At 59.0% G+C, this 230,686-nt stretch carries 188 protein-coding genes, 3 tRNA genes and 1 pseudogene (2 of these 192 running past the window's edge); 92 read left to right on the forward strand and 100 right to left on the reverse strand.

Annotated elements, in window-relative coordinates; translation table 11 throughout:
* The 4 genes from JSS95_14525 to JSS95_14540 form a co-directional block, all read right to left on the reverse strand.
* Positions 1–741, reverse strand: the 5' end (the start) of a protein-coding gene (locus tag JSS95_14525; GenBank protein ID MBS1801026.1) for a glycosyl transferase. It extends 3,645 nt beyond the left edge of the window; the window shows 741 of its 4,386 coding nt (coding positions 1–741); its start codon is at positions 739–741; its stop codon lies off the left edge, out of view.
* 61 nt (positions 742–802) lie between these two features.
* Entirely contained in the window at positions 803–2,629 is a 1,827-nt protein-coding gene (locus tag JSS95_14530) for an ABC transporter ATP-binding protein (protein ID MBS1801027.1), read from the reverse strand.
* Between the two features lie 213 nt (positions 2,630–2,842).
* On the reverse strand, positions 2,843–4,030 hold the full coding sequence (locus JSS95_14535) for an OmpA family protein (GenBank protein ID MBS1801028.1): 1,188 nt from the start codon (positions 4,028–4,030) through the stop codon (positions 2,843–2,845).
* A 171-nt stretch (positions 4,031–4,201) separates the two neighbouring features.
* Positions 4,202–6,370 carry an elongation factor G gene (locus tag JSS95_14540; GenBank protein ID MBS1801029.1) on the reverse strand — a complete coding sequence of 723 codons (2,169 nt, stop codon included), beginning with the start codon at positions 6,368–6,370 and terminating at the stop codon, positions 4,202–4,204.
* A gap of 472 nt (positions 6,371–6,842) precedes the next feature.
* Between JSS95_14540 and JSS95_14545 the strand changes: the two genes are divergently transcribed.
* Positions 6,843–8,441 (forward strand): SpoIIE family protein phosphatase, encoded by a 1,599-nt coding sequence (locus tag JSS95_14545; GenBank protein ID MBS1801030.1) that lies wholly within the window; start codon positions 6,843–6,845, stop codon positions 8,439–8,441.
* Positions 8,442–8,535: 94 nt separating this feature from the next.
* On the opposite strand, the gene ligA is transcribed toward JSS95_14545, so the two are convergent.
* Together ligA and JSS95_14555 are read right to left on the reverse strand one after the other, a co-directional pair.
* A complete protein-coding gene (gene ligA, locus JSS95_14550) occupies positions 8,536–10,647 on the reverse strand; it encodes an NAD-dependent DNA ligase LigA (GenBank protein MBS1801031.1) in 2,112 nt (703 codons plus the stop codon).
* 53 nt (positions 10,648–10,700) lie between these two features.
* Complete coding sequence (locus JSS95_14555) at positions 10,701–11,132, reverse strand: hypothetical protein (GenBank protein MBS1801032.1); 432 nt, start codon at positions 11,130–11,132, stop codon at positions 10,701–10,703.
* A gap of 82 nt (positions 11,133–11,214) precedes the next feature.
* On the opposite strand from JSS95_14555, the gene JSS95_14560 reads away from it, so the two are divergent.
* Both JSS95_14560 and JSS95_14565 read left to right on the forward strand, forming a co-directional pair.
* Positions 11,215–12,261, forward strand: coding sequence for a metal-dependent hydrolase (locus tag JSS95_14560; GenBank protein MBS1801033.1), 1,047 nt, complete (start codon positions 11,215–11,217; stop codon positions 12,259–12,261).
* Between the two features lie 84 nt (positions 12,262–12,345).
* The gene (locus JSS95_14565) at positions 12,346–12,894 is read left to right on the forward strand and encodes a hypothetical protein (GenBank protein MBS1801034.1); all 549 of its coding nucleotides are present in this window, start codon (positions 12,346–12,348) and stop codon (positions 12,892–12,894) included.
* 451 nt (positions 12,895–13,345) lie between these two features.
* On the opposite strand, the gene JSS95_14570 is transcribed toward JSS95_14565, so the two are convergent.
* The gene (locus JSS95_14570) at positions 13,346–13,996 is read right to left on the reverse strand and encodes a VTT domain-containing protein (protein ID MBS1801035.1); all 651 of its coding nucleotides are present in this window, start codon (positions 13,994–13,996) and stop codon (positions 13,346–13,348) included.
* Between the two features lie 10 nt (positions 13,997–14,006).
* Positions 14,007–14,543, reverse strand: a complete 537-nt coding sequence (locus tag JSS95_14575; GenBank protein MBS1801036.1) for a MogA/MoaB family molybdenum cofactor biosynthesis protein — start codon at positions 14,541–14,543, stop codon at positions 14,007–14,009.
* Positions 14,544–14,794: 251 nt separating this feature from the next.
* Between JSS95_14575 and JSS95_14580 the strand changes: the two genes are divergently transcribed.
* From JSS95_14580 to hscB, 4 genes are all read left to right on the forward strand, one after another.
* Positions 14,795–15,853, forward strand: coding sequence for an energy transducer TonB (locus JSS95_14580; protein MBS1801037.1), 1,059 nt, complete (start codon positions 14,795–14,797; stop codon positions 15,851–15,853).
* 115 nt (positions 15,854–15,968) lie between these two features.
* Positions 15,969–16,121: a hypothetical protein gene (locus JSS95_14585; protein ID MBS1801038.1), complete on the forward strand. Its 153-nt coding sequence runs from the start codon at positions 15,969–15,971 to the stop codon at positions 16,119–16,121.
* 116 nt (positions 16,122–16,237) lie between these two features.
* Entirely contained in the window at positions 16,238–17,188 is a 951-nt protein-coding gene (gene miaA, locus JSS95_14590) for a tRNA (adenosine(37)-N6)-dimethylallyltransferase MiaA (GenBank protein MBS1801039.1), read from the forward strand.
* A 136-nt stretch (positions 17,189–17,324) separates the two neighbouring features.
* Positions 17,325–17,939, forward strand: a complete 615-nt coding sequence (gene hscB / locus JSS95_14595) for a Fe-S protein assembly co-chaperone HscB (GenBank protein MBS1801040.1) — start codon at positions 17,325–17,327, stop codon at positions 17,937–17,939.
* A 139-nt stretch (positions 17,940–18,078) separates the two neighbouring features.
* Here hscB and JSS95_14600 read toward each other — a convergent pair whose 3' ends face one another.
* Both JSS95_14600 and JSS95_14605 read right to left on the reverse strand, forming a co-directional pair.
* Positions 18,079–18,561 (reverse strand): DinB family protein, encoded by a 483-nt coding sequence (locus JSS95_14600; GenBank protein ID MBS1801041.1) that lies wholly within the window; start codon positions 18,559–18,561, stop codon positions 18,079–18,081.
* Between the two features lie 57 nt (positions 18,562–18,618).
* On the reverse strand, positions 18,619–19,056 hold the full coding sequence (locus tag JSS95_14605; protein MBS1801042.1) for a VOC family protein: 438 nt from the start codon (positions 19,054–19,056) through the stop codon (positions 18,619–18,621).
* 70 nt (positions 19,057–19,126) lie between these two features.
* Here JSS95_14605 and JSS95_14610 point away from each other — a divergent pair, with 70 nt between their 5' ends.
* The 5 genes from JSS95_14610 to JSS95_14630 all read left to right on the forward strand — a co-directional run bounded on the left by JSS95_14610 (position 19,127) and on the right by JSS95_14630 (position 23,442).
* Entirely contained in the window at positions 19,127–19,456 is a 330-nt protein-coding gene (locus tag JSS95_14610; protein MBS1801043.1) for a multidrug efflux SMR transporter, read from the forward strand.
* Between the two features lie 187 nt (positions 19,457–19,643).
* Positions 19,644–21,647, forward strand: a complete 2,004-nt coding sequence (gene hscA / locus JSS95_14615) for a Fe-S protein assembly chaperone HscA (protein MBS1801044.1) — start codon at positions 19,644–19,646, stop codon at positions 21,645–21,647.
* Between the two features lie 16 nt (positions 21,648–21,663).
* Positions 21,664–22,095, forward strand: a complete 432-nt coding sequence (locus JSS95_14620; protein ID MBS1801045.1) for a 2Fe-2S iron-sulfur cluster binding domain-containing protein — start codon at positions 21,664–21,666, stop codon at positions 22,093–22,095.
* A 52-nt stretch (positions 22,096–22,147) separates the two neighbouring features.
* Positions 22,148–22,363, forward strand: a complete 216-nt coding sequence (iscX, locus tag JSS95_14625) for a Fe-S cluster assembly protein IscX (GenBank protein ID MBS1801046.1) — start codon at positions 22,148–22,150, stop codon at positions 22,361–22,363.
* A gap of 86 nt (positions 22,364–22,449) precedes the next feature.
* A complete protein-coding gene (locus JSS95_14630) occupies positions 22,450–23,442 on the forward strand; it encodes an acyltransferase (GenBank protein ID MBS1801047.1) in 993 nt (330 codons plus the stop codon).
* Positions 23,443–23,451: 9 nt separating this feature from the next.
* Here the strand turns inward: JSS95_14630 and JSS95_14635 are convergent, their stop codons facing one another.
* The 3 genes from JSS95_14635 to JSS95_14645 form a co-directional block, all read right to left on the reverse strand.
* On the reverse strand, positions 23,452–24,936 hold the full coding sequence (locus JSS95_14635; protein MBS1801048.1) for a murein biosynthesis integral membrane protein MurJ: 1,485 nt from the start codon (positions 24,934–24,936) through the stop codon (positions 23,452–23,454).
* A gap of 170 nt (positions 24,937–25,106) precedes the next feature.
* Positions 25,107–25,460, reverse strand: a complete 354-nt coding sequence (locus tag JSS95_14640) for a hypothetical protein (GenBank protein ID MBS1801049.1) — start codon at positions 25,458–25,460, stop codon at positions 25,107–25,109.
* A gap of 3 nt (positions 25,461–25,463) precedes the next feature.
* Positions 25,464–26,003: a MerR family transcriptional regulator gene (locus JSS95_14645; protein MBS1801050.1), complete on the reverse strand. Its 540-nt coding sequence runs from the start codon at positions 26,001–26,003 to the stop codon at positions 25,464–25,466.
* Positions 26,004–26,254: 251 nt separating this feature from the next.
* Here JSS95_14645 and JSS95_14650 point away from each other — a divergent pair, with 251 nt between their 5' ends.
* The 5 genes from JSS95_14650 to JSS95_14670 all read left to right on the forward strand — a co-directional run bounded on the left by JSS95_14650 (position 26,255) and on the right by JSS95_14670 (position 30,529).
* On the forward strand, positions 26,255–26,872 hold the full coding sequence (locus JSS95_14650) for a hypothetical protein (GenBank protein MBS1801051.1): 618 nt from the start codon (positions 26,255–26,257) through the stop codon (positions 26,870–26,872).
* Positions 26,873–26,917: 45 nt separating this feature from the next.
* Positions 26,918–27,583: a hypothetical protein gene (locus JSS95_14655; protein ID MBS1801052.1), complete on the forward strand. Its 666-nt coding sequence runs from the start codon at positions 26,918–26,920 to the stop codon at positions 27,581–27,583.
* A 130-nt stretch (positions 27,584–27,713) separates the two neighbouring features.
* Entirely contained in the window at positions 27,714–28,235 is a 522-nt protein-coding gene (gene pyrR, locus JSS95_14660) for a bifunctional pyr operon transcriptional regulator/uracil phosphoribosyltransferase PyrR (GenBank protein MBS1801053.1), read from the forward strand.
* A gap of 6 nt (positions 28,236–28,241) precedes the next feature.
* Positions 28,242–29,228, forward strand: a complete 987-nt coding sequence (locus tag JSS95_14665) for an aspartate carbamoyltransferase catalytic subunit (protein MBS1801054.1) — start codon at positions 28,242–28,244, stop codon at positions 29,226–29,228.
* Positions 29,225–30,529 (forward strand): dihydroorotase, encoded by a 1,305-nt coding sequence (locus tag JSS95_14670; GenBank protein ID MBS1801055.1) that lies wholly within the window; start codon positions 29,225–29,227, stop codon positions 30,527–30,529. Before JSS95_14665 ends, JSS95_14670 begins: the two co-directional genes overlap by 4 nt.
* A 2-nt stretch (positions 30,530–30,531) precedes the next feature.
* Here the strand turns inward: JSS95_14670 and JSS95_14675 are convergent, their stop codons facing one another.
* Entirely contained in the window at positions 30,532–30,939 is a 408-nt protein-coding gene (locus JSS95_14675) for a helix-turn-helix transcriptional regulator (protein ID MBS1801056.1), read from the reverse strand.
* 243 nt (positions 30,940–31,182) lie between these two features.
* Here JSS95_14675 and JSS95_14680 point away from each other — a divergent pair, with 243 nt between their 5' ends.
* Entirely contained in the window at positions 31,183–34,560 is a 3,378-nt protein-coding gene (locus tag JSS95_14680) for a TonB-dependent receptor (GenBank protein MBS1801057.1), read from the forward strand.
* A gap of 132 nt (positions 34,561–34,692) precedes the next feature.
* Here JSS95_14680 and JSS95_14685 read toward each other — a convergent pair whose 3' ends face one another.
* Together JSS95_14685 and JSS95_14690 are read right to left on the reverse strand one after the other, a co-directional pair.
* Positions 34,693–35,520, reverse strand: coding sequence for a hypothetical protein (locus JSS95_14685; protein MBS1801058.1), 828 nt, complete (start codon positions 35,518–35,520; stop codon positions 34,693–34,695).
* Positions 35,521–35,593: 73 nt separating this feature from the next.
* Positions 35,594–36,811 (reverse strand): glycine C-acetyltransferase, encoded by a 1,218-nt coding sequence (locus JSS95_14690; protein MBS1801059.1) that lies wholly within the window; start codon positions 36,809–36,811, stop codon positions 35,594–35,596.
* 163 nt (positions 36,812–36,974) lie between these two features.
* On the opposite strand from JSS95_14690, the gene JSS95_14695 reads away from it, so the two are divergent.
* The gene (locus tag JSS95_14695; GenBank protein ID MBS1801060.1) at positions 36,975–37,877 is read left to right on the forward strand and encodes a hypothetical protein; all 903 of its coding nucleotides are present in this window, start codon (positions 36,975–36,977) and stop codon (positions 37,875–37,877) included.
* A gap of 286 nt (positions 37,878–38,163) precedes the next feature.
* Here JSS95_14695 and JSS95_14700 read toward each other — a convergent pair whose 3' ends face one another.
* Positions 38,164–38,658 (reverse strand): iron-sulfur cluster assembly accessory protein, encoded by a 495-nt coding sequence (locus JSS95_14700; GenBank protein ID MBS1801061.1) that lies wholly within the window; start codon positions 38,656–38,658, stop codon positions 38,164–38,166.
* Between the two features lie 88 nt (positions 38,659–38,746).
* Positions 38,747–39,166: a Fe-S cluster assembly scaffold IscU gene (gene iscU, locus JSS95_14705; GenBank protein ID MBS1801062.1), complete on the reverse strand. Its 420-nt coding sequence runs from the start codon at positions 39,164–39,166 to the stop codon at positions 38,747–38,749.
* 89 nt (positions 39,167–39,255) lie between these two features.
* Between iscU and JSS95_14710 the strand changes: the two genes are divergently transcribed.
* Entirely contained in the window at positions 39,256–40,542 is a 1,287-nt protein-coding gene (locus JSS95_14710) for a phage tail sheath family protein (protein ID MBS1801063.1), read from the forward strand.
* Positions 40,543–40,681: 139 nt separating this feature from the next.
* Here JSS95_14710 and JSS95_14715 read toward each other — a convergent pair whose 3' ends face one another.
* From JSS95_14715 to JSS95_14725, 3 genes are all read right to left on the reverse strand, one after another.
* Positions 40,682–42,130, reverse strand: coding sequence for a zinc dependent phospholipase C family protein (locus JSS95_14715; GenBank protein MBS1801064.1), 1,449 nt, complete (start codon positions 42,128–42,130; stop codon positions 40,682–40,684).
* A gap of 241 nt (positions 42,131–42,371) precedes the next feature.
* Complete coding sequence (locus JSS95_14720) at positions 42,372–43,586, reverse strand: IscS subfamily cysteine desulfurase (GenBank protein MBS1801065.1); 1,215 nt, start codon at positions 43,584–43,586, stop codon at positions 42,372–42,374.
* 128 nt (positions 43,587–43,714) lie between these two features.
* The gene (locus JSS95_14725; GenBank protein ID MBS1801066.1) at positions 43,715–44,179 is read right to left on the reverse strand and encodes an Rrf2 family transcriptional regulator; all 465 of its coding nucleotides are present in this window, start codon (positions 44,177–44,179) and stop codon (positions 43,715–43,717) included.
* A 291-nt stretch (positions 44,180–44,470) separates the two neighbouring features.
* Between JSS95_14725 and JSS95_14730 the strand changes: the two genes are divergently transcribed.
* The gene (locus JSS95_14730; protein ID MBS1801067.1) at positions 44,471–44,674 is read left to right on the forward strand and encodes a hypothetical protein; all 204 of its coding nucleotides are present in this window, start codon (positions 44,471–44,473) and stop codon (positions 44,672–44,674) included.
* 106 nt (positions 44,675–44,780) lie between these two features.
* Here the strand turns inward: JSS95_14730 and JSS95_14735 are convergent, their stop codons facing one another.
* Complete coding sequence (locus JSS95_14735) at positions 44,781–45,365, reverse strand: CDP-alcohol phosphatidyltransferase family protein (GenBank protein MBS1801068.1); 585 nt, start codon at positions 45,363–45,365, stop codon at positions 44,781–44,783.
* A gap of 144 nt (positions 45,366–45,509) precedes the next feature.
* Here JSS95_14735 and JSS95_14740 point away from each other — a divergent pair.
* Positions 45,510–45,586, forward strand: a tRNA-Val gene (locus tag JSS95_14740).
* 101 nt (positions 45,587–45,687) lie between these two features.
* A complete protein-coding gene (locus tag JSS95_14745) occupies positions 45,688–45,876 on the forward strand; it encodes a 50S ribosomal protein L28 (protein ID MBS1801069.1) in 189 nt (62 codons plus the stop codon).
* Positions 45,877–45,951: 75 nt separating this feature from the next.
* Here JSS95_14745 and msrB read toward each other — a convergent pair whose 3' ends face one another.
* Complete coding sequence (msrB, locus tag JSS95_14750) at positions 45,952–46,374, reverse strand: peptide-methionine (R)-S-oxide reductase MsrB (GenBank protein ID MBS1801070.1); 423 nt, start codon at positions 46,372–46,374, stop codon at positions 45,952–45,954.
* A 68-nt stretch (positions 46,375–46,442) separates the two neighbouring features.
* Positions 46,443–46,844: a RidA family protein gene (locus JSS95_14755; protein MBS1801071.1), complete on the reverse strand. Its 402-nt coding sequence runs from the start codon at positions 46,842–46,844 to the stop codon at positions 46,443–46,445.
* 205 nt (positions 46,845–47,049) lie between these two features.
* Between JSS95_14755 and JSS95_14760 the strand changes: the two genes are divergently transcribed.
* The 3 genes from JSS95_14760 (at position 47,050) to JSS95_14770 (ending at position 48,593) form a co-directional block, all read left to right on the forward strand.
* Positions 47,050–47,472, forward strand: coding sequence for a hypothetical protein (locus JSS95_14760; protein MBS1801072.1), 423 nt, complete (start codon positions 47,050–47,052; stop codon positions 47,470–47,472).
* A gap of 72 nt (positions 47,473–47,544) precedes the next feature.
* Positions 47,545–47,937 (forward strand): LysM peptidoglycan-binding domain-containing protein, encoded by a 393-nt coding sequence (locus tag JSS95_14765; protein ID MBS1801073.1) that lies wholly within the window; start codon positions 47,545–47,547, stop codon positions 47,935–47,937.
* 257 nt (positions 47,938–48,194) lie between these two features.
* Positions 48,195–48,593: a YXWGXW repeat-containing protein gene (locus JSS95_14770; protein MBS1801074.1), complete on the forward strand. Its 399-nt coding sequence runs from the start codon at positions 48,195–48,197 to the stop codon at positions 48,591–48,593.
* A gap of 189 nt (positions 48,594–48,782) precedes the next feature.
* Here the strand turns inward: JSS95_14770 and JSS95_14775 are convergent, their stop codons facing one another.
* The gene (locus tag JSS95_14775; protein MBS1801075.1) at positions 48,783–49,085 is read right to left on the reverse strand and encodes a hypothetical protein; all 303 of its coding nucleotides are present in this window, start codon (positions 49,083–49,085) and stop codon (positions 48,783–48,785) included.
* On the reverse strand, positions 49,085–49,777 hold the full coding sequence (locus JSS95_14780) for a hypothetical protein (protein ID MBS1801076.1): 693 nt from the start codon (positions 49,775–49,777) through the stop codon (positions 49,085–49,087). Before JSS95_14780 ends, JSS95_14775 begins: the two co-directional genes overlap by 1 nt.
* A 118-nt stretch (positions 49,778–49,895) precedes the next feature.
* On the opposite strand from JSS95_14780, the gene JSS95_14785 reads away from it, so the two are divergent.
* On the forward strand, positions 49,896–52,001 hold the full coding sequence (locus JSS95_14785) for a S9 family peptidase (protein MBS1801077.1): 2,106 nt from the start codon (positions 49,896–49,898) through the stop codon (positions 51,999–52,001).
* A 196-nt stretch (positions 52,002–52,197) separates the two neighbouring features.
* Positions 52,198–52,374, forward strand: coding sequence for a hypothetical protein (locus JSS95_14790; protein MBS1801078.1), 177 nt, complete (start codon positions 52,198–52,200; stop codon positions 52,372–52,374).
* Between the two features lie 77 nt (positions 52,375–52,451).
* On the opposite strand, the gene infC is transcribed toward JSS95_14790, so the two are convergent.
* Positions 52,452–53,042 carry a translation initiation factor IF-3 gene (gene infC, locus JSS95_14795; GenBank protein MBS1801079.1) on the reverse strand — a complete coding sequence of 197 codons (591 nt, stop codon included), beginning with the start codon at positions 53,040–53,042 and terminating at the stop codon, positions 52,452–52,454.
* A 287-nt stretch (positions 53,043–53,329) separates the two neighbouring features.
* Here infC and JSS95_14800 point away from each other — a divergent pair, with 287 nt between their 5' ends.
* Positions 53,330–53,896, forward strand: coding sequence for a response regulator (locus JSS95_14800; protein MBS1801080.1), 567 nt, complete (start codon positions 53,330–53,332; stop codon positions 53,894–53,896).
* Between the two features lie 217 nt (positions 53,897–54,113).
* Here the strand turns inward: JSS95_14800 and JSS95_14805 are convergent, their stop codons facing one another.
* Positions 54,114–54,386, reverse strand: a complete 273-nt coding sequence (locus tag JSS95_14805) for a hypothetical protein (protein MBS1801081.1) — start codon at positions 54,384–54,386, stop codon at positions 54,114–54,116.
* A 172-nt stretch (positions 54,387–54,558) separates the two neighbouring features.
* Between JSS95_14805 and JSS95_14810 the strand changes: the two genes are divergently transcribed.
* The 6 genes from JSS95_14810 to JSS95_14835 all read left to right on the forward strand — a co-directional run bounded on the left by JSS95_14810 (position 54,559) and on the right by JSS95_14835 (position 57,983).
* Positions 54,559–54,645 (forward strand) — tRNA-Leu (locus JSS95_14810).
* Between the two features lie 136 nt (positions 54,646–54,781).
* Positions 54,782–55,585, forward strand: coding sequence for an indole-3-glycerol phosphate synthase TrpC (gene trpC, locus JSS95_14815; protein ID MBS1801082.1), 804 nt, complete (start codon positions 54,782–54,784; stop codon positions 55,583–55,585).
* Positions 55,586–55,594: 9 nt separating this feature from the next.
* Positions 55,595–56,257 (forward strand): phosphoribosylanthranilate isomerase, encoded by a 663-nt coding sequence (locus JSS95_14820; protein ID MBS1801083.1) that lies wholly within the window; start codon positions 55,595–55,597, stop codon positions 56,255–56,257.
* Between the two features lie 309 nt (positions 56,258–56,566).
* A complete protein-coding gene (locus tag JSS95_14825; GenBank protein MBS1801084.1) occupies positions 56,567–56,737 on the forward strand; it encodes a hypothetical protein in 171 nt (56 codons plus the stop codon).
* A gap of 54 nt (positions 56,738–56,791) precedes the next feature.
* Positions 56,792–56,962, forward strand: a complete 171-nt coding sequence (locus JSS95_14830; protein MBS1801085.1) for a hypothetical protein — start codon at positions 56,792–56,794, stop codon at positions 56,960–56,962.
* A 109-nt stretch (positions 56,963–57,071) separates the two neighbouring features.
* Entirely contained in the window at positions 57,072–57,983 is a 912-nt protein-coding gene (locus JSS95_14835) for a hypothetical protein (GenBank protein MBS1801086.1), read from the forward strand.
* A 116-nt stretch (positions 57,984–58,099) separates the two neighbouring features.
* Here the strand turns inward: JSS95_14835 and JSS95_14840 are convergent, their stop codons facing one another.
* Positions 58,100–60,013: a 30S ribosomal protein S1 gene (locus JSS95_14840; GenBank protein MBS1801087.1), complete on the reverse strand. Its 1,914-nt coding sequence runs from the start codon at positions 60,011–60,013 to the stop codon at positions 58,100–58,102.
* Positions 60,014–60,319: 306 nt separating this feature from the next.
* Here JSS95_14840 and JSS95_14845 point away from each other — a divergent pair, with 306 nt between their 5' ends.
* Entirely contained in the window at positions 60,320–60,892 is a 573-nt protein-coding gene (locus JSS95_14845) for an HIT domain-containing protein (protein MBS1801088.1), read from the forward strand.
* 485 nt (positions 60,893–61,377) lie between these two features.
* Here JSS95_14845 and JSS95_14850 read toward each other — a convergent pair whose 3' ends face one another.
* A complete protein-coding gene (locus JSS95_14850) occupies positions 61,378–61,923 on the reverse strand; it encodes a nuclear transport factor 2 family protein (GenBank protein ID MBS1801089.1) in 546 nt (181 codons plus the stop codon).
* Between the two features lie 203 nt (positions 61,924–62,126).
* Between JSS95_14850 and JSS95_14855 the strand changes: the two genes are divergently transcribed.
* Positions 62,127–62,291: a hypothetical protein gene (locus tag JSS95_14855; protein MBS1801090.1), complete on the forward strand. Its 165-nt coding sequence runs from the start codon at positions 62,127–62,129 to the stop codon at positions 62,289–62,291.
* 24 nt (positions 62,292–62,315) lie between these two features.
* Here JSS95_14855 and JSS95_14860 read toward each other — a convergent pair whose 3' ends face one another.
* Together JSS95_14860 and JSS95_14865 are read right to left on the reverse strand one after the other, a co-directional pair.
* The gene (locus JSS95_14860; protein ID MBS1801091.1) at positions 62,316–62,603 is read right to left on the reverse strand and encodes an antibiotic biosynthesis monooxygenase; all 288 of its coding nucleotides are present in this window, start codon (positions 62,601–62,603) and stop codon (positions 62,316–62,318) included.
* A gap of 9 nt (positions 62,604–62,612) precedes the next feature.
* Positions 62,613–63,923 carry an adenylosuccinate synthase gene (locus tag JSS95_14865; protein MBS1801092.1) on the reverse strand — a complete coding sequence of 437 codons (1,311 nt, stop codon included), beginning with the start codon at positions 63,921–63,923 and terminating at the stop codon, positions 62,613–62,615.
* Between the two features lie 401 nt (positions 63,924–64,324).
* Between JSS95_14865 and JSS95_14870 the strand changes: the two genes are divergently transcribed.
* Positions 64,325–66,424, forward strand: a complete 2,100-nt coding sequence (locus JSS95_14870) for a fused MFS/spermidine synthase (GenBank protein ID MBS1801093.1) — start codon at positions 64,325–64,327, stop codon at positions 66,422–66,424.
* A 101-nt stretch (positions 66,425–66,525) separates the two neighbouring features.
* Here JSS95_14870 and JSS95_14875 read toward each other — a convergent pair whose 3' ends face one another.
* The 3 genes from JSS95_14875 to JSS95_14885 all read right to left on the reverse strand — a co-directional run bounded on the left by JSS95_14875 (position 66,526) and on the right by JSS95_14885 (position 73,031).
* A complete protein-coding gene (locus tag JSS95_14875; GenBank protein MBS1801094.1) occupies positions 66,526–67,233 on the reverse strand; it encodes a M15 family metallopeptidase in 708 nt (235 codons plus the stop codon).
* A gap of 35 nt (positions 67,234–67,268) precedes the next feature.
* Positions 67,269–72,023, reverse strand: coding sequence for a DEAD/DEAH box helicase (locus JSS95_14880; protein ID MBS1801095.1), 4,755 nt, complete (start codon positions 72,021–72,023; stop codon positions 67,269–67,271).
* Between the two features lie 63 nt (positions 72,024–72,086).
* Complete coding sequence (locus tag JSS95_14885) at positions 72,087–73,031, reverse strand: SDR family oxidoreductase (GenBank protein ID MBS1801096.1); 945 nt, start codon at positions 73,029–73,031, stop codon at positions 72,087–72,089.
* Positions 73,032–73,159: 128 nt separating this feature from the next.
* Between JSS95_14885 and JSS95_14890 the strand changes: the two genes are divergently transcribed.
* Together JSS95_14890 and JSS95_14895 are read left to right on the forward strand one after the other, a co-directional pair.
* Positions 73,160–74,002 (forward strand): sulfite exporter TauE/SafE family protein, encoded by an 843-nt coding sequence (locus JSS95_14890; protein ID MBS1801097.1) that lies wholly within the window; start codon positions 73,160–73,162, stop codon positions 74,000–74,002.
* Positions 74,002–74,376: a DUF1634 domain-containing protein gene (locus tag JSS95_14895; GenBank protein MBS1801098.1), complete on the forward strand. Its 375-nt coding sequence runs from the start codon at positions 74,002–74,004 to the stop codon at positions 74,374–74,376. The genes JSS95_14890 and JSS95_14895 overlap by 1 nt, the downstream gene beginning before the upstream one ends.
* Before the next feature lie 21 nt (positions 74,377–74,397).
* On the opposite strand, the gene JSS95_14900 is transcribed toward JSS95_14895, so the two are convergent.
* The 4 genes from JSS95_14900 to JSS95_14915 form a co-directional block, all read right to left on the reverse strand.
* Entirely contained in the window at positions 74,398–74,871 is a 474-nt protein-coding gene (locus JSS95_14900) for a carboxymuconolactone decarboxylase family protein (GenBank protein ID MBS1801099.1), read from the reverse strand.
* Between the two features lie 172 nt (positions 74,872–75,043).
* Complete coding sequence (plsX, locus tag JSS95_14905) at positions 75,044–76,126, reverse strand: phosphate acyltransferase PlsX (protein MBS1801100.1); 1,083 nt, start codon at positions 76,124–76,126, stop codon at positions 75,044–75,046.
* A gap of 39 nt (positions 76,127–76,165) precedes the next feature.
* The gene (gene rpmF, locus JSS95_14910) at positions 76,166–76,351 is read right to left on the reverse strand and encodes a 50S ribosomal protein L32 (protein MBS1801101.1); all 186 of its coding nucleotides are present in this window, start codon (positions 76,349–76,351) and stop codon (positions 76,166–76,168) included.
* 60 nt (positions 76,352–76,411) lie between these two features.
* Positions 76,412–76,981 (reverse strand): DUF177 domain-containing protein, encoded by a 570-nt coding sequence (locus JSS95_14915; GenBank protein MBS1801102.1) that lies wholly within the window; start codon positions 76,979–76,981, stop codon positions 76,412–76,414.
* 62 nt (positions 76,982–77,043) lie between these two features.
* Between JSS95_14915 and JSS95_14920 the strand changes: the two genes are divergently transcribed.
* Positions 77,044–77,391 carry an L-rhamnose mutarotase gene (locus JSS95_14920; GenBank protein MBS1801103.1) on the forward strand — a complete coding sequence of 116 codons (348 nt, stop codon included), beginning with the start codon at positions 77,044–77,046 and terminating at the stop codon, positions 77,389–77,391.
* Here JSS95_14920 and hcp read toward each other — a convergent pair.
* Positions 77,388–77,876 carry a type VI secretion system tube protein Hcp gene (gene hcp, locus JSS95_14925; protein ID MBS1801104.1) on the reverse strand — a complete coding sequence of 163 codons (489 nt, stop codon included), beginning with the start codon at positions 77,874–77,876 and terminating at the stop codon, positions 77,388–77,390. The two genes, JSS95_14920 and hcp, sit on opposite strands and share 4 nt — an antisense overlap.
* Positions 77,877–78,030: 154 nt before the next feature.
* On the opposite strand from hcp, the gene JSS95_14930 reads away from it, so the two are divergent.
* A complete protein-coding gene (locus tag JSS95_14930; protein ID MBS1801105.1) occupies positions 78,031–78,543 on the forward strand; it encodes a damage-inducible protein DinB in 513 nt (170 codons plus the stop codon).
* Between the two features lie 6 nt (positions 78,544–78,549).
* Here the strand turns inward: JSS95_14930 and JSS95_14935 are convergent, their stop codons facing one another.
* Complete coding sequence (locus tag JSS95_14935; GenBank protein MBS1801106.1) at positions 78,550–79,071, reverse strand: thiamine phosphate synthase; 522 nt, start codon at positions 79,069–79,071, stop codon at positions 78,550–78,552.
* A gap of 352 nt (positions 79,072–79,423) precedes the next feature.
* Here JSS95_14935 and sthA point away from each other — a divergent pair, with 352 nt between their 5' ends.
* Genes sthA through JSS95_14950 form a run of 3 tightly spaced genes read left to right on the forward strand, consistent with a single transcriptional unit; the run spans position 79,424 to position 82,157 of the window.
* A complete protein-coding gene (gene sthA / locus JSS95_14940) occupies positions 79,424–80,824 on the forward strand; it encodes a Si-specific NAD(P)(+) transhydrogenase (GenBank protein MBS1801107.1) in 1,401 nt (466 codons plus the stop codon).
* Between the two features lie 39 nt (positions 80,825–80,863).
* On the forward strand, positions 80,864–81,760 hold the full coding sequence (locus tag JSS95_14945; protein MBS1801108.1) for an ROK family protein: 897 nt from the start codon (positions 80,864–80,866) through the stop codon (positions 81,758–81,760).
* Between the two features lie 13 nt (positions 81,761–81,773).
* Positions 81,774–82,157: a hypothetical protein gene (locus JSS95_14950; protein ID MBS1801109.1), complete on the forward strand. Its 384-nt coding sequence runs from the start codon at positions 81,774–81,776 to the stop codon at positions 82,155–82,157.
* A 29-nt stretch (positions 82,158–82,186) separates the two neighbouring features.
* Here the strand turns inward: JSS95_14950 and JSS95_14955 are convergent, their stop codons facing one another.
* The 3 genes from JSS95_14955 to mutM all read right to left on the reverse strand — a co-directional run bounded on the left by JSS95_14955 (position 82,187) and on the right by mutM (position 83,951).
* Positions 82,187–82,687, reverse strand: coding sequence for an SRPBCC domain-containing protein (locus tag JSS95_14955; protein ID MBS1801110.1), 501 nt, complete (start codon positions 82,685–82,687; stop codon positions 82,187–82,189).
* Positions 82,688–82,689: 2 nt separating this feature from the next.
* A complete protein-coding gene (locus tag JSS95_14960) occupies positions 82,690–83,022 on the reverse strand; it encodes a metalloregulator ArsR/SmtB family transcription factor (protein ID MBS1801111.1) in 333 nt (110 codons plus the stop codon).
* A gap of 122 nt (positions 83,023–83,144) precedes the next feature.
* Positions 83,145–83,951: a bifunctional DNA-formamidopyrimidine glycosylase/DNA-(apurinic or apyrimidinic site) lyase gene (mutM, locus tag JSS95_14965; GenBank protein MBS1801112.1), complete on the reverse strand. Its 807-nt coding sequence runs from the start codon at positions 83,949–83,951 to the stop codon at positions 83,145–83,147.
* 92 nt (positions 83,952–84,043) lie between these two features.
* On the opposite strand from mutM, the gene JSS95_14970 reads away from it, so the two are divergent.
* The 4 genes from JSS95_14970 (at position 84,044) to JSS95_14985 (ending at position 90,184) form a co-directional block, all read left to right on the forward strand.
* A complete protein-coding gene (locus JSS95_14970; protein MBS1801113.1) occupies positions 84,044–85,036 on the forward strand; it encodes a beta-propeller fold lactonase family protein in 993 nt (330 codons plus the stop codon).
* A 377-nt stretch (positions 85,037–85,413) separates the two neighbouring features.
* A complete protein-coding gene (locus tag JSS95_14975) occupies positions 85,414–86,529 on the forward strand; it encodes a homocysteine S-methyltransferase family protein (GenBank protein MBS1801114.1) in 1,116 nt (371 codons plus the stop codon).
* On the forward strand, positions 86,526–89,234 hold the full coding sequence (gene metH, locus JSS95_14980) for a methionine synthase (protein MBS1801115.1): 2,709 nt from the start codon (positions 86,526–86,528) through the stop codon (positions 89,232–89,234). The genes JSS95_14975 and metH overlap by 4 nt, the downstream gene beginning before the upstream one ends.
* 188 nt (positions 89,235–89,422) lie before the next feature.
* Positions 89,423–90,184 (forward strand): DeoR/GlpR transcriptional regulator, encoded by a 762-nt coding sequence (locus JSS95_14985; GenBank protein MBS1801116.1) that lies wholly within the window; start codon positions 89,423–89,425, stop codon positions 90,182–90,184.
* 30 nt (positions 90,185–90,214) lie between these two features.
* On the opposite strand, the gene JSS95_14990 is transcribed toward JSS95_14985, so the two are convergent.
* From JSS95_14990 to JSS95_15000, 3 genes are all read right to left on the reverse strand, one after another.
* A complete protein-coding gene (locus tag JSS95_14990) occupies positions 90,215–92,338 on the reverse strand; it encodes a phospholipase C, phosphocholine-specific (GenBank protein MBS1801117.1) in 2,124 nt (707 codons plus the stop codon).
* A gap of 68 nt (positions 92,339–92,406) precedes the next feature.
* Entirely contained in the window at positions 92,407–95,979 is a 3,573-nt protein-coding gene (locus JSS95_14995; GenBank protein ID MBS1801118.1) for a TonB-dependent receptor, read from the reverse strand.
* A 225-nt stretch (positions 95,980–96,204) separates the two neighbouring features.
* Positions 96,205–97,212, reverse strand: coding sequence for a helix-turn-helix domain-containing protein (locus JSS95_15000; GenBank protein MBS1801119.1), 1,008 nt, complete (start codon positions 97,210–97,212; stop codon positions 96,205–96,207).
* A gap of 126 nt (positions 97,213–97,338) precedes the next feature.
* Here JSS95_15000 and eat point away from each other — a divergent pair, with 126 nt between their 5' ends.
* The 3 genes from eat to eutC are packed head-to-tail and all read left to right on the forward strand — an operon-like array spanning position 97,339 to position 100,895.
* Entirely contained in the window at positions 97,339–98,700 is a 1,362-nt protein-coding gene (gene eat, locus JSS95_15005; protein MBS1801120.1) for an ethanolamine permease, read from the forward strand.
* A gap of 9 nt (positions 98,701–98,709) precedes the next feature.
* Complete coding sequence (locus JSS95_15010) at positions 98,710–100,113, forward strand: ethanolamine ammonia-lyase subunit EutB (GenBank protein ID MBS1801121.1); 1,404 nt, start codon at positions 98,710–98,712, stop codon at positions 100,111–100,113.
* Positions 100,110–100,895: an ethanolamine ammonia-lyase subunit EutC gene (gene eutC, locus JSS95_15015; protein ID MBS1801122.1), complete on the forward strand. Its 786-nt coding sequence runs from the start codon at positions 100,110–100,112 to the stop codon at positions 100,893–100,895. Before JSS95_15010 ends, eutC begins: the two co-directional genes overlap by 4 nt.
* Positions 100,896–100,946: 51 nt before the next feature.
* Here the strand turns inward: eutC and JSS95_15020 are convergent, their stop codons facing one another.
* The 4 genes from JSS95_15020 to JSS95_15035 all read right to left on the reverse strand — a co-directional run bounded on the left by JSS95_15020 (position 100,947) and on the right by JSS95_15035 (position 110,683).
* Positions 100,947–103,280 (reverse strand): phospholipase C, phosphocholine-specific, encoded by a 2,334-nt coding sequence (locus JSS95_15020; GenBank protein MBS1801123.1) that lies wholly within the window; start codon positions 103,278–103,280, stop codon positions 100,947–100,949.
* A gap of 37 nt (positions 103,281–103,317) precedes the next feature.
* Positions 103,318–106,776, reverse strand: a complete 3,459-nt coding sequence (locus tag JSS95_15025; GenBank protein ID MBS1801124.1) for a TonB-dependent receptor — start codon at positions 106,774–106,776, stop codon at positions 103,318–103,320.
* 83 nt (positions 106,777–106,859) lie between these two features.
* Positions 106,860–109,025 carry a hypothetical protein gene (locus JSS95_15030; protein MBS1801125.1) on the reverse strand — a complete coding sequence of 722 codons (2,166 nt, stop codon included), beginning with the start codon at positions 109,023–109,025 and terminating at the stop codon, positions 106,860–106,862.
* A 26-nt stretch (positions 109,026–109,051) separates the two neighbouring features.
* Entirely contained in the window at positions 109,052–110,683 is a 1,632-nt protein-coding gene (locus JSS95_15035; GenBank protein ID MBS1801126.1) for a hypothetical protein, read from the reverse strand.
* 427 nt (positions 110,684–111,110) lie between these two features.
* Here JSS95_15035 and JSS95_15040 point away from each other — a divergent pair, with 427 nt between their 5' ends.
* Positions 111,111–111,752: a glycerol-3-phosphate responsive antiterminator gene (locus tag JSS95_15040; protein MBS1801127.1), complete on the forward strand. Its 642-nt coding sequence runs from the start codon at positions 111,111–111,113 to the stop codon at positions 111,750–111,752.
* 52 nt (positions 111,753–111,804) lie between these two features.
* Here the strand turns inward: JSS95_15040 and JSS95_15045 are convergent, their stop codons facing one another.
* The 11 genes from JSS95_15045 to JSS95_15095 form a co-directional block, all read right to left on the reverse strand.
* Positions 111,805–113,244 (reverse strand): ATP-binding protein, encoded by a 1,440-nt coding sequence (locus tag JSS95_15045; protein MBS1801128.1) that lies wholly within the window; start codon positions 113,242–113,244, stop codon positions 111,805–111,807.
* Positions 113,234–114,640 carry a sigma-54-dependent Fis family transcriptional regulator gene (locus tag JSS95_15050; protein ID MBS1801129.1) on the reverse strand — a complete coding sequence of 469 codons (1,407 nt, stop codon included), beginning with the start codon at positions 114,638–114,640 and terminating at the stop codon, positions 113,234–113,236. Before JSS95_15050 ends, JSS95_15045 begins: the two co-directional genes overlap by 11 nt.
* Positions 114,641–114,650: 10 nt before the next feature.
* Entirely contained in the window at positions 114,651–116,474 is a 1,824-nt protein-coding gene (locus tag JSS95_15055) for a TolC family protein (protein MBS1801130.1), read from the reverse strand.
* A gap of 71 nt (positions 116,475–116,545) precedes the next feature.
* Positions 116,546–117,253, reverse strand: a complete 708-nt coding sequence (locus JSS95_15060) for an ABC transporter ATP-binding protein (GenBank protein MBS1801131.1) — start codon at positions 117,251–117,253, stop codon at positions 116,546–116,548.
* Between the two features lie 76 nt (positions 117,254–117,329).
* On the reverse strand, positions 117,330–119,882 hold the full coding sequence (locus JSS95_15065; GenBank protein MBS1801132.1) for an ABC transporter permease: 2,553 nt from the start codon (positions 119,880–119,882) through the stop codon (positions 117,330–117,332).
* 24 nt (positions 119,883–119,906) lie between these two features.
* Positions 119,907–120,290 carry a hypothetical protein gene (locus JSS95_15070; protein ID MBS1801133.1) on the reverse strand — a complete coding sequence of 128 codons (384 nt, stop codon included), beginning with the start codon at positions 120,288–120,290 and terminating at the stop codon, positions 119,907–119,909.
* 2 nt (positions 120,291–120,292) lie between these two features.
* Entirely contained in the window at positions 120,293–121,003 is a 711-nt protein-coding gene (locus tag JSS95_15075) for an ABC transporter ATP-binding protein (GenBank protein MBS1801134.1), read from the reverse strand.
* A 23-nt stretch (positions 121,004–121,026) separates the two neighbouring features.
* Positions 121,027–122,286: an HlyD family efflux transporter periplasmic adaptor subunit gene (locus tag JSS95_15080; GenBank protein MBS1801135.1), complete on the reverse strand. Its 1,260-nt coding sequence runs from the start codon at positions 122,284–122,286 to the stop codon at positions 121,027–121,029.
* Between the two features lie 140 nt (positions 122,287–122,426).
* The gene (locus JSS95_15085) at positions 122,427–123,842 is read right to left on the reverse strand and encodes an L-fucose/L-arabinose isomerase family protein (GenBank protein ID MBS1801136.1); all 1,416 of its coding nucleotides are present in this window, start codon (positions 123,840–123,842) and stop codon (positions 122,427–122,429) included.
* A 65-nt stretch (positions 123,843–123,907) separates the two neighbouring features.
* Positions 123,908–125,392: a xylulokinase gene (gene xylB / locus JSS95_15090; GenBank protein ID MBS1801137.1), complete on the reverse strand. Its 1,485-nt coding sequence runs from the start codon at positions 125,390–125,392 to the stop codon at positions 123,908–123,910.
* A 99-nt stretch (positions 125,393–125,491) separates the two neighbouring features.
* Positions 125,492–126,769 carry an ROK family transcriptional regulator gene (locus tag JSS95_15095; GenBank protein ID MBS1801138.1) on the reverse strand — a complete coding sequence of 426 codons (1,278 nt, stop codon included), beginning with the start codon at positions 126,767–126,769 and terminating at the stop codon, positions 125,492–125,494.
* 119 nt (positions 126,770–126,888) lie between these two features.
* Here JSS95_15095 and JSS95_15100 point away from each other — a divergent pair, with 119 nt between their 5' ends.
* Positions 126,889–127,860 carry a 2-hydroxyacid dehydrogenase gene (locus JSS95_15100; protein MBS1801139.1) on the forward strand — a complete coding sequence of 324 codons (972 nt, stop codon included), beginning with the start codon at positions 126,889–126,891 and terminating at the stop codon, positions 127,858–127,860.
* Positions 127,861–127,929: 69 nt separating this feature from the next.
* Here JSS95_15100 and JSS95_15105 read toward each other — a convergent pair whose 3' ends face one another.
* The 3 genes from JSS95_15105 to JSS95_15115 form a co-directional block, all read right to left on the reverse strand.
* Entirely contained in the window at positions 127,930–128,295 is a 366-nt protein-coding gene (locus JSS95_15105; GenBank protein ID MBS1801140.1) for a hypothetical protein, read from the reverse strand.
* Between the two features lie 122 nt (positions 128,296–128,417).
* Entirely contained in the window at positions 128,418–129,695 is a 1,278-nt protein-coding gene (locus JSS95_15110; GenBank protein ID MBS1801141.1) for a GGDEF domain-containing protein, read from the reverse strand.
* Positions 129,696–129,808: 113 nt separating this feature from the next.
* Positions 129,809–131,254: a sodium:solute symporter family protein gene (locus JSS95_15115; protein MBS1801142.1), complete on the reverse strand. Its 1,446-nt coding sequence runs from the start codon at positions 131,252–131,254 to the stop codon at positions 129,809–129,811.
* Positions 131,255–131,422: 168 nt separating this feature from the next.
* Here JSS95_15115 and JSS95_15120 point away from each other — a divergent pair, with 168 nt between their 5' ends.
* Positions 131,423–132,277, forward strand: coding sequence for an MBL fold metallo-hydrolase (locus JSS95_15120; protein ID MBS1801143.1), 855 nt, complete (start codon positions 131,423–131,425; stop codon positions 132,275–132,277).
* A 5-nt stretch (positions 132,278–132,282) separates the two neighbouring features.
* On the opposite strand, the gene JSS95_15125 is transcribed toward JSS95_15120, so the two are convergent.
* The 4 genes from JSS95_15125 to JSS95_15140 all read right to left on the reverse strand — a co-directional run bounded on the left by JSS95_15125 (position 132,283) and on the right by JSS95_15140 (position 137,599).
* Complete coding sequence (locus tag JSS95_15125; protein MBS1801144.1) at positions 132,283–133,659, reverse strand: NAD(P)/FAD-dependent oxidoreductase; 1,377 nt, start codon at positions 133,657–133,659, stop codon at positions 132,283–132,285.
* A 96-nt stretch (positions 133,660–133,755) separates the two neighbouring features.
* Positions 133,756–136,665, reverse strand: coding sequence for a hypothetical protein (locus JSS95_15130; protein MBS1801145.1), 2,910 nt, complete (start codon positions 136,663–136,665; stop codon positions 133,756–133,758).
* The gene (locus JSS95_15135; GenBank protein MBS1801146.1) at positions 136,662–137,285 is read right to left on the reverse strand and encodes a hypothetical protein; all 624 of its coding nucleotides are present in this window, start codon (positions 137,283–137,285) and stop codon (positions 136,662–136,664) included. The genes JSS95_15130 and JSS95_15135 overlap by 4 nt, the downstream gene beginning before the upstream one ends.
* A gap of 113 nt (positions 137,286–137,398) precedes the next feature.
* Positions 137,399–137,599: an allantoinase gene (locus JSS95_15140; GenBank protein ID MBS1801147.1), complete on the reverse strand. Its 201-nt coding sequence runs from the start codon at positions 137,597–137,599 to the stop codon at positions 137,399–137,401.
* A gap of 94 nt (positions 137,600–137,693) precedes the next feature.
* On the opposite strand from JSS95_15140, the gene trxB reads away from it, so the two are divergent.
* Both trxB and JSS95_15150 read left to right on the forward strand, forming a co-directional pair.
* Positions 137,694–138,647 carry a thioredoxin-disulfide reductase gene (gene trxB / locus JSS95_15145; protein MBS1801148.1) on the forward strand — a complete coding sequence of 318 codons (954 nt, stop codon included), beginning with the start codon at positions 137,694–137,696 and terminating at the stop codon, positions 138,645–138,647.
* Positions 138,648–138,707: 60 nt separating this feature from the next.
* Positions 138,708–139,470: pseudogene (locus tag JSS95_15150) on the forward strand (AAA family ATPase).
* Here JSS95_15150 and JSS95_15155 read toward each other — a convergent pair.
* A complete protein-coding gene (locus tag JSS95_15155; GenBank protein MBS1801149.1) occupies positions 139,467–139,796 on the reverse strand; it encodes a DMT family protein in 330 nt (109 codons plus the stop codon). The pseudogene JSS95_15150 and the gene JSS95_15155 overlap by 4 nt on opposite strands.
* Before the next feature lie 56 nt (positions 139,797–139,852).
* On the opposite strand from JSS95_15155, the gene JSS95_15160 reads away from it, so the two are divergent.
* Both JSS95_15160 and JSS95_15165 read left to right on the forward strand, forming a co-directional pair.
* The gene (locus JSS95_15160) at positions 139,853–140,548 is read left to right on the forward strand and encodes a YggS family pyridoxal phosphate-dependent enzyme (GenBank protein ID MBS1801150.1); all 696 of its coding nucleotides are present in this window, start codon (positions 139,853–139,855) and stop codon (positions 140,546–140,548) included.
* Entirely contained in the window at positions 140,545–140,856 is a 312-nt protein-coding gene (locus JSS95_15165) for a YggU family protein (protein MBS1801151.1), read from the forward strand. Before JSS95_15160 ends, JSS95_15165 begins: the two co-directional genes overlap by 4 nt.
* Before the next feature lie 3 nt (positions 140,857–140,859).
* Here JSS95_15165 and JSS95_15170 read toward each other — a convergent pair whose 3' ends face one another.
* Positions 140,860–142,122 carry a glycoside hydrolase family 28 protein gene (locus tag JSS95_15170; protein MBS1801152.1) on the reverse strand — a complete coding sequence of 421 codons (1,263 nt, stop codon included), beginning with the start codon at positions 142,120–142,122 and terminating at the stop codon, positions 140,860–140,862.
* 106 nt (positions 142,123–142,228) lie between these two features.
* Here JSS95_15170 and JSS95_15175 point away from each other — a divergent pair, with 106 nt between their 5' ends.
* The 5 genes from JSS95_15175 (at position 142,229) to JSS95_15195 (ending at position 148,770) form a co-directional block, all read left to right on the forward strand.
* Positions 142,229–144,055 carry a M2 family metallopeptidase gene (locus JSS95_15175; GenBank protein MBS1801153.1) on the forward strand — a complete coding sequence of 609 codons (1,827 nt, stop codon included), beginning with the start codon at positions 142,229–142,231 and terminating at the stop codon, positions 144,053–144,055.
* Between the two features lie 41 nt (positions 144,056–144,096).
* Positions 144,097–144,696: a glycerol-3-phosphate responsive antiterminator gene (locus JSS95_15180; protein ID MBS1801154.1), complete on the forward strand. Its 600-nt coding sequence runs from the start codon at positions 144,097–144,099 to the stop codon at positions 144,694–144,696.
* Between the two features lie 266 nt (positions 144,697–144,962).
* Entirely contained in the window at positions 144,963–146,465 is a 1,503-nt protein-coding gene (glpK, locus tag JSS95_15185; GenBank protein ID MBS1801155.1) for a glycerol kinase GlpK, read from the forward strand.
* On the forward strand, positions 146,405–148,021 hold the full coding sequence (locus JSS95_15190; GenBank protein MBS1801156.1) for a glycerol-3-phosphate dehydrogenase/oxidase: 1,617 nt from the start codon (positions 146,405–146,407) through the stop codon (positions 148,019–148,021). Before glpK ends, JSS95_15190 begins: the two co-directional genes overlap by 61 nt.
* Before the next feature lie 5 nt (positions 148,022–148,026).
* Positions 148,027–148,770: an aquaporin family protein gene (locus JSS95_15195; protein MBS1801157.1), complete on the forward strand. Its 744-nt coding sequence runs from the start codon at positions 148,027–148,029 to the stop codon at positions 148,768–148,770.
* 144 nt (positions 148,771–148,914) lie between these two features.
* Here the strand turns inward: JSS95_15195 and JSS95_15200 are convergent, their stop codons facing one another.
* Together JSS95_15200 and JSS95_15205 are read right to left on the reverse strand one after the other, a co-directional pair.
* On the reverse strand, positions 148,915–150,039 hold the full coding sequence (locus tag JSS95_15200) for an SIS domain-containing protein (GenBank protein ID MBS1801158.1): 1,125 nt from the start codon (positions 150,037–150,039) through the stop codon (positions 148,915–148,917).
* A 279-nt stretch (positions 150,040–150,318) separates the two neighbouring features.
* A complete protein-coding gene (locus tag JSS95_15205; GenBank protein MBS1801159.1) occupies positions 150,319–153,180 on the reverse strand; it encodes a PIG-L family deacetylase in 2,862 nt (953 codons plus the stop codon).
* Between the two features lie 190 nt (positions 153,181–153,370).
* On the opposite strand from JSS95_15205, the gene JSS95_15210 reads away from it, so the two are divergent.
* The 4 genes from JSS95_15210 to JSS95_15225 all read left to right on the forward strand — a co-directional run bounded on the left by JSS95_15210 (position 153,371) and on the right by JSS95_15225 (position 160,708).
* Positions 153,371–154,600, forward strand: a complete 1,230-nt coding sequence (locus JSS95_15210) for an ROK family transcriptional regulator (GenBank protein ID MBS1801160.1) — start codon at positions 153,371–153,373, stop codon at positions 154,598–154,600.
* A 155-nt stretch (positions 154,601–154,755) separates the two neighbouring features.
* Positions 154,756–157,674, forward strand: coding sequence for a TonB-dependent receptor (locus JSS95_15215; protein MBS1801161.1), 2,919 nt, complete (start codon positions 154,756–154,758; stop codon positions 157,672–157,674).
* 24 nt (positions 157,675–157,698) lie between these two features.
* On the forward strand, positions 157,699–159,267 hold the full coding sequence (argH, locus tag JSS95_15220; protein ID MBS1801162.1) for an argininosuccinate lyase: 1,569 nt from the start codon (positions 157,699–157,701) through the stop codon (positions 159,265–159,267).
* A complete protein-coding gene (locus JSS95_15225) occupies positions 159,257–160,708 on the forward strand; it encodes an APC family permease (protein MBS1801163.1) in 1,452 nt (483 codons plus the stop codon). The genes argH and JSS95_15225 overlap by 11 nt, the downstream gene beginning before the upstream one ends.
* Positions 160,709–160,710: 2 nt before the next feature.
* On the opposite strand, the gene JSS95_15230 is transcribed toward JSS95_15225, so the two are convergent.
* The 7 genes from JSS95_15230 to JSS95_15260 all read right to left on the reverse strand — a co-directional run bounded on the left by JSS95_15230 (position 160,711) and on the right by JSS95_15260 (position 169,277).
* Positions 160,711–161,046 (reverse strand): cupin domain-containing protein, encoded by a 336-nt coding sequence (locus tag JSS95_15230; protein MBS1801164.1) that lies wholly within the window; start codon positions 161,044–161,046, stop codon positions 160,711–160,713.
* Between the two features lie 98 nt (positions 161,047–161,144).
* Positions 161,145–161,942, reverse strand: a complete 798-nt coding sequence (locus JSS95_15235) for a prolyl oligopeptidase family serine peptidase (GenBank protein ID MBS1801165.1) — start codon at positions 161,940–161,942, stop codon at positions 161,145–161,147.
* A gap of 103 nt (positions 161,943–162,045) precedes the next feature.
* A complete protein-coding gene (locus tag JSS95_15240; GenBank protein ID MBS1801166.1) occupies positions 162,046–165,321 on the reverse strand; it encodes an alpha-mannosidase in 3,276 nt (1,091 codons plus the stop codon).
* Between the two features lie 179 nt (positions 165,322–165,500).
* Positions 165,501–166,553 (reverse strand): HEAT repeat domain-containing protein, encoded by a 1,053-nt coding sequence (locus tag JSS95_15245; protein ID MBS1801167.1) that lies wholly within the window; start codon positions 166,551–166,553, stop codon positions 165,501–165,503.
* A gap of 26 nt (positions 166,554–166,579) precedes the next feature.
* Positions 166,580–167,929, reverse strand: coding sequence for a HEAT repeat domain-containing protein (locus tag JSS95_15250; protein MBS1801168.1), 1,350 nt, complete (start codon positions 167,927–167,929; stop codon positions 166,580–166,582).
* Entirely contained in the window at positions 167,929–168,708 is a 780-nt protein-coding gene (locus tag JSS95_15255; protein ID MBS1801169.1) for a hypothetical protein, read from the reverse strand. Before JSS95_15255 ends, JSS95_15250 begins: the two co-directional genes overlap by 1 nt.
* On the reverse strand, positions 168,705–169,277 hold the full coding sequence (locus JSS95_15260) for a sigma-70 family RNA polymerase sigma factor (protein MBS1801170.1): 573 nt from the start codon (positions 169,275–169,277) through the stop codon (positions 168,705–168,707). Before JSS95_15260 ends, JSS95_15255 begins: the two co-directional genes overlap by 4 nt.
* Before the next feature lie 189 nt (positions 169,278–169,466).
* Between JSS95_15260 and JSS95_15265 the strand changes: the two genes are divergently transcribed.
* The 5 genes from JSS95_15265 to JSS95_15285 all read left to right on the forward strand — a co-directional run bounded on the left by JSS95_15265 (position 169,467) and on the right by JSS95_15285 (position 173,419).
* Positions 169,467–169,571, forward strand: a complete 105-nt coding sequence (locus JSS95_15265; protein MBS1801171.1) for a translocated intimin receptor Tir — start codon at positions 169,467–169,469, stop codon at positions 169,569–169,571.
* Positions 169,572–169,580: 9 nt separating this feature from the next.
* Entirely contained in the window at positions 169,581–170,870 is a 1,290-nt protein-coding gene (locus JSS95_15270; GenBank protein MBS1801172.1) for an EamA family transporter, read from the forward strand.
* Positions 170,871–170,923: 53 nt separating this feature from the next.
* Positions 170,924–171,946 (forward strand): LacI family DNA-binding transcriptional regulator, encoded by a 1,023-nt coding sequence (locus JSS95_15275; GenBank protein MBS1801173.1) that lies wholly within the window; start codon positions 170,924–170,926, stop codon positions 171,944–171,946.
* A 61-nt stretch (positions 171,947–172,007) separates the two neighbouring features.
* The gene (locus JSS95_15280) at positions 172,008–173,123 is read left to right on the forward strand and encodes an exo-alpha-sialidase (GenBank protein ID MBS1801174.1); all 1,116 of its coding nucleotides are present in this window, start codon (positions 172,008–172,010) and stop codon (positions 173,121–173,123) included.
* Positions 173,120–173,419 (forward strand): MoaD/ThiS family protein, encoded by a 300-nt coding sequence (locus JSS95_15285; protein MBS1801175.1) that lies wholly within the window; start codon positions 173,120–173,122, stop codon positions 173,417–173,419. The genes JSS95_15280 and JSS95_15285 overlap by 4 nt, the downstream gene beginning before the upstream one ends.
* A 14-nt stretch (positions 173,420–173,433) precedes the next feature.
* Here JSS95_15285 and JSS95_15290 read toward each other — a convergent pair whose 3' ends face one another.
* On the reverse strand, positions 173,434–173,976 hold the full coding sequence (locus JSS95_15290; protein ID MBS1801176.1) for a DinB family protein: 543 nt from the start codon (positions 173,974–173,976) through the stop codon (positions 173,434–173,436).
* Between the two features lie 190 nt (positions 173,977–174,166).
* On the opposite strand from JSS95_15290, the gene bla reads away from it, so the two are divergent.
* From bla to JSS95_15310, 4 genes are all read left to right on the forward strand, one after another.
* Positions 174,167–175,057: a subclass B3 metallo-beta-lactamase gene (gene bla / locus JSS95_15295; protein MBS1801177.1), complete on the forward strand. Its 891-nt coding sequence runs from the start codon at positions 174,167–174,169 to the stop codon at positions 175,055–175,057.
* 174 nt (positions 175,058–175,231) lie between these two features.
* Positions 175,232–176,095, forward strand: coding sequence for an inositol oxygenase (locus JSS95_15300; GenBank protein ID MBS1801178.1), 864 nt, complete (start codon positions 175,232–175,234; stop codon positions 176,093–176,095).
* A gap of 523 nt (positions 176,096–176,618) precedes the next feature.
* Positions 176,619–180,053 carry a TonB-dependent receptor gene (locus JSS95_15305; protein ID MBS1801179.1) on the forward strand — a complete coding sequence of 1,145 codons (3,435 nt, stop codon included), beginning with the start codon at positions 176,619–176,621 and terminating at the stop codon, positions 180,051–180,053.
* 96 nt (positions 180,054–180,149) lie between these two features.
* Positions 180,150–181,313, forward strand: coding sequence for a phosphatidylinositol-specific phospholipase C1-like protein (locus tag JSS95_15310; protein MBS1801180.1), 1,164 nt, complete (start codon positions 180,150–180,152; stop codon positions 181,311–181,313).
* Between the two features lie 95 nt (positions 181,314–181,408).
* Here the strand turns inward: JSS95_15310 and JSS95_15315 are convergent, their stop codons facing one another.
* The 3 genes from JSS95_15315 to JSS95_15325 form a co-directional block, all read right to left on the reverse strand.
* A complete protein-coding gene (locus tag JSS95_15315) occupies positions 181,409–182,158 on the reverse strand; it encodes a response regulator transcription factor (protein ID MBS1801181.1) in 750 nt (249 codons plus the stop codon).
* The gene (locus JSS95_15320; protein ID MBS1801182.1) at positions 182,158–183,249 is read right to left on the reverse strand and encodes a histidine kinase; all 1,092 of its coding nucleotides are present in this window, start codon (positions 183,247–183,249) and stop codon (positions 182,158–182,160) included. Before JSS95_15320 ends, JSS95_15315 begins: the two co-directional genes overlap by 1 nt.
* 507 nt (positions 183,250–183,756) lie before the next feature.
* Positions 183,757–184,881 (reverse strand): cellulase family glycosylhydrolase, encoded by a 1,125-nt coding sequence (locus tag JSS95_15325; protein ID MBS1801183.1) that lies wholly within the window; start codon positions 184,879–184,881, stop codon positions 183,757–183,759.
* A 147-nt stretch (positions 184,882–185,028) separates the two neighbouring features.
* Between JSS95_15325 and JSS95_15330 the strand changes: the two genes are divergently transcribed.
* Positions 185,029–186,051 carry an MBL fold metallo-hydrolase gene (locus tag JSS95_15330; GenBank protein MBS1801184.1) on the forward strand — a complete coding sequence of 341 codons (1,023 nt, stop codon included), beginning with the start codon at positions 185,029–185,031 and terminating at the stop codon, positions 186,049–186,051.
* A gap of 44 nt (positions 186,052–186,095) precedes the next feature.
* Positions 186,096–186,944 carry an IclR family transcriptional regulator gene (locus JSS95_15335; GenBank protein ID MBS1801185.1) on the forward strand — a complete coding sequence of 283 codons (849 nt, stop codon included), beginning with the start codon at positions 186,096–186,098 and terminating at the stop codon, positions 186,942–186,944.
* 9 nt (positions 186,945–186,953) lie between these two features.
* On the opposite strand, the gene JSS95_15340 is transcribed toward JSS95_15335, so the two are convergent.
* A complete protein-coding gene (locus JSS95_15340) occupies positions 186,954–188,531 on the reverse strand; it encodes an acido-empty-quinoprotein group A (protein ID MBS1801186.1) in 1,578 nt (525 codons plus the stop codon).
* Positions 188,528–189,313: a cytochrome c gene (locus JSS95_15345; GenBank protein ID MBS1801187.1), complete on the reverse strand. Its 786-nt coding sequence runs from the start codon at positions 189,311–189,313 to the stop codon at positions 188,528–188,530. Before JSS95_15345 ends, JSS95_15340 begins: the two co-directional genes overlap by 4 nt.
* 98 nt (positions 189,314–189,411) lie before the next feature.
* Between JSS95_15345 and JSS95_15350 the strand changes: the two genes are divergently transcribed.
* Positions 189,412–190,305: a TIM barrel protein gene (locus tag JSS95_15350; GenBank protein MBS1801188.1), complete on the forward strand. Its 894-nt coding sequence runs from the start codon at positions 189,412–189,414 to the stop codon at positions 190,303–190,305.
* Between the two features lie 38 nt (positions 190,306–190,343).
* Here JSS95_15350 and JSS95_15355 read toward each other — a convergent pair whose 3' ends face one another.
* The 3 genes from JSS95_15355 to JSS95_15365 form a co-directional block, all read right to left on the reverse strand.
* The gene (locus JSS95_15355; GenBank protein ID MBS1801189.1) at positions 190,344–191,036 is read right to left on the reverse strand and encodes a hypothetical protein; all 693 of its coding nucleotides are present in this window, start codon (positions 191,034–191,036) and stop codon (positions 190,344–190,346) included.
* Between the two features lie 81 nt (positions 191,037–191,117).
* Entirely contained in the window at positions 191,118–192,689 is a 1,572-nt protein-coding gene (locus JSS95_15360) for a GMC family oxidoreductase (protein ID MBS1801190.1), read from the reverse strand.
* A 30-nt stretch (positions 192,690–192,719) separates the two neighbouring features.
* Positions 192,720–193,448 (reverse strand): gluconate 2-dehydrogenase subunit 3 family protein, encoded by a 729-nt coding sequence (locus tag JSS95_15365; protein ID MBS1801191.1) that lies wholly within the window; start codon positions 193,446–193,448, stop codon positions 192,720–192,722.
* Positions 193,449–193,583: 135 nt separating this feature from the next.
* On the opposite strand from JSS95_15365, the gene JSS95_15370 reads away from it, so the two are divergent.
* The 7 genes from JSS95_15370 (at position 193,584) to JSS95_15400 (ending at position 205,608) form a co-directional block, all read left to right on the forward strand.
* On the forward strand, positions 193,584–194,624 hold the full coding sequence (locus tag JSS95_15370; protein MBS1801192.1) for a LacI family DNA-binding transcriptional regulator: 1,041 nt from the start codon (positions 193,584–193,586) through the stop codon (positions 194,622–194,624).
* Between the two features lie 6 nt (positions 194,625–194,630).
* Positions 194,631–195,602 (forward strand): carbohydrate kinase family protein, encoded by a 972-nt coding sequence (locus JSS95_15375; GenBank protein MBS1801193.1) that lies wholly within the window; start codon positions 194,631–194,633, stop codon positions 195,600–195,602.
* Between the two features lie 183 nt (positions 195,603–195,785).
* Complete coding sequence (locus JSS95_15380; GenBank protein ID MBS1801194.1) at positions 195,786–199,121, forward strand: TonB-dependent receptor; 3,336 nt, start codon at positions 195,786–195,788, stop codon at positions 199,119–199,121.
* 51 nt (positions 199,122–199,172) lie between these two features.
* Positions 199,173–201,977, forward strand: a complete 2,805-nt coding sequence (locus JSS95_15385; protein MBS1801195.1) for a PIG-L family deacetylase — start codon at positions 199,173–199,175, stop codon at positions 201,975–201,977.
* Positions 201,978–201,990: 13 nt separating this feature from the next.
* A complete protein-coding gene (locus tag JSS95_15390) occupies positions 201,991–203,343 on the forward strand; it encodes an APC family permease (GenBank protein ID MBS1801196.1) in 1,353 nt (450 codons plus the stop codon).
* Complete coding sequence (locus JSS95_15395; protein ID MBS1801197.1) at positions 203,340–204,266, forward strand: carbohydrate kinase family protein; 927 nt, start codon at positions 203,340–203,342, stop codon at positions 204,264–204,266. Before JSS95_15390 ends, JSS95_15395 begins: the two co-directional genes overlap by 4 nt.
* Positions 204,256–205,608 (forward strand): 6-phospho-beta-glucosidase, encoded by a 1,353-nt coding sequence (locus JSS95_15400; protein MBS1801198.1) that lies wholly within the window; start codon positions 204,256–204,258, stop codon positions 205,606–205,608. The genes JSS95_15395 and JSS95_15400 overlap by 11 nt, the downstream gene beginning before the upstream one ends.
* A gap of 21 nt (positions 205,609–205,629) precedes the next feature.
* Here JSS95_15400 and JSS95_15405 read toward each other — a convergent pair whose 3' ends face one another.
* The 9 genes from JSS95_15405 to JSS95_15445 all read right to left on the reverse strand — a co-directional run bounded on the left by JSS95_15405 (position 205,630) and on the right by JSS95_15445 (position 218,562).
* The gene (locus JSS95_15405; protein MBS1801199.1) at positions 205,630–206,583 is read right to left on the reverse strand and encodes a D-2-hydroxyacid dehydrogenase; all 954 of its coding nucleotides are present in this window, start codon (positions 206,581–206,583) and stop codon (positions 205,630–205,632) included.
* A gap of 53 nt (positions 206,584–206,636) precedes the next feature.
* Entirely contained in the window at positions 206,637–207,374 is a 738-nt protein-coding gene (locus JSS95_15410; GenBank protein MBS1801200.1) for an aldolase, read from the reverse strand.
* Between the two features lie 96 nt (positions 207,375–207,470).
* Complete coding sequence (locus JSS95_15415) at positions 207,471–209,972, reverse strand: hypothetical protein (protein MBS1801201.1); 2,502 nt, start codon at positions 209,970–209,972, stop codon at positions 207,471–207,473.
* A 104-nt stretch (positions 209,973–210,076) separates the two neighbouring features.
* Positions 210,077–213,340, reverse strand: a complete 3,264-nt coding sequence (locus tag JSS95_15420) for a TonB-dependent receptor (protein MBS1801202.1) — start codon at positions 213,338–213,340, stop codon at positions 210,077–210,079.
* Positions 213,341–213,761: 421 nt separating this feature from the next.
* Positions 213,762–215,000 (reverse strand): MFS transporter, encoded by a 1,239-nt coding sequence (locus JSS95_15425; protein MBS1801203.1) that lies wholly within the window; start codon positions 214,998–215,000, stop codon positions 213,762–213,764.
* Positions 215,001–215,039: 39 nt separating this feature from the next.
* Complete coding sequence (locus tag JSS95_15430) at positions 215,040–216,626, reverse strand: fucose isomerase (GenBank protein MBS1801204.1); 1,587 nt, start codon at positions 216,624–216,626, stop codon at positions 215,040–215,042.
* A complete protein-coding gene (locus tag JSS95_15435; GenBank protein MBS1801205.1) occupies positions 216,623–217,522 on the reverse strand; it encodes a dihydrodipicolinate synthase family protein in 900 nt (299 codons plus the stop codon). The genes JSS95_15430 and JSS95_15435 overlap by 4 nt, the downstream gene beginning before the upstream one ends.
* A gap of 255 nt (positions 217,523–217,777) precedes the next feature.
* A tRNA-Ser gene (locus JSS95_15440) sits at positions 217,778–217,870 on the reverse strand.
* Positions 217,871–218,004: 134 nt separating this feature from the next.
* Positions 218,005–218,562, reverse strand: a complete 558-nt coding sequence (locus JSS95_15445; GenBank protein MBS1801206.1) for an inorganic diphosphatase — start codon at positions 218,560–218,562, stop codon at positions 218,005–218,007.
* 135 nt (positions 218,563–218,697) lie between these two features.
* Here JSS95_15445 and purS point away from each other — a divergent pair, with 135 nt between their 5' ends.
* The 5 genes from purS to hemG all read left to right on the forward strand — a co-directional run bounded on the left by purS (position 218,698) and on the right by hemG (position 223,350).
* A complete protein-coding gene (gene purS, locus JSS95_15450) occupies positions 218,698–218,943 on the forward strand; it encodes a phosphoribosylformylglycinamidine synthase subunit PurS (GenBank protein ID MBS1801207.1) in 246 nt (81 codons plus the stop codon).
* Positions 218,944–219,126: 183 nt separating this feature from the next.
* Positions 219,127–219,759 (forward strand): hypothetical protein, encoded by a 633-nt coding sequence (locus JSS95_15455; GenBank protein MBS1801208.1) that lies wholly within the window; start codon positions 219,127–219,129, stop codon positions 219,757–219,759.
* A 119-nt stretch (positions 219,760–219,878) separates the two neighbouring features.
* Complete coding sequence (gene hemE, locus JSS95_15460) at positions 219,879–220,928, forward strand: uroporphyrinogen decarboxylase (protein MBS1801209.1); 1,050 nt, start codon at positions 219,879–219,881, stop codon at positions 220,926–220,928.
* Positions 220,925–221,938 carry a ferrochelatase gene (locus JSS95_15465; protein MBS1801210.1) on the forward strand — a complete coding sequence of 338 codons (1,014 nt, stop codon included), beginning with the start codon at positions 220,925–220,927 and terminating at the stop codon, positions 221,936–221,938. Before hemE ends, JSS95_15465 begins: the two co-directional genes overlap by 4 nt.
* Positions 221,935–223,350 carry a protoporphyrinogen oxidase gene (gene hemG, locus JSS95_15470; protein ID MBS1801211.1) on the forward strand — a complete coding sequence of 472 codons (1,416 nt, stop codon included), beginning with the start codon at positions 221,935–221,937 and terminating at the stop codon, positions 223,348–223,350. Before JSS95_15465 ends, hemG begins: the two co-directional genes overlap by 4 nt.
* A gap of 12 nt (positions 223,351–223,362) precedes the next feature.
* Here hemG and JSS95_15475 read toward each other — a convergent pair whose 3' ends face one another.
* Both JSS95_15475 and JSS95_15480 read right to left on the reverse strand, forming a co-directional pair.
* Positions 223,363–223,944: a porin family protein gene (locus tag JSS95_15475; GenBank protein ID MBS1801212.1), complete on the reverse strand. Its 582-nt coding sequence runs from the start codon at positions 223,942–223,944 to the stop codon at positions 223,363–223,365.
* A gap of 10 nt (positions 223,945–223,954) precedes the next feature.
* A protein-coding gene (locus JSS95_15480; GenBank protein MBS1801213.1) for an Ig-like domain repeat protein crosses the window boundary here: on the reverse strand, positions 223,955–230,686 show its 3' portion. It continues 606 nt past the right edge of the window; 6,732 of the gene's 7,338 nt are visible here — the last part of the coding sequence; the start codon falls outside the window, past its right edge; the stop codon is at positions 223,955–223,957.

Here is a 230,686-nt window from a genome sequence, read left to right on the forward strand (position 1 = left end):
CGTGTCCTCTTCCATCGCCCCGTACACGCCGACCGGATCTTGTCGAAGCACGGCATCGAATGCAATCAACGGCTCAAGTATCTCGCGCCACTCTGTCTGGCTCATACGCCGCAAACTATGAATCGACGCAGAGAAAGGAGACCGCTCAACTGGCGGCAGCTCGCCGGCGGCAAATACCGTGTCGGCTCGATTGAGGATGAACTCCAACTGAGCCAGTCGCAGTGCATCGGGCAACAGTTGTATCTCGCGCAATAGTAGCGGGTCATGCTTTTGCAACTGCTCCACAAAGATCGAGAGCGACCTTCGCGACCAGATACCGTCCGCACACGCCAGATAGCTTCCCGCAATATGCACGATCTGAGGAAGACTGCCCGCTGGTGCGAGATTCGCGAAAGGGACCTCGCGGTAAATCTCGTTACCTCCATCACAGCGCGGCACTGTCGCTTCAAACATACGCAAGCTCTCAACCAACTCGAGCTTCGGTGTAAGCTCCGTGACCGAGGTACCCAGCTTCCATCGCGGGGCTGCTTCTTTCAATCGTGTGCGCAGACCTTCCAGATACCTTCTGAGATTTTCCTCTCCACTGCCTGGCAATTCCCGGCGTAACTCGCGCGCCAGCGCATCTGCCGCGCCGCGCAGCTCTGCCTCGTTCGCCGTAGGCTCCTCCGGCAAACCCGCCGACGGCGTATCCAGTATTGGGGCCGTCAACGACGAGACGTGCATATCTTCGGACAAAGCCATCTATCCCATCTTTCCTCGTGCACACAATCGAGCGCTCAATCGCGCACTGTGTCCCAACGGCTTATCGATAACTGGCCGCCTGCATCTCAAACATGCCGGCATAGATTCCACCGGCCGCCATCAGTTGTTGGTGATTTCCCTCTTCAATCAGCCGGCCACCCAATAGAACCACAATACGATCGACCATCCTCACGGTCGAGAAGCGGTGCGAAATCAACAGCGCCATCTTCCCTTCCGTCAACTCCGCGAACCGTTCGAAGACCTCAAGCTCGCTGCGCGCATCGAGAGCCGCTGTGGGCTCGTCCAATATCAGCAACTCTGCATCGCGCAGATACGCGCGCGCCAAGGCGATCTTCTGCCACTCTCCGCCTGAAAGTTCAACGCCGCCTTCAAACCGGCGTCCCAGCATCTGGTCGTAGCCTCCAGAGAGTTTCTCAATCACCGTATCGGCCAGACTCTTCTGCGCAGCCGACTCCAGATCCAAAGCCGTGTGCGGTTTGTCCACGCGGCCAATCGCGATATTCTCCCGCGCCGTCATCTCAAAGCGCACAAAGTCCTGAAAGATCACACCGATGTTCCGATGCAGGTCTTCAAGCGCATACTCACGCAGGTCGATTCCATCCAGAAAAATCTGGCCCTCTGTCGGATCGTACAGACGCGTAATCAGCTTCACGACCGTCGTCTTGCCCTGGCCGTTCTCCCCAATCAGAGCAATGCGCTCCCCGGGTCGCAACACCATATTGAAGTCCTTCAACACACGTCGCGTTGTCCCGGGATACGCAAATGAGACGTTGCGAAACTCAAAGCCCGTTTCGATACGCGCCGGGAAGCGGCGCCCTTGCGGGTTGGCATTCACAGTCGGTTCCATCTCAAAAAAAGCAAGCAGGTCCGTCAGGAAGAGCGCCTGGTCGGCGATACCGGATGCCGTTGAAAACACCTGCTGTAGATTCGAGCTGGCTTGCTGGATCGCAGTCGTCAGGAAGTAGAACTGGCCGATGTCATAGCGTCCGCCAAGCGTGCGCCAGATCACATAGATGTACGCTCCGTAGTAGCCCAGCGTGCCGACAATGCCCAGCAACCCGCCCAGCAACAGCTTCGAGCGTGCCAACTTCACATCCTCGCGATAGATCTGGTCCGCAAGCGCCTTGAAGCGATTCGTAAAGAAGCCATGAAGCCCGAAGAGCTTGACCTCTTTTGCGCCATCGCGGCTTCCTGCAACCTGTCGCAGATAATCCATCTGCCGCTTGGCTGTGGTCTGGCGAAAGTTCTTCGCGTATCCAAGAAACGCAAAGTGCGTTTCCCCCAGAAACGAAGGCAGCACTCCCACCAGTAGCAGTAGCACCAGCCACGGCGAAGCCCATGCCAGCGCGGCGGAGAATGCGGCCGTCGTAATCACCTGCTGTATCAGGCGACCCATCTGCTGGATCATGACCAGCCGATCCGTGGCCTGTCCCCGCGCTCTCTCCAGACGGTCATAGAAGGCCGGGTCTTCATACGTCGTCAGGTCGAGCCGCGCGGCCTGATCCATCACGCGTACGCTGACAAGCTGCGTGTAACGGTTCGCGAGCAACGCATCTGTGTAGTCGATCGCCCTCATCAACAGGCCGAGAGCAACATTCAACGCCACCTCTGCGGCTACCAGGTACCAAAAGTTCTGGCCCAGCTTCTCTCCGTGCAGTACAGCGGCGACATCATTCAGGATGTATTGCGCAACCTTTGCAATACCAAACGGCAGTACCGCAACAAAGAGTCGTAAGATCAAACCCCACGTAACCACCCACGGACCGGAGTCCCATAGAATGCGCAGAACGGGCGGCACGTTGCGGAGCGCTCGCAGGCGCTCCAGCCACGGGCTCTGGGCATTTGCAGAGTCTCGACGTTCGTTCATAGCGCGTAATCGCTTTTGTTTATTCTTTATCCCGCCACACATCAAACGACGAATAGCAACTGCCATCCCACCGCTCTTCTTCAGTCTGGGATGCGCAATTTCTCGCTAGCGTTGGATGCGGAGCCAGGCCGGCGCTGCGCAACCCAGCCGTTTCCAGCAGAAACGGCCAGCACGCTCCAGGCTCGCCGGCCGTTACGCTATCTTGTTCTTTGCCTACTTCTGCGTTACGCGCAGCGCAATCCTTCGATTCTGCTGCCTACCCTCCTCCGTCGAGTTGTCGCCCACGGGATACTGGTCGCCATAACCCTCTGAGGCGAGCCGCGAAGCATCGATACCCTTCGCCACCAAAGCATCCATGACATTTTTGGCCCGGGCCGTCGAAAGAGCCATGTTTGCCGCAGGGTCGCCCGTATTGTCCGTATATCCGCCAAGCTTCAAATTTACGTTTGGATACGCCCTAAGAATCTCAGCGATGTTGTTCAACTGCTCTTCTGAAGACGCCTGTAGTGTTGCCTTCCCCGTGTCGAAGGTCAGCCGGTCGAAGTTGAACCACGTTGTGCTGTCAACCTGCTTCGAACTGTCCTGAATGAACGCAAGCAGCTTGTTCTCCACGCCGAACTGCGGGATATTCAATTCCACACCGTTCGGCAGCTTCGTCTTGAAAAAATCCCCAAGAGCAGACATCGCCGACGAAGCTGTATTGGCGGCATCCTGCATCGTCTCTTTCGATGGCTCCTTGCGGTTGAAGAACCAGAGGATTCCCAGCAATAGTGCGGCAAGAATCACAACCGGCCACAGCCACTTGTTCGTTGTTGCAGCCGCCTGCGCAGGAACGGCTGTCGAAAGACTTGGGATCCCACCTGCAAACAGAGTACGGAACCCCGCAGGCAAAAGCTCTTGCAGCTTGGGGGATTCGTTCTTCAGCGAGCTAACCAGGCTTGCCGGACTTGCATTGTTGTCTTGAACGAACCTGCTTAGCCCTCCCAGTACCAGAGGAGCGCCCATACTGAGCAGCGAACCTGCCTTACTTGCTCCGAGCCCTGAGAACTGGCCAATCGCATCGGTCACCGCTCCCATGCGCGATCCAAAGATCAGCGCAAGAAACTTGCCGCCCAGGTCCCCAAGCGGCGAAGCTGCACCGGCACCTGTAACAGCCGAGGCCGGGTTCGAGACCAACCCCGAAAGAGCGCCTGTCGTCGCCGGGTTCGTCAACATGCCGAAGAGCTGGCCGATAAAGCCAGGCTCATCCGCCTTCGATACCAGTCCCGATAGCATTGCAGCAGCACCGCCCTGCAACCCGCGTTGAATGGTCTCGCTCGATTCACCCATCTGTGAGGCGAGCGCGCTCGATACCTGGGGCCCAATAAAATCCATAACACTGTCAATGATGGAGCTGGACATAGTTCCTCCTGTTTCTCGCTTCAAATTGCGTGTTCTACAGCCCCGTGCTCTGTCAACAGTCGTAGTCCGCCGATCGAACGGCGGTGGCGTCCTTCATGCCCAGGAAATAACCAGCCATCGCGATAAGCGCGAGATCTTCACGAGACCGCACAAACCAGTTTCATCCAGACCTTACTCTTCGCCCTCATCTCCTGCAGGCCTCTTGGCATGCGCGAGGATCTTCTCCGAGAGCTGCTGTGGCACCACATCGTAATGGTCCATATCCATCCTGAAGCTTCCTCGCCCCTGCGTGATCGAAGTCAGCGTCGCCCCGTAGTTGAGCATCTCGGCCATCGGCACCTCGGCCTTCACGACCGTGCCCGTACCAGCACTCTCCATCCCCTGTACCCGTCCGCGGCGGCCGTTCAGGTCAGCCATCAGCGATCCGGCAAACTCGTCGGGCGCTTCAATTTCGACACGCATCACCGGCTCCAATAGAGCGGGCTTCGCCTGCTCCATGCACTTGCGAAATGCGATCCTCGCGGCCAGCTTGAACGACATCTCGCTCGAATCCACATCGTGATAGCTCCCGTCAAAGACAGTCACCTTGAAGTCCACCACTGGATACCCCGCCAGATACCCTCTTCCCGCCGACTCCTGGATTCCCTTCTCGACCGCAGGAACGAACTGCCGCGGAATCGCGCCGCCGAAGATGTCGTTCTCGAACACAATCCCGCTTCCGCGCGGCAGCGGTTCCATGCGAATCTTGCAGTCTCCAAACTGGCCGTGCCCGCCCGTCTGCTTCTTGTGCTTGCCCTGCGCTTCGGCCCTCCCACGAATCGTCTCGCGGTAGGGGACCTTCGGAGCCTTCAGCGTAACCTCGGTGTGATACCGCTTCTTCAGCTTCGAGACCAGCGCTTCGATATGCGTTTGCCCCGATCCAGCGACAAGGAACTCATTCGTCTGCGGATCGCGATAGAAACGCACCATCGTGTCTTCTTCCATCAGCTTATGCAGCGCTGGCGCCAGCTTGTCCTCATCCGCGCGCGACTTCGGTTCGATGGCATACGTCATCACCGGCTCAGGCACCACAACTGCATCGAGAAAGATCTCATGCTGGCGGTCGCCCAGCGTGTCGCCGCTCAGCGTCGAGCGCAACTTCGGCACCGCGCCAAGATCGCCTGCATGCAACTCCTGGATCTCCGCGGGCTTTCTCCCCTGCATGACAGAAAGGTGGGCGAGCCGCTCCGCCTCGTGCCGGTTGAAGTTCTGCACCGTCATATCGTTTTTCACCACGCCGCTTACTACCTTGAAGAACGAGATCCTTCCCGCGAACGGGTCCGTCATCGTCTTGTAGACATAGAGCGCCAGCGGCTCCTTGTCGTCCATTTGGCGCATCACAATCTCTTCGTGTGCAAGCGCAGCCAATCCATCGCCGGCCTTTGCCTCCCCATTACCGTTCGACGGCCCCGTTCGCGCCGCCCTGGCTGCAATCGGCACACGTTCCACCGGCGTCGGCGCATACGTTCTCAGAAAGTCCAGCAGATGGTCCGTACCGACATTGCGCAGCCCGCTGGTATATAGCACCGGGAAGATTCTGTCTTCGCGAATTGCCTCGTGCAGTGCAGCAATCAGATGCTCCTCAGGGATCGTTCCCTCCCTGAAGAACTCTTCCATCAGCTCATCCTTCCCTTCGGCCACCAGCTCGACCAGCGCCTCATGGGCCTGCTTCGCATCCGCTTCCAGAGCGTGCGGAATAGCACCCACCTCGCCCCGCCCATTGCCGTTTGGCTGATACAGGTAGGCCTTCATCGTCACCAGATCCACCACGCCATGAAAGCCCTTATCGTCCACAATCGGCAGCTCGATCGGGATGACCTGTCTGCCCCATCTCGCCTGCATGGCCTCGACCATCTGCTGACGGCCGATGCGGCTATCGGCCTTGGGGTGGTCCACCTGGTTCACGACAATCGCTCGCGGAAGCGCAACCTCGGTCGCATACTTCCACACGCGGTCCGTCATCGTCTCCACTCCCGAACACGCGTTCACAACAACCAGCGCCGACTCGACCGGCATCATGGCGGCACGCGCTTCGTGCACAAACATATGGAAGCCCGGCGTATCCACCATGTTCACCTTGACGCCGCTCCATTCCGCAAATGCCACGGCATTCGACATCGTCGTCTGCCGCGCCACCTCCTCTTCGTCATACGCCGTGACGGCGGTACCGTCTTCCACACGCCCCAGCTCCGGCGTCATCTTGGCTGCATGAAGCATCGCAGAGATCAACGACGTCTTCCCGCAATGCGCGTGGCCAACTACGGCAACGTTGCGAATATCGTTTCCTGAATAGACCCTCATCACCGTACCCGTCCTCCCGCTGTCCAGACTGATGTTGTATCCCGAGGCGCGCATGACGGGGCGTCACTCCACAACGCGCACTCCGTCCGCACAAAGCCTCGGTCGCTTATCTGTTGGCTTTTGAATATCTTTCTGCGCCACTCATTTGGCGCAGAAAACTTGCGACGGCACGGTCGCGCCGGTCTTGTCTGCCGGTTTTCCTTCACCGGCACCGTCGGTCTGCCATTCCATCCCTGCAATGGAGGCACCCCACACACTCATCTGCACCGGCCTTTGATACGGCGCCAATGCGCCTGCCTGCCGGTCGAGACACGGATGCTATCACACACCGCAACGCCTGAGTCAACGCCAATTGCCATAAATCGGGAAGAGCCGCCACCTGCCGCTGGGCAGGGAAACCCTCAGTGTTAGACTTCCCTCGTTCACGCAGGGCAGCTCCATCACACCGGGCACCTTCCAGCAAGGACGCATCATGGAAGCTCTACGACCCCAGGCACGGCTGGTCATCCACGACGGCGCCGTTTCACGCACCGTCGCCGTCGACTCCGTACCCTTCACCATCGGCCGCCAGACCGACCGCAATCTCGTCCTTGCCAACGCGCAGGTCTCCCGCCAGCACGCCATCGTTCAATATGATGCCGAAGGCTATTTCATACAGGACTCCGGCAGTAGTCAGGGCACGCTCGTCAACGGCCTGCGCAAGGAGGAGCGTACCCGCCTCAACCCAGGCGATCGCATTCAGCTTGGGGCCTCCGGCGTCGTGCTCATCTTCGACATCGAAGAAGAGCATCCCTCTGCCCGCGCTTTGCTCAGTCGCATCTCCGCCGCGCCTACCGGCACTGAACTCGAAAAGCTCTCCCTCTTTCTCCAGGCGGCGCAGAGCTTCAACAGCACGCGCGTCCTCGACGACGTCCTCGCAACCATGATCGAGTACACACTTCGCCTCACCGGCGCCGAACGCGGCTTCGTCTTCCTCGGTGACAGCCCCGCATCGCTCACACTTTGCAGTGGCCTCTCCAGCGACGGACAACCGCTCGCCGACGACTCGAAGATCTCGCACTCCATCGTCCGGGACGCCGCCCAAAGCGGGCAGGAGTTCATCATCGGCGATGTCTCCGGCGACGGCAGGCCCATCGGCCGCGAGAGCGCCGTGGCCCATGAGCTTCGCAGCGTTATCGCAATCCCCCTGCGTGGCCGCAACTCTGAACGGCTTCTCGGCCTGCTCTATCTCGACAGCCGGCTGCGAACCAGCACCCTTAACCGTGTCAGCCGCGAGATACTCAACGCCATCGCCAGCGAAGCTGCGAACCTGCTGGAGAATGCGCGCATGGTGCAGGCCGAGCGCGCCGCCGACCTGATGCGCAACGAACTCGCCATCGCCGCCTCCATCCAGAAGAGCGTCATCGCCAGCGAGCTACCCGCCTTTCCTTACGCCGCCATCGCCGCACGCACCGTGCAGTGCACCGAGGTCGGCGGCGACTTCTACGACGTCATCCCCGTACCCGAAGTCGCCGGCGGAGGCTTCGTCGCCATCGTCGCCGACGTCTCCGGCAAAGGAATGTCGGCGGCCCTGCTCGCCGCAATCATTCAAGGCATGATGTACGCGCAGATTCGTGGCGCAGCCTCGCTCGTCGATGCCTTCTCGACCGTTAACACCTTCCTCTGCTCCCGCATATCCGGACAGAAATATGTCACGATGCTTGCCCTGCATTACCGGCCCTCCGGCGAGATTGAGCTGGTCAACGGAGGCCATGTCCTCCCCTACCTCGTCCTTCATGACGGGAACACGCAGCAGATCACCGGCGGCGATCTACCCGTAGGCCTCTTCTCTTCGGCAGAGTTTCACTCAATCGCCCTGAAGCTTCCACCAGCCGCGCGGCTCGTTCTCCTAAGCGACGGCATCACCGAAACCGAGGATCCAGCAGGCACTCCATTCGGAGCTGCCGAGCTCGCCATGCAGCTTGCATCCAGCAATCCCATCGAGACAACATTCGCCGCGATGAATCAGTTCTCCAAAGACGCTCCACCGCTTGACGACTGCACGATCCTCGTCATCGACCGCACAGCCTGAAGGCACCACCCACCTTTCCAGGCATCCTACGGCCCCATCCTTGCCGGCCCCATCGGCAAGGGGGGAACGTATCAAGCCGGCGCAGCGAAGAACCTCACACTCCCAGTATCGCCAGCAGCCCGGCTTCATCCAGCACCTTCACGCCAAGCTGCTCTGCCTTCTCCAGCTTCGAGCCAGCCTCTTCACCCGCTACAACAAAGTTCGTCTTCTTCGATACCGAACCCGACACCTTGCCTCCGGCGGCCTCGATCTTCGCCTTCGCCTCGTCGCGCGTAAGCGTCGGCAGCGTTCCCGTCAGCACAAACGTCATCCCTGCCAGCGTCGTGCCAACCACCCTCTTCTCGGCAGTCATCTCCAAACCAAGAGCCGCAAGGTCCTTCACCAGTTGCCGGTTCTTCTCTACTGCAAAGAACTCCACAATCGCCTGCGCCACCTTCGGTCCAACCTCATTCACTGCCTCAAGCTCCTCCACCGAAGCCGCCTCAAGCGCCGCCATCGAACCAAAGTGCTCCGCAAGCAGTTGTCCCGTCCGCTCTCCGACAAATCGTATGCCCAACCCAAGCAGAACCCGCGCAAGCCCCGCTCTCTTTGAGCGCTCAATCTCAGCCAGCAGGGCATCCGCGGTCTTCTCCCCTACACGCTCCAGCCCAAGCAGGTCTTCACGCGTCAACCGGTACAAATCGCCGATCGTATGAATCAGGGCCGTGCGTGGCACCACGGGCGCAGCCTCTTCCTCATCGACTACCTGGGCATTTACCTCCTCCAACACAGCGCTCTGGCCAAGCAACTGCGCGACCATTGCATCCCCCAGGCCTTCGATATTCATCACGCCACGCGCCGCCCAGTGCAGCAGCTCTTCGCGGACCCGCGCCGGGCACGAGCTGTTGACGCAGCGCCAATCGACCTCACCCTCCACGCGCATTAACTCACTTCCACACACCGGACAATTCTTCGGAAACTCAATCTCTCTCTTGCCTCGCGGATGTTCCTTGTCCGAAACAATCTCGACGATCTTCGGAATCACATCGCCGCCGCGCTCGACCTTCACATAGTCACCGATCTTCACGCCAAGCCGCGCAATCTCGTCGGCATTGTGCAACGTCGCGCGAGTCACCGTCGTGCCGCCGACAAAGACCGGCTCCAGCGCTGCCACAGGAGTCACCTTGCCCGTACGCCCCACCTGAAACAGAACATCTTCCAGCTTCGTCACTGCCGCGCGGGCAGCAAACTTATACGCGATCGCCCATCGCGGCGCCTTGCCCGTAAACCCCAGCCGTCGCTGCTGCGCCGTCGCATCCACCTTGATGACCACGCCGTCGATCTCATACCCCAGCGTCTCGCGCAGCTGCTCGGCCTTCGCAATAAACTTCACCGCCTCATCGATACTCGAAACCGTCTTTGCATGGGAGTTGACACGGAAACCCGCCGCCCGCAACGCATCCAGGGTCTCCGTGTGCGACGCGAGCAGCGTCTCCCCATCGCGTAGAAGAAAGTAGGCATAAAAATCCAGCCGCCGCTGCGCCACGATGTTCGGCTCCAGCGTGCGTATCGTCCCCGCCGCAGCATTGCGCGGATTCACCGCAGGAGCCATCCCTGCCGCAACCCGGTCTTCATTCATCTTCTCGAACGCGGCCTGCGGCAGCACCACCTCGCCACGCACCTCAAACGATTGCGGCAGTCCCGCTGCCTCCAGCTTCTTCGCCGCAACGCTCAGCGGCACCGAGCGGATCGTCCGCACGTTCGTCGTCACATCTTCGCCCGTCGTACCGTCGCCGCGCGTCAATCCGCGCTCCAGATGTGCCGACCCCTTCGCGCCCGCACCGTACTGCAACGCCATCGACAACCCATCCAGCTTTAGTTCGCAGACATACCTGACCTTCTCCGACGCAGGAAGCCCCGCGCGCACCCGCTGGTCCCATGCACGCAACTCCTCCTCGCTATAAGCGTTGTCCAGCGAAAGCATTGGCCGCGAATGCCCCACCTTCGCAAACCCTTCGCGCGGCTTGCCACCCACGCGCTGCGACGGCGAATCCGCCGCCACCAGCTCGGGATGTTCCTCTTCCAGCTTCTTCAGCCGGTTCATCAGCGCGTCATACTCCGCGTCCGATATCTCAGGAGCATCCAGCACGTAATAAAGATGCTCGTGGTGGCGAAGCTCCTCGCGCAGCGCCTCTATCTTTTGATCGGGAGTAAGTGCAGTCGCCATAACGAATCCGATTATAGAGAGCCGGACCGCACTTCATTTTTGCAGTTCGTGTCTTAATCGAGTGGTTTCAGCGTCGGCTCAACCCACCTCAAGCGGGCCTCCGTCGAGCCAACGACATCGAAGTCGTAATACTCACGGAAGATCGCCCTGCGTGGCTCGAACCGCTCTACGGCAAGTGCGGCAAACGCAGCCCGCTCCATCGGTCCAGCCACCTGCCGCAACCCATCCAGAAGCCTGATCCACATCACCGTGATGGTCTCGTGATATCCGCTCGTCTCCGTATTTTTTCCACCCACTGAGACGTTATACCGGCGCACACACTCACGCATCCTGTCCAGCGCAGGCTCCCGTCCCATCACGTGCACGTAGCAGGCCCCCGTCAGCAGATGCGCCGCATGAGTCCACTCTTCCTTGGGAAGCGTGCAGCCTTCAAACGCCGCAATAAATCCATCGATCTCGCGCTCTGTGACTGGAAGTGTAGGCATGGATAAAGAATACGTAACTTGGCGCACAGAGCAGAAGCTGAGTGACGAGCAACGTTTGCGCTCACGATATGCTGGAAGCCAGATGGAACCCGTGACGCACTTCATGACCGGCGCCGTCCTCTCCCGCGCCGGCTTCAATCGCAAGGCCGCCTACGCCACACTCGCCATGACCCTCGCTGCCGAGGCTCCCGACCTCGACGTCCTCTGGAGCTTCAAGGGCCCTATCGCCGCCTTCGAGCACCACCGCGGCTGGACACACACCCTCATCGGCATTCCGGTCGAAGCCGCCATCGTGACCGCCGTCATCTGGCTTATCCATCGCTGGCGGACGAAGCGCAGCCCCTCCCAAAAACTGCACGGCGCTCCAGTGCGCTGGCCTCTCATCTACCTCTTCTCCATCGTCGCTCTCTTCAGCCACATCCTTCTCGACTGGACAAACAACTACGGCGTCCGCCCGTTCTTTCCCTTCAATCCACGTTGGTACGCTGGCTCTTTCGTCTTCATCTTCGAGCCGATCATGTTCCTGCTTCTGCTCGTCGCGCTCATCGCACCCTGGCTCTTCGGCCTCGTCTCAAGTGAAGTCGGCGTAAAGAAATCTCCGTTCCGTGGTCGCGGCTGGGCCATCGCCGCACTCATCGGAATCGTCGCCCTGTGGACCTTCCGCTTCATCGAACGCAACAAAGCGATCGACCTTGCCCGCGCAGCCGAGCCCAACCCCGACGCCGTAATCCGCGCCACAGCCGATCCCTACCCCATCAACCCCTTCCGCTGGCAAACCATCGTCGAAACCCCGCTGCTCTACCGCCTGTCCGCCGTCAACACGCTCAACGGCAACGTCGCCTCTCGTCCCGAAGCCGACATCTACTACAAACCGCCCAGCACCCTCGCCGTGCTCGAAGCCAAACGTAGTTGGCTCGGCCACATCTACCTCGACTGGTCGCAATACCCTATGGTCAACGAAACTGGCACCGATGCCGACGGCCTCACTGTCGTCACCTTCCGCGACCTCCGCTTCATCTACCCCGGCGGCGGCCTGCTCTCCGGCCGAACGCCGCTCATGGGCACCGCCTACATCAACAGCGACCGCCGCGTCGACCACATGGAGATGGACGGACGCATCCAGCACTAAGCGGATACCACTAGGTTGACCGGACAGCCGCGAAGCCGGAAAATCATAGATGCGCTTTACGCGCTTTCTTCTGAGGTCTCTACCATGTCAGCCTATTTTGCACTGATCGTCGCCATTCTCAGCCGCATCCTGCCGTCGGCCTTCCACACCACCAGCGTCGGATTCACCGCCGTGGGAGGCAGTCTGCTCTTCTTTGGCGCGCGGCGCAGCCGCTGGCAGACGATTCCCGCAGTCATCGCCCTCATGGCCACCGACTACTACCTGACGACCTACGTCTACAACTATCCCTTCCACGCCAGCGCCTACCTGGTCACCTGGCTCTGGTACGCCGCCATCTGCCTCTTCGGCCACCAGGTCCTCTCCAACAAGCCCTCGGCGCTCCGTGTCGCCGGAGCGGTGCTCGCCAGCGCAACCTCGTTCTTCCTGCTCAGCAACTTCGCCGTCTGGATCGGCAGCACAATGTATCCACACACCGCCGCCGGCCTCGGAGCCTGCTACGTCGAAGCGATCCCCTTCTACGCCAACGATGTCATGTCGACCGCGATCACGGCCGGCGCCTTCTTCGGCCTACCGGCTCTGGCCCGCAGCATCACCAACACGATTCAGGAAGCAAACGACCAGCGCGCCGCCTGACCATCAGGCTGTTCTTTGTTCCAAAAGACGAAGGGCTGCGATCAAGCGAATCGCAGCCCTTCTCTTATGCGTTCCATTCCTACGACTCTGTCATCCTACTGAGCTTCACTTCACCAAACTCTGTCATCCTACCGAGCTTGACTTCACAAAACTTGTCATCCGACCGGAGCTTCACTTCACCAAACTTTGTCATCCTGAGCGGAGCGAAGCGGAGTCGAAGGACCTGCATTTTTCTTGATGAGGGCAGCCATCGTGGGCCGAAGGCCCCAGGTTCTAACCAATGGGGCAATACGAGGCTGAAGGGTGCAGGCTCCGTTTTGCTTAAGGGCACGGCTTCAGCCGTGCCGTAACAAGCGCAGAATCAATGGGCTTTAGCCCCTGAGGGATAGCTTTCGATCATTGAAGCATTTTTTCAGCACCCTCTGAAGGCCCGAGCCAAATTTGCGTTCCCCTACGACTCATCCTCAATCGGTAGCCGCACGCCCCTCCGCCGGTCGAAGACCTTCCGCACCACCCAGAAGAGCAACAGCCCCACCAGCAGTCCTGCCACTCCCAGCACATAGACCGTGTGCGCCCTCAGCGCCAGCGACATGGTGTCGACGATCTGATGACCAAAGTAGATCGTGATCAAAGACGAAACGAGAAACCGGACAAACTTACCCGTAAAGATCGCCATGAAGAACCACAGCGTCTTCATCTCGAAGACACCCGCCGCGATCTCGAACAGCTTCACCGGCATCGGCGGAGGCATCATCGCCGGGATCATCAACGCCAGAAACTCCTGCCGCTCGAAGCGGTCGCGCAGTTGCTCATAACGCTTGCGGTTGATCCGCTTCATCAGGAACAGCTCGCCGCCCGCCCGTCCGAGGTAGAAGGGCAACAAACTTCCAACCGCCGACCCCAGCGCCGCCATGAAGCAGTACAGCAGAAACTTAGAGTGGTCCTCGACCACATACGCGATCACCATGGCGTCGATGGGGACCGGTACCGCTGCCGAGTCCAGCAGCGACAGCGCCCCTAGACCCCAGGCACCAAACGGCTTCAGCGCCACCATCATGGCGGTCGTCAGTTTGTGGAATAAAGCTACAGGACCAATCTTCACAGGAATGCTTCTATTTTACCTTTGCCGCAGTCACCGTCCCGTGAAGTCCGCTCTCATGCGCCGTATCTCCTGCAAGCAGATCCACCGCGTGAGGTAGCAGCGGAAGAATCGCCGACAGAGAACTCGCCGCCCCCGCCGGGCTTCCCGGCAGATTCACAATCAGCGTCCGCCCCACCGTCCCGCACACCGCGCGGCTCAACGCCGCCAGCGGGGTCTGCCGCGCCCCCGCCGCGCGCATCACCTCGGCCAGGCCCTCCACCAGACGCTCGCACACCATCTTCGTCGCCTCGGGAGTCACATCGCGCGCGGCCAGCCCCGTTCCTCCGGTCGTCACCACAAGCTCCGCAGCGGTAGCACCCCTACGAAGCGCGGCCACAATCGCGGGCACCTCATCCGGTACCACTTCCTTTGCCGCAAGCGGAACCCCTGCTTCTTCAAGCAGACCGGCCACCGTGGGCCCCGACAGGTCCTCCCGCTTGCCATGAAAACAGCCATCGCTGACCGTAATCACCACCGCCTTCGTCCCGTCCCGGAATTCCTTCTTCATCCAGTCAGTCTACCGTTCGGAAGGCCAGCTTCAAATCGGCATTCTGAGCCGAAGGCGAAGAATCCCCATAGTTTTTCGCCGTGCGCAACAAGGCGGGTTTCAGCCTGCTCCCCGCATTCCCTCTCCACTTTGCCCGCCCAAAGATGAGAAAATAGAAGCAGGCGATGCAACCTCGAGACATCGACCGGGTTAACCCCCTCATCTCACGAAGGAAACTTCCTCCTCAGCCATTCGTCTGACCAGATAATCCGATGCCCTCACTCGAGATACCTCCCAACTCCGCGCCGCCCACTCCGCCTGCGAGAGTGCGCACCAACCGGTACGGAGACCTCGAAGAGCATGAGCTCATCCACCTGCTCGACGCCCTCGACGACGAGCGCGCCCGCGCCCGCTTCCGCGAGTCCATCTACATCTCGGTCATCATCTGGCTGGCTATCGGCTGGTTCGTCCTCTACGGCCCGCAGGTCATCTTCCACCAGCCCCGGCTGATCAATCCCGCCGACGTCCTCCGCGAGCGCGACAAGCAGCTCACCTACCTCGACATGCCCAAGGACATCGGCAAGCAGCTCCCCAAAAAGCCGTCCAACGTTATCAGCGACAAGGACCGCGTCCAGCAGACCGCCAAGCCTACTCTCGACAAAAAGACCCTCGAGCAGTTGCAGGCCATGCGCAAGGCTGGCGCTCCCGGAGCGACAGCGCCCACCCCCACGCCGCAGCCCCCCGCACCTCAGCCCGTACAGCCGCAGCAAGCCCAGCAGCAGCCTCCCGCGCCACAGCCGCTACCGCAGCATCCCCCGCAACAACAGGCAATCGTTGAGGCGCCACGCCCCGCGCCCACGCGACCTAACTTCGGCAATCAGAGCATGTCAGCCGGCAATGCTATCCGTCAGGCGGCCCAGGCGGCAGCACAAAACCGCGGCAGCAGCGGTAACTATGGCGCAGGACTTCCCGTTGAACACCAGGGCATGAACACCGGCGTCGACATCCTCTCCGACACCATGGGCGTGGACTTCAACCCCTACCTGCGCCGCATCCTCCACGACATCTACGTCACCTGGCTGCCCCTTATCCCCGAAGAGGCCCGCCCCCCGCTCAATAAGCAGGGCGAGACGCTGATCCGGTTCTCCATCCTGCCCGACGGCCGCATCGGCTCCATGCGCCTCGACGGCTCCACCCAGGATCAGGCCCTCGACCGCGCCGCCTGGGGCTCCATCACCGGAGTCGGACAGTTTCCACCCCTGCCCAAGGAGTTCCACGGCCCCAACCTCGAGCTCCGCATCCACTACCTCGTCAACAAGAGGCCGGAGTAAACAGTTGGTCAGTTTGTCTGGCCCCTTCTTCTTATAAATTGTCATCCTGAGCGAAGCGGCCGCAGGCAGCGAAGTCGAAGGATCTGCGGTTCCCAATCACCCCCTGAGTGCCCGAATGCCCGTGCCTGAACACCAGCAAGCCTTCCAAATCGAGCGCCGCCGCCAGCTTCGCGGACTCCTCCTGCTCGCCATCGCCTTCATCGCCTTCAGCGTCTGGCGCTTTGACCTCCACCGCATCTTCACCCCCGGCTGGTGGCGCCTGTGGTGATGAGATGATGGCTGTGGCATCCTGTCTTGCCAAGCCCGGGTGCCCCACATCTCGATTCTGAGATGTGGGTTCATTCGCGCGAACCTTTCTTTAGCCGCCGAGGTACCTCTTCACGCATGGAGCCGCTTCATCCCCTCATCGTCCTCGTCGGACCAACGGCCAGCGGCAAGACCTCCCTCGCCATCCATCTCGCCGAACGGTTCAACGGCGAGATCGTCTCCTGCGACTCGGTCGCCGTCTATCGCGGCATGGAGATCGGCACCGCGAAACCCACACTCGAAGAGCGCACACTCATCCCCCACCACATGATCGACGTCGCCTGGCCCGACCAGCAGGTGACTGCCGGCGACTACAGCCGGCTCGCCCGCGAGACCCTCGCCGGCATCGTCGAACGCGGACACCTCCCCATCGTCGCCGGGGGCACCGGCCTCTACCTCCGCGCCCTGATCGACGGCCTCTTCCCCGCACCTCCCTCGCGTCCCGAGCTTCGCGAACGTCTCCGCCAACGCGCCGCAAAGCGCGGCCCCCAACACCTTCACCGCATCCTGGCCAGGCTCGACCGCACCGCCGCGGCGGCAATCCACGCCAACGATGTGCCAAAGGTCATCCGCGCCATCGAAGTCTCGCTCGCCACAGAAGACACTTCGCGCACGCCCATGACCGAGCAGTGGCAGAAGGGCCGCGACCGCCTCACCGGCTACCGCATCCTGCGCCTCGGGCTGAATCCCCCGCGAACCCAGCTCTATGAGCGGATCAACCAGCGTGCCGCCACAATGTTCAACCGCGGCCTCGTCGAAGAGACCGGGACCCTGATCGAGCGCTACGGACGCGACTGCCGCGCCCTCGGCTCCCTCGGCTACGCCCAGGCCGCCCAGGTCCTCGCAGGAGTGGCCTCGCGCGAAGAAGCCGTCACCACAGCACAGCAGGGCCATCGCAACTACGCCAAACGCCAGCTCACCTGGTTCCGCCGCGAGCCGGAGATGCACTGGCTCAACGGGCTGGGCAGCGAAGACAACATCGTCACTGAAGCGACCGAACGGGTCTGGAGCTTCCTCTCTAATACGTAAGAACTGTGTAGTAACAAAATGTTGTCATCCCGAGCGAAGCCGAGGGACCTGCATTTTCCCGCCGCGCCACGGCTTCCAGCGAAGACAGCTCGCTCAACCAGCCTCAACCCCCGCCGCCCTTCTACAATAAAAACAAATGAACTACTTCGAGGTCTTCTCGCTCCCGGCAAAGCTCCACATCGACACGGCTGCGCTCGAAAAGCAGTTCTACGCGCAGAGCCGACGCCTGCACCCCGACCGCTTCGCCTCCCGCCCGCAAGCCGAGCAGGAGGAAGCCCTCCGCCAGTCTTCTCTCCTCAACGACGCCTACCGCACCCTCAAGGACCCCATCCTTCGCACCCAGTATCTTCTCAAGCTCGAAGGCGTTGAGCTGGAGGAGCAATCGAAGGCCGCAACCGACGCCGCCCGCACCTCAGGCGTCGAGAAAAAACAGGTCGTCCCCCCCGAGCTGCTCGAAGAGGTCTTCGATCTCAACATGCAGCTTCAGGAGATGAAGATGGCCAAGCAGATGGGCGATTCCGAGGACGAGCCCGAGCTGCGTCGCAGTCTGATGACCGCAAAAGACGCCTTCGACGCCCGCATGGTCGCTACCCAGACGGAGTTGGAAGGCATGTGGTCGCGCTGGGACATGGCGCTCGACGCCGGCGATGAAGCCGGTAAAACCAGCGCGCGCGAGGCCATGGTCGCCCTGCTCAACAAGCGGAGCTACCTGCGCAACCTCGTCCGCGACGTCAACGAAGCCCTGGAGTAGACTCCACCAAATTTGTCACCCTGAGCGAAGCGGCGCAGCCGCGAAGTCGAAGGACCTGCATTTTTGCTTCCTGATTACAGATGTTCGGGTGCCCCATCCTTGCCGCATGGCAAGGGTGGGATGAACTTTGTCCAGGGAGTCAAACAGTCGCGGCTATCCGTTCCACCTGCTGCAAATGGTTGATGTCATGCCCAGCCATGGTTTCCACGATCGTCCACAGCGTCATGGTTCCCCGCTCAGGGTGCGTCGTCGGACGATGCCGATCAGCCTCGGTAACGGTCGTCAGCAGCTTCAGGTTCCAGTTTCTTGCAGCGGTAAACAGGGCGAGCCCTGAAGCGATGTCGTAGGAGGCGTACCGTTCTCCCCACTTCGTCTGGTCGAACGGCTGAATCACAGGATGATCTTCAGCCAGCGTCTGGCGAAGCCGAAACGAGAACACCTGCTCGCAGTCGGCCAGGTGCGCAACGATCTCGCGAATACTCCACTTGCCAGGCGCCGGAGCGCGGTCTATGTGAGCCGCTGACAGCGGGTCGATCAGCGAGTGTAGCAACTCGGAGGTCACGGTGATGACAGGTATCGGATCCTGCCCACCGAGATAGACGGCATACGGGTTCAGTTCCATATGCGACGGTAACATGTCTGGCCGCTGTTTATTCCATTGCCATTCAAGACGCTTTAGCTATGTGACAGACTGCCAGGGGTTATACGACCCCACGCTCCACACATGGCCCTCAGGATCGCGGCAGGTAAAGCCGCGGCCACCGTAGTCCATGTCCTGGATATCGAGGACTATCTCCGCCCCCGCGGCCTTCGCCGTCGCATAGACAGCGTCCGCATCGGGAACTACAAGGCAGATGCTCTGCGTGCTGCGCCGCCCGGTCTCATCCGGCATAGCCATCAGCTTTGCATACTCGCCGCCGTTATCGGCGGAACCCAGCATGATCATGCCACCGCCATAGGTAAGCTGCGCATGAGCCACCGCGTTGCCTTCACCCATGTAGACGGCGTGTTTCTCCAGCCCAAAGGCGCGAACGAGCCAGTCGATAGCCGCAAGTGCATTGCGGTAACGGAGACACGGAATCAGGGTGGAGGGGGTCTGTGTACTCATACAGTCCATCATCCTACGCAGCGAGTAACGATGCTGGCAAAATAAGATGCCACGCGCTGGAACCGGGGGAAAATGAAGTATGAACTATCTCTGGCTTGCTGCCGCCATCTGTAGCGAGGTCTTCGCCACCTCTTCCCTGAAGGCCTCCGAGGGATTCACGCGCCTGTTCCCCTCCATCGCTGTCATCGCTGGCTACGGAGCGGCCTTCTACTGCCTCTCGCAGACGCTCAGGACAATCCCGATCGGCGTCGCCTACGCCATCTGGTCCGGGCTCGGTACTGTGTTGATTGCGCTCGTGGGAGTCGTGCTTTATAGGCAGGTACTGGATCGTGCAGCGCTTCTGGGCATGACCCTCATCATCGCCGGAGTCCTGGTCATGAACCTGTTCTCCAAGTCGACGGCGCACTGAGGACGCCGCTATCTCTGCACGTGCGGTGATCGCTCAAGTAAGGCATGGCACCAGCCTCTAACGGCAGGCATCTAACTAACATATGCACCGGCGACGCCGCGATTGTAGGACAATAGAAGGATTGCGATAAAGGTCTCAGATAGACCGCGAAACCGGGACAAATAGACCCGAAGCAAGGATATTTTTGATGGCTGAAGAGCGTGTGGTTGGAATCGACCTGGGGACGACGAACTCCCTGGTGGCGTATATGCAGGGCGAGACGCCGACGGTGATTCCCGGTGAAGACGGAGACCGCCTCGTGCCCTCGGTGGTGGCATGGACCGATGACGGCGCGGCGGTGGGCAATGCCGCGCGCGCGACGCTGCTCGAGGACGCCGCCAGCGCGGTGTATTCGGCAAAGCGGCTGATGGGACGCGACGCCGAGGACGTGAAGGACGAGCTGAAGCTGTTTCCCTTCAAGCTGGCCGACGATCTGAAGCCGGGCGAGGTGCTGCGCCTAAGCGTGGGCGGGCTGATGCTGACGCCGCCGGAGATATCCGCGCATGTGCTGATGCAGTTGAAGAAGAACGCAGAGCGGTTCTTCGGCGGCCCCGTGACGAAGGCCGTGATTACCGTGCCGGCTTACTTCAACGATGCGCAGCGGCAGGCCACGAAGGACGCGGGAAGAATAGCCGGCCTCGAGGTGCTGCGTCTGGTGAACGAGCCCACGGCCGCGGCGCTCGCCTATGGGTTGCAGAAGAACAAAGACGGCCTGATCGCGGTCTACGACTTCGGCGGCGGCACCTTCGACATCTCGATCCTGAAGCTGCATGAGGGCATCTTCGAGGTCATCGCCACGGGCGGCGATACGCACCTGGGCGGCGACGACATCGACAACCTGCTGATTGCAATTGCTATCGACGACATCGCCGGAGACCTGGGAGAAGACGTCAGCGGCAACGGCGAGGCGGTGCAGGCGATCCGCAAGGCGGTGATCGAAGCGAAGATCTGGCTCTCGGCGAACGAAGATGCGCGGTTGGATGTGACGCTTCCTAGCGGCAAACGCTACACGCGCGAGATCTCGCGGGAGCAGTTCGAAGGGCTGATCGCGAGCGTAATCGCTCGTACGGCAGCGCCCTGCAAGCAGGCTTTGAAGGATGCGGGGATTGAAACTGCGGCGATCGATGAGGTGGTGCTGGTCGGCGGGTCGACTCGCATACCGGCGGTGCGGAAACTGGTGGACGACGTCTTCGGGCTGAGCGCGCGCGGGAAGAAGCCGCACACGGAGCTGAATCCGGATGAGGTCGTGGCATTGGGCGCGGCGGTGCAGGCGCAGATCCTCGCAGGCGGTTCAAAGGTAACGGAAGACCTGTTGCTGCTCGATGTCACCCCGCTGTCGCTGGGAATCGAGGCGCTGGGCGGCGTGGTGGCGAAGATCATTCAGCGCAACTCAACCATACCGGCGAGCGCGACGGAGCACTTCACCACGGGCGTGGACGGGCAGACGAATGTGGCGATCCACGTAGTGCAGGGCGAGCGCGAGCTGGCGAAGGACTGCCGGTCACTCGCGCGCTTCGACCTGAAGGGGATTCCGCCGATGGTGGCGGGGCTGCCGCGTATCGAGGTGAAGTTTCTGATCGACGCCAACGGCATCCTGCACGTCAGCGCGCGCGAACAGCGCAGCGGTAAGGAGGCCGAGGTAGAGGTGAAGCCCACCTACGGCCTTACCGACGAGCAGGTGGAGGAGATGATCCTGTCGTCGTTCGACAACGCCGAGGAAGACATCCAGGCGCGGCAGGTGATCGAAGCCAAGAATGAGGCGGAGACAATTCTCGCTGCAGTCGAAAAGGGCAGAAAGCACGAGGCATGGCAGCGGCTCTCGTCCGATGAGATTGCGCAGATCGACGAGGCGGAAGGCGGGCTGAAGGCCTCTGTCAACGGCGACGACTACAAACTCATCCGCGCAGCGATCGAGCGGCTCGACAGGTCCACCCGCCGGTTTGCCGAGCTCATGATGGACTCTGCAGTAACCGGAGCTCTGGGCGGGAAGACGATGCAGGCCGCAGGTGAGAGCATAGGAGAAGGGCCTTCAGCGCCGCACCCGTTTGCGAAGGCGGACATCGACAGCTCCCCCGCGGCAAAGGCTGCGGCTGAAAAGATCGAGGAGTCGGTGAAGGACGAAGAGACTCCCGGCGAATCAACTGAAGATTGATGGAAAGAAAAGGGCTATGAGCGAAGTGAATAAGAACGAAGTTGTCGATCTGTCAAAGCCCGCGGGCGAGGACATGGTTCGCGTGACCTTTCTGCCGGAGGGGCGAACGGTGGAATTTAAATTCGATTCCCTGCCCTACGAGGGACATGGCGAGCCGATGTCGTTTCTCGACGTGGCGGAAAACTACGAGATCTTTCTCGACCATGCCTGCGGTGGCGTTTGCGCCTGCACAACGTGTCACCTGCACATCAAGGAAGGTGCCAGCGGCATCAGCGAGCCCGAAGACAAGGAGCTGGACCGCATGGAGACCGCCGCCGACGTGCAGCTGAACTCGCGGCTGGGATGCCAGGCCATCATCGAAAAGCCCGGAACGTATGTCGTCGAAATTCCGAAGTGGAACCGCAACTACGTGCAGGAAGGCAAGCCTTCCCATGGGCCGGGAGCCTGAGGACAGGCGGTTGCTATTTCATTTTTTGATTCCTTGTGAGGAGGAGATGACGATGCCACGCGAGATTAACTGGACGGACTCTGAAGAGATCGGCATTCAATTGCAGGAGAAGTTCCCTGAGGTCGACCCCTACACGGTGCGATTCACCGACCTGCATCGCTACGTGACGGAACTTCCCGGCTTTGTGGGCGATCCGGCAAAGTCGAACGAGGGGATTCTGGAGGCCATCCAGACGGCGTGGCACGAAGAGTACGAGGACGCAAAGTAAACGCTCCCGGCCGATGCGCCGTGTTACGGTAAGCTCGGAGCGCGAATGCGGAATTGAACACCGGGCGACAAGGGCGAATCCTGCAGTTGGACGGTGTGCGCGCGCTCGCCATCACAGCCGTCTTTCTTCATCATGCCTTTAAAATCAGGCTGCTTTGGATGGGGGTCGATCTCTTCTTCATCCTGTCGGGCTTCCTGATCACAGGAATTCTCCTGCAACATAAGACACAGCCCATCGGCCAGTACTTCGCCGAGTTCTACAAACGGCGTGTGCGCCGCATCCTGCCTCCCTATCTTCTACTTCTCGTGGTCACGACGATTCTTCTGGGCACTGCGTGGATGAAGTACGCCTATCTGTACGTGATGCTGATGAACGTCATCCGCGCGTTATCTCTGCCGCGTCCGCAGACGTTGGAGGTGCTCTGGTCGCTGGCGGTGGAAGAGCAGTTCTACCTGGTGTGGCCCTTTGCGGTGTACCTGTTGAGCGAAGCTGCCCTCGCCCGGTCCGCTGCCGCGCTTGTTGTGCTTGTCCCCATCATGCGCTGGGTATGCACGCCGCTATTCACGACACACTGGCCTATCTACAGCCTGACTCCGTTTCGCATGGACCTGCTGCTGGTTGGCGCGCTGCTGGCGCTGGCCTGGATCCATCATCGCCGGACGATCGAGCGATACGGCCAGTATGGTCTCGCGCTCGTGCCTGTTGCCGTGGGAGTCCTGTTGTTCCTGTCGAGTCGATACCACGTGACGACCAACGACAATACGCCCCTCGCCAACACAGCGATCTATGAAGCGAGCCTGATTGGGTGCACAGGAATCATGCTATGGGCACTGAGTGGGCACTGGGTTGGCGTGCTGACGTTGAAGCCGGTGACATATCTCGGTCGCATCAGCTACACGGTGTATCTGATCCACGTGACGGCGCTCTACCTGGCGGGGAAGGCGTTCCACAACACGTGGAGCATCGCAGGTGCGGCTGTCGTAGTGACTTTGGCCTATGCTGCTCTCTCATGGCGCTTCATCGAACTTCCGCTGCTGGGATGGAAACCGAAGGAGTCTTCGGCGCTGATGACGAAGTGATCTTATGCACTAAAGGCGCGCGCGAAGTTGCTGCAGCAGATGAGACCCGGTAAGACGCAGCACCAGCGCGGCAAGCGAAGCCCAGACCAGCGTGCCTGCGGCAATCTGAACAAGATCGGCAGAATGACTATGAGACAGGTGGATGGCCTGTGTCACGCCCCATGCTCCCGCTAAAGCAATACACGCCGCCACAAGTGCACGGCTGAGTTCTCCGCCCTCAAGGCCAGAGAGTCGAACGAGCTTTCTTCGATGCAATAGTGTGGCGAGGGTCAGGGTCTGGATGACGATGCCGATATCGGAGGCGATGGTTAGTCCTATGAGACCGCTGTTGCGGAACAGAATGCTGTAAACGGGGATTGAGAGAAGGGTGATGATCCATCCTGCCGTCGCGGGAGTTACCGTATTTTCGGCGGCATAGAACCCGCGCGCATAGATTCCCTGCGCGGCCCAGAAGGCGATCGACAGCGCGAAGACGGTGAAGTAGATCGCGGTGTCGTGAGCGTCCTGCGGCGTAAACGAGCCTCCGCGAAAGAGGTCGACGATCGGAGCGGCCAGGCCAATCATCCACGCCCCCAGCAGGAGCGAAGCGGCAATCACTCGTGAGACCGCCCGGTTGACCGCGTCAGCAAACTCCACATGCCGGTTCTGGCTAAAGAGCGAAGAGAAGAACGGAAGCGATGCCGCGCCCGCCGCCTGGCCGAGGATTCCCATGGGCGCGATAAAAAGTGTCTTGGCCACCATAAGGCGCGTGATTCCACCCGCATCGTTGGAAGCAAAGTAGCTGAGTATCCATTTATCGGCCGTCACGAGCGAGACACCAATCATCAGGGGAAACGTAAGCCGCAGCCACTCCAGAAAGGCCGGGTGGCGGATGTTGAGGATGGGGTAATAGCGCAGACCATCGCGCATTGCTCCAAAAGCAGTCAGGAGCGCGGGGCCCAGAATCACTCCCGCGAGAACACCGATGGCAAGCGAGTAAATCCCGAGCCGTTGGTGCAAAAAAACAGCTCCGAGGATGATGCCGAGGTTATAGATGAGCGGCGTGATGGCCTGGTAGATGAAGATCTTTCTGACAAGAAGACGCGAACCGATCACTCCGCCGATAAAAAAGAAAAGCTGTGCAGGCAGCAGGATGCGCGTCAGCGAGGTACAAAGGGCAGCCTCGCGGGGAGCGAAACCGCGAAAGGCTACGCGCGTATAAAGCGGCGCGAATATCTCGGCCAAAACAATGCCCGCGCTCAGCACAACGATCATGGCGTTCAGCACAATGGAGAGCGCCCGGTCGCCGCCCTCCTCATCGCCCTGCGCGCGATAGCGGTTGAGGATGGTGACGAGCGAGATCGAAGCGACGCCGCCTACAAGAAAATAGGCCACCATGTCGGGGAGCTGAAAGGCGGCGTTATAGGCGTCCGTCTCCGGGCCGGCTCCGAAGATGTAGTTGATGTACTTGGTGCGCACCAGGCCAAGAACGCCGGAAAACAACGTCGAAAGCATCAGCAGAACGGTTGCGGAAAACGCGCTGTGCGATGCCGAAGGGCGCAGGAAGGCAAGCGGGTTGCGGGAATTCTGCTTCGGGATGGACTCTTCGCCTGCGCTCACGTCGATAACGCCATTCTATCGGCGGGGCCGATACCGGCGGGATAGCACGGCGTATTCGTCTGCCATCACTTCTCCGGCACCGATTTCTTGTCGTCCGGGTCGAGGACCATCCGTTCAGCAGGCTCGGTCCAATTCTTTTCCGAGGAGCTGCTGCGCCTGCGGCGTCCGTGGCTGGTGCTTGAAGAAAACGAAAGCGCCGCCACCGTGAAGCTGACAAGCTGACGCCGCGCGCAGCGCAGACACCGGACCGGATAGCGCATGAACAGTATCTGGCGCAGATCGTACTGGCGAAGACGCGACCGGCGAAGCTCCTCTCCCTGGCAGAACTGGCAACGGATAGGAACGGCGATGCGAGGCGGGAGCAGCGCACCCTGCCCTCCCGGTTCGCGGCGGCTGCGGTTCTTTGGAGGAGGAGGCATTGTTTAGCCGCGCGGCGCGGCAGGTCCCGGCGGCATATCGAAGAGCTTGTCCGTCGCCGGTCTGCGATTGGCAGCGTTCGCGCGCGCAGAGGTCGTACGCGGCGAGCGAATGCTCTGCAACGTGCGCGCGGGCGGATTGGAAAGATGTGCAAGCAGGTCGCGGAGATCTTTCTGCAGACGTTTGAGCTGAGGCACATGCGCCGAAGGCGAGTGGGCCTCCATGCCAAGCGGGAGCTGCGAGGGGGCCTTCGAGCGGTGCTCAATCTTGATCACCTGGCGCGCGCCAGGAATGGTGTATCCCTCGTCGTAGAGCAGCGATTTGATATGCAGCACCGCCTCAACATCGCGGCGCCGGTAGAGCCGCTGGCCCGTGCCACCCTTGTGCGGCTTCAATTGCGGAAACTCACTCTCCCAAAAGCGCAGGACGTAGGCCGGCACATCGCACAGGCGTGAGACTTCGCCGATGCGGAAGTAGAGCTTGTCCGGAATTTCCGACGCGCCGGGTGGTTGGGTGTTTTTGCGAATTGGCTGGTGCTGCGCCATGCCAAAAGCTCCAGGGGGCTGACTGGACCCTGCCGTCAGTATAGAGCAACCCGTCAATTCAAGCGATGCAGTATCTGATTGAAAATACTTTGACCGGTGGTTCCTTCGCCCATCGGGAGAAGGTGAGCTTTTCCTCCCCCTGAGGCCGCGTTTGTGATGAAATGGCAGGCACGCCACAAACGATAGTAACGCAGAAGGAACTCCCGGACCGGATGAAGCGTAGTGTCTTCCGGATGGAAAGGTTGAGTGACATGGGCACGAAGCAAAAGCTACTGGCAACCGTCGTCCTGGCCACCGCCGCGATCAGCGGCTGTCGCGTGGAAAAGCACAAGAACGGCGACAACAAGGATGTAAGCGTTGCCACGCCATTCGGCGGCGTCAAGGTAAAGACCAATGATGCCGCGGGAGTCGAGGGTATTGGCCTGCCCGTCTACCCCGGCGCCGAGTTGGTCAAAAAGAAGGACAAGGACAACGGCTCCGCAGACGTCAACCTGAGCTTCGGCAAGTTCCAGTTGCGCGTCAAAGCGGCAAGCTACAGGACCCCCGACACGCCGGAGCAGGTAAACTCGTTTTATCGCGACGCCCTGAAGCAATATGGCTCGGTCATTCAGTGCAACCACGACCAGCCGGTTGGAACGCCCACTCGAACGGAAGAGGGTCTCACCTGTTCCGAGAACGACAAGAAGCACATCGATGTCGATACAGGATCATCGACCTCAGGCAAGATCGAACTGAAGGCTGGATCGAAGCAGCATCAGCACATCGTCGCCATCGAACCGGAGAACTCCGGGACGAAGTTTGGCCTGGTTGCGCTCGATCTTCCCATCGGCCTTTCAGGCGGAAACAGCGATCCTGACGCGCGGCAATAAGTCCGCGCGCTTGCCCGCGGGTTTCCACTGGGATAGCTTTTAGCTATGCACGAGTATTGCCACCGATGCGGAGGTGCGCTTGCCACCGGCGACGGTGCCTCGTCCTTCTGCCCGCACTGCGGAGCGCCTCAGCTCTATCTGCCTGACCACTCCGTCTCTGAGACGGACGAGGCTGAAGGATCGACCGGAGTCCTGCCTCCTCCCCGGCCACGTAAGGTGGAATGGAAGACCGCGATTCTGTGCGTTGGAGCGGTCGCCCTGGTGGCCGCACTCCTGAGCGTCGTCTCCGCCCGCGTGCCTGCCCTGATCGCCATCAACTGGCTCTGGATACTGTGCGGCGCCGCAATCGCCCTGGGGATCTACCAAAGGCGCAGGCCACAAGCGTGGATGGACGCCGGTATCGGTGCTCGAATCGGCGCCGTCGCCGGACTGGGCCTCGTTGCTTCCATTGCCGTCTCCATGGCCGCCGTGGGTCTGATAGCGCGTTTTGTCCTGCACTCCATGGCCGGCTTCGACGCCGACCTGCATGCACAGATCGAAAAGGCCCTCGCCGCCAACCCGCAGCCCGCGGAGGTGATGCGCTATATCAAGTTGCCGGAGTTCCGCGCCGGAATCATGCTCGGCGGCTTTGCCATGATGGCCGGTTTCATCATGCTGACCTCAACCATCGGCGGCGCGCTGAGCGGGATGGTCAGGACCAGACGTCCCTGAGACGAACGAAGATCGAACGGAACGATCGCCCAGCAGGACTTAAATACTGTGGCGGCTGATATCATCAAGCGAACCGTTTATGAGCCAGGAAACCGCAAACAAGCCTCAGATTCGCGAAAAGGGCCGGCTGATGTCGGCCTCGGAGATTGAGAGGACCCTGGTGCGCCTGGCGCACGAGGTCGTCGAAAAAAACAACGGTGGTGAAAACCTCGGCCTCGTTGGCATCAAGCGGCGCGGCGTCCCACTGGCCCGAAGAATCGGCGAGATGATCGCCAACATCGAAAAGCACCCGGTCGAGACTGGCGTGCTGGACATCAGCTTCTACCGCGACGATCTCTCCACCGCCGGTCCACGCCCCACAGTGACGCCCGGCGCTATCGGCTTCGACGTCACCGGACGCGACATCATCCTGATGGACGATGTGCTCTACACCGGCAGGACAATCCGTGCCGCGCTCGACGCCCTCTTCGATCATGGCCGCCCCAGGAGCGTGCAACTGCTTGTGCTGATCGACCGTGGCCATCGTGAGCTTCCCATTGAAGCGACCTTCGTCGGGCGCGCGATCCCGACCTCAAGCCGCGAGATCATCGAGGTCAAGCTGAACGAGGTGGACGGCCAGGAACAGGTGCTGCTGGTCGAGCGGGTGGACTGAAGCTCAATGACTCAAAACGCACGAACCCAGAGTGCACGATACGCCGCCGGCTCCCTGATTGGCATTCGCGATTTATCCGTCGAAGATGTCTCCGCTGTGCTGGGACTGACTGCCCGCCTGCAAACGATGTCCCCGGCAGAACGCTCAGCCATCCTTGCGGGCCGCCGCATTGCGCTGCTCTTCTACGAGTCGAGCACGCGAACACGCACCTCGTTCGAGTTGGCGGCAAAGTCTCTCGGAGCAACGACCACTCTGGTCAGCGACAAGTCGTCTTCCATCGAAAAGGGTGAGAGCCTGAAAGATACCGGCCTGACGCTGCGTGCGCTTGGCGCGGAGTGCATCATCCTGCGGCACCCTGCCTCCGGCGCGCCCTCTGTCCTGGCGCGAGAGACAGGCATTCCCGTGCTCAATGCGGGCGATGGCATGCACGAGCATCCCTCGCAGGCGCTGCTCGACCTGAGGACGATCCTCACCCGCCTGCACGGCGAGTCCGGTGCAACGGCAGCATCTGCAACGTCGCTTCAAGGTGTGACCGTCGTCATCACCGGCGACATCCTGCACAGCCGCGTTGCCCGCTCCAATGCCCTGCTGCTGCCGAGACTCGGGGCGCGCGTGATCCTCTGCGGCCCTGAAAAGCTCCTTCCCAAAGAAGCGCTGGGGCTCGGCCCTGGAGTTGAGATCGAGCGCGACTTCGACCGCGCACTGAAGCAGTCGCAGGTCGCCATGATGCTGCGCATCCAGAAGGAGCGGCTCGCCGGGCTGGAGCTAGACCTTGCCGACTACATTGAACGCTATCAACTGAATACCGAGCGGCAGGCTGCCTCGGCCTCTCAAGCCCTGGTGATGCACCCGGGGCCCATGATTCGCGGGCTTGAGATTACAGGCGACGTCGCTGACGGTCCAAAGTCGGCCATTGAAGAGCAGGTCGCGCACGGGCTGGCGGTGCGCTCCGCGCTGCTGGTGCGCGCGCTCGACAAGAGTGTAACCGTATGAGTGACATACTTATTTTGAATGGACGGCTGGTCGACCCGGCCAACAGCATCGACGCCCCACGCGATCTTCTCTTGCGCGATGGCCGCGTAGCCGTTGTTGAGACCCCTGGAACGCTTCGTGGCGTTGAAGCGGCCGAGACCATCGATGCCGCCGGCATGATCGTCGCTCCCGGACTGATCGATGTACACGTTCACCTCCGCGAGCCGGGACAGACCTACAAGGAAACAATCGCCACAGGCACGGCAGCGGCCGCGGCAGGCGGCTTTACGAGCGTCGTCGCCATGCCCAACACTGTTCCGGTCAACGACTCGGTCGCAAAGCTGGAGTGGATGCTTGAGGCCGCGCGCAATCCCGCGGTCAAGCTGTTCGCCATGCCCGCCGCAACGATCGGCAGCATGGGCGTCGAGCTGACCGACTTCGACGCCCTGCGCAAGGCCGGCGCTGTCGGCTTCACCGACGACGGCAAGCCCGTACTTGAAGACCACGTCATGCGAGCGGCGCTGGTCGCTGCCGCACGCGCTGAAGTGCCGGTCTCGCAACACGCCGAAGACACCCGCCTGACAGGTGGATGCAGCATGAACGCCGGCGCCGTCGCATTTCGCCTGGGACTCCGGGGAATGACCGTCGAGGCGGAGAGCAGCATCGTCGAGCGCGACATCAGGCTTCTTCGCGACATCGAGAGCAACGAAAGGCTGCGGCCGCACCTGCACGTCCAGCACGTCTCAACCGCACGCGCTATGGAGGCGATTCGCGCCGCGAAACATGAAGGCCTGCATGTAACCTGCGAAGTCGCCCCGCACCACTTCACCCTTACCGACGAGGCCATCGACGACTACGACACCCACGCCAAGATGAACCCGCCTCTGCGCGTGGAGGCCGACCGTGCTGCCATGGTCGCCGCGCTCGTTGACGGCACTGCGGATTGCATCGCGACCGACCATGCGCCGCACGCCGCGCACGAGAAAGAGCAGGAGTTCGAGCGCGCGCCGAACGGCATCACCGGGCTCGAGACTGCTCTCGGCCTTGCCTTGCGCGTGCTGCATCGCGGACAGGGACTCTCGCTCTCTCGCATCGTCTCGCTGATGAGCGCCAGCCCCGCGCGGATCGTCTCGCTCGCAGGCAGAGGCGCGCTCACAGCCGGGCACATCGCCGACATCGTCATCTTCGACCCCGGCGCCGCATGGACATACGATGCGAAGACGACGCGGTCAAAGTCGCGCAATACTCCCTTCGATGGCGCGGAGATGCTGGGCCGCGTGAAGACAACTATCTGCGAAGGCCGCATCGTCTATCGCGGCTGAATCTACACGCGGCAGATCATCACCTCGGTCGCCTTCATCAGGGCCGCAGCCGTCTGACCTTTGCGAAGCTGCATCTCGCGCACGGCGTCGGCAGTGATGATGGATGTAATACGCTGGTCGCCAATCGACAGCACGACCTTTGCCAACAGGCCGTTGACCTTCACCTCAACAATCTTGCCGACAAGCTGGTTGCGCCCGCTGACGTTCCTGAAGCGCTCGCGCGACTCCCTCTGCTTCGGCGCCGTCTTCAGCAGCGGCGCAAGCGCAGCGCGTGGAATCAGGTGGTGACCGCCGGGAGTTCTAACGCTCTCCAGCTTGCCCGTCAATATCCACTGCTTGATCGTGGGATAACTCAGCCCGAGTTCCGCCGCGGCCTCGCGCGGCTTGAGGAACGAATCGGATGTAGGAATGAAACACCTCGCGTGCTCTGCCTGGAGCACACGTAGTTTATCCCGGACGCCATATCTGTTCCTTTGAAGGCATCGTGAGCAGAAGAATCCAGGGCCAAAGGCCCGCCAAATAACAGCTGGGGCGAAGTCCAAGGTAAGCGACACCTACAGACGATAAAGGGCTGAAGCCCGTCCTATGGACGAAGGGAAATCGCTCAAATAGACGCATATTTTCGATATTCATTAATCGTGTATTTTCGATATATGCAGTTATTGCAAAAATTTTTGCTTGCCGCGACGGCATCCTTCTGCCTGATACCCTCCCTGCTGCTTGCGCAAAGTGGGAGCGGCGACCTGGCAGGCATGGTGACCGACTCCAGCGGGGCCGGCGTGAGCGGCGCAAAGATCACGATCCAATCCCAATCAACTTTTGGCGTCGCGATCACGACAGAGACAACAACGACAGGCGACTACGCCGCCGCATCGCTGCGCCCGGGGGTCTATACCGTACAGGTGACTGCCCCAGGATTTACCACCGTGCAACGAGCCGGCATCACTATAAAGACAGGGGAGCGGCAGCGCGTCGACATCGCCTTGCAACCCGGCAGCGCCGACCAGACTGTCAATGTCACCGCCGATGCTTCGCTGCTGGCGACTGAATCGGGAGCGCTTACCACAGTAATCGGACGCGACATGATGACAGCGCTCGCCCTGAACGGCCGCAACATGATCTCGTTGACCACGCTCGTGCCCGGAGTCTCTCTCCCCCCAGGAACACTGCTTCCCCGCATCAACGGAGGCCGTCCGCGCACCAACGAATATCTGTACGACGGTGTCGCCGCGCTGCAACCCGAGCCAGGCCAGGTCGCGTTCTTTCCCATCATCGATGACATCGACGAGTTCGCCATCATGTCCAGCGGCATCTCCGCGGAGTTTGGCCGCTTCAATGGCGGCGTCGTCAATGTTGCGACCAAAGCAGGCACCGGCAACCTTCACGGCGTGGTCTACGAGTTTCTGCGCAACGAGGCCATGAACGCGCGCAACTACTTCACGCCAGCCACATCGGCGAAGCCCCTCTTCCGCCGCAACCAGTATGGAGGCGCGCTCGGCGGCCCTCTGCTTCCGCGGCGTCTCTTCTTCTTCACCGGGTATCAGGGCACCAATCAGGCCGTAGGCGTCGTGCGCACCAGCACCGTACCCACGCGCGCGCAGCGCGGAAATCCCGACGCGAACGGCAACCCAACCACCGGCTTCAGCTTCGGCACAACGGCAATCTACGATCCGGCAACAACCGTCCAGACCGGATCAACCTTCACCCGCACGCAGTTTCTCAACAACACGATCCCTCTTAACCGCGTCGACCCCGCGGCGCTTGCCCTGCTCGCGCGCTACCCTCTTCCAACCAGCAGCGCAGCGGCGAACAACTATGTCCGCGTCGGCAACGACGTTGACCATCAGAACCAGTTCGACGTTCGACTCGATGCACAGCTCACGGCCAACGATCACGGCTTTGCCCGGTACACCTACTTCCACGATGTCGAACAGCCTGTAACGCCGCTGCCCGACGGAAGCGGCACCATCACCGGCACTATCCTCTCGACGGGAAACGTCATCGGGCTCTCGCGCACGCTGGGTCAACAGTACGTTGCCAACGAGACGCACAGCTTCAATCCGCGCACCGTCAACGAAGCACGGTTCGGCTACACCCGGCGCGCCCTCAGCCGCAGCGGCGCTCTGCTGCTGGGAACGGCTTCAGCGACACTTGGTATTCCCGGCATTCCGGCCAACGCCGAGTTCAACAACGCTCTTCCCGTATTTGCCATTGCGGGAATCACACAGCTTGGAGCGTCATCCAGTGCCTTCTCGAACTTCTCGACGAACGTGACGCAGGTCTTCGATATGATGACCCGCGTGCAGGGCAGGCATGCCTTGAAGGCAGGCATCGATCTGCGCTGGGAGCACCTCGACGCCGTGCAGCCGCCGAACCCAACCGGCAACTTCGGCTTTTCAACGCTGTTCACCAATCAGGGCGGCGTCACCAGCTCCGGCAACTCGCTCGCAAGCTTTCTGCTTGGCCAGGTCAACACCTTCTCGATCGATCTGCAAAGCAGCACGATACGCCCTCGCGCACACATCGCCGAGTTCTTTCTTCAGGATGACTGGAAGGCAACACCGCGGCTCACCGTGAACGCAGGCCTGCGCTGGACGCTGAACTTTCCCTCGACCGAAACCCATAACCAGGGGGCCGTCTTCAACCTCGCCACACAGCAGTATCAGTATCTCGGCCAGAATGGCTTTTCACGCTCGGCGCGCGAGCTTCACTACGGCAATTTCGGCCCGCGACTCGGCTTCAGCTACATGGTCACGCCGAAGACCGTCGTGCGCTCAAGCTACGGCATCATCTTCATCGAACAGACCGGCATCACAACGCCCTTCACCGCACCGCAGTTTCCCTTTCTCCAGACGGTGCAGCAGTCCTCGCTCGACAGCATCCATCCTGCGTTCGTGCTGTCGAAAGGCCCGTCAGTCGCGCCGATTCCTTTGACTGCCGATGCCGGACTCGGCCAGGGCGTCTTCACCGTCGACCGCAAGCTCGGCTCAGGCTACGTGCAACAGTGGAACCTCACCTTCCAGCGTGAGCTGGCGCGAGACCTCGCCATCGAGCTGGCATACACCGGGTCCGTCATTACGCGCGTCGGCATCCCCGACACAAACCTGAATCAACTCACGGTAGCACAGCTTGCGCAAGGCGCAGCGCTCACGGCGACAACAACCAATCCGTACTATGGACAGATCCCCGCATCTTCGTCGATTGGAGGAAAGACCATCTCCGTCGCGCAGTTGCAGAAGCCTTATCCACGCTTTCTTACCGTGTCGTCCTTCCGAAAAAACACCGGGAGAACGAACTACAACGCTGCGGAGATCAAGCTCGAAAAGCGTACCAGCTACGGTCTTACGGCCCTGCTCAGCTACACGCACTCAAAGCTCATGGACGATGCCTCCTCGGTCTTCGATTCGTCAGTGCTCACCGGGCCTGTGGCAAACTTCCCCGTCGCCGACAGCTTCAACCCATCGCTTGAGCGTGATGTATCGCTCGGAGACATGTCGAATATCACGGCCGGCTCCGTCGTCTACATGCTTCCCATGGGCAAAGGACACCGCATCGCGCAATCAGGCATTCTCGCCTGCCTTCTCGGCGGATGGACTGCCAACGGCATTCTGACGTTGCAGAGTGGAATGCCCTTCGCTGTCGCGCAGGCAACAAACTTCAACGCCTTCGCAGGCTTCGGAACGCAGCGGCCAACGATCAACGGCAACGCAAACCTTCCTGCAAGTCAAAGAACGGTAGCGCACTTCATCAACACCAGCGCGTTCTCAATTACGCCGCAGTTCAAGCTAGGCAACGCCTCGCGCGATCCTGCGCGCGGACCTGCCTACCGCGATCTCGATTTGGGTCTGGCGAAGAATACGCACTTTACCGAGCGGCTGATGCTCGAGCTTCGCGGCGAAGTCTTCAACGTGACAAACACACCTGCCTTCGCTCAACCCAATGCAACGGTAGGCGCGACGAATTTCGGCTCCATCACAGCCACAACCGCAGACCCGCGCGTGGCTCAGGTAGCAGCGAAGCTGCATTTCTAAAGATGTTTTCTGATTGCTGTGCATAGAAAAGACGTCGTCATTCTGAGCCGCGGCGAAGAATCCCTGTATTTTGCTTGTGACTGCCGACACTTTGACTACGCGAGCATTACACCAAACCGCCAGAGATACAGCTTACTTCGTGTGAAAGATCTTATGGTTGATATCGGGCCAAAACTCTTTGAAGGTAAAGTTGGCTGAATCGATGATGACACTCGTGAGCCACTTCTGGCCCACTTTGGTCCAGGTCCGATACTCCTCCGGATAGTAGACCGTAGAAAGTCCCGAGGCCGCGCCCGCACCGACGATCTCCGAGGCGTTGAACCTCCGATTGCCATCATCGTTGCGCGTGATCAGCACTCTGCTCGCGGCATAGAGAGCGCGCTTCTTGAAACCGCCATGACCGAGCGTGTAAAAGCGGTTGTCCTGGTGAAACACCACCGGCCACAATCCCGCCACCATAAAGTTCTCATCGGCAGTGTCCAGCAGCGTGTGATAGTAGTAGCGCCCGTATCCTGCAACTCCCTGGTGAAACTCAGGGTATGAGTCCGAGGCCATATTGATGCCCGACTGAATCGCCGCAATCACGAACGACGAGTAGTCGAAGCTGTTCTTTGCGGCCATGACGAACTTCTCTTTCGGAGTCTGCGGAGCCAACTTCGTGTCCGCGGTCACCGCGCTGAAGTTCGGCATGATGCCGAGAATCCGCTTGGTCTGCTTTGGAGGATCTGCTGGCTGTGCAGCGGCTGGCGTTGCAGATTGCGGTGCGGACGAAGACTGCGATCCGGAAGAAGACGATTGTTGCTGTTGCAGCACAAAATCCGGCGAGTCCGGCAGCGCGGTGGCCGATGCCTCCGCAACCATCTGCTGCGCACCCAGCGACGCTGTCAGGCCCAGCACAAGACACAGGGCAGTTGCGCACAAACCCGCTGCGCTCGAAGTTCGCTGTACATGAGAAGGCATCGATAGATAAGACGCGCTTCCCTCCAGATAGACTCGGTTTCGCGAAAGAATTAATACCGCACTTCGGGAATGGTTAGCCAAGCAGCCCCATCTTCCTCGCGGTCGCAACCAGGGTTTCAAGCGCACGGTCAATCTGTTCGCGGGTATGTTCGCTCGTCATGATGGTCCGAATACGTGCCTTCCCCTCAGGAACCGTAGGGAACGCAATGCCCGTAGCCATCACTCCGGCATCGAAGAGCGCGCGGGAGAACTCCATCGTCTTGCGCCCGTCTCCAATGATGATCGGCGTAATCGGCGTCTCACTCGCGGGTGTTGTTCTTCCGCCAACATCGAACCCTGCACCGGTTAGCTGTTCCTTGAAGTAGCGTGTATTCGACCACAGCCGTTCGATGCGCTCCGGCTCGCTCTCCAGCAAGTCGAAGGCGGCAATGCACGTCGCAGCCACCGACGGAGGATGCGACGTAGAGAACAGAAACGGCCGCGCACGATGGTAGAGGTAGTCGATCAGATCGCGGCTCCCGCACACATACCCGCCCAAAGCGCCGATGGCCTTCGACAGCGTTCCCACCTGCACATCCACCCGCTGCGTGCAGTGGAAGTGATCCACCGAGCCGCGTCCGTTACGCCCCAGAACACCCGAAGCGTGCGCATCGTCGACCATCATGATCGCACCGTACTTGTCGGCGACATCGCACAGCTTGTCGACCGGACCGATATCTCCATCCATCGAAAAGACGCCGTCAGTGATGACCAGTTTTCGCCCCGGCTCGTTCTGTATCTCCTTCAACAGCTCTTCGCAGTGCGCAACATCCTTGTGGCGAAAGACCTTGATCTTCGCTCGCGAGAGACGCGCGCCGTCGATGATGCTGGCGTGATTCAGCTCGTCGGAGAGGATAAAGTCTTCCTTGCCCAGAATGCTCGACACCGTTCCTGCATTCGCCGTAAAGCCCGACTGGAAGACGACGCAGGCCTCTACGCCTTTGAAGGCGGCGATCTTCTCCTCCAGTTCCATGTGAATACGCATGGTGCCTGCGATCGTACGCACCGCTCCCGATCCCACGCCATATCTCTCAGTCGCTACAATCGCCGCCTCACGCAGCTTTGGGTGGTCGCACAGGCCAAGGTAGTTGTTCGACGCAAGGTTGATGACCTTTTTCCCGTCGTAGGTGCAGACAGGGCCTTGCTCGTCTTCCAGAATCCGCAGCTTAAAATAAGTGCCGCGATTCTTCAGATCGTTCAATTGCTCTGTCAGATGAGCAAGTTGCGGGCGTTTCGGAGCGGCTGTGGTCATCCATCCATCCTAAACCTGACGCGCAGATAGGCAGTAATGGGCCTTCCGCAGGCATCTAAACTACACGAAGCAAAGAGAGCCCGACAGTAGGCAAAGCTGACTGTCGAGCTCTTCGGTTACAAACAAAACAGAACTCTGGAACGAAATGAGGCCCGAAAATACCATGAAAACCTCCCCGATTTTGAAGCCGGCGGCCGCACTGGCGCTGGCGTTGGCAATCTTTGTTGGCTGCAAGTCAAAGCAGGACCAGGCCATTGAAGATGCGAAGAAGCAGGCTGCGGCCACAGGACAGGCGCAGCAGGTCATCTCCGTCGACAAGAGCGGCAACACCGTCACCACCACCGTCCAGCCTCCCATCCCCGGACAGAACGGACAGGCTGTAACGACGACAGTAGTGCCTGCATCCGGCACCCCGGCCAACACTCCGGCAGTCGCCGGCGGCCAGGCGCTTCCACCAGCCTCGTCGCAGGCGACGGTGATGGTCAACGGACAGCCTGAGGTGCCATCCGCAACGCCGGTGCCCGGTGGCAATCCTGTCATCGTACCGGCAGACGTAAAGATCCCCGCTGGCACAACGCTGGCAATCCGCATCAACCAGCACCTCAGCGTCAAGACCACTCAGTCGGGTGAGCGCTTCGACGGCGAGATCGCCGAACCGGTCGCCGGCGACAACGGCCGCGTGATCGTCCCAAGGGGGACCCCCGTCGGGGGCGTCGTCGTCGTGTCGCACAAGCGCGGACACTTCAAGGGAGCGTCGATCCTGCAACTGCGGCTAACCTCCATGACGCTCAACGGCACGCGTTACCCGCTTGCGACGAGCAGCATGACGCGCACAAAGAAAGGCAAGGGCAAGCGCTCGGCAGCCTTCATCGGCGGCGGTAGCGGACTCGGCATGTTGATCGGCGGTCTTGCAACCGGCGGCACCGGCCTGCTCATCGGCGGCCTTGCTGGCGCGGGTGCAGGCACCGCTGCTGCTGGCCTGACAGGCAACGGCGACATCGACATCCCGTCGGAATCGATCGTGCGCTTCCGGCTGGCCGATACCCTGCAAGTGCAACCCTCCTGAACCGCGCACCTGACGCAAAAAAGCTCCGGCTCAAAACCGGAGCTTTTCGCGGTTCCATAATCTTATTGCTGTTCCCGAAACTGAGGAGTTGAACCAGTACAGAGACGATAGAGCAGGACTAAACGATGCACCAGGAAATGAAGGAATACGCAAAACTAAGGGAGGCAGCAGTACTGAGGAAACAGGCAGACGAACCAAGGGCCAAAGGCCCGACCACATACCAGCCTGGGCCGAAGACCCGGGAAAAACGCCCCCAACCACCAAAGCGCTGAAGGCGCGACACAAACTATGCCGTGAAGCTCGATCCGCAACCGCAGCTCTTGGTCGAGTTCGGATTGATGAAGTTGAACCCCTGCCGCATCAGTGTCTCTTCAAAGTCCAGCACCATCCCTGCGAGGTAGAGAAAGCTCTTCGGATCGACAAAAACCCGCACAGGCTTGCCGCCTGTGGGATCGCCGGGCGTCTCTACACCTTCGCCAAAGACAAACACGCGGTCCCGCTCACGCGGCTGCGAATCGAACCGAATGGAGTAGCTCAGGCCGGAGCACCCTCCACCCATCACTCCCAGGCGCAGCCCTCCCTGCTCAGGCGAGACACCCTCCTTCGCCATGGCGATGCGGATGCGCTTCAAAGCGTTCTTCGTGATCTCGACCGCTGCCTTGGCGCGCGGCGCCTGCCCCTCAGCCGAAAGCAGCGTCATTCCCGCAAACACATCCTTCGGCTGCTCAGGGACGGCGCTCGCGCCCTGCGGAGTAGTTGGCTGTATGGAAACCATCGACATCGAAAAAAACCTCGAAGTAAAAACGCCCCGTTTCGCATACATGTACGAAGCCGGGGCGCTGAATGTTGTGCGCCTGAGGGCGCTGAGATTAGTGGGCCGCTACGGCAGCCGTCTCGGTCTCGGCAACGCTGTTCTTCTTCTTCCAGTCGCCGATCGCCGCGCGGATAGCGTCCTCCGCCAGTACCGAGCAGTGAATCTTGACCGGCGGCAGAGCAAGCTCCTTGACGATGTCGGTGTTCGAGATCGCCAGGGCCTCAGCCACGGTCTTTCCCTTCACCCACTCTGTCGCGAGCGAGCTGGATGCAATCGCCGAGCCGCAACCGAAGGTCTTGAACTTCGCATCTTCGATCACCTGGGTCTCGGGGTTCACCTTGATCTGGAGACGCATCACGTCGCCGCACTCAGGCGCGCCTACCAGCCCGGTTCCAACCTCAGTCGCGCTCTTGTCCAGAGTGCCGACGTTCCGGGGATTGTTGTAGTGGTCTACGACCTTGTCGCTATATGCCATGATGGGTTCCTCGCTTCTTTAGATGATAACTCGGACTGTTTTGGTGCGCCATAGGGCACGAAATTTTGACCGTACCTAAACCTGTCCGAATGTGGCATAACTCCAATAGCAGGAGTAGTCTGCTGCACATGCCGAAACCATCCCCGGGGAGCGCCCCTGAGCCTCCAGCGAAGGCTCCATCCGCATGTAAGGCCCCCGATGTGTACATCGCCGATCCCGAACCGGCCAATAAAGCCATTCCGTCCGTGGATACAAGCACTGCGGCCTTCGTCGGCCCGGCCCTGAACGGCCCAGCAGGGGCAGCCTCGCCTCTCCTTACCAGCTTCTCCGGCTTCCAGTCCGTCTACGGAGATGTCTCCGACATTGCCTTCTCCAACCCGCCACGCGGTACGGTAAAAAACTACCTGGCCCTGAGCGCTAAAGCGTTCTTTGACAATGGAGGCCAGAGGCTCTACGTCTCGCGGGTCACCTCGCCGAACGGAAAGAACGCCGCACCTCCAACCGGAGCCGACTACGTAAGAGCGCTCTCCGCACTCAGCGGCCTGCGCGACGTGGCAGTCGTCGCAGCTCCCGGAGGAACCATCGCTGCAATCGCAGGCGTCTCGTCCGTAGCCCCCATTCATGCGGCGTTACTGGATCACGTCAACCAACCGGCAGCGTATCGCTTCGCTGTGCTCGACCCCCCGCCCGGCTGCTCCTCGAGCGACGTCGAAGATCTCCGTGCCAGCATCGACTCCATCAACGCAGCCCTCTACTACCCCTGGATCACAATCGCTGACCCGCGCACGGGAGCGAAAAAGCTGTCACAGATTACCGTGCCGCCCTCGGGATTTCTCTGCGGTATCTACGCCCGCACCGACAGCCAGCAGGGAGTCTTCAAGGCCCCGGCGAACCAGGCTCTGACAGACGCCATCGCTCTCGAACGCATGATAGCCAACCTGGAGTCGGACGCGCTGAATACCCTGGGCATCAACTGCCTCCGCTCCTTCCCCGGACGCGGAAACCTCGTGTGGGGCGCACGAACCATCTCCTCCGACCCCGAGTGGAAGTACGTCAACGTCAGGCGCTACTTCCTCTATCTCGAGCACTCCATCGACCAGGGAACGCAATGGGCCGTCTTCGAGCCAAATAATGAGCAACTATGGACAGCGGTTCGCCTGAGCATCAGCAACTTCCTCTACAGCGAATGGAAGAGTGGCGCACTGATGGGCGCGAAATCCGAACAGGCATTCTTCGTAAAATGCGACCGCACCACCATGACGCAGAACGACCTCGACAACGGGCAGTTGATCTGCGAGATTGGCGTAGCTCCTCTAAGACCGGCTGAGTTCATCATCTTCCGCATCGGGCAAAGACCGCCGACGCAAAGTGATTAGTGCATTTCCCTTAGGTGTAGTTCTTGCCTTCAGGGCCGAAGGCCTGCCAACATACCAGCCTGGGCCGAAGATCAACCAAAGCGCTGAAGGCGCGACACATACCTTCTCGGACAGGAACTACACCTCAACGGAAAACTCTTTATTGTGCGGGTTCACCATAAGTGTTGCTATCAGCGCCATACGTCGGGAACGGAAGGGGCTCGTTGCTGGTCGGCATATTGCGTAGAGTCGCCAGATCGGCCTGCAATGTCTTCCAGGTTGCGGAGTTCTTCTTCGTGGCAAACGGCAAACTCATATCTGAGTAATACGCCAGAATGTCCTCCTTAATTCCCGGAGGAATGGGCTGTGCAGGCTTGGCAACCAGCCGATGCAGCAGGTTGCAATACGTGCTGTCCGTCAGAGGATATCCACTGGGATGCACGGGAAGCCCCGTATCAAGATCGCGGTTCTGCAGCGGATGTCGGGGATCGTAAGAATCCCTCACAACAACCTGAGATGAACCCGGCCTTGGAGTCAACGGATCGGTAGGCGGAGGCTCCGAGTGAGTATCTTTAGCTGCGGCCTGCGAAGCTCCTGGGCCGACCGCAGGCGGCGGTGTGAAGCGGTGAAGAGTGAAATTCAACAGATCGGTGGAACGCAGAACTGACCGCGTGTATTCCAGATCGGTGTCCACGTTAGGGCCTTTGACAGCAACAAACTTCAGCGGACCAACCTTGGGCAGAATGTAGATCAATCCGGCAAGCGAATAGGTTCCGATACCCGCCTTTTTCCGATACGCATCCCAGTTATTTTCATGAGCGACGACGGCAAGCTCCGATGTCAGGCGCTGAAGCTCGGGCGAATCGACAATTGGCGGCTCCTTGTGCCGGTGAAGCAGCGTTACGGCGTAAGCGACCCGCGGAATAAAATTCCGCACCGCGAACCGATAGCCTTTGACGTTGATACGTTTTCCTCTGCCTGCCGAAAAATCCTCAGCCAGCCCATACGTCTGATAGAACGCCAGTTCCAGTTGCCACCGCGGAACTTCGAGACCGGCGTGCCTCAAATAGTGCACCGGAGCAAACCGCGCATGAGCAATCTCGTTGATGTCATACGCAAACTCTGTCCTGACGTGCTGCGACTCGCCCTGCGCATAGCTAACGGACCTTCCATAGCGCGCGCCCAGCTTTGGGAACTCGATCGGAACCGCCAGATTCGTCGCCTCGGAGTGGCCGATGTTGTCTCCGATAAAGTGCGACAGCGCCCCCACTGCGAATGCCAGCTCATCCGCATTGCCGGCATTCCGAAACAAATTGACGACGAAATCACCCGAACGAACATAGTGCGTAAGGTTCGAGAAGAACGCATCCCCGAAGGGATAGTAGCCGATGTCCTGGATGACGCAGCCGCCATAGGCGTAGGCGCGGGCGTGCTCAATCTGTGCGGGAGTCAACGCCGGGTAACGGCTCTTGAGCAGAGGGACGATCGAAGCGTCCCACGTCAGGTCGATAAGCTGCTCGTGCGTCAGCAGCGAGTAGCCGCCTGCGGTAGGAGCTGCAAACAAGCAGAGGAAAAGAAGTGCCGTGAAGAGCCTGGAGAACTTTTGCATTCGTCTCTGCCGCAAGAGTATCTCAGAACCGCGGCACCTGGTTGACGCGTTATTTCAACGCCAGGTTGCCATCTTCCAGAGCAAGAAGACAAACAATCCTATGAGAGGGACCCAAATGCTTTTGTTCTTATAGCGATTCCAGCTTGGCGGGTGCTTGCGAAGATCTTTAGCAATCTGATCAAAAAACGATGGGCGGACAGCGCGACTGCGTTTGTCCGCCCATGAGCTTTTGCGCGACATTTTAGTGGGCGGCCCACTCGATCTTCGTCAGGTCGATGCCTTCCTTGACCATCTCGTACAGCGGGGAAAGCTCACGGAGCTTCTTCACCACGTCGATGATCTTGTCGGAGACATAATCGACCTCAGCCTTGGTGTTGAACCGGCCAAGACCGAAGCGGATCGACGAGTGCGCGACGTCGTCGCCCAGGCCCAGCGCCTTGAGCACGTAACTGGGCTCGAGCGTGGCCGAGGTGCAGGCCGAGCCTGACGAGACGGCAATGTCGTTGATGCCCATCAGCAGGCTCTCGCCCTCGACGTAGACGAAGCTCATATTCAGATTACCCGGCAGGTGATGCTCCATGTTGCCGTTGACGTGAACGTAGTCGAGCGCCGCCTCCAGCTTGGCCTTCAGGTAGTCGCGAAGCTCCGTCTCGCGCTTGCCCTCAGCTTCCATCTCATTCATCGCGATCTCGCAGGCCGCACCCAGACCAACGATGCCGGGAACGTTCAGCGTGCCTGAACGCATACCGCGCTCATGCCCGCCGCCATTAATCTGCTCAGAGATCTGCACGCGCGGATTGCGGCGGCGAACATACAGCGCACCAACCCCCTTCGGCCCGTAGATCTTGTGACCAGAAAGCGAGAGCACATCGATGTTGTCCTTCTGCACATCGACGGGAATCTTGCCTACAGCCTGAACGCCGTCAGTGTGAAAGAGGATGCCCTTCTCGTGGCAGAGAGCGCCGATCTCGCGGATAGGCTGCACGACGCCGATCTCATTGTTCGCATACATGATCGAGACGAGGATGGTCTTGTCGTCCATAGCGCGCTTCAAGTCTTCGATATCGATCAGGCCGTCGGCGCCGACTGGAAGATAAGTGACACGGTAGCCCTGCTTCTCGAGTTTCTTGCAGGTGTCGAGCACGGCCTTGTGCTCCGTGACCTGGGTGATGATGTGGTTGCCTCGCTCGCGGTACATCTCCGCGATGCCCTTCAGCGCGAGATTGTTTGACTCGGTCGCACCCGAGGTGAAGATGATCTCCTTGGCGGTCGCGCCGATCAGTTTCGCCACCTGCTCGCGCCCTTTTTCGGTCGCCTTTTCAGCCTCCCAGCCGAAGCTGTGATTGCGGCTGGCAGCGTTGCCGAAGATACCCGTCAGGTACGGCATCATCGCCTCGAGCACGCGCGGATCCAGCGGCGTCGTCGCATGGTTGTCCATGTAAATAGGCAGGTGCACGCCCTCGGGGAGCTTTGTGGCCGATTCGGTAACGATCATTCCATTTCCATTGCTGCTCATACTGTTGTTCTCCAAAACTTCAATAAAAATCTCGCGCCGGAGAAGCCGCCGGCTGGCTGTATCGCTCGTTAGAGAGCGATGGTGACCAGGCCGCCGCCCACCGTCGTGCCGCGCGATGGCGCGCTTTCAGTGGACTCGACCAGGTCGGAAATATGAATCCCGCTCAGCAGTTCTTTAATGCTGTCGTTTACCTTGCGTAACGGTTCTTTGATGGTGCAGGTGCTCGTCAGGTCGCACGCGCCGTGAATCGTAATGCAACTGGTGATGAACAGCGGACCGTCGATGGCGCGGATCACCTCGAAGGCCGAGATATCTTTGGCCGGTCTGGCGAGGGCATAACCGCCGTTCGTTCCCGCATGGGAGACCAGAATGCCCGCCTTGGCCAGCGTCTGAAGGATCTTGGCCAGCAACTGCTGCGGAATGTGATATGCCTCTGCGATGTCCTTGGCGCTCTGCGCAGAGTCACCCGCCTGCTCGCCCAGGTACTTCAGGGCCATCAGTCCATAATCGGCTTTTTTGGTCAGCCTCAGCATCTGATTCGTGAACTCCGCCCTGCGAAATTACGCTGCGGGGCTTAACGGACAATTTCAGTCCTTATTCAGTGTAAGTCCGCTTTGGCAGTGCTGCAAGCAGATACCGGCCCGGGTATTGGGGTCAATTTGGGGTTTATTAAGGGCACGGCTTCAGCCGTGCCGCAAAGTCTGCGAAAATATCCGGGCTTTCGCCCCTGAGTTCAATTTTCGAACTGACCCGTCACCCGGCCTGTCCCAGCGCAATTCGCACCCCGGCAGATTGCCCTCCGGCGGGGTTGACAAGCAGCATGGGTGCGGGCAGAATCCATACCAATCCAACCTGTCTCCCCATCCATGACCGCCCACTGCAAACACCCCATTGTTAAGATCGTCTCCCGCGACGAGGACGCTGAATTTGTCGAATGCCAGACCTGCGGCGAGATCTTCGATTCGGCAGAGTTCTTAGACATCGCCATCGAAGAAGCCGTGGACGAAGAGAACGAGGACCGCAAATAGACAGCTTTCATTCTTTGAAACCCTGAGCGGAGTCGAAGGACCTGCGATTTTTGCAGGATGCTCAGGATGAACGGCCACAGATTCTCCGGCACCTTGGGAAGCTGCCCTAAACCGTCGCTGGCGTGTTGATTCTGCGCAGCACAATCCACGCATACTGTGCCGCTGAGATCGGCGCCAGTACTGCGACCAGACGCAGCAAACCATTCGAGAGCACTCCCACGCGGGCGGCGGCCGACAGTCCTGCCGAGGCGAGCACCCTCTCCGACATCACCGTCACGACCGCAAGTATCTGCACCAGGGTATTCAGTTTTCCCAGCCAGCTTGGACGAAAATCCCGCAATGTACCCGTCGTGAAAAGCAGGGTCGAGATCAGAAGAATCCCCAGGTCACGGCTGAAGACCAGCACCGTCACATAGCGCGGAATCAGCGACACATGCGTCAGCACCAGAAACAGAGTGCTCAGCAGCAGCTTGTCGGCGATCGGGTCGAGATACTGCCCCAGCGTCGTCCTCTGGCTCAGCCAGCGCGCCAGCAGGCCGTCCAGGGCATCGGTCACTCCCGCCAGCAGAAACAGGGCAAACGCCATTCGGAAGTCGTTGTAGAGGATCTCGATGACGATGAACGGCACGATGAACAGCCTTAGCAGCGTCAACAGGTTCGGTGTGGCTCGAATTTGGCTGAGGAATGACACTCTTGATGGCGTTGTTCTGGGGTCTGTCTATCGTAACCGAGAACGTCCAGCCCGGAGAACAACTTGGCCTCCGGCAACCGGAACCTGCCCGGTCTTCGGTTGCGACCGGCCGCCGGTTCCGGTTACACTAATGAGACGCACTACAGGCGCGTAGCTCAGTTGGTTAGAGCGCTACCTTGACACGGTAGAGGTCAGCGGTTCGAATCCGCTCGTGCCTACCACTTCCGAAGCCGGGCATAGTTTCCATAGCCCGCCAAAGTTCCAGTCCAAACACCGGACGGAACCTATACGGAAGCTCTGCGACAAAAGATTGGAGTAAGTCATGGCTCAGAAATGTGATCTTTGCGGCAAGGGACCGCAGTTCGGCAACAACATCTCCCACGCCCACAACACCACCCGGCGTCGCTGGAACGTGAACCTGCAGTCGGTCAAGGCCGTCGTCGACGGAGCTTCGAAGCGCGTTCGCGCCTGCACAAGCTGCATCAAGTCCGGCAAGATCGTCAAAGGCTAAGCCGCACCCTCAGAAACAAGATCGCCCCAGCCGCATCGTTCGCGGGCTGGGGCTTTTCCTGTTTTTCTACACAACTTACTGCTTCTTGAACGCCAGCGACGCGCTGTTGATGCAGTAGCGCATCCCTGTGGGCTTCGGCCCATCCGGAAAGACATGCCCCAGGTGGGCTCCGCAGTTCGCACAGGTCACTTCGATCCGGCGCATCCCATGCGCGTTGTCCTCGTGCGCCTCGATCGCGTCCGCCGAAACCGGAAGCCAGAAGCTCGGCCATCCGCTGCCTGAATCGAACTTCTTGTCCGAAGTGAACAGCGGCGCATTGCAGGCCCCACAGTTGTAGGTTCCCGTCTCGTGATTGTTCAGCAGGGAGCCGGTAAAGGCACGCTCGGTTCCCTTCTCGCGCATCACATGGAACTGTTCCGGCGTCAGCAGTTCGCGCCACTCCGCCTCGGTCTTGTGGGCCTTCTCGACCTTGCCGGTTGTTTTTAGACTCTCAGACATCTCGTCCTCCCTCATCTCGATCTGTACCTGATTAGATGGAGATTTTTCACAAGCGCATACAGCCTGCCTCAGGCAACGTCGCGCGCGATGACCTCGATCTCGACCAGCGCGTCTTTGGGGAGTCCCGCAACGGCTACCGTCGAGCGCGCAGGCGGAACGATGCCCTCGGGAGCAAAATACTTCTCGTAAACGGCATTCATTGCGGCAAAATCGCCCATGTTCTTCAGGAAGACCGTCGTCTTGACCACATGTTCAAGGTCCAGGCCTGCTTTCGCGAGCACGGCCTTGATGTTCTCGCACACGCGCACTGTCTGCTCGGCGACGCCGCCCGCGACGAGCTGGCCGGTTGCCGGGTCGAGCGCGACCTGCCCTGAGGCATACAGCGTGTCTCCCACGCGCACAGCCTGCGAGTAGGGTCCAATGGCCGCAGGGGCCTCTTTGGTGGAGATTGCAGTCTTCTTTTCGCTCATGGGTGCAAGTCTACCCTTCCTAAGGCGACCCGCACAAAGAGCGACCCGCACAAACTCAGCCATCCGCAAACATTTGCGGCAACCCGCGACCTCAAAACCGCCTCTCAGTCAAAACCGAGGAAATTTCTCATCGGGTAACACACAGGCCTCCAGTCCGGACGTATGATTCCGGCCAGTACGATTCCATGCAAGAGGAGACAACGTAATGGGAATTCTTGACACAATTACTCAATTGGCGGGACAAGCGGGCAGCGCGGCCCAGGGCGACCAGGCCAAAGTTGCCGGCGGCTTCATCGAGGCGCTGACGGCGCATCCAGAGGGCATTCAGGGCGTCCTCGAAAGTCTGAAGACCAACGGCATGGGCGACCACATCGGAAGCTGGCTCTCCGGACAGGCCCAGACAGCCACCGCCGACCAGGTACAGCAGGGACTCGGCCCCACCGGCCTGATCGAAAAGACCGCCGAGCACGCCGGCGTCTCCCCGGCCGTCGTCTCCGCGGCGCTGGCCACCATCCTGCCCATGGTCGTGCAGCACTTTGGAGCCAACAACGCCAGTGCCCAGCCGGGCGAGCAGGGCGGCGGAATGGCCGGCCTCGCGCAGTCCGTTCTGGGCAAACTCCTCTCGTAACTGCTTCAAACCGACAGCAACAATACCAACCCATGGCCGGCATGGACCGGCAATGAATGAAGGAGAAGAAGTATGGCCGATCTGGAACAGTTGAAGCAGAAGTATGCCGGCGTCATCTCTACCATTGAGAGCTTCGGCGAATACGGCGCGAATGTCGAAGCCGTCGAACTTGATGGCGAGCAACTCCACCTGAAGGCGACCGTTCCCTCACAGGTCGTCGCCAACCGCGTATGGGATGCCATCAAGCAGGCAGACCCCACCTTTGCCGACCTCAAGCACGAGATCGTCACCTCAGGCGGCGCGGACCAGCCCTACACCGTCAAGTCCGGAGACAACCTGTCGAAGATCAGCAAGCTCTTCTACGGCAATTCGAACAAGTACAACGAAATCGCATCCGCCAACGGAATCGACAACCCCGACCTCATCAAAGTCGGCCAGCAGCTCAACGTTCCACCTCTTGGCTAACAACTACAAAACACACAAGGGCCGCGTCGAACATCTCCGTTCACGCGGCCTTGCTGTTTTCCGAAGCAGCAATTTGGCCAACTACTTGCATCTCATACTGTTGCAGACGGTAAACGGCCCTCCAGCCGACCGCTTCCGGGAAGTTTTGGGCGTATTGTTCTGACAATTTTTCCCGGTTGGCTGGAAGATCGCAAAACGCTCCGGTGGCATACAGGTCTGCGCCACAGCCGGAGCAGAACCAGTACTTGGGAGATGGAATGAAGACAAAATGGCTGCTTGGAGGTCTTCTCGCCGCTGCCACCTTTGGGGCTCCGGCATTTGGACAGATATCCGTTTACATCGGCACGCCGCCACCGCCGATCCGGTATGAGACCCCGCCGCCGATGCCTGAGGTGGGCTACGTATGGATGCCGGGTTACTGGGCCCCTTATGGCGGACGCTACGTCTGGGCGCCGGGACGCTGGTCGCGTCCACCGTACTACGGTGCGGCCTGGCGACAGGGTGGATGGGACCATGACGGCCGCGGCTGGCGCTATCGCGAAGGCTACTGGGACCGGCGAGGCGACTACGACGGCCCTCGCGGGCACGCCTATGGACACTACAAGTACAAGGACAAGGGCCGCGGCCATGGTCACGGTCACGACCGCGACGACTAGGACCGTTTCACAATTAAGGCATCGTCATTCTGAGCGTATAGAGGTATCGTCATTCTGAGCCGAAGGCGAAGAATCCCTGTATTTCGTCTTGGTTCCTCGATCTCTAACTAAATGACGACCAAATCCCCGTCAACGCTTCGACAAGGAGGTCCGGCACATCGCCGGGCCTCTTTCTGCCTCTGCTGAAAACTACTGCGCCTCCGCAGGAACGTGCTCCAGCGGTCCGCTGAAGTAGCTCTGCCGCGCACCGATACGCGCATCCGGATAATCCGGCACGCGGACGCGGATGCTGTGCAGTCCCGAAGCAGGCTCACCGTTGGCCGCAGCCTGCGGCGTGAAGCTCAAAAGATAGTAGTTGTGAATGCGATTGCCGAGCTGATGCAGGCCATTGTCGAAGCCCTTCTGCGTGGTGAAGTTCACATACTCGCCGCCTGAGAGCTCGGCCAGAGCACGCGGCGCATTCTTCTTCGCCGCATTCACCGCCATCACCATCAGGCCAATAGGCCCTGAGCCTCCGCCATAACGCAGATCGCTGCGTATCTCCGTCTTCCCGGAGAAAACGAGACCGAATCCACAACCGTATTCGAGCGGCCCAGCGCGGCAATCACATCCGCCGGCTTCTTGTGGCTGCCATGGTCGCGCGTCTCGCTGATCAGCAGAATGGCGTGGCGATTGCGGTCCTTGCGTTCATCGAGAAGCGCGTTGGCCCACGCCACGGCGTCGAGCGTCGCCGCCTCGGAGTCGTCACAAGGCTCAAGATGGCCAAGCGCCGCGCTCGTCGCTTCAGGCTCAGAGGAGAAGTCGCCCAGCAGCGTAGCCTCCTTGCCATAGCTCGCCACCGCGATCTCGCGGGGAGCTCCTCCCACAATCGCATCGACCATCGTCCCCAGCCCGGTGAGCTTCGAGTACTCCGCCACTGCCGCGCGGCTGCACTGCACCAGCACCACCATCGTCAGGCCAAGCGCGTCCGTGTCTTCATCCAGGTGAATCGTCTGCGGAACGCCGTTATCTTCCACAACAAACTGCGAAGCCTTCAGCGCATAGATCGCTTCGCCCTTCTTCGTTCTCACCGACGCAGGCACAAGAACGACGTTGGCCTGCGAGCGCAGCGTGTACGGCTGCCCGTTCTGCTGTACCGCAGGCTCCTGCGCCACGCCTGTTAGAGCCGCGGCAGAAAAAAGCATCACGAATACACGAGCAAGAGCCTGCATAGCCGCAGTATGCCACGCCGCCGCCATCGGCTGCGTTATCCTCCGTTCAGGGCATCAAACCCCGTTCGCACTACGTTTCGAGACACGATTGATGAAAACAGCCGCCGAAGAATCTCTCCCCCTGCAAAAACTGCACTATCCCAGCGCCCGCACCGTCGATCAGGTTGACGACTACTTCGGCACAAAAGTAAGCGACCCCTATCGCTGGATGGAGGACGTCGACTCCCCCGAGGTTGCCACATGGATCGAGGAAGAGAACAAGCTCACCCGCAGTGTGCTCGACGCCGTGCCCCAGCGTGCCGCAATGCACGCACGCCTGATGGATCTGATCGACTTCGAGCGCTACACCGCGCCGAAGCGCCGTGGCACACGCTACTTCTACTCGCATAACACCGGCCTTCAGAACCAGAACATCGTCTACTGGACCGAAGGCCTCGACGGCGAGCCTACCGTTCTGCTCGACCCAAACACGATGTCTGCCGACGGCACGGTCGCGCTCGGCGGTCTCAGCATCTCTGATGACGGAGCGTTTGCTGCTTATGCCATCGCCGACGCAGGCTCCGACTGGATGAAGTGGTACGTGCGCGATGTCGCCACCGGGCGCGATCTTCCCGACGCCGTCGCGTGGTCGAAGTTCAGCTCAGCCTCATGGCTCAAGGACGGCTCGGGTTTCTTCTACCAGGGCTACGATGCCCCCAAAGCTGAAGCGCTGAAGGCGGCAAACTACTTTCACAAGATCTTCTTTCACAAGCTGGGCACACCGCAGAGCGAAGATCGCCTCGTCTTCGATCGTCCCGACGACAAGGAGCTGAACCTCGGCGCAGCCGTCAGCGACGATGGCCGTTACCTGATGATCTATCAGTCGAAGGGCTCAAGCCCGAAGAACGAGCTCGCCGTCATGGATCTCGCGCACCCCGATGCGCCCATCGTCTCCATCTCAAACGTAGCCGATGCCATCTACTCGCCCATCGACAACGACGGCACACACTTCTGGATCCACACCACGCTCGACGCTCCCAACGGACGCGTGGTTGCCGTCGATCTCGCGCAGCCCGCGCGGGAGCGCTGGAAGACCATCATTCCCGAGAGCCGCAACCATCTCGACAGCGTCAGCATGATCGACGGCACATTGATCGCCAACTATCTCGCCGACGCGCAGAGCCACATCGAGCTGTACACGCGCGATGGCGCATCGCTCGGTCCGCTCAAGCTGCCTGCCATCGGCACCGCCGCGGGCTTCGCAGGCAAACGAACCGACACCGAAACGTTCTTCGTCTTCACCAACTTCACTACGCCGGCGACCATCTATCGGCTCGACATGAAGACGCTGCAATCGGCCCCTTACCGCGAGCCGAGGCTAAAGTTCGACCCCGCGCTCTACCAGACCGATCAGGTCTTCTACACCAGCAAAGACGGCACGCGCGTGCCCATGTTCCTCAGCTACAAAAAGGGATTGAAGCTCGACGGCAGCAATCCCACGCTGCTCTACGGCTATGGCGGATTCAGCGTCTCGCTGCAGCCGGAGTTCTCGTCCGCTCACCTGCTCTGGATGGAGATGGGAGGCCTCTACACGCAACCCAGTCTGCGCGGCGGCGGCGAGTATGGTGAAGCCTGGCATCTCGCAGGAACAAAGCTCAACAAGCAAAACGTCTTCGACGACTTCATCGCCGCGGCCGAGTGGCTGATCGAAAACAAGTACACCTCGCCAAAGCAGCTCGCCATCTCCGGAGCGAGCAACGGCGGCCTTCTGGTTGCCGCCTGCGAGGTGCAACGCCCTGACCTCTTCGGCGCCGTCCTGCCGTCGGTCGGCGTGCTCGATATGCTGCGCTTCGACAAGTTCACCATCGGCTGGGCGTGGAAGACCGACTACGGCTCTCCCAGTGAAGACGAAGCCGAGTTTCACGCGCTCTTCCACTACTCGCCACTGCACAACATCAAGCCCGGCACGGCCTATCCCGCAACGCTCATCACCACCGCCGACCACGACGATCGCGTCTTCCCCGCGCACAGCTTCAAGTTCGCGGCAGCCACGCAGGCCGCGCGGTCGGGGCCAAACCCGATCCTGATTCGCATCGAAACCCGCGCCGGTCATGGTGCGGGCACGCCGCTGTCGAAGCGCATCGAAGCGGCCATCGATCAGTACGCCTTCCTCCTCGCTACGCTGGGCACTCCACCGCGGGCCACTGAAAACACATGAGATGCTCCGGAGTAACCATGCGTTGGTGACCAAATAAGTCATCCCCCTGCAAGATTTTCGGCGATATTTTGGGGTTTTAGAGGCATACTCTGATCATCGCTGCTGTTGCGGAAGCAATTTTGCCCGGATGAGCACGGAGCAAAATGAATCCACCCGCAGGTTCTGCGCGTCCTATGGATGTCACAGAAAGGTCGTTATGAGATTGAAGGCTTCCATCCTGTTTGCTCTCGTCGTAAGCCCGGCCTTCGCCATTGCCGGGCCACGACCGGCGACGCCGCATTTCAAGGGACAGACCGTTCGCGACACGCAGCAGACCGCGCGCAACCGCGTTCCCAAGGCCCGCGTGCGAACGACACAGGCACGCCAACGCTAGACGTCTCTCCTTGGTTCTCCTAAAGCAAACAGGCTCCCGCGATGGGAGCCTGTGCTATTTGCAAACTTGTTGCCGAACTATGCCTCTGCGACAGCCGGTGCAGGTGCAGCCTTTTTAGGCGCTGCCTCTGCCGCCTTCTTCGATGGCGCCAGAATCGCATGGAGCGTGGTCCCTTCCATGCGCGGCATAAACTCGACGAGCCCGGCGTCGCCGATATCAGTAATCAGCCGGTTGATGATCTTGTAGCCCAGGTCGCGATGCGCCATCTGGCGGCCCTTGAATCGCAGCGAGGCCTTCACCTTGTCGCCGTCGTTCAAAAAGCGCACAGCCTGGTTCTTCTTGGTCTGGTAATCGTGCTCGTCCACCGTCACCGAGAACTTGACCTCTTTAATGACGATGACCTTTTGCTTCTTGCGCGCAGCACGGTCGCTCTTGTCCTTCTCGTAAAGGAACTTTCCGTAGTCTTGAATCTTGCAGACAGGCGGCACGGCGTTGGGGGAGATCTCAACCAGGTCGAGCGAGCGTTCACGGGCAATCTTCAGGGCATCGAAGGGGGCCATCACTCCGAGCTGTTCGCCGTTCTCATCGATCACGCGAATCTCGCGGGCACGGATACGTTCGTTGGTACGGATGAATGACTTGGCAGAGCGCTTATCGATCGGTGGAATATTTGCCTCCACAGCGGACCTCTAGGACCGCCATGCGTTTAGTGTTATGGGTTCCGGCGTCCGCCCATCCGGATGCCGCATATTGAAGTATACCACCCACTGAGATGCAGAAGAGACCCGTCATCACCGCATCTTCTTCCAAAGAAATCGACCGCTCACCTCGCCAAAGAACTACCCGGTTTGCCCGCAAGACCGAACTCTTTGTATTGTAAGGAACGCATTTGGGAATCTGTTCCGCTCCCGGTTCAGACCCAATCGAGATCGGATTCAGACAGGGGACCTGCCGTATGAAGCGAAGGGTTTTGCTTGTGGATGACGAAGTTGCCGTCCTCCTTACGTTGAAAGCCGTATTGGAGATCAATGGATTCGAGGTGGAGACCGCCGCCTCTGCGCGCGAAGGTCGCTTGAAGCTGCGCAGTCACGAGTACCACATGGTCATCACCGATCTCAGAATGGAGAGCGACCAGGCAGGAGCGGAGGTCATCGCCGCCGCCCGCTCTGCCGTTTACCATCCCGCCGTCGCCCTGCTCACCGCATTTCCTCTGGCCGATGAAGACTGGCAGGAGATGGGGGCCGACCACATGCTCGTCAAGCCCATGCACACACGCATCCTGCTGGAGCAGATCGACCGTCTCATGGCCGCTCACACCCTCAAGCTCGAAAACGGCGCACAGATACAACCTGCCCGCCCAAAGAGATCCATTGCCACTAAGAAACGTGTTGCCGCAGTCGTCAAAGCGGGCAGCAAGTCGCCGGGTAACGCGGCAGCGAAGAAAGCTGTAAAGGAGCCCGCTAAAAAATCTACCGCGAAGAAGTCCGCTGTAAAGAAGACTCCAGCTCGCAAGCGCGCCTGAAGGTTGCCTTGAAAAGGACGCGGCGTCAGAGCCTGCCCTGAGCGAAATCGAGTGAGCGCCGCAAACGGAATAAATAAAGCGCGGCTTGCACTTTTCACCTCATAGGTAGCCCAGGGGCCAAAGGCGCGACACATGTCAGGCTGGGCCGAAGGCCCAGGTAATGCTGAAGAAAAATTGCTCTAGCCGCCGGGGGAATCTCTTTTTAGCGAAGGAATTTTCAGCGCTGTGTGCGGTCTTTGATGTAGTTGCGAAGCTCCAGGTTGATATCCATCGCCTTTCGCACGCCGTCATCCATCATCCGCAGCCAGTCCGACGCCGGCTCCTTCAGCCCCAGCGTGCCCAGCAGGTAGCCGGTCTGGACGATCACCTCAAGCGAGTTGCTCAACTCGTGGACCAGCTTGCGGACTTCGATCGCTACATCTGCCGGAATGGTCTCGGTGGAAAGGGCATCGCTCAAGGTTCGGGGGGAGGTCACGGTCTGCTTGTCCATATCGTTGGGCGTCTCTGCTGATCTTGGATGATGTCTCTGCTGATGTAGACGCGCAAACTCGCTCCCAGGTCTAATCGCCGCCCGCCGAATTGACAGGGGGTATCGTTTTTGAAAGACTAAAAACTCGCGGTTGCAGTGTTCAGCCTTGCTGGCAGGGCTTAATTCGACCGTTGCCGAAGTGGCGGAATTGGCAGACGCGCATGGTTCAGGTCCATGTACTCGCAAGGGTGTGGGGGTTCGAGTCCCCCCTTCGGCACCAAGTTTATTGGCATAAGATTCAGAGGTAATATCTAGGGAGCGCGGAGCGCTCCCTTTCTGTTTCTGATAAACCGGGTTCCTGCTCTACAAAGCGGTTGTTCTAAATTTTACAGACCATCTACCATCGAATGAGCGACATGCCGACACAGCTCGACAAAATCCTTGCCCACACGCTCCTTGAAGTCAAGGCCCGTAAGGCCGCAGCCGACTACGGCGCCCTGGAACGCAAAGCCGCCACGCACACCCCCCGGGGATTTACCGCGCGCCTCCGGTCGGTCAGCGCCACCGGCCCCGCCATCATCTCCGAGATTAAAAAGGCCTCCCCTTCCAAGGGCCTTATTCGCGCCGATTTCTACCCCTCGGCACTGGCGAAAGGTTTTGAGGCGGCAGGCGCCGCTGCGCTCTCCGTCCTCACCGACGAGGAGTTCTTTCAGGGCTCGCTCGCCGATCTCGAGGCCGCGTCGAAGAGCGTTCAGATCCCCTGCCTGCGAAAGGACTTCATCCTCGATCACTTTCAGGTGCTCGAAGCCCGCGCCTCGGGAGCCGATGCCATCCTGCTGATCGTCGCCGCACATGGCGATGAAAAGCTTCGCGAGCTGCGCGACGAGGCCCGCAGCATGGACCTGGACGTTCTCTGCGAGGTGCACAACCGCCAGGAGATGGACCGCGCTATCAACCTCGGCTTCGGCCTGATCGGCGTCAACAGCCGCGACCTGCGCACCTTCGTCGTCCGGCCGGAGCTGCTGCTCGAACTCGCTGTCGGTCTCCCCGCGGAGACGGTCATGGTGGCCGAGAGCGGAATACGCAGCGCAGCCGAGATCGCCAACCTGCGCGCTGCCGGTTACAACGCATTCCTGATTGGCGAGACGCTGATGCGCCAGCCCGATCCTGCCGCCACGCTCGCCCTGCTGCTCGACCGCGAATACTCAAGCGAGTTCTAAGGCACTGCGATGTGGGTCAAAATCTGCGCCAATACCAACCTTGACGACGCCCTGCTCGCCGCGGAACTCGGCGCCGACGCCCTCGGTTTCGTCTTCGCCGAGAGCAAGCGCAAGGTAACGGCCCAACAGGTGGCCCGCATCACCCCACACCTTCCGGCCGAGATCGAAAAAGCTGGCGTCTTCCACACCCACAGCGCTGAAGAGATCGTCCGCGCCGTCGAGGAGGCCGGACTGACCACCGTACAGCTTCACGGCGGACTCGACGTCGCTCTTACCGAGAAGCTCAAGCAGCAGCTTCCCTCCATCAAGCTGATTCAGACGCTGCATTGGGTAGCGGATGGCTCCGCAGACAGCACGCTTGCTGTAGCCGAGCAGATCGAAAAGATTCGCCGCAACGGAACCACCGACCGTGTCCTTATCGACTCAAGAGTAGGACAGGCTATCGGAGGAACCGGAGTTACGTTCGACTGGAAGTCGGCGGGACAGGTCTTTGAGAAAGCTGGTCGCGAATTAAAGATCATCGCCGCCGGCGGCCTGAAACCGGACAACCTGGCCGAAGCGATGGCTTTGATGCACCCTTGGGGCGTAGACGTTGCCAGCGGGGTTGAGGCATCACCCGGCCGGAAAGACCCGGAAAAGCTGAAATCCTTCCTGCAAATCGCCAGATCCTGATCCGAATTTTCAATCCGGGATAACAACTGGATCGATCGCCAGGGTCATAGCTTCGCCATCGAAGCAGCCTTATCCCTTTGGAATTACTGGAATTTCAGTGCGCTATTCGCCTCGAGGCTACATTCCTTCGGGAAACGCCTGGCTTTTATCACCCGTTAGACATATTACTTCAGTAACAGTATTTCTATAATACTTGGTTATGTAGTTCATAACATTGGACTTATGCCAAAGCCTATCTTATGGTTACTTCATCGCGTTTGTCCAGCGAAATTTTTCTGACGTAAATACAACTTTCGGGGTACGTCCATCATGAAGCACATCGTCCGCGCTACCGTCGTCGCTCTGGTTCTCACCGGCGCAGTCGCCTCCACACAGGCCACCTCCTCCTCCAGCAAGGCCACCGTCACGGCAGCCAAGACCAGCGCCATGCCAATTCCCATGTGCGCTCCCGACGACCCAAACGCCTGCGGTATGCGCTAACACGCTAAACCTTTCACTTTCAACCCATTAGCAGAGAAATAAGGGAGTTTCATCATGAAGCACATCGTTCGCGCAGCCGTTATCGTCCTCGTCCTCACCGGTGCAGCCGCCTCCACACAGGCCACCCCCGCCTCCAGCAAGGCCACCGTCACGGCAGCCAAGACCAGCGCCATGCCAATTCCCATGTGCGATCCCGACGACCCAAACGCCTGCGGTATGCGCTAACTTTGTTCGGGAAACCATATGCATTTTTTTGCATATGACTGATTTAAAAGATTGTGTCTACTCCGGTTATCGGCTAGTTTAATGACAGTCGTCGATCGGAGACGCGCAAATGACGCATAACATCTATCTGGATGTGCTTTCCTACCTTGAACCCTTGCTCTGCGGCCTCGCCCTTGTCATGCTGTTGCGGAGCAAAGCAGCGGGAAAGTTTGCATGCCTTGTAGCCCTGCTCTCTGCCCGGCTTGTGTCATCGTTCGTTTGCATGTTCCTGTTGCTGTTTGGTTCTCGCATCCTGGATCGGCACCTTGCCTATAAGGCATATTTTTATAGTTATTGGCTTAGCTATGCTGTTGAAGCGATCCTTTCCTTGCTGGTTATATACAGCATCTTCAAGCTCGCCATGGCTCCGCTGAAAGGCCTTCAAACTCTTGGAATGCTCGTATTCCGCTGGGTGGGCGCAATCTCAATTGCAGTAGCGTTTGGCGTGGCATTTACTCCGCATCTCACCGGAGTGAAATTCATGGTCACGATGGTGACGCAGTTACAGCAGACGTCGAGCATCCTTACGCTTTGCCTGCTTCTCTTCGTTTGTTTTGCAATTCGCCCGATGGGTCTCTCCTATCGGAGCCGCATATTTGGCGTCAGCCTGGGCCTGGGCTTTCTTGCGACAGTCAGCCTGGTCGATTCCGCGTGGCTGGCTCACAACTCCAACATGAACTCGACAGTAAATCTGATCAATGGGATCGCGGTTTGCGCGACGCTATGCATCTGGTCGGCATACTTCGCCTTCCCCGAAGAGAAGCGCAGGCTCATCGTGCTGCCCACGACATCTCCCTTCCTTCGTTGGAACCAGATCTCCATGGCGCTTGGCGATGAGCCGGGCTATGTTGCTGTTGGAGGCATTCCGCCTGAGTTGTTTGCTCCCGCAGAGTTGGAGATTATGCGCCGCGCCTCGGTTCAGATGGTGACCCCACAGCTCGAATCGCCTTCGCCCGCTGTGCTCCGCTCTTTATCGGCGTAACGAAGACTGCCCGCAGTGAGGGCAAGAGCAACGGCATCTCCTCTGATACAAGACGGACTCGAATAAGAAAGCCTCCCAACCGGGAGGCTTTCTTGTTGCTACTTGCTTTGCTGTGACTACTCGCGCTCGGACTCCGAACGCTTCCAATTGATCAGATCGCCCAGCGTCGTGCTGGAAGAGGACGATGACGAAGAGCTCTTGTGGTCGCGTTCCTTGTAGCTCTCTACCTCGGCGCGGCTTGCCTCTTCGCCTACTGCGCGAATGCTCAGGCCGACTTTCTTCTCTTCCTGGTTCATCTTCACGATCTTGAACTCATGCTCCGAGTCAACATCGAGCTTCACGGGCGTATGGTTCTGGTCGACCGCCTCGGAGACGTGGCACAGACCCTCGACACCCTCCGCGATCTCGACGAAGGCGCCGAACTGCGCCGTGCGCAGGACCTTGCCCTTGATCACATCGCCGATGCGGTGCTGAGCGAAGAACGTGTCCCAGACATCCGGCTGCATCTGCTTGACGCCAAGCGACAGGCGGCGGTTCTCAGGCTCGACGCCCAGAACGACAGCCTTGACCTTTTCACCCTTCTTCAGGACCTCGGAGGGGTGCTTGATCCGCTTCGTCCAGCTCAGGTTCGAGACATGGACCAGACCGTCGATGCCATCCTCGATCTCGATGAAGGCGCCAAAGTCCGTGAGGTTACGCACACGGCCTTCGACGACTGCACCCGTCGGGTACTTGTCTTCGAGCGCCTCCCAGGGATTGTCCTGGAGCTGTTTCATGCCCAGCGAGATGCGACGGTCGTTCGGGTTGACGCTAAGAATAATGGTGTCGACTTCATCGCCCGGCTTGACCATCTTCGACGGATGCTTCATCCGCTTCGACCAAGTCATCTCCGAGACGTGAACCAGGCCTTCGATGCCCTGCTCCAACTCAACGAATGCGCCGTAGTCGGTGACCGAAAGAACGCGGCCGCGCACCTGCGCACCGATCGGGTAGCGCTCGGTGGCGTCGAGCCACGGGTCGGGCGTGAGCTGCTTGAAGCCCAGCGAGACGCGCTGCTTGTCCTTGTCGAACTTCAGCACCTTTACCTGGATCTCGTCGCCGACGTTGACCAGGTCGCGCGGATGCGTCAGGCGGCCCCAGCTCATGTCGGTGATGTGCAGCAGGCCGTCCAGGCCGCCGAGGTCGACGAATGCGCCGTAGTCGGTCAGGTTCTTTACCGTTCCGGTGAGAACGGTTCCCTCTTCCAGCGTCGAAAGCGTGACGGACTTCTTCTCGTTCTGCTCTTCTTCGAGCAGCTCCTTGCGAGAGATCACGACATTGCCGCGCTTCTTGTTCAGCTTGATAACGCGAACCTCAATCTCCTGGCCGAGATAGCCGTCGAGGTTGCGAACGGGACGAATCTCGACCTGCGAGCCGGGAAGGAACGCCTTGATGCCGATGTCGACGGTCAGACCGCCCTTGACGCGGCTGAGAACCATGCCCTTGACGGGGGTCTTGTCGTTGGCTGCAGCCTCCAGAGTGTCCCACACCTTGTGGCGCAGGGCCTTCTCGTAGCTGACCAGATAGCCACCCTCAGCCTCTTCACGCTCAACCACGACCTCAACCTGGTCGCCTGGCTGAACCTTCGGCTGACCGTTGATATCAACGATCTGATCCAGCGGGATGAGTCCCTCAGACTTCAGACCGATATCGACGACAACATGCTTGTCCGTGATCTTGACCACGGTGCCGGTGACGATCACCTCTTCAGCGGTCAGGCTTTGCGCGGCCGCGGACTCTGCCGCCTGCTCACGATCAAAGTTCGCCAGCGCTTCGGCGAAGTCGGCTGCATCGTAGTCGGGCTCTTCGGTCTCGGCCGTGGCGACGGAGCTGGGCTCCGGCACAGTCTCGCTCGAAGAAGCGGTGGTCTGCGGGTTAGAGGTGAATTCAGAAGACAGCTCGGGGTTATCGGCTGTCGCTTCGGGCGCCAGGACTTCCAGTTCGGTGGTCAGGGGTTTGCTCTCGGTTTCGGGATGATGGTTATCTACCATGTGAATGCGTACTCCAGGACCCAAGAGATTTCCATCCATCGCAGGCGACGCTTGTCGAAGGAAAGGGTCGACGATCTCGAAGAGACGGCCGATCATCAATTCCTGGTCGAGCTCGCATTACCGAAGGAATTTACGGCTTTCAGAGGAGCGGCTGCACTTGGGTCCCACACGCAGTGGCTCACTAATAACGATAGAACTTCAACTTCAATACGTCAACCGAACCACCAGAACCTACGCGGTAATTTCATCGTCCGGTCATGCGAATACCGGCTTCGACCATCGCGGCTATACTCGGCATAACCGTCTATGGACCACCTCTGGACTCCCTGGCGTTATGCCTATATCACCCGCAACGACCCCGAGGCACGGTCCGGCGTACCGCCGGAGCTGGCCGGATGGCCCGCGTCCGAAGACAAGCACTGCGTATTCTGCAACATGCTGGCGGCGACCGACTATGCCATCGCGCATGGGATGCCCCGTGAGGAGGCGGAGCGGGCAGCACACATCGTCCATCGCGGTCAGTTCTGCTTTGTGTGCCTGAACGCCTATCCCTACGCGACGGGCCATGTGATGGTCCTGCCGTACCTGCATACCGATTCACTTGCCCAGACTCCTCTCGACGCAGCGCACGAGATGATGGACCTTGCCCAGCGGATGGAGACCTCCCTGCGAAGCGTCTATCGTCCCAATGGAATCAACATGGGGATGAATCTTGGCGAGGCCGCAGGCGCTGGAGTTGCAAATCATATACATCTGCATATCCTTCCGCGCTGGATCGGTGATACAAACTTCATGACAACCACGGCAGAGACCCGCGTACTACCGGAATCGCTCGACGTGACATGGGCCAGGCTTCGCGAGACGTTTCATCGCAAATAGGTGCACCGCTGCTGCAAGCAGGTGCAACGTTACCTGCAAGCGAGCCATCTTACCGAGTAGAAATCGGCTGGATTTCGCCACTTTTGCCTGATTCAACAGACAACAGCACAATGCCTGGAGGGCTCTATGCCACCGCTCCCCAAGTTTCCTCCATCATCGCTTCGTCTTCCTCCTTCGCTTGCCGGTAACTTCGCCAATACTCGGGCGCCTGAACAGCGTCCTTATCTGATATCGGCATCTTTCCGTCGCGCGGAGGTGTCTGGCATGCGAACAGTCGAAAGACGGGCTGTTACTCTTTTTCCCCACGAATCGGAAGATGCGCGTCTCACAGGATCGACCAGGTCCCTCTTCCGCAGGCTGCTCGCGCTGAATCTCCCCATGACGAATGCCACCGATTCGTTCGGCATGAGATCAGGCAAGGGCACACCTCATATAAAGTCTGCGTAAGACAAGCGAACTGACGACGCCTCCCGATAAGACCGGGCTCAGCCAAACCTCGGCTCGTGGGTTGGAGCCTCGGCGGGCCCCTTTGGAATGCCGGATCGGTTGCTCGTCTTCTCGCCGTTCTTCCGCGGCCGGATTCGGGTCGCTTCAAAGCTGGTGATCTTCCACATTCTATTGGGCAAACGCTGGTAGATCCTGGTGTAACGATACGTTCCCTTCACGGAGCCGTCTTCACTCGTGCCCTCCACGTCCGCCTGCGAGGTGACGATCGCGACCGAGCCGACCAGCTTTACCTTCATATCGCTGAGCTCGATCTTGCTGACGACCAGCTTGCGAGTCCGGATACGGTCAAGCTGCTGTGCCTTGGTATTCACCTGGCCCGACATCGAGATGCCGATAAAGTCGTCGGCCAGCATCCTGTCCATCGTCGCCACGTCGCCGGCAAGCTGGGCCACACGCCACTGCTCCTCCAGCGCCTCGACCTCTTTCTTCACATCATGTTTTTTTTCATGACTTTTCGCCGCCGCCTCTGCCTGCCTCGCGCCCAGCAAGGCAACAAAACAGGTCAAAAGGACAACCGCCATCATCACCGACGAAGAAGGAGTGCTGGGGGAGACTCTACGAAAGCGGTTACGGCATACCATGGCGTACCGGATAGTAGACCGCTGCGACGCTGGAGTCAAAATAACTTTCGTTGTATGTGGCTGGTTACCGAAGGCGATTGCCAGTGCCCTCCACAGGGTCATCCTTTGCCGCGGCTGACTGTGTAAACTGTTCGCAGGAGACTGATATGAACGTGGCCATATTTGTAGCCATCTTTGTTGCTGTTTTTGTAGCGATTTTACTTCCGCTCATTCAGTCGGGCATGCAATCGAGAGCAGAGCAGGACAGGGCGCGCGAACGCCGTCTGGCCGAGCACAGGACGAATGCACGGCTCCTGAGACTCAACCTCTAATGCGCGCCTTGTAGCAGGACGGGATCAGCAGACCGCTATCAGGTTTTCCAACTGCCGATCCAGCATCTTCTGATACAGGCCGCCGACGGCGTACTGCTTGAAGTGCGGCGTCTCTCGATGATGATCGACCGCAGCCTTGTCCGCATACTGCTCATAGATGAAGACCGTGGCAGGCTCGCCATCGACGAAGTGGCAGACATAGCTCACGCAGCCTGGCTCGGCCCTTGAGCCCTCCGTCAACCTCGAAAGAATCTCCGCGATCTCTCCCCGATCGGCTGGGTCGAACCGCATCCTTACCGTAAAGCTCACCATCTGGTCGCCTTATCCCTTCAGCGCCGCGTCGAACTCCGGCAGCGTCATCGTCTGTTCACGGTCGGGGCCCGTCGAAACCATGCCGATCTTGGCGTTCGATTCCTTTTCCAGGAAGCGAAGATACTCCTGCGCCAGCTTCGGCAGCTTGTCCCACTCCGTGATGCCCTCGGTCGACGACTTCCAGCCCTTCAGCTTCGTGTAGATCGGCTGAATCTCGTCGAAGCCGCGCATATCGGCCGGGATGACGTCCGTCACCTTGCCGTTGATCTTGTAGCCGGTGCAGACCGGAATCTCGTCGCACTCGTCCATCACATCCATCTTGGTGACGACCAGCCACTCGGTCGAGTTAATCATGTTCGAGTAACGCAGCAGCGGCAGATCGAGCCAACCGCAGCGGCGAGGACGCCCGGTCACAGCGCCGTACTCCTGCCCCCGCGCGCGCAGCAGGTCGGCGGTATCGTCGTGAATCTCCGTCGGGAACGGCCCTTCTCCGACGCGGGTAACATATGCCTTGGTCACGCCGATGACGGTGTCGATGCGCGTCGGCCCGACTCCGGTTCCCGTCACCGCGCCACCAGCCGTAGCCGACGACGAGGTGACAAACGGGTATGTTCCATGGTCGATGTCCAGCAACGCGCCCTGTGCGCCCTCGAACATCACGTTACCGCCCTTGTCCAGCTCGTGGTTCAGCAACACAGCCGTATCCGTCACAAACGGAGCCACCTGCTCGGCAGCGCGCGCATACTCCTCGTACATCGTCTTCGGGTCGAGCGGCTCGGTGCCGAACAGCGCATGGGCGATCGTGTTCTTCTCGTGGCAGGCGTTCTCAATATGGGTGCGCAGCAGCGCCGGGTTCAGCATATCCACTACTCGCAGGCCGCTGCGGTGCATCTTGTCTTCATACGCTGGCCCGATGCCGCGGCTGGTCGTCCCGATCTTCGTACGGCCGGGAGCATTCTCCGCCGCCAGCTCAATCATGCGGTGGTACGGCAGAATCACCTGCGCGCGGTTCGAGACAAAGAGCTGCCCGTCCACCGGAAGACCGGCGTCCTTCAGCTTCTTGACCTCGTTGAGGAAGGCCATCGGGTCGAGCACCACACCGTTGCCGATCACACCCTTGCACTCCGGACGCAGAACGCCGCACGGGATCAACTGCAGGACGAACTTGCGGCCCTTGATGATGACCGTGTGGCCGGCGTTGTGGCCTCCCGCATAACGCGCCACCACGGAGAACCTCTCCGACAGCACGTCCACAATCTTGCCTTTACCCTCATCGCCCCACTGGGCACCCAAAATGACCGCAGATCTCGGTTGACTCACGACGGATACGTTCTCCAAAGGATTTGTTCTAAATGGCCGGATCGGCGCCGACCGCCCGGATGGCTCCGAGAAAAAAGCGCCTCTATCATCATATCGCGTCCTGAAGAATCACCGCAGGCAGAGATGACGCTCGGCTATGAGTCAGTTTGGTAGTCGAGCCGTCGTTCTGAGCCGGAGGCGAAGAATCCCAGTAGTTTTCACCTCTCGGCGCGCCAGACAAAATACTGGGATTCTTCGCTACGCTCAGAATGACGACTGTCGTTAGTAACTATGACGGCAGTCATAGTGGCTGAGAAAATTTCAAACCGACCCGCTACCAGTGCTCGCACATGTGAACTGAGTCCTTGTGAACGAAGCGAAGAATCTCTGTAAGTTCGCGTATGCTTTCCTCCATCGCGATCATGCCCTCAAACCGCCTGCTCTACGGCTCAGCCGTCTTCCTCTCGGCCTTTCTGCTCTTTTCCATCGAGCCTCTCGCCGCCAAACAGCTTCTCCCCGCACTGGGAGGATCCTCCGCCGTCTGGCTCACCTGCCTCGTCTTCTTCCAGGCGACCCTGCTGCTGGGCTATCTCTATGCGCACTGGATAGGCCGCCCCGGCCCCGACCCCAAACGGCAGCAGCGCCTGCATACCGCGCTGATTGCGCTTGCTCTGCTTGCCCTCGGCTCAAACCTTCTCTTCAGGGCGACTCCTGCCAGCACAGACCACCCCGTGCTCGCCATCTTCTGGACACTGGGCCGCACCATCGGACTTCCCTTCCTTCTGCTGGCATCGACCAGCCCCCTGTTGCAGGTATGGCTCGCACAGCACGAGGCTGCGGCGACCGGCGAACCCGCCCCGGTCTGGTATCGGATGTTCGCGCTCTCGAACGCTGGCTCGCTGATCGCCCTGCTCGCTTACCCCACGCTCATCGAGCCGCATCTGGCGCTTCGCACCCAGCGCATTCTCTGGTCGGCGGCCTTTATCCTCTTTGCGATCCTCGCCTTTGTCATCGCCTCGCAATCTCGCAAGAGAGCAGCAGAACTGGCATCTCCACCGAAAAAGGGCGAAGCGGTGATATCCGCCTCTGAACCGGCAGCTTCAACAAAGACCCATCGCTGGCTCTGGTTCCTGCTCCCGCTTGCCGCCGCCATGCAGTTGAGCGCCGTGACGGCGCACCTCACGATCAACATTGCCGCCATCCCGCTGCTCTGGGTGCTTCCGCTCGCGGTCTACCTGCTGACGTTCATCGTCGCCTTTGACCGTCCCACGCTCTATAAGCGGCCAATCGTCGTGCGCCTGCTTGTGGTGATGCTTGCCAGCCTGGGCTACGCGCTCTCGAAGGCGGACTTCTCGCTGCCTATCGGCCTCACCATCGCCTTCTTCCTCGTCGAGTGCTTCGTCGCCTGCCTCTTCTGCCATGGCGAAGCCTACCGGCTGCGCCCCGGGCGCGCCTCTGAGGCGACGCTGTTCTATCTGCTCGTCGCGGCGGGTGGAGCCACCGGGACCTTCCTCGTCGGCATCGCCTTCCCACTCATCTTCTCCTCCAACTACGATCTCGCGCTCGCCTTCTTCGCCACCGCTGCCTGCGCGCTTGCCGCCATGTGGAACGAAGGCTGGGCGCAGCGCCTGCTGTGGGCCACGGCCAGCGGCCTTCTCTTTGTGCTCGTCATGGCGCTGCACACCGGCTATCAACGCCAGAGCCTCGTCGCAGTCCGAAACTTCTACGGCACGTTGCAGGTCAAGCAATCGGTCGCGCTCCTCCAACACTCCACCATGCGAACGCTGCTGCATGGAACGATCCAGCACGGCACGCAGATATTCTCGCCCGAGTTCAGCCGCGTCCCCACCACCTACTACGCGACCGACTCAGGGGCGGGGCTCGCGCTGCGCTTCTGCTGCAACAACCGGCCGCGAACGATCGGCGTTATCGGCCTCGGCACCGGAACGCTTGCCGCTTATGGGCAGCCCGGCGACACCATCCGCTTCTACGAGCTCAACCCGCAGGTGCCGCCCATCGCACACAGCCTCTTCACGTATCTCCGCGACTCCGGCGCGAAGACTTCCATCGTCCCCGGCGATGCGCGGACTTCGCTCACGGCTGAACTGGTCAAAGGCGGACCGCAGAACTTCGACATCCTCGTCGTCGACGCCTTCTCAGGCGATGCGATTCCTCTGCATCTGCTGACGATCGAAGCCATACGGCTCTACGTCGCGCACCTGAAGCCGACCGGCATTCTGGCCTTCCACGTCTCCAACCAGTATCTCGACCTGGCGCCTGAGCTTGGCCTGCTCGGAGCTGCCGCACATCTCGACGTGCGCGACTTCGCCTCAGCCCCAAAGGACGACCGCGGCGAGTTCCGCGCCGAATGGGTGCTGATGACCGCCGATCCCACCTTCTTCAATCAACACGAGATCGCATTCGAGGCCGAACACATTCCTGCAATGCCCGGCCTGCGGCTCTGGACCGATGACTACTCCAGCCTGCTGCCGCTGTTGCAGCTTGGGCGCCACTGGAACTAGGTATCGGCATAACCTGCCAAAGAACTGAGGTTGATCTCGGAACATTGTCATCCTGAGTGGAGCGTAGCGGAGTCGAAGGACCTGCATTTGTCTGCGGCCGATCACTTCGCCAGGACAAGGTCTTCAAACCTTACATTGAGAATCGGATACTCTTTCCAGTCCTTGTAATCGAAGTGCCACCACTCCTTCGGGTTGACGAAGAATCCCTGCTTCTCCATAGCGTGGCGCAGGATTGCCCGCCTCTCCTGTTCTTCTGTAGTGCCGCCGGGATAGTTGGCGTAGGCGCGCTCAGTCATCTCGTCATAACCGCTGGGCATCACGACCTCTTCGCCCGTCTTCAGGTCGTAGAGTGAAAGGTCGACGGCGCAGCCGCGGTTGTGCCGCGAACCCGCTTTCGGGTCGGCGACGAAGATCTTCTGTGGATCGGGCGTGGCGTCCCAGAAGATCTTCGTGACATACCACGGCCGATATCCGTCGTGAATGAGGATGCCGTACCCCTGCGCTCGCAACTCGGGCAGGGTCCGCAGCAAGGCCTCTGCCGCCGGCCTCTGAAGAAAGGCGCGCGCCTCGGTATAAACCGGGGTCCCGAGAAAATTGTTTGAGGTGGCGTATCGAATATCGAGCTTGATGGTTGGGTCCAGCTTCGTGAGTTCCACAAGCTCGGGCTTGCGAAAGCTGCCCTGCTCGTGCGGAGGCTGCATGGCGAGAGCATTCGCGCGCAACTCGTCGATCGGATGCAACGGCTGAATATGGAAGCTGATCTGCTGGGCGAAGATGGGGGCCGGGACCAGCAGAGTTGTGCTGGCCATAAGCAAATAGAGCAGATGCGACTTGAGTCGGCGTTTCATCGTGTCCTTCCTGTACCGGGCATCGAAGATAGTTCGCGCCGGATGTTGAAGCCCATTGCGCCTGCGGAAAATCCTGCATCGAGCAGGAAGCGGGCCATCCAGTGCTCTCCGGCAGGGACGCCATTTATTGTAGCGATCAACATGCCGCGGACCGCTTCCGCGTTTTCACTCTGCTCCTGAATGCGCTCCACAAGAAATGCCGACAAGGCCCGCGCGATGTTTGAGCGCATCGGCTCGTCTTGAGGGAGGAAGAGTTGCACATTGCTGTTTGCTCTTCGCAGATAGGCGACGAGTGCGCCGTTGCAGAGGATGACTCGCGCGCCTACGCTTCGCGTCAACGACGATGCTGCATCTTCCATCGCTGGCCAGCGCAACAGGGCTCCATAAGGATTTGCGGGATCGGTGGCGGCCAGTTGAACGATCTCCATACGATCGGTCCTGGCCTGCATGCGTCCGCCCTCGCGCAGCGAACGAAGCAGATCAACTGCTGCGGGAAGCGCAAACTGTGTCGCACCGAGGTCGGCGACAAAATATCCCCGCCGTATCTTCCCGCTCTCCTCCATGGCCTTCAGCACGTCGTAGACGGCGGAGAAGCCCCCGGGCAGGTTCTCTGCTTGTGCCGTCTCGCGAAACACCACGCCGTAACGGTTCAACAATTGTTGTGCGGTGGCGTGTCTCCACGCTGTGATAGACGCAGCATCCGGATTGCCTGCAAACGCCGTCGCCTGAAGGCCCCATCGCCCCTGCCCTGTGGGAGGCGTCGTTCGCCGCGAGCGAAATCCCATCTGGTTGTGAACTCGTCGAGCGGGCTTTTTTGCGCTGCCTGGCCGCTCGCAATAGGCGCGCAGCGCAGCCATGCCATCGTTGGTCACCATGCCTCTCCACGCGAGAGACCACAGCGCATCGAGCGTCTCTCCCGGGTAGCCACCGCCAACGCCATCATGCAGGTCCTGAAAGAACGAGGCCCCTTTTGTGCGCAGATATTCGACGATCGCCTGCTGCCGGTCGCTGAGCGCAGTTGCGTCTTCCTGCGCGGGAGGCCAGAGATGCGCGAGCCGTTCCGCAAGATAGAGCGCGACTCGTCCGTCGTGCTCGCCCAACGGCTCCAGGCCCACCCACACCACCTCTCCCGCGGCGATCAGCATGTCGAGATCTGATGGCTTATATCCGTCCAGACGGGCGGGCAGTATCTCTGTTTCGAGAATGGACGCCGGTATCGCTGCGCCTTGCAGATTTTCGATAACATCCAGCAGGGCATCGAGTCCACGCCGCCTTTGCACGACTCCCTGCCAGCGCGTGACCAGGCGCGCCAGCGTCGCCTGCTCCACCGGCTCAACTTCCTTGCGCAGCCGTGCAAGACTCTTGCGCCGTATGGAGCGAAGCACCTCGTTGTCGCACCACTCGCGGTGAACCCCGCCCGGCCGGAATCCCCCTTCAACAATGCGTCCAGACTGCACCAGCACCCTCAGAACCGTCTCGGCAGCGTTTGCCGAAATGCCAAAGCGCCCGGCGATCTCCTGCGTCGTAAACGGCCCGTGAGTTCGCGCATACCTGCGAAGCAGGTCCACAACTGCATCCGGCGCTTCGGCTAAAAAAGCCTTCGGCAAGCCCTGCGGCAGCGAGATGCCCAGGCCGTCGCGATATCGAGAAGCATCCTCCACGGCGATGAAGTGCTTCTCGCCGGCGATGCGTACCTCTAGAACACGACGCGCTCGCTGCAAGCGTTGGATGCTCGCGGCAGTCTCTGCGTCCGCGGTTCGATGCAGGAGTTCATCGGCGCTCAGGTCTCCTACGCGCAGCAACAGGTCATGCACGGCATCCATGTTGCGAGCCTGGTAGCTCGTCGCCAGGCCCTGCAACTGTTCCTCGGTCTGCTCGATTGCGCCTGCGTCGAGCAGCTCGCGAAGGTCGGCATCGCCCATCAGCTCGCGCAGTTGGTCCTGGTCGATGGCCAAAGCCTGCGCGCGTCGCTCCGCCAGTGGAGCGTCGCCATCGTAGATATAGTTGGCGACGTAGCTGAACAGCAGGGCCGATGCAAAAGGAGAGGGCGTGCGCGAATCGGCCGTATGAATGCGGATGCCGCGGTTCGCGACCAGCCGCAGTATTTCCATCAGCGCCGGTATGTCGAAGACATCGCGCATGCACTCGCGATAGGCCTCCAGCAGGATCGGGAACGAAGCATAACGGCTGGCCACACTCAGCAGGTCGTACGCGCGCTTTCGCTGCTGCCATAAAGGGCTTCGCCCATCCGCTCTCCGCCGTGGAAGCAGAAGCGCCCGCGCCGCGCTCTCGCGGAACTTCGCGGCAAACAGCGAAGTGGAGCCAAGCTGGCGCAGGACCATGTCCGCCGCCTCTTCCGGCCCAAGCATCAGTTGTTCTACATCGGGCGCTTGATCGGTCTCGGGGAAGCGAAGGACAAAACCGTCTTCGCTCCACATGGTCTCGACTTCGGGGCCATTGGCTTCCCGCAGCTTGTGCGTGATGGCCATCGCCCAGGGCGCATGGACCCTGCTGCCAAACGGAGTCAGGATGCAGACGCGCCAGTGTCCCAGCTCGTCGCGCACCCGCTCAACGACGATGTTGCAGTCGTCAGGAACGGCAGTAGTTGCGGCCTCCTGATCGGCAAGATAGCGCAACACGTTCTCCGCCGCGGCTGGATCGAGGTCGTGCTCCGCGGTGAGTCTGGCGATCGCTACCGTGCGCGGCATCTCGCGCAGCTCGCGTATCAGCGCGCCAATGGTCCTGCCAAACTCCAGCGGCCTGCCTGCCTGATCGCCATGCCAGAACGGCATCTTGCCCGCTTCGCCGGGAGCGGCCGATACAAGCACGCGGTCGTGCGTGATCTCCTCGATGCGCCATGTCGACGCGCCAAGGATAAAGGTCTCGCCCACTCTGCTCTCAAAGACCATCTCTTCATCCAGTTCGCCAACGCGTACCGGCTTCGTTCGTTGACCGGCAAGAAAGACGCCATACATCCCACGGTCGGGAATCGTTCCGCCGTTGAGGATCGCAATCCTCTTTGCTCCGGTCCTGGGAGTAATCCAGTCTCTTGTGCGGTCCCACGTGATGCGTGGCCGCAGCTCCGCGAACTCGTCTGAAGGATAGCGGCCTGCCAGCATGTCGAGCACGCCGTCGAAGACGTTTCGGCTGAGCCCCGCAAAGGGAGCGGCCCCACGCACCAGTTGCAACAGCGCGTCGTAGCCGATGCCCGGGCCTTCGTCCTCCTCGCTGCGCCGCGCGCGGCGTCTCTCTACGTCCTCAATAGCGAGCGGCGGATGCGCAACGGTGGCCACGATCTGCTGCGCGAGCACATCAAGCGGGTTCCGCAGGAACCGCGTCGATTCGACGTGTCCCTGGTGCATGGCCCGCGTGACGGCGGCGCATGCAATCAGGTCGGCGCGATACTTCGGAAAGATGACGCCGGTCGATGGCGCGCCAACCTGGTGCCCCGCGCGACCGATGCGCTGCATTCCTCCTGCAACCGATGGAGGCGCTGCAATCTGGATCACGAGATCGATCGCCCCCATATCGATACCCAGCTCGAGCGAAGACGTCGCCACCAGCGCCTTGATGCCTCCCGCCTTCAGCAGCTCTTCAATCTCCACTCTCTGCGCGGCTGCCAGCGATCCATGATGCGCGCGAACGATCGGCTCTCCCGCCAGATCGTTCAATGCTCCCGCCAGCCGCTCTGCGGTCCTTCGCGCATTGACGAAGATCAGCGTTGAAGTCTGCTCGCGAATCAGCTCGAGCAAGCGCGGATAGATCGACTGCCATAGGGAAGTTCGCTTCGATCCTTGAGACGTTGACCCGCCCAGCAGTGGCTCGTCGCTCTGCCCGAGCCGTGCCATATCTTCAACCGGAACCTCAACCCGTAACTCCAGCGCCTTCCTTGCCCCTGCATTGACGATGGTGACCGGACGATAAGAGGCCGCGGCCTCATCAGAGGCTTCGCCTGTCGCCTCCATCAACACCGTCGATGTCTCCGCCTCGACTTTGTGAGTTGTCCGTGCCGCGCGCTTGCGTTCGCGCTGTTCCACATGAGCGCCGCCAAGAAATCGCGCAACCTCCTCCAGCGGGCGCTGTGTCGCAGACAGCCCAATGCGTTGAATTGGCCGGGCGGCAAGCGCTTCCAGCCGCTCCATCGACAGCGCAAGATGCGCGCCGCGCTTGGTTGGAACCAGCGCGTGGATCTCGTCGATGATGACGGTCTCAACGGAGCGCAGCGCCTCGCCGCCCTCCGAGGTCAGCAGCAGGTAGAGGCTCTCCGGGGTGGTGATCAGAATCTCTCCCGGATGCCTGCGAAACCGCGCCCGGTCTCTTTGCGAGGTGTCGCCGGTCCTGACGCTGATCTCGGGAATGCGCACAGCTACGCCTTCCTGCTCTGCCGTCTTCGCGATTCCCGCAAGCGGCGCGCGCAGGTTGCGTTCCACGTCGGCCGCCAGCGCCTTCAGCGGAGAGATGTAGACGACCCTGCATCCTGAAGTCGGTTCAGAGCGCAGCATCAGCTTGTCCAGGCACCAGAGGAACGCCGTGAGAGTCTTGCCTGTGCCTGTCGGCGCAAGTATCAGCGTCGACTCGCCCTTCGCAATCGCGGGCCAGCCTTCAATCTGCGGTGCGGTAGGCGCATCGAAGGAGGCCTTGAACCACTTCGCGGTTACCGGGTGAAACAGATCGAAGACATTCGCAGCGTCGGCTGTCTTCTGAGACGCAGTCGCAGCCTGCTTCTTCGAATTGTGCGGGATTCGAGGCATTCACGATATACAGCATCATAGATGCTGCTATGGCGGGGCGCGTCGCGCGATCTGTATGAGCGATCAGGGAAACTGAACGCCGGTCCATCCCTCGCACAACTCCCACAGCCTCGCCGCTGCCTGCGTATTGCGCGCTTGTGGAGCGACCTCGGCCGGACCTACCGTCTCGCCTCGCATCTCTCTCATCCCCTGCGGGCCGTAGTAGCCGCCATCCACTGCTTCTGGCGAAGTCGCGGCGTACAACGTGGGCAACGCGCCCTCCGCGTCTGTATTGAGAAAGATTCCAATCGCGTGGCCTACGATAGTGCGCGCGACCCTGAACGCCGCTGAACGGTCTTTACCGCGAAACAACTCGGTTGCGGCAACTCCAGGGTGCGCTGCCACACTGAGAACGGATGATCCACGGGCGCGGAGCCTCCTGCTAAGCTCGAACGCGAACATCAGGTCTGCGAGCTTTGATTGCTGATAGGCCCGCATCGGCGAATATGATCTCTTCGATTGCAGATCGTCCAGTTGCAGGTCCGTTCTCTTGTGCGCGATGGAAGCGATGGTCACCACGCGTGACGGCGCTTCAGACGTTGACACACGTTCAAGCGCAGGCAGCAGTAGTCCTGTCAGCGCAAAGTGGCCAAGCACATTCGTGCCGAACTGCATCTCGAAGCCGTCCGCCGTCTCCGTGCGGCGCGCCACGGCCATCACACCGGCGTTGTTGATCAGTACATGCAGCGGACGCTGACGGGCAAGCTCCTCCGCGGCAAAGCGGTGTACCGACTCCAGCGAACTGAGGTCGAAGATCGCCAGCTCCGCGCGCACACCGGGGGCCTCTTCCTTCAGGCGAGCCAGCGCGGCCTCGCCCCTTTGCCTGTCGCGGCACCCGAGAATGAGGTCGGCATCCTTACGCGCCAGCTTCAGTGCAGCGTGGTAGCCGATGCCGCTGTTCGCTCCCGTGATCAGGAAACGTCTGCCGCGAAGCGACGGCATGTCTTCGGCCTTCCATGGACCTGCCATGGTCTTAGGATGCACCACTGAGGAGTAATCTTCCATGCGTCTTAGGATGCACAGCGGAGGGGTAATGTGCGATGCGCTCTATGAGAATGAGGCGTCGAATCGCAGTTTACTTCCCATAGAATGAGCCTGTGACTGTGCTCGACTTCACGCTGCTTGTCTTCGCCGGCTCCTTTGCCGCCGGATTGCTGGGCGCGCTCACAGGCCTTGGCGGAGGCGTGGTTCTCGTTCCTCTGCTCACGCTCGGCTTTCACGTTGATATTCGTTACGCCATCGGAGCTTCGCTGATCTCGGTTATCGCCACCTCTTCCGGCGCGGCAGCGGCCTATGTGCGCGAGGGCTTCTCCAGCGTGCGTATTGGAATGTTCCTTGAGGTCGCCACCACGATTGGAGCATTGTTCGGCGCCTTTCTCGCTGCAAAGGTCCCCACCCGGGAGCTGGCCATCCTCTTCGGCGTGGTGCTGATCTACTCGGCTTGGCTCTCATGGCGCAGCAATAAGCTCTCGCACGTTGAAGCGGTCATCGACAATCCGTCTTCGGACAGGTTGCGGCTCTCCGGCTCCTATCCTAGACCGGGCGGAGGGCATATCCACTACAAGGTCGACCGCATCCCGCAGGGCTTTGCCATGATGTTCGGCGCGGGAACGCTCTCCGGCCTTCTCGGTATCGGTTCAGGCGCAGTCAAGGTGCTGGCGATGGACCGCATTATGCGCATCCCCTTCAAGGTCTCGACGACGACGAGCAACTTCATGATTGGCGTCACCGCGGCGGCAAGCGCGGGAATCTACCTGCGACGCGGCTACGTCGATCCCGCGCTGGCCGCTCCCGTGATGCTGGGAGTGCTCTCGGGCGCGGTGATTGGAGCCAAGCTGCTGGCCCGCACCAAGGTCTCGGTGTTGCGCATGGTCTTCGCGCTGGTGGTCTTCGCGCTTGGTATCGAGATGATCGTCAACGGCTGGCTGGGGAGGATGTGATGCGCTTCTTGCTCGACGATGAACGGATGGAGAAGGCGATGGGCGTGCTGCTGCGCTTCGGCGTCGTGCTGGCCTCCACGGCCGTCCTCGCCGGACTAGCGTTTTATCTTCAGGACCACGGCAGGCAGCCGGTGGAGTTCCACGACTTCAAGGCTTATAGCTTCGGTCTCAGACACCGCGAGTTATTCACAGGCTCGCCGCGCGGCAACGCCGCCGCCATCATCGAGTCGGGAATCCTTCTGCTGATTGCGACGCCGGTAGCGCGCGTCGTCTTTGCCGTGGCGGCCTTTGCGCTGGAGCGCGACCGGCTGTACACGGCGATCAGCATTGCAGTGCTGGCGGTGCTCGTCTACAGCCTGCTGCACGCAAAGTAAAGCGGAGCAAAGCCGCCAGGTTCAGGCCGTCGTGGCGTGCACCTTCGCAGGCTGATAGCCCCCGGGCACGGTGCGGCCCGAGATCGCCAGGCGGTTCCAGGCGTTGATAGTGACGACGGCAAACGAAAGGTCGGCGATCTCCTTCTCATTCAGGTGCGCGCTGGCCTCGTCATACGCCTCATCCGAGGCGTGGCCGTCCGTAATCAACGTCAGCGCCTCGGCCCACGCAAGCGCCGAACGCTCGCGGTCCGTGTAGTATGGGCACTCGCGCCACGCGTCGAGCGAGTAGAGCCGTTGCTCGTTCTCGTCGATTGCGCGCAGGTCCTTCCAGTGCATGTCCAGACAGTAGGCGCAGCCGTTGATCTGCGAGACGCGCAGCTTCACCAGGTGCAGCAGGTCCGCCTCCAACCCGCATTCGGCGAGATATTTTTCCAGGCCTAACATGGCGCGATAGCCGCCGGGCGAGAGTTTGGCATAGTCATAGCGTTGCTGCATTCTGTGCTTCTCCTTTTCAGGAGTCTTTGATGCTCCCACAATGCAGGAGGTCGCAATCGTCAAAGAGCCAAAGACGTCGTCGTTCTGAGCCGAAGGCGAAGAATCCCTGTATTTTGTTCGTGACTACCGGCACTTTGACTCCAACAAGCACCACGCCAAAACGAAGCCCGCTCTAAGTCGCCTGGGCCGCCGAGCGCAATGCAGCCTCGATGCCGGTGTTGACCTCGGCATAGGCAAACTCGGCCGCTACGCGGATGCCATTCATGATGGCCTTCTCGTTCGATGAGCCGTGGCCCACGATGCAGACGCCGCGAACCCCCAGCAGCGGTGCGCCGCCGTACTCGGAGTAGTCGAGCCGCTTCTTGAAGTCGTCGAAGGCGCGGCGTGAGAGAAGCGCGCCCACCTGCGAGGTCACGGTAGATTTGAGAGCTTCGCGCAGCGACGAGGTGAAGAGCTTCGCCGCACCCTCAATGCTCTTCAATGCAACGTTGCCTACGAAGCCGTCGCAGACGGTAACGTCGGCGTGCCCGTTGAAGAGGTCGCGCCCCTCGACGTTGCCGATGAAGTTGATCCCGTTAAGCCCGCGCATAAGAGGAAGCGTATCGCGCGTCAGTGAGTTGCCTTTGGAGTCCTCTTCGCCGATCGAGAGTAGTCCTACGCGCGGGTTCTGGATCTTCAGCACGTTCTGCGCGTACATGTGCCCCATCACGGCAAACTGCACCAGGTTGTCCGGGTCGGAGTCGACGTTGGCGCCCACATCCAGCAGCAGCGACGGCACGCCGCGCGAGGTGGGAACGATGGTGGCGAGCGCAGGACGATCGACGCCCGAGAGCATGCCCAGCACCATCTTCGCCGTGGCCATCGCCGCACCGGTATTGCCCGCGGTAAAGAAGCCGGCTGCCTTGCCCGGGCCCGAGGGCGCTCCGTGCAGGTGGGGTGTGTGGTCGTGGCTCGTACCCGAGGCCAGCCCCTCGCGCACCATCTTCAATCCCACGCGCATCGTCGAGTCGCGTTTGGTGCGCACCGCCTGCGCCGCCTTGTCGTCCATCGTGATCCACTCCGAGGCAGGAGTCACAAAGACGGGAAGATGCTTCTGGTGGCGCAGGTGCTGGCGGAGAAGAGGACGCAGGAGATCTTCCGGGCCCACGAGGTGGACGCGAACGCCGAAGTGGCGAGCAGCCAGAATGGCCCCGCGAACCTCAGGTTCGGGGGCCTTGTCGGAACCCATTGCGTCAACGACAATGTCTATCGGCATCAGGCAACGATAACAGGGTTTGAATTGGAAAGAAGCTGCTTAGCTGGCTTCCTTAACCGCGAGAACATCGCGGCCCTTGTACGTTCCGCACTTGCGGCACGCGCGGTGAGGCAGCTTGCGCTCGTGGCAGTTCGGGCACTCGGAGAGGCCGGTGGGGGTGAGGAAGTCGTGGCTGCGGCGCTTTGCGGTGCGTTGCTTGGAGTGACGCCGTTTCGGATTAGGCATTCGAGTATCCCTTTCAATCGCCCGAACCCGGCGTGTGCACGAGTGCGGATCTGAAACTTGTTAGTGCTTGACCTCGATCTTGTCAGCCAGTCCCGCCAGAGCATTCCAACGCGGATCAGACGGTGTCTGTTCGCAGGAGCAGGTTGCGAGGTTCTGGTTCTGACCGCAGCGAGGGCAGAGGCCCTTGCAGTCCGGCTTGCAGAGGGTTCGGCTGGGCAGGGACAACAACACCTGCTCACGCACGACGTCCTCAAGCAAAAGACCGCTCTCTTCATAATACCCGATTTCGGTCTCATCCGGGGTAATTGCGTGCTCCCCGCTCTCGTCGTCCGCCGCCGAAGGCCGAAAGACCAGGTCGAACTCGCCCGAAACCGTCTGCGCCACTGGTTCGACACATCGGGCACACAGTATCTCAAACTCACCCTTATAGTTAGCCCGCAGCCGTATGTCGTTCACCTGGGCATTGCGCCCCCGTTCCTCGTGGCGGTGTTCAATCAGCAGGTCGGCCTGCCCCTTCACGGGGAGAGGAGAGGTCTGGCGAATATCGGGACCGTATTCCAGCGCGCCGGGAGCGATCGTCTCGTCGATCTCCAGCGGCTCATCGAGCAGTTGTATCGGGGTAATCAGCACTCTTTAAGGGTAGGACTTCGTCGCGGCGTGGTCAAATATGCGAAAGGAGCTACCTCAACCCAATGCGTCGCTACAGCCAGATCATCAAACTGCGTCCTGAAGACAAAGAGGAGTACATCCGTTACCACACCGACGTGTGGCCCGGAGTGCTGGCACGGATCGAAAAGTGCAACATCCGCAACTACTCCATCTTTCTGCATGACGATCTGCTGATCGCATACTTCGAGTACCACGGCTCCGATTTCGACGCCGACATGAAGCTGATGGCCGCCGACGCCGAGACGCAGCGCTGGTGGGCGATCATGGACCCCATGCAGGTCCCCCTGCCTGAGGCCACAAGGGCCGGAGTGCGCTGGCTCAACATCCCCGAGGTCTTCCACTTTGACGGCGCGCCGGTTGCAAAGAGCTAGACAGCAGGCCGCTGCCAGTCGTCGACTGCGGTAATGCCGCCGACGGTGTTCGTGATCTCGATCTTCTGAAACGTAAGCGAGACCGTCTGCACGTCATTGCCATCGACAGCGCCTGTGGGCGTCATTGCGGCGTAAGCCTCGCGAATCTCCGCGATGCTGGCGTTCGTCAGCTTGACCGTGTGGTCGAGCCGCTCTACCCCGGTCTTGTCCGAGCTGAAGTACTCAAACAGGACTGTGGTCAGGTTCTCATTCGAGTACGCCGCACCGAAGAACTGCGGAGAGCAGGCGTTCCAGTTCAGGGAGAACACCACTGGCTGCTCCACCCGCTTACCCGTCGCGAGACCTGAGGCCGCGTCCCGGGGAGAAACAACGCCATAGCTAACGGAGTCGATCTTGATCTTGCCTTCGTGGCCCTTCTGCGTGGAGTCGCCCTTGAAGACTCCCTGCTTCGCTGCTGTGACGGTTGCATAAACCTGATAGGCCATCTGCGCCTCCTTGCATTGCGTTTCCTCCGGAGAGTATTCGGACGGGGCCCGGTTCCTGGCACAGAGTTTAGCGAAAATTTCTGCCAGCGTGCTGACAGCATGGTGGCAGCAGCATGTCTGTAGGCTTGCCGGGTACGCAAAAGGAGTGTGCGAGATGAAGCTGAAGGTTCTTTTCCTTGAAGAGTTGAAGCGTGAAGAGGCAGGAACACGCAAGGCGCTGGAGCGGGTTCCAGAAGGAAAAAACGACTGGGCACCGCATGAAAAGTCGATGAAGATGGGCTACCTCGCTTCGCTGGTGGCAACCATGCCATCGTGGATCGAGATGATGATCAACCAGGACGAGCTGGACTTCGCTCCCGTGGGCGAGAACAAGAACAAGCCCATCGAGTGGAAGAAGACCGCAGAGCTGCTGGCCATCTTCGACGAGAGCATGAAGAAGGGGATCGCCGCCCTCGAATCCACCACCGACGAGCACCTGATGACGAACTGGAAGTTGAAGGCCCACGGCCACCTCATCTCGGACGAGTCGCGGTACATCAACATCCTCAACGGTGTGCTCGCCCATTGGGCGCATCACCGCGGCCAGTTGACGGTCTACCTGCGTTTGAATGAAGCGCCGGTCCCGTCTCTCTACGGGCCTACGGCGGATGAGAGGTTTGGCGGCTGAAGGCCGTCAATGAAATAGCCGGATGCCTGCTATGCCCGCGGCTCCGGCCTCGATGCAAAGGGGCGCGTTCTCCTCAGTAACACCGCCCAGCGCATAGACAGGCACCGGCGCGGCGGCCACACAGGCGGCACGGAGAGCCTCGATGCCAGCGGCGGGAGTTACCTCATGGCCACCAACCGTCTTGCTGAAGACTGGCGCAAACAGAATCGCATCCGTCTCGTTGCGCCGGGCAATCTGGATCTCCGCCAGCGAGTGGCAGGAGACGGTGACGACGGGCCGTGGCAGGCTGTGCACGGCGTAGCGGCGGCGAACCTCCGCAGGCAGAAGCACCGAGTTGGCGGGCAGGTGGACGCCGTGGGCATGGCTCTCGATTGCAGCCCGCAGGTTTCCATTAATCAGCAGCCGGGTGGAGGGGTGAGCGGCGATGGCCTCGACCATCGGCCTGGCAATGTCGGCCAGCTCGATGGGCCCAAGGTCCTTTTCTCTCAACTGGATGAGACCGATTCCCTCGGCGGCCCATCTTGCCACCTGTTGTATCAGCGCGGCTCGTCTCTTCTGCTCATCGCCGGGAAAAAGGGTTCGATCGGTAATGGCGCAGCGCAGCACGCCGTTAAGTGTAGTGGACGGGATTTGAGCTGCGGGCGTTGATCGAACAGGTGGTCGCTATGTGTTAGTTTTAGGCTGTGTGGCTCAGAAGTGGCGGAATTGGTAGGCCGGGGACGTTCGGGCTGAGGAATCCGCCGGGAGCCGTAGATTATTCGAGATATTCGGGGTCTTGTGGCAGGGGGCCAGTGTGCCGCTTCACGTAGCTGGAACCGTGTTCGCCAACTGTAGCCAGAGTCGCTAAGGGTCCAAAGAATCATCAGGTTATTGGGAGTTTATGAGCGGTGTGTACGATCTGATCGTTATCGGGTCCGGGCCGGCCGGACAGCGCGCGGCAATCTATGCCTCCAAGATGGGCAAGAAGGTTGCGCTGGTCGAGATGCGCGAGGTGGTCGGCGGCGTCTCCATCAATACCGGCACCATCCCGTCAAAGACGATGCGCGAGGCCGTGCTCCATCTCTCCGGGTACAACTACAAGTCGATCTACGGCATGAACTACCGGGTGAAGGAGCGGATCACCATGGCCGACCTCGCCTTCCGCGTCCAGCACGTCATCAAGACCGAGATCGACGTCACCGAGGCCCAGCTCTCGCGCAATAACGTGGAGATGCTGCTCGGCGTGGCCAGCTTTGAAGACCCGACGCACATCAAGGTGACCAACTCGCGCGGGTCAGCCGTCTACGAGGCGAAGAGCACTCTGATCGCTACGGGAACCAAGCCTGCCAGCTCACCCAAGGTCCACATCAACGGCAAGACCATCATCAACAGCGACCAGGTGCTCGACCTCACCAACCTTCCCAAGACGATGATCGTCGTCGGCGGCGGCGTCATCGGCGTGGAGTACACCTGCATGTTCGCCGCCCTCGGCGTTCGCGTGACGTTGATCGAGCGGCGGCCGCGCCTGCTTGAGTTCGCCGACCAGGAGATCGTCGAGGCGCTGAGCTACCACCTGCGCGACGCCCGCGTCACCATGCGGCTCAACGAAGAGGTGGAGTCGGTCGAGGAGATGCCCGACGGCTCCGTCGTCGCCAACCTCGAGAGCAAGAAGAAGCTACAGGGAGACGCGCTGCTCTACGCCGTCGGCCGCCAGGGCAATGTGGACGAGCTGAACCTCGCCGCCGTCGGGGTCGAGGCCGACTCGCGCGGACGCATCCCCGTCGACAAGGACTTCAGGACCAAGAACGCGAACATCTTCGCCGTAGGCGACGTCATCGGCTTCCCGTCGCTGGCCTCCGTCTCCATGGAGCAGGGCCGTATCGGCGCGGCGCGCGCCTTCGGCGACGAGACCATCGTCTCGAACCCCAGCTTCTACCCCTACGGCATCTACACCATCCCCGAGATCAGCTTCATCGGCAAGACCGAGGAGCAGTTGACCGAGGAGGACGTTCCCTACGAGGTTGGCGTTGCCTACTATCGCGAGATCGCGCGCGGGCAGATTCGCGGCGACACCACTGGCCGCCTGAAGCTGATCTTCCACCGCGGGAGCCACCTGATCCTCGGCGTTCACATCATCGGCGAGGGGGCCAGCGAGCTGCTGCACATCGGGCAGGCTGTGATGGCGCTCGGCGGAAGGATCGAATACTTCGTGGATACCGTCTTCAACTACCCAACGCTAGCGGAATGTTATAAAGTGGCTGCTTTCAATGGATTGAACCGCGTCAGCAAGTTCGACTCGTAAGGCGGCAGACGCGGAGTCTGGGACAGGGCAGAGGAAGCGATGGCAAAGTCGGTTGGGGTCACGTTATCGGAGCAGATTCACACCGGGCTGGTGATCGACCACAAGCTGGTGGGTGGGCTGCGGCGGTTTCCTGAAGATGAAGAAGATTACAGCGCTCTGGTCGAGCTTCATACCGATGCCCTGGTCGAGACGATCTGCAATCAGATTGTTGGGGCTGCGAATGGCGAAAAAAACCTCGATGCCGTAGGAATCGCTGTTCCGGGACTGGTGAAGAGCGGTGTTGTCGAGGAAGCGCCGAACCTTCCCCAGATCAAGGGCGCCAGGCTGCGCGACCTGATCAGCATGAAGCTGCACGACCACGGCATAGCAGCTCCGGTCGCCCTGCTGAACGATGCGGACGGTGTTGCAGCGGGGCTGGCAGCGAAGTTTGGCAAGCTGGACTCGATGATCCGGGTATGGACCATCGGCCTGGGTATCGGGCATGGAAGATATCCGCACACGGCCGGCGTGTGGGAGGGCGGGCATACCGTGGTCACGCTCGACGACAAGGAGGCTTTCTGCGGTTGCGGCGGAAGGGGGCACCTTGAGGGCATCATGGGCCATCGCTCGATGCGTATGCGCTTTCTGGACATGGAGCCGGAGGAGGTCTTTGAGGCGGCGAAGGCGGGCGACCAGAGATGTCTTGAGTTCAAGAGGCTCTATCACAAGGCATTGGCCGCGGCGACGGCTAGCTCGATCCATATGACAGGGCCGGGTAAGTTCTTCCTTACTGGGACCTATGTGGACAACGTCGATCTGCCGATGCTCAAGGACTACATGCAGCAGATGGTCAAGATGAGTCCGCTGCAAGGCTACTCGATCGAGATCGTGAAAGAGAACGCAGAGAACCGCGTGATCGGCTCGGCGGTGAGCGCGGAGCAGGCTGCGGGGCTGTAGGAGCGGAGATCGCGTGCGTGGTTATCTCACTATAGCTCTAAGTCTTGCGATCGCTGTACGCTGGCAGGATATTGCTTCACAGCACGAAGCCTGGGAAAAGACGGTCGAAGCCCGGCATGATGCGTTATTAAAACAGTGGGGAATCGGCAACGACGCCGCACTTCGTGAAGAACTGCACGCGAGGTATGTACGCGATCAGGATGCGCGCAGGTCCGTGATGACTCTGCCGCAAGCGCAATGGACCGATTCCATGGACAAGCATCGACAGCAGACAATGAAATCGCTCAGTCAGGCCCTATCAAGTTGCGAACAGCGGTCGAGGAGTGCAGCGGCCTCAAGGCAACCATTGAGTAGAGGGCCGATTGCCGGAGAGCCAGGCGACGAAAGCCCAGTCTAACCGGGCCTCCGCCGCCATCCTTATTGCGCCTATGCTAACCCCGCAACAACTGTCGCAACTTTATCGAGTATCTCGATCCAGCCGTCCATTTGACCGCTATTTTTAGCACTCTCCATGGGTTCATTGCCGATGAAGGTAAGCTTCGTCTGGCCGTTTCCGAGATCCTCAAAGAGGGTCACATCGTACGCACCGTCGATAGCCTCGTGTTCTATTCCCAATTGCGCCGGATCGATTTTGTTTCCCTTCGAATCCGAAAAGTACATCAAGGAAACGATCTTCTCGCACGGAACGATCTCGTAGTATTCAACCGCATTCCAGAACTCCTGCCCATCCGGGGTCCTCATGCAGCAGAGAAGTTTTCCTCCAACGCGAAAATCCATCTCACAACCCGGCGCAGTAAGGCCCTTCGGTCCCCACCACTGCATGATGTACTTCGGCTCTGTCCACGCCTTCCAAACCAACTCGCGTGGGGCATCAAAAATTCTCGTAACGACCATCCGCTCAATTTCGCTAACCGGCTTTGCTGTCATCGCTAACCTCCGTTTTTCTTCATTTCCTTCACAACCACATCCAGCTTGTCGAAACTCTCTTCCCAGAACCGGCGATAGTTCATCGCCCATTCGCTGACTGTCTTAATCGCCTCTGGCCTAAGCGTGCATACACTCTCCCGTCCACGCTTCGTCTTGACCACAATCCGCGCTCTCACCAGATAGGCAATATGTTTTGAAATCATCTGCTGTGACAGTGAGAACGGTTCCGTCAATCCATGCACCGAGGCAGGCCCGCGAGAGAGCCGTTCGATCATTGCTCGCCGGGTTGGGTCAGACAAAGCCGCGAAGGTTGTGTTTAATCTATCCACAACCATATGGTTGTGGATATTCCGTTCGATGTCAAGCAGAGATTTCTGCGGCTCCCGATTGCTTTTTTGAACCTGACACTGGCGCTCAGCAATATTCGCTGCGACGAGTGCTCAGTGTTCGCCAGATACTACCTCTGACAGTTGGGGCAGAAGTGGGTGCTGCGTCCGCCGATGACGATGCGTTCAATCGGCGTCTTGCAGGTACGGCACGGTTCGCCGGTGCGCGAATAAACGTGGTGGTGGAGCTGGAAGAACCCTGCCACGCCGTCGGCATCAACGTAGTCGGAGACAGACGAGCCGCCCAGCTTGATGGCCTTCTTTAAAACTTTCTGCAATGCGTCGCGCAAACGGGCGAGTTCATCGCGGGTGAGGCGTCCGGCGTGGCGGCGGGGGCGGATGCCGGCGTGGTGCAGGGCTTCGTCGGCGTAGATGTTGCCGACCCCGTGAAGCAGCGACTGGTTGAGCAGAGCGGCTTTGATGGGAGTCTTGCGTCCGCGGAAGAGTGCGATGAAGTCTTCGAGGCCGATGGTGAGCGGCTCCTTGCCGGGGCCGGTGTACGCCTCGGTCGAGACGGAGAGGCGGCCAAAGCGGCGGGCGTCGACGAAGCGTAGCTCTTTGCCGTCGCTCAAGCTGAGGATGGCATGGGTGTGCGGCGGGACCTCTGTCTCTGGAGCGGAGACGAGCAGGCGGCCGGTCATGCCGAGATGGATGAGAAATTGTGCGGTGGTGGATTTACGGCTCAGGTCGGCGACGATGGTCTTGCCGACGCGGTGGACACGCTCGATGCGCGCATTTGTAAGCACATCGGCGATCGCGGCAGGGGGCGACTTGAAGGTCTGCGGCTTGTTGCTGGTCCACACGCTGACAATGGTCTGGCCGTGGACGCGCAGATGAACGCCGTTGGCGACGGTTTCGACTTCGGGAAGCTCAGGCATGGCCTTTTGAGTATAGGCGGCGCGCGGGAGATTCAGTCGTCGTGGAGTTTTTACTGACGTGTGCCTTGTTGTGCTTCTATACTTTCTGCGCGATGAAGAGACAGTTTTTTTTGACGGCAGGAATATGTAGCGTGCTGGCGGTTGGCGCTTGCGCGTATGCGGGAGCGGAGACGCTCCTGGTGGCTAACCAGAAGGATGCGAACCTTTCGGTGATCGATACGGCGACGGACAAGGTAGTCGCCTCGATTCCGGTTGGCGGCATCACCGGGCATGAGCTTGCCGTCTCTCCCGATGGCAAGCGCGCGTTTGTGCCGATCTACGGCAACGCAGGCGTGGGGCGGGCGGGCACGGACGGAAGCCAGATCTCGGTAATCGACCTGGCGTCGAAAAAAATCGTGGGAACCATCGACTTCGGGCATGGCGTCCGGCCGCACTGCGCGATCTTCGGCAAGGACGGCATGTTGTACGTCACGACGGAGCTGGACAAGTCAGTGAGCATCATCGACCCGAAGACGCTGAAGATCGTGGGTTCAGTTCCAACGGGGCAGGAGCAGTCGCACATGCTGGTGCTCTCGAAGGATGGCAGGCGCGGCTATACGGCCAACGTAGGGCCGGGTACGGTCTCGGTGCTGGATATTCCGGCGAAGAAGACCATCGCGATCATCCCGATCTCGGGGAACACGCAGCGCATCTCCATCTCGCGCGACGGAAGCATGGTGTTTACGGCGGACCAGAAGACGCCGCAGCTTGCGGTGATCGATACGGTGACGAACAAGGTGAAGACGTGGGTTCCGCTGTCGAGCGCGGGCTACGGTACGGTCTCCACGCTCGATGGACGCTACCTGCTGGTGACGCTGCGCGGGGCGAAGCAGCTTGCCGTCGTCGACCTGAAGACGATGAAGGTGGAGCACACGGTCGATGTCGGCGATGGGCCTTCTGAGGTCGTCGTCAGCGCGGATGGGAAGAAGGCGTTTGTGGCCTGCAACTTCTCAAACCAGATTGCGGTGGTGGATCTGGCGAACTGGAAGATGGACAAGCTGATTGACGCGGGCAAATATGCCGACGGGATGGCCCTGGTGAAGTAGTCGAAAGCGGCTAGACAGTAGCGTGTCATCCTGAGCGAAGGGGTCGCAGCTTTAGCGAACCCGGAGTCGAAGGACCTGCATCTTTCCCCGCCGGGTAGATCCTCAGTGGAGGAAGGTTCGAAATGCAGGTCCCTTCGACTTCGCTACGCTCCACTCAGGATGACAAAGTATTAGAGGGCGCTCCGCTCAGGATGACGAGATGGAGTGGAACCATGCAGCTTCGTTCAGGATGATAAACGGCAATGAACGATGAGTCTCAAGACTCCTGCATCAGACGTCGCATGTCGCGCATCGATATAATGAAGTAGATGTTCTGTGGCGGACAGCGCCAAGATAAGCAGAATCAGCAACTTCGTACCATCTGAATGCAGCCGACGATGACCAATGCAAACTCGCATCCGCTGAAGAAGATTCTTGAAGACCGTATCGCCATTATCGATGGCGCGATGGGAACGACGATCCGCACCTACGGGATGAAGGAACAGGACATCCGCGGGGAGAGGTTCAAGAATGCGCCCAAGGACCTGCTGAACAATGGCGACCTGTTCTCGCTGACGCAGCCGGAGATGATCTGCGATATCCATCGGCGCTTTCTGGAGGCCGGTGCGGACATTATCGAAACCAATACCTTTGGCGCGACCAGCATCACGCAGAGCGAGTTCTTCGTCGATGACCCACGCGAACACGGCGGCCGCAAGGACCCGGAGTTCTATCAGAAGATCATCGAAGATCCGATGCTGACCGGTCTGGCCAACGAGATCAACGAGCAGTCGGCGCGGCAGTGCCGCGAATGGGCCGACCGCGTAGGAAACGCAACGGGGCGGCAGCGCTTTGTAGCGGGAGCCATCGGTCCGCTGACGGTGTCGCTGTCGAATTCGCCCGACGCCGACGATCCCGGCTTTCGCGTCGTCACGTTCGACCAGGTAAAGAAAGCCTACGCTGAGCAGGTGCGTGCGCTCATCGCGGGCGGCTCCGATCTGCTGCTCGTCGAGACGATCTTCGATTCGCTCAATGCAAAGGCAGCGCTGGTTGCCATACGCGAGGTCTTCGACGAGGACGGTTACACCGCGAACAAGAAGGAGCTGCCGGTGATGATCTCGGCTGCGGTAGGACGCGGCGGCGAGACACTGATCTCAGCGCAGACGACCGAGGCCTTCTGGAATGCGGTCGAGCATGTGAAGCCGCTCTCCGTTGGACTCAACTGCTCGCTTGGCCCCGACCTGATGTATCCGTTTCTCGAGGAGCTCTCGGAGAAGGCGGACGTGGCGATCTCCTGCTACCCGAACGCCGGCCTGCCGAATCCTCTATCGGAAACTGGTTTCGACCTTGGGCCCGACGACATGGCCCGCTTCCTCGGCGACTTCGCCCGCGGAGGCCTGATCAACATCGCCGGCGGATGCTGCGGCAATACGCCGGAGCATATCGCTGCGATTGCCAGGGCTCTCGAAGGCAAGGCCCCGCGCAAGCTCGGCCGGATCGAGGTTGCGGCGTGAGCATAAAGACAAAGCCTCTCCGGCTCTCCGGATCGCAGCCCTTCACCCAACAGCCCGGCGTCTACATCATGATCGGCGAGAGGACCAACGTCGCCGGTTCGCCGAAGTTCGCGAAGCTGGTGAAGGAAGGCAAGTACGAAGAGGCCGTCAGCGTTGCCCGGCAGCAGGTTGAGAACGGCGCCAACGTGCTCGACATCTGCATGGATGAGGGCATGATCGACGGCGTCTCGGCGATGTCGCGCTACCTGCATCTGCTGGCGAGCGAACCCGAGGTCGCGAAGGTCCCCTTCATGGTGGACTCCTCGAAGTGGGAGGTCATTGAAGCAGGCCTGAAGTGCCTTCAGGGCAAGGGTATCGTCAACTCCATCTCGCTGAAGGAAGGCGAGGAGAAGTTTCGCCAGAACGCTGCGACCGTGTTGAAGTACGGCGCCGCCGTGGTCGTCATGGCCTTCGACGAGCAGGGGCAGGCGGCCACCTACGAGGACAAGATCCGCATCTCGGAGCGCGCCTACCGCATTCTGGTCGATGAGATCGGCTTTCCTCCTGAGGACATCATCTTCGACCCCAACATCCTCACCGTCGCCACCGGCATGGAGGAGCACAACAACTACGCGGTCGACTTCATCAACGCGACGCGCTGGATCAAGTCCAACCTGCCGCACGCCAAAGTGTCGGGAGGCGTCTCAAATATCTCGTTCAGCTTTCGCGGCAACAACAAGGTCCGCGAGGCCATGCACTCGGCGTTTCTTTATCACGCCATCGCGGCGGGCATGGACATGGGCATCGTCAACGCCGGGATGCTCGAGGTGTACGAGGAGATTGAGCCTGAGCTGAAGACGATGGTTGAGGATGTGCTTCTCAACCGCCGCCCCGATGCAACGGAACGTCTCGTGGACTACGGCGAGGCGCTGAAGGCCGCTGGCGCCGGCTCTTCGTCCGCTGAAAAGAAGGCTGAGGAGTGGCGTAACGGCACGGTGGAAGAGCGCCTTGCTCACGCGCTGGTCAAGGGAATCGACACGTACATCGAAGCCGACGCAGAGGAGGCGCGCGTCAAGCTGGGCCGCCCTCTGCTGGTCATCGAAGGCCCTTTGATGGATGGCATGGGCATCGTCGGCGATCTCTTCGGAGCGGGCAAGATGTTTCTTCCGCAGGTGGTGAAGTCCGCCCGCGTGATGAAGAAGGCCGTGGCCCACCTTACGCCTTACATGGAAGCGGAGAAAGCAGCGCTCGCCGCTGCGGGAGAGGTGGTCAAGGCGCAGGGAAAGATCCTGCTCGCCACGGTCAAGGGCGACGTTCACGACATCGGAAAAAACATCGTCGGCGTCGTGCTCGCCTGCAACAACTACGATGTGATCGACCTGGGCGTCATGGTCTCCTGCGAGAAGATCCTCGAGCGCGCCAAGGCGGAAAAGGTCGACTTGATCGGCCTGAGCGGACTGATTACGCCATCGCTCGACGAGATGGTGCACGTCGCGCGCGAGATGGAGCGCCAGGGCTTCAAACTTCCGCTGCTGATTGGCGGAGCGACCACGAGCCGAAGACATACGGCCGTCAAGATCGCGCCGCATTACAGCGAGCCGGTCGTCCATGTGCTGGATGCAAGCCGCGCAGTGCCCGTGGCCACAAGCCTTCTGAGCGACGAGGGCAAGGAGTCCTTCGTTGCGCAACATCGCGCCGAATACGAAGCGCTCCGCAAGGCCCACGCAGCCCCGGCTCAGCAGGTTGTCTCTCTTGAGACAGCGCGGGCGCGGCGGACTCCGATCGAGTGGCGCACCGAAGACATCCCCGCACCAGCGTTCACCGGCGTACGCGTGCTCGACAAGTTCCCCCTGGCAACGCTCAGGGAGTTCATCGATTGGTCGCCCCTCTTCCACGCCTGGGGGCTGAAGGGCGTCTACCCTCGCATCCTCGATCATGAGGAGCAAGGCGAACAGGCACGGCTGATCTTCGCCGACGCCAACAGGCTACTCGACCGCATCATTGAGCAGAACCTCATCACGGCGCGCGGCGTGTACGGGTTCTTCCCGGCTAGCGCCGTCGGTGACGACATCGAGCTCTACACCGATAGCGCACGCAGCAATGTCTCCGAGCGATTCCACTTCCTTCGCCAGCAGGCGAACCGCGAAGGAAGCGAGCCTTGCCGCTCGCTCGCCGACTTCATCGCACCGAAAGAGACGGGGCTGCCCGATCACATCGGCGCCTTCGCCGTGACCAGCGGAATCGGCCTGAAAGAGCTATGCGACCGCTTCCGCGCCGAGAACGACGACTACAACGCCATCATGGCCGAAGCCGTCGCCGACCGTCTGGCTGAGGCCTTCGCCGAATGCCTGCACAAGCGCGTGCGCGACGAGTGGGGCTACGGTCTTGACGAGAAGCTGAGTCCCGAGGACCTGATTCACGAGAAGTATCGCGGCATCCGTCCGGCCCCAGGCTATCCGGCCTGCCCGGACCATACCGAGAAAGGCACGATCTGGCGCCTGCTCGATGTGCAGGCCAACACCGGCATGGTGATTACGGAGTCGTTTGCAATGTGGCCTGGTTCCAGCGTCAGCGGGCTTTACTTTGCGCACCCCGACTCGCGCTACTTCAGCCTGGGCAAGATCGATCGCGATCAGGTTGTCGACTACCACGAGCGCAAGGGCATGAGCGTGGAAGAGGTCCAGCGGTGGCTGGGCCAGAGCCTGAACTACGATCGAGCGGAATAGTTATCGGAAGAAGGCACCCATCGGAACGCCCGGGGCTGACGTTTTTACGCTCCAACAATGGGCGTCATGCAGCGGACGAATGTGTAAGATGATCCGGAAGGATCATATTTCATATAAAAAATCACCTAGAAGAAAGACGCGAAATGGCCAATCGAAAAGGTCCTGGAACCGGTAAAGAGACCGGCACGATGTTGATCGAGGAGCGGCGGCAACATGTACTTGCGCGCATCCAGCAGGAAGGCCGGGTCCTGGTGTCGGAACTCTCTGACAGCCTGGGGATCTCGCGAATCACCATCCGGAAAGATTTAGACGACCTGGAAGCGCGCGGGCTGGTTCAGAGGACGCATGGCGGAGCACTGGCTCCACAGTCCAACTCTCTGCTCGACCCATCGCTGCAAGTCAAGGAGCGGCAGCAGCTCAAGGAAAAACTTCGCATCGCTGACACAGCCGCGAAGATGGTTCGTGAAGGGCAATGTGTTCTCCTGGATTCTGGAACAACGACGACCGCCATTGCCAGAGCGCTTCGTGCGTTCAAACATCTTACCGTCGTAACGAACGCGCTGAACATTGCAGCAGACCTGGCCAGCACAAACTTTGAGGTCATCCTGACCGGCGGCACGCTGAGGAAAAATTCGGCGTCGCTTGTAGGACCACTTGCTGAAGAGATGTTGGGAGAGCTGCACGCCGACATTCTTTTCCTTGGCGTAGACGGCTTCGATCCTCAGGTTGGAATTACAACACCGAACGTTCTGGAGTCTCGCGTCAATCGAGCTATGGTCAAATCGGCCCGGCGCGTGATCGCAGTCTGCGACTCGACAAAGTTCAATCGGCAGAGCCTTGCGCTCATCGTTCCCTCCACAGCGATCCAGATGGTCATCACCGATACCGGCGCCAAACCGGAAACAGTCGAAGCCCTGAAGACTTCGGGAATCGAAGTCATCCTCGTGTAGTAAGTTGCTCCAACACTAAAGGCCCTTCTCTCAATTCGCTGGGCCTGGAGCTGGGTCGCTGCTGCCAGGCTGACCGTTTTCAACATGGCCAGCGAAGCGGCGTAGATAGCCCTTATTCTCTGGGATCGTGACCTTGACGTCGTACCAGCGATGGTTTGCATGCAAGGGGAGGCTCAGAGTAACTTCAGCGTTTGGAACAAGCTCTTTTTGCGCGGCGAAGTTCGTGTAGCCCTCTGCGATGGAGAGATGAATTGTCGAGGATGAGCAATTGGAAAGCGTGAGATTCAATGCAAGTCCAGATAACTCTGGTTTGAGTGCGACAAGCGGCTCCTGCGATGCTGCGGCGCCTTTGACGTGGACGAGGTAACCGTTGGGTCCATAAGCAGCGAGATTAAATGGCTTGCCAGCATCTGCGCTCCAATGATCTGTGAGCGTATCTCCAGCGGAGACGGTGTAACGACGCGGCTCTTCGGTTGGAGTGATTCCGTTGTAGATGTAGAAGGCCGCTCCTGCCGCGCCCTTGTTGGCGAGATCAAGCGTGATGCGGTCCGCTTCGACGTGGCAAGAGGTCTGAAGCGAGTAAGGCAGGGCGCGCGCTGGGCGGGTTCCCTGCTCCTGCACGGGCATGGTCTGCGGTTCGGGGACGCTGTAGGGCTGGTGTAACGACTGGATGGGCCGAGGCGGAGGAAACGATGTGTGGCGGGTTGCTGGCCCTTGTGTGAAGTCTAATGCGGAGGTGAGATCGCCACAGAGAGAGCGCCGCCACTTGCTGATGTTGGGTTCTGCGATATCGAAGCGTTTTTCAAGAAACCGGAGGACTGAAGTGTGGTCGAATACCTCGGAGCAGACCCAACCGCCTGTGCTCCAGGGGGAGACGACGAGCATGGGGACGCGCGGCCCGAGGCCGATGGGCTGTATGCCGCCGGGGTCGGCGTTGGGGATGATGGGACGACGCTCGGAGGGATACTTCGTCATGTCGATGAATTCATCCGCGAGGCTGGCAAGAAGATCGTCGGAGACGAGGCCGTATTTGTTGCGCTCCTGACTGCGGGGAGGCATAGGCGGAACGATGTGGTCGAAGAGGCCGTCGTTCTCGTCGTAGTTGATGAGCATGACGGTCTTCGACCAGACCTCTGGATTTGCGGTGAGTGCATCGAGTACTAACGAGATGTAGTATGCGCCGTCGGTAGGGGAGGCCTCAGGGTGCTCGGAGTATTTGTAGGGCGCGACGACCCAGCTTACCTGAGCGAGTTTGCCCTTCTCAACATCTTCGCGGAAGCCTGCCAGCGTGCGATCTGTAATGCCCTTCTGCACAAGCGGACTGGTGGGCGAAGCACCCTCCTGCACATGATATTGCGCAAAGAACTCAAGCGAGTTGTCAGTGTAATTATCAGTAGGCGTACCGGGCTCGCCGCTGCCTCCCTGATACAGCTTCCAGGAGATGCCAGCTTTTTCGAGGCGCTCGGGATAAGTGGCCCAGGTATAACCGTTGACTTTGTGACGCTCGTCGAAGCCCGGCCCGTTCGGTCGCGTGCCATAAGCATTGCGCGGGTCCATGGTTCCAGACCACATGTAGATGCGGTTGGGGCAGGTGTTGGCGTGGACGGAGCAATGATACGCATCGCAAATCGTAAAGGCGTCTGCGAGAGCATAGTGGAAGCTAACATCCTGCCGTTTAAGGTAGCCCATGGTGAGGACGTCCTGCTTTTGATTGACCCACTGGTTCCAATGGCCGTTGTTCCATGCGAGGTGGCCGGTGCTCCAGCCGTGGTCGGTGCCGGCCTGAAACTCCGTTGTCTGCTGCGGATTGATGTAGAAGGGCAGGACTTGCTTCGCGTCGGGTGAGATGCCGCGAGCGTGGTATTTCTTGGTCTTCGTTGTGGCGATGGGCTGGTGCCAGATGGACTTGCCGTTGGGCAGAGGCGCAGGGCGAGGATCGCTGAATCCGCGCACGCCGCGCAGCGTGCCGAAGTAATGATCGAAGGAGCGGTTCTCCTGCATGAGGATGACGACGTGTTCGACGTCATTGATGGTGCCGGTTCGGCGCGCAGCGGGGATAGCCAGTGCCTCACGGATGCTGGCCGGGAGCATCGTTGCTCCCGCGAGGGCGGTGCTCATACGGAAGAAATCGCGGCGGCTTCTTCTGGGACTCATCACTTCTTCCTATACAACGATGCGAGGGCAACGGCCCTCGCATCGCATGGTTGCGTTATATGTTGTGGTTAGAAATCCAGTCGAACTGCAACCTGACCGTTACGAGCGCCAAGCACCGAGGTACCTGATCCCGAGCCGAGTGTCCCTGTGATTCGCCCGAAAGTGGGAGAACTGACGTTCATGTTCGGATCGCCGAGGTTGGTGTGGTTCAGCACATTCTGGAAGGTTCCTTCGGCACGGAGATGTAGGCGTTCGGTAAGTGCGAACGACTTGCTCAGACCAGAGCTAAGACTGACCGTTCCCGGGCCAACAATGGCACCCGTACCTGCATTGCCAAAGCGTCCGATGGGCAAAGGAACGGGCCCGCTGCCGCTTCCGGTAGTGCAGGCGGTTCCCTGTTGCCAGTTTGGGTTTCCGGGGCATGTAAAAGCTGCTTTGTTCACCCAGTTCATACGCGTACGGTTCGCCGCTGCGATCGGAGCGCCGGGCACACGGTCCGGGTACTGGTTGCGGTGTCCGGGATCGTAACCGGTGGAAGAGCTGGTGAGGCCAGATCCCGTACCGGACGGATCCCCTTGTCCGCTAGGGAAATAAGGCGATTCAAACGGGCCGGACTGCATGAGGAAGATATTTGTGATCTGCCATCCACCGACTACAAGGTCGAGAGCACGCGACATGGAGGAGCCAAACGTCTTGCCACGGCCGATCGGTAGGTCGTACACCATGGTTGTATTCCAGAGGCTGCGACGAGAGCCGTACACGTTGCCGAAGTCAACATGACGATCCAGGATGGATGTGGCTCGAGAGCCACCGGTCTCCCCGGCGAAGCCTGAGTTCGCTGGGCCTTGATTATTTGAGAGCCCCTTGGCAAAGGTGTAAATCGAATCGAACTGGAGCCCCTTGTTGTAGCGGTGCATCACCTCGATTTGCATCGATTCATAATTGGCGTCCGCCCCGGTAGCGCGGGTGTTGATGCGCCCCCAGTTGGGGAAGAGCCGGGCGCTGAGTGGCTGGTTGTATGCGGAGACCGTGCTCGAGAATGGAAGCGTGTTCTCGTCTGGAGCGTAGACCAACTGACGGGAGACCGAGCCGATATAGGAGAGACGAAGGTTATAGCCCTGTGCGATCTCCTGCTCAACGCTCAACGACCACTGCTCCGTGTGGGGGTCCTTCCAGTTGGTGCTGTTTGCGGTGCCGAAGTAACCCTGACCATAGCAGGTAAAGCACCCACCGTTGCCGGCGCCTGCATAGATGTTGGGCCACTGGTACCCGATGGCGTGCGATGTCGAGTTGTAGGTGTTGGTGTACTGCGTGGTCTGGGCCTGCAGGGTGCCGGTGAGCGAGTAGAAGTTACCGCCGAGCAGGGTGATGTTGTACATGCCAAAACCGCCACGGACGGAGGTCTTGTTGCTACCGAAGGGCCGCCATGCGAACCCGAAGCGGGGCATAAAGCGATACTTCGGATAGTGCTTCAGGCCTCCGGGATAGCCCGCCTGGGTGTTGGAGAGTACCGGCATGCAGGGCGCTCCATTGACGGTAGAGCCTGTGCTGGAGCCGTAGGGCGAGCAGGCGTTAGCGCTGGCGAGGAAGCTGGCGGCCAGGAGATCCGCATGCCCATCGGGATAGATGGAAATGCCTGACAAAGCGCGCGACGGATCGAAGTTGCCGATATCGCCGTGGACATCGGAGTACGGCGGATGCAGCTCATAACGAATGCCGTAGCTTAGAGTCAGTTTCGGTGAAACCGCCCACTGGTCCTGTGCATAGAAATGGTAGTGAGTCGACTTGCCGTTATTGTCCTGACTGACGACATCGTAGAAGGTCTGGTACGGAAGTCCCATCAGGAAGTCGGCAAAATCGACGCCCGTGAACAGACCCTGACTGCTACTGGTGTTATATCCAAAGGTGCCGTAGTTGTCGGAGCCGTTGAAGCCCAGCGGCGTAATCGCTTGAATCGTGCGTATATCCATCCCGAACTTCATCTGGTGTTTGCCGAGCGACCAGCTAAGGCCATCCGTATAAACCGATGTATTGGATTGTGTGATGGAGTCCAGGCGATCAGCATCCAGGGCGGTGAGATAGTTGAAGTCCAGCTCTGGCAGCCCGTTATAGAAGAGGTTCTGAAGCCCGTTGAGACCCAGACCGTTGGTAAAGCCTTTTCCATCAAAACTGTTCGTATTGCCAGTGGCATAACGCGTGTAGCCGTAACCAAACTCGTTGATCAGGCGGGGCGTGATGGTGTAGTTCGCATCGACCTTGAGGACGCGAGATTTACCTGTGCTTTGCGATCCCGGGACAGCGAGAGTCTGGGGACTATTCTGCGGGAAGTTCTTCCAGCTATACCTGCCCCAAAGCAGAAACTTCTGGTTGCTGCCAAAGTACTGGTCCCCACGAATATCGAACTGATTGGAGCTCTTGCTCTGGTCCTTGTTCGTGATGTAGTTTGCGGTTCCATCATCGGTATAGACGCTGGTGTTCCCAGTGTTTGGATCCGGGAAGAACTGCAGGAGTTTTTGTGAGGCCGCATTGATAGAAGTCGAAGGCAGTGTTGTTCCATAGCTGCCGCCTGTATTTGGATTCCTTAGCCCGGTGAAACCCGACGAGATGTAGTTTGAGAAATCGCCCTTCTTCATTGCCGCAGTGGGAACCACATACCTGACCGTAGTCTGGGCCGGATATCTCCAGCCTTCGTAGTCGCCGAAGATGAAGGTACGATTATGGCCGTTGTAGAGATGCGGGATCACGACCGGCCCACCAAAGCTGGCGCCGAAGGTGTTGGCAACGAGCTTTGGCTTCTTTGGGGTGATTGGAAGGGTATAAGGAATCGCATTGAAGGCCGCGTTCTGGTGATACCAGAATGCAGAGCCGTGGATCGTATTCGAGCCACCCTTGGTAATAACAGTGATCTCACCAGGCTGCCCGAACTCGGCGCCGTTCTGCGCTCCATCTGCGCGTAGCTCAGAGATACCTTCACTGGAAGGAAAGGCATTGACAAGGGGCGAGTTGTTGTTCGCACCTTGTACTGTGATGCCGTCTACCGAAACCTCAGTCTGAAATGGGAGGCCGCCCTGCAACGAGAAGCTGCCTTTATCTGCCTGAACACCGGGGAGCGTCCCTACAATGTTGATAGCGCTTGTTCCGCTGGAGCTTGCACGAGTATTTACCGGGAGAGAGGCGATCTGCTTGGTGTTGTAGCTGCTGCTGACTGACGGATCATCCGTCTCGACACCACTTACAGCGTCGGAGGAGACGACGACCTCCTGCTGGATGGTTCCGACCTGCATGGAAGCGTCAATACGCAGTTCCTGACGCGCAACGAGAGTGGCGTTCGTCACCGACCACTTCGCAAAGCCAGGAGCAGTCACTTGTACGGTGTAATGGCCGGCTTTCGCATCGATGAAGCGATAGTTGCCGTCGGAACCTGTATTGGCAGTGCGGGTGGTTCCTTCATCCACATTGATCAGGGTGACGGTGGCATTCGGAATGACGGCATTTGCAGCATCATGCACGTTTCCAATGACAGATCCCTGGATAGATTGAGCATTGCTGCTCGTGGCCAGAAGGGTCATGCAGAGTACTCCCAAGATTGAGAGCAATCTGCCTGGCCGTTTCAGTTGGTTGTACCTGGATGCGCTCAGCATTGGCTTTTCTCCATAAGTCGGGCATGGCTATCAGTTCAAACGGTGCCTATGATGAATGCGATGTGGGGAGCTGTTTGACGCAGGCTGCAAACCCGGTGCGCAAACAGAACTCACAACATCACAGATGGAACATCGTGCTGCTGCGAGAATACGAAGCTGAAAAGAAAACCTGTTATCAAATTTCGGCAAATAGGTTCCGAAACGATAAAAAAACAATGAAATCGTTCAGATGAGTGCGCGTTCAGCGCGCTTCGCCGTTACGGAAGGAAGCTCATCGAACAGTGTTCGATAGTCCTTGGCGAACTGACTGAGATGCCAGAAGCCCCAGTCGGAGGCCGCCTGCTGTACGGGGATTCTTATGTCCCGGCGCAACAGGTCGCGACGAACTCCATTCAAGCGAAGGATCTTAAGATAGGCATTGGGGCCGATGCCAAGCACATGGTCGAACGCATATTGCAGCGTTCTTCGGCTGACCTTGAAGATCGTACACAGCTCCGGCACGGAGATCGTTCGGTCGCTGTTTTCCAGTAGAAACTGCCTGACTTTTCTGACGATCTGCGCATGTTCCATTGCAATGCGGGGAATCTCGTGCGTCTGCTGGGACGATGCGCACATCTCAGTGATTGCGTCGAGGACAGGGCCTTGAATGGCAAGACACGCCGCGGGAGATTGCAGAACCTCGGGACGGCGGCCGATCTCTCCAAGCACATCGCCGAAGAGCCGTCGCGTTGCGTTGCTGGCGCGCATGCGCCCCTGCATAGCGCCGAGTTCGATGCGCTCCAGCGCGTCTTCGTCGGGGAAGACCGAGCGCAGATGATCGACAAGAACCTTGTGAGGGATAACAACGCCAAAGATACGGAAGCTGGCGGGAGTGATCAGCTCAAAGGGCTGGCGGCCGCGACGGACGACCACAGTTCCATCTTCGACACGCCGCTCGTCGATGCGGAATGAATCGTCTTCGGAGACGGGAATGCCGAACCACCAGCTGTTGGATTGCACGACGCAGGACTGACGCAGGCTAAGATTCGTTGTTTCGCAGAAGAGATGGATGCCGCTAAAGCGTGCGCCTGCAATCTCTCCTTTGAAACCGCCTACAGAGAGCTGGTCGTAGAGTTGCGACCAGCCGCGCAGGTTGTCTGCCTGCGTGTTTGGGTCGCTGGAGACATAGCGATAAGCTGGCGGAGCAGTGAGGGACCAGGCAGGACCGGGGCGAGTTTGTTGTACGGTCTCCACGACAGGGACAATACCATAGTGGCTTTATATTTCGGTTAAAGAATATATGCCGTCCTATTCCATGAGCAGAATCAGCACCCAGTTTTGCCGATTTTCGATAACCGTGCCCTGCTCGGCGCAAGCATAATGGCAGTGGGAGATATCTTGAACGATAGCCAACACTTAAGCGCCACGCTGAATACATGGCAACTGTGGGGCATCGCCGTCGGTCTCGTCATTTCGGGCGAATACTTCGGCTGGAGTTACGGTTGGGCGAGCGCAGGAACGCTTGGTTTTCTTGTGACGACGATCTACGTCGCCACCATGTATACGACCTTCATCTTCAGCTTTACGGAGCTGACGACGGCGATTCCTCAGGCTGGCGGCCCGTTTGCCTACGCGGAGAGGGCGTTTGGCGAGGTGGGAGGGTACCTTGCAGGAGCCGCGACATTGATTGAGTTCGTCTTTGCGCCGCCTGCGATTGCACTTGCCATCGGCGCCTACCTCAACGTGCAGTTCCCCGCTCTCGCACCGAAGAATGCGGCTGTGCTGGCCTATCTCTTATTTATGGCCATCAATATCATTGGCGTGCGTATCGCCGCGAGCTTCGAGCTCTTCATCACGATGCTTGCCATTATCGAACTGCTCGTGTTCATGGCCGTTGTCGCACCGGGGTTCAAGATTTCCAATTTTGTTGCGCATGGATGGGCCGGTCACGCTCAATTTCACGCGGGCGCGTTTCATGGCATGTTTGCCGCGGTACCGTTTGCAATCTGGTTTTTTCTTGCGATCGAAGGCGTCGCGATGGCTGCTGAAGAAGCAGAGCGACCCGCGCATTCGATCCCGATCGCTTATATCTCCGGTATCTGCACGCTGCTGGCGTTGGCGATTGGCGTGATGCTGTTTGCCGGCGGAGTTGGCGACTGGCGCATCTTGTCGAATATCAACGATCCTTTACCGCAGGCAATGAAGATTATTGTCGGCCCTTCGAGCGGATGGCTCCATATGCTGGTGTGGCTCGGGCTCTTCGGGCTGATCGCCTCGCTGCACGGAATTATCTTCGGCTACTCGCGGCAGATCTTCGCGTTGGCACGCGCAGGTTATCTGCCTTCGGTCTTCAGCAGGATTCACCCGCGACTGAAGACGCCGTGGGTGGCTATTCTTGCGGGAGGAGTTATCGGCATCGCAGCAATTTATAGCGACTCGTTCATTACGATCGGCGGCCAACCGCTGACGGCGAACATTGTCACGATGTCGGTACTGGGCGCTCTTGTTATGTACGCCATCAGCATGTTGGCGCTATTCCGTCTACGCAAAGCAGAGCCCGATATGGCGCGGCCATTTCGTGCGAGACTCTATCCGCTGGGACCGATCTGGACGCTGGCCGGCGTGTGTGTCTGCCTGGCCAGTATTGTCTATAACAATAAAGCGATCTCTCTGATCTTCTGCGGGTTGCTTGCTATTGGATATCTCGTGGTTCATCTCACCCGTTCGAGATTGGCTGCCTGAGGAAGGACGATGGCATTTGCACATACGATCAACGGAACGAAGTATTCTTTTCGAGATCTGAAAGACCTGCTTGCGAAGGCCACTCCTGCTCGTAGCGGGGACGAACTTGCCGGTATTGCGGCTGCTTCAGAGATCGAACGTGCAGCCGCGCGTTTCGCGTTAGCCGATGTCCCGTTGAAACACTTCCTGAACGAGTGCGTGATCCCCTATGAAGACGATGAGGTCACAAGGCTGATCGTCGATACGCATGATGAAGCCGCGTTTGCCGCAGTTGCTCATCTTACCGTGGGCCAGCTTCGCGAGTGGATTCTGGAAGAGGCAACAACGAGCCAACAGAGCGATACGCTCGCGGCTGTCGCGCACGGGCTTACCCCTGAGATGGCGGCTGCCGTCTCGAAGATCATGCGCAACCAGGACCTGATCTTCGCAGCCAGTAGAATTCGCGTGGTCACGCGGTTCCGCACGACGATTGGACTGCCGGGCACCATGGCTGTGCGCTTGCAGCCCAATCACCCCACGGACGATCCAAGGGGAATTCTTGCATCGGTCATCGACGGCATCCTGTATGGCTGCGGCGATGCAGTGATCGGCATCAACCCTGCAAGCGACAGCATCGGTTCGGCCATAACGTTGCTCAACCTGCTTGACGACTTCCGCAATCGATTCGACGCGCCGATTCAGAGCTGCGTATTGACGCACATCACCAACACCATTGAAGCAATCCGCCTGGGAGCGCCGGTGGATCTGGTCTTTCAGTCCATTGCCGGTAGTGAAAAAGCGAATACGAGTTTCGGAATTGCGCTCTCGCTGCTCAAAGAAGCACATCAGGCGGCGCTCTCCCTGAAGCGTGGCACGCTTGGCACGAACTGCATGTACTTTGAAACTGGCCAGGGCAGCGCGCTTTCGGCGCAAGCGAACTTCGGCGTGGACCAGCAGACCTGCGAAGCGCGAGCATACGCGGTGGCACGGGCCTTCGACCCTCTGCTGGTTAATACCGTCGTAGGCTTCATCGGGCCGGAATATCTGTTCGACAGCAAGCAGATTATTCGCGCTGGACTCGAAGACCACTTCTGCGGCAAACTGCTTGGGCTGCCGATGGGATGCGACGTCTGCTATACCAATCATGCGGAGGCGGACCAGGACGATATGGACAACCTCCTGTCGCTGCTTGCGATGGCGGGCGTAAACTTTATCATCGGCGTGCCGGGAGCCGACGACATTATGCTGAACTACCAGAGCACCTCATTTCAAGACGCGCTCTATGTTCGTAGCGTGTTGGGCCTGAAACGTGCACCAGAGTTCGAGGGTTGGCTGCACGCTATGCAGATCGTCGATAGGCAGGGAAATCTTGCGTTCTCACGCGCTTCGCTGGAACGGCTATTGCCGGGGGAGGTCTTCGATTCCCTGGCATGAATAAAGACCTGACAAGAGTCGACCCCTGGAGCAGACTCACGCAGTGGACCACGGCGCGAATTGCGACAGGGCGCGCTGGCGTGAGTACGCCAACGTCTCCATTGCTTGCATTCAACAGCGACCATGCGCTCGCGCGCGATGCCATCTATACGTCGCTGAACGTTGCAGGACTGAAACAATCTTTTCAACATGCCGGATTTGAAACACTCACTGTGACCAGTCGTGCGCGCAGCCGGACGGAGTACCTCCGGCGTCCCGACCTCGGGCGTTTGCTTGAGCCAACCTCGGCCGAGGCGTTGCGACGAGTGCAGAAGCCTTCGCCCCATCTGTTGACAGTGGTTGTAGCCGATGGGCTTTCTGCTCTTGCGCCGATGACGCATGCACTGCCACTTCTCGACTCACTGCGCGGCAGTCTCGCCGAGTGGGTGCTTGATCCAATTGTTCTCGCGACCGAGGCGCGTGTGGCGCTTGGTGACGAGATCGGAGAGATTCGCGGAGCGGAAGCCGTGCTGGTGCTTATTGGCGAGCGGCCAGGGCTGAAATCGCCAGACAGCCTGGGGGCCTATCTGACTTATCGTCCGCGCATAGGCCGCATGGATTCAGAGCGCAACTGCGTGTCGAACATTCGCCCGGAGGGTCTCGGCTACACAGAGGCAGCATTTCGACTGGTTCATCTGCTGGATCGCGCCCGGATACTGGGAACCACGGGAGTGGCATTGAAGGACAATAGCGATGACATGCCGAATGCTCCTTCAAAAGGAATACTGGCGGAGCCAGTCTAATCCGCGGCATTCAACGCGCAGAAAAACCTGGCACCGCCTCTCTTCCGGCTTTTATATCGAATGCCCCATTGCAGGATCGCTATAGCTGGAATTACCGGTCTCGATGCGGCCCGCGTACCGGGACTCGGCATTGAAACCAGTCTGCTTTACTGAAAAGTCATACCATCCATGTTGCTTTGAGAGATTCAGGACAACGGACGACTCGGCACCGGCCGCAATCTTCACGTTCTGCGTGCCAGTTTTATACGACTCGTCGCGTACGTCCACAACGATAGGGGATTGCCCGTTGTTCTTAAGCTTCAGCTCTATGTTGCCGGTCAGAGAGGAGCTTTTCATCTCACACGTGGAGCGCACGGCGAGCACATTCGGTGCAGAATCACCGCGGAAACACCGGTAGAAGCCGTTAGGCCCTACGACCTCGATCTCATATTTATTGCTCGCGAAGAGATTCATCGGGAAGGCCTGGTGGAGCGTATCGCCCGCCTTGACGGTATAAGTAGCTACAAACATGTCGGAGTTATCACCCGCATATTTCTTCGCTCCGCTATCGAGACGCACATTGCGAAGATAGACATTGAAGGGCGATCCCGCAGATCTTGCTCCATGAACAGTATTGGCTGCCGTCAGATGCAGCTCAAAGTTACCGCTCGCCACGCCGCCGTCTGCGTATAACTCGTATGGCAGGGCGTTTGAAGGGCGAATGCCCTTCTCCTGCCTGGAAAGCAACGTTGAACCTTTCGTATCCGCGTTGACCTGCGCGATCTCTTCACGGCTGAGCTTCTTGAAGTTAGAGGGAAGCTCTTTGTACTTCGCCATCTGAATCGTCTTGAGGACCTTGTCGCGTTCCAGGAAAGGCAGCTCTGCCTTCTCGCCGTCAAAGGGGCGGAAGACGGAAGTGAGATCGCCGGAAACGGTGCGACGCCATGGGCTGATGTTTGTCTCGCGCAACTGTTTGCCGTACTTGCGAGCGATAAAGGTTTCGAGGAACTGCAACGTAGAGCTGTGCTCGCAGAGCTGTGAGTTGACCCAGCCGCCGCGCGTCCATGGAGAAGCAACGATGAGTGGAACGCGATAGCCAAGCCCGATGGGGCCGCTCCGGGCATCGCGCTCTGGAACACCCTGACGTAGCTCGTCCTGAACATAGGTGTATTCAAGACCGGTATCGATTCCAGCGGAGGCGCGTCCGGTAGCACGGTTCTTCGGATCTGCGGCTACGAATGAAGGTGCATGGTCGAAGTAACCGTCGTTCTCATCGTAGGTATAGATGAGAATTGTCTTTTTCCAGACCTCAGGGTTCTTTGTCAGGATGTCAACGATCTCGGAGACCCACCATCCTCCAAACCAGGGGGCCGTGGGATGGTCGGAGAACTTCTCTGGTGGCGCCAGCCAGGAGACCGTCGGGAGCTTGCCGTGGTCGACGTCGTAACGGAACTGGTGGAGCACGTCGCCCTTCGGGGCCTTCATCTCAATCTTCTTTCCATCAATCTCGAATTGCAGCGTATCGAGATTGTGATAGTTTTTGTCGGCAGCATTCGTAACGAAAGCGCGCTTTTGCAGGTCGGAGTTTCCTGTCTCTGAGTGGTAGGCACCGAACATTTCGAGAACGTTACAACCGAAGTTCGAAAGCCATTGATGCTCTTCCGGAGATAGGTTTGAGCCATGCGTCAGTTCATTTTGATAGAACTTCCAGTCGATGCCGGCATCCTGCAACCGCTCAGGGAACGTCTTCCAGACCATGCCGCCTTTGCTGAGCTCGGGATTGCGCATGAAAACAAGTGAATCAGTACTCTGCTTGTCGCGTACCGTACCAGTCATAAAGATGCTGCGATTTGGCGTGGTGCTGGTCATCGCGCCGCAATAGTGCTGGTCACACACGGTGAAGGCATCGGCCAGCGCATAGTGGAAGGGCAGATCTTCGCGCGTGTAATGCCCCATCGTCAGCGGAACAGGCGCATACTGCGCGTGGTGCGAGCGCTTGGCGTCGATCCATCCATTGTGGTGACCTCGGTTCCAGGCGTCGACCTGAGACTCCCGGGAGTGGGGAATCGATCCCATCCATGTTGCCTTTGTGTCCTTGATATCCAGACGGAAAGGCGGGTACGTCTCTCCGGCCATGCTGGTCTGTAGAAAGACACTGTTGCCATTGGCCTGACGGATGGCACGCGGGTCGTTGAAACCGCGCACACCCTGCAGAGTTCCCAGAACATGATCGAAAGACCGGTTCTCCTGCATCACGATGACGATGTGCTCGGCATCCAGGTAGGTTGAGCCCTTCTCGGGAGTGATGGCGAAGGCTCGCTGCACCGACTCCGGCACAACACCCGATGCTCCGGCCAGACCGCTGAGCATCGCTACCTTCTTAATAAAATCGCGCCTTGATTGCATCTCAACTTCTCCTCTAGAGAAAACGGGTAAGGGTAATTTAGAAGATCAGACGCGCCTGTATCTGGCCGATACGCCCAGGACCATACGTGCTGGTGATACGGCCGAACGATGTGGAACAGCATGTCATGCCAGGCACGGTGAAGTTCGTTTTATTGAGCACGTTATAGAACTGGCCACGAAACTCCAAACGCAGTTTCTCTGGCAGGTAAAAGGTCTTGTTGATGCCAGCATCCAGCTGATCGAACGAGTCTCCGCGCAGCAACCCGTTAGGCACATTGCCCCGAGGATCGGAAGTAGTTCCTGACCAATCACCAGAAGCAGATACTGGATCAGGCTTTGCAACAGCGCTTGGGTTGGCTGTCGCGAAGCCAAGCGTGCAACCATAAGTACTGACATAAACCGTATCGCAGAACGCAGCCTCTGGGTGACCGGGGATGTGAAGCCGCTTGATAGCGATGCTACGCAGTGATGTATAAGGAACACCGGTAACACTGCCCTTTGCGTCGTCTACTGCAAAATATGGGCGGTATTGCACCCCACCCGAATTGGATAGTTGCTGCACGCCCGATGGCGTGAAGTTTGGCGTTAGCGCAGGACCGGAATGATATTGATTGTAGGCAGTAATCTGCCATCCACCGATCAGGTTGTTCATCAGCGGACCCGCTTTGCGCCACAGTTTTCCTCCACGTCCGATTGGAACCTTCCAGTTCACGGCAGTATTGTTGAGAATCGGCGTGTCATACTGCAACGGGCCGTAATCGTTCCGCTGGAAAGCATAGTAGTCCTGTGGACTGCCGGAGAAGCCGCGCGAAGAGGTCAGGGAATCGCCTACATTGCCGAAGGAGCGAGCCCACGTAAGGGCATTGAGTATCCATAAGCCGTACAAGCTTTTTTGCTCAAATCGCGCCTGGAGGCCATTGTAGTTGCTCATACCCCCATTGAAGGTCTCCGTGACATCGCCAATGTTGCTATAGGGACGGACGAAATTTCCACTCAGATCTTTACCCAACTCCGGGCGCCGCTGGTTGTAAGTCCCAACCTCCTGCAACTTCAAGCCGTGATTGCCGACATAAGCGACCTCGACAACGCGATTCTTACCGGCGCTTGCCTGAACTCCGAAGTACCAACTCTGCACATAAGGGTCACGGTAGTTACGCGGAAGCCACTTTACTGTCGAGGTAAAGAGATTGAAGTTTGCCGGGGAGGCCATTCCCTGTGGAAACCCGGTATCCAGCGTATACAACGTCGGTGTTGGTTTAGTCGTTGATGAACTGGTGAACTTCGGCACCTGGTTGTAAACGGCCGCGTTCATCTGAGGACCATTGACCGCCAGGTTGTCCGCTTCGCCGGAGCGCGTGTAATGCATATAACCAATACCGTAACCGCCGCGCAGCACCATTTTCGTATTTGGGGAGTAGGCGAATCCGAAGCGCGGCATGAAATCATTCAGATCGGGATCGATAAGCTGTTTCTGATAGGCAGAACCAGAGGCGGCAGCACGTATCAACTGGCCGTTATACGGCGTATTGGCCGGATCGAAGTTCGTCAGGCGACCGTCCTTCTCGTAGAAGTGCGAAGCATACTCATAACGCAGGCCAATATTCAGAGTGAGCTTTGGCAGAATCCTCCAGTCGTCCTGAAAGAAAGCTGAATGGCCGCCCTGGCGGATATGAGCAACAAAGTAGGTTGTCAGGTCTATTTCGTTCGGCACGCCGAAGAGGAAGTCGCTGATGGTATATCCGGTAAATGCGCTCTGAAACTCCATGTCGCCATAGATAGGGTTCACATCCTGCACCGTCTGGCGCAGATATCCGAACTCATATCCCGCCTTGAAGTTGTGAACTCCGTGAAGCCACGAGTAAGTAATCTTAGGGTTGAGGAAGAACGGATATTGCCACTGCGGGTTAGTGGCCTGTCGTCCAATGCCGCTATATCCATTGAGTCCTATGGTGATCAGTCCTCCCCACACCTTAGGATCGGTCGGTACACCCTGGATACCGAAGGTGCGGGGATCTCCAAGCGTGTAGGGGTGCTTGCCGCCCTTAGTGAAGGAGGCTCCGAGGCGCGCCTCCAGCAACTGCGCCGATCCGATCTGGCGAGTCAGGCCAAGCGCAACCTGCTGGTTGATGGTACGGAAGTAGCCATTTCCTCCGCCAATCGGCGAAGGCAGGATTGGACCGTCCAAGTCGTGCTCTTTTGACTGGCTGACGCGCAGGAAGCTGGACATACGCGGAGTCCACTGCGCATCGATACGAAGATCTTCCTTGTCGTAACTGTTTATAAAGCGTTGCAGCGAAGACCAGTTGCTGGAAATGGACGCTGCGCCTGCGCCGTTGTTATTGGGAAGAGGAAATGCATCGAGAATGGACAGTGCGATGGGCGACAACGCACCGCGTGGCAAAGGGCGATCTGAAGCATACTTCTCGCCAGTAAACGGGTTTGTCACTGCCGTTGTGTTGGCCGTCGCGTTGGGTGAGGCGATGAGCTGGTGGTCGCTGAGCTTGAAGATGTTCGCCTGGTTTACCGTCTGGCGCACCTGGCGGAGGCCTTCGTAATCGGCGAAGAAGAAGAACTTGTCGCGCAGGATGGGGCCGCCGATATTGCCGCCGAACTGGTTGCGAATCAGCGTCGTTCGGCTGGTCGCGCCCGCGTTGCTTGCGGCCTTGAAGAACCCATTGGCATTGGCGACTGTGTTACGCAGCGACTCATAGACGGTGCCGTGGAACTTATTGGTGCCTTGCTTGAAGGCGACGTTGATCGTGCCTCCCGCCGCGCGCCCATACTCGGCGCCAGGTATTGTCGTCACGATCGAAAACTGCGTGATGTTGTATTGCGACGGATTGATGACCTGGTTGGAGAAACCCTGGTTGGACGTGCCGTGTGCGTTGTTGTCCATGCCATCGAGCAGGTAGTTGTTGTAAGTCGAGCGCTGGCCATTGATGTTGTAGGACCCTTCGCGCACCGTGCTGCTGGTGCCCAGATCCTGCCCGGCCGCGTCCTGCGTCACACCTGAGGCGAGCGGCAACAGGTCGCTATAGTTCATATCTTTCAGCGGAAAAGCTTCGATCGCATCGTCGGTAAGCACCTGCTGCTTCTGGCTGGAGGCCGTCTCTAGTACCAACTGGTCCGACTGCACCGTGACAGTCTCCGATGCACCGAGCGACATCTTCAGATTGACGCTCTGGTTGGTTCCAACCAGCAGATGCACATTTTCCGTAATGGCGTCGTTGAAGCCAGCCATGCTTGCAACAATTTTGTAAACACCTGCACGGAGCGCCGGTACCGTGTATTCGCCGGCCTTGTCGGTCACGCGGCTAATCGCAACATTGGTGTCGACGTTGGTCACCGTCACCGTAGCACCGACCAGCACAGCACCTGTTGAGTCGGTAACTCTTCCGAGGATCGAGGATGTCTCAAACTGGGCATAGGAGCGCCCGGCGCACAGAAGCATCACGGTCAGCATCAGCGCCAGCGAGAGCAGTTTTTTGAGTTGCATGTTCGGTGTTACCTCCAGATCGACGCGGCACGGTTCTACTTTGAGTGTTTGTTTTTCGCGGTCTAAGAGCTTGCGGCGCAACATCACGGCATCACGCCAGGCTTGCCGACCGCCTTCAATGGAACGGTGGGCGCAGCAAGGCCAATGATCTGCACCATGCGGCCGCCACCGGAGTTTCCATAGCTGGCAACCCAGACCGAGCCTGTTGAGTCGATCGCCAGATCCAGCTTTGTGCTCATGCCGGTGCTGCAGACCTGAACTGTACTGGTAGAGCTGCCCGTTCCAGTTGTTGTTCCCGCGTTGTAGCAGGAGTAGTAGGAGTTAGTCGCTCCACTGGAAGGCATGTACTGGTACAGATAGGTGCCCGTCGTGTTATCGAGATACCAGACGGAGCCTGCACCGTCGATGTCGAGAAAGCGGGAAGCCGCTGCCGGGTTGGCTGTGACCTTCGCAGCGTTCAGTACAGCCGAAGAGCCAGATCCGGTGACCGTAGCCTTATAGATACCGCTGCCAGTACCGTTCGTTACAAGATAGGCATTGCCGCTCGCGTCGGGTGCGATGCCATAAGCTCCCGAACCGGAGGCCGTCGCAAACTTCAGACCTGCGGTATATGCCGGCGCGGATGCCGTTCCGGTATTTGGGAAATAGGCAGCCTGCGCCGTCGACGAGCTATTGCCCGCAACCCAGATATTGTTATTACTGTCAGGACGTATTTGAAGAAGCGGAAGAGTCGAAGACGGAACCACTGGGAAGGTGGCTTCTGCATATGACGATCCGTTACGCACGAGCTCATGCAGATTCTGCCCCGTTGCGGTATTGGAGCCATACCAGACATTTCCCAGTGAATCCACTGCAACTCCATAGAGCGTAGTGGAGGTAGAAGGATAGCGCTGGATTAAATTGCCGCTGGCGGCGTCCATCTCCTGCACAAATGCGCTCGCAGCGGTTGTGCTTCCATTGGCGATCCAGATATGGCCGAGGGCATCGGCAGCGATGGCCCGCGGCGATGTAAGGTTCTTTGTGTCGGTATTGGCTGTCCACAGGGTAGTACCGTTGCTGGCCAGCGCAATCACATTGCCCGCAGTGCTAGTGGAGGCATTGGGATTGGAGAAGTACACATTGTCGTTCGCGTCCACGGTCACATAGCTGGGATATGTCGAGCCCTGCCCGGTGGAAGTTGCTCCATAGCCAGCAAGGTAGTAGATGGCGACGCTCCAATCCGTGGCCGAACCGCCACCAGTGCCAAAGCTGGTAAGCGCGGGGACATAGACGCCGGCATTGATCTGTTGCGATCCGGTCTGCGTGGTGTATGGAATTGGCGTCAGAGTGAAATCAAGGATCGGCTGGGCGTTATTTGCGGGATAGCGCGCAATGTTCAACATCGCCTGCAGTGAATTGGAAGGCGCGGTACCCCCTGGAGGCGTGGCCAACTGGAACAGCTTGTTGCAGTAGCTGAAGTCCCCCGATTGCGTTCCACCCATGGTGCACAGATATTGTGCATAGGCCAGCGAGTTCAACTCCTGCACCGGCACGAGTCCACCGCCGACTCCGTCTTTGCTGCCATTGGTGTATTGCGGAAAGTTGCCCACCTTGTACGGCGAAAGATTGTTGGCATTGAGAAATGCGTGAGCCAGTCCTGCATAGTTGCCGGGGCTTCCCGCACCGCTGGTGCCCGCATAGTTGGTTGCCGGTGCGGTCACGTTGACGGTGGTGCCGTTCAGGCTCATGAAGTTCCGGAGCGCCCAGACCGCCGCGACCGTGGAAGCCTCATTGGTCACAATCGATGTGACGTTGTTCGACACCGCCGTCGAGCCAAGAAGCGAACAGTCACCGATCGCCGTCATCATCAGCGAGTTTGGATTGTTGACGAGCGTGGTGGAGAGCGATGCCGACGGATACGGGGTGCCGGCCTCCGCCGTTACATAGAGTTGGTCAGGACTGGAGCAGCTTAGCCCCGTAACGCTCCAGCCGCCGGTAGTATTCGCTGTCACAGTAGTCAGCAGCTTGGCCGTACCGGTATAGCCACCGTTTGCGGCAACACCGTTAGATTGTGTTGCGTAGACCTTCACCGTTGCGCCGGCCATGTAATTGCGGCCCGCAAAGACCTGCCCTTGCAGCTTGACGGGGCTGCTGTAATTCGTCGAAGGCGACGATTGGCTAACTGCGCACCCTGCCAGCACGGCGAGAGTCAAACTGGCCAGCCCTGCGGCGATCGGGCGAACATATGCCGAGCGGAAATTCCTTTGCATTGCTTCTTCTCCCACTGGTCCCTGCCTTAGTTCACGGTGATGGTGAGGGTGATTGAATTGGTCACGGTCGAAACGTTGGAATCCGTCGCCGTGACGAGATAGGTGTACGTCCCCGGCGCCGCGCCGGTGTTCCCCAGGCCTGCATTCTTACCGCAAGCGGTCGTGTTCAGCGCCAGAAGCAGAACAAGAGCGGTCAGGACGGCCGAAGGAAGATGCTTGCGCCGCCAGACGCCCACTGTCAGCACGCCGATAGAGACGATGCCGATGAATGCGAATGGAAGAGAGCGTGGAACAATTCCAGCCGAGTGCGTCGTTCCCATTGCAACAGCAAGCGAAATCGTCGCTGTCCCGTTCGTACTGATCGTCACCTCGGGTGGCGTGGAGACGCATTGTGTGCTGATAGGCAGACCTAACGAATTTGTATTTGGTGACCCCGTGCAAGTGATGTTCAGCACACCGCTATAGCCGTGCTGCCCCGTAATCGTTATGGGGAAGGTAAGAACGCCTCCCGAGGCAATCGACGCCGTTGTATTGCTCGTGGTCGTCATGGCAATCGTTCCTTGAGGAACCGTCAGCCGCGTAGTCCCGATGTACGCGTTCCCCACGGCATCGCGGACCGTTACATTTGCGGGATAGGTGTATCCGGCCACGGTACTGGTGGGAACCGTGGTCGTCACGGTGTAGGTTCCATCGCCCGCAGTCGTATCGCCGTGCGTGCCATCGTCATACATCTGCAACGCCGCTGCCGAGAAGTACGGCGAATCGAAGTTGAGATAGGCTGAGACGCCTGAACTCGCCGGCTGGGTGGCCTTTGTCACAACAGCCTTGAACGTCACCGACTCCAGCACGCCGGGATTTGTCGGTGTCGCCGAAACGACCGCACTCAACTGTGTTCCCGTTGGGCAGGGCGAAGGCGCCGAGGACGAGTTGAAGAAGGTAAGGGGCACATTGACGAAATCGGTTGCATTGTCGAACGTGTCGATACACTTGTTCTTGCGTGTAGCGCCAAGCTGCCGTCCAACGGCAGCGCTTCCGTCATAGAAGGCCTCGCCCGAACCGGCATAACAGCTTGAAGGTGTGGAAGCTGTCGTACCTGTGGCAAAGTCGGATCCATAGCCCACGACATCCAGGAGCTGGCTCCCCGTACCGCAAAGCGAATTGGAGCTCGCAGTCAGCGCTGTCTGCGTGCCGGCCAAAGCAATCACACCGACCGTGCTGCTCAGGATGTTGTCGCCGCTGGTGCCATCGACGACGGTGCCTTCAATGGTCTTCAGGCGATAGTCATAGGGGATCGGCGAAAGACTTCCCACCGTCGAAAGCGTCGGCGAACTGGCTGAGATCATGAAGTATCCGCCAGCCGGAATCGACAGGCTCGGCAGCTTGTACACAGTCCATGAGGCTGTATTGCTGGTCCCACTATGCGTCTGAATCGAGCATGTCGTACAACTGATCGTCGCCTGGGTGGGGTTGAACAAAATGATCGTGTCCTGCCGGTAGGTTGCGCCTGCCAGCCCTCCTGCCCCGGCAACCTCGTAAATCTTCAATGCGGTGTTCCCCGCTGCCGCTTGCGCTGAAGGAGCACGGAACAAGACGGCGACCGCCATCAGGAACAGGGCGATGCTTACCGTTCTGCCGGGAAGCGTCCATTTGACTCGCATGCTGGGTGTGTCCTCCAAGGTCCTCATGGTGTTGCGAATGCTTCGGGCAACCGTCACGCAAAAAACAAAAAGCCGCCCCTCAAGCAGACACCGGCTCCAACACTCAAGGGCGCTGAAGATGTCTGATTGAGGGGCGGCTTTCTCTTTGGATTCTGTGCCGCGCGAAAAGAACGGTAACAAGCGCCTTGGCCGATGTCAACGAGAATTCTCAAAATTTCTTTTTAATCGGCATAGTCAGGCTCGCGCGAGTGAAATCGACAAGAGGGAGGCTAAATTGATCTCTCTGTCATGCCGTGTCAACGAAGATTCATAGTGCGATGAATATCCTCAACATGAATACCCTTGGGCGGTGTTGGCCACGTATTTTGGCTTTTCCTGCCACAAAGGGAAGGTGGTTCCTATATGATTTCGGCAGGGAAACGCAATAATGCAGGCTCGATCCGCAACAATGGAAGGTAAGTCATCGCGTCTCGGCTTTTATTGCACGGCTGAAATGGGAACGAACCCCTCTACTTCGATTGAGTTCGTAAGCAATCCCGTTATCGCGTCTGTTACGACCCCGGAAGCCTTCGAAATCGCTCTGCTCGCTCCGACGCGGTCGCTGTGTATTCTTACCGGCAACCCGCTTACATTGCCGGGTCTCCTTAAACGCGCACACGACTGCGGCAAGCTCTGCGCAGTCAATATCGATTTTCTGGACGGGCTTTCGCGAGACCGCTTTGCAATCGAATTTCTGGCAGCGCATGGAGTTGCGGGCGTCGTCTCCACTCGCACAGAAACGCTCAAGGCGGCCCAGGCACTGGGTCTGATGACGATCCTACGCACCTTTGCGATCGACACAGCCGCTGTCATGGCTGCAAAGAAATCGCTGGCCCAATTCCGGCCCGATGCCGTTGAGGTATTACCGGCCATGGCTGCGCCGCGCGTCAGCAAGTACCTCAAAGAGGTTTATCCCGGAATGACCACGATCGGGGGAGGGTTGATCGAGACCGTGCGCGAGATCGAAGACCTGCTTCACGCTGGAATAAAAGCAATCACAACAAGCAACACTCGTTTGTGGCTGATTTAGTAGATTTCGGTCTCTGGATTCCTTTGGGTTTTCCGCAGCCAACGCTCTGTGCTCACGCTGGCGATTTTGTCATGACCTGGCTGCCCTCCGTCTTTCTTACAGATATCGGCAAGCGCAACTCTGCTCTGCATCCCGCAATGCCGTCGGCCCTGTTACGAAGCTCGACCGTTCCACCATGAGCCTCTGCAATCTGCTGAGCGAGTACGAGACCGATTCCCGTGCCGCTTGGCTTGGTGGTATAGAACGGCACGAACAGATTGTTTGCATTTGTCAAGCCCGGTCCGTTGTCGAGAATCACAACAGTTGCCTCGAACTGACTCTGTTGCCAGGCAATCTCGACTCGTGCGTTACCAGCGTTTTCGGCATCGGGACCAAGTGCTGCCTCTGCAGCATTGCGCACCAGATTGATGAGTGCCTGCTGGATCTGGTCTGCATCGGCTGTCACCGTGACATCTTCTGCGTCTGCGAGAACGACATGAAGCCGTGTCTCAAGCTGAACGACGCGATGCACCAGCGAGGAGAGCTCAACCGCCGCCAGCTTCGGTACAGGAAGCCCCATGAGCTGTCTGTATGCCTGAAGAAATCGGTTCAAGGATTCGGAACGATTTTCGATGACCTCGAGTCCACGGTCAAAGTCGTCGCGCTCCTCTTCAGCAACAGTTGCAGACAGTCTTCCCCGAAGGCTTTCAGCGATCGATTTGATCGGAGCAAGTGAGTTGTTGATCTCATGGCCGAGCACGCGAATCAGGCGCTTCCACGCGGCACGCTCTTCTTCGCGCAATGCCGTTCCAACATCGGCGAGCACCAGCAGAATATGCGGAACACCGCGTAGCCGAAAGCCCGCGCGCTTTACCATCCATCGGATGGATTGCACACCCGAGCCGAGCGGGAGCAGATCGTCGTTCGCAGCCTCGACAAGATACCTGAGCTTGAGCTCCTCTGCCGTACGCCCTAATGAGTTGGCTACACTGAGGCCGAAGACGCGCCCTGCCGAGGCATTGAGCAGCTTTAATCTGCTGTCCGGATCGAACGCCAGAACAGGCGACTGCATGGAGTCCATCACACGCTCGACAAGGGCCATCGCCTCCAGCGCACCTGCGCGCTGGGCCTGAAGCAGGCTTGCAAGAGCATTGATCTCAAGCGCAAGATCGCCGATCGAATCATTACGCCGCGCCCCGCGGGCTCGGAAGGAATAGTCGTCCTCGCGCAAGGAGGCCACAACGTTTGCCAGTGTTTGAAGCGGGCGAGTGACTTGCTCCATCACCAACGAGACGATGAACGTCCAGACAAGTACAAACAGGAGCAGCAGAATTGTTTCGATCAATGGATCGAGCTTCTGCTGCTGAAGGACAAGCCAGCACAACAGCATTCCCGGGAACCCAAGCAAATAGAGCCAAAGACGAAGTCTGCGCTCAAAGCTCAGTCGCCTGCCGGAGCGTCCGAGAGAGAGGCGCTTGATTCGCGGTTTAGCCGGATTTGGCTCAGAGGCCATACTTCTCGATACGCCTGTAAAGAGCTCCGCGGCTGAGGCCAAGTGCGTCGGCCGTCTGGCTGACATTGCCGTTCGTGCGAGCAAGCGCCTTCTTGATAAGAATTGCTTCGACGCTCTCAAGACTCATCTCATCGAGGTTATGCGTCGTGCCAGAGCGCTGTTGCGGGTGCAGACCAAGATCGGAGGGTTCGATACGCGACCCGCGCGCCATCAGAACTCCTCGCTCAATCGTGTGGTCAAGCTCGCGCACATTTCCCGGCCAACTGTACTGGAGCATCAGATGGAGCGCAGCCGGGTCGAAATTTTCAATCTGCCTGCGGTACCGAGCCGTATAGCGAGCGAGAAAGTGCCCAGCCAGAGCGGGAATGTCCTCGCGCCGTTCCCGCAATGGAGGAAGCGTGATCTCGACAGTATTCAAACGAAAAAGAAGGTCCTCGCGAAAGCGTCCTGCCTCACATTCGGCGCGAAGATCGGCGTTTGTCGCGGAAAGCATACGCACATCGATTCTCTGCGTCTTCGACGAGCCAACGCGCTCCATCTCTCCCGTCTCGAGAACGCGCAGAAGTTTTGCCTGCTGACGCACTGGGATGTTGGCAATCTCATCCAGAAAAAGCGTTCCTCCCGTTGCCAGCTCAAAACGTCCAATCCTGTCTGTTCGCGCATCAGTGAATGCACCCTTGACATGACCGAACAACTCGCTCTCGAAGGTTCCTTCGGGGAGCGCGCCTGTGTTCACTGCGACGAGGGTCCGGTCTACTCGAGACGAAAGACGATGCAGCGTCTGCGCCACAACTTCCTTACCTGTGCCATGCTCGCCCATGATGAGTACATTGGCGTCCGAAGGCCCGATACGCGCCATCGTCTCTACCACCGGCCGCATCGCCGCGGACGACGCGATAAAATCGGGCGCGCCTGCTGCACGTAGAATGCGGTTTTCTGCCTCTAGCCATTGCGCCAGGCGTTGGCTGCGCCGCAGCTCCATCTGCGTCCGCAGCACGCTCAGCAGCCTCATGTTCTCCCACGGCTTCTGGATGAAGTCGCTGGCGCCAAGACGCATTGCGTCAACTGCCAAATCGATGTTGCCCCACGCTGTCATGACAACGACGGGAAGCTGCGGATCGATCTCCTTGATCCGCGCTACAAGGTCAAGTCCTTCGCGACCCGAGGTGGTATCGCGCGTGTAATTGAGGTCAACCAAAGCGCCATCGAAGCTCTCGTGACTCAGGGCCTCCAGCGCCAGAACCGGAGTTTTTACCAGCTCAAGCTCATAGCCCTCGGGCTTGAGCAGCAATCTGATTGCCTCAAGAATATGCGGCTGGTCGTCCGCGACGAGCAGTCTGCACGGTTTCTCTTTTTCGGTCTGCCGCACATCCTTCGCCATTGCCTGCGCTGCCATCTCCGCTCACCTACTGCCCACCTGGGGCAATACCTGTCCTTGCCGATTCTATCGAAATTTGGTTTGCATCCAGAGTTGTCCCTAGCGACCGCTCTAACTCGATCTTCGCCTTTTGAAAGGCTGTCATCGCTGCAACAAGCGCGGATTCCGCTGCGGACAGGTCACGCCGCGCCGTCAGTGTCTGAAGGTTCGATCCCGCGCCAAGCTCCTGCTCCTTGGCCGTGATATCGAACGTCTTCTGGGCCAGGTCGCGCGCCTTCCGCGCCGACTCTACGCGCGCTCTGCTTTGCTCCAGAGCATACTGCGCATTCCGGACTTCGATACGTATCTGCTTTTTAAGTTGCTGCATTCGCAACTCCGCCTGACGCGTTTCAAGCTCCGAACGATACTGGTCGGACTTCGCAACGCGGTTCCTGATCGGTACATTCACCGACATGCCGACATAATAATCGGGAGCGCTGTTGTTGAACGCATTCGCCACAGCTCCATGCCAATCCACAGGAGACGTCGAGGGTATGCCCGCGGTGGGATTGGGTGGGCCTGCCAGACCTGTTCCTCCATAGTATGCGGTCAACGCCACCGTTGGCAGAAGGGCGTTGCGCGCCGCACTCCGGCTAATGCGCCTGTTCTCAAGGTCAATGTCCGACTCCTTCAGTTCGATGCGGTCGCGAAGCGCGAGAGCGATGCTGTCCTCCGTCGTAGCGGCCGTCGTCTCCTGCGCATTGTCGACAGCACTTGAGTCGGTTGGTTTGACAGGCATGGCCTCGAGGATGGGATCGTCAAGATTCTTCGTTAAGGCATTCTTGATCAGGAGTTCCTGAAATTGAAGCGTCGTCTTCGCTATCGTCAGGTCCTGCTCACGATTCGCGACCTCAGTCTCGTCCTTCATGACGTCCATCGCCGGAATCGCCTGAAGGGCGAGCTGTTTGCGCCCGCTGTCCAGAGTTTGCTTTGCAAAATCCAGTGCACGGTTTTTTACCTGCTCGTCTTCATATGCCGCCACGAGGTCCCAATACATGTTCGCAATCTGCGTGATCGTCGTTACGACCTGCAGCTTGAATGCCTCATCGGAGATCTTCTGATTGTTCTTTGCAATCCTGAGAAAGCGCAGATTTGGACCAAGCCCGAACCCCGCCAGTAACTGCTGCTGAATGGCAACGTGATAGTACGTGTTGAGCGTTGGATTCAAAAAGCTGCGCGGGCTGTTGGTGGCCCCACGATTGTTGTCAAAAATGGCCGAAAAGGTTGTGCCTGTAGGAAACGCCTGCGAATACCCTAGATTTCCCGTCGTAGTGTTCTGCCGCAATGTCTGTACGCCATAGATCGAGATATTTGAGAGCGGCTGCGTATAGTGCTCATTATTGAAGGAGCCGGTGATCGATGGATCGTATGAAGAGACGTTCGTTCCTGTACCAAGCGTCGATTGCACCAGGCCCGAAGCTCCCGAGCCCGCGCCGCCGGCGCCGCCGGAGGTTCCACCCGCGCCGGCACCGCTCGATCCTGAACCGAAACCTCCAACACCTCCGCCCGGCGTATTTTGCACCACGCCTGTATTGACGCCGCGAAAAGAGCCGCCTGCGCGGGTACGCAGAATATCGGCCTCGGCGATGGGAATGTTGTAGCGTGCAATGGCAAGATCGAGATTGTTCTCCAGCGCCAGGGCAATTGCATTGTTCAAACTCAACTCAAGCACGCCATCGTGTACAAGCGAGTCAATCCGAGGCGTGTTGGCGAGGTTCGGTTTGGGAACGAGCGTAGCCCGATACGTATTCAGGGGGTTGTACGAATGTGGAATATCCAGCCGCAGGGCTGGCGGTTCAACACTAGAAGTCATCGTAGCGTTCTGCGCCCATGAAGCCGCACCGATGGATAACATGCACCCCGCACAGCCAAAAAACAAGGTCCTCACTGCTTAGCCTCCTCACGCGCCAGTTCCGTTAGTCCCGCGGAGTCGGAGTAGATCCAGCCATCGCGCAACTCGATGGTGCGCGTTCCATACTCCGCATTCGCCTCCGAGTGCGTGACCTGTACGATCATCGTGCCCTGCTCATTCAACTGCTTGAACATCTCCATAATTTCCTTGGCCTGTTTCGACTGCAGATTGCCTGTCGGCTCATCGGCAAGTAGAAGCGCTGGCTTGTGAATCATCGCCCGGGCGATGCCCACCAGTTGTTGTTGTCCGCCCGAGAGCTGATGCGGATATAAATCCTTCTTGCCGACGATGTTGAAGCGATCGAGAGTATCGGCCACCAGCGCCTGACGTTCGGCGCGAGGGATGTCTTTATACGAGAGCGGCAGATCGATGTTCTCTGCCACAGTGAGGTCATCGAGCAGGTGATAGCTCTGGAAGACCATGCCGATCCGTCGACGTGCCAGATCAGCGCGCTGCTTGCGGTTCATCAGGTGCACGGCTTCGTCATCAAAAGTAAACTCGCCGCGCCACTGATCGTCGAGCATTCCCAGCACATTCAGAAGCGACGACTTCCCTGCCCCGGACGGCCCCATGATCGTGATGAACTCCCACGGCCGAAAGGTTAACCCGATCCTGCGAAGGACCCACGTCTCCGTGTGCCCGGTTCTATAGCTTCGCTCGACATTTTTCAGCTCAATCATTAGTTCATTGCTCCACCATCGCGGCTGTGTCTATCGATACACGAGAAGACGAGGCCTCGCGCGCGAATCTGTGTCGTTACTCTGTCCGAAGCGCCTTGACGGGATCGGTAGAAGCCGCTCGCTGCGCGGGAATGAGTCCAGCGGCGGATGCTGCCAGCGCCAGCACGGCAACAGCGCCGCCAATGACCACGGCATCGTGTCCGCCAACTCCATAGAGCTGCGACTGCACGAACCGCGCCGAGAGCCAGGCCACTGGAACTCCGATCGCAAGCCCAATGCCAGCCTGCATCATCGCTTCGCGCAGCACCATGGCCACGACGCTGCCGCGGTTCGCACCAAGGGCCATGCGGACGCCAATCTCCGGCGTACGCCGCGCCACGGAGTAAGCCGTCACACCGTACAATCCCACCGAAGCCAGCACAAGGGCCAGCAATCCAAACATCAGCGTAAGCTGCGCCAGCAGCCGCTCCTGATCGAACTGCCCGCGAACCTGTTCGTCGAAGGTCATCAACCGCGTGACGGTCAGATTCGGGTTGATGCTCGCCAGAGTGTGGCGCACCTGCGCCTCCAAACCATCTACCCTACCCTTGGTCTGAATCATGATCGCGCCGGCGTAGAGCGAGCGCAGGTCATCGTCAGGCTTGGTGTGCGCGACTTGTAACAGAGGGCGGAAGTACATCGCACGCACAGGATTGCGGATATCGTTGTACTTCACATCCGAGACCACACCGACGATCTCCCAGTCGCCTGCGCTCTCCATGCCCGAAACGCCGAAGTGCGCTCCCAGGGGGTTCTCTCCATGAGAAAAGAACTTCTTCACGAACGTCTCGTTGACAACCACAACTGGCGCTGACGTCGCCGTGTCGTGAATTGTGATTCCCCTGCCGCGCAGAATACGATGGCCGACAATATCGAAGTAGTCCGGCCCCACGCGAAGCCACGAGGCGCCGATTTGGTCTCCAGCGTGAGGCTCCGGACGCCCCTGCAGAAAGACGCCTTCACCCCAGTTGTTTCCTTCCAGCGGTGTATACAGCGAAAGAGCGACCTTCTCGACACCGGGCAGCCTGCGCAATTCCTGGTCGATCTGGTCATAGATGCCAGACAACTGCTCCTGTTTCAACCCTGCATTCTCCGGGCTGAAGTGAACGACGGTGCGGTTTTCCGTGATGACACCAAAGTCCTGGCCCTCAAGCTTCATCAGGCTTTTCGCCATCAATCCTGCGCCGACCAGAAGCACCAGCGAAAGCGCCGCCTGCAGAACGACAAGCGAACGTTGCACCCAGCCGGAGCGGTCCTGCGTCGTACGATTCGAGCCGCGCAACGCCTCTGCCGGTTGCGAATGCGACGTAACCCACGCTGGCGCAACGCCAAACAGGAGTCCCGTCAGCAGCGAGAGCAGAAATGCAAAGCCAAGCACGGGCAGCGACGGATTCGCATCGATCGGCAGATGAGTCGCATGCGGAAACGCCATCGCCAGCAGCGCCTTCGTGCCGGCAAATGCAACAACAAGTCCGGCGATGCCACCCAGGCACGACAACACGACGCTTTCTGTCAGCATCTGCCGGATCAGCCGCTTCCGCTGCGCGCCAAGCGCCATGCGGATCGACGTCTCCGCGCGCCGCGCCATGCCGCGCACCAGCACCAGGTTTGCAATGTTCGCGCAAGCGATCAGCAGCACAAGCCCTGAGACGGCCATCAACAACCGCAGCCCCTTCCCGAACTCCTCCTGCATGTTGGCGATCCCGGCTCCTCCGGGTGTAAGCACCACATGCGACTTCAGGAGATTCGGCTTCTGGTCTGCCTTCTGATAAGTGTCAATCGTCGCCAGGTAGTTGCGCAGCAATCCGCTCATCTTTGCCTGCAACTGTCCAACGTCTGTGCCGGGCTTTACCTTGCCCAGCAGATAGAGCCAGTTCGCGCCCCTGTGATGCAGCAGCGACGTCGGATGCGCCGGCCCGAACTGCGGCTCAAGCACCATCGGAATGTAGAAGTCCGGCGGATTGTCCGTCATGCGGTCGCCATAAAACGACGGTGGTGTGATGCCGAGAATCGTTACCGGATAGGTATTCAGGATGAAGGTGCTGCCCACAACAGATGGGTCGGCGTTATAGTCGCGCTGCCATGCCTGATAGCTCATCACCACGCCCATCGGCGCGCCGGGCTTGTCGTCGGAGGGCTGTAGCAATCTGCCGGCATACGGCTTCAGGCCGAATACATCGAAGTAGTTGCCCGTGACCATCTCACCGGCAACAGGCTTCGGCAGAGCATTGCTGCCACCTCCGCGCGCAGTAAGATTCCCCTTCCAGAACCCGGCCTGCATCGCTGCCAGTTGCTCAAACTCCGGAGTATTGTCGCGAAGATGCTCGTATAACTCCGACGCGAAGATCGAGTAGTTGTTTTCGCCCGGAACGCCGCCGTTGACGCAGCAATCGCCCCTGTCGCCTACCCGCACCAGCATCTTGGGATCAGCAACAGGTAGGTTCTTAAGGAGGACAGCGTGCACCAGCGTGAAGATCGCCGCATTGGCCCCGATGCCGAGTGCCAGCGTTATGATCGCTGTCAATGTAAAGCCGGGGGCCTTACGCAACTGTCGAAGCGCAAACTTGATGTCCTGGGCCAATCGGTTCACTGCATACCCCCTTCGACTGTTTCCTTACGCTGCGGTCCGCGTCTTCACTGGCAACATCGCAGTCGCCGCTGCCGGTCTCGGGACTTCAAACAGCGACTGAAGGCCCGCTACCGGAACCGAAAGCTCGACGTTGTACTCGCGCAGACCGACGATCACGGTGAAGCCGGGAACCTTGTCCGGGCAATGGATACGCGCGCGCATCCGAGAAAACGGATCGGCAGCTTCAACTTCGTTCGCCATCCGTCCAACGCTATGGTTCGTAATCAGGCGGAGATCTTCTCCGTCTGCCTCGTAAAAGATCGCTGCATGAACGCCGATGCCAAGCACAATCGCCACCAGTAAAGCCGCGCCCGCGCCCGGCGTCTCCCGGAAAAGCTGTCTCAGTCCTTCAACCGCAACACGCATCATAACTACACCTCCGCCAGCAACTGGCTAAGTTCCCCTTCCGCCACAACCTTGCCATCGAACAGATGAATCTGCCGCTCTGCGTGCGCGGCAAAGCGAGGATCGTGCGTCACCATGCAGATCGTCGCTCCCTCGTCGTGCAACTCCTTCAGCAGCTTCATAACAGCCTCACCATTTTTTGAATCGAGGTTTCCCGTAGGCTCGTCCGCCAGCAGGATTGAGGGCGACCCAGCCAGCGCGCGAGCAACGGCGACGCGCTGCTGCTGACCTCCGGAGAGCTGCGCCGGATAGTGACGCATGCGGTGGGCCATGTTCACGCGCTCCAGCGATTCCTGCACGCGCTTCTTGCGCTCGGCCGCGGGCATACCCGTGCGATAGGTCAAAGGCAACTCGACATTCTCCGCGACACTCAGATCGCCGATCAGGTTGAAGCTCTGAAAGATGAACCCTATCTCCTGGTTGCGAATCCGCGAACGGTCGGCAAAGTCGAGGTTGGCAACCTCCTTGCCGTTCAGTTGATAGCGACCGCTTGTCGGCGTATCGAGCAGCCCGATAATCGATAGCAGGGTGGACTTGCCACAGCCTGAAGGCCCCGACATCGCCACATATTCGCCGCGCGCAATCTGCATGTGCACGCCAGAGAGCGCGTGCGTCTCGATCTCATCGGTATAAAACACCTTCGTCAACTGCTCGATCTCGATAATCGTGTCTGCCATCTGCCCGCTCCTTGTCTTTCTGCCTACTCGAGGCGAATTCTGTCTGTGTTGTCCCAACGGCTCATGTCCGAAAGAATGACCGTATCGCCAGCCTGCAAACCTTCGATCACCTGAATGGCATTGACCGAAGCCTTGCCGACCTTGACCGGAACTCGTACAGCTCCCTTGCCATCTGCGCTCAACTTGAACAGGCTGATCGTGCTGTTCTCGTTGCCGAACGCCGGCCTGCCTACGTACAGCACGTTCTGCAGGCGGTCCAGGTCAATCTCTCCATCTACGCTTAGATCGGGCCGCGCCCCTTGCGGCAGCGCGCCTGACAGTTCTACGTCGACGGTGACGGTTCCGTTCACTACCGCGGGATCAATTCGCATCACTTTGCCTTCGATCACACCGTTATGCGTGTCGATCTCCGACGGCTGGCCAATCTGGATGTCCCGGGCCTGAGTCTCTGCAATCTTCAGACTGGCCTTCAACTGGTCGGGCTGCACCACCTTCGCCAGCGTCGTCCCAGGAGCGACGTGCTCTCCCACCTGGTGTGGCAGATCGACGAGAACGCCGCTGATCCCGGCCTTCACGCTCAGGGCGTCCTGCTGCTTCTGTTTCAGTGCCAGCAGAGCTTGCGCCTGCTCCACCTTGGTCTGCTGCACGGCAACCTGTGTCTCAATTGCTTTTTCGTTCACAACCAGCCGTTGCTTCTCAAGATTGTCGCGCGTCGTCAGCTCATCGGCCTTGCCCTTGGACGCGTTGTACGTAAGACCACTGATTACTCCCAGGTCAAAGAGCGACTTGTCGGTCTGCGCCTGCAACTTCGCCTGGTTGTAGTCCGCTGTGACCGTCGCCGCGCCCGCCCGCTGCGTCATCAGGTCGCTCTGCAGCTTGGCCTTGACGTTCATCAAATCTGTCTGCGCAGCTTTCAATTGCAACTGCGCGTCCAGCAACTCCTGCTGGACCGTCGGATCGACAAGATCCATCAATACCGTATTCGGCTCAACCTTCGCCCCAGGCAAGACACGGATGCGAACGACAGTCGCTTCCGTCTCGGCCGGAATCAACCGGATGCGGTCTTCACGCGGCACAAGAGAGCCGGGCCCGCGTACCTGGCGCAACAGCGGTCCTTGCTTTACCGTGTCGGTCCAAACCGTGGCGCGATCCACAGTAGGCGCAGCCGGCTTCAGGCGGGAGACAAAGAACGCAGCAGCCGCAAGAACGACGAGAGCAACTGCTCCGGCGATCCATTGCTGCCGCTGCTTCTTCTTCTTAATGTCTGGTCGTTGAATATCCATTGCGCTCTATATCAAAGCACTCAGGAAGCCAAATCAATCCACCTGTTATCAATAACTTGGAGCTGGCGATCCCGTGGAAACTGTCCACGCACAAGAAAGGCTGTCCATTATCGGACAGCACGGGAGCAGAGAACCTGCGACTACGAGTGACGTGACATCGGCCAGCCGAGATAGTTCTTTGCCGCTTCTTCAACCGCACCCGCACAATGCGAGAAGTTTGCAGCAACGTGATGCTCGAAGCCGTTCTCGCAGATGTACCGCAGCAGCTTCTGCATGTTCGGAATCTCGACCACCCCCGCCCCACCAAAGGTCTCCAGCGCATCGTCGGTGAAGTAGCCTTCGCCGACGTAGCCTCGAATTGTTCCGGTAAAGTCGTCGGTCGAAAAACGAGTGAAGGTCATCGCGCCCGCCTTCACCTTGCCGTCGAGAGTACCGTAGGTCTGCTCCTTACCGACGGTGCCGGCGATGATCTGCTGGAAGTCCATCTTCACGCCACCCTCGCGGAAGAAGTGCTTCGGCAGGTTCGAGCAGTGGAAGCAGACGGCCTTATTTGGATTGCCGCCGTAGTTGTTGTTCCAGTCCAGCAGCGCCGAGGGCGTCTCGCTGGCCAGCGTAAGAGCGTGCATCGAGACCGTTCCCATCGTGTCCACCTCGCAGGCGCTGGGCAGCAGCTTCTCGCTCATCATGCTCATCACCGTGCATGGCACAACACCAAAGAACTCTTCCATTGAGGTCCAGCACTGCACCGAGGTCACGTCGAGATCGTTCGACTTCATCCAGCCATCGATGACGACTCCAAGTTTGGACATCTTAATTAAAGCTGCTTCAGGCGTGTTGTTGAGCGGGAGGTAGCTCTTGATTGCTTTGAGTTTCTCCTGAACGGCTGCATCGGAGTCCGGTAGCTTCGCAATGCGGCCGAAGACTTCACTCAAGTCCAGCGTGTCCACGGTAATTCCACTGTTTTCGAGCAGTTTCTCCGAGTAACGAACCGTATTGAATGCCGCCGGGCGAGCGCCGATAGCGCCGATGCGCAGGTTACGGAAACCGCGAACGATGCGGCAGGTCGCCGCAAACGACTGCAAATCCTTCTCGAACTCGGGCGACGAGGGAGCCTCGGTGTGCAGTGTGGTCAGTGTGAACTTAACGCCGTACTGCCGCAGGTTGTTGCAGATCGACATTTTGCCGCAGAAGCTGTCACGGCGGAAGGCGATGCTCATCTTGCCCGCGTCGTCAGGTGTCGCCTGGATCAGCACAGGCACGCGCAGATCCGCCAGGCGGATGGCGTCAGCGAGGCCACGCTCTTCGCCGAAGTTGGGCAGCGTGATGATGATGCCGTCGATCTCCGCTGCATGTTTCTTAAAGAGCGCCGCACAGGTCTTTGCCTCTTCGTAAGTCTCAACGGCGCCGAAGGCCGTCTGCTCCGGCGACGTGACGATGACCTTGTGCCCCTGCTTCTCGATCGCGGCCACCATCTCTGTACGCCCGGTTGCAGCCAGGTGGCTGGGAAAAAAGCCGCGGTTGCCAACGATCAATCCAAAAGTCATCTGACGTGCCATGTGTTTATCGAAACCTCAAAAGTAGCTCGCTAAAAACTCAACCCCCGACCTTATCTGCGCAACGGTTAAGTTCGCAGATAAAGCTCACGAAGGCGGAGACGATACAACTCCATCGCCGCCTGATACTGCTGATACCTGTCCGCCTGCGGCCTTACCGACCGCGATGGATCAACCTTAACGATACGTTGCGCAAGCTCCTCATAGCTTGCGCAACGTCCGCTTTGGACGCCGTCGACGTAGATCGCCTGAATGGCAGCCCCCAGGCTCCCAGCCTCCTCTTCAAGGGGAACCTCAATCTGTGCTTTAGTAGCATCGGCCAGCAACTGACGCCATGCCCTGGAGCGCGATCCTCCGCCGATGACGTGAATCACTTCGGCCTTTCTACCCTCAAGAATCAGATCGAGCCCGGCAAGCACCCCGAAGCTCACTCCTTCGATCACGGCGCGAATCAGGTTGTCGGTCGTGAAGTTATTCGCCGAAACTCCCAGCAACGAGCCTCGGGCTTCGGGGAGATCAGGCGTTCGCTCGCCATGAAGGAACGGAATAAAGGTAAGCCCTCCTGCCCCAGGCTCCGTACCGGCAAGTGCAGGTTCAATGTCGGCCACCGTGTGGCCAAGCACTTGCAGCGTCTGCGTAACTACATTCGTAGCGTTCATCGTGCAGACCAGAGGCAGCCACCCCCCCGACGACGCACAAAACGGAGCAACACTGCCACTGCGATCCTTCGACGCTGACGACGTATGAGTATAGACGGTGGACGAGGTCCCAAGACTCAGCGTTACAACACCGTCGCGCACATTGCCGGTGCCGATTGCGCCCATCATGTTGTCGCCGCCCCCCGGCGCAACAATACATGTGACCGGAAGATTGAGTTCAGCCGCCACCTCAGACCGCAGCGGACCCACAATTTCGTCAGGGCCGATCAGACGAGGCAGAGCCGCAAAAAGTTGTCCTGAGCCTCCGTCGATCGCGTCCAGCACGTCCTTTGCCCAGGCTCGGGTGCGCGGATCGAAGAAAGCCGTACCCGAGGCGTCGCCATATTCGGCCCGCATCTGTCCTGTCAGCCAGAAGTTCAGATACTCATGGGGCAGAAGGATATGTCGAATACGCGCAAAGTTCTCAGGTTCAGACTGCTTTAGCCACAGGAGCTTCGACACGGTGTAACCGGTCAGGGGAAGGATGCCGAAGCGTTCCATACAGGCCTCAGCTCCTCCAAGAATCTCGACAAGCTCGGCATTCTGTCGCGCCGTCTCGGTATCGTTCCACAGCTTCGCGGGGCGGATCACCTTTTGGTCCTTGTCCAGAATGACAAGTCCATGCTGCTGGCCTGAGATACCTATGGCGCGAACGTCGTTGCGTCTCGCGGCGGCGAGAGCCTGCCCAACGGACGAGCGAAGGGCATCCACCCACCATTGGGGGTCCTGTTCGCGTGCCCCCGTCTCCCGCTCGACCAGAGCATGCGGGGCATAACCGCGACCGAGAGCTGTACCCTCTTCATCGATCAAGAGGGCCTTGGTTCCCTGCGTCCCGCAATCAACTCCCAGATACATTCTTCGCGATCCCGCCTCGTCTGCTGGAAAAGCATACACAATTATTTTCTGTATGCAAAATAAATATCGATCTTCACGTTTGTCAATGGACGAATCGGGCTACTGTGCCGACTGTTTCTTGCGCGAAGGCGATTTCTTCGAAGCCCTGGACTTGATGCCATGGGTGGAGTGATGAAAGCGAACATGCCGATGCAGGAGGATTGCCGCGGCCCCGCTAAGACGTGCCGACTGGCCATCGCCAGCAGGCTCAAGTCTTGGCGGGCGTCCAGCCAACATCTTGTCGGCAAGTTCCTTTTTGATCTGAGGCTCGATTAGGTTCCACGCCGACGTAATCTCGCCGGCAATCAGGATGAGCTCCGGCGAAAGTGCTGCGGTTACAAGCCGCAAACCGCTTCCCAGGGCGAGTGCCTGCTGCGTGGTAACCTTGCGGGCAGCAGGATTGCCCTCCTCCGCCAGCCGCAGCAGAGCGTTGATGTCGTTCACCTCTGTCCCCAATTTGAGCGCGGAATAGCGCTTCAGCGCGGCACGCGAAGACGCAAAAACCTCCCAGCATCCATGCTGACCGCACCCGCACAAGGGGCCAGCCGGGTCGATGGGGATGTGTCCCATCTCTCCTGCAAGGCCGTTGAAGCCATAGACCACCTGACCGCCGGAAAAGATTGCAGCGCCGACACCTTCTCCCACTGCGACCAACACCGCATTGCGAACTCCCTCCAGGCGTCCATGCCATATCTCCGAAGAGAGGCAGGCATTGGCATCGTTGTCCAGTTCCACCTGCAACTTCAGCTTTTTTTCGAGGGCGCTCTTTAAATCGAAATCGTGCCAGTTCAGGTTCGGCGCCATCAGGATCCGCTGCGTCACCGGGTCGACCCTGCCGGGAATGCTCACACCAACGCCTTCAAAGGTCATCTTCGAAAACCGCTCGCGCAACATCTCAATGCAGGCGATGATCTTGCTGACCGCAGCCTCGGGGCGAGAACCGATCGAGATTGTCTCCTGCGAGAGAAAACGGCCCGAGAGGTCGATGACGGCAACAATGGCGCGGCCCGGGCGCAGGTCCACCGCCAGGATCACAAGCTCATCGTTGATTGAGATCATGGTGGAAGGGCGCCCGCGCGAGCCGCGCACAATCGCCCCCTCCTTGATCCAGCCCTCTTTCAGAAGATCGTCGACAATCGCGGAGATCGTGCTGGGTTGCAGGCCGGAGAGCCGTGCCAGATTCACGCGCGAGATCGGCTGCCGGAAGCGGATAAATTCGAGGACGATGTCTCGATTGATCTCACGTGCCAGATCGCTGGTAGCCAGCGAAGCTGTCGTCAAGTCAATCTTTCGTATCCCGCGCAATCTCTCCAGTGATTGAGCACCGGATGGATTCATCGTCTCGATACCCTCCGCTAGTCATCATACGTCACCGCAAAGTTATATCCGATCTACAGATGCCGGGAAGGTTCAAGACGCATTTTTCTTTTTGGGCCAGTTTCATGCACACTCGGAGAATGATTCGAGTTGGTGTCGATGAAAACGCAGCGGAAGTGCTTCTGGCCGGCTTTCCAAAAGAGGCCGAGATCGTCCGCATCCCGCGCCATTCCAGCGCAGAGTTCAATGTGGATTTCTGGATCGTCCCATTCGCCCGCAAAGACGCAGCAGAGACCTTTTCACGGCTTCGTGGAGTCAAGGTCATCCAGTCGCTGATGGCAGGCGTCGACTGGATCCTTCCCTGGCTGCCTCCAAATGTCACGCTGTGCGATGGCCGGGGTATTCACGACATTTCGACCTCAGAGTGGGTGATGGCTGCCATCCTCTCCTCCGTCAAGCGCATTCCGCTCTACCGCGATATGCAGAACCGCCACGAATGGAGAGGTCAGTCCTCTGTGACGGATGGCTTCCTCAACGAGGGCGGAGCGCAGGCAGGGCTGTACCGCGTTCTCGGGGACGATCTCGCAGGGAAGACGGTGCTGATTATCGGTTACGGTTCTATCGGCTCGGCGATCGAAGCAAGGCTGAAGCCCTTCGAGGCAAAGGTGCTTCGGGTAGCGAGAAGCGCAAAACAGACCCCGGAGGTCTTCCCTGTCGCCGAACTCAAGACGCTTCTCCCCAAAGCCGATATCGTCGTCGCTATCGTTCCGCTGACCGAGGAGACACGCGGTCTCATCGGAGCGGAAGAGATTGAATCGATGAAGCACGGCGCCCTGCTCGTCAATGCGGCCCGCGGCCCAGTCGTGGAGACCACCGCGCTTGTCGAAGCTCTACAGTCGCATCGTATTCAGGCCGTTCTCGACGTGACCGACCCTGAGCCTCTGCCAAGGGACCACCCGCTGTGGTCCGCGCCGAACTGCATGATTACTCCGCATGTTGGAGGATCGACACCGGAGTTTATCCACCGTGCATTCCGATTCGCCGCGGCCCAGGTTCGCCGCTTCATTGCCGCAGAGCCGCTGGAAAACATCGTCACTGACATCGGCTACTGATTCAGACACTGAAGCCGCGCCTTGGATCGACGCGGCTTCAGCAATTTTCCTGGCAATCGGAAAGGTCAGCTACATGCGGCGTGTGCGAGGCACCCGGGGAAGATCATCGTCGTATTCATCTTCCTCTTCATCGTCCTCATCTTCATCATCGTCATCGTAGTAGCCGTCTTCGTCGTCCTCGTCCTCGTCTTCATCATCGTCATCGTCTTCTTCGTCGCCATCATCCTCGTCGTCGAAGTCTTCGTCGTCATCTTCTTCGTCGTCGTGATCCTCGTCATCATCGTCTTCGTCGTCATCTTCGTAGTCATCGTCGTCATCATCCACGCTAGATGGCGCGGCGAGAACTTCCTCAAAATAAAATTGCGGCGACGAGACAAATGGGGCGAGGGGCTGCAACGGATCGATAGTTTCCTGAGTGATGGGCTCTGTGGCCATGAACAAATCTCCTGTGAACTATTGTATTTCTGCCTGGCGTTAAAGTTGAAAACAGGATTTGAGAAAATTTCGCTCCTATACGAGGCAAAGGAGGAGCGCACAAAGCTTCGGGTTCACCCATCCTAAGATGGCGATTCGGCCAGTAAAGCTGTCCCGCGTTTCTGCTCGTACATACGCTGATCGGCCAGCCTCCGCAGAAGCACCTCGTCTGCGGCATCGTCTGGGAAAACAGCAACCCCCACGCTGCCGCTGACAGCCAGCTTCTGACCGGCTATGGTAAACGGTTTCCTGAGGGCCTCGTCAATACGTGCCGTGCAGGCCTTTACGATTTGAGCGACTGGTGTATCGATCGGGAGGTCGCCGGCGACAATGATGAACTCATCTCCTCCCAGGCGCGCCAGCGTATCTCCCGAACGGATCGCATGGCGCAGGCCATGGGCAATCTGCTGCAACAGCAGGTCGCCGGTATCATGCCCCTGCGAGTCGTTGATCGCCTTGAAGCCATCCAGGTCGATCATCATCACGGCCGTGCGCGTTCCATTCCCCTGAGAGTGCCGGATCGATCGCGCCAGCCGCTCCTCGAAACGCCTGCGGTTGGGCAGGCCGGTCAACTGGTCATGCAACGCGAGCCACTCGTTACTTGTAACCTGCCGCTCCAGCATCACCAGAAGCATCCCGATCGTCACCAGAAACTTCTGCCAGTCCCACACCTCCGCGGCGACAGGGATATATTCCGGACGGTTCGAGACCCAGGAATGCAGCAAAAACACCAGTGCCCAGACCGCGAAACCCATCACAATCGCCACTTTTCCCAGGCTCTTACGCGGCAGGCTGAACTGAAATAAAACAGCTACGGTAAAGTAGATGACGAACAAGGGAATGTAGACCGCATCGCGGTACATCGCCGTCGAACCGAAGGTCCACACTAGACCCCACACCCCAAACTGCAATGCGACAAGCCACCATGCCTTCCCGATTTTCAGGCTTCGCGCTGCAAGGAAAGGAGCCATTAGCCCAAGAACCAGACCGCACGCTGCAATCATGCGGTAAGGCCCCGCCTTGCGAACATCCAGCGCGTAGATGGTCTGCACCGCTGCAAACGGAACAGCATTGATGAGCAGGTAGGTCAGGGCCGCACGGCGGGGAAAGAGGCTCTTCGACGCAGCCCACAAAAAAATCATGCCGGCCGCAAGATACGAGTCCAAAGCCACGACATGCGCCGGGATATGCCGCGGCCCCGAGGACATATAAAAGACGTGCGCAATCGCCTCGAGAAAGATAAAGAGCATACCGGTAATCCACAGCCCCACATCCTCCTGCCGATGTCTCCTTCGCAGGAAGTACAGGATGGTAAGCAATGTGGCCATAGCGGCCAGGTCTGGGAGAAGCTGAATATTCATCGATGTTCTTTTAACGCTTATCAGTAGCTTGATCCTGGTTGCGGACCTGTCGTCGTAGCGAATTGTTCATTATGCAGCTTCAAAGTTGAAAATTGTGAAATTTTGTACAGCGCCTACACGCTTCCCGGTTCGTCCAGCGTTGCCCGGTCTGGAGATGCGGTAAACAGGCTTACCGTTATCAGGCAGACCAATGAAACCAGCAGGGCCGGAAAGATTGCATCCCTTTGTCCGATCATCCCCGGAAGATGAGGAGCAACCGTCTCCCACGAGACGGTCACCACCGTTCCCACCGCAATACTCGCTACCGCTGCCGCCGCCGTCGCCCTGCGCCAGAAGAACGCAGCCAGAATCACCGGCGTCAGGGCAGCCGAATAGATGGTGTAGGCGTAAAGCGCCTTCTTAAGCACCGACTCGGTCCCCAGCGACTGGAACAACGACCACAAGCCCAGCAGAACGACCATCAGCCTTCCAACGATCAGCACCTTCTTATTCGAGGCCTCAGGCTGCATGTAACGGACATAAATGTCGTTGACCAGGTTGGTTGCCGGTGAAAACAGCCAGTTGTTCGCCGTAGAGATGATCTTGGCAAAGATGGCCCCCATCAACAGGGCACCCAGCAACCGTAGCGGGGCTGAAGCATCGCCGAAGCCGTGCAGACCACAGTAGGCGAGAATCTCGCGCGGGGCCTTGCTCACCTCTCCTGTCGGGAACAACGCCGAACCCGTAACCGCAATCGCGACGATCACCGTCTCAAGAAGAATTGTCCCGATAATCCAGCCCACCACTGCCCGGCGCGCATCCTTCTCCGACTTTGCGGAAAAGAACTTCTGATACATCGACTGGTTGCCCAGAAGAAGAAGGCAGGTAGGCAGAAACAGCTCCAGGCACTGGATAAGGCTCAGGTCGTCAAAGACGGTGAAGTGCGATGCCGGAAGCGCAGCGTGGACTGCCTGCCACCCTCCCGCACGATGCACCAGAACAGGCAGTGCGAGGCACATCGTCACCGTAGCCAGCAGGCCAATAAAGAGGTCCATGTAAGCGACCGAGGACATGCCGGCAATCGCCGTAAAGATGATGACGAAGGCCGCAATAATGTATCGGCCTAGGATCGGCGTCACGAAGTCCGGAAAGATGAGGTGCAGGATGTCGCCGCCGCCGATGAACTGGTAGCTTGTGATGGCGGTGTAGGTAAGCAGAATGGCAATCACTCCCAGAACGCGCGCCGTCTGGTTGTAGCGTGCCTCCAGAAGATCCGGGATAGTGTACTGCGCAAACTTCCTCGCACGAGGAGCGATGAAGTAGATCAGCAGCAGCCCCGCCCAGCCTCCTGCCGCCTGCCAAAGCGCCACAAAACCATGCTTGTACGCATTTTCCGCGCCGCCAAGCAGCGAGCCTGACCCTATCCACGAGGACAGCAGCGTGAAGACCAGCACAAAGGCAGGCAGTGTCCGTCCAGCCACCAGATAATCCGCCTTCGTCTTTACCTTGCCCAGCCGGGCAAGCGATACCGTCAGCAGGATAAGAACGATCGCAGCAATAACAGCAGTGTAAAGATTCATGGGCGCTGAAAGATTGTAGCCTGACCATCGCTGGAGAGGCCTGTCCATTCTTAGCCCGAGACACCTGCCAGAAGCCGCCGGGCCGCCGCAAGCATCTAACGGGATGTGCGGGGAATTGAAGACAGCGTCCGGCGCGTCTGGCGCAAAAGGCCATTTGCAGTAACCAAGATGGGACAGCTCTGGCGGCTGGTGCGCGAGAGCCACGAGCAGCCCTTGCAGGGGCGATCGCGTGCCCCAGAGATGGTAGCCCCCACCGAGCTGGGTGTTACCTTCATCGGCCACTCCTCCTTCTTCCTCCAGATCGGCGGCCGCAACGTATTGATCGATCCGGTCTTCTCCCGCAGACTCATTCTGCTGCGACGCCAGCGCCACCCCGGCTCCCTACCTGAGCAACTGCCGCCTATCGACCTTGTGCTCGTCACCCATGCGCACATGGACCACCTCGATATTGCATCGCTGCGTCGCATCGCGCGTTCCACACGGCGCAGACGAGGCATCGCCCCTGAGATCGTGGTACCAAATGGAGTCGAGGATCTAGTTGCCTCCCTCGGCTTTCGCCGCGTCCACACCCTCGCATGGTGGCAGCAGGAAGAGATCGCCGGGTTGCAGCTCGCCATGACGCCATGCCGCCATTGGGGCGCGCGCCTGTTCAACGACACGCATCGCGGCTATGGCGGATATGTCATCTCGTCGGGCGATCATTCCGTCTATCACTCCGGCGACACCGCCTGGTTCGACGGCTTTGCCGAAATTGGCAACAGGTTCCACCCGAAGGTGGCCCTGCTGCCCATCGGGGCCTACTTTCCAGACAGTTATCGCGCCGTCCACGTCAGCCCGGAAGAAGCTGTTCGCGCCTTTGTCGATAGTGGCGCGCAACGGATGGTCCCCATGCACTTTGGCACCTTTCGCCTGGGCCGGGAGCCGATGGATGAGCCCGTCGCAAGGCTGCACGCCGAAGCCACGGGTCTAGGTATCGACGACCGCATCCGCGTATTGGTCGAAGGAGAGACGCTACGGCTGTAAGGCCTCTATCCCTTTTCCATAGGGGTTTCGACCGGGTCGATCACAGCATCGGTATGTTGCGCGGCGTACTCGGCATCCCAGCCGGGCAACACCACCGAACCTGTAATAAGCCGCGCTCCATCGGAGAAGGTCAGGTAGGTCCATGCCCATTGCCGGAAGACCGCGATGCGGTTGCGGAAGCCGATCAAAAAGAAGATATGGACGAAGAGCCACGTCAGCCAGGCCGGCAACCCGCTCCAATGTCCCTTGAAGGGCCACTTGATGTTAGCGACTGCTGCCTTACGGCCGATAGTGGCCATGTCTCCTTTATCGAAATAGTGAAACGGCTCGTTGAGACCCGTGCCATCGCTTCCCAGCCCTACGCCGATCAGCCTGCCGATCCGTTTAGCTGCATACGTTCCCATCTGCATGGCAGGCTGGGCGACTCCAGGGATCGGGCGGCCGTTTTCTTCGACGTGAGCAAGGTCGCCGCAGACAAATATCTCGGGATGCCCCGGAGGATTGAGAAACTGATCGACCAGCACGCATCCGCGCTTATCCAGCGGCACGCCGAGCATCTTGCCCAGAGGAGACGCCTGCACTCCAGCAGCCCACAACGTAACCGCAGAGTCCAGCCGCTCGTCTCCGATCATCACGTAGCCCGGCTGGATGTCCGTGACGCGAGCGCCTGTACGTACCGCCACGCCGATATTCGCCAACTGCTCGACCGCCTTCTGCTGCAAGTCGGGAGGATAGGCAGCCAGCACATTCGGAGACCCCTCAAGGATCAGCACATGCGCAGTGGCCGGGTTGATATGCCGGAAGTCGCGCGCCATATACAGTCGCGCGATATCGCTGATCGCACCCGCAAGCTCGACTCCCGTGGGGCCGCCGCCGACGATGACGAAGTTCAGGGGAGGATGAGAGCCGTCTTCCTGCATCTGCCGTTCCGCCAGCTCAAACGCCAGCAGCACGCGACGACGTATCTCCGTGGCATCTTCAACCGTCTTCAGTCCGGGAGCGAGCGGCGCCCAGTCGTCACGGCCAAAGTAAGAGTGCGTGGAGCCGGTGCCAAGAACCAAGAAGTCATACTCCAGCACAGCGCCAGTCTTGAGATGAATGCGCTTCTGAGGCAAGTCGAAGCCGACCACCTCATCCATCAGCACCTCGATGTTGCGATAGTCGCGCAGGATGCTGCGAATAGGCTGCGCAATCTCCGCCGGAGACAGAACGGCGAGGGCAACCTGATAGAGCAGCGGCTGAAAGGTGTGGTGGTTCCTGCGATCGATCAGGGTGATGTCGACGGGAAACCTGGCAAGACCAAGCGCGGCGTTCATTCCGGCAAAGCCTCCACCAACGACAATCACTCGTTTCCGCACACTTCCATTTGGCACAGTTACCATCGCCCGCTCCTGTTCGTCATCATTTTGATGCTCTCGAGCGCCATCCGGTCACCAACATCGATAGGCGGCCTGCATCACACGATAGCAGTCGCGCCGTTATGGAAGCCGCTCCACCGCCAGTGAGGCGAATCCCTGCGTTCCCGATGCAGCAACGATATTGGAGACTACGGGCTGTCCGGCAACGTCCAACGGAATCACCGTTACGGTGCCGTCGATGGCCGAGATCAGCGTCGTACTCGATCTGCCATAGACCGGAGCGACAGGACAACGGCCTGTGTTCGAACACGGATCGAACCATGGCTCCAATGTCTGGTGGATATCGACAGGCGCTCCAGCAACAGGATGCCCAACTGGGTCGACGACCCGAAACACAATCGGAGCCAGTGCATTTCCCGCTGCCACCGACTGTCCTGAGCCGCTTACAACCTGAAGACCCCACTGATCGGGTGCAACCCCATGAGCGCTGAAGCCGGCACAAACAGAGCTCCACGCACAGGCAGTTATAGAAGCGGTTGCAGTTGCGCCGAGCGGCCCCACGCCCGCAACCGTCTGCGCCAGCCCGTCCGCATCAACAACAGCCGACACAGTGGAGAGGACGATGCCGCCCGTGTTTGCAGACCACTGCACGGGCACGCCTGCGACCGGCGCTCCGTTGTCCGCCGCCAGCGCCTGGAGCGGCCAGTCGACATGTCCGCCAGCCGCAACGTAAAGGTCTGCATTGAGCGCGATGAGCGACTGGGCCCGGGTCAACGCAGTAAAACTGGATGAAACCGTGCCGCCCGCGCCGCTACTGGCCAAAAAAGTCACGACCCCAGCAACGAGCGGGGTGACCGTAGTCGAAATCTTTCCCTGGGCATCGGTCAAGAGCGTGCAGGAGCCTGCTCCACAGGTATCGAAGCGGGCCTGCCCTGTCACAAGCGACAAGTTGACAACCGCGCCTGCGATAGGAGTTACACCGTCGCCCTGCAACAATTGAACGGCAAGTGGCACACTTGCCGGAGAGCCGGTGATGGCCGGTCCGGACGGTGAAGACAGGAGCACCAATGCGGGCTGAGGCGCTGCATAGTTCAGGGCGCCGGTCATCGTCGTCGTCGCTCCACTCACCAGGTCGCACACCGTGACGTCTGCAGAAACCGCGGTAGAGGCGTTAAGCGAAGGCACAACAGCTGTTATCGTATTCGCCGTCCAGCCTGTGACAGTGGCTGCAACGCCGTTGATCAGGACCGTATTGCCGGGCCGAAAACCCATGCCAGTAATCGTCACCGCACCGCCAAAAGAAGGCACGTTCGCCGGCGCGATCGAATCCGCATACAGGATGCGCGCCCGATACGCATAGTCAGGACGGCCATCGCCGCGCTGATCGGCAATTGCCATGCGCAGTGACGACGGCGTTCCCGCACCGGGCTGTGCACTCAGCGTCGTCATGCCGTTAATGGAGCTATTGAACGCCGTAGCTGCCGCAGCGATAGAGGGTTGCACGCCGACAGCATCCGACGAGTTCCAGAGACCAATGACAGGGAGCGCCTTGGAGGCAGTCGTCTGCCCGAGTTCATCCTCGGCCGTCACCTCAACCGTGAAGCTCCGCTTCGGCTTGACCGTGAACTGCGTCCAGGCGCTATGACCGTAGGAGCAGAGATTGCCCGCCCACCACCCCGTGGCAGGGGCAGGAGCGGGCGACAACTCGGTACCATCTGCCGAAGTATTGCAGGGGCCAGCCGCATCGCCGATTGCATTGGTGTACTGATAGACCCCGAGCGGGCCCATCACGTAACCAGTCTGCGTATTCGTGCTCCCGGACGGCAGAACGGCATTTGCCTCGTACGGACCAACCGCATAGGCCCCGATGTAAAGCGGATTGATGGGCTGAGTCGAAATCACCAGGTTTTGCCATCCCTCCCAGTCGTAGAGCGGAACGCGGGCGATATTGAATACACCTTCCAATGATGGATCGACCGATCCCATTCCACCCGCCGGAGAAGCCGGAAGATGCAGCGAGACAGGATTGGCGTTGTTACGCCGAAAGAGATAGCCCGTAACTCCCGATACCGACTCCCAGTCTTCGGGATAGGACCAGAACGCTTCCAGCCGGTGCACAACCACATTCACGCCCTGCATCCCCTGTCCGTTGGGAAACGTGATCGTTCCCCGTACCTGCGTGGCGCGCGCCAGCGTCGTCGTCTTGCCCGGCGGCACAGTCCAACCCGCGGGATATAAGAGGCCGAGGCCTGAGATGTCGTCATCGCGAAGCGTAAAAGGATTGGGCATGCACTGGTAGGTATATGGTCCGCAGATCACATCGATGGGGTGCATGACAGGCCAGTACAGGGCCTGCTGATAAGTCGGCCGCGGACTTCCAGTAAATACGTTGTCGTTTGTCTGCGACCATCCCAGCCCCAGAACCCGTCCGAAGGCGCGCATGAGCTGATACCGAATCTGTAGCTGCTGCTCTGGTGCAGGTCCAGTGCAGCGGCCGTTCAACACAAGCACCGCATGCTGAATGTAGCCGCTGCTCCTGAATGAGTCGACGCTTTCCGTAACAGCGTTCTGCCTGCACCCGGACGGACTGCTTGCCCCGGCGCCGAGCAGCATATCCGTGACGGAGCCATCGCTGTCGTAGATGACCGCGATCTGCTTAGCCAGGTAGTTTGACGCCTGCACATCCAGGGGAAATACGATTCCGGTTGTGCTCGGATAGGTGTTCGACGAGCTTACGTGCTCACTAAGCGTGCCGCCGTAGGTCAATGTCAGACGCGAGGTCTGGACGTTCCATACTCCAGCCGCGGCCTGCACAATGGCATCGGCGGCAGCATGATTGACATACGGGCTGAGATCCCCTGCGTCGGTGAAATACTGCGGGCTGTCCGTGTACCAGGCGATGGGGTATCCGGGAGGATAGAAGTAAGGCGCACCCGTAACCCAGCGTGGTCCGCTGGCGCGAGCGTTGGTAGCTGCCGCAAAACACAACGCACCCAGCAGACAGAAGCGCAGCGCTCTGCGCGCCCTCATGGCCTGGCCTGCTGCCACGAACGCAGCATCTGCACAACGACCGACACCGGCGCCTGCTGCGCTGCGGTCGAGACATCTGCGGCGGACGGCTGCTGGCTTGTTCCTGTCACGACCGGCAAGCTCTGGTAGGCCACTCTGCGCTCAAGGCGAGTGCCTACCCATCGCAGGTCGGCTATGAGTGGAGTCGAACCCGTCGAGGCCGATGTAGCCTGCGGCGCGCTGGCCGTCGCTCGAAGGGGTATTGCGCCGTCGGTCCCTCCTACAGGCGAACTCATGCCGCCAGCACCCGGAGCGTGCAGCAGCATCAGTAGCCGCTGCCCCACGCGGTAGCGTGTGTCATTTGCAGCCCACAGCCCCACCCACTCGCGCAAGGTATATGTGCCTCCCGCTGAGCAGCTGCGAATCGCCTCGTCGACGCGAAAGTCGATCTCGACAACTCCCGACGCGCCGTTCTCACCCGCCCGCTGACGGATCGCGGTGACCTCTCCGGTGAAGATCACGCCTGCCGCGTCCGACATCTGACGCAACGCATCTTCAATGGTCTGCGGCGTGGGTGCGGTGTCCTGCGCGGACAAGGCCGACGGCAGCCCCAACGCCAGCAGCAAGGCTGCGTAGGCCACAAGAGTCGTCCTGGATCGCCGGATCACACTCTCCTCTTCGGCAGAAGTGTGACCTGAAATGAGGCATCAGTGTCTGGTTTTCACGTTTCCCGATAAAAGACAGGCCGCCTCGGCTAAATCTCAGGGTAGAAGTCGAAGAAGGCGTCGAGGCTCATCTTGAGCTGCGCCTCGATCTGCTCGCGGCTGCCTTCGAGCACGTGCATCGTCACCTGCGCCTGATTCCCATTCTTCAGCTCAATCGGAGCGTCGCCCACCCGAGCGATCTCGTCGGCCGGGAGCAGCCTCATTCCGTAGACCAGCGTTAGATTTGCCATATTTCGATTGTAGATGGACGCCTGAAGGCGGACAGACGCCGGAGGGCTTTGCATCCTTTTCCTCCGTCCCGCATTTACACTAGTGGAAGTCCATATGAGTGAAAACACGACGCGCGATACAGTCATCCTCGGCTCCGGATGCTCCGGGCTCACTGCTGCCATCTACACCGCACGGGCGAACCTGAAGCCCCTGGTGCTGGAAGGCCACGAACCCGGCGGCCAGCTCTCGATCACCACCCTGGTCGAAAACTTCCCCGGCTGGCCTGAGGGCATCCAAGGCCCCGAGCTGATCGAGAACATGAAGAAGCAGGCCATGCGCTTCGGCGCTGAGCTGAAGATGGCCCACCTGAACTCCATCGATCTCACCAAACGGCCCTTCGCCCTGAACATCGGCAAGGAGACGATTCATACCCATACGCTGATCATCGCTTCGGGTGCAAGCGCACGCTGGCTGAATATACCCAGCGAACAGGCGCTGATCGGCCACGGCGTCAGCTCGTGCGCGACCTGCGACGGCTTCTTCTTCTCCGGCAAGGAGATCGCCGTCATCGGCGGCGGCGACTCGGCCATGGAAGAAGCTCTCTTCCTCACGCGCTTCGCCACCAAGGTCACGCTGATCAACCGCAGCGAACACTTCCGCGCCTCGAAGATCATGCTCGATCGCGCCGTGGCTCACCCACAGATCAAGTTCCTGAGCAGCACCGTGGTGGAAGAGGTGCTGGGCGTAGAAGAAAAGGACGTCAAGGGTCTGCGCCTGAAGAACCGCGTCTCGGGCGAGGAATCCGTTCTCCCCGTCTCGGCGATGTTCCTCGGCATCGGCCACGAGCCCAACGCCAAGGCCTTCACCGGCCTGCTCGACCTCGACGACGATGGCTACATCAAGACCACGAACAACGTCTTCACCACGCTCAACGGCGAGATTATCCCCGGCGTCTTCGCCTGCGGAGACATCCAGGACCGCCGCTACCGCCAGGCCATCACCGCAGCAGGATCAGGCTGCATGGCCGCGCTTGAGGTGGAGAAGTATCTGGAAGAACACGGGCGATAAGAGACTCTTCATTGCGATATTCTCAGGCCAGCCGATATTCCTCGGCTGGCCTGAGTTTCTATGCTCAAGAAGATTACCCTGCTGAAAGACCGCGTCGAAGATTGGACGGCATACCCGTTCTCCGTCCCAACCATCGCTGCGCTCACCGAGGTTGACATTTGCTCTCGCGTCCTCTTCTTCGCAGGAGAAAACGGCACCGGCAAATCCACTCTGCTCGAAGCCATCGCCGCCCACTATGGCTTCGGGCCGGAAGGCGGAAACCGAAATCTCCAACACGACACTACAGAACACAATCACTCGACCGATCCTCTCGTACGAGCTCTGAGATTGTCTTTTGACCGGAGGACCAGAGCTGGATTCTTTTTGCGGGCAGAAAGTTTCTTCAATACTGCGTCGCATATAGATGAGTTAGACAAAGAGGCATTTGGTCCACCTATCCTTCCCTACTACGGAGGCATCAGTCTTCATCAGCGCTCACACGGCGAAACCTTCTTCACGCTTCTTACTCACAAAATTCCGCCGCGACGGGCTGTTTCTCCTCAACGAGCCCGAAGCCGCTCTCTCCCCGCAGCGTCAGCTCGCTTTCCTTGTCCTGATGCACGATACCCTTCGCCTATACAAAGACGCGCAGTTCATCATCTCGACCCACTCGCCCGTTTTGCTCGGCTATCCCGGCGCCCAAATCCTATCCTTCGACAGCAGCCCGATTCAGCAGATCGACTACGAGGACACCGCACCGCTCCAAATCGTTCGCTACTTCGTCAACAATCGCGTTGAATACCTCAAAGACCTCCTGCAGGAGACTCCATCGCTGTTCGACTAAAACTTGTGAAACATAAAAAACGCCCCGCCAACAAGGCAACAGAACGCCACCGCGTGGTTCCAGTGCAGCTTGTCACCAAAATAGAAGGTTGAGAACACGCCGAAGACGGTGAGCGTGATCACCTCCTGAATCACCTTCAACTGGTCCGGCGTAAACGTCCGCGCGCCGATGCGGTTGGCCGGGACCTGAAGGCAGTACTCAAAGAACGCAATGCCCCAACTCACTAGGATCACCTTCCACAGCGAGACCTCCTTGTACTTTAAGTGCCCATACCAGGCAAAGGTCATAAAGATATTCGAGCCGATGAGCAGAAGGATGGTCCGCATGTTCCTGTCGTTCTCCGTGAAATGGAATCGCCGCAGCAAGTAAGATGCAACTAGAGATGAGCATCGCAGAAAACATTGCACGACTGAAAGATGAGATCGTTCGCGCCTGTGCAAAAGCAGGCCGTGATGCAGGTGAGGTCGAGCTGATGGCGGTCAGCAAAGTCCACCCGGTTGAGGCGATCCTCGAAGCCTATGCCGCCGGCCAGCGCCTCTTCGGCGAGAACCGTGTGCAGGAGTTTCAGGAAAAATCCCCACGTATCGCGGGACTCGAAGGCGCGAGGTTCCACCTGATCGGGCCGTTACAGTCGAATAAAACGAACAAGGCAGCCGAACTGTTCGACGCTATCGACGCCGTCGACTCGTTGAAGATCGCACAGCGGCTGGATAACGCCGCAAAACTACTCAACAAGAAGCTGCCCATCCTGATCGAAGTGAAGCTAAGCCACGAGGAGTCGAAGCACGGTATCGCAACCGCCGAGCTGCCTGCCCTGCTCGACGCCATCGCTCCCCTCGAATCCGTGGAAGCAGTCGGCCTGATGACCGTACCGCCATGGTCGGAGGACGCCGAGACCGCGCGGCCCTACTTCCGCGAGCTGCGGCACCTGCGTGATGAAGCGCGCAAGCAACACCCTGCACTTACACAACTCTCGATGGGAATGTCGAACGACTTCGCCGTCGCCATCGAAGAAGGCAGCACCTGTGTGCGCGTGGGAACAGCCATCTTCGGGAAGCGAATCTATCCGGCTTCATGAGCGATGCGGTCCAGTTCGCGTTCGATACACCTGATGGCTGCACACTCAGTGTGCGAGTGCACCCCGGAGCAAAGCGCAACGCCGTAACCGGTCTTCACGCTGGCGCAGTAAAGATCGCCCTGACTGCACCGCCCGTCGATGGCAAAGCGAACGAAGCGTTGATCGCGTTTGTGGCTGAGCAGCTTCGGCTCCCGCGTTCAAAGGTAGCTCTGGTTGCAGGCGCAACCAGCAGAAGTAAGACCCTGCGCATTACAGGGAAAAGCGCGGCCGAGGTACATGCCGCGCTCTCTCCGGATCAAGACGCCTGATCGTTATTTGATGTTGACCTTCGCATTCGGTGCAACCTTCATCGCCTCTCCCTTGGCGACGATCAGATGCACATCTGACCCCGTAACCTCGGCATAAGCTACCGTCATACCAGTCTCAGCGACAATGTTGACGTTCTTCAGCACGAGGTTCTTCACCGGCGACTCCGGCAGACCAACGATGATGCCCGCATTTCCGCTCTTGACCGCCTTTACGTTCTCAATCGTGATGTCGTGGAAGAACGGCGTCAGACGCGTGATCGGCGCTGAGGCCACCTCACCCTCAGGCAGCGCCTTCGGGTAATACTCACTGATTAGAATTGGGTTCTTTACATCTTCCATGGTGATGTCTTTGAAGGAGATGTGGTAGACCTGATTGCCGCGGTCGCGGTTCGCCTTGATGCGGATGCCCTGATCTGTGCCCTTGAAGTGGATACGCTCGGCGTGAATGGTATTGGCGCCACCCGCGATCTCGGAGCCGATCGAAAGCCCGTGACCATGCATGAACTCGCAGTCGGTGATGGTGATGTTGCGACTCGGCTCATCCGGCCCGGGCGAGTTGATGATGCCGCTCTTGATGGCAATGTTGTCGTCGCCCACGTCGGCGTATACATGGTCGATCACCATGTTCGACGAGCTGAACGGATCGATCGCGTCCGTGTTCGGCGAGTGCTGCGGCGCCAGGATGCGCACGTTCCTGATGACCATCTGGTCGGTGTAGTACGGCACCACCTGCCAGCTCGGCGAGTTCTGAATGGTGACGCCCTCGATCTTCACGCGCTTGCAGTGATCGAAGACGACAAGACGCGGGCGGAAGGTGACCTCGCCGACGATGCCTGCCCCCTTCGTCCTGCGCGCCTCCTCCCACCAACTCTCGCCGTTGCCGTCGATGGTGCCGCTGCCGGTGATGGCAATGTCCTCGGCGTTCTTTGCACTGACCAGCGATTGCGTTCCCGGCGCCTTGAACTCTGTGATCGCAGGATAGTCCGCGTGGTCCGGCGAACCCAACAGCGTCGTGCCCTTGTCGATGTCCAGCGTCACCTGGCTGCGAAGCACGATCGGCCCGGAGACGAACGTCCCTCCCGAAAGCTTCACCGTCCCGCCGCCCGCCCCCGAGCACGCATCGATCGCCGCCTGGATGGCCTTCGTATTCTTCGTAACGCCGTCGGCCCTGGCTCCGTAGGCCTTTGCGTCGCAGACCTTCGCGCTGGCCGGCAACGCCGCCATTAAAAGCATGGCTGCGAGCGATAGAGCGATGCGGTTCGTCATAAACTTCCTCTTTCTGAAAGACTCAGCGTGAATCTTACATCAAATTGGTCAGACCACATATTCTAATCAGCGACCAGCGCAAACCCCTTCCGATACACTTGCCCGCATGAAGCTCAAGCTTGCCGCCTCCATACTCCTCCTCAGCTGCATTGCCTGTGCGCACTCCAACGCTCCAACTGTAGATGAGGCACACGCCTTTCTCGACAAAGCCAACGCCGAGTTGCTGGCCCTCTCCAACGAAGCGCAACGAGCACAGTGGGTGCAGGAGACCTACATCACGGATGACACCGAGGCCCTCGCCGCCAAGGCTAACGAGCGATACCTCACCCGGCAGAACGAGCTCGTCATCGCCGCGCGCCGCTTCAAGGATCTCCGGCTCCCTCCCGATCTCGCCCGCCAGTTCAAGCTGCTGAATCTCAACGGCTCACCCACCGACCCGAAGCTCGTCGCCGAGCTCACACAGATCAACACCGCGCTCGATGGCATGTACGGCAAGGGCAAGTACTGCCCGCCCGGCAAAACAGGCGACGCATGCCTCGGCATCGAGCAGATCGACGTGCTCATGGCAAAGTCCCGCAATCCCAAAGAACTTGAAAGCATGTGGGAGGGCTGGCATCGCATCGCCCCGCCCATGCGCGACAAGTACGCGCGACTGGTCGAGCTCTCCAACCGCGGCGCGAAGGAGTTCGGCTTCGAGGACACAGGCGACCTCTGGCGCTCCGGCTACGACATGACGCCCGAGCAGTTCTCCGCCGAACTCGAACGAACATGGACGCAGCTCGAGCCGCTCTACAGGGAGCTTCACGCCTACGTGCGCTTTAAGCTCATCCAGAAATACGGCGCAGCGGCAGACCGGCCCGACGGTATGATTCCCGCATACCTGCTGGGAAATATGTGGGCGCAGGAATGGGGCAACATCTACGACATCGTCGCGCCCAAGTCGACCTACAAGATGTACGACCTCGAAGGCGCGCTGAAGAAGCAGATCGGTCCCGTCTCAGAGCTTGAGGCCGGCAAAAAAATGGCCCGCTACGGCGAAGGCTTCTTCACCTCGCTGGGTTTCGAGCCGCTGCCGGCAACTTTCTGGGAGCGCTCGCAGTTCATCAAGCCGCGCGACCGCGACGTCGTCTGCCACGCCAGCGCGTGGGACGTCGACAACGACCAGGATCTTCGCATCAAGATGTGCATCAAGGTCGACGCCGACGACTTCACCACCGTGCATCACGAAGAGGGTCACAACTTCTACCAGCGCGCCTACCGCAAGCAGCCCTTCCTCTTCCGCAACGGAGCGAACGACGGCTTCCACGAGGCCATCGGCGACTCCATCGCGCTCTCCATCACGCCCGATTACCTGAAGAAGCTCAAGCTCATCGACGAAGCGCCTCCGGTTGAGGCGGACATTCCGCTCCAGCTTCGCTCCGCGCTCGACAAGATTGCATTCCTTCCTTTCGGCCTGCTTGTCGACAAGTGGCGCTGGCAGGTCTTCAGCGGAGAGACCAAACCCGCGGACTATAACAAGGCCTGGTGGGCGCTGCGCGAAAAGTATCAGGGCGTCGCTCCACCGACGCCACGCGACGAAGCAAACTTCGATCCCGGCGCGAAATATCACATCCCCGCGAACGTCCCCTATGCGCGTTACTTCCTCGCGCGCATCTACCAGTTCCAGTTCTACAAGGCGATGTGCGATGCCTCCGGCTATAAGGGGCCGCTGAACCGCTGCGACTTCTACGGCTCCAAGGAAGCGGGCGCGAAGCTGAACGCGATGCTCGAGGCCGGGCAATCGAAGCCGTGGCAGGAGACGCTGAAGGCGATGACCGGCGATGACCACCTCGACGCCGGGCCGATGCTCGAATATTTCGATCCGCTGTACAAATGGTTGAAGCAGCAAAATGCGGCCAACCACGTGAAGACGGGATGGACCGCGGCTCCCTGAGGACCACGCTGCAAAATAGGCAAAATAGATCGTGAGGAAGATTGGAAAAGAAAGCAACGAAACCTCTGCGCGACAAGGAAGCCTGGGACGAGGCGCTGAAAGACTCGTCGATCATTGCCGCCGTCCGTAGCGAGGAGAACCTGGAGAGCGCCCTGTCGTCGCCCGTGCGCCTGCTCTATCTGCTCTTCGGGAACCCGATGAACCTGGCACAGATGATCTCGACAGCCCGTGCGCGGGGAAAGCTGGTCCTGGTGAATGCCGATCTACTGCAAGGCTTCTCGCGCGATGCCTTCGCGGTGGAGTACCTGGCGCACTGCGGCGTCTCCGGCATCATCTCCACGCACCACGGGACATTGCAGGCCGGCCGCGCACAGGGGCTGATCACGGTACTGCGTACCTTCATGATCGACTCCGCCGCAGTTGAAGGAGGACGAAGGTTTCTTGCGAACTTTCAGCCCGATGCCGTTGAACTGTTGCCCGCCGTCGCAGCGCCGTTGGTCATCGATCGCATCCGGGGATCGCATCCTTCGCTAAAAGTTATTGCAGGTGGATTGATCAACGACTTGATGCAGGTCGAGAAACTGGTTCAGGCGGGAGTCGACGCCGTGTCGCTCAGCCGCCCCGATCTCTGGGTCCTTTGAGTGAAAACGCATCCGCCGCGCATGTGGTCATGGTTGACAAGATAATTCGATCTTGCTACTTTCCAATCGAGCGGCATTATCCAAGAGAAGAGCCGTCCCCAGTCCAAAGAAATTTGCAACTGCTCTCTCTAATGAGAGCCTTGTTGAATTTTGCGCTCTGGGGACGGCTTTTCTGCGTCTTCTGAGCGATTAAGTTCATGAGATGCCTATTGTTCTTGAGGTAAAGTGGCTCGTGGTTTCACTGTCAAGAAGGAGAGATATCTCTAGTGGCGAAGCGATATATTCTGGCACTCGACCAGGGCACGACTAGCTCGCGCGCGATGGTCGTCGATGAGACAGGCGCGGTTATCTCGATTGCGCAGCATCCCTTCAAACAGATCTTTCCAAAGCCGGGATGGGTGGAGCACTCGCCCACCGAGATATGGTCGTCGCAGAGCGGCGTGGCCACCGAGGCGCTGGCAAAGGCAAACCTCACCGATCGCGACATCGCCGCCATCGGCATCACCAACCAGCGCGAGACGACCGTGGTGTGGAACCGCGAGACCGGAGAGCCCGTTTACAACGCCATCGTGTGGCAGGACCGCCGCACGGCCGAGTTCTGCGACAGGCTTCGCGCACAGGCAGGCGAGGCGATCCAGCAGAAGACGGGCCTCATCCCCGACGCCTACTTCTCCGGCAGTAAGGTCAACTGGATTCTCGCCAACGTCGAAGGGGCACGCGCGAAGGCAGAGGCGGGCAAGCTCGCCTTTGGAACCGTCGATAGCTGGCTGATCTGGAAGCTGACCAGCGGCGCGCGCCATGTGACGGACGCGACCAACGCATCGCGAACGATGCTCTTCAACATTCACACGATGGACTGGGACGACGAACTTCTGAAGCTGCTCGGCGTGCCGCGCTCCATGCTGCCGGAGGTCGTCGCTTCGAGCGGCGCCTGCGCTACAACGACCGGCCTGATCGCGGGCGTTCCAGTTGCTGGAATCGCGGGAGATCAGCAGGCTGCACTCTTTGGGCAGATGTGCACCTCGGCGGGCATGGCCAAGTGCACCTACGGGACTGGCGCTTTTATGTTGTTGAACACCGGAACTACACCCATGGCCTCAAAGAACCGACTGCTGACGACCGTCGCATGGAAGATCGGCGGCACGGTCGAGTACGCGCTTGAGGGCAGTATGTTGATGGCGGGCGCGGTGGTGCAATGGCTGCGCGATGAGTTGCAGATCGTCCGTACCGCAGCCGAGATCGAGCAGCTTGCGGCTACCGTGAAAGACTCGAACGGCGTCGTGCTGGTGCCTGCGTTCGCCGGTCTGGGCGCTCCGCACTGGGACCCTTACGCACGAGGATCGTTGCTGGGACTTACGCGCGGAAGCTCGCGGGCCCACATCGCCCGCGCCGCGCTCGAGGGCATTGCGTTGCAGGCGACCGACGTGCTCGAGGCCATGCAGGCAGACTCTGGCCTGCCGCTGGCGCAGCTTCGTGTCGACGGCGGCGCGGCCGCCAACAATCTGCTGATGCAGATTCAGTCGGACGTGCTGGGCATCGAGGTCGTACGGCCAAAGAACGCGGAGGCCACCGTGCTCGGCGCGGCGTATCTTGCGGGGCTCGCGGTCGGCTACTGGCCTGACAAGGATACGATTGCGCGGCAGTGGCAGATGGACCGCGTCTTCAAGCCTGCCATGAAAGCGGGCGATCGCGAGCGAGTCCGCGCAACATGGCGCAGAGCGCTCGAACGAGCGCAGGACTGGGCGCGAGAAGAGGAGAAGGCGGTTTGAGCGAGCGCGCGAAGATTCTCGCCCGGCTGGGTGAGCAGGCCGAATGGGACGTCCTGGTGATCGGCGGCGGCGCAACCGGTCTGGGTGCAGCGGTGGAGGCTGCGTCGCGCGGCTACAGGACGGCGCTGATCGAGCGCGCCGACTTCGCCAAGGGGACCTCGAGCCGCAGCACCAAGCTGGTGCACGGCGGCGTGCGGTATCTCGAGCAGATGAACATCACGCTGGTGCTGGACGCGCTGCAGGAGCGCGGCCACATGCTGGCGAACGCTCCGCACCTCGTCCACAATCTCTCCTTCGTGGTGCCGGTCTTCGACCTGCTGGGCCTGCCGTACTACGGCTTCGGGCTGAAGGTGTACGAGCTGCTCTCGGGCAGGCTCTCATTCGGCGCTTCAAAGATGCTCTCGCGTGAGAAAACACTGGCGATGCTGCCGGGAGTGATCTCCAGCGGACTACGCGGCGGCGTGCTCTATCACGACGGCCAGTTCGACGATTCGCGCTACGCCGTCTCACTGATGCGAACCTTCGAGAGCATGGGCGGCGTTGCGATCAACTACGTCGAAGCGACAGGGCTGATCGAACGAAGCGGCAAGACCGCCGGCGTGCACGCACGAGATGTTGAGAGCGGCACACTCTTCGATCTGCGTGCGAAGGTGACGATCAATGCGACGGGCGTCTTCACGGAGAAGATTCTCGCGATGGATAACGACAAGGAGACACTGCTTTCTGTGAGCCAGGGCTCTCATTTCGTTCTGCCGCGCGATTTTCTGCCAGGCGACCACGCGATGATGATTCCGAAGACCTCGGACGGTCGCGTGCTATTTGCCATCCCGTGGCACGGCGCGACCGTGGTGGGGACAACGGACGAAGCCGTGGAGACGCCTTCGGTCGAGCCGCACGCGATGGCCAAGGAAAAGAGCTTCCTGATGGACCACATCGGCAAGTATCTCGGACGCCGCCCGAAGACAGAAGAGATTCAGAGCATGTGGTCGGGGCTGCGGCCGCTGGTTCGCAAGGGTGGCAGCGCGACCTCGAAGCTCTCGCGCGACCACACCATCGTCATCTCGCCGACGGGGCTGGTTACAGTCACCGGAGGCAAGTGGACGACGTATCGCCGCATGGGCGAAGACGCCATCAACCGCGCGGCCGATGTGGCAGGGCTACCGAAGGAACCTTCGCGCACGCGGTCGCTGCATCTGCATGGCTGGACGCAGGAGGTCGCCGAGGTCGAGTCGGAGCGTGTCTATGGCTCCGACCTTCCGGAGATCGTCGCTTTGTCGGACCGAGACCCTTCGCTGAATGCCCTGCTGCATCCGCGGCTGCCTTACCGGATGCGCGAGGTGGTGTGGGCCGCGCGGCACGAGATGGCGCGCACAGTTGAGGATGTGCTGGCGCGGAGGACACGCGCTCTGTTTCTGGATGCCCGGGCAGCGATGGAAGCTGCTCCAGCCGTAGCTGATATTCTGGCCCGCGAGCTTGGACGCAGCGAGGATTGGAAGGCGCGGGATCTTGAATCGTTCCGTACAGTCGCGCGCGGTTATGTCTATGAAGGTGAGTGAGGTCTATGGATAGTTCGTCACTGTCTCCTGCAATTGGAGAGTTCGTTGGAACGTTTGTCCTGATACTGCTGGGCAACGGCGTCGTTGCCGGCGCCCTGTTGAAACGCTCGAAGGCTGAGAACGCCGGCTGGATCTCGATCACAGCCGCCTGGGGCATTGCGGTATTTGCCGGCGTTGCGGTGAGCGCCGCGCTGGGCGATTCAGACGGACATCTGAACCCCGCGTTTACAGTCGCGTCGGTCATGATGACCGGCCACGCTGAACGGCTGTGGACATATATTCCAGCGCAGATTCTTGGTGCCCTCTGCGGCGGCATCGCCGTCTGGCTGCACTACAAGCCGCACTGGGAACTGACGGAAGACAAAGGTGCGAAGCAGGCCTGCTTCTGCACCGCGCCAGCCGTCGACAAACCATTCTGGAACCTGCTGAGCGAGATCATCGGCACGTTTTTGCTGGTACTGATCGCCACAGCGTTGTTCTCAAAACGCATCGCTCCGGCGGGAGTGGCTCCCGGGCTGGGCCCGATCCTGGTAGGCGCGCTGGTCTGGGGTATCGGCCTCTCGCTCGGAGGAACGACCGGCTATGCAATCAACCCTGCTCGTGACCTGGGGCCACGGCTGGCACACTCGATACTGCCGGTTGCGGGCAAGGGCGACTCGGGCTGGAAGTATGCCTGGGTTCCTGTCCTCGGGCCTGTGATCGGCGCGGCACTCGCGGTGGCTATCATTCGCGGACTGGGGATGCTGTAGGGCTTGTGCCCGAATGAGCACTGCGTGCGCTCCTGGCTTCCCTCAGTCTGGCGTGTTTCGGCGCGCGTGTGCGGGTGGAGATAGAAAAGCAGATTCCTCCACTCCGCTGCGCTCCGGTCGGAATGACAACCGGGTGAGGCGTGGCTACTCCTGCACGACGGCCTTGACGAGGTTGCGGGGGTTGTCGACGTCGATGTGGCGGGCGATAGCCATGAAGTAGGCGAGGAGCTGGAGCGGCACGACCTCGTAGAGCGGCGAGATGTATTCGGGCGCTCTGGGGACCTCGATGGCGAGGCGGCTCAGCTCCGCGATGCGGGTATCGCCTTCGTTGACGATGGAGATGATGTCGGCGCCCTGCTTGTTCATGTCGCGGACGAGGTTGGCGGTCTTCTCGTAACGAAGGACGGAGTCCGGCGCCTGGGGATCGCAGGTGGCGAGTACGATGAGCGGGTTGTGGCGGCTGACCAGGGCGTTGGGGCCGTGCTTGAGCTCGCCGGTGGGGTAGCCCTCGGCCTGGATGTAGGCCGACTCCTTGAGCTTGAGCGCACCTTCGCGGGCTATGGGGTAGTGGACGCCGCGGCCGAGGAAAAGGAAGGTCTCGGCAGTCTGGAGAGAGTCGGAGAGCTGGGCGACCTGTTTTTCCCAGCGCGGGAGCACGGCCTCGAGCGCGGCGGGAACCTCGTAGAGATGAGCGAGGTGCGATTCGACGACTGCGCGGGTCATGCGGCCGCGGATGCGGGCGGCGTAGAGAGCGAGGAGCTGGAGGACGACGAGCTGCGTGGTGAAGCTCTTGGTCGCCGGGACGGCGCGCTCGGTTCCGGCGTGCGTGGGAAGCGAGCAGCCGGCGAGCTTCGCCATCGACGACTCGGGCCGGTTGGTGATGGCGATGGTGGAGGAGCCGCGGGCGATGGCCTCGCGCAACGCCTCGGAGGTGTCGGCCGTCTCACCGGACTGCGAGATGACGAGGAAGCAGGGGTTCTTGAGGGTCTGCGTGGAGCGGTAGATATACTCGCTCGCGTATTCGACGTCGACGGCAATACCGGCGAGGTCTTCAAAGAGGATCTCGCCGGAGAGACCGGCGTGGCGGCTGGAGCCGGAGGCGGAGATCAGGATGCTCTCGCGGCCGACGAGCGCCTGGCGTGCGGCGGCGAAGACGTCTTCGCGGAGGCTGGTGCCGTCGGCGTAGGCCGCGAGGGTCTGAGCGATAGCCTGGGGCTGCTCGAAGATCTCACGAAGCATGGCGTGGGGGAAGTTGCGTGCGGTAGTCATGAGCTTGTCTATACCTCTATACCAGTTTAACTGGAGCGAGGGCGGAAGGCACTCGCGGGGGATGAGTTTTATGGTATCGCGAATGGCAGACCGCTTTGTTCATGGCGTGCCACACAATGGCGAATTGCGAGTATCCTTGCCGCGGCCTTCGGCTGAAGAGGGGATTCGCTGCGCTCAGAATGACGGGATATAAGGGGAATGACGGGATTCGGGCGAATGACCGAATCTCAGGTAAAAAATGCGGTGCAAGAGGCCACCCCTTGCACCGCTGTGGAGAAGCTACTTCCCTGTTGTGCCGGCTGAGGCTTCCTTGCCTAAGGCAAGGCCGGGGTTCTTGCCCATGCTGACGAGATTGGCCATGATGCGGAAGGAGCCGGGAACGCCGTCGGGCATCTCGCGGAAGAAGGCGTACGCCATATAGACATACGCTCCCTTGCCGGTGCGGGCGTAGAGAAGCCCGCCTTTCTGGGGTTCCTGGTCGGTGTCGTGCATCTCGGTGAGGGCGATGTAGTGCGAGTCCCACTGACGCATGAAGCCGTGACCGCGCTCCTCGACCCAGTTGTCGAAGTCGGCGGTGGTGATCTTGTTGGGCCAGTTGAGGACGGGGTCGTTGGGCTGGAGGATCGTCACCTTGTTGTCCTCTTCGACGACCTTCTCGGGATCGCCGGAGAGGGTCAGCGGATAGGGACCGTAGTTGTGGTCGTACTCCTGTGTCTGGTACTGGACGATGACGGTGCCGCCGTTACGCGCATACTCCAACAGTCGGTTGTTGAAGGTCTTGAGCTCAGGCCGCGCGGCGTAGGCGCGGATGCCGAGGATGATGGCGTCATATTGCGAGAGGTTTCCTGAAGCGATATCGCCGGCAGTGAGCAGGGCGGGGTGGATGCCGATATCGGCCAGCGAGGTGGCGACGTCGTCGCCGGTCCCCATGATGTAGCCGATCTTCAGGCCGGGCGCGGTCTTTACGTCCACGCCAGTGGTCCTGTAGGTGGCAGGGCGATAGTGCGGGTAGGGCCGCAGGCCGGGATAGCCGACAGTCTCAAAACCCTGGGTAAACTTTTCGCCGTTGAATTCGGCTACGGCGGTGATGGTGTAGGGCTTCTGCTCGACGTGCTCGGGAGTGACCTTGAAGGTGAGGTTCTGGTCTTCGCCCTCGCGCATGGTGCTGAAGTCCGCCACCTCAGGCGTGGACTTCCAGCCCCTGGGGAGATCGAGACGAACCGTTCCCTTCGCAGGGCCCTTGACGGAGCTATGCAGGGCGACGTGAAGGTTGAGGTCTCCATCGTTGATGGGAACAATGCCAGCGTAAGGCGAGACGGAGAGCGAGATGGCCGGTGCGATGAGCAGCGGCTCGAGTACGGGGCCTTCGCCGTTGACCCGATGCACGGTCTGGACGACGCCGGAGAGCTGGATGGCAACGTCACGATATGTAACCGTAGCGGCTGCAAGAAGCGGATACGGCCGCGAGGGAAGGTTGAGATAACGCGGGTCGTTGATGTCGTAGTACGACTGCTCGAGCGTGGGGCGCGAGAAGTAAGGCTTGGTGAGCTCGGCGGTGTGCGGAACGGCGACCTCGAAGGAGGGGTCGCTGGTGGCTCCGGGAGCGAGCTGGACCATTGCGTTTGCAGCCTTGGGAGTAACGGTAAATCCACTGCCCGCCTCGGAGACGACGCCCGCGGAGGTCAGCGCGACGGACTCGGTTCCCTGGTTGGCGACGTGAACAGCGACGTCGACCTTATTGCCCGGGACGACAGTCTGCGAGGTGGGGGTCTGTGTGGAGAGGTCGCCAAAGGGTCCCATGCGAGTGGGGCCAGCAGCGCCCTCGGTTGTATTGGCGAGCAGCGTCAAGCCCAGCGACTGTTGGAGCGCGAGGTTGAACTGCTGCTGCTTCACCGTGAGCTCATGCGTCATGTTGTAGCGGGCTTCGGCGGAGAGCTTGCTCTTGGCAACTTCGTCGATGAGCGCATTGGTCTGCGCCAGGCCCTTTGCCAGCGTGGGCGCGATGGTCGCGGGATTCGCCGCGTCGTAGGAGGCGATCGCGGACTCGACGGTGGCGTTGAGGGCGTTCAGCTTGCCTGTCCATCCGGCCTGCTCGGCCTTGGGCGCGTAGGAGGCGATTCCAGCGAGCGAGATGTCGATGCCGTCGAAGAAGGTCTTCTCGTGCTCAGAAGAGCCTACGCGCGAGGCATAGAGGTGATAGGGGCTGGAGGCGAGGCGCGGCAGCGGGATTGCGATGCCTCCGTTCTGCGTCTTCTGCTCGTTGAGGCCCTCACGCGAGATCTGCATGTAGGAGTTGCCGAGCATGGGGTTGTAGTTGCCGCTGGGAATCTCGACCGTGGCCTTGGGAACGCCCTCGATCCAGGTGCCATCGACGTAGTTGCGGAAACGGACAGGCTCCCAGTGGCCGGTGGCGTAGTCGTAGATTCCCTTTTCCGTCACGCGCGCGAACGGAACGCGAGCGTAGACCTTGAGCGGCGACCAGGGTTGGAGACCGGCTTTGATCTGGTCAGGGAAGACCTTCGGGTCGCCCGCCATGACGTAGACTTTCTGCGCGCTATAGCCGGCAACCTGGTGCTGGCCATGGCCGTCGGAGACGTTGCCTGCGAAGACGCTGGTGACGACGAGCGGGCGCTGGATGCGGATCGCGCGCACAACGTCGTAGAGCACACGATCCTCTCCCCAGGTCTTGAGGGCTTCTTCGATGGTCTTGGAGAAGCCGTAGTCTGCGACGCGGGTCCAGTACTGATGGACGCCGTAGTAGTTGCCGGCGGCGAGCAGTTCCTGTGTGCGCAGGGTCCCGAGTTGGTCCCAGTAATCGCCGGTCATCACATTCTGTCCGCCCTCGCCGCGATTGAGCGTAAGCAGCGTGGTGTCGACTCCATGGCCGCGTCCCTCGTAGGTGAGCATGCCGCCATCTTCATCGTCGGGGTGAGCGGTAACCATGGCGAGCGAGGCGCGGGTGTGCAGCTTCTTAAGCGTCTGCGACAGACCGGCAGAGCCGCGATCAATGGGCAGGGGACGCGCATACGCGGAGTGGTACGCGGCGGGCGCTGACTGTTGCGCGATTGCGACAGCTCCGCTGAGCGAGAGGGAGAGCGTGAGAAGCGAGGCGAGAGTGCCGCGGCAGAGTTCGGGTCGCATGAACGAAGAGGCTCCTTGTGAAAGCGTCCTTACAAAATAAAGGTGACATGCGGCGCTCCAATTGAAGAGTTGCACGGGGCAGTCGCAGGATGGCGATTCTTTATTGCGTAATGGATACCACGATAGTTTTAACTTTGTAAAGTTTATTAAGAAATTTAGGGTATGATGTGTCCTGCGACAGCCGAAACGAATGCGACCAGATTCCACCTCCCATACTTTGACTGACGCCGCTATAGCGCCATCGCGGCCGGCCCATCTTCGCCGGGCGAACGCGCGCGGGTTATTGCGCCTGCTGAAGGAGCACAACCCCTGCTCGAAGGCGGACCTCGTGCGTCTGTCTGGGCTGAGCGCTCCAACGGTGTCGAGCGCTGTGGCCTACCTGGAGTCGCTAAGCCTGGTTGAGAACCTGGGCGACGGCGAATCGAGCGGCGGACGTCCTCCGGAGATGCTGCGATTCAACGCCAGCCACGGCTACGTTGCAGGGGTCGATATTGGCGGAACGCGGCTGCGCATGGTCCTTGCCGACCTGAACGGACGTGTTGTAACGCAGTGGGCGACGCAGTTCACTGAGAAACAGCGGACGCCAAAGGCGGTCTGCTCGCTGGTCCACGAAGGACTGAAGGTGATGTGCCAGGAGGGGTCGACATCGCTTCGGAAGGTGCTGCACATCACTGCGGGTGCGCCGGGCATCACGAACGTCAGCTCCGGCGTGGTGCTTTCAGCGCCGAACCTTTACGACTGGAACGACGTTCCCCTGCGCACAATGCTCGAACGCGAGTTGGGAATACCGGCCCTGATCGAGAACGACACGAACCTGGCCGCGGTGGGCGAGCACTGGCGCGGGTCCGCGACCGGTGTGGGCGATTTCATCTTCATCGCGCTGGGAACGGGTGTAGGTGCCGGCATCTTTATCCACGGCAAACTACATCATGGCGCCAATTGGAGCGCTGGCGAGATCGGCTATGGAAACGTTGCCGGAAAACCGCGCCAGAACCTTGAGGTCCACGCGACGGGCCAATTGGAGCGGGCGATCGGCGGCCTCGGGATCGAAGCGGAGTGGAAGCGCCTGCTGGAGCGCGAGCGACGGCCAAACCTGGCCGGGCTGGAGCGGTTGAGAGCCACCGAAATCTTCGACCTTGCGGTGGACGGCGACCGGCTGGCAGGGCAAGTCGTTCAATATACGGCACAAATCCTGGTCGACTGCATCGTCGGCATGGCTCTGACGCTGGATCCGGGCGTCGTGATTCTGGGCGGAGGCGTAGGCTCCCACCCGGAGCTTTGTAGAGTCGCCGCGAAGCTGCTTGCGCAAAATGAGTTCGCCAAACCGCAGGTTCGGTCGAGCTCACTGGGGACCCAGGCGCAGCTTCACGGTGCGATCTCATTGAGTCTGTCTGCCACAGAAGCGCAACTGCTGGCGTAACAGGACCAACAATTTATATTGACAAGCCGGACAGTGATTCACTAGTCTCGGGGCATCTCGATACTTACTAAATAGATTTTACTAAGTTTCAAAGCGCCCTATAACGGCTTTCGCGATCTTAGAAATACAGCTTCAGGATATTCAGGAGGCACATCTTGCTGACCCTTCGTCGTCTTCGCACTTCTCTTCTCAGCGCCGCCTTGTTGGCGGCACTTCCAGGTTCTGTAACAACCATCCCATCATGGGGACAGTCTCAATCGATCAACGGCACGATTCGCGGCCAGGTGACCGACGCCAGCGGCGCAGCAATCCCCAGCGCAACGGTCACGGTGACCAACGCTGAGCTGGGCTATACAAGAAAGATCACGACTGAGGGCAATGGCTACTATGTCCTGGTCAACCTGCCGCTGGGCACCTATTCGGTCTCCGTGAGCAAAGAGGGCTTCAGCACTGCGAAGTTCGACCAGATCGTGCTGACAGCCGGCAAGGAAGCCGTGCTCGACAGCTCGTTGAAGGTTGGCAACACCTCCGAGCAGATCGAGGTCTCTGCCGCACTCACTAATATCGATCCCTCGACGCTCAACCTGCAACGCACCATCGATTCGCGCGAGGTTGAGAACCTTCCGCTCACCTCCCGGAATCCGTATAACTTCATCATCTTCCAGCCCGGCGTGAGCGGCCATCCGAACCAGGAGCTTGGAATCCCACGCACCCTGAACACCAACGGCCTGCTGGACCGCATCAACTACCAGATGGACGGCATGGTCAACTCGCAAAGCGACCGCATCGGCCTGCGCCTGTTTCCCATCGGCAACATCTTCGTCAAGCAGGTCCAGACCGTCTCCAACAGCTTCAGCCCGGAGTTCGGCGGGACCTCGGGCAACGTCTATAACGTCATCTCCAACAGCGGCACCAACGATTTCCACGGCATGTTCCAATGGATTCGTCGCTGGCAGGACGCGACGGCCTATCCATTTTTTGCCGATAAGACGAAAGCAAAGCCGAATCTTCAGCTTCAGGACTTCTCGACGAACGCCGGCGGTCACGCCATCAAGGACAAGCTCTTCTTCTTCGGCGCCTATGAGCACCTGGTCCGCGGTCAACCCGCTCCTGTAACCATTACCGCCGCCAATATCCAGCGCCTTGGTCTGAGCGCCAACGACGTCCTCACCGCGCCCGGCCTGCTACACGGCACCTTCGTCATGGGCCGCGGCGACTGGGTCATCAACAGCAAGAACACAATGTTCGTTCGTTATAACTATTTCAAGAACAACTTCCCCTACAACACGCAGGTGGGCGGCTTCAACGCCCATAGCACAGCCGCAGACTTCCTGGACCGCGCGCATGTCATCGGCGGCCAACTGACGTCGACGATCAACGACCACCTGCTCAACGAGCTGCGCTTCTCCTGGCCCTTCCGCAACAACGCGCATACACCGACCACACCCACGACCGGACCGGCCATTACGATCACCGGAGCTGCCTTCCTCGGCGCGACGGCGAACGCGGGTGACCAGTTCACCGACAAGGTCCCCAGCGGCAGCGACAACGTGAGCTACGTACGCGGAGCCCACACCATCAAGACCGGCTTCAGCCTGGCCCAACGTATTAATCGCCAGCGCACCCTGAGCTTTAACCGATACACCTTCAGCGCAACAGTAAACGGCAGTGCAGTCGACAACTACCTGGCTGCTGTCAACGGCACCGATCGATATGCCTATACGCAGTTCGACAGCCAGACAGACAACAGCGGCGTCGGCTACGCCTCGCTCTTCTTCGGAGCGTACGCGCAAGACACCTGGCAGCTGACACCGCGCCTGACCTTGATCTATGGCGGACGCTATGACCGCTTCAAGGGTCCTAAGGCAAATCCCAATGCGCCATTCGTCAACTCGCGTCAGTTCAACACGCCTAACACCAACTTCTCTCCGCGCGTCGGCTTCAGCTATCGGCTTGATGACAACACGGTCGTCAAGGCCTCGGTTGGCATGTTCTACCAGGAGACCCCAACCAATGTCTGGTTCAACGCTCTGAATCAGGATGGCTCCAACCGCACCTCGACCTACAGCTACACGATCACGCGCAACAACGCGGGAGTGCCTACAATTCCAGCAGGCGCTCCCAGCTTCCCCAATATTCCTTCAACGACTGGCGTTGCCGCTAAGCAGAGTGTTCTAACCGTCTCGCCGAAGTTCAAGAACGAGTACACCTGGAATGCCAACCTCCAGATCTCGCATGACTTCACGCGCTACGACAATGTGGTACTCGGCTACATCATGACGAGCGGCCGCAATCTCCAGTATTTGCACAACATCAACCCGCTCAATGTTCCCTCGAACATTACGAGCTATCTCGCCGATGGTCGACCGGTTCTCGGTTCTCAACGCCTTGATACAAACTTCAACCAGATCAACCAGGTCGAGTCCGGCGCAAACTCCAGCTTCAACGCCTTCATCGCCAGCTATACCCGTTCGCTCTGGCGCGGTCTGCAGGTCAACGCCAACTACACCTGGTCGAAGTCGATCTCTAGTGGCCCGGACGTCAACACCTTCGAGCAGAATCTGCCCATCTCCGATACCACCAACCTCAAGCGCGATCGCGCACGCAGCATCGTCGATCATCCGCACTCCTTCAACATGAGCACGGTGCTTGAGCCCACGTTCGGCCTAAGCCATGGCTTCCTGAACACTCTTGCCAACCACAACATGGTGGCTGTCCTGGCCAACCTCACCTCGGGCGACACGCAGAACATCACCACGGGCGTCTCGCTCAACGGCGACTCCTCCGTGGCAGGTGTCACGCGCCCACTGTTTGTCAGCCGCAACTCGATGCGCGCTCCTACCGTCTACCAGGTCGACGCTCGCTATACCCGCACCTTCCCAAAGCTGTTCGATCGCATTGCGCCTTCGTTCCTGCTGGAAGCCAACAACCTCTTCAACCACACCAACGTGACTGGCTTGGCGCCGACGCAGGCTGTAAACTCCGCCGGCGCACCAACTGCGGGTGTCGTCACGAACCGCAGCTCGGTGTTGGAAGCACGCATCGTGCAGTACGGTATCGCTGTACGCTGGTAGTCAACCGTGGTGGCGTAAACCATAATGGTTTACGCCACCTATTTTTTTGTCTTGAAACAGATGCAGCAAAGGACAGCAATGACAACGTCGAGGGTGACGACGAAATTTCCGGCTCCGGTGTATCGCGATACGGTGCTGGCTCCGGTGTTTGCAGACGCGAAAAAGTATTTCCTCGACCCGCTGCTGGAGATTGAATACGCGCACACGCTGATGCTGGCGCGGCAGGGGATCATGCCCGAGCGCGAGGCCGCTGAGTGCCTTCGCGCGCTGGACACGCTGGACCGCGATGAGATTAGAACGGCAGAGTACGACGGAAGTTTTGAAGACCTGTTCTTCTACCTTGAAAAGAAGTTCGCCGCGGCGTGTGGAGAAGAGGTCGCCGGGAAGATGCACACGGCGCGCAGCCGCAACGATATCGACCTGACAATGTACCGGATGGTGCTGCGGCGCCGACTGCTGGAAACACTGACCGCGTTGCTGGAGCTTCGGCGGTTGCTCGTGGACCTGGCATGGGAGCACCGCGCGGCGCTGATGCCCGCGTACACACACAATCAGCCGGCGCAGCCGACGACGCTTGGCCACTACCTGATGGCCTACATTGAGATTCTGGAGCGCGATGCGGAGCGGGTACGGCAGGCCTATGCGCGGGTGAACAGAAATCCGCTAGGCGCCTGCGCGATTACGACGACGGGGTTTCCGATCGACAGGAATTTCACGGAGGCTCTTCTAGGATTTGATGGGTTGCAGGTCAACTCGTACGGCGCGATCGCCGCCGTCGACTACGTGGTCGAGAGCTGCGGCGTGCTGGCAACGGCGATGCTGAGCCTCGGCCGCTTCGCGCAGGACCTGCTGCTGTGGAGCACGGCCGAGTTCGGCTACCTGCGTTTGAGTGACGCTTATGTGCAGATCTCGAGCATCATGCCGCAGAAGCGGAATCCTGTTCCTCTGGAGCACGTTCGCGTACTGGCCAGCCGCGCGTTGACGGAGACTCAGGCCGTTCTGGGGAGCCTGCACAACACGCCGTTCGCCGATATGAACGACGCCGAAGACGACCTTCAGCCGCTGGTGTACACGGCGTTCGACGACGGAGTGCGGAGCCTGCGCCTGCTGGCGGGAGCGTTGAGCGAGGCGGAGTTCAACACGGCGCGCATGGCGATCGCGGCAGATGGAAACTTCCTTCCAGTGACGGAGCTTGCGGACACGCTGGTTCGCGCAACAGGCATGAGCTTTCATGCCTCGCACGGGATTGTGAGCAAGGCTGTGCGCGAGTTGAGCGCCGGGTACGACGCGGCGGCGATGACCGAGATCGTTCTCCGCGAGTTGAATGCTATGGGCAAAGCCGCTTCGATCTCGCGTGAGGAGATACGCAGCGCGCTGAGCGCGAAGAACTTTGTCGCGGTGCGAAGGATTCCCGGCGGCCCGGCCGCCGAGGCCCTGGAGCCGGAGATTCTGCGCGCGAAGGAACAGGGTTCCGCCGACGCGCTGTGGTTGAGCGAGACGGAACGAAAGCTGGCGGAGGCGAAAGAGATGATGATGCGGGAGTGCAGTTCCCTGCTGCGACGGGTCTTTTCGGACGAACACCATGAATCGTAGCCAACTGCCTCTCACGGAACCTGTAACGTCGAAGGCCCCGGAGCTACAGCGCGGGCTTTCGACGCTGTCGGCGCTTGGTCTGAATGTGATCGGCATGGTCGGTGTGGGGCCGTTTGTCACGCTGTCGCTGATCGTGGCCGCCATGGGCGGTCCGCAGGCGATGCTGGGCTGGGTGCTTGGTGCCGCGTTGTCGTTGTGCGACGGCATGGTCTGGAGCGAGCTGGGGACGACGTACCCGGAGGCCGGCGGATCGTATGCCTATCTGAAACATGTCTACGGCGAACGTAAGCTGGGGCGCGTCTTCTCGTTTCTCTATGCGTGGCAGATCCTGTTCAGCTCGCCGCTGTCGATCGCGTCGGGGTGCATCGGGTTCGCGCAGTATGTTTCATTCTTCGTTCCCAATGCGGCAGAGCCGATCTTCTCCGTCAGGCTGCTGAGTGTTCCTTTTGTGCTGAGCGGGCAGACGCTGATTGCGATGGGCGCGTGCGCGGTGGCGCTGGCTGTGCTCTACCGCAGCATCCTGGCGATCGACAAGATCGTACGCTGGCTGGGCGTCGTCGTCGTGCTGACGTTGGTGTTCATCATCTTCGCGGGCTTCACGCACTTCGACCCGAAGATCGCATTCGACTTTCCGGCAGGCGCGTTCACGTTGAATACCTCGTTCTTCATGGGCCTGGGAGCAGGGCTGCTGGTCGCCGCCTACGACTACGGCGGCTACTACAGCGTGTGCTTTATGGGCGCCGAGGTCCGCGATCCGCAGCGAACGATCCCGCGGGCGGTACTTGGCTCCGTCGTCATCGTGGGCACACTCTACCTGCTGATGAACATCAGCGTACTGGGCGTGTTGCCCTGGCGCGAGATGGCCCACGACACGGGCAACGCCCATGCGCGTATGTTCACGATGGCCGTGTTCATGGAGAGACTTTACGGCCATACGGTGGCCGGGGTCACGGTCGTGCTGATCGCGGTGGCGGCGCTGTGCTCGGTGCTGGCGTTGCTGCTGGGGCAGTCGCGCATACCGTTTGCCGCGGCGCAGGACGGCAACTTCCCGAAGTGGTTCGGCGCGATCCATCCACGGCTTCGCATACCGCATCATGCGCTGCTGTGGCTGGGAACGATTACGATGATCTGCTGCATCTTCCGGTTGCAGGAGGTCATCACGGCGCTGGTCGTGATCCGCATCCTCTTTCAGTTTCTGCTGCAAGGGATTGCCGTGCTGCTGCCGCAACACAGGCGCGAGCGCAAGGTGCGCGGCTACAGGATGCCCCTGTATCCGATTCCCGCGCTACTTGCGCTGAGCGGATTCCTCTTCATCCTGTTCTCGCGTCCAAACTTTCATCGCGAGATACGGACGGCGGGCATCATTCTTCTGGCCGGGCTTGCGGTGTACGGGCTTCGTTATCTTGCCGCGAACAAGCGCGCGGCAGAGGTTGTGGAATAGCCTTACTTGACCAGCGCGCGATAGTCTTCGCGCGTGGGAGTGAAGACGTCGAGGACCTCGGAGGCTTCGAGCGCGGATGCCTGATGTTCGACACCGCCATCGACGATGAAGCTGTCGCCTGCGTGAGCGTCGAAGACCTTGCCGCCCACATCGACGCGGATGGCTCCGCTGACGACATAGACGAGTTGATGATGCGGATGGCTGTGACGTGCCCCGACCCAGTCGGCGTCGAAATAGTGACGAACCAGCATGAGCTGGTCGGTGTTCGCGAGCACCTGGCGGCGCATGCCGTGCTCGGGGGTGAAGGTTTTGGGGTCTTGGGTTTTGACGAGGGTCATCGGCGATCCTTTGAACCAGATTACCGGAAAAGGCTTAACAGCGATCTGCACCGATGACACCGATTTTCGACCACGGATTGGGCGCGGATGATGGGCGATCATCGTTGCCGCTGCATGAACAACCACACTGCGATGTCTGGGTTCTGGTAGGCGGGGTCCCAGGCCGCGTGGTCGACACTGGGGAGTTCGGTAAAGTGCACGTCGTCACCGGCCGCCTTCAGGGCCGCGTACATGTGGCGGGACTCCTCCACCGAAACGTTCTTGTCCTCGTCGCCGTGCACCAGCCAGATCGGCATGGGGGAGACGCCTCGGGCGAGTTCGGCGTACGGATCCGCGGCTGATGTCGGTGCGATTTGGGGGTAGTCGATGTTTGATTGCTTGCCGCGGAACGCGGTTGCAAAGCTAGAGATGATCACCGCCGCGGCGAACCGGTGCGGGTAATGATAGGCCAGCCACCACGCGCCATTGCCGCCCGCTGAATAGCCCGTCAAGTAGACGCGAGCGGGATCGCCGTGAAATTCTGCCAAAGCCCCATCCAACTCTTTCATGGCCACCTCTCCGTTGGTGCCCTGCCAGCCCAGGCCGCCGGGGTGCGCGTGCGGAAAGATGACTATGGCTGGGAAGCGGTTCGGGTGCTGGCGAATGGCTTTGGCCAATGCGCCGACCGTGGGGAGCAAGCCGTCGGTCCCGTATTCGCCTCCGCCGTGCAGCGCCAACATCACCGGCCAGCGCCGCTGAGGTGTCCAGTCGCGGGGTACATAGACCTCGTAGCGGTATTCAACGCCGGCGAACGTGACGGTCCGATCCAGGAAGCCGGTCTCGTGCCGCGCCCACGCGGCTGGCGTTGAGCCCACGACCACGCAGAACAGAGCGAGCTTGAGCAAACGCCAGATCAAGCTGTTTTCCTCAAGAAGAATTTTGGGGAGAGCACTACGGTACCACAGTACGGCAAGAGTCAGAGGTCAAAATCACAAGCAAAGGGCGGGTCACCTTCGTTTGTTAGTTGTGTGGATAGTCGACCCTTACGGTGAGAATTTGGTAGGGGCTGATGTTGGCGGTTACTTTGTTGCTGCTGACCGTGAGGGGTTGGCCTTCTGGTTTTTCCATCAGGTTGGTTTCGGTGGCCGCAGTTGCACCTGCGGGAACAGTGAAGGTGACCTCGCCTGCCTTGCCAGCCCACTCAAAGACACGGAAGATCAACCCGTTGTCGTCCTCAGCCTTTTTGACGGCGGTGAGGACGACGTTCTCGGGCGCGACCGAGGCGTAGGAGTGCTCGAGCGGGAGCGCTCCGGCGTGTGGCACTACCTGCTGCGCGCGTAGCTCGTAGTTGTACTGGTAGCCGCGGCGCTCGGTGAGGGCCTGCTTCCAGCTTCCGGCGTGCGGATAGAGAGCGTAGCTGAAGTGCTGGTGGCCTTGATCGGCGACGGGATCGGGCCACGTAGGAGAGCGCAGTAGTGTGAGACGCAATGTATTGCCTTCCGCATCGTAACCATACTTGGCTTCGTTCAGCAGACTGAAACCATGGTGCCCGTCGCCCAGGTCGGCCCAGCGAAGCGCGGGGACTTCAAACTGCGCCTTCTCCCAGGAGTTGTTGCGCGTGGTCGTGCGCTCGATCGAGCCGTAGGGAATCTCGTAGGTGGCCATGGGGCCTGAAGCGGCGAGCGGGAAAGCCGCCTTGAGCAGGACGTGTTGCTCGTGCCAGTCGATGTCGTTGATGACGTCAACCATGTCGGCATTGGCATAGAGCTGAATATCCTGCACGAACTTCGACGACTGCCAGGTGCGCGAGACGCGGATAACGGCGCGCATAGGGCCCTTTTCGATGAGATCGACGGAGTCGGCCTTGTCGATCGGGGTTATGTGGTCGTAGGTGCCGGGGTCGATGTTCCAGGCGTCGTACTGCTTCGGTGTGTCCTTGAAGGTCTGTAGCTGATTTCCGCAGGCGCCTTTGGCGAGAGTTTCAAACTTCGTCTTTTTGTCGTAGAGGCTGGTGATGCAGCCAGTCTTCGGATCGACGTCGACGCGGAGGAAGTCGTTCTCCATCGTTGTGCCGCTGGCTTTGAGATCACTCTTGAATGATTTTTCGCCGGAGACAGCGTGCAATACGCGGTAGCCGAGTGAGGGAACGTCGGGCACCTGGACGATCACCTTGTAGGCTCCGGTCTTCGCGTCGCTGGAGAGTACCTTCGACGGCAATATGTTGTTGTGCTCGTCGAGAAGAGCGATGCCGTCGTTCGATGCGTTTGGCAGTTGCACGGAGACGGTGGTGACGCCGGTCTGCGGCCATGCGAGCGGATTGAAGACGAGGACCGGAGTCTCACCAGCGGCGCGGGTGTCGATGTTTGCAGCGAGCGCATGGAGGGAGTTTGCGGATATCTCGCCGGTTTCGAGGCGCACCTGGTCGAACTCCGCCTGCGCCTCTTTGTAGATGATGCCGATGCCGGAGCCTGCGGCGAGATCGTGAAAGTCGTTGAAGGTGATCTTCTTCCACGCGTCGGTTAACTCGGTGTTGGGATACGGCTTGCCGGTAAGCCACGCGAGCGACGCGTACTTCTCCGCGTTGAGGGTCTGCTCTTCGCTCTCGCGCATGTTGCGCTTGTGCTGTGCCTGCGAGGTCATCACGCCGCGGTGATACTCGAAGTACATCTCGGAGTCCCACGTAGGAATGCCGATCTTGCCGGGCTCCGGCGTTGGCGGCTTGTAGCCCTTCGCAATGGAGGCATAGTTCCACTCGGGCGAGTTGGAGGAGAGCTTCGTCTCGATGTTGCTGAAGTAGCTCTGCGCCGTGCCAAACTGCATCTTCGGAAAGACCATGCCAGGCTGCGCCCAGTGGTCGCCCTCGTCGAGGACGACGCGCGTGGGGCCGCCGCCGTGGTCGCCGATGCCGTAGAGATCCATCATCTCTTCCATGCCGGGTGAGTGCTCACGCGCCATCGCCAGATCGCCTGCGAGCCGAACCGGGTTCAGATTGTTGTTCGAGTAGTCATGCGGAAAATACGTAAGCACTTTGGAGCCGTCCGGCGACTTCCACCAGAAGAGCTTGAAGGGGAGCTGGTTGGTGTCGTTCCACTGCATCTTCTGCGTGACGAAGTAGTCCATGCCGGAGCGCTTGTAGATCTGCGGAAGCTGCCAGTTGTAGCCGAAGGAGTCGGGGTTCCATCCGATGCGCACATCAACGCCATACTCTTTCTGGAAGAAACGCTTGCCGAGCAGCAGCGAGCGCACCTGCGATTCGCCGTCGGGCATGTTGAGATCGGGCTCGACCCACATGCCGCCCACGACCTCCCAGCGCCCTTCCTTGATGCGCTTCTTGATCTCCTCGTTCATCGCGGGGTACTTGGTGGCGATCCACTCGTTGTAGGCGGCAGCGGATTGCGTGTAGGTGTAGTTGGGGTATTCGTTCATCAACTGGAGCGCGGTGGAGAAGGTGCGCTTGACGACGTCGACGGTCTCGGAGACCGGCCACAGCCATGCTGCGTCGATGTGCGAGTTGCCGGTGAGGTGCAACGTGGCTTGTTGCAACAACGGACGCAGCGCTTCCAGTTTCCGATGAGACGCTGTTAGCGACGCATCGAACTTTGACTGGTCGCCGCTGTCGAGAGCGGCGATGTCTACCGTACCGATGGCATCGTTGAGTGTTGCCATGTCCTTCGTCACATCTTTTGAGAGCGAAGGAACGAGTGCGGCCGAGGAGATGAACTCAAGGCGGAGGTCGGAGGGGTTGGGCCGGCCTGATGCGAACTCGATGCGCGTGGAGACGCCGGAGAAGGTCTTGCTGTCGATCGTGTGAAGCAGCTTGACTGCAACCAGAATCTTCTCTCCGGGCTTGGCCTGATCGAAGAGAACGATGGGTTCGAGGTCGTCACCAAGCGCAACGCGGCGGCCGTTGAAGTAGATGATCTCAGGTACGGGTCCGTTGGCGCCGGCACGAAACTGGAACCAGATGCGCGCTCCGGTGAGGTCGTAACCGTTCAGCGTCTTTGAAACTTCGATGAGTCGGCGGTACCAGACTGCGTCGTTGGGTGCCTTGCTGCGCGGCTTCACCTCTTCCCACGACGAGTCGTTAAGCGCTGGATCTTCGCCGTGGGCGAGGTCGCCTGCATGATAGCGCCACTCGACGGCGGGAAGTTCGCTGAAGTGGCCGAGCCGCTCGATGGTGTTTTGCGAGCTAGCCGGCAGAGGCTTGACGATCTCGGGGATCGTGCGCGCTCCCCGTTGCGCGAGAAGGCATGACGGGATTCCCAACAGGAGAGAAATGGCAAAGAGAGTTTTCATCGGAGGGCGCGGTCTGGAGAAACGGCTCAAGGCGATCAACGGAAGGCTCCTTTGATTCTGCTTGCGGTTCTGTTCGCTGGGGTGACGAGATTTCAGCGCGAAAGCGGCCACACGGAGTCTAACGCAAAAAAAGGCCCTCCGCTGAGGAGGACCAGGAGACACCAGTGAAGTTCGATGAATCAGCGTTTGAGCACAGACTCCAGATAGGCGAGCGCGCGCGGGTCGTGTGACTGGCCGAGCCAGAAGAAGGCGTCCTTGCGAACGGCAGGGTTGCTGTTTGTGTCTGCCACATGAATCAGTTGAGGAATGCCTTCGTCTTTTGGAAGCTGGCTGAGCGCGAAGACGGCCTTCTTCTTGACCTGCTGCTCGGGGTCGTTTTCGATGGCATTGGTAATGGCCGCCGTCGCCTTCTTTCCCGCCTTCTGCGCGAGCCAGAAGATGGCCTGCCCGCGAACTCCAGGATTCGAGTCGCCCTGTGCAAGAGCGAGAAGTTCATCGGTTGCCGCGGGATCTTTGTTGATGGAGATATCGAAGGCCAGCTTCTCGCGGAGCTTTGGGTCCTGTTCCGTTTTGAGCAGCTTCTGCAAGGCGAGCAGGCCATCGTGTCCGCGCTCAGCGCCTAGCCAGAACGCGGCTTTTTCGCGGAGACGTGGCGTGCCCGATGACGTCGCTAATGAAGCGAGCTCGCTGGTCGCTGTGGGGCTCAGGTGCATTGCAAGCGCAGCCAGCGCACCGTCGATAACGCGGTTCTCATTCGACTGCTGCGAAGCAAGCTGGGCGAGATAGCGGATGCTGTCTTCGGGCTGAACGCCTGTGAGCCAGGTGAAGGCTACGCCACCTGCATTGAGGCGGCAGCCGGCATTCACCGGGCGAATCTTTGTGATCGCCCCGTTGTCGAGGCGCAGCAGAACATAGCTCTTGCCGGGCGCCGTGCTCTGGTTGCCGCTGTCTACGCTGACTCCTGGTCCTTCGAGTCGATACTCACCGCAGCATCCATCGTCATACGATCCGTCCGAACCAGAACACGAAGACGAATTGTGTCGCGGTAGAGATGAAACCTCATATCCAATCCATAGCTGCTGGGTTGAGTGCTGAAATCGCGTCACCGTCGCGGACAGTCCTGCGCCAGCGGGCTCAGTGCTGAACTGCGTTTCGGAGACTCGCGGCTGCTGCGCCGAATAGGCGACAGCAGACACACTAAGGGCTAAAGCAATCGCGAGATGCTTGTTCACGGCGGTACTCCTTTATCGAGACGCTGCTACTTGTTGAGGATCTCCATCATGTAATCGGTGGCTTCCTTGCTGCGCATGACGCTGAGCTTGGAGACGATGATCTGCCTGAGCGCGGGGTCCTTCTCGGCGCGCGCCAGGGTGACAAGCTCATGCGCGTTGCCGGAGATAAAGAGCCCGTCGAGAGCGGCCCGCTTCGATTCCGCGTCCGCGCTTCCCTGGTATGCCGCAACGAGAGTAGGCGCAGCCGAAGCTCCTCCGCTGACGCCGAGGTTGCGAATGGCCCTGCTGCGAAGATTGGGATTCTGCTCGCTGGTAGCGATGGACTTGAGTGCCTCCGCACCCTTGGGGCCTGAAGCAACAAGAGAGTTGATGATGTCGAGCTTGACCTGCTGGTCTTTCGCCTCGGTGTAGAGAGTCGAAAGATCAGAGGTTGCGCGCATGGCTCCAAGCGAGCGGACGGCGGACTTCACCAACTCGGGATTCTGCTCCCCACGCGCCGCTGCGAGCAGCTTGTCGGATGAGCCAGTCATCAGATACGACTGGAGAATGGTACGCTTCACGTTCGCATCGGAGGTGTGCTGATAGATATCGGCCAGCGTATCGACTGCGTTCTTTCCTCCGACCGCTGCATACATCCTGATAGCTTTCACCTGGAGCGCCGGATTGCTTTGTCCACGCGCTATCTGGCCAAGGGTCTGCTGTGCCTGGGGAGATTTGCTCTGCGCCAGCACAAAGAGCGCGCGTTCCTTCAGCCTGTCTGAACCGTTGCCGTTGAGAATCTGCTGAATCGCCGGCAGGGCGCGAGCTTCGTCCTGCTGCATGACTGCCTGCAGTGCGAGAAGCTTTATATCTTCTTCAGGATTGGCAGGTGTCGCGTCATCGCGCCACCCCCGAATAGTTCGCGCGGCGTCGATGCGGCTTCGCACGTCGATATTCATGGGCGGGATTGGAGGGATCGGCGGAATTGGAAGGACATCGACGTGAACCGATGGCCCTTGAATCTCAACGCGCAGGGCATCGCAATCGCTGAGGTAGCGGCTCTTTGCGAATGTCTGCCCAAGAGAGGTGCAGGTCTCGATCGCGCGAGCAGACTGGCCCTCTTTGTTCTCGGCATAGGCCTTCCAGTACATTGCGGCGTCGGCACGGTCACCACGCTGTGTGGCGATCTTCGAAAAGATGGTTGCGGCGTCGGCCCAGCGCGCTTCGTTGATGGCGCGCGTACCGTCGGCATACGCCTTATCGCGCTCATCCGCTGCCGATACCTCAGCGGGATTAGCCATCAGCTCCAGTGTGACTGGCTGGAGAGCATGGACCACTGCGGGCGCAATCAAGACAGATGCAAACAAGGCTGCCGGGAAGAAGAATTTGGCTTTCATTAGATAGATACCCCTTTCGTTGCCGCCGGTTTGTTTTCTCTGCGATCCACGTCATCCTGCACCCGGGAGCGGAGGACGCGGACCTCGAAGAGAAGACCGTCGGTGTTCATCTCTTTCTGCAATTCGTCGAGCCTTGCCTGCGAGAGACCCGCAGGCTCATTCGAAACTTCAATCAGAACGCGCTCCAGATGGTCGAGCGCATTGGCGAGCGTGGGATCGCTGGACTTCACGCTCTCGCGATAGAGGCGATTGGCTGCGAGAAGGTCGCGGGCCTCGGCCTGCATCGAACCTTCCGTCGATGGCTCCGCGTGCTTCAGTTCAACAAGAAGCCGTTCGGAGCGGTCGAGATGATCACCGAGGACAAGGAGCACCACCTTCTGTCTCCCCTGGTCTCCAGCGGCATTGTTCGCAACAGGATGCTGCGGGTTGCGGTGCTCCCATAAGCGCCCGGCAAAGAAGGCCCCTGCGACAACGAGCAGGCAGGCGGCAACAGCCGCCAGGCCCTTCCACTGGTTTCCTGGAGCGAAACGGAACCAGTGCCTTCGCTCAGGCGCAGGGTACGCGCGCAGCGATCCGCGGATTCCATCCCACACCTGTTGGCCATAGTCTTCGCTGCGCAACGGCGTTACAGGAACGGCGATCTCGGCGAGGTCGCGCTCGATGGCGGCATAGTTGCGCGCGCAGTCGGCGCACTCACGCAGGTGCCGGGCAACGGCATCAGCAGAAGCGGATTCCCCGTAGTGGTAGTCGATCAGTTCTTCTTCCGTGAAGTGGTTCATGGAGTCACCCGAAGTGGAGCGAGACTGCGGCGAAGCTTCTGCACGGCGCGAAAGACAGCCTGTTTAGCAGCGTTAGGGGCAATACTGAGGGCTGCGGCAATCTCTGTCGTCGAGCGGTCCTCCATGTGGCGCAGGATGAAGGCGGTGCGCTCGGTGGCGGTCAACCCGCGCATGGCGGTGGCCTGAAGCGCCTCGATCTCGCGACTTAGCAGGGTGCGCTCGGGCCCGGCGGAGTGGTCGGCAACCTGAACCTGCTGCAGCGAAGGATCGGCATCTTCAGCGATCTGGTAGTTGGTTCCGGATTTGCGTTTGTTGACCATATTGAGTGCACAGTTGACGGCGATACGGTAGATCCAGGTTCCGAATCCGGAGCGCGACTCGAAGCTCTCCAATCGTTGATAGCCGCGCATGAAAGCCTCCTGAACCACCTCGTCGGCGTCGGCCTCGTCGCCGGTAATACGGAAGGCGGCGCGAAAGACGCTATGCGAATGGCGAATGACGAGCGCGCCGTAGGCGTCCTTGTCTCCGGCAAGTACTGCCCGGACGATCTGGTCGTCGCTCCGTTCCATTCAGCGCATTAGACAGGAGAAGCGAGGCGCGGTTAGGAAGTTTTTTCGAGAGCGGACAGAACGAATATGATCGAGTGGTCGAACGGAGCAAAGAACCGTCATTTCGATTGACAGCCGACGGTGCCGATCGATAGGGTTTAGCACTGGCGTAACCGCTAACTATCTTATTTTTAAGTTGAAGGAACCTTCATGGGTGTTGCAGGAAAGACCAAAGCTGTAGTGACAGATAGCCACTTTCTGGTGCCGTTTTTTGTGCTGGTGGCCGGCATTGTGCTGCTGGTATGGCTTCACTAGGGAGAGCGAATGGCAGGCGTGGCCGAGAAAGTAAAGAAGCAGGGATTATCGCTGCATGGCTTAGGTGTGATCTGCGGCCTGACCGCAGGGGTGTGGCTGGGCGCGGCGGAGGCCCCTACCAAGCTGGTGAACACGGGGCTGTCTCCGTTTGCCGTGTCGCTCTGCATGGTCGCCGGGGTCTTTACGGCACGATGGACGTTTCCGACGCTGCTCAAGGGCACGGGCTACGTCTTTGCCGACCTGATGGAGAAGAAACACCTGATCGTATGGGCGCTGCTCGCCGGGGCCCTGTGGGCGGTCGCCAATACGCTGACCGTCTTTGCCATCCGCGATGTGGGCCTGGCCGTCGCCTTCCCGCTGTGGAACGCCAACTCGTTGATTGGACTGTTCTGGGGGCGTGTGCTTTTCAAGGAGCTTCAGGGCGCGAACGCGGGAAACATCAGCAAGGTGGTGCTGGGCGCCGTGGCAATCGTCATCGCCGCTGTGATGCTCGGCTTCAGCACGATCCATGGCGGAAGCGCCGCATCCTCCCATGCAGTACGAGGGATTCTTGCCGCGATCGGAGCGAGCTTTATGTGGGGGACGATGTATGTTCCTTACCGCAAGGCGTATATCAGCGGGATGAACCCGCTCTCGTTTGTCACCGCTTTCACGGTAGGCGAGCTTGGGACCGTACTCGCCCTGACGCTGGCGCTGGACGGTGGAATTCATTCGCCATCGTTCGACCTCTTCCACCATCGCGGGCTGGTCTTCTGGCTCTTCCTGGGCGGCTTTGTCTGGGTCATCGGCGACCTCTTCCAGCAGTTCGCGGCAAAGTATCTCGGCATTGGCCGCGGCATTCCGCTGTCGAATACGAACCAGCTCTGGGGGCTGGCGTGGGGGGCGCTGGTCTTCGGCGAACTGGCCGGAGCAGACTCAAGACACCGACTGCTGGTGCTAGGAGGCTCGCTCGTCATGATTCTGGGAGCACTTGCGATTGGGACGGCCGTGGCCTCGGCGCGCGAACAGACCTCCAACAACGAAGCCGTTCTGCGCGAGTGCGACCGCTATGGCCTGGATTACAACCGCACACTGGCAGCACAGGCGGGGGACGAGTTCGGCGACCGCGACGAAAAGCGGCGCTGGTGGGACTATGCCATCGTTGCAGCGGCTACCGGAGTCTTCCTGTGGCTTGGTCTCAGCGCCACCGTTCCGCCGCTATATATGAATATGGCGTGGGTTGGAGTGCTGGGGGTGGTACTAATTGTCAGCCTCGCCGTTGGCGGATGGTGTCTGTGGCGCAGGACGCGATTCAGTTGATCGCAACGATAAGATTGTTTCACGCAAAGGCGCCTCTGTAGGATGATTGAGCTATGGCTGTAAGACTTAAAGACATTGCGCGCGACCTCGGCGTCTCGGTCGTTACCGTCTCAAAGGTGTTGCGCGGCAACAAAGACATCGGCGACGAAACCCGCAAGCGCGTGCTGAAGCGCATGAAGGAACTCAACTATCAGCCCAATATGCTGGCCCGGGGATTGGCTAGCGGCAAGACATACACCGTCGGGCTCGTGGTGCCGGACCTGGTTCACCCCTTCTTCGCGGAGTTCGCCAAGTCGCTGAGCGCCGTCCTGCGAACGAGCAATCGCGCCCTAATCCTGGCTTCGTCTGAAGAAGACCCCGAAGTGGAACGGCAGGAGATCCGGACGCTGCTGCGGCGCGGGATCGATGTTCTGCTGATTGCATCCTGCCAACCCAGCCTGCGCAACTTCTATGAGCTTGGCGACGAGCGCACACCATATCTCCTCTTCGACCGTAACTTCCCTCACCTGGCGGCGCACTTTGTGGGGTCGAACGACATCCTTGTGGGCGAGATGGCGACGAACCACCTGATCGGGCTCGGCCGTAAGCGCATCGCGCACATCGCCAGCCAGAACACCAGCCCCGCCTACGACCGCCTGCGCGGCTACCGCAACGCGCTGGCCGAAGCCAGGCTGCCTGCGCCAGAGAACTATGTCGTGTTGTGCAACCGGCTGGAAGAGACTGGCGACATGACGGCCACCAAGGCCATGCGGCAGCTGCTGGAACTTCCCGAGCCTCCGGATGCCGTCTTCTGCTACAACGACCTGACCGCGATTGGCGCCATTGAAGCCACACTGGAAGCTGGGCTTCGCGTGCCGGAAGATATCGCCTTCATCGGGTGCGGCAACATGCGCTACAACGACTATCTGAAGGTGCCGCTCTCTTCCATCGATCACGGCACCGCTGAACTCGGACGCATCGCGGGTGAGCTGGCCCTCGAGCTGGTAGCCAACCCTGAGCAGCCTCCGAAGAGTATTCTGGTTCCCCCAACCCTGGTGGAGCGTGCCTCGACCGTGGGTTCTGCAAATCCTGCCTGAATCAGTTCCGCAAGTTGAATCAACCGCACGCATACTTCAGACGAGAAGGACGGTACGGACGATGAGCAAAGTAAGAGTTCTGGTTGGAACGCGCAAAGGCGCCTTCATACTCACCTCGGACGGAAAACGGAAAAACTGGGAGGTCAGCGGGCCTCACTTTGCCGGCTGGGAGATTTATCACATGAAGGGATCTCCCAAAGACCCCAACCGCCTGTATGTCTCGCAGTCGAGCGGTTGGTCCGGCCAGGTAATGCAGCGGTCCGATGACGGCGGCGTGACCTGGGAGACGGTAGGCAACAAATTTGTATATGACGGCGTCCCCGGAACGCACCAGTGGTACGACGGAACCCCGCACCCCTGGGAGTTCAAGCGCGCGTGGCATCTTGAGCCTTCGCTGACGAATCCCGATGTCGTTTACGCAGGGGTGGAAGATGCGGCGTTGTTTCGCTCAGACGATGGCGGACACAACTGGCAGGAGATGCCGGGTCTGCGCAAGCATGGCTCCGGCCCGCACTGGCAGCCAGGCGCGGGAGGCATGTGCCTGCACACCATCATCCTCGACCCAAGCGACGAGAAGAGGATGTACATCGCCATCTCTGCTGCCGGAGCATTCCGCACCGACGACGGCGGCGAAACGTGGAAGCCGATCAACCAGGGACTCCGCTCGCAGTACATCCCCGACCCGGCGGCCGAGGTAGGCCACTGCGTCCATCACATCGCCATGCACCCGGAGCGGCCGGGCGTGCTCTTCATGCAGAAGCACTGGGACGTGATGCGCACGGACAATGCGGGCGACCTGTGGACAGAGGTCAGCGGCAATCTGCCCACGGACTTCGGCTTCGTCATCGACGTTCACGCGCACGAACCGGAGACGATCTACGTGGTCCCGATCAAGAGCGACTCGGAACACTTCCCTCTCGACGGCAAGCTGCGCGTCTATCGCAGCCGCACGGGCGGCAACGAGTGGGAGCCGCTGACGAAGGGGCTGCCGCAGGAGAACTGCTTCGTCAACGTGCTGCGCGACGCCATGGCCGTGGACAAGCTGGATGAATGCGGCGTGTACTTCGGGACCACGGGCGGTCAGGTCTACATGTCTCCCGACGCCGGCGACAACTGGACACCGATCGTGCGCGACCTTCCGGCCGTGCTCTCGGTCGAGGTGCAGACCCTGCCATGACGGTGCGCGTGATGCTTCCGGCGCATCTGCGCGTACTGGCGCGTGTACAGGGCGAGGTCAAGGTGGAGGTCGATGGCGCGGTGACGCAGCGCACCGTGCTCAACGCACTGGAAGCGGCCTACCCAATGCTCAGCGGCACGATCCGCGATCACACAACGCAGCAACGACGCGCATTCATGCGATTGTTTGCGTGCGAAAGCGATCTATCGCACGAATCGCCGGACACGCTATTGCCTCTTGAAGTCGCTGAGGGCAAGGAGCCGCTGCTGGTGATTGGCGCGATCGCCGGAGGGTAAACCCCGTTGTGCCGCTACTTCACGCCCTTCGATGGGTCCCACGATCCCTGCTCCTTGCGGACGAAGACAATCTGGCCGATGTGATAGGCGTTGTGTGCTCCGACATGCGCAATGAGGCTGGCTTTTTGTGCTACGGTCGCGTCGTCGGCTGCTTCGACGGCCTTCTCCCACTCCGCCATGACCTGATCGAATTGCTTGACGAGGTCGTTCCACTGCTCGGGGGTGAAGTTGTTGAACGTCTCGTCGTTGTTGCCATTGAATTGCGCCGGCTTCTCGCCCTTGAACTGCATCAGTGCGCGCTTGTTCCAGTAGACGAGATGGTAGGTGAGCTGGCCGACGGAGTGATTGCCTTTGCCATCGGTCCAGCGCGCCTGCTCGGCGGTGAGACCGGCGATGGCGGTGTTGCCGGAGGCGAACCACTCCTGGGCGTTATGGGTGGAGCGGAGCTGCTCCAGCAAAACGCCTTTCAGGGTCGTGGGTGGCTTGGGCTGCGGCGTCTGCGCGGCGAGTATGCCGGGGAGCGTGGCGAACAAGAGTGCAAAAGCTAGCTTTCTCATGCGATTTCTGACCTCCTCGAAGAGAGTTTCAAAGTCCGTGTGACAGTTTAGAGAGGCGCGGTGGTCTGTGTAGCGCAGGTCACTGCTTTTCAGGCGGGATTGTGACGAGCGGCGGAGGTATACAGATGGACACCGAATTTCCTCCTCGCTCCAGATGGAAAATGCGCCGCGACAGTGCCATGCTTGGCAGATGAACCGTCGCGCCTGGCATCTCACCTTCCCCTTCCTATTGTTGGTGCTCCTCATCGCGGGACTCTCGCGTAGCAGCTTTGCCCAGAACAATCCGGGTTGGACGGAGCCGTTTCCTCCGCACCGCATCGTCGGCAACCTGTACTACGTCGGCAGCAAAGAGCTGGCGTCGTATCTGATCGTGACGAAGGAGGGGAACATCCTGATCAATTCGAGCCTTGAGAGCTCGGTGCCGCTGATCAAAAAGAGTATCGAGCAACTGGGCTTCAAATTCAGCGATACGAGGGTGCTGCTTATCAGCCATGCCCACTTCGATCACGATGCCGGCAGCGCGACCATCAAAGAGCTAACAGGCGCTAAATATCTGGTAATGGATGCCGACGTTCCCGTGGTGGAGGACGGAGGCAAAAGTGACTTCTTCTACGGCAAACAACCGAGCAACTGGTACAAACCGGCGAAGGTCGATCGCGTGCTCCACGATGGGGACATCGTGACACTGGGAGATGCAACGCTGGTAGCCCGGAAGACTCCCGGACACACCAGGGGATGCACGACCTGGACCATGACGATCAACGACGGCGGCCACCCCTTCGATGTGGTGATCGTCGGCAGCCCAAACGTCAATACCGGCTACAAGCTGGTGAATAATGCGGAGTATCCGCAGATTGCTACCGACTTCGCACGCACCTTCGACATCCTCAAGTCATTGCATTGCGATATCTTCCTGGGCGCTCATGGAGCGTACTACGGGCTGGAAGAAAAATACGCTCGCATGAAGCGGGGTGCACCAGCTGCCTTCTTCGACCCTGAAGGGTACAAGCGCTATGTGATTGATCGTGAAGGGGCTTTCAAAGCAGAACTGGCCCGGCAGCAGAAGGGACAGGCGCACTGAGCTGACGCGCGAAATTTTTCAAACCACGGAATGACAGCCTGTTTGGCTTCCTGTGGGAGTTCCCACGGAAGTATCAAAAAAACATTTGTTCCAAGTTCGGTTTCTACTTGCCAGCAATATCCTGCGAGGCCTATAGTTAGCGGTAACTTGCAGCAGGCCTGTATGGAGGATGAGATGTCTACAACAACAGTCGCACCGAATGCTCCCCTTGGAAAAGACATGGAGGAGTGGGACGAGTTTCTACAAGGCCGCTACAAGGAAGGTAAGGGGGAAGAGGAATTCCGCCAGTACGACGAGAAGGCGACACCCGGCGTCGCCGAGTTCTACCGCCTGAACCACCAGTACCAGACCTACGACTATGTAATGGCGAAAGAGAAGGAGTACTTCGGCCTGACCAAGGGCATGAAGACCATCTGGGAGGCGGCGGAGTTCCTGAACACCCTGGTCGACGACAGCGACCCCGATACCGACCTGACCCAGATTGAGCATCTGCTTCAGACCTCGGAGGCGATCCGCAAGGACGGCCACCCTCGCTGGTTTGTGCTCACGGGCTTTGTGCATGACCTGGGCAAGGTGTTGTGCCTGTACGGCGAGCCGCAGTGGGGCGTCGTGGGCGATACCTTCCCGGTGGGCTGCGCTTATTCCGACCAGATCGTCTTCCCTGAGTACTTCAAGGCCAATCCCGACCTGAACCACCCGGTCTACAGCACGAAGTACGGCATCTACGAGCCGAACTGCGGTCTGGACAACGTGCATATGTCGTTCGGTCACGACGGATACATCTATGAGGCGACGAAGAACTACCTTCCCGATTCGGCCCTGGCGATGCTGCGTTACCACTCCTTTTACGCCTGGCACCGGCACGGGGCGTACAAACACCTGATGAACGAGAAGGACAAGGAGAGTCTGTACTGGGTGAACCAGTTCAATCCGTATGATCTCTACTCGAAGGGCCACACCAAACCTGACCTCAAGGAGTTGAAGCCCTACTACAGCGACCTGTTTGCCGAGTTCTTTCCGGAGAAGATCGCCTGGTAGCCAACCAGACCACTTAACGGCGAAAGGCCCTGGACTTGAAATCCAGGGCCTTTTGCTTTGCTTCGATGACCGCTCGATTGGGTTGCCGAGTTACCGCTTATTTACCTGAGGTTTATCTCACTACGGCAAGATGGTTCTAGACAAATGCTTCATGTTTGGTCATAAATTTACGTTTTCGCTAAACTTGCAGTATTCAATATATAAGTATTTTGTTTTCAATAGTTAAATTCAACAACTCATAAATCTACGTTATCGTTACCGTTGACGAATTTGTATTGACAGCGCTCATTCGACATCGGTAGTGTTGCGCGTGGAATCGAAAAACAGACCCAACCATGCCCCTTCCAGGATTTCGTTACCTGGAGACATGAAAGTTGTGGGACGACTTCAACCCTTTGAGATCAGAGATACGGGAAGCAGCAGACGTAGCAAATTTGAGAGGCAAGCTATGAACTTCAATCGAACTTTCACTTCATCGTCATCCGAGAAGTATGAATCATCTCCCAGCGGTCCTCTGGCGCGCATGTATCGAGCAACACGCGATGCGGCGATGTGGATCTTCACAGTTGTTGCAGTACTGGCATTGAGCGGCATCCCTGCCCTTGCGCAGTTTGAGTCGGCGTCCGTGCTGGGCTATGTGCGTGACGCCTCCGGCGCGGCAGTGCCCGGAGCGAACGTTACGCTGACCAACATTGGAACGAGCATCAAGCAGGTCAAGCAGACCGATGCCGAAGGAAAGTACGAGTTCCCGAGCGTGCAGATCGGCAACTACCAGGTTCTCGCCGAGGCACAGGGGTTCGATAAGGCCCGCACCGAAACCTTCACCGTGCAGACAAATGCCCGTCAGCGCGTGGACGTCAACCTGAAGGCCGGCTCGGTGACTTCCGAGGTAACGGTCACTTCGGCGGCGCAGTTGCTGGACACGGAGACGAGCTCGCACTCCACCGTCATCGGAACCAAGCAGGTCGAAGACCTGCCGCTGAATGGCCGTTCTTACGCCGACCTCGTTCTGCTGGTTCCCGGCGCCCGCAAGTCCCTGATCGAGAACACGACTACCTCCAGTCGCGAGGGTTCATTCAACATCAACGGATTGCGCTCGGCCTTCAACAACTACCTGCTCGACGGTCTGGACAACAACAACTACGGCACGTCGAACCAGGGCTTCGCTAACGAAAATATTCCGCCGTCACCTGACGCCGTCAACGAGTTCCGCGTTGAGACCAACAACTACTCGGCCGAGTACGGCCGCAGCCCTGGCGCCGTGATCAATGCATCGGTCCGCCGTGGCACCAATCAGTTCCACGGCCGCGCCTGGGACTACGTCCGCAACACCAGCTTCAACGCCATTGGGCCGTTCCTTGCCACTGGCGCAACCAAGCCCAAGTTCATCCGCAACCAGTTTGGAGGAACCTTCGGCGGCCCGATCTGGAAGGACCACACCTTCTTCTTCGCCGACTACGAGGGTGTGCGTCAGATCTTCAACAACCCGAGTGCCAGCTCCACACTGCCCTCCAACAACCAGCGCAACGGCCTGTTCTATCTCAACGACAACGCCACAAACCCAAGCAATGCAATCCCGCTGCAGAACCCCATCACAGGCAAGAAGTACCTGGGCCAGATTCCCACGGCGGATATGACGCCATTCGCACGTGCTGTGATTGGAGCCTTGCCAACGGCCAACAACTCGGCCATTCTGTCGAACAACTACGCCATCACGCCGCGCGGCATCATCAACGACGACAAGGGTGACGGCCGCGTCGATCACACCTTCAACGATCGCTGGACCATCTTCGGCCGCTACAGCCAGCACCAGGGCTACATCTTTGATCCTCCCAGCATCCCCGGACGCGCGGGCGGAAACTCGAACGGCAACGTCAATATCAAGAACAAGAACATTGCCGGTGGCGTCACCTGGACGATCGCGGCCAACAAGCTGCTCGACGTCCGCTTTGGCTGGTCGAAGAACGAAGGCGGCAAGTTCCCCATCGGTCAGGGACAGAGCTCGATGCTCGTGGAGAATGGCATCACCGATGGCCTGCCAACCGACCCGCTGGTCGTTCGTTCTCTAAATGCGCAGTCCGTGACTGGTTATTCGCAGTTTGGAGCGCAGCCGTCGAATCCTCAGTTCCAGAATCCGACGATCTACAACCCGAAGGGCAACTTCACCTGGATCAAGAGCAAGCACTCCATGAAGTTCGGCTACGAGTGGCAGGCCGTCAACACGGTACTGAACGACTTCAATCCCAGCTATGGCCAAGACAACTATCAAGGTCAGTACGCGGCTGATAAGTCAACCAACGGCGGCAATCCGGCGAGCACCACGATTGCCGCAGGCGCGCCGTCGCTTAGCTCTCAGTTGCAGCAGGCACAGAACCTGGCCGACTTCATGTTCGGCAATCGTTCGGCCTACTCCATCACCACCTACGCTGTCGTCAACCTGCGCCAGCGCTACAACTTCATGTACTTCCAGGACGACATCAAGGTGTCGCCGAAGCTGACCATCAACGCCGGTCTGCGTTACGAGATCGTGACGCCGCAGTACGAGAAGGACAATCGTCTCTCGAACTTTGATCCGGCGACCAAGTCGCTGATTCACGCCCGCAACGGCGGCGTCTACAGCCGTTCGCTGGTCAACACACCACTGAACAACTGGGCGCCTCGCTTCGGCTTCGCCTACTCGGCAGATGACAAAACCGTCATTCGTGGAGGCTACGGCATCGTCTACACGCAGTGGAACCGTGCTGGCGGCGAGAACAACCTCACCTACAACGGCCCCGATGTCGTCAACGCGAACATCTCTCCTCAGGTTGCTCCAACAGCAGCCGCGCTCTGCGTGAACGACACACAGCTACAGTCCGCCTGCTTCCGTCAGACGCAGCAGGGCTATGCGTCGAACCTGACCACAGCCGCTTACTTCAACCCGCTGAACGTGCTCTCGCGCTACATTCCGAAGAACTTCAAGACGGGCTACGTGCAGCAGTATCAGTTCGGTGTCCAGCGTCAGCTGCCCTATGGCATCACTGCTGATCTGGCATACGTCGGCAACAAGAGCACTCACATGCAGATTTTGGGTGACTACAACCAGGGCACTCCTTGCCGTGGCGCCGGTTGCGCTACAACGCTGCAACCTCGCCGTCCGATCTCGAACTTTGCCGGTATCGAGGTTGCTTACGGTGGCGGCACTGCCAACTACAACTCACTGCAGTTCAAGCTGGAGAAGCGCGCCTCGAAGGGCCTCTACCTGCTGAACTCGTTTACGTGGAGCCGCTACTTCGATATCTCCTCGGGCCATCTGGAGACCTCGAACGGCGACACCTCACGCGTCAACTTCGCCAACCCAAGCCGCGACTACGGCCCGGGTGGATACGATCAGCCTCTGGCCGATACTCTCTCCGTCGTCTATGACCTTCCCTACGGTCACGGACATCAATGGGGCGGCTCATCGGGGCGGCTGGTCAATACCGTTCTTGGCGGATGGCAGCTCACACTCATCAACACCATGACCAGCGGTCTCCCGCTCAACGTCACCTACTCACTGGCCAACAGCAACCCGATGTATGTCTCCGACCTGGTCAATTACCGTCCCTACCGCGTAGCCGGTCAGCCGCTCTACGGCACGACCAAGACCAAGACGGCGACGGCACTGTCGGGTTACTTCAACGGCAGCGCGTTCCTCCTTCCCACCGATGCGTCGATCACCTCGGCCGATCCGTGGGGCAACTCCTCACGTAACCTGGCTCGTTCCAATGCCTTCTACCAGGCCGACCTCGGCCTGCACAAGGCGTTCCCACTCTGGAGCGACAGCTCGAACCTCGATTTCCGTGCCGAAGCGTTCAACGTGCTGAACAAAGTCAACTACATGGGCTCCAATACTACGTTTGGCAGCTCCAGCTTTGGACAGATCACCACTGCGTTCCCCGCACGTCAACTACAGCTTGCTGCGAAGTTTATCTTCTAAGCGAAGCTATTTTTTATCTGCGAAGGCGCCGTGTTGTTACGAACGGCGCCTTCATTTTTGAACCGGGCGTTCGTCAAGCCAAAGAGAGAACTTCAAATGTTGAGAAGCATTTCCATCGTAGCGGTTGTCTCCGCCGTCTTCGCCGCTAGCCAGAGCGCACCGGCCCAGCAACTATCGCAGTCAGTGCAGGACAAGATCGTGCGCCTGAACCAGATTCAGGTGATCGGCTCGCACAACAGCTATCACGCCGGGTTTGCTCCCAGCGAGCGGAAGTACATGGAGATGAAGAACCCTCGCGCGCTGCGTTCACTCGACTACAGTCATGCCCCATTGCCGGACCAACTTAGCGGCGGCGTTCGTCAGATTGAGATCGATGTCTTTGCCGATGCCAAGGGTGGCCGCTTCGCGCACCCGAAGATCGACGCAGCTACTGTCAAGGCCGGTCTGCCCGCCGACCCCGAGTTCGATCCCGAGCACGAGATGGACAAGCCGGGCTTCAAGGTCATGCATATGCAGGATGTTGACGAGCGCAGCACCTGCCACACCTTCGTGAAGTGCCTGACGATGGTGAAGACCTGGTCGAAGCAACACCCGAAGCATCTGCCGATCTTCATTCTGGTGGAGACGAAGGAGGGCGAGATGAAGGAGATGCCGGACGCGGTGAAGACGGAGCCATTTACGCCGGCAGTGTTCGACGGGCTCGACTCTGAGATACGCTCGGTCTTCAAATCGAACGAAATGATTACACCGGACGATGTCCGCGGAGACGCCGCTTCGCTTGAAGCAGCCGTGCTTGCCGGCAGTTGGCCGACGCTGGCCAAGGCACGGGGCAAGGTCGTCTTTCTGATGGACCAGCACAAGGCAGGCCCGGTCTATGCCGAAGGACACCCATCGCTCAAGGGGCGGATCCTGTTTACCAACTCCGATCCGGGGCAGCCGGAGACCGCGTTCATCGAGCAGAACAACGGGTCGCGCGAGGCGATCGACGCGCTGGTGAAGAAGGGCTACCTGGTTCGCACGCGAACGGATGAAGGCACGGAACAGGCGCGAACGAACGACACCACGCGCCGCGATCTGGCGCTTTCAAGCGGAGCGCAGATGATCAGCACCGACTATCCTCCGTCGGAGCCTTCGCCGTGGACGTCGTTCGTGGTGAAGTTTCCCGATGGACTGGTTGCGCGGTGCAATCCGGTCAACAAGCCTGCGCAGTGCGTGGATAGTCTTCTGGAGCCACCGATGGCAGCCGGCACCCGGAGATAATTCGTAAAGGAGTCAGAGGTCAAAATCGAACTACTGAGATTCTTCGCTGCGCTCAGAGCGACGATTTGTCACTCATACTGTGAGACTGGCTCGGGTTAGCGCTCGAGCCAGTTTTTTATGCGCGAGCGGTAGCCGCGGCTCATTGCGATTCTCTGGCCGTTGAGCAGGTGAACCCCATACTCTCCGTCTGTTTCAGGGCGAACCTCTTTGACATATTGCAGATTGACAATGGACGAGCGATGGACACGAAGGAAGGTATTGGGGTCCAGCTTTTCTTCCAGATGCGTCATCGTCTCGCGCAGCAGATGCGTCTCGGACTGCGTACAGATTCGCACGTAGTTCTCTTCCGCGCCGATCCAGCATATCTCCGAGACGGGGAGAAAGAGGATGCGTCCCTTGGATTTGAAGACGATGCGCGTGGTGTACTGGTTCGCGTCGGCGCGTTTACGAAGGGCAGCCTGCGGGTCCTGCTTGATGGCCTTGATCTGGTCCATGGCGCGCTGTGTCGCGGAGCGGAAACGGTCGAGAGTAAAGGGCTTCAATAAGTAGTCGACGGCGTGAATCTCAAACGCACGCAGAGCATAGCGATCGTATGCCGTAGTAAAGATGATGCATGGCAGTTGCGTGCCTGGCGACGAAAGCTCGCCGACGACGTCGAACCCATCCATGTCGGGCATACGAACGTCAAGGAAGAGAAGGTCAGGCTTGGTAGCGCGCACCAAGTCAATGGTCTCTCCGGCGGTCGCGCCTTCGCCTACGATCTCGATCTCGGGAATCTCTCGCAAAAGCTGGCGTAACTTCTGCCGCGCCAGCACCTCATCATCGGCAAGGACTGCCTGAATCATCACACACCATACCCTGTTGTTTTTTCGATGGGGCTTGCCGCAAAGCGCAGCGGAAGCGTCATGACAACCTGAACGCGGTTGTCATCGATCTGGGACATAGAAAAGCTGTGTTCACCGCCATAGTGCATCAGCAGGCGTTCCCGCACGTTGGAGAGCCCTACGCCGCTGCCGTTGGCGGAAGATGGAGGAAGAATTCCCACGCCGTTGTTCGTTACCGTGAGTTGAAGAGCAGAACCGCGCGGTTCTGCTTCAATTGAGAGCAGGCCGTTGGAACTGAGCCGCGAAAGACCGTGCGCGTAAGCATTTTCGACGATCGGCTGCAGAATCATCGAGGGCACAAGCGCATCGTGCACGCGGGGATCGACGTTCATCGTCTGCCTTACACGCCCCGCGTATCTTCGGTCCTGCATTGCCAGGTACATCTCGATAAATTCCATCTCGTCGCTTAATGGGATGAACTGCGCGTCGCCGCGATGCAATGTAATACGGAGGAGGCGACTGAGTTGTTCCAGCATGAGATCGGCGGCCGCGATGTCAGTGCGCATGAGGCTGGATACGCTGTTCATCGTGTTGAACAGGAAGTGGGGGTTGAGCTGCATCCGCAACGCGCGCATCTGCGCATGTACCAGTTGAGACTGAAGTTGCGTTGCAATGCGTTCCTTCTCGCGATAGCGAAGGTAATAGCCGATGCTGCGAAAGAGAACGAAGGCCGACCAGAAGATGACGAGGTTGTCGAGAAACTCTGCGTCAAGCTGGAACGACAGGCGTTGCAAAAACGGCATCGGTGGCTTACCAATCGGGATTTGGGGAAAGAGCGAGACCCAGATCGCTTCTTCCAAAACACTGACAACGATGCTTAGCGGAAAGAAAAGCAGGAGCAACTTCTTCCAACCGGCGTTGTAGATGTGCGATCGAAGCGTCCACCAGCCGACCCAACAGAGCACACCCCAGATGAAGTACTGCGCGCCCCAGGCCTTCAACAGAAGACCGAGCGTGAGGTGCATGTTCCAGAGTCGCGCGTGGATCCACTCCTGCAAGGCAAAAAGAAACCCAAGGGAGGTGGCCCCGGAGATAAAGACCAGGGGGTGCATCAACCACGGCTGGTTCGTTTCTTTTTTCCAACGCGAGAATGTCAGGTGAGTGGACCTCCCCTTCCTCAATGAATCGACAGTTGCTTCGCCCCTGCCACGACGCAAACAAACCTCAGAATGCCACTTGCGAACAGACGTTGCTTCTGGCCGGAGAGGGGTGCCGGACGATGCCGTGGCCGGATGGAACGTAAGCCACTGCCGCATAGAGCAGAACTGAGACGAAGATAGATTGCTTCCAACTGAAAGAGTGCATACTCTCCTCCCGAAGAATGTTTATCCAGCTACAGCCGGCTTGCAGTCCATTAATCTGCGGCAGAAGAGACCGTTGTCTCTTACTGCTTAAAAAATATGATGGGGCCAGAATCCGGTGATAAATGGACTGAGGCAGATACGGTTCTGTTATCAGCCTTGTACAGTTTGACAGCGGATCAATAAGCTGGACAGGACGCGTACGCAATCCGTCACCGGAATTCGGCTGTTCGTCACAAAGCCACGCTGCGAGGAGAGCTAATTCGCGCGCTGTACTACTCCTCTGCCGGTAAGCTGCTGAATCAGTTCGGTCTCATGCTTACGGTAGGGCGTCCCGTCGTGACGGAAGACCTCGTGAAACCAGATGGTTGGCTGAGAGAGAACATAGGGATGCTGCCAGGAGTCCCACGGAAGCCAGGTCTGGGTCTTACCTGCAACCAATCCCCAGTTAATCGCCCCGACATTTAACTTCTTCGCCAGTGGCAGGATGGTGTCGAAGGTGCTTCCTGCGCCTCGCGCCATGTACTCGGTGCAGATGACGGGGCGATGCAGTGGTTCAAGCTCGCGAACCCGGGCCTCGAACTCCTCCGGCCAACCATAGTTATGGAAGGTAATGACGTCGCTCTCGGCAAGCTGAATCTTTGTGACCGCATTCTCTTTCGAAGGGTCCGACCAATTGCCGTTCCACACGCCGCTGGTAAGAGGCTGTATGGGGTGAGCGGAGCGCGCCCAGGCGAAGGCCTTGGGCAGCATGGCGACTACAAGCTCCACCTTGTTCTTCGGCTCGGCGAAACGTTCGCCATTCGTATTGTCGGGCTCGTTCCAGATGTCCCAGGCGAGGATGCGGTCGTCGTTGGCAAAGGCTGAGACGACGCCGACGACGTACTCCTTTAACTTAGGCTCGTAGGCGGGGTTGGAGAGTTCGGGCCCGCCGGGGCTCTGCACCCAGCCTGAGTTATGAACGCCAGGGATCGGAGGATGCTGAGGTCCGGTGTGGGGATCGGCCTCCCAGCAGGAGTCGAAAAGAACGAGTATGGGGCGGATATGGTGCTTCGCCGCAATTGCAAGGAAGGCATCGAGGCGCTGGACAAATCCTTTGGGGTCCTGCTGCCAGAGCTGGTCCTGCAGGAAGACGCGCATCGTGTTCATGCCGATGCCCTCGGCAAGGCCCAGCTCACGGTCGTTGATCGCAGGATTGAAAGTTGCAGCCTGAAACATCTCGAACTGGTTGATGGCGTCCGAAGGGATGTAATTGGCGCCGACGAGCCATGGCTGGCTGGCATACCAGGCGTTTGCCTTCTCGTTTGTCCAGTGGGCCTGCGCGATCGAGGGAATTGTCAGGGCCAGTGAGGCCAGCGTGAGGGCAGATCGGCGGAGTTTCATATTGGACTCCCATGATATCGCGGAAGAGGTAGCAGATTTATCAACGATCCCGGGATGAAAACTCAAATAGAATCACTGCACGAAGAACAGGGTGGGGGTATGGTGGGTCGTTGGCCGAGATGGAAGCACGCGCTGGGAGCATGGGCCATGATGGGAGCCCTTGCACTGCCTTGCGCTGTTTGGTCACAGAGTCCAAAGGGGGGTGGGGGAAAGCTCAGGGTCTTCGTGATCGATGTGGAAGGCGGGCAGGCGACTCTATTTGTAACGCCAGCGGGACAATCTCTCCTGGTCGATGCGGGATGGCCGGATAACGATGGGCGGGATGCAAACCGTGTTGCTGCGGCGGTCAAAGAAGCAGGACTCCAAAAGGTCGACTACCTTCTGATTACGCATTACCACCTGGACCATGCTGGGGGTGTGGCCCAGTTGCTTGATCGGGTCAAGGTAGGGGCCGTTATCGACCATGGCGTTAATCGTGAGGATGACGCAGTGACGCAACGGACTTATGCCTCATTTGAAAAAGCCATTACTGCCAAAAAGCTGAAGCGCATTCTCGCCAGACCGGGAGACGTTCTACCGATTGTCGGCATGAAGGCCACCGTGGTGAGCTCCGATGGCAAGTTGATCGACACCCCGTTGGAGGGCGGAGGCGAGCAGAACCCGTACTGCAAGGACGCAGAGGTGAGGCCTCCGGACAACTCCGAGAACGGGCGTTCCGTCGGGATACAGATTGTCTTCGGCAAGCTGAAGCTGCTGGATCTCGGCGATCTGACCTGGGACAAGGAGATGGAGCTGGTGTGTCCGGTCAACAAGCTGGGGCGTGTTGATATTTACATCGTCTCGCACCACGGGATGAACCTGAGCTCAAGCCCAGCCATGGTCAACGCTCTGGGGGCGAGGGTGGCCATCATGGAAAACGGAGCCAGAAAAGGCGGCTCTGCACCCGCGATGGAGACGATAGGTAGCGCTCCCGGACTGGAGACCTTGTGGCAGCTTCACTTCTCTGAGGATGGCGGGCAGGAGCTGAACACTGCGGACGATTACATTGCCAATCTAGAAACTGACGCAGGAAGTTACCTAGAATTGCTGGGAAGCGGCGACGGAAGTTTTGACATACGGAACTCAAGGACAGGCGCCATTAAACACTATGCGCCGCCGGCGCAGCAGTAGATGCGCGTCGACAGGGCAGAGTGCATTTGTTACCTTTGTGAACAATGCGTTCCGCGACCCCTCGATCCACACCATCAAAATCGACGGAAAAACGATATTATCCAACGCCCGCGCTTGAGAAGGGACTGGATATTCTTGAGCTCTTTGCCAGCACCCCGGAAGGGATGACGGTCAGCGAAGTTGCGCGGCGGCTGAATCGCACGATGTCGGAGATCTTTCGCATGCTGCTGTGCCTAGAGCATCGCGGATATCTGGCGCAATCGGCCAACCGGGAACGATACCACCTGACACTACGGCTCTTCCGGCTGGGTCAGGAGCACCCGCCAACAAAACGAATGGTCACCGAGGCTTTGCCGATCATGCACGCGCTGGCGCAACAGACACGGCAGTCGTGCCACCTGGGTGTGCTTGACGGGGGACATGTCGTCATACTGGCGCAAGTGGATTCGCCCGACTCCACCGGACTTTACGTCAAAGTAGGTTCGAAGGTTGACCTGATGCACGCGGCGACGGGTCATGTGATTCTTGCCCACCAGTCGGAGGACTCCTGCGAACGGGCCATTCAGGAATGGGCACGCGAGACGCAGAAGAAGAAGCCTGCCGACCTGGACGATCACCTGGCGAAGATTCGAGCGCGGGGATATGAACGGCGGGCCAGCTACGAGATTACCGGGGTCGTCAATTTCAGCTTTCCCGTGCTGAACTCGCAGGGCAACGCAATCGCTGGCCTTACGATTCCCTACATCAAGCGCATCGAGGATTCGATTAACTCGACCGATATTGTTGACGCTCTGCGGGATGCGAGCCGTCAGATCTCCGATGCCATGGGGGCACTGACGGAGCCTGTTGTCGGCGAACTGACGCAGACGAGAAAGCGGCCAGCGAAGAAATAAGCAGATGGGCTATCGCAGCACAAACCCGTATAGCATGTCGCCAGCGGCCGCGACGACGTATTGCAGACCGTCAAGCTCGTAGGTGATCGGGCCATTGCTTACAATACTGCCCAGCCCCGCGTGCCATAGGATCGCACCCGTCGTTGCGTTGAAGGCAACCAGGTTTGCGGTTGTGTCGCCGGTAAAGAGCAGGTTCCCGGCTGTAGTGAGGATCCCTGAGCGGCCTCCGGCGCTGGGCCACTCGTGGTTCCAGCGCACCTTGCCGGTCTTGTAGTCGAGCGCGCGCAGCGAGGCGCGCGACCATCCGCCACGGTCGTTCCCTGCCCAGCCCTCGGGCTTCTTATTGTTGTCGTAGATGTAGTAGACGCTGTAGGCGTCGTAGGCCGGTACATAAAACAGTCCAGTTGCGGGACTGAAGCTGGGAGGATACCAATTGGCCGCTCCCGCCTGATTTGGAGCGACGAGCGCCCCATTGGGCTTCGCCATCTTTTCGGGATTCGGAATCGGTGAGCCTTTCGAGTCGACGCCAAGCGTCCAGTTCTGCTTGGCGAAGGGGGTGCTCAGCAGGGCCTTACCGTTCGTGCGATCGAGAAGGAAGTACCAGCCATTGCGGCTAGCCTGTACCAGCAACTTGCGTTTCTTGCCCTCGACGATACCGTCAATCAGAACAGGGGTCTGCACGGCGTCCCAGTCATGTGTATCGTGCGGGTTCGGCTGGAAGTACCAGACGAGCTTGCCGGTATCAGGGTTCAGAGCGCAGATGGTCGAGGTGTAGAGGTTCGCGCCGGGACGTGCGGCGCCATTGATGACGGGCTGCGCATTGCCGGTGCCGAAGTAATAGAGATTCAGTTCGGGATCGTAGGTTCCTGCAACCCAGGTCATGCCGCCGCCATGCAGCATGGCCTCGTCATTGGGCCATGTCTTGGCTTCAGGGTCGCCGGGGTTGGGGTGCGTATACCAGCGCCACTGCAACGCGCCGGTCTCGGGATCGTGGGCCTCGATGTAACCAGGGATGTCGAAGTCGTCGCCGCTGATACCGACCATGACATGGTTCTTGACGATGACCGGGGCTACGCTGCCGAAGTAGAACTGGTCCGGGTTGCCGATGGAAGCGTGCCACTTCTCCTTGCCGGTGTGGATGTCGATAGCGACCAGGTTGCAGTCTTCCGTCTCGAAGTAGACTGTATCGCCCAGGACGGCGGCACCGCGGTTGCCGATGCTCTCTCCGCCTTTGCTGGCCCAGTCGAACTGCCAAAGCTTGTGCCCTGTGCGGGCATCGACCGCCCAGACGTGGCTGGGAACGGTGAAGTAGAGGACGCCGTTGACCTCAAGCGGTGTGGCGGAGATGCGCCGGCCGCCGGCAGTTGTTGTCTCGACACGGAAGCTCCAGGCGAGCGATAGCTGCTTGACCGTCGTTGTATTGACCTTATTCAGCGGGCTGTAGCGACGGCCGGAGTAGTCGCCGTTGTACGTGGGCCAGCTATCGGTCAGCTTCGCCAGATTGGAAGCCGAGTCGGGCTTTGCCTGTGCGTAAAGCGCAGTCGAAGAGAGAAAGAGGGCAATTGCCGATGCAGTAAGCAGCTTCATTTCAGCGTGACCAGGTATGTCGTCAGGTTATGGATGTCGGTGTCGGTGTACTTGTCCAGCAGACCTTCGTGCGCGGCAAAGGGATTGACCGTCGTCACCTTGGTTCCGGGTATGCGGTTGAAGGAGAGGGTCTCGTCTGACTTTTCGCGAAGCGTCACGGTGAAGTCATCGATGCGGACGAGATCGCCGGTATAAGTCTTTCCCGAGGCCAGCTTAACGGTTACCTGCACCTTGCGTTTGACGAACAGCCCCGAGCCGGGAAAGAGGAACTTCTGCTGCAAGGCCGAGGGGGAGTAGCGCTTCCCCAACCCAGCAAAATCGCCGGTCGTCGAGTGGCACTTGCTGCAACCTCCCACGCCATTGAAGTATGCTTCGCCTGCCTTTGCGTCGCCGCTGAGCAGATTCGTCGGCTGGGAGTTGTAGCCGCTCCGCAGGATGCCGTTGATGGAAGCCGTAAGAAACTGCGAGAGGTCGCCAAGCTCTTTTTCGCCGAACTTGAAGTTATGGCCGGGCAGGGTTGTCAGCAGCGGGGCGAGCTCTTTGCCATAGAGCATCTGCCGCCGGTCATGCAAAACCGGCACCGAACGCAGCAGGTCGGGCGCGTTGGCGGTGCCGCGCGCATCGTCTCCGTGGCAATGCGCACAGCTGGCAGCGTAGATCTTCGATCCGCTCTCGGAACGCACTGGATCGACCGGGGACTGCGGGAACTGCGCGTGCAGCGTAACTGCACCGAGGCCGCACAGGACCGCCGCATACATAAACTTCAGGAATAGCTTCTTCACTCGATCCAACTCCGCGCCCAACGAGCGCTACTTGAACTTGCGCGTGCAATAAAAACGTCGTTTACCTTTATACTTGCTCGCTAGTACCAGGAGACCAGATGAATCGTCGAGAGTTCCAAAAAATATCAACGGCGGCGTGGCTTATGCCCTTTCTGACCAGACGCCATGGGTTCGCCGCACCGGCTTCTGCCGCCCCTGACGATAACGGCGGGCACAAGTTTTCCATCATGTTGTGGACGTTGCCGAAGGGACTTACCTTCGAGCAGCAGTTGGATTTGGCGGCAGCCGCCGGTTTCAACGGTGTCGAGGTGGGTAAAGAGTATGAAAAGTGGACTCCCGAGGAGTGGAAGCGGAACCTTGCCAAAAAACATGCTCTTGGGATCGAGGTCGATAGCGCAGTGCCCGGACGCAATGCGCTGGCCGATCACTCCAAGCGTACCGCTCTGCGCGACGACCTGATGGCCGCCATTCCCGGCGCGAAGGAGCTGGGCTGCAAACAGTTTATCTACACCGCGTACACCCGTGTTCCGGGGCAGACCCCGGAGCAACAGAGAGCGGCGATCGTCGATACGCTGAAGTACGCCGCAGACCTTCTGGAAAAAGACCAGATCGAGATCGTGCTGGAGCCGATCGATCTACTGGAACATAAACAGGAGGCGGTCACCAGTGTGGCTGAAGCCTTTGAGATTACACGCGCCGTAGGAAGCCCGCGGGTGAAGGTCCTGTACGACTTCTACCATGAGCAGCGACAGGCGGGAAACCTGATCGAAAAGCTGGAGAATAATATCGACCAGGTGGGCCTGGTACACATAGCCGACGTTCCGGGGCGCCATCAGCCGGGTACGGGCGAGGTGAACTATACCAATATCTACCGCAAGCTGGCGGAGTTACATTACAACCGCTATATCTGCATGGAGTTCTCGCCCGTGGGCGATCCGGTGACGGTCCTGAAAGCGGCGCGGCTTGAGGCCATTGCCGCGATGAAGGTGTAGCGCTCACATCTGTAGCGACATTGCAAACTTGAGGTTGGCTAAAGCGTCGGCGCGTGAAGGAAGGCGGCAAGCGTTGCAAGTTGCGGCGTGATGCGCGCGCCGCTGTGCAATTCCTCCACAATCGTTGTCGGCTTTGCGGCTGGGATTTGAAGGCGGGCGAGCACGGTGGCATCGATGTCAAATGGCGAATGGCCGTTCTTCGACATGATGGCGTGGCAGGTGTCGCATGTCGCCTTCGCTCCCTTGGCCTGGTGGCAGCCAATGCAGTTGGCCATGTTCACCTCTTTTTCCACGGCGATGGCGGTACGCTCGGCGACCGGGCCGTGGCAGTCCTCGCATGCGCTGCCGGCGGAGGTGTGGGTCTTATGGCTGAAGGTAACGAACGATGGCACACGGTAGACGCGAACCCACTGGATGGGGTCTTCGTTCTTCGCGGCCTCAGCCAGGCGCTTGACGTCGGGGTTGTCCGTTGCGACCGAGGCGTGACACTTCATGCACTTCGCCGCCTGCGGCATCGCCAGCGTCGACCCGTCGCCGCGAGGCTCGTGACAGTCGTTGCAGGACATCTTCGCCGTCTGCATGTGCTGCATGTGATTGAAGGCGATGGGCTGAGCCGGGGCCGCAGCAGTCGTTGCCGCGGCAGGGGGCTTCGCTGCAGCACCCGTATCCTGTGCGTGAATGCCCACAGTGAAACCCGTCAAAATGGCAGGCAGCAACAGTAACTTCCGCACGCAGAACCCCTTCCCCAATGAAAGGAGTGCCGTCTGCTTCGAGGAGACGGCACTCCCGATGTTTCAGATTACGCCAGAGCGCTAAACGTTGCCCTTGCGCATCTCCTCCGCCAGATGTTCCGACGCGCGCATGGCCAGCGAGCACATGGTGATCGTTGGATTCTGCCATCCTGCGCTGACGAAGACGCTGGCATCGGTGATGAACAGGTTCTTCATATCGTGGCTCTGGCTCCACTTGTTGACGACGCCCTTCTTCGGGTCATCGCTCATGCGGGCCGTACCCTGCTCGTGGATGGAGTAGCCGGGCGGGTTGAACTCGTAGTTTTTGACCAGGATATCGAAGCCCGCGGCCTCGGCCATCGCCGCCATGGTGTCGATATAGTCCTTGGTCATGTTGGTTTCGTTCGAGGTGTACTTGGTATTGATATTCAGCGTGGGCATGCCCCAGGCATCCAATACCTGCTTGTTCAGCGACACGTGGTTCTCATAGTGGCCGAGCGTTTCGCCCATGATGTTGGTGGAGAAGTGGCTGCCGTTGTAGCTCTTGAGCTTCTCATTGAGCTCTTTACCGTAAAAGGGCAACGCGCGCGCATCAAACGGCCCGTTGCTGCACGAGACATTGACAGCGTAACCGCGGAGGAAGCCATTGCTCTTCGTCTCCAGGTTGCGGAAACGCGGTATGAGAGCACCGCCGCCCATCAGGCCGGGGGTACCCTTGCCGTCCCGCGCTTCAGGGACCGAGCAGATGATTCCCGCGCCGTAGATCTGGTCGGTCAGGTGGTGCCCGAGCACGCCACTCGAGTTGCATATCTCCGATGCCAGCAGCAGGCGAGTCGTTTCCATCGTGCCTGCGGCAACGACGACAACCCGGGCCTTCATGACCATCTCACGATGTGAGTGACGATCGACGAAGACCACACCATCTGCCAGGCCTGTCTTTTTGTCCACCGTAATCTGACGCACGATTGCGTTTGGAATTGTTGTGAGTTTGCCGGTGGCTACGGCATCAGGCAGCAACAGGTTGAGTGAGGCAGCCATACCGTCCTTGCCGAGCGAAGAACGGGGCTTGGTAACGGGAACGCCCAGCTTCTTGCCGGCGTCGACGAACCGCTGCATTGCGCCTGACCATGGCGAGTTGTCTTCGATAAAGTTGCCATCCGGGTACTGAGGCAGGCCGTCGGTGTGGCCCGTCACACGGAAGATCTCTTCCACGCGGGAGTAGTACGGCGCCAGTTCCTTGAGCGTGATCGGCCAGTTTTCGCCAAAGCCGTCGTGATCCTTGCTCTTGAACTCGTAGTCGCTGAGGCGGAAGGACTGGCGTCCCCAGACGGGAGAGCGTCCACCGATGCTTCGCACGCGCACCCAGTTGTACTGCTGCCCTTCCGGGTAGGAGTAAGGGACGACCTTTTCATCCACCCAGAAATTCGCGCTGAAGTCGTTTGCCTGATAGACATGCGGCAACCGGCCGGGAGCTACGACGCCGCGAAACGGCAGCTCGTGCGCTGGCTTCAGCTCGCGATACCTTTCAAAGTTCAGCATCGGGCCCGCGTCCAGCATGGTGCAGGAGATACCTTTTTCCGTCAGAATCTTTGCGGCCATTCCGCCAGTATGTCCCGACCCGATGATCAGGACGTCAACCTTCTTCTGTGCCATGCGCTCTCTACTTTCTTCTCTGGGGAATGCCTATGCCTGCTTGTGCTTCGTGGTCGATGCCGTCTTGGACGCACTGTGGCTGACCCATGTCTGGATACCGGGATCGATGGGGTGCCAGTAGAGGCCCACACCCGGTGTGCGCTCACCAGAAGCTTCCGCCGCGGCGGCCCATGCAGGCGAATTCATGGTGAACTCGCGAATGTCGCGATGCGCGAGGTTGACGAACCTCTCCTGCCCCTCACGCGGTGGATGGTCGTTCATCCATCCCTTCAAGTGGGGCCGGATTACGGCGTCTGCCTGTTTCTCGTCCGCCTTGGCAAACGGGACCTTGAACTGCTTCATACAGTCGGCGTTCAGGCGATCGAGTCCATCGTTGTACATGGCTTGCCTGTCGGCGGGAGAAGCTCCAATGTAGAAGTCGAGAAACTCCGGCGTCCCGGCCTTCATCGCGCTGGGGTAATCGTCGCCCGCTGGCATCATGATCTCGCACAGATGCACCAGCGAGGCATAACGCACAGGGGTAAAGTACCGTGCCTCAGTCGTAGCTACGAGATCGGGCTGCGAGAGAGGGATACTGGGTGTATGGAACCGTGCCAACTGCTCTGCACGGGCCGTTACACGCGAGGCTGGAGGAGCTGCGGGATGTGCCCCGGCAGCGTTTTGTTCCGCTGCATTCGATGCAGGCTGCTGTTGTCCAAGCGCAGTGCTCGCGGTTGCGGTGGCGACTGCAAAACCCTTTACAAAATCACGCCGTTTCATAGGCGAAATCGTAAGGGTTAGCGGTAACCGTCGTCAACCACCTTGTTAAGATTCCAGCCGGCGCTCTGAATCGATTTTGCAGAGCGGACTACGAAAACCGGCAAAGTGTGCGCTAGCATAGCAAAACTGCTAACCATGGCTATCCGTCTTCAGGACATTGCCGACGATCTGAATCTTTCCAAGATGACGATCTCCAAGGTGCTGCGCGGTCAGACAGACGTGAGTGCCGAGACGAAGGCGCGCGTTCTGAAACGCATGCAGGAGCTGAATTACCGGCCCAACATCTCCGCGCGCAGCCTGCGGACCGGCCAGACGTACACCATCGGCTTTGTCGTACCGCAACTCGACGACCCGCGCGTTGCCGCCATATGTCGAGGCCTCAATGAAGTTCTTCGGCCGGCAAACTATGCCGTAGTGATCTCTTCAGCCGACGGCGACCCAGAAGCGGAGGAGCGCGAGGCGGAGCTTCATCTGTCCCGGCAGGTCGATGCGCTGCTGCTGTATGGCCGCGACGACGTTTCGGATGCTCCGGAGGCGTTGCGAACGACCAGCGTTCCGCTGGTGTATCTGGGCCAGAAGCCTGCACAACTGACGGCCATCTCCGTCAGCCTGCGCGAGAGCGAAGTTGGCCGTCTCTCTGGCGAGCACCTTCTGGCACGCGGCGCACGGCGCATCGCATATCTCCGCGGTCCACGTACCGCCGTGGCAGACCAGCGGTTCAGCGGATATCTTGAGGCACTGCACAAGGCGTCCGTCCCCATTCGCCAGGAGTGGGTTGTCGAAGCAAAGGCGGGCGGAGACGAATACGAGCGAGGCTTCGAAGCTGTGCGGACGATGCTCCAGCGACGCAGCCGGCCTGAAGCAGTGATCGCTTATTCCGATTCTTTAGCCGTCGGCGCACGCGACGCCGCGATCGCGCAGGGCCTGCGTGTTCCCGACCAGTTTCAAGTCATGGGCTGTGGGAACAACTTGCAGATATGTTCGATGGGTATTGGTATCAGCAGTATCGATCTTTGTTCGGAAGAGATCGGCGTCCGCGCAGCCCGAATGGCCTTGAAAGCGATTGAGAAAAAGGGTGCTGAAGAGGCACGCAGCATGAGTGTCATGCCGCGCCTTGTTCATCGCGCGACGACAAAGCACCTTGAAGTTTCCACGAGACCAGGAAAGAAGGGATAAGCGCTCATGGCAGCCCGCAAAGAGACGGCGAACAAGTTCGATCTGGTGGTTTTTGGAGAGTTCTTCTCCGACATGATCTTTTATGGGCTGCGCAATCAGCCGCGCTTTGGCGAGGAGGTCAAAACCGACTCCTTTTTGATTGCTCCCGGCGGCGGCCTTGCCACTTCAGCGCTCGCGGCTAGCCGTCTTGGCAGCATGACCGCAATCGTGACGCGGGTGGGAGGCGATGCCGAGAGCCTTCCGACCTGGGGAGAGATTCTGCGGGAGGGGCTCGACGTGACTGCGTGCGAGGTCCGCAAAGAACAGGCGACCGCACTTACGGCATCGGTGGCCTTTCAGTCCAACCGCATGATGATGACGCACGATCCCGTCAACCGAAACCTCGAAGACCTGTTGTCGAGTAAAGCGGTCATCGCCAAACTGCATAAGGCGCGGCATGTGCACTTCGCCTGCGCATTGCGCCGCCCGCAAAAATGGATACCTGTCATGAAGGCGCTGCGCGATTCGGGCATCACGATCTCGGCCGACTTCGGCTGGAATCCCGACCTGTCGCCCAAACAGTTGCTCTCGATCGTGAAGTACTGCGAATTTATCTTCCCCAACGAACATGAAGGCAAGGCGATCACCGGCACAACCGATGCCTTGAGGGCGCTGGAAAAACTCCAGGACTGGGTACGCATCCCGGTCATCAAACTGGGAAAACGAGGGGCTATGCTTATGGCCAATGGGCACATCTACCGCCAGCCGGCGCTTCCGATCGCGGTCGTGGATGCAACCGGGGCGGGCGATGCCTTCGACGGAGGATTTCTGCACGCGTTTCTTCATGGCGCGGACTGGGACGACTGCCTTCGTGCAGGAAATATCTGCGGCAGCCTCTCCGCCTCGCAACCCGGAGGCTCTCAAGGACTTCCCGGGCCGAAGGAATTTCGCCGGTATATGGCCTCGATCAAATCCACGAAAAGCCGCCGATCCGTATAGGCGTCATAAACGCAATTCTTGTCAATTTTTTATTGAATTTGTCATTTCCTATTGACACTCCTATCTCGCGGAGGTATTTTCGGTTCATTCCGTTACCGATAACGATACCGATATTTTCTGGGTTTTCGGTAGCTTTGGAGCATTCTTTGAACCAGAAGCTCACGGCTCTCAGGAGGTCGTCAGATGGGTTTTGGAAGCACAGGAAATTCTTCTCATCGCCATTCGTTGCCTATGCCGCTTATGTGCCTGTTCCTGGCCGCGGCGTTTCTCTTCACGCCGCAGCCTGCGCTCGCACAGCTTGATAACGGCTCCATTACGGGTACGCTTCACGATCCCACGGGCGCGGTGATCGCCGGTGCGACGGTCACGATTCGCAATGTTGCTACCGGCGTTACCACGGTATTGAAAACGAACAACGACGGTTCCTATCAGGCTCTCGCATTGATTCCGGGAACCTACTCGGTAGAAGCGTCCGCCACAGGCTTCAGCACGGCGAAGAATGCGGCCGTCGAGATCCATGTGAAGAGCCGTGCTGAGGTCGACTTCAACCTGACTCCCGGTGCCACGAGCGACACCATCGAAGTGAGTTCAGAGTTTCAAGGTCTTCAGACGCAATCGGCCGACGTGGGCAATGTTATTGGCACGACGCAGATCAACGATCTGCCGCTGAATGCGCGCCGCTACGCGGACCTGGCTCTGCTTGAGCCGGGTATCTTCAAAAATCCCGGAGTGGCAAATCAAGCGGCCGATCGCTTCTCTTCCAATGGAAACCTGGAGACACAAAATTATTTTGCGCTTGATGGCGTGGACAATAACTCGGGATCGACGAACCTGCAGGAAGGCTCCGTGCAGAACGTTCAACCTCCGCCTGACGCGATTCAGGAGTTCCGTCTCCAGACTCGCACGTACTCCGTTGAGTTCGGCACATCGGCCGGCGCTATCGTCAACGCATCCACAAAGAGTGGCACAAACAGCTTGCACGGAAGCGCCTGGGAGTATGCGCGCAACAGCGTCCTCGACGCGAATAGTTGGATCAACAAACGTACGTCAACAGGGGTACCATTGCCGAAGGGCAATTTCAGCCAGAATCAATTTGGCGGCACGGTGGGTGGCCATGTCATCCGCGAAAAGTTCTTCTACTTTGGCGATTACCAGGGCCTTCGCTCGACACAGTCAACAACAGTAAGCTCCGTCGTTCCTTCGGCAGCAATGAAGACCGGCAACATGAGCGAGGTTTCCTTCAACCCTGTCGGGCTTGGAAGTCAGTCTGGTTGCATCGTCGCGAAAGTCGTGCAGACGGGCTGCATCGATCCTGTTGCTCTCGCTGTTGCAAAGCTCCTGCCCGATCCGAACACTGGTCCGCCAACATGGGACGGATCAACAAACTATGTCTATCAGTACCAGCTTCCGCAGCAGGTGAACTCGTTTGATGTGCGCACAGATTTCACCGTCAACTCGCACAATCAGCTCTTCACGCGATACAGCTTCCTCGACCAGCATCGCCAGGACCCGCCGTGGACGTCGAACTCCGATATAGGCAACGGCGGATTCGCCACAGACTATAAGATCCGTAATCAGGGTGTTGCATTTGGCCTCACGACGACCCTCTCCTCCACTGCGGTGAATCAGTTCCGCTTCGGCTGGAGCCGCGACAGCGCGCACAGCAACCCGATCGGCGTAACGCTTGGCACATCGGCTGCTCCCAGCGTCGGACTGACTGGCATTCCTGTCACTCCTCAGTCGGGCGGCCTTCCACCGTTCAACATCAGCGGCGGGTTCCGCAGGATTGGCGTTGACCTCTTCCGCCCGCAGTTTCAGGCAGCGGGTGTATGGCAGTTTCTGGATAACTTCACCAAGCTCAAGGGCAATCACAGCTTGATGTTCGGTTACGAATATCACCGCACGACGACGAACTTTCTCGACCTTACGGCACCGCAAGGCTATATGGGCTTCTCGGGCGTATTTACAGGAACGAACGGTTTTGGCTGGGCCGATTTTCTGCTAGGCAACGTCAGTCAAACCTTCTTCAACAGCTATCTTGTGGCACATAACTACCAGATCGGCAATTCGCTCTTTGCTCAGGACACGTGGCGAGCTACGCACGATCTGACCATTACTTATGGAACGCGTTACGAGCTCTACTCTCCTCTACTCAACCGGACAGACTCTTTTGCAAACTTCGATCCTTCGGGAGCGGGAGGGCTTATTGTTGCGAAGGGCGGAAGCTGGGCGCAACGCAGCCTGGTCAATCCGGACAAGAACAACTTCGCTCCCCGCGTTGGCTTCTCCTATCAGGCAACCGATCGCGTCGTGATTCGCGGCGGATACGGAGTTTTCTATCAGTACGTCAACCGTATCGGCTCTGAGTCGCAACTCGCGCAGAACCAGCCGTTCCTCAAATTCGTCAACGATTCACGCACAACCGTCGCCGCTGGAACCATCTTTCAGCTTCGCAATGGCTTTCCTGGCCCGGCTTACTCCAACTCAACCACTCCGCTCTATATTCAGAAAACAAACTGGCAGGACAAGAACCAGCGGACGAGCTACGTGCAGCAGTTCAGCTTAGGGCCACAGGTCCAGCTAAGCCGCAGCACAACTCTCGAAATGATCTACGTCGGCAACATCGGTCACAAGATGAACCGTCTGCGTAACGCCAATCAAGGCATTGTTACCGGCTTTACAGGCAGCACACCGAATGTCGTCTTCCCATACGCAAACCTGAACAATGGCGGCGCTCATGCCTTTCTGGAGTATGCGACGAACGACGGCAATACCAACTACAACGGGCTAATCGCAAGCCTCCGGCGGCAGATGACCAACGGCCTCGGATATCAGGTCAGCTATACATGGGCGCATAACTTCAGCGACTATGCCGACAACCTGACGGCAGGGTCTACGCCGCAGAACGCATACGACTACTCGCACGAGTATTCGCAGTCACCCTTCGATCAACGTCATCGTCTTGTGGTGAGCGGGCAGTGGAAGCTACCGATCGGCAAGAACGGCCTCGTGCTCAATAACGATTCAACGGCAGCAAAACTGATCGGCGGCTGGCAATACAACCTGATCGCCAGCTTCGAGGCGGGTAATCCATTCAACGTTACAACAGGTAACGATGCCAGCCAGACCGGCGGAAACCATGCATCTTATGCAAACTGCAATGCTGGCGCGTTCACGAATACAACTCACGATCGCAATGCATTGACTAGCATCACCGGAACGGGCCGCTACATCAATCTGGCAGCATTTACACAACCAACCGTAGGAACCTTCGGCACATGCCGTCCGCGCGCGTTTGCAGGCCCTGGACGCAGGAACTTCGACATGAGCCTGTTCAAGCAGTTCTCGTTCACCGATGCACGTAAGCTCGAGTTCAGGCTTGAGGGATTCAACGTATTCAATCACGCAAATCTGGCGAACCCGAGCTCATCGATTACGACACCAAACCCATTCGGCCGCATCAGCAGTGTCACCAATACGGCACGGCAGGTGCAGCTCGCAGCGAAGTTCTACTTCTAACTTGAATGGGTCAGCCTGCTCGTCACGGACAGGCTGACCGCGAGGTCTTCTATGTCTGGTTTGGTCAAGAAGTCAGTCTGCACGCTGGCGGCGTGTGCTTGTTTCATCTCATCGGGAAGTTTGTTCTATGCGCAAACACCCAAGCCAATAGTCGATGCGACCCCAGTCCCACCCGACAGAGGAGCGGCGGCTACGTGGCAGGCGCTCAAGAAGCTGCATACCCGGGCCAGCGTGATGATGATCGTCGCTCACCCCGACGACGAAGACGGCGCCACGCTTGCGTATGAGAGCAGAGGACAGGGCGCCCGCGTCGCGCTACTGACGCTCGACCGCGGTGAAGGCGGTGCGAATGTCATGTCCTCCGACTACTGGGATGCGCTGGGCCTCGTTCGCACCGAAGAGCTTTTGCAGGCGGGTCGATACTACGGGCTCGACGCGCAATACTTCACGTCGATGGCCGACTATGGCTTCTCCAAAGCGCTCGATGAAGCGCTGAGCCAGTGGGGGCACGACCGAGTTCTTGAGCAGGCAGTGCGAGTTGTGCGAACCGTTCGGCCATTGATTGTCTGCTCGGTCTTCGTCGGTGGGCCTACCGATGGCCATGGTCAGCACGCAACGGCAGGTCTTATGGCGCAGGAGGTCTTCAAGGCGGCGGGCGATCCCAAGATGTTCCCCGAACAAATCAAGGAAGGTCTACTGCCCTGGGCTCCGGTGAAGACCTACGCACGCGCTCCCTTCTTTCGCGTCTCCGAGAAGGGGATGTACGACTATGCAAACCACACATGGGGTCCGGTAGGCGTAACCAATCACATTACCGGCAAGTGGGAGCCGGGCAAGCCTTCGGTTACGGTTGCGATTCCATCCGGCACCTATGACAGCGTCATCGGCGAAACGTACTCCCAGGTATCGCGCAAGGGCCTCGGATACCAGGCCTCGCAGAACGGCGGCCCCAGCGTTCCACTGCCGCAGGCACAGCCAAGTGCGTATCACCGTTTTGGGTCGCACATCGACGCACAACCCACCGAACAGAGCTTCTTCGACGGTATCGACACGACGCTGGATGGAATCGCATTGCTCGCAGACCAGAAGGACCAGCCTGCTCTGCACACGAAGCTGGATGAGATCAACACGCTTGTCGAAAAAGCGATCACTCAGTTTTCCGCTCAGCAACCCTCCGCTGTTGCTCCTCTTCTGGCAAAAGGGAAGATCGCTGTTGAAGCCCTTATCGCCAATGTAAAAGACGGCTCGATGTCCGCAAACGCGAAGTACAACGTACTTCATGAACTCGAAGTGAAGCAACGCCAGTTCAACGACGCTCTCGTTGCCGCACTGCAGATCTCCCTCAACGCCGATGTGACGCAGGCCGGCAAGGACGACCCGATGATGGCTATGTTCCGCGGCGCCCGCCCTACATTTCAGATGGCGACTCCCGGTCTCTCGTTTCCTGTCGCCGTCCACATCTATCAGCCCGGCAACTCGAATCTCACTATCAAGAGCGTGACGTTGAAGGCCACGTCTGGCGGCAACTGGCAGGTCAAGGACGAGGCCGCGGCACCTTCAGTTCTTGCACCATCGAAAGCGGTCGACCTCAGGTTCAATGTTAAGGTCCCAACCGATGAGCCGTTTACGCGCCCTTACTTCAAACGCGAAGGGCTGCAAAATGCGTTCTACGAAGTTGACTCTACTGCGAAGAAGAACGTTCCGCTCTCTCCCTACCCACTTGAGGCACGGGCATCGTTTGGCTTTGAAGGAGCCACGATCAATATGGCTGCCGTTGTACAGGTCGTGAGCAAGGTAAACGGCCCCGGCCTGCTTCGCTACCCGATGCCTGTTGGCCCTGCAATCTCGGTCGCCCTCTCTCCCGCTGCGGGAGTCATTCCGCTGGAGAGCAAGTCCACCACCGTCAGTGTCCGCTTGAAGAACAACGAACAGGGGCCGGTGAAACCAACTGTTCACCTCACTTTACCTGCGGGCTGGACGGCGGAACCGTCCTCAATCCCGGTTAGCTTTACTCAAACTGGAGAAGAACAAACTGTCAGCTTCACTGTCGCTCCAAAAGTAGAAGAAGGAAAACAATATAAGGTTATTGCGGTAGCTGAACTCGACGGTACAAAGTACGAGGAAGGTTACATTACAACCGGCTATGTCGGGTTACGTCCCTACTTCCTGTACTCGCCGGCAACATACTCCACGACGGGCACGGATGTAAAAGTCGCCCACGGTCTGAACGTCGCATACATCGAGGGCAGTGGAGACGACGTTCCAGCGGCGCTCGAACAAATTGGCGTCCACGTCTCGTATCTCACGGCGCAGGATCTGGCAAGCTCGGACCTGAGCAAATACAACGCTATTGTGCTTGGTGTGCGCGCCTACGCGGTACGTCCCGACCTTGTCACCAATAATGCGCGGCTCCTTAAATATGTTGAGAACGGCGGAGTCGCGATTGTGCAATACAACACCCCGGAGTATGACCACAACTATGGCCCCTATCCATACGTGATGAGCGGTGATCCGGAAGAAGTAACAGATGAGAAGTCGAAAGTTACGATTCTCGCGTCGGGCAATCCAGTCTTCAATTGGCCGAATAAGATCACAGAGAAAGATTTCGATGGCTGGATTGAAGAGCGTGGCTCCAAATTTCTGCAATCGTGGGATCCTAGATACACTGCACTGCTTGAGACCCACGACAAAGGACAGCCGGAACAGAAGGGCGGCCTGATCTACGCGCGTTACGGCAAAGGTGTTTACATCTACAACGCATACGCGTTTTATCGTCAGTTGCCGTTGGGAGTTCCAGGAGCATTTCGCATCTTCGCAAACATGCTGAGCCTCCCTCAGAACCCGGAACTCAAATAACCGTGAGCATCGCATGACACAGACGGCCATCAAGCCCGGACAACTCGAACGCGGGATTGGTCTCCCGGGAGCAATCGCGACCAACATCCTCAATATGGTGGGTGTTGGTCCATTTCTCACCATCCCGCTGGCATTGGTTGCAATGGGCGGTCCACAGGCTATGGTTGGCTGGATGCTGGGAGCGCTGCTCGCACTGTGCGACGGTATGGTGTGGGCAGAGCTTGGATCGCGCTTTCCACGTTCGGGAGGGCCTTACCACTATTTATTGGAAGCCTTTGGCCCGCAAAAATATGGCCGGGTCATCGCCTTTCTTTTCCTGTGGCAATCGCTGTTGATCGGCCCGCTATCGATCGCATCCGGCGCAGTCGGATTTGCGGAGTATGCAAATGTCCTGCATCCCGCCTCCTCCATGCAGATGAAGCTTCTGGCGATGTTGCTCTGCATCATCAACGTCGGCTTGCTCTATCGTTCGATTCGATCGGTGTCGGCCCTTTCAGTTGTCGTCATGGTCGCAGTTCTGGCAACCTGCGGATGGATTGTTGTCAGCGGCGCTCTGCACTTTCATCCAGACCTCGCCTTCAGCTTTCCGGCTGGCGCTTTCCGGCCAACTCGCGCATTCTGGGCCGGACTGGGGGCCGCTACGCTGATCGCTACATACGACTACGGCGGCTACAACAACGTCTGCCTCCTGGGTGGAGAAGTAAGGAATCCGCGCACGAATATCCCCCGCGCCGTGATTGTTTCCATCCTGGTCGTTGCTGCGCTTTATCTTGCCATGAACGTATCTATCCTGGGATCTCTGCCGTGGCAAAGCGCGCAGCATTCCAAAGCTATTGTTGCCGACTTCATGCAGGCTGTGCACGGCGGTTGGGCAGCGAAAGCTGTCTCTATTTTGATACTGATCGCCAGTTGGGGTTCAGCGTTTGCAATTCTGCTCGGCTATTCGCGCGTGCCTTACACTGCTGCCGAGGATGGAACTTTTCTCAAAGCCTTTGCCCGGCTTCACCCCACCAAACATTTCCCTACGGTTTCGCTTCTTTTCATGGGAGTTGCATCCGCCGTACTTTGTCTTGTATCGCTGGCAGAACTTATATCTGCCCTTATTGTGATTCAAACCCTCTTGCAGTTTATGGGGCAATGCGTTGCCGTCGTGCTTCTGCGGCGTAAAGATCGCAGTCCTAATCCCGACCTGTTTCGCATGCCTTGGTACCCGATACCTGCTGTAGTCGCTCTTGTGGGCTGGGCTTACATCGTGGCTACCAGCCAGGTCCGTCACATTGTTATCGCTTTGACATTCGGCCTTCTGGGTGTCGTTGTCTTTCTGTTTCGCGCTCGCAACCAACAGGAGTGGCCTTTCGCACAATGATGAGATACGACGTCACAGTCATCGGGGAGATTTATCAGGACCACGTTTTCAGTGGCTTCGCTACATGGCCGTCGCCAGGCGAAGAGATTTTTACGGATCAATACGAATGGGAACTTGGCGGCGGCGCGATCACTACAGCGTGCGCACTTGCGCGCCTCGGCCGCAAAGTCCAGCTTATAGGAGTGGCCGGAGAGCCGGACTTTGCACGCATGGCAGAACGGCTTGAACAATTTAACGTTGATACAGACGGTATTTCACACAGCAAGACGCGCAGTGGAGTTACCGTCAGTATTTCAACGTTGCAGGACCGCTCTTTTTTTACGTACCGGGGAGCGAATGCTGAGCTTGAAGATCGTTTGATGCGCGATGACAAACTGGCATCCAACATTGCCAACTCCCGCCACGTTCACCTCGCGTTTCCATTGAGCGCATCGCTTGCGAAGAAACTCCTCCCCATTGCAGCGGCGAATGGCACTACGACATCGCTTGATGTTGGACATGATGTGGGATGGTTGCGCAATGAGGCAAGCATCGATGTTCTTCGAGCAATCGACTACACGATGCCGAACGAAAAGGAGGCAGCGATGCTCAGCGGCGATCCTGAGCAGTATCTGTCGCGATGTCGCGATCTCGGATTGAAGATGGCTGTCGTGAAGTTGGGTCGCAAGGGAGCGGCGATGCTCTGTAACAACATCGAGTACAAAGCGAGTTCGCCTTCGGTTCGGGTGATCGATACAACCGGCGCCGGCGACGCCTTCGATGCAGGCTTTATCGATGCATTGCTTGATAACGCACCGCCGCAACAGATTCTCGAACGCGCCTGCATCTGTGGAGCCATGTCGACTCGGGCTGCCGGAGCCCTAAGCGCCCTCCCCAACAAGAAAGAGATTCACGCCATTCTCGAGGAGCATTATGCCGCGTAAGATTGCATTTCTTGGAGGAGGCGGGATTCGCACGCCTCTGGTAGCGTTTGGCATCAACGAATCTTCGAAAGAGCTTGGGGCAGAAGAGTTTGTACTTTATGACCTGGATCCCCAGCGGGCCCAGATGACAGCGCGCCTTAGCAGAGAGGTTGTCCGGCGCGACGGAGGATCTCTCAAGATTAAGGTTGCCGCAACACCGGAGGAGGCGATCGACGGCGCATCGTTCGTTCTCAATAGTGTCCGCGCTGGAGGGATCGGCTCACGAGCGCATGATGAGCGCGCTTCTATCGCCTGCGGCTATCCCGGTCAGGAGACTACAGGGCCTGGCGGCGTTGCCATGGGCCAACGCACCATTCCTATAGCCATCGAGCAAGCACGTTCTGTCGAGCGGATCGCACCCAAGGCTTGGATCGTCAACTTTACCAATCCCGCCGGACTGATTACGCAGGCGGTTATTCAGAACTCGAGCGCCAAGGTGGTTGGCATCTGTGACACGCCTACCGAGATGCTTCATCGAATCGCCGCCGCGCTGAATGCCGCGCACGAAGAGATTGAATGCGAATACGTCGGACTCAATCATCTTGGGTGGGTTCGCAAGATCTCGCTTCGGGGCCAGGACGTTACAGACAAGGTGCTCAACGATAACGCCATTCTGTCCCAACTCTACTCAGCGCCGCTCTTCGATCACGAATTGATCCGCGCACTCAGGCTCATCCCCACGGAATACCTCTTCTTTTATTATTCGCGCACACGGGCCCTTCAAAACCAGCGTAAACAGGGCAGCACACGCGGTGAACAGATTGCACAGATGAATGAATCCCTCGCCGAAAAGCTGCTGAAACTGCACAGCAACAACGACGACGCAGGCGCACTACAGGCATACATTGACTATCTCAATCTTCGATCCGGCTCCTACATGAAGCTGGAGGGTGAGGGAGTATCGGCCTTCGATGGCGAAGCTCCACAAGAGGACCCCTTCCGCGCTGCCAGCGGCTATCACCGCATCGCGCTTCAGGTGATGAATGCGCTATGCAGCCCGGTCAATCGTCGCGTGATCGTAAACACTACAAACGGATCCGCCGTTCCTGAGATCGATTCGACCGACATCATTGAGGTGACCTGCAGTATAGGCAACAACACTATCACTCCAATACCCGTGGGCCCGTTGCCAGAGGCTGTGCGCGGTCTTGTGTTAGCCGTAAAAGCCTATGAGAGCGCCGCGATAAAAGCCGCTCTCAGTGGAGAGCAAAGAGATCTGCGCAAGGCCATGCTGCTCTATCCCGCAATTGGTGAGTGGGAACCTTCAGAGCGGTTACTTAAGCAGTTGCAATGGAAGGCATAGTTATCGAAGCGCGCAGTTGGACTACGAAACGACATTTTGGGGCGCGCCGCTCAGAAATCCTCTGACATTCTCAACTGTCGTTTGCATGATGCGTTTACGCGCTTCAATCGCCGACCATGCCATATGCGGCGTCACAAGACAATTTTTCGCCCCAATCAACGGATTTCCAGGCAACGGCGGCTCGGCCGACAACACGTCCAGGGCCGCGCCTGCAATTCTCTCTTCGTTCAAAACATCGGCAAGATCGGCTTCATTCACCAGGCCGCCTCGCGCAGTGTTGATCAGGAATGAACTTCGCTTCATCCTCTGCAATAGCTTGCGATCAACCATGCCCCTGTTTTCTTCAGTTAGACCGCAATGCAGAGAAACCACGTCTGCCTCTTCAAATAAACCTTCAAGCGTACGATCGCCTTTTGCAACCCCTTCTTGTGCTCGCGCACGGCGGCTGCTGTAGATCACACGCATTCCAAAGGCCTCGGCCAGTTGCGCAACGCGCTGTCCGATCCTGCCAAATCCCACAATACCCATTGTCTTGCCGAACAGCTCGACTTGCGGCGTCTTCCAGAATGTCCAATCAGGCGATGCTGCCCATGCGCCTTTCTCTACATCGCGGGCGTGGTCGCCAACATGATGGCAAAGCTCAAGGAGCATCGCCATCGTGTATTGGGCAACTGTATTTGTTCCGTAGTCGGGAACATTGGACACCACGACTCCATGACTTCGCGCGGCAGATACATCAACGATGTTGTACCCGGTCGCCAATACCGATATGAATTTCAGCTTCGGCAGAGACTCAAGCGACTTTTCATCCAATGGAACCTTATTGACAAGCAGGATGTCCGCATCCTTGGCGCGCTGATGTACATCTGTCGCCGCTGTGCGGTCGAATACCTGCAGATCACCCAGCTTTTCGAGACTGGCCCATGTGTTATCACCTGGGTTAAGTACGAATCCATCCAACACTACGATCTTCATTGCGTGCCCCAACCACATTATTGCTGCCACCAGGCAATCATTTCACGCGAATATCAGTAAAAGGTGCTCTGCTCTTGCGGCTTATCTTTGATGCCTAGCGGCTCCAACAATGCTTTGGCGCCCAGCTTTATCAAGCCAAGCTCGGTCATCGACTGAAAGAACTGGAAACCTTCTGCACGAAACTGTTTTACTTCTTCTGCGCTTCCTGCGGGGCGTCCCAATATCTTTCCATGACGCTTCGCGGCTGCCATGATCCTAGCAATCGCTTCATCCAGCAGAGGTTCATTCTGCCTTCCCCGCAATCCAAGTGAAAATGAAAGATCACTGACACCGATAAAGATCACATCGACGCCGGGAGTCGCCGCAATTGCTTCAATCTCGTCGATCGCGGATGCCTCTTCGATAACACACACCACAAGCACATTGGCATCTGCTGAGTCATAGTAGTTCCCAGGCGCAGGCCATGTCGTAACTGCGAGACCCGCCCCCGAACCTCTGCGTCCAAATGGAGGATAGTGGCATCCTTGAGCGGCAATCGTTGCGCGTTGAGGCGTGGAGACGAATGGGAATATGACTCCCTGCACGCCCTGGTCGAGCACACGTTTCGCCATCCATAGTTCAGCCCACGGAACCCGCGCAAACACAGGAGCCGGGAGCCCTCTGGTCGCGAGAACCATTGCCCTCAGCGACTCAAGCGACACGGGCGAGTGCTCCATCTCCACCCATAGAAAATGGAAGCCGAGCGTCGCAGCATACGCCGCCGTCTCAACATTGCTCGATGTGACCGTCATGCCGATCACATACCCGCCTGCCTTCAGACGTTCGCGCACGATGCTCCAGTTGTCTGGCGATTCCGGATGCACATCCGCTCGATATTCTTCCACGCGCTAAGCTCCCTTCCGCACCACAGGCTTCAGCATCACCTCAGCCACCTGGCAACCTCGGCCGTTGCCTCCCAGTCCTGGCTCGCGAGTCCACGTCAACCATAGCTCACCTTTGGACGTCGCCGCGCGGGGCACCGCAAAGGTTTGAGGAGCAGGCGGCCAGGGACGCAACTGCATCGGATGTATCTCAATCGCATCGTTAGCCACGAGCCGCGTCTTTACGCCACGCGAGTCGCCGGAGATAACAACCTCCAAACTATATTCCACCGCCGGATCGAGCCCCGTGTAGTGCATCTTCAGAGGAGCTTCATACAGGCTCTCCGCCCAGTGTTTCCACGCCATGGGCACATCCGCGCCATAGTGGTCCGGATAGCTTGTGCCTACATGTACTGAGCGGCGAAAATCGAAGTCTCCCTCTGCATCTCCTATTACCAGATGAGGACGATTGCCTACATTGCCCAGCTCATCGTAGAAGCCCCCAGGCCCAGGGTTCGTTCGGTTCAGCAACGCGCGGATCGCACCGATCTTCTCTTCCTGGTCTTCGATCTTTGAGATTATTCTCAGTTTTTTCTGGAAGTATGGAACGTCCGTAACCGGATGGTCGATGGTGTCGAGCGGCGCACCGCGATCGACTGCCTCGCCAGCATAGCGCTCGACGGCAAGCTGCTGATGAATGCTCTGTAGCAGCGCATAGCCCAACTCCGCGATGCGCGTACGAAGTGCAGGCGCGACCTGAGTTGTCGCACACCGGCGTAGAATCACAGTTGCTTCGTCGATCAGGTTTTGCGGATCGATTCCATTCGCGGGCACCCTCGCAGGCGTCGAGCCAATCCCCCACGGCACCGAAGCGAACCCAATATCTTCGATTCGGCCAAGAACGCTCTTGGCGCGCGCCAACTCTCCGCTCTCAAACAGCAGTCGCTGCCGAACGTACGCATCGCAGCAGGCACGGAACATCGCCTGTTGCCAGCGCCAGTTTTCCAATACGAACGGCGAAGCATTTCGCTCGATGCTCATAAATTTCTGAAGCGCAACGTCGACAAGCTCGTTCGCTGCCAAAGACCCGTTCCAGTTTTGCTCAAGATCGAGCAGACCCTGGGCATATCCTGAACCGTCATTTGCTCCTATGAAATAGCGCCCGAAGTCGCGTAACGCCGCCGCTATGGGAGCGTTGGGATCCCAGCCCAGCAAGCTCCACACAAATTTATTGACATCGTCGTTGCATCCTTCGGAGTAGCTCACGAAACCGACTGTCTGCTTCAGTTCCGAACGCAGGATTGCAGACTCAGCCTCAGGGCGTGGATTGATGATCTCTCGCCCTTCGGTGAGCGCCAGTGCAATGTCCCAGTTGTTCATCGAATACTGCGACTGGATGCTGTGCGTGATATCGGGATACAACCTGATCGGATACTTCGCGGGAAGCGTCTTCCTCAGTTCGGTAAGGGAGCTTCTGTTCTGTGGGCCGTAAACAATTCCATCGAGCCACGTCTGCGTGTGCGACTCTCCGACGAGAGCATGGAACTCTTGCATCCATGTCGCATTGAACGACTGCGGAGACATCCACATCTGCAAGCCGGGGTGCGTCTTGCGCAGATTGGCTTTCTGCTTTTCCAACAGAGCCAGCATGTACTTCGGCTGAGTATGCCCAGGATCGCCGCCGGGGACAAAGACGACGTTCACGCGCGGTAGATCGTGCAGCACCTGCGCCCAGTCATTGATCTCCGACTCGACCGTCTTCTGGTCGCTATAGTCTTTGGCCATTGCCGGGTACCATACCGAAACATCGAGATCATACTTATCGCAGATTCTCGACATCTCCACCATCATCTTCTGAGGAGGAATCGGAAAGTGCGGGCTGTCGGAGAGATCGTCTGAGATCGGAGGAAGCAATTCAATCGTGTTCGTACCGAAGATCGCCAGTTCACGAATGTACTGGTCCCACATCTCAACCGTCCACGCATCATACGCATTCGTCTTCGGCCGGTATCCGAGTTGGTGGCCTCGAATCGCATAGTGAGGGGAACTTGTAAGATTCAATGCCGCGAAGTTAGCCGCAACAGTACGGCGTTCGAGACTGCACATGCGAAGCAGTTTGCCAGCGCCGAAGATCAATCCGCGATCGTCGCTTCCGCAGACTGCGATCCATTTCTCTCCGCCTTCGCCGCCGCTCGCGATAACGAACGATTCGGCAGGAAGCTTTGCGGCTTTGGCCGCAACCGAAGCCACTTTGCTGCCGAGGCCATGCCACGACGCCCGAGTCCCCAGGTAGATCTTCACAGAGCCCGCGGTGCCTATCGTCCACTCGACGCCGCAGCGCTTCATGATCTCGTCCACGAGCATGTCGGCTGCTACCCGCTCGCGCTTGCCCGGTGATGAGGGCAGGACCACGGAGACATTGTTCATCTCCGTCCACCCCTGATCGAGTGCGTGCAGCAGGCCTGTGCGCCCTATACCGGAGACGGCAACGGCCGCTGCCGTCCCGCGCAAAAACGTTCTACGCTTCATCATCCTTTTCTCCATGACAAACTGCTTGCAAAAGAAGCCGTTGAATCATTACAGCATCTGTTGATTGCTGCACGACGGTCAGAATGGTATCCGGTTGTCTCCGCCTACCAGTGGAAGCGAGCGGCGAATTGCACTTGCCGTGCCGTCGCACCGAGGGCGAGGGAGGAGATTTTGCCTGCCGCCGCTGATCCAATGCTATTGCTCGGGAAGCCGAAGTTTGCCGTGTTGAAGAGATTGAAGAACTCCGCCCTGAACTGCATACCCAGAGCTTCCTTGATGTGGAAGTCCTTATGCAGGCCGGCATCGATCGTCTGATAGCTGGGGCCTATCAGGATATTGCGGCCGGTATTGCCAAACTGATACTGCGCGGGATTCTTAAAGCAGCTCGTATCGTAATAAGCCGCAAGCGTTCGAGATCCGGCTGGCTTATTGCCATTGCACACACGGTCTGGGCGCAGGAACGTGTTTGTGTTCAACGACGCATTTGACGACATGGAAACTGAGAATGGAGCTCCGCTTTGCAACGTGACGATCCCAGTCAGGTCCCATCCACCAATAACACCATCCAACAGTGAGTTGACATTAGCCCCATATTGGCGTCCGCGGCCGAAAGGGAGTTCATATACGGGACTGAAGGTAAAGCGATGGCGGTGGTCGAAGTCCGAAAGTCCGTAGTCGGCTGAGAGGTTTCGCGGGTTCTGGATATTGACGCGCGATTCGCTCGATGACGAGTTGCCGCCCGATCCTTCATCGAGACTGCGGCTCCACGTATAGGCGGCAAGGTACTGCAAGCCGTGCCACGCGCGTTGCTCCGCCGAGAGCTGGAGCGCGTTGTAGCTCGAAACGCCCCGATTCTCCCATGACTGGATGGTGGAGTAGGCAGGATAGGGAGAGTTCGCCTGCACATTACCCGCCCCGGGGATCGGCACGTTCTCATTGAGCGCAATGCCAAGATGCGTTCCCTTTGATCCCACATAAGAGCCACGCACAACGAGCGAGTTCGTTACCTGATTCTCAATAGTAAGGTTCCACTGGTTCACATACGGCGTGTGATTGGACAGCGGGAAGTAGACGGCGACAGGGACATTGCTGGCCGACGGAGCAAGCGGAATGCCGGTCGAGGTGTTAAGGCAGGGGGTGGACGACGAGCACGCTGTCGTGAAGGTCTGCGCAAACGGATAGTTGAGAAAAAGCCGCGCCGAAGAGCCTGTTCCCTGCTCGTTGAAGAAGTACGAGCCGAAGGCGCTGCGAACCACCGTCTTGCTTCCCAGCTTGTAGGCGAGGCTGACGCGGGGCGTAAAGTTCATCTTGCGCGTCTGGATAATCGCCCGGCTGTAACCGCCCTGATTCGCAAGAGCAATCGTTCCCGTACTGCCCGCCACGGCAGAGATGGTCCCGCCAGCGGGGACAAAGTTGGAGATGCGGTCCTTGCGGTCTATGGGCGAGGTGAAGAGGTCATAGCGCACGCCAAGTACCGCGGTCAGGCGCGGCGTCAGGCGCCATGTGTCCTGCGCGTACGCTCCCACGTCGGTGTAGCTGACGTAAGGCATACCCTGCGGCAGGAGGGACTTGGATGCGCTCACTGGAATACCCAGAAGGAAGTCGGCGAAACCCGAGCCGCCAACAGTAGTCGTTTTGTTGGTAATAGGATCAGTGATCGTCGTATTGCTATAAGTTCCCGAGAAGGTCAATGCGCCCGATGGGGCCTGCAATTGGTTGAAGCCGAAGTTATTGTGCACTCCGCTAAACCCGAAGCGGAAGGCATGCGAGCCATAGTTGAACAGCACGTTGTCCGAAAGCTGAATCGAGTTCTGAGGAACGATCTCAGGCTGGAAGCTGGCGCTGTATCCGCTGAAGCCTGAGATGCTCAGCGAAGACAGGCCGGTCCCGTCCGTGTTCGACGCGGTGTTTGCGCCCTGCAGACCGAGGGCCTGCGACGTGTTGTACCCCATATCGAGCGGGGAGACGCGAAGCACAAATCGTGTATAGCCCAGCGCGAACTCGTTCACCAGCGAAGACGAGAACATGTGCGTCTCCTGCAACGTTGCCTGCAAGCTGGGAGCATGATTGTTGCGGTTAGCCCCAGCAAATGCCAGGGGATTGAACGCGTTCCCAATCTTTACCGGCGTCTTTGGATAACTAACGTCAGCACGCCCGTTCGTGTACTGAAAGAAGACGCTGTCCTTAGCGGACACAACGTAATCCAGTCGTACATCGTACTGATGCTGAACATTGACTTGCAGATTGTTATAGCGGAAGTTGTTTGCATTGCCCGGAAGGTTCGGCGAAGGCAGGGCCTGCAGCAGATTCACAGCGACTGGATCGAAGCGCGAAGGATCTATCTGGTTGTTTGCAAATGGTGTGCGCGTCTTGGTCGTCGCGTTGTACGTCGCGGGGTCGTAGATATTGGCAAATCCCTGAAAGTTTCCCGCACGCATCGCGGCGGTGGGAACGCTCGTAATGGCAGTAGGCGCGGTATGCGTAATCAACCCCTGGTAGTCAGTAAAGAAGAACAGCTTGTCCTTCTTTATCGGCCCTCCTACCGATGCGCCGAACTGATTTTGCTGAAACGGCGGCTTCGCCGAATCGAAGTATCCACGCGCATCCAGCGCAGAGTTACGGATAAACTCAAAAACCGATCCATGAAACGAATTGGATCCGGACCGCGTCACTACATTGACTACAGCTCCACCCGAGGCAAACTGCGCATCGGAATTACCGACCTGCACCTTGAACTCCTGAATGTCTTCCAGGTTGGGAAACACCTTGGCTGTTCCGACGGACTGGTCCACGTCCTGGATACCGTTGATCATGTAAAGGTTAAAGCTTCCACGCGCGCCATTCGCCGTCATCGATGTGCCTGCACGCTGTGTCTCGTTGCCGCCGCCGCTTGCGCGCACACCTCCTACCGATCCCGAATTCACGCCCGGCACCAGCAAAGCAAGCTGCGAGAAGTTGCGGCCATTCAAAGGTAGCTGCACCACAGGCTCATGCGAGATCACGTTGCCCAGCTCACCAGACTCTGTATTGAGCAGAGGAGCGCCTGTACTCACGTTAACTGTTTCGCTTACCTGGCCAACCTTCAGCGAAATATCCTGCCCCAAAACCTGCCCGGTCTGTAGGGTCAGACCGCTGCTCAGCACGCTTTCAAAGCCCGGGGCGCTGACCTTCACCGAATAGCTGCCAGGCTTTAGAAAACCGGCGGAATAGAATCCCGAGCCATTGGTCGTCAGCTTCGTCTCGACATTTGTCTGCTGCTCGACAATGCTCACCGTGGCGCCACTCACCACGTTGCCCTGCGAGTCAACTACACGACCGGATATCGTACCGGTTGAGTTGACTTGCGAGACCGCCGGGGACGTACACATCGACAGAACGGCCATCACGGCTACCGCACTTAGAAATCTTCTAAGGCCAATGCCCCACACTGTAGCCTCTTTCCATTTTTTTCTGCGATTTCGTGAGTTCATCATCATAGACGCCTTTGTTCGTCTGGCAGGCGCTTCCTCAAACACCGCACCTGCAGCAAGAATCGGAATTTTGTTACGTGCGCAACTATAGTTGCGATGAATACCAATTGTCTACATATAAACACTTAATGACATTCTCTAGGGCTATACCTGTAAATTTGCAGGCGCAGGGAATCCCGAGTTGGCGACGAAACCCGTCAATAGACGCAGGCAACGAGCTTCGCAACTGAAGATATTCCTTATTTGAAAATGCGGATCGGCAAAGCATCGGTGAATTGTCGACATGCGACGAATAAAGCAGCCTCTGAAGGACCGATTTTCAGCTCACTGCACCTGTGCGCCGCGCTCGCTCGAGATGTTTCGCGACAAGCAATGTTGCTATGGCAATGACAAGATAGATCGCGGCCGTCGCGCTGATACATGCGCTCATGCCGAACTTTGCCGCACCCACCGCGATGATCACCGGAGCCAGTCCTCCTCCGAGCCACCCCAGAGAGTTCGCGATGCCAGCCGCAGTCCCTCGATTTTCTATTGCCACCACGTCATAGAGACCAGCAATGATGTTGGCATCGTACAGCCCTTTGAAGTACCCGAAGCCGATCATTGCCAGCACAAGTACGGGTACGGAGAGGGTCCACCCTGTCAAAAATAAAAACGGCGCTCCCATCAGCAGCCCGATAAACTGTGCCAGTTGCCTGCCGCCGCCTCGTTTCCTCGAAAAGCGATCAGCGAGATAGCCGCCACACAGAACACCGAGCAGAGACGCTGCCTGCAGATACAAGCTGGCATTCAATCCCGCCATGGAAAGGCTCATGTGGAACTTCTGATAGAGAAATGTCGGCAGCCATGTGAGAAAGACGACAGCCACAAAATTGGCTCCCATAAAAACCGCAATGAGCGCCAGAACAACTCGGTTCCCGAGAATCTCTTTCAAAGCGATCGAAGTTTTTTTCTTCGATACGGGCCCACTCGTCTGTAGTTCTGACTGCCCTCTCACCGGCTCTTTCAGTAAAAACATCAAGACAAGGCCGAGAACGATGCCGCACCCGCCAAAGGCAACAAAGCTGGCACGCCACCCGCTATGTTGCCCCACCAGTGCTGACACCGAACCACCCATGATGCTGCCCGCATATACCGCCGTCTGATGCAGAGACATCGCGCGCGACCGCGTCGCCGGACCGTGATAATCGCTGATCATCGCCATGGCAGCGGGAAAATAGAAGGCTTCGCCCAATCCGCCGAGCGCCCGGCACCAGACCATCTCCGAATACGAATGCGCGATCGCTGTTGCCGCCGTCACGGCAGACCAGAAGATCAGGCTTCCGAGTATGAGCCATTTTCGCGACAGCCTGTCCGTGATCCACCCGGTAAACGGCCCGCAGAGCGCATACATCCACATGAAGCACGAGCCCAGGATGCCCAGTTGGACATCCGTAAGCTGCATCTCCGTTTTGATCAGAGGGAATAAGGAGAAGATGGCCTGGCGGTCTGCATAGTTGAACAGAAAGACAAACCACAGCAGGCCAATCGTTATCCATTTTGTGCGAGGGTTCGCTATGCTTCGGCTCACCGTGACTGCCACTCTTTCACCTTCGATCTACAGTTTTATTCCGCAACAGTGAACCGAGATCCCCAGGGCCACACCCATGCTTGCTTTGACAGTAAGCGCCTTTAGCGCCTCTTCGCGGCTCCCGGCATAGGCGATGCTGACATGGTTGGCACGGTGGCGCGCCATAAATCCATTCCGGTCCACGCCTTCTGTAACAACGCTCACCATCGGCCACTCCTTCGTGACCTCACTCCATCGGGCTTCCGTCTCTTCAGTGGGCAACGTGACCACCTTCGCAAGCCCAATATCCATATGCAGAGTCCCACCCTCCACAAAGACGCGGCTCCATACGATGTCGCCCGGCCTGCCAATGCCTTTGAGAGTGCCTCCTCCAAGCGGGAAATACATCGCCGGCTGGCGATCGCTCTCTGAACCTGCGTATCCATCAACAAAGTGGCTCGCCGGTGCGGCGCCCGAGATCTGCCACAGCCAGACGAAGTTGCCGTTATAGTCCTTGCCCCATCGCACATCGTGCAGTGTAGTGGAAGGATCAAGCCCAAGCGCCTGCCAGCAGTGGTTCGTAATGACCGCATCGACGCCGGCGCACTCGTCAACTTCGTTGAAGTGGGGCAGAGCATTGCCAGCATAGAGTTCGCGTCCGTCAGCAGTCTTCACCGGAGGGCGGTCTGGATTGTTCAACAGACCCTCGACCAGATCGGATGCGGGTACAAGGTCTTTCAACCCCTGCTGATATTGAATCCCGATACTGTCGCAACCAAACTCATCCGCAATTTGCAGTGCCGCAATATACATACGGCACTGCTCAAGGATTTGAGCATCCGTCAGCTCAATCGCCTCGTCTTTACCGGTATTGAAATGCAACCCCTTCTTATCCAGCCAGGAACGCACCGCGTGAGCGCTCGCATCGCTGATCGTGCGCATTCGCGCATACAGCGCCGATTGGCTCAGCCTCTCCTTGAAGAAGCCCGAGCGATTCAATAGCTCATCGTCGATGATGGCGTTATACATCCCCATGCAGCCTTCATCGAAGACGCCAAGAATAATCTTCTTTCGCAATAACTCCGTTGCAAGCTTTTCGCCCAACTCGCGTGCATCATTCGCCGCCGCTTTTCTGTCAAACGAAGTCACATGCGACAGATCGTGATTGATCCTTCCCGTACCGATCCATTCACGCAGGCCATTGAGGGCGAAGGCATCTGTAAAGTTTTCGCTCCACAGCGTCGAGAAGCTTACGCCAGCTTTAATTAAGGAGCCATTCAGGTTCAACAGGCCAACCAGGCCTGGCCATTTGCCAGACCAGTTGGCCACCGTCAGCATGGGACCGCGGTGCGAACGCATCCCCGGCAGCACATGGTGCGTGTATTGCCATGCGGCCGTAGCAAAGACCAGCGGCGCATCCGCCGGTATGTTTGCGAAGACGTCCATTCCCATGCGCTGGCTGAAGATAAAGCCGTGCCTCTTTCCGGAATCATAGGGGAAGGCGCGAATGAGCTCACAACCGTTGTCCGCGAACGCCTTCGTCAAAGCGGCTTCCAGCTCATACTGCGCGGGCCAGCAAACTTCATTGGCGCTCTGCCGAAGATCGCCGCTTGTAACGAGATATACCTGCTTCATCTTGCACCTGCCTGACTGTTTATTGCCTGATTCATCCATGAGCGAAACCATGTCTGCAATTCTTCTACCTCTGATCGCCGGCCGGCTGATAAGGGAAAAGGATAACTCGCCCTGGCAAAGCCTCGCACCTCGCTGGTGACCTTCAATCCCCATGGCGTGGGCAGATGTGAAATATGCCCAATGAATTCATCCAACAGCGAGCGGTTGCGGACAAACTCCTCGCTGCCGGGTGTGCCATGAAATATCTTCGTCATCAATTCGGGTAGCGTGCATGCCACTCCCGAAACGACAGCATCGCATAAACCCAGCGCCAACGCCTCGCATAACACACCGTCGTTTCCAATGATTCGCGTCGCATTGAGCTTGGACTCAGTGATAGCGCGTACTGTATCCAGGGAGCCGCTACTATCCTTCACTCCAACAATGTTGTCGTGGGATTGGAGAAGATCCATGGTCGTTTCAACTTCAAGGCCAGATGTGAACTGCGGAAGATTATAGAGAAGCACCGGCACGCTGAGTTGATCCGCAACTGCAAGTGAAAACGAGCGAAGGTCGTCCTGCCGATAAGGGAAAAAGCTTGGCATTGACAGCAACACACCGTCTGCGCCGCTATCGGCTGCAATCTTTCCTCGTAGAACGGCACCGCGCACATCGCCCGCGCCAATGCCAACCAGAAGTCTTTTGGAGGGAGCTATCTTTCGTGCGATGCTGAGCGACTCCGCCAACTCCTCCGGAGTCGAGAATGGAAACTCACCCGTCGCTCCATTGATGGCATAACCAGATACCGTATCGACTGAAAGCGATTCAATCTGTCTTCGCAGATCTACAGTATCCAGCTTGCCCGCTGCATTACGCGGCGCTAAAAGTGCTGCAAAGACGCCAACATATCCCGTCATTCGATAGACCTTCCCAAAAGATGCTCGCCGTCATTAGCGGAACTCTGCTTACAAACTTTTATCTTTTTACCGATCCCTGGTTCCGGTTCGAGATTCGGCATTCAGGCGCAATCAGACATCATTGGTTCAACCGTATCAAATCTGTGTCCCATATGTCGACAATTAAAGGCCGCTTGTCTTTAGATATCCCAAAAACAAGAAACCCGCTTAGATAGCGGGTGATTTATATCGTTGATTGGACGTTACCGGGATTTCTGGCGGAGAGTGGGGGATTCGAACCCCCGATAGAGCTTTTGACCCTATAACGGTTTAGCAAACCGCCGCCTTCAGCCACTCGGCCAACTCTCCGAACCCAATGTGAGAACGGGTATAGCGTGATTATAACGTGAGCCCTGAAATTCCGTGCTGAATATCGGTTTTCCAGACGTTGAAGCTCAGGGATGAATCCGGCCTGCCACGACCCGCACGCCGGATTGCATGGTTTACCTGACTGGCGCAGCCTTCAAGCCGCTCTCTACCTGGTTATCGATATAGCGCTGCTGCGCCTCAAGGACCTTGGCACGAGCAAACGAAGCATCCCGCCACCCCTTCACTTCGACCCGCTTGCCCTCGAGGTCCTTGTAAATCGAGAAAAAGTGGGTCATCTCTTTAAGGATGTGCGGATAGATCTCGGAGAAGTTCCAGACGTCTTTGTAGCGGGGATTGCCTTTGCCGACTGCTAGCACCTTTTCGTCTCCCAAGCCCTGATCGCGCATCTCGAGCAGGCCGATCGGACGAACCTCCATCACGCAGCCGGGAAAGCTCGGAGTATCGACCAGCACCAGCACGTCGAGCGGATCGCCATCGTCGCCCAGTGTAGAAGGGATAAAGCCGTAGTCGCCGGGGTAATGGACAGGGGAGTAGAGGTTGCGGTCGAGGCGGAAGACGTGGAGTTCCTTGTCGTACTCGTATTTATTGATTCCCTCAAGAGGAATTTCGATAACGGCGTTGATCACTTCGGGCGATTCTGGGCCCACAGGAAGCTCAAGATAGTTCGGCATAAGGGTAGAAAAAAATGTCTCGTTTCAAAAAATAACTTGCAGTGCCCTGTTGATTGCCCTGAAAGAGGGCCGCTGCGACTATTTCAGACTGGTGTCTCAGGAATAGAAACGGCACCATGTCTATAATCAAACAAGATGAAGGCCCATGTCTATGTCACGCTGAAACGAACGGTATTGGATGCCCAGGGGCAGACGATTGCGGATGCTCTGCGCCGGATGCAGTACCAAGGTGTCGCCGATGTGCGACAGGGAAAATACTTTGTTCTGACCTTGAACGATGGTCTGAAGGCCGTCGATGCCGAGGCTGAAATTGCTCGAATCGCTCGAGAGGTGTTAACGAATCCCGTGATCGAGGACTACAGCTTTCGCTTAGAAGACTGAAAATAACCAGCTTGATGATCGCAGTGCATTTTTTTGCGTACTTTCAGAGCAAACGAAGCGGTGTAGTTCGCATCTAAATCTTCCAGCACGGGAGTTTCCGGATAGCTGAGTAGAGGCTTTCTCCTGTGGCGTTGTGTCTCCAGAAATTCAACTGACGCAACGGATTTTTGGGGGTTCAGCAAGATGCAGATAGCGGTCGCATTGAGGGTCTCATTGTCTTCAAAGAGAATCCTGAATGCTGCAATGCTGGTAGCTCTTTTTACCACTACCCAGCGAATTGCTTATGGACAGGCTCTTCCAACCGCTCAGAAGACTGGCGACCTTTCAGTTTTCGCGCTCTATTCCCGGCTCACTCCAGATTATGGACCAACAAGCAATAGTGGCCTGACATTTGGGGCAAGCTATCTGCGCTATACGCGCTGGTGGCTTAATCCGGCGGTCGAGTTTCGTGCCAAAATTGCCAACGGCACCACAGTGGACGAAAAAACGATTGGCGGGGGGATCCGATTGGAAAAACAATTCGGTAAATATCATCCTTACGCCGACTTTCTTGTGAGTGCCGGCTCAATCAACTTCCATTTGAAAAACCCTCCGATTCTTCCAGATGGCAAGCCCTATCTCTCGGACGGAACGGTCGTATATGCCTTTGGCGGTGGCCTCGACTACGATTTAACCTCTAAGTTTGCCTTTCGCGGCGACTATCAGTACGAGAAATGGTATCTGGATAAGAACCCGGGTACGCCACTTCACCTCACTCCGAATGGTTGGAGCCTGGGTGTGGTCTACCGGATTTCACCTCGCCCTTTTAGCCGATAAACGGCCCAGATAGGAAGCATCGATATAGCTTGGTGCTAGGCTCAAAAGGGAGAGCAATGGCAAACCTTTTAAGCAAAGCACCAACTGCAAGTGCTTCCATGGAAGCAACGAATAAGCATATGACGAGCACGAGCCGGTTTGTGCGGGCCTGCCTGCGGCAGCCTGTGGACAGAACTCCTGTATGGCTGCTCCGCCAGGCCGGGCGATACATGCCGGAGTATATGGCAGTCCGGAAGCATCATTCTTTGCTGGAGATATGCAGAACGCCTGAGATTGCGTCTGAAGTTACGATTACGGCTGCTGAGCGGTTGGGGGTCGACGCCGCCATCATCTTTGCCGATCTTTTGCTGCCCTTTACCCCAATGGGTGTTGACTTCGAGTTTCTCGCTGGCGAGGGTCCGGTTGTTCATTCGCCCGTGCGCACTCTTGAGCAAGTACGAGCTCTTCGAACTGATCGCGTGGGAGAACTGGCTTACGTCGCCGAAGCAATAGACCGGGTGGCACGACACTTCTCTTCTCCGCGGGCTGACGACGATCAGCTTGGCATCATCGGATTCTGCGGCGCCCCATTTACCCTGGCGAGCTACATGATCGAAGGCGGGTCCTCTCGCAACTACGTTGAAACCAAGCGCATGATGTACGGTGACAGCCTTGCCTGGCCATTGCTGATGGAAAAGCTGGTTGAGGTCCTGGTGGGGTATGCAGCGCAGCAGGTCGAGGCCGGCGCGGACGTGATACAGATATTCGATAGCTGGGCTGGAGCACTCAGCGTGACGGATTACCGCGAGTACTGCCTGGGACCATCGACGGAGCTTGTGAAGAGAATCCAGGCCCTCGGCGTACCGGTAATTTACTTTGGCGTCGATACGGCATCGCTTCTACCGGCGATGCGCAAGACAGGGGCGGACGTCATTGGCCTCGATTGGCGTATTCCTTTGAACGAAGGATGGAAGGCTATCGGCGAAGGGTGCGCGGTGCAAGGCAATCTCGACCCAATTGCCTTGTTCGCTCCTGAAGACGTGCTGCGTGCGCGCGTGCGCGAGGTGATCGAGGCGGCGGCGGGAAGACCCGGGCACATCTTCAACCTGGGCCACGGCATCGTTCCTGGCACTCCGGTAGAGAATGTTATTAAGACAGTGCAGTGGGTGAAGGAGTTCACCGCGCGATGAGCAAGGCTGTGCTTCTGCTGGCACACGGGACGCCGAATGTTCTGGGCGAGATGGCCGAGTACCTTGGCAAGGTGACAGGCGGCCGTGCATTGCCCGATTCCGTCGTCGAAGAGCTGAAGCATCGATATGCACAGATTGGACTGGCGGACATCCCAGGAGCGGAGCCTCCACCGCTGACGAAGTGGTCGCTCGCTCAAGGAAACCTGCTGCAAGAGACCCTTGGCGATACTCCCGTCTATGTGGCCATGCGTAACTGGCATCCCTATATCGCCGATGTTGTGGAGACTATGCGGGCCGACGGCGTCACGCACATTCGCGCGATTTGTCTTGCGCCGCAGAACTCGCGAACCAGCGTTGGGCTGTACCGCCGCGCATTGATGACAGCGGCGGCCGGCATGGAGGTGGAGTTTGTTGCCGGCTGGGCGGAGCACCCGCTGCTGGCGCAGGCATTCGCCGAGAAGCTATGGCCTGTCTGGGCGGAGGCCTGCGCCGAATCGGGACAACGGGTTCCCGTACTGTTCACTGCCCACAGTGTTCCCTGCCGGACGATCATGACCGGCGAGGCGTCGATTGCTGGCGCGCGTCCGGGTACTCCGATGCAAAATACGCCCGATCCATACCCGGTAGAGGCCAAGCGCACTGCGGCCATGGTTGCCGAGCGACTTGGTGTTGTTGGCCTGAACGAAGGCGATTGGTACTTCGCCTTCCAGAGCCAGGGCGTAAGCGGCGGTCCATGGATAGGACCAACGGTTGAAGAGACCCTGACCGCTTTGAAAAAAGAAGGGCATGTTGGCGTTGTTATACAACCGGTTGGATTTCTCTGCGATCACGTCGAGATCCTATACGACATCGATATCGCCTTTCGTGAGCTCGCCGCAGAGCTCGGACTCAAGCTGTGGCGAGCGGAGAGTTTGAACGACTCTCCCATACTGGTTCGTGCACTGGCCGATATTGCTTTCGAGGCTGATATCGCACTGCTCGACGATTCCCAGGCTGTGAGGGCTGTGTGAGACGAGTAGCGATCATAGGCGGAGGCGTGGCTGGAGTTACGGCTGCCTGTGAGCTCGCTCGACTTACGTGTCATGACCACAAAAATATTGACGTAACGCTCTATGAAGCCACCTCACGGCTTGGCGGCATCGTGGAGACTGTACGCGAAGGCGGGTTTGTCATTGAAGGCGGCCCGGATGGCTGGGTCAGCGAGAAGCCGTGGGCACGCGAGTTGGCCGTAGAGCTGGGAATGGCCGACGAGCTTATCCACTCGAACGATGAAGGGCGAAAGACCTATGTCCTGATCGACGGTGTCCTCAAGGCTATGCCGGATGGGATGCGCATGATGGTTCCCGGCAACCTGGCGGCACTCGATGCCTCTGAATTGTTCAGCGCCGAGGCAAAGCAGGCATATCGCAATGAGATGGCAAGGGCAGACGCGCTGAAAGCTGCTGCCCCTACGCATGACGAGAGCGTAGCCGAGTTCGTGAAGCGCCACTTCGGTGAAGAGGTACTGACGAAGATCGGCGCGCCGCTGTTGAGTGGCGTGTTCGGTGGCGATGTCACCAGGCTGAGTGTCCGCGCGGTGATGGCGCCGTTTGTCGCGATGGAACGGGAGCATGGCAGCTTGATCGCGGCGTTGCACCTAAAAGAATCATCTCAGAAACAAGCTGCGATCTTTACTACGCTCCGAAATGGGCTGGGAACGTTGATCGACAGAATGGTGGCCACGATTCCGCAGGGGTGGGTTCAGCTTGGCGCAAGAGTGGCTCAGCTTGAACGCGATCAGGATAGTTGGTGGGTGAGCGCATCGTCGGGCCATGGACCGGAGGAGCGCGAACGCTTCGATGCGGTCCTGCTGGCAACGCCGGCCCATATTGCAGCGCAACTGCTGACGCCAGTCGATGCGCGCGCAGCGGAGCTTATGCAGATGGAGGCCAGCTCAGCCGTTGTTGCGGGCTTTGGCTTCGATCAAGCTGCCCACATCAAGCTTCCTCCTGGTTTCGGCTTTCTCGTGCCACCGGATTCCAACGCGAACAGTCTTCTGATGGCGTGCACATTCATGGATCAGAAGTTTCCTGGCCGTGTTCCCGCAGGCGGAAGATTGCTGCGAGCCTTCTTTGGCGGAAGAGCTGCCGAACGCTTGATGTGCTGCGGAAACGATGAAGTTGCTGCCGTTGCGAGAATGGAGCTTGCGCATATCCTCGGTCCGCTGCCTGAGCCGCGTGTCACTGTCGTGCGACGGCTGCCGCTATCGCTTCCGCAATATGGCGTAGGCCATCTGGAACGCATGGCGGACCTCAGTGCACGAATCGACAAGCTGGGAGATCTGTGGCTTCTGGGCAACGGATATCGCGGTGTTGGGCTGCCCGACCTGATCCGGGATGCTCGCGCAGCCGCACAACAACAACTAGCGCACACAATTCAGTAGCTTCGCCGGAAGCTATCCTCCGAAGTGGTACGTCACTCCGGTTGCAATGCGGAGATTGTTCTGCGTGTTATTTGTCGCGTTCGGTATCCGCGTGTAGACGTAGTCGACCTCGATGATGTTGATGCCCCACTTTGGCTTGATCTTCGTACTGACACCGCCTCCCCCCATCACTCCGAACGATTGGCGATTGATGTCGAACCGAAAGTTGACGTCCTCTTTTGCACCACCAAGCATCACCTCACCGTAAGGGATCCACCGCGTATGGTTGCGGTAGGTATACCGTGGCCCAAACAGATAGTTGATGATCATGATGTTCTGGCTGGTGTTGTTGACGTGGCTGGCATGGGCGACAGCGATATCGGCGAGCACGCTCCAGGCTGGCGTGATGTTCATCAGGAAGGTCCCGCTGCCGCCGTTCATGTTGAAGCAGCCGCATTGCCCCGGAGGCGCGTTGGCGCGGAAGAAGTTGTAGTTCCCTCCGACCTCAAATCTCTGGACGTCGTCGGTGCCATAACTGGCAGGCATCGCCTGGCCATGGAGGGCCCACGGTAGCGCGAGCAAAGCGATCAGCAAAACGGTTTGACGAAGATGCATCCGATATCTCCTACTGCACAACCAGTGTTGCCGTGGCTGAGTGTTGAATAGTTCCCTCGGTCCCGGTGACGGTTACCGTATACGTGGTCGGTTTGAGTGCAAAGTAGCCGCCAGCGCATCCTGTCAGTGACGCTACCGGTAGCAGCGATCCTGCCAGTAATAACAGAGCAATCAGCAGCTTTGGCATTCTGCGGCGGTAGCGGCGTACGGCTCCAAGACCGACGAGCCCCAGAACACCGAGAGCGATCGACGATCCACCCGGTGAACCTGGACGTTCAGGCGTGCGGTTGGAGGCCTGAAGCGATGGGCTCGTCTTCAGAGTCAAGGTAACCTCAGTGCCGCCTGCACCGCCGTTCACCGACGCGGGAGAGAAGGTATAGTCCGTCCCCGTTGGCAGGCCGCTTACCGTCAGATTGACGTTGCTCAAGAATGTTGTCGTTCCCACTGGGGTCAAGGTGAACTTGTAGGTCGCCGAATCTCCCGGGAAGACCTCTGCGCTGGCTGCCCCTGTGTTCTTGTTCGTGAAGTCATGAATAAGAACCGCGACTGGAGCCGATGTGCTGGTGAGGAAGCTCGTATCACCCGAGTAGACGGCAGTAATCTGGTGCGACCCGCCTGAGAGCGTGCTGATAGAAAGCGCCGCCGTTCCGCTCAACTGGAAACCAACTACCGTGCCATTGGTGCTGAGCGCCACTGTGCCGAGAACCGTCGTGCCCTCAAGGAAGGTAACAGTGCCCGTAGGCGTGGGAGCCGTCGATGAAACAACAGCAGTGAAGGTGACTGGGCCGTTGATAAGCGACGTTCCACTTCCCACGCTGAGCGTAATCGTCGTGGGCAGCTTGCCTATCACTTGCGACAGCACAGGAGAGACCGCGGGGTTATAGCTGGAGTCTCCACTGTAGTTGGCGGTGATTGGATGTGTGCCGATCGTAAGCGTCGATATGCTCAGGGTAGCGACACCTGCTCCGCTGATAGCTCCCGTACCAAGGACGGTAGATCCATCATGGAAGGTCATCGTTCCCGTCGCGCCCGCGGGAACCGAGGCCGTAAAGATCACTGCCTGGTTCAATGCTGCGGGATTCGCCGACGAAGTCAGCAGGACGGTTGGCGTTACAACTCCAACCGTGACAATTGTTGCAGGCGACGTCGCGGCGTTGCTTGTTGCAGTCTCCGCTACAGACGCTGTAATCGGGTTGGAGCCGAGCGGAAGCGACGGTACGGTCAACGTTGCAACGCCATTAACCACGGGAGCAGTGCCGAGCACAGTCGATCCATTCGAGAAGATGATCGGGCCGGTCACTCCCGAAGGAACCTGCTCGGTGATCGTCACCGGCGTATTGGGATTTGGATTGGTACTCGACACGCCCGGCGCCGGAAGTACAGGGGTGGTCTTGATAATAGTGACTATCGTTGCCGGCGACGTTGCGGGATTGTTATTTGCGTCACCCGGCGTAGAGGCAGTGATGGGATTACTGCCGATCGGAAGGTTTGAGACCGTGATGGTTGCCGTGCCATTTACTACAGGCGCAGTACCGATGGGCGTTGAACCGTTGTAGAAGGTGACCGGCCCGCTGACTCCTGGGGGCACTGTCTCTGTAATTGTCTCGGTGCCACCGTAGGTTTGGGTTGGATTGGAGACCACGGGAGCTGGCAGGATCGGCGTAGTTTTGCCCACATTCTGCACTAGGGGAGCTGAAGTGGCGGTGTTGTACGTTGTATCGCCGCCGTAGACTGCGGTGATGGTATGTGTTCCTGAACTCAGCGTGCTATCGGTAATAGACGCTTGACCGCCGACTACATTCGCCGTTCCAAGCGAAACGGCTCCATCCATAAAAGTGATCGAACCGGTTGCCGCCGAAGGCACAGTCGCCGTAAAGATAACAGCCTGATTCGCAGCGGAGGGATTGATCGATGAGGTGAGCGTGACCGTCGGCGTAAGCTTTCCAACGGTAACAATTGTGGGAGCCGAGGTTGCCGCGTTGTACGTTGACGTTGCGGGAACAGACGCTGTGATCGGATTGGAACCGATTGGCAGCGAAGGCACCGTGATCGTAGCGACTCCGCCAACGATTGGAGCAGTGCCAATTACAGTCGAGCCGTTAGAGAACGTCACCGATCCTGTAACGCCCGGCGGCACCTGCTCGGTGATGGTCACAGGCGTGTTGGGGTCGGGATTGGCGTTGGAGACTGTTGGCGGCGGCAGGACAGGCGTGAACTTCTGAACAACCTGTGCGAGCGGAGCTGACGTTACTCCGTTATTGTTTGGGTCACCACTGTAGGTCGCCGTGATGGGATGGCTGCCAACTGTCAGCGTCGATATTGTGATCGCCGCGGTACCGCCCACAACTGCACTGCTGCCGAGCGCCCCTGCGCCATCGAAGAAGGTAATCGTGCCGGTCGCCGTTACTGGTACTGTAGCTGTGAAGGTTACAGGCTGGTTGAAGGTTGAAGGGTTGAGCGATGAGATCAGAGAGATGGCTGGAGTTGCCTTGGATACTGCCTGCGTGGTCGAGCCGCTGGCGGGGTTGTTGTTTGTATCACCGCTATAGTTCGCAGTGATGGTGTCAGTGCCAATGGGAAGTATCGTTGTCGTGACACTTGCTGCGCTCGTTGCCGGATTGATCGTAGCGGTGCCGAGGGCCGTAACTCCGCTCGTGAACGTCACCGTTCCTGTTGTCCCGGGGGGAAGGGTTGCCGTGATCGTCACAGGATCGCCGTAGTTGCTTGGGCCGGAGGTCGTCACGGCCACCGGGGGAGTAGCCTTGGACACAACCTGCGTGGTTGATCCGGTAGCGGCGCTGTAGGTGGTATCGCCGCCGTAGTTTGCGGTGATGATGTCATTCCCCACGGGAAGCGCCGAATAGGTAATGACCACAGTACCGCCGGCTGATACGGGTCCTGAACCGAGAGTGACTCCACCGCTGGTGAAGGTGATCGTTCCTGTTGCACCCGCCGGCACCGTGGCTGTAATCGTAACGGGATTGCCATAAACACTAGGCCCGGAAGTTGTCACGGTAATCGTGGTTGCGCCATGGTTGACCGTCTGAACCAGGCTTCCGGTTGCCGTGTTGTAGTTTGCGTCGCCGCTGTAAACAGCAGAGACCGTGTCCGACCCGAGCGGGAGCGTCGACGTTGCAACGGTTGCGACTCCATTGCTCACCGTTGCTGTCCCGAGTACGGTGGCGCCATACGAGAACGTCACGGTCCCTGTCGTCGAGGTAGGAAGCGTTGCCGTGAAGGTGACCAGTTCACCGAAAGCCGATGGGTTGAGCGACGATGACAGGTTCAACGCAGGAGATGTCTTCGAAACTGCCTGAGATGTCGTTCCAGATGCAGGATTGTTGTTGCTGTCGCCGGCATAGTTGGCCGTGATGGTATCGTTGCCGACTGGCAGGACCGTCGTTGCGATCGTCGCCACTCCATTGGCGATGGTCCCCGTTCCCAGGTTTGTGGCGCCGTAGGTAAATACAACGGAGCCGCTGGTGTTTGTCGGCAACGTTGCGGTAATTGTTACAGAGCTTCCGAACGTGCTGGGGCCGGATGTCGTCAACGTTAGCGTTGGAGAGTTTTTCGATACCGTCTGGGTAAGCGATGCGGAAGAAGTATTGTTGTTGCTGTCTCCGTTATAGACCGCGGTAATGGTGTCGCTGCCAACGGGAAGCGAAGAAGTTGTCAACGTTGCCACGCCACTATTGACGGTAGCGGTGCCAAGCACGCTAGTTCCGTCGCTGAATGTGACCGTTCCTGTAACCGAGGACGGCAGCGTATCGGTGAATGTAACCGAAGTTCCAAAGACGGACGGATTCACCGACGAGGTAAGCGTCGATGTGGGTGACGCCTTGGAGACAGTCTGCACTACCGATCCGGTTGCTGTGTTGTTGGAGGCGTCGCCACTGTAGTTTGCGGTGATCGTATTGCTCCCAACGGGGAGAATGGAGGTAGAGATGGTAGCAACGCCGCTCGCTATCGTGGCGGTTCCCAGTGCCGTGGCTCCGTTTGTAAAGGTCACGGTACCCGTTACCGAGTTCGGCAGAGTGGCGGTAACTGTCACCGCGGCCCCATAAACACTTGGACCGGAAGTTGTCACCGACATAGCCGGATCAGCTTTATTGACGACCTGATTGAGAGTCTGCGACGCTGTGTTGTTGTTTGTGTCTCCACCATAGGAAGCAGTGATGGTCGCGCTTCCAACAGGAAGCGCAGACGTCGTCAGGGTAGCGATGCCTCCTGCAAGCGTGCCCGTTCCTAGAACCGTTGCTCCGTTTGTGAACGTTACCGTCCCGGTAGCGTTGTTCGACAGCGTAGCGGTGAAGGTGACAGCCTGCCCAACCGTCGACGGATTGAGCGACGAGGCGAGCGCGACAGATGGCGTCGCTTTGCCAACAACCTGGGGCAAGGTAGCGACGGACGCGTTGTTATTCCCATCGCCGCTATAGGTCGCCGTGATCGTGGAGCTGCCCGTCGGCAACAACGATGTCGTCAGCGTAGCGATGCCGTTCGTGACCGTTGCCGTACCTAGAGTTGTTGAATCGGAGGTGAAGGTTACGGTTCCAGTAACCGTAGATGGAAGCGTGTCGGTAAATGTTACGGCGCTTCCAAATACAGACGGATTCGCCGACGAAGTAAGAACCGACGATGGGCTCAACTTTGTCACGGCTCGCGTAGTCGTCGCACTTCCCGAGGTATAGCTGGTATCACCGGCATAGCTGGCCGTGATCGTGTTGTTGCCAACAGGAAGAACCGTTGTCGTGACCGAGGCCGATCCTCCGCTGATTGTTGCCGTCCCAAGATTTGTCGCACCGCTGGTGAAGATAACCGAGCCGGTGGCATCGGATGGTACGGTTGCTGTAATGGTTACGGTCGAAAGGTAAGTGCTCTGCCCCGAAGTTGTGACTGACATCACAGGCGCTACTTTGTTCACTACCTGCGTAACCGTCTGCGATGTTGCTGCACTGTAAGTGCCATCGCCACCGTAAGCGGCCGTGAGGTTATGCGAACCAACCGAAAACGTGGAGACTGTGATCGAAGCAGTGGTTCCGGAGATAGCCGCCGTTCCCAGGACTGTTCCACCATCTTTGAAGGTTACTGTTCCTGTTGCGCCAGAAGGAACTGTAGCTGTCAGCGTCACTACCTGACGATAGTTCGAGGGATTGGGATTTGTTGCAAGCGACACACTCGAAATCGTGATTGAGACTGTGCTCGAGGTGCTGGTGTTGTAATTTGTGTCGCCAGGATAAACCGCCTTAAGAGAGACGTTGCCCGGCGTAAGCGACGTCGTTGTCAGCGTTGCGATGCCGCTGCCAAGCGTGCCTGTTCCAATCTGCGTCGCCCCGCTGTAGAAGACCACCGATTGTCCATCGGTCGTCGTTGTCGGTGGGCCGACAGTATATGGACTTAGCGTTGCCGTCAGCGTGACGGGCTGTCCGGCTACGGCTCCGGAAGCTGGGGAAACCGTCAAAGCCAGTGTTGTGGGCGTAGGAGCAGCAAGAAGAGGAACCGTTGAAGAAAGACTGGAAAGATAGATCGTATCGCCAGAGTAGCTCGCGGCCACGTTGTGAATGCCGCTGCCCAATGGAAAGACCGCCACACCGGTTAGCGCAACGGAGTCCGCCGCCTGTCTCACCTCGCTTAGCGCGACAGCAGCTCGCGGATTCTGGGCATCGGTCCCAATAAGGTCGGCGTTGCCATCATTGTTATAGTCACCAGCATTGACGGCATAGGTTAGATTGAACCCTCCGATCACCGGCTCGTTATAAGCCTGAAATGTTCCATCCCCATTCCCGAGATAGACCAATGCTCCATAGCTCCCACCGGCGATGATGTCCGCTTTGCCATCGCCATTCACGTCCGCCAGATGCGGATCGGAAGGGATGTCCGAAACATAGGAAACTGGCGACTGGAATGTCCCATTGCCGTTGCCAATCAGCACAAACATACTGTTGGAGGTATGTGGCGCGGGTTGACCTGCGTCAAGCATGACCGTTGAAGAGATGATGTCCGGGATATTGTCACCGTTCGTATCTCCTGTGGTCAGAAACTCGCCAACCTGCGAGGCCAGCAGGGTTGGCGATCTGAATGTTCCATCGCCCTTCCCCAAAGCGATGTACAGGTCCGAAAGATTGCTTGCCGGAGCCGATGTCTTAATCACATACGCAAGATCGTCCTTGCCATCTCCATTGAAATCGGCGGCGACAATATCACCCGTAAACCTCGGGGGACTGACTACAGTTACAGGCGACTGGAACGTCCCGTTCCCATTGCCGAGCATGATCTTTACATCCTTCAACGTCTTATCCGTGAGCGCGATGTCGAGAATGCCATCGTTATTGAAATCACCGATGGTCAGTCCGGCAAGGTCACCTGTCGATTGCCACTGCGGAGACTGGAACGAGCCATTGCCGTTGCCCAGAAGAAGCGCCACGCCTCCATTCACACCATCCGAGCATCCCAGGGCGACATCGATATTGCCGTCTCGATTGAAGTCCGCGAGCAGTATCTTCACCGCAATGTTCGGCGACGAAGAGAGCGAAGGGCATCCAGGATAGTTGACCTTTGGCTGAAAGGTGCCATCGCCATTGCCAAGCAGAACAGTAATCACCTGGTCCGCGTCGCCTGTTACAACGTCGAGATTGTTGTCGCCGTTCAAATAGGATGAGGCAACAACCACAGAACGTGTCGTCGTCAGACCATCGCCTATCGCAAAAGGAGAGTTTGGGGCCCGAGTGAAGTTGTTGGTCAACAC

It is taken from the genome of Acidobacteriota bacterium, assembly GCA_018268895.1.
In the GTDB taxonomy this organism is placed as follows: domain Bacteria; phylum Acidobacteriota; class Terriglobia; order Terriglobales; family Acidobacteriaceae; genus Edaphobacter.

Excerpts from the sequence above, each read along its gene's own strand:
- JSS95_14530 (MBS1801027.1), bottom strand. The coding sequence starts at position 2,629 with ATGAACGAACGTCGAGACTCTGCAAATGCCCAGAGCCCGTGGCTGGAG.
- JSS95_14535 (MBS1801028.1), bottom strand. The coding sequence starts at position 4,030 with ATGTCCAGCTCCATCATTGACAGTGTTATGGATTTTATTGGGCCCCAG.
- JSS95_14540 (MBS1801029.1), bottom strand. The coding sequence starts at position 6,370 with ATGAGGGTCTATTCAGGAAACGATATTCGCAACGTTGCCGTAGTTGGC.
- JSS95_14545 (MBS1801030.1), top strand. The coding sequence starts at position 6,843 with ATGGAAGCTCTACGACCCCAGGCACGGCTGGTCATCCACGACGGCGCC.
- ligA (MBS1801031.1), bottom strand. The coding sequence starts at position 10,647 with ATGGCGACTGCACTTACTCCCGATCAAAAGATAGAGGCGCTGCGCGAG.
- JSS95_14555 (MBS1801032.1), bottom strand. The coding sequence starts at position 11,132 with ATGCCTACACTTCCAGTCACAGAGCGCGAGATCGATGGATTTATTGCG.
- JSS95_14560 (MBS1801033.1), top strand. The coding sequence starts at position 11,215 with ATGGAACCCGTGACGCACTTCATGACCGGCGCCGTCCTCTCCCGCGCC.
- JSS95_14565 (MBS1801034.1), top strand. The coding sequence starts at position 12,346 with ATGTCAGCCTATTTTGCACTGATCGTCGCCATTCTCAGCCGCATCCTG.
- JSS95_14575 (MBS1801036.1), bottom strand. The coding sequence starts at position 14,543 with ATGAAGAAGGAATTCCGGGACGGGACGAAGGCGGTGGTGATTACGGTC.
- JSS95_14580 (MBS1801037.1), top strand. The coding sequence starts at position 14,795 with ATGCCCTCACTCGAGATACCTCCCAACTCCGCGCCGCCCACTCCGCCT.
- JSS95_14585 (MBS1801038.1), top strand. The coding sequence starts at position 15,969 with ATGCCCGTGCCTGAACACCAGCAAGCCTTCCAAATCGAGCGCCGCCGC.
- miaA (MBS1801039.1), top strand. The coding sequence starts at position 16,238 with ATGGAGCCGCTTCATCCCCTCATCGTCCTCGTCGGACCAACGGCCAGC.
- hscB (MBS1801040.1), top strand. The coding sequence starts at position 17,325 with ATGAACTACTTCGAGGTCTTCTCGCTCCCGGCAAAGCTCCACATCGAC.
- JSS95_14600 (MBS1801041.1), bottom strand. The coding sequence starts at position 18,561 with ATGGAACTGAACCCGTATGCCGTCTATCTCGGTGGGCAGGATCCGATA.
- JSS95_14605 (MBS1801042.1), bottom strand. The coding sequence starts at position 19,056 with ATGGACTGTATGAGTACACAGACCCCCTCCACCCTGATTCCGTGTCTC.
- JSS95_14610 (MBS1801043.1), top strand. The coding sequence starts at position 19,127 with ATGAACTATCTCTGGCTTGCTGCCGCCATCTGTAGCGAGGTCTTCGCC.
- hscA (MBS1801044.1), top strand. The coding sequence starts at position 19,644 with ATGGCTGAAGAGCGTGTGGTTGGAATCGACCTGGGGACGACGAACTCC.
- JSS95_14620 (MBS1801045.1), top strand. The coding sequence starts at position 21,664 with ATGAGCGAAGTGAATAAGAACGAAGTTGTCGATCTGTCAAAGCCCGCG.
- iscX (MBS1801046.1), top strand. The coding sequence starts at position 22,148 with ATGCCACGCGAGATTAACTGGACGGACTCTGAAGAGATCGGCATTCAA.
- JSS95_14635 (MBS1801048.1), bottom strand. The coding sequence starts at position 24,936 with ATGCTTTCGACGTTGTTTTCCGGCGTTCTTGGCCTGGTGCGCACCAAG.
- JSS95_14640 (MBS1801049.1), bottom strand. The coding sequence starts at position 25,460 with ATGCCTCCTCCTCCAAAGAACCGCAGCCGCCGCGAACCGGGAGGGCAG.
- JSS95_14645 (MBS1801050.1), bottom strand. The coding sequence starts at position 26,003 with ATGGCGCAGCACCAGCCAATTCGCAAAAACACCCAACCACCCGGCGCG.
- JSS95_14650 (MBS1801051.1), top strand. The coding sequence starts at position 26,255 with ATGGGCACGAAGCAAAAGCTACTGGCAACCGTCGTCCTGGCCACCGCC.
- JSS95_14655 (MBS1801052.1), top strand. The coding sequence starts at position 26,918 with ATGCACGAGTATTGCCACCGATGCGGAGGTGCGCTTGCCACCGGCGAC.
- pyrR (MBS1801053.1), top strand. The coding sequence starts at position 27,714 with ATGTCGGCCTCGGAGATTGAGAGGACCCTGGTGCGCCTGGCGCACGAG.
- JSS95_14665 (MBS1801054.1), top strand. The coding sequence starts at position 28,242 with ATGACTCAAAACGCACGAACCCAGAGTGCACGATACGCCGCCGGCTCC.
- JSS95_14670 (MBS1801055.1), top strand. The coding sequence starts at position 29,225 with ATGAGTGACATACTTATTTTGAATGGACGGCTGGTCGACCCGGCCAAC.
- JSS95_14680 (MBS1801057.1), top strand. The coding sequence starts at position 31,183 with ATGCAGTTATTGCAAAAATTTTTGCTTGCCGCGACGGCATCCTTCTGC.
- JSS95_14685 (MBS1801058.1), bottom strand. The coding sequence starts at position 35,520 with ATGCCTTCTCATGTACAGCGAACTTCGAGCGCAGCGGGTTTGTGCGCA.
- JSS95_14690 (MBS1801059.1), bottom strand. The coding sequence starts at position 36,811 with ATGACCACAGCCGCTCCGAAACGCCCGCAACTTGCTCATCTGACAGAG.
- JSS95_14695 (MBS1801060.1), top strand. The coding sequence starts at position 36,975 with ATGAAAACCTCCCCGATTTTGAAGCCGGCGGCCGCACTGGCGCTGGCG.
- JSS95_14700 (MBS1801061.1), bottom strand. The coding sequence starts at position 38,658 with ATGTCGATGGTTTCCATACAGCCAACTACTCCGCAGGGCGCGAGCGCC.
- iscU (MBS1801062.1), bottom strand. The coding sequence starts at position 39,166 with ATGGCATATAGCGACAAGGTCGTAGACCACTACAACAATCCCCGGAAC.
- JSS95_14710 (MBS1801063.1), top strand. The coding sequence starts at position 39,256 with ATGTGGCATAACTCCAATAGCAGGAGTAGTCTGCTGCACATGCCGAAA.
- JSS95_14715 (MBS1801064.1), bottom strand. The coding sequence starts at position 42,130 with ATGCAAAAGTTCTCCAGGCTCTTCACGGCACTTCTTTTCCTCTGCTTG.
- JSS95_14725 (MBS1801066.1), bottom strand. The coding sequence starts at position 44,179 with ATGCTGAGGCTGACCAAAAAAGCCGATTATGGACTGATGGCCCTGAAG.
- JSS95_14745 (MBS1801069.1), top strand. The coding sequence starts at position 45,688 with ATGGCTCAGAAATGTGATCTTTGCGGCAAGGGACCGCAGTTCGGCAAC.
- msrB (MBS1801070.1), bottom strand. The coding sequence starts at position 46,374 with ATGTCTGAGAGTCTAAAAACAACCGGCAAGGTCGAGAAGGCCCACAAG.
- JSS95_14755 (MBS1801071.1), bottom strand. The coding sequence starts at position 46,844 with ATGAGCGAAAAGAAGACTGCAATCTCCACCAAAGAGGCCCCTGCGGCC.
- JSS95_14760 (MBS1801072.1), top strand. The coding sequence starts at position 47,050 with ATGGGAATTCTTGACACAATTACTCAATTGGCGGGACAAGCGGGCAGC.
- JSS95_14765 (MBS1801073.1), top strand. The coding sequence starts at position 47,545 with ATGGCCGATCTGGAACAGTTGAAGCAGAAGTATGCCGGCGTCATCTCT.
- JSS95_14770 (MBS1801074.1), top strand. The coding sequence starts at position 48,195 with ATGAAGACAAAATGGCTGCTTGGAGGTCTTCTCGCCGCTGCCACCTTT.
- JSS95_14775 (MBS1801075.1), bottom strand. The coding sequence starts at position 49,085 with ATGGTGATGGCGGTGAATGCGGCGAAGAAGAATGCGCCGCGTGCTCTG.
- JSS95_14780 (MBS1801076.1), bottom strand. The coding sequence starts at position 49,777 with ATGCTTTTTTCTGCCGCGGCTCTAACAGGCGTGGCGCAGGAGCCTGCG.
- JSS95_14785 (MBS1801077.1), top strand. The coding sequence starts at position 49,896 with ATGAAAACAGCCGCCGAAGAATCTCTCCCCCTGCAAAAACTGCACTAT.
- JSS95_14790 (MBS1801078.1), top strand. The coding sequence starts at position 52,198 with ATGAGATTGAAGGCTTCCATCCTGTTTGCTCTCGTCGTAAGCCCGGCC.
- JSS95_14800 (MBS1801080.1), top strand. The coding sequence starts at position 53,330 with ATGAAGCGAAGGGTTTTGCTTGTGGATGACGAAGTTGCCGTCCTCCTT.
- JSS95_14805 (MBS1801081.1), bottom strand. The coding sequence starts at position 54,386 with ATGGACAAGCAGACCGTGACCTCCCCCCGAACCTTGAGCGATGCCCTT.
- trpC (MBS1801082.1), top strand. The coding sequence starts at position 54,782 with ATGCCGACACAGCTCGACAAAATCCTTGCCCACACGCTCCTTGAAGTC.
- JSS95_14820 (MBS1801083.1), top strand. The coding sequence starts at position 55,595 with ATGTGGGTCAAAATCTGCGCCAATACCAACCTTGACGACGCCCTGCTC.
- JSS95_14825 (MBS1801084.1), top strand. The coding sequence starts at position 56,567 with ATGAAGCACATCGTCCGCGCTACCGTCGTCGCTCTGGTTCTCACCGGC.
- JSS95_14830 (MBS1801085.1), top strand. The coding sequence starts at position 56,792 with ATGAAGCACATCGTTCGCGCAGCCGTTATCGTCCTCGTCCTCACCGGT.
- JSS95_14835 (MBS1801086.1), top strand. The coding sequence starts at position 57,072 with ATGACGCATAACATCTATCTGGATGTGCTTTCCTACCTTGAACCCTTG.
- JSS95_14840 (MBS1801087.1), bottom strand. The coding sequence starts at position 60,013 with ATGGTAGATAACCATCATCCCGAAACCGAGAGCAAACCCCTGACCACC.
- JSS95_14845 (MBS1801088.1), top strand. The coding sequence starts at position 60,320 with ATGGACCACCTCTGGACTCCCTGGCGTTATGCCTATATCACCCGCAAC.
- JSS95_14850 (MBS1801089.1), bottom strand. The coding sequence starts at position 61,923 with ATGATGGCGGTTGTCCTTTTGACCTGTTTTGTTGCCTTGCTGGGCGCG.
- JSS95_14855 (MBS1801090.1), top strand. The coding sequence starts at position 62,127 with ATGAACGTGGCCATATTTGTAGCCATCTTTGTTGCTGTTTTTGTAGCG.
- JSS95_14860 (MBS1801091.1), bottom strand. The coding sequence starts at position 62,603 with ATGGTGAGCTTTACGGTAAGGATGCGGTTCGACCCAGCCGATCGGGGA.
- JSS95_14870 (MBS1801093.1), top strand. The coding sequence starts at position 64,325 with ATGCCCTCAAACCGCCTGCTCTACGGCTCAGCCGTCTTCCTCTCGGCC.
- JSS95_14875 (MBS1801094.1), bottom strand. The coding sequence starts at position 67,233 with ATGGCCAGCACAACTCTGCTGGTCCCGGCCCCCATCTTCGCCCAGCAG.
- JSS95_14880 (MBS1801095.1), bottom strand. The coding sequence starts at position 72,023 with ATGCCTCGAATCCCGCACAATTCGAAGAAGCAGGCTGCGACTGCGTCT.
- JSS95_14885 (MBS1801096.1), bottom strand. The coding sequence starts at position 73,031 with ATGGCAGGTCCATGGAAGGCCGAAGACATGCCGTCGCTTCGCGGCAGA.
- JSS95_14895 (MBS1801098.1), top strand. The coding sequence starts at position 74,002 with ATGCGCTTCTTGCTCGACGATGAACGGATGGAGAAGGCGATGGGCGTG.
- JSS95_14900 (MBS1801099.1), bottom strand. The coding sequence starts at position 74,871 with ATGCAGCAACGCTATGACTATGCCAAACTCTCGCCCGGCGGCTATCGC.
- plsX (MBS1801100.1), bottom strand. The coding sequence starts at position 76,126 with ATGCCGATAGACATTGTCGTTGACGCAATGGGTTCCGACAAGGCCCCC.
- rpmF (MBS1801101.1), bottom strand. The coding sequence starts at position 76,351 with ATGCCTAATCCGAAACGGCGTCACTCCAAGCAACGCACCGCAAAGCGC.
- JSS95_14920 (MBS1801103.1), top strand. The coding sequence starts at position 77,044 with ATGCGTCGCTACAGCCAGATCATCAAACTGCGTCCTGAAGACAAAGAG.
- hcp (MBS1801104.1), bottom strand. The coding sequence starts at position 77,876 with ATGGCCTATCAGGTTTATGCAACCGTCACAGCAGCGAAGCAGGGAGTC.
- JSS95_14930 (MBS1801105.1), top strand. The coding sequence starts at position 78,031 with ATGAAGCTGAAGGTTCTTTTCCTTGAAGAGTTGAAGCGTGAAGAGGCA.
- sthA (MBS1801107.1), top strand. The coding sequence starts at position 79,424 with ATGAGCGGTGTGTACGATCTGATCGTTATCGGGTCCGGGCCGGCCGGA.
- JSS95_14945 (MBS1801108.1), top strand. The coding sequence starts at position 80,864 with ATGGCAAAGTCGGTTGGGGTCACGTTATCGGAGCAGATTCACACCGGG.
- JSS95_14955 (MBS1801110.1), bottom strand. The coding sequence starts at position 82,687 with ATGACAGCAAAGCCGGTTAGCGAAATTGAGCGGATGGTCGTTACGAGA.
- JSS95_14960 (MBS1801111.1), bottom strand. The coding sequence starts at position 83,022 with ATGGTTGTGGATAGATTAAACACAACCTTCGCGGCTTTGTCTGACCCA.
- mutM (MBS1801112.1), bottom strand. The coding sequence starts at position 83,951 with ATGCCTGAGCTTCCCGAAGTCGAAACCGTCGCCAACGGCGTTCATCTG.
- JSS95_14970 (MBS1801113.1), top strand. The coding sequence starts at position 84,044 with ATGAAGAGACAGTTTTTTTTGACGGCAGGAATATGTAGCGTGCTGGCG.
- JSS95_14975 (MBS1801114.1), top strand. The coding sequence starts at position 85,414 with ATGACCAATGCAAACTCGCATCCGCTGAAGAAGATTCTTGAAGACCGT.
- JSS95_14985 (MBS1801116.1), top strand. The coding sequence starts at position 89,423 with ATGTTGATCGAGGAGCGGCGGCAACATGTACTTGCGCGCATCCAGCAG.
- JSS95_14990 (MBS1801117.1), bottom strand. The coding sequence starts at position 92,338 with ATGAGTCCCAGAAGAAGCCGCCGCGATTTCTTCCGTATGAGCACCGCC.
- JSS95_14995 (MBS1801118.1), bottom strand. The coding sequence starts at position 95,979 with ATGCTGAGCGCATCCAGGTACAACCAACTGAAACGGCCAGGCAGATTG.
- eat (MBS1801120.1), top strand. The coding sequence starts at position 97,339 with ATGGCAGTGGGAGATATCTTGAACGATAGCCAACACTTAAGCGCCACG.
- JSS95_15010 (MBS1801121.1), top strand. The coding sequence starts at position 98,710 with ATGGCATTTGCACATACGATCAACGGAACGAAGTATTCTTTTCGAGAT.
- eutC (MBS1801122.1), top strand. The coding sequence starts at position 100,110 with ATGAATAAAGACCTGACAAGAGTCGACCCCTGGAGCAGACTCACGCAG.
- JSS95_15020 (MBS1801123.1), bottom strand. The coding sequence starts at position 103,280 with ATGCAATCAAGGCGCGATTTTATTAAGAAGGTAGCGATGCTCAGCGGT.
- JSS95_15025 (MBS1801124.1), bottom strand. The coding sequence starts at position 106,776 with ATGCAACTCAAAAAACTGCTCTCGCTGGCGCTGATGCTGACCGTGATG.
- JSS95_15030 (MBS1801125.1), bottom strand. The coding sequence starts at position 109,025 with ATGCAAAGGAATTTCCGCTCGGCATATGTTCGCCCGATCGCCGCAGGG.
- JSS95_15035 (MBS1801126.1), bottom strand. The coding sequence starts at position 110,683 with ATGCGAGTCAAATGGACGCTTCCCGGCAGAACGGTAAGCATCGCCCTG.
- JSS95_15040 (MBS1801127.1), top strand. The coding sequence starts at position 111,111 with ATGCAGGCTCGATCCGCAACAATGGAAGGTAAGTCATCGCGTCTCGGC.
- JSS95_15045 (MBS1801128.1), bottom strand. The coding sequence starts at position 113,244 with ATGGCCTCTGAGCCAAATCCGGCTAAACCGCGAATCAAGCGCCTCTCT.
- JSS95_15050 (MBS1801129.1), bottom strand. The coding sequence starts at position 114,640 with ATGGCAGCGCAGGCAATGGCGAAGGATGTGCGGCAGACCGAAAAAGAG.
- JSS95_15055 (MBS1801130.1), bottom strand. The coding sequence starts at position 116,474 with ATGACTTCTAGTGTTGAACCGCCAGCCCTGCGGCTGGATATTCCACAT.
- JSS95_15060 (MBS1801131.1), bottom strand. The coding sequence starts at position 117,253 with ATGATTGAGCTGAAAAATGTCGAGCGAAGCTATAGAACCGGGCACACG.
- JSS95_15070 (MBS1801133.1), bottom strand. The coding sequence starts at position 120,290 with ATGATGCGTGTTGCGGTTGAAGGACTGAGACAGCTTTTCCGGGAGACG.
- JSS95_15075 (MBS1801134.1), bottom strand. The coding sequence starts at position 121,003 with ATGGCAGACACGATTATCGAGATCGAGCAGTTGACGAAGGTGTTTTAT.
- JSS95_15080 (MBS1801135.1), bottom strand. The coding sequence starts at position 122,286 with ATGGATATTCAACGACCAGACATTAAGAAGAAGAAGCAGCGGCAGCAA.
- JSS95_15085 (MBS1801136.1), bottom strand. The coding sequence starts at position 123,842 with ATGGCACGTCAGATGACTTTTGGATTGATCGTTGGCAACCGCGGCTTT.
- xylB (MBS1801137.1), bottom strand. The coding sequence starts at position 125,392 with ATGTATCTGGGAGTTGATTGCGGGACGCAGGGAACCAAGGCCCTCTTG.
- JSS95_15095 (MBS1801138.1), bottom strand. The coding sequence starts at position 126,769 with ATGAATCCATCCGGTGCTCAATCACTGGAGAGATTGCGCGGGATACGA.
- JSS95_15100 (MBS1801139.1), top strand. The coding sequence starts at position 126,889 with ATGATTCGAGTTGGTGTCGATGAAAACGCAGCGGAAGTGCTTCTGGCC.
- JSS95_15105 (MBS1801140.1), bottom strand. The coding sequence starts at position 128,295 with ATGGCCACAGAGCCCATCACTCAGGAAACTATCGATCCGTTGCAGCCC.
- JSS95_15110 (MBS1801141.1), bottom strand. The coding sequence starts at position 129,695 with ATGAATATTCAGCTTCTCCCAGACCTGGCCGCTATGGCCACATTGCTT.
- JSS95_15115 (MBS1801142.1), bottom strand. The coding sequence starts at position 131,254 with ATGAATCTTTACACTGCTGTTATTGCTGCGATCGTTCTTATCCTGCTG.
- JSS95_15120 (MBS1801143.1), top strand. The coding sequence starts at position 131,423 with ATGGGACAGCTCTGGCGGCTGGTGCGCGAGAGCCACGAGCAGCCCTTG.
- JSS95_15125 (MBS1801144.1), bottom strand. The coding sequence starts at position 133,659 with ATGGTAACTGTGCCAAATGGAAGTGTGCGGAAACGAGTGATTGTCGTT.
- JSS95_15130 (MBS1801145.1), bottom strand. The coding sequence starts at position 136,665 with ATGAGGGCGCGCAGAGCGCTGCGCTTCTGTCTGCTGGGTGCGTTGTGT.
- JSS95_15140 (MBS1801147.1), bottom strand. The coding sequence starts at position 137,599 with ATGGCAAATCTAACGCTGGTCTACGGAATGAGGCTGCTCCCGGCCGAC.
- trxB (MBS1801148.1), top strand. The coding sequence starts at position 137,694 with ATGAGTGAAAACACGACGCGCGATACAGTCATCCTCGGCTCCGGATGC.
- JSS95_15155 (MBS1801149.1), bottom strand. The coding sequence starts at position 139,796 with ATGCGGACCATCCTTCTGCTCATCGGCTCGAATATCTTTATGACCTTT.
- JSS95_15160 (MBS1801150.1), top strand. The coding sequence starts at position 139,853 with ATGAGCATCGCAGAAAACATTGCACGACTGAAAGATGAGATCGTTCGC.
- JSS95_15165 (MBS1801151.1), top strand. The coding sequence starts at position 140,545 with ATGAGCGATGCGGTCCAGTTCGCGTTCGATACACCTGATGGCTGCACA.
- JSS95_15170 (MBS1801152.1), bottom strand. The coding sequence starts at position 142,122 with ATGACGAACCGCATCGCTCTATCGCTCGCAGCCATGCTTTTAATGGCG.
- JSS95_15175 (MBS1801153.1), top strand. The coding sequence starts at position 142,229 with ATGAAGCTCAAGCTTGCCGCCTCCATACTCCTCCTCAGCTGCATTGCC.
- JSS95_15190 (MBS1801156.1), top strand. The coding sequence starts at position 146,405 with ATGGCGCAGAGCGCTCGAACGAGCGCAGGACTGGGCGCGAGAAGAGGA.
- JSS95_15195 (MBS1801157.1), top strand. The coding sequence starts at position 148,027 with ATGGATAGTTCGTCACTGTCTCCTGCAATTGGAGAGTTCGTTGGAACG.
- JSS95_15200 (MBS1801158.1), bottom strand. The coding sequence starts at position 150,039 with ATGACTACCGCACGCAACTTCCCCCACGCCATGCTTCGTGAGATCTTC.
- JSS95_15205 (MBS1801159.1), bottom strand. The coding sequence starts at position 153,180 with ATGCGACCCGAACTCTGCCGCGGCACTCTCGCCTCGCTTCTCACGCTC.
- JSS95_15210 (MBS1801160.1), top strand. The coding sequence starts at position 153,371 with ATGCGACCAGATTCCACCTCCCATACTTTGACTGACGCCGCTATAGCG.
- argH (MBS1801162.1), top strand. The coding sequence starts at position 157,699 with ATGGTTTACGCCACCTATTTTTTTGTCTTGAAACAGATGCAGCAAAGG.
- JSS95_15225 (MBS1801163.1), top strand. The coding sequence starts at position 159,257 with ATGAATCGTAGCCAACTGCCTCTCACGGAACCTGTAACGTCGAAGGCC.
- JSS95_15230 (MBS1801164.1), bottom strand. The coding sequence starts at position 161,046 with ATGACCCTCGTCAAAACCCAAGACCCCAAAACCTTCACCCCCGAGCAC.
- JSS95_15240 (MBS1801166.1), bottom strand. The coding sequence starts at position 165,321 with ATGAAAACTCTCTTTGCCATTTCTCTCCTGTTGGGAATCCCGTCATGC.
- JSS95_15250 (MBS1801168.1), bottom strand. The coding sequence starts at position 167,929 with ATGAAAGCCAAATTCTTCTTCCCGGCAGCCTTGTTTGCATCTGTCTTG.
- JSS95_15255 (MBS1801169.1), bottom strand. The coding sequence starts at position 168,708 with ATGAACCACTTCACGGAAGAAGAACTGATCGACTACCACTACGGGGAA.
- JSS95_15260 (MBS1801170.1), bottom strand. The coding sequence starts at position 169,277 with ATGGAACGGAGCGACGACCAGATCGTCCGGGCAGTACTTGCCGGAGAC.
- JSS95_15265 (MBS1801171.1), top strand. The coding sequence starts at position 169,467 with ATGGGTGTTGCAGGAAAGACCAAAGCTGTAGTGACAGATAGCCACTTT.
- JSS95_15270 (MBS1801172.1), top strand. The coding sequence starts at position 169,581 with ATGGCAGGCGTGGCCGAGAAAGTAAAGAAGCAGGGATTATCGCTGCAT.
- JSS95_15275 (MBS1801173.1), top strand. The coding sequence starts at position 170,924 with ATGGCTGTAAGACTTAAAGACATTGCGCGCGACCTCGGCGTCTCGGTC.
- JSS95_15280 (MBS1801174.1), top strand. The coding sequence starts at position 172,008 with ATGAGCAAAGTAAGAGTTCTGGTTGGAACGCGCAAAGGCGCCTTCATA.
- JSS95_15285 (MBS1801175.1), top strand. The coding sequence starts at position 173,120 with ATGACGGTGCGCGTGATGCTTCCGGCGCATCTGCGCGTACTGGCGCGT.
- JSS95_15290 (MBS1801176.1), bottom strand. The coding sequence starts at position 173,976 with ATGAGAAAGCTAGCTTTTGCACTCTTGTTCGCCACGCTCCCCGGCATA.
- bla (MBS1801177.1), top strand. The coding sequence starts at position 174,167 with ATGAACCGTCGCGCCTGGCATCTCACCTTCCCCTTCCTATTGTTGGTG.
- JSS95_15300 (MBS1801178.1), top strand. The coding sequence starts at position 175,232 with ATGTCTACAACAACAGTCGCACCGAATGCTCCCCTTGGAAAAGACATG.
- JSS95_15305 (MBS1801179.1), top strand. The coding sequence starts at position 176,619 with ATGTATCGAGCAACACGCGATGCGGCGATGTGGATCTTCACAGTTGTT.
- JSS95_15310 (MBS1801180.1), top strand. The coding sequence starts at position 180,150 with ATGTTGAGAAGCATTTCCATCGTAGCGGTTGTCTCCGCCGTCTTCGCC.
- JSS95_15315 (MBS1801181.1), bottom strand. The coding sequence starts at position 182,158 with ATGATTCAGGCAGTCCTTGCCGATGATGAGGTGCTGGCGCGGCAGAAG.
- JSS95_15320 (MBS1801182.1), bottom strand. The coding sequence starts at position 183,249 with ATGCACCCCCTGGTCTTTATCTCCGGGGCCACCTCCCTTGGGTTTCTT.
- JSS95_15325 (MBS1801183.1), bottom strand. The coding sequence starts at position 184,881 with ATGAAACTCCGCCGATCTGCCCTCACGCTGGCCTCACTGGCCCTGACA.
- JSS95_15330 (MBS1801184.1), top strand. The coding sequence starts at position 185,029 with ATGATGGGAGCCCTTGCACTGCCTTGCGCTGTTTGGTCACAGAGTCCA.
- JSS95_15335 (MBS1801185.1), top strand. The coding sequence starts at position 186,096 with ATGCGTTCCGCGACCCCTCGATCCACACCATCAAAATCGACGGAAAAA.
- JSS95_15340 (MBS1801186.1), bottom strand. The coding sequence starts at position 188,531 with ATGAAGCTGCTTACTGCATCGGCAATTGCCCTCTTTCTCTCTTCGACT.
- JSS95_15350 (MBS1801188.1), top strand. The coding sequence starts at position 189,412 with ATGAATCGTCGAGAGTTCCAAAAAATATCAACGGCGGCGTGGCTTATG.
- JSS95_15360 (MBS1801190.1), bottom strand. The coding sequence starts at position 192,689 with ATGGCACAGAAGAAGGTTGACGTCCTGATCATCGGGTCGGGACATACT.
- JSS95_15365 (MBS1801191.1), bottom strand. The coding sequence starts at position 193,448 with ATGAAACGGCGTGATTTTGTAAAGGGTTTTGCAGTCGCCACCGCAACC.
- JSS95_15370 (MBS1801192.1), top strand. The coding sequence starts at position 193,584 with ATGGCTATCCGTCTTCAGGACATTGCCGACGATCTGAATCTTTCCAAG.
- JSS95_15375 (MBS1801193.1), top strand. The coding sequence starts at position 194,631 with ATGGCAGCCCGCAAAGAGACGGCGAACAAGTTCGATCTGGTGGTTTTT.
- JSS95_15380 (MBS1801194.1), top strand. The coding sequence starts at position 195,786 with ATGGGTTTTGGAAGCACAGGAAATTCTTCTCATCGCCATTCGTTGCCT.
- JSS95_15385 (MBS1801195.1), top strand. The coding sequence starts at position 199,173 with ATGTCTGGTTTGGTCAAGAAGTCAGTCTGCACGCTGGCGGCGTGTGCT.
- JSS95_15390 (MBS1801196.1), top strand. The coding sequence starts at position 201,991 with ATGACACAGACGGCCATCAAGCCCGGACAACTCGAACGCGGGATTGGT.
- JSS95_15395 (MBS1801197.1), top strand. The coding sequence starts at position 203,340 with ATGATGAGATACGACGTCACAGTCATCGGGGAGATTTATCAGGACCAC.
- JSS95_15400 (MBS1801198.1), top strand. The coding sequence starts at position 204,256 with ATGCCGCGTAAGATTGCATTTCTTGGAGGAGGCGGGATTCGCACGCCT.
- JSS95_15405 (MBS1801199.1), bottom strand. The coding sequence starts at position 206,583 with ATGAAGATCGTAGTGTTGGATGGATTCGTACTTAACCCAGGTGATAAC.
- JSS95_15410 (MBS1801200.1), bottom strand. The coding sequence starts at position 207,374 with ATGACGGTCACATCGAGCAATGTTGAGACGGCGGCGTATGCTGCGACG.
- JSS95_15415 (MBS1801201.1), bottom strand. The coding sequence starts at position 209,972 with ATGAAGCGTAGAACGTTTTTGCGCGGGACGGCAGCGGCCGTTGCCGTC.
- JSS95_15420 (MBS1801202.1), bottom strand. The coding sequence starts at position 213,340 with ATGTGTACGTCCCCGGCGGTCTCGCAAGTCAACTCAACCGGTACGATA.
- JSS95_15430 (MBS1801204.1), bottom strand. The coding sequence starts at position 216,626 with ATGAAGCAGGTATATCTCGTTACAAGCGGCGATCTTCGGCAGAGCGCC.
- JSS95_15435 (MBS1801205.1), bottom strand. The coding sequence starts at position 217,522 with ATGACGGGATATGTTGGCGTCTTTGCAGCACTTTTAGCGCCGCGTAAT.
- JSS95_15445 (MBS1801206.1), bottom strand. The coding sequence starts at position 218,562 with ATGCCGAACTATCTTGAGCTTCCTGTGGGCCCAGAATCGCCCGAAGTG.
- purS (MBS1801207.1), top strand. The coding sequence starts at position 218,698 with ATGAAGGCCCATGTCTATGTCACGCTGAAACGAACGGTATTGGATGCC.
- JSS95_15455 (MBS1801208.1), top strand. The coding sequence starts at position 219,127 with ATGCAGATAGCGGTCGCATTGAGGGTCTCATTGTCTTCAAAGAGAATC.
- hemE (MBS1801209.1), top strand. The coding sequence starts at position 219,879 with ATGACGAGCACGAGCCGGTTTGTGCGGGCCTGCCTGCGGCAGCCTGTG.
- JSS95_15465 (MBS1801210.1), top strand. The coding sequence starts at position 220,925 with ATGAGCAAGGCTGTGCTTCTGCTGGCACACGGGACGCCGAATGTTCTG.
- JSS95_15475 (MBS1801212.1), bottom strand. The coding sequence starts at position 223,944 with ATGCATCTTCGTCAAACCGTTTTGCTGATCGCTTTGCTCGCGCTACCG.